215 protein-coding genes, 4 tRNA genes and 1 riboswitch (1 of these 220 cut by a window edge) are annotated in these 225,584 nt (G+C 71.6%); of the genes, 147 read left to right on the forward strand and 72 right to left on the reverse strand.

Annotated elements, in window-relative coordinates; all coding sequences use genetic code 11:
- Positions 1–399, reverse strand: a 399-nt coding sequence (locus ACIA8F_RS02290) for a hypothetical protein (RefSeq protein ID WP_399376282.1), incomplete at its 3' end; no start/stop codon positions are given.
- 40 nt (positions 400–439) lie between these two features.
- Here ACIA8F_RS02290 and ACIA8F_RS02295 point away from each other — a divergent pair.
- From ACIA8F_RS02295 to ACIA8F_RS02350, 12 genes are all read left to right on the forward strand, one after another.
- Positions 440–1,018 (forward strand): hypothetical protein, encoded by a 579-nt coding sequence (locus ACIA8F_RS02295; protein WP_399376283.1) that lies wholly within the window; start codon positions 440–442, stop codon positions 1,016–1,018.
- Complete coding sequence (locus ACIA8F_RS02300) at positions 1,015–1,983, forward strand: NADH-quinone oxidoreductase subunit H (protein ID WP_399376284.1); 969 nt, start codon at positions 1,015–1,017, stop codon at positions 1,981–1,983. The genes ACIA8F_RS02295 and ACIA8F_RS02300 overlap by 4 nt, the downstream gene beginning before the upstream one ends.
- A complete protein-coding gene (locus ACIA8F_RS02305) occupies positions 1,984–2,595 on the forward strand; it encodes a NuoI/complex I 23 kDa subunit family protein (RefSeq protein WP_399376285.1) in 612 nt (203 codons plus the stop codon).
- Positions 2,592–3,170 carry an NADH-quinone oxidoreductase subunit J gene (locus tag ACIA8F_RS02310; protein WP_399376286.1) on the forward strand — a complete coding sequence of 193 codons (579 nt, stop codon included), beginning with the start codon at positions 2,592–2,594 and terminating at the stop codon, positions 3,168–3,170. The genes ACIA8F_RS02305 and ACIA8F_RS02310 overlap by 4 nt, the downstream gene beginning before the upstream one ends.
- The gene (nuoK, locus tag ACIA8F_RS02315) at positions 3,170–3,550 is read left to right on the forward strand and encodes an NADH-quinone oxidoreductase subunit NuoK (RefSeq protein WP_399376287.1); all 381 of its coding nucleotides are present in this window, start codon (positions 3,170–3,172) and stop codon (positions 3,548–3,550) included. The genes ACIA8F_RS02310 and nuoK overlap by 1 nt, the downstream gene beginning before the upstream one ends.
- Entirely contained in the window at positions 3,547–5,565 is a 2,019-nt protein-coding gene (locus ACIA8F_RS02320; RefSeq protein WP_399376288.1) for an NADH-quinone oxidoreductase subunit L, read from the forward strand. The genes nuoK and ACIA8F_RS02320 overlap by 4 nt, the downstream gene beginning before the upstream one ends.
- A 38-nt stretch (positions 5,566–5,603) precedes the next feature.
- Entirely contained in the window at positions 5,604–7,172 is a 1,569-nt protein-coding gene (locus ACIA8F_RS02325; protein ID WP_399376617.1) for a NuoM family protein, read from the forward strand.
- Entirely contained in the window at positions 7,169–8,809 is a 1,641-nt protein-coding gene (locus tag ACIA8F_RS02330) for an NADH-quinone oxidoreductase subunit N (RefSeq protein ID WP_399376289.1), read from the forward strand. Before ACIA8F_RS02325 ends, ACIA8F_RS02330 begins: the two co-directional genes overlap by 4 nt.
- A 334-nt stretch (positions 8,810–9,143) precedes the next feature.
- A complete protein-coding gene (gene htpX / locus ACIA8F_RS02335) occupies positions 9,144–10,007 on the forward strand; it encodes a zinc metalloprotease HtpX (protein WP_399376290.1) in 864 nt (287 codons plus the stop codon).
- Positions 10,004–10,396: a YccF domain-containing protein gene (locus ACIA8F_RS02340; RefSeq protein ID WP_399376291.1), complete on the forward strand. Its 393-nt coding sequence runs from the start codon at positions 10,004–10,006 to the stop codon at positions 10,394–10,396. The genes htpX and ACIA8F_RS02340 overlap by 4 nt, the downstream gene beginning before the upstream one ends.
- Positions 10,397–10,497: 101 nt before the next feature.
- Complete coding sequence (locus tag ACIA8F_RS02345; RefSeq protein WP_399376292.1) at positions 10,498–11,505, forward strand: glycosyltransferase family 2 protein; 1,008 nt, start codon at positions 10,498–10,500, stop codon at positions 11,503–11,505.
- 91 nt (positions 11,506–11,596) lie between these two features.
- A complete protein-coding gene (locus ACIA8F_RS02350; protein WP_399376293.1) occupies positions 11,597–12,142 on the forward strand; it encodes an SMI1/KNR4 family protein in 546 nt (181 codons plus the stop codon).
- Here ACIA8F_RS02350 and ACIA8F_RS02355 read toward each other — a convergent pair.
- From ACIA8F_RS02355 to ACIA8F_RS02365, 3 genes are all read right to left on the reverse strand, one after another.
- Positions 12,126–13,379 (reverse strand): APC family permease, encoded by a 1,254-nt coding sequence (locus tag ACIA8F_RS02355; RefSeq protein ID WP_399376294.1) that lies wholly within the window; start codon positions 13,377–13,379, stop codon positions 12,126–12,128. The genes ACIA8F_RS02350 and ACIA8F_RS02355 overlap by 17 nt on opposite strands.
- A 219-nt stretch (positions 13,380–13,598) precedes the next feature.
- Positions 13,599–15,026, reverse strand: coding sequence for a SulP family inorganic anion transporter (locus tag ACIA8F_RS02360; protein WP_399376295.1), 1,428 nt, complete (start codon positions 15,024–15,026; stop codon positions 13,599–13,601).
- Positions 15,027–15,284: 258 nt separating this feature from the next.
- Positions 15,285–15,773 carry a YajQ family cyclic di-GMP-binding protein gene (locus tag ACIA8F_RS02365; RefSeq protein WP_243333311.1) on the reverse strand — a complete coding sequence of 163 codons (489 nt, stop codon included), beginning with the start codon at positions 15,771–15,773 and terminating at the stop codon, positions 15,285–15,287.
- 198 nt (positions 15,774–15,971) lie between these two features.
- On the opposite strand from ACIA8F_RS02365, the gene ACIA8F_RS02370 reads away from it, so the two are divergent.
- Positions 15,972–16,053, forward strand: a tRNA-Tyr gene (locus ACIA8F_RS02370).
- A gap of 187 nt (positions 16,054–16,240) precedes the next feature.
- A complete protein-coding gene (locus ACIA8F_RS02375) occupies positions 16,241–16,678 on the forward strand; it encodes a DUF3574 domain-containing protein (RefSeq protein ID WP_399376296.1) in 438 nt (145 codons plus the stop codon).
- Positions 16,679–16,756: 78 nt separating this feature from the next.
- Here the strand turns inward: ACIA8F_RS02375 and ACIA8F_RS02380 are convergent, their stop codons facing one another.
- On the reverse strand, positions 16,757–17,413 hold the full coding sequence (locus ACIA8F_RS02380; RefSeq protein WP_399376297.1) for an SDR family oxidoreductase: 657 nt from the start codon (positions 17,411–17,413) through the stop codon (positions 16,757–16,759).
- Between the two features lie 54 nt (positions 17,414–17,467).
- Positions 17,468–18,820, reverse strand: coding sequence for an amidohydrolase family protein (locus ACIA8F_RS02385; protein WP_399376298.1), 1,353 nt, complete (start codon positions 18,818–18,820; stop codon positions 17,468–17,470).
- 903 nt (positions 18,821–19,723) lie between these two features.
- On the opposite strand from ACIA8F_RS02385, the gene ACIA8F_RS02390 reads away from it, so the two are divergent.
- The 10 genes from ACIA8F_RS02390 (at position 19,724) to ACIA8F_RS02435 (ending at position 25,790) form a co-directional block, all read left to right on the forward strand.
- Positions 19,724–19,796 (forward strand) — tRNA-Thr (locus tag ACIA8F_RS02390).
- Between the two features lie 48 nt (positions 19,797–19,844).
- Positions 19,845–19,917, forward strand: a tRNA-Met gene (locus tag ACIA8F_RS02395).
- 88 nt (positions 19,918–20,005) lie between these two features.
- Positions 20,006–20,170 (forward strand): 50S ribosomal protein L33, encoded by a 165-nt coding sequence (rpmG, locus tag ACIA8F_RS02400; RefSeq protein ID WP_003956487.1) that lies wholly within the window; start codon positions 20,006–20,008, stop codon positions 20,168–20,170.
- A 115-nt stretch (positions 20,171–20,285) separates the two neighbouring features.
- Positions 20,286–20,777 (forward strand): MaoC family dehydratase N-terminal domain-containing protein, encoded by a 492-nt coding sequence (locus ACIA8F_RS02405; protein ID WP_399376299.1) that lies wholly within the window; start codon positions 20,286–20,288, stop codon positions 20,775–20,777.
- Position 20,778: 1 nt separating this feature from the next.
- Positions 20,779–21,207 carry a MaoC family dehydratase gene (locus ACIA8F_RS02410; RefSeq protein WP_399376300.1) on the forward strand — a complete coding sequence of 143 codons (429 nt, stop codon included), beginning with the start codon at positions 20,779–20,781 and terminating at the stop codon, positions 21,205–21,207.
- A 167-nt stretch (positions 21,208–21,374) separates the two neighbouring features.
- Entirely contained in the window at positions 21,375–21,929 is a 555-nt protein-coding gene (locus ACIA8F_RS02415; RefSeq protein ID WP_399376301.1) for a TetR/AcrR family transcriptional regulator, read from the forward strand.
- Positions 21,930–22,133: 204 nt separating this feature from the next.
- Positions 22,134–23,627 carry a DHA2 family efflux MFS transporter permease subunit gene (locus ACIA8F_RS02420; RefSeq protein WP_399376303.1) on the forward strand — a complete coding sequence of 498 codons (1,494 nt, stop codon included), beginning with the start codon at positions 22,134–22,136 and terminating at the stop codon, positions 23,625–23,627.
- 130 nt (positions 23,628–23,757) lie between these two features.
- Entirely contained in the window at positions 23,758–24,207 is a 450-nt protein-coding gene (locus ACIA8F_RS02425) for a DUF3291 domain-containing protein (RefSeq protein ID WP_399376304.1), read from the forward strand.
- A 93-nt stretch (positions 24,208–24,300) separates the two neighbouring features.
- Entirely contained in the window at positions 24,301–25,356 is a 1,056-nt protein-coding gene (locus ACIA8F_RS02430; protein WP_399376305.1) for a UDP-N-acetylmuramate dehydrogenase, read from the forward strand.
- A gap of 17 nt (positions 25,357–25,373) precedes the next feature.
- On the forward strand, positions 25,374–25,790 hold the full coding sequence (locus ACIA8F_RS02435; protein ID WP_399376306.1) for a hypothetical protein: 417 nt from the start codon (positions 25,374–25,376) through the stop codon (positions 25,788–25,790).
- A 13-nt stretch (positions 25,791–25,803) separates the two neighbouring features.
- Here the strand turns inward: ACIA8F_RS02435 and ACIA8F_RS02440 are convergent, their stop codons facing one another.
- Entirely contained in the window at positions 25,804–26,823 is a 1,020-nt protein-coding gene (locus ACIA8F_RS02440) for an adenosine deaminase (protein ID WP_399376308.1), read from the reverse strand.
- Positions 26,824–27,100: 277 nt separating this feature from the next.
- Positions 27,101–28,327, reverse strand: a complete 1,227-nt coding sequence (locus ACIA8F_RS02445) for a pyridoxal phosphate-dependent aminotransferase (RefSeq protein WP_266955932.1) — start codon at positions 28,325–28,327, stop codon at positions 27,101–27,103.
- Positions 28,328–28,517: 190 nt separating this feature from the next.
- Here ACIA8F_RS02445 and ACIA8F_RS02450 point away from each other — a divergent pair.
- The 10 genes from ACIA8F_RS02450 (at position 28,518) to ACIA8F_RS02495 (ending at position 41,560) form a co-directional block, all read left to right on the forward strand.
- Positions 28,518–28,590 (forward strand) — tRNA-Trp (locus tag ACIA8F_RS02450).
- A gap of 107 nt (positions 28,591–28,697) precedes the next feature.
- Positions 28,698–28,979, forward strand: coding sequence for a preprotein translocase subunit SecE (gene secE / locus ACIA8F_RS02455; RefSeq protein WP_399376310.1), 282 nt, complete (start codon positions 28,698–28,700; stop codon positions 28,977–28,979).
- An 84-nt stretch (positions 28,980–29,063) separates the two neighbouring features.
- Positions 29,064–30,050, forward strand: coding sequence for a transcription termination/antitermination protein NusG (nusG, locus tag ACIA8F_RS02460; RefSeq protein WP_399376311.1), 987 nt, complete (start codon positions 29,064–29,066; stop codon positions 30,048–30,050).
- A 170-nt stretch (positions 30,051–30,220) separates the two neighbouring features.
- Positions 30,221–30,655: a 50S ribosomal protein L11 gene (gene rplK, locus ACIA8F_RS02465; protein ID WP_053682632.1), complete on the forward strand. Its 435-nt coding sequence runs from the start codon at positions 30,221–30,223 to the stop codon at positions 30,653–30,655.
- Positions 30,656–30,741: 86 nt separating this feature from the next.
- Entirely contained in the window at positions 30,742–31,470 is a 729-nt protein-coding gene (gene rplA, locus ACIA8F_RS02470) for a 50S ribosomal protein L1 (RefSeq protein ID WP_399376312.1), read from the forward strand.
- 78 nt (positions 31,471–31,548) lie between these two features.
- Positions 31,549–32,073: a hypothetical protein gene (locus tag ACIA8F_RS02475; protein WP_399376314.1), complete on the forward strand. Its 525-nt coding sequence runs from the start codon at positions 31,549–31,551 to the stop codon at positions 32,071–32,073.
- Positions 32,074–32,470: 397 nt separating this feature from the next.
- Entirely contained in the window at positions 32,471–33,001 is a 531-nt protein-coding gene (rplJ, locus tag ACIA8F_RS02480) for a 50S ribosomal protein L10 (RefSeq protein WP_215023401.1), read from the forward strand.
- 110 nt (positions 33,002–33,111) lie between these two features.
- On the forward strand, positions 33,112–33,492 hold the full coding sequence (gene rplL / locus ACIA8F_RS02485; protein WP_330298069.1) for a 50S ribosomal protein L7/L12: 381 nt from the start codon (positions 33,112–33,114) through the stop codon (positions 33,490–33,492).
- A 588-nt stretch (positions 33,493–34,080) separates the two neighbouring features.
- Positions 34,081–37,563, forward strand: a complete 3,483-nt coding sequence (gene rpoB / locus ACIA8F_RS02490) for a DNA-directed RNA polymerase subunit beta (RefSeq protein ID WP_266880605.1) — start codon at positions 34,081–34,083, stop codon at positions 37,561–37,563.
- Between the two features lie 97 nt (positions 37,564–37,660).
- Positions 37,661–41,560, forward strand: a complete 3,900-nt coding sequence (locus tag ACIA8F_RS02495; protein WP_399376315.1) for a DNA-directed RNA polymerase subunit beta' — start codon at positions 37,661–37,663, stop codon at positions 41,558–41,560.
- Between the two features lie 108 nt (positions 41,561–41,668).
- Here the strand turns inward: ACIA8F_RS02495 and ACIA8F_RS02500 are convergent, their stop codons facing one another.
- From ACIA8F_RS02500 to ACIA8F_RS02565, 14 genes are all read right to left on the reverse strand, one after another.
- Complete coding sequence (locus ACIA8F_RS02500) at positions 41,669–44,125, reverse strand: YfhO family protein (RefSeq protein WP_399376618.1); 2,457 nt, start codon at positions 44,123–44,125, stop codon at positions 41,669–41,671.
- Positions 44,126–44,269: 144 nt separating this feature from the next.
- A complete protein-coding gene (locus tag ACIA8F_RS02505) occupies positions 44,270–44,533 on the reverse strand; it encodes a hypothetical protein (RefSeq protein ID WP_399376316.1) in 264 nt (87 codons plus the stop codon).
- Entirely contained in the window at positions 44,530–44,817 is a 288-nt protein-coding gene (locus ACIA8F_RS02510; RefSeq protein WP_399376317.1) for a hypothetical protein, read from the reverse strand. Before ACIA8F_RS02510 ends, ACIA8F_RS02505 begins: the two co-directional genes overlap by 4 nt.
- A 75-nt stretch (positions 44,818–44,892) precedes the next feature.
- The gene (locus ACIA8F_RS02515; RefSeq protein ID WP_399376318.1) at positions 44,893–45,783 is read right to left on the reverse strand and encodes a peptidoglycan-binding protein; all 891 of its coding nucleotides are present in this window, start codon (positions 45,781–45,783) and stop codon (positions 44,893–44,895) included.
- Positions 45,784–46,169: 386 nt separating this feature from the next.
- Positions 46,170–46,544 carry an ATP-binding protein gene (locus ACIA8F_RS02520; protein WP_399376320.1) on the reverse strand — a complete coding sequence of 125 codons (375 nt, stop codon included), beginning with the start codon at positions 46,542–46,544 and terminating at the stop codon, positions 46,170–46,172.
- 17 nt (positions 46,545–46,561) lie between these two features.
- Entirely contained in the window at positions 46,562–47,275 is a 714-nt protein-coding gene (locus tag ACIA8F_RS02525) for a hypothetical protein (protein WP_399376321.1), read from the reverse strand.
- Positions 47,275–48,378: a hypothetical protein gene (locus ACIA8F_RS02530; RefSeq protein WP_399376322.1), complete on the reverse strand. Its 1,104-nt coding sequence runs from the start codon at positions 48,376–48,378 to the stop codon at positions 47,275–47,277. The genes ACIA8F_RS02525 and ACIA8F_RS02530 overlap by 1 nt, the downstream gene beginning before the upstream one ends.
- On the reverse strand, positions 48,375–49,472 hold the full coding sequence (locus tag ACIA8F_RS02535) for a hypothetical protein (RefSeq protein WP_399376323.1): 1,098 nt from the start codon (positions 49,470–49,472) through the stop codon (positions 48,375–48,377). Before ACIA8F_RS02535 ends, ACIA8F_RS02530 begins: the two co-directional genes overlap by 4 nt.
- 93 nt (positions 49,473–49,565) lie before the next feature.
- Positions 49,566–50,750, reverse strand: a complete 1,185-nt coding sequence (locus ACIA8F_RS02540) for a hypothetical protein (RefSeq protein WP_399376324.1) — start codon at positions 50,748–50,750, stop codon at positions 49,566–49,568.
- A gap of 125 nt (positions 50,751–50,875) precedes the next feature.
- A complete protein-coding gene (locus tag ACIA8F_RS02545; protein WP_399376325.1) occupies positions 50,876–51,784 on the reverse strand; it encodes a phage distal tail protein in 909 nt (302 codons plus the stop codon).
- Between the two features lie 50 nt (positions 51,785–51,834).
- A complete protein-coding gene (locus tag ACIA8F_RS02550; protein ID WP_399376326.1) occupies positions 51,835–53,118 on the reverse strand; it encodes a tape-measure protein in 1,284 nt (427 codons plus the stop codon).
- The gene (locus ACIA8F_RS02555) at positions 53,115–54,308 is read right to left on the reverse strand and encodes a phage tail protein (protein WP_399376327.1); all 1,194 of its coding nucleotides are present in this window, start codon (positions 54,306–54,308) and stop codon (positions 53,115–53,117) included. Before ACIA8F_RS02555 ends, ACIA8F_RS02550 begins: the two co-directional genes overlap by 4 nt.
- Before the next feature lie 36 nt (positions 54,309–54,344).
- Positions 54,345–55,199 carry a hypothetical protein gene (locus ACIA8F_RS02560; RefSeq protein ID WP_399376328.1) on the reverse strand — a complete coding sequence of 285 codons (855 nt, stop codon included), beginning with the start codon at positions 55,197–55,199 and terminating at the stop codon, positions 54,345–54,347.
- Positions 55,200–55,290: 91 nt separating this feature from the next.
- Positions 55,291–55,479, reverse strand: a complete 189-nt coding sequence (locus ACIA8F_RS02565) for a hypothetical protein (RefSeq protein ID WP_399376330.1) — start codon at positions 55,477–55,479, stop codon at positions 55,291–55,293.
- A gap of 425 nt (positions 55,480–55,904) precedes the next feature.
- Between ACIA8F_RS02565 and ACIA8F_RS02570 the strand changes: the two genes are divergently transcribed.
- Complete coding sequence (locus ACIA8F_RS02570; protein WP_399376331.1) at positions 55,905–56,657, forward strand: hypothetical protein; 753 nt, start codon at positions 55,905–55,907, stop codon at positions 56,655–56,657.
- 25 nt (positions 56,658–56,682) lie between these two features.
- Here ACIA8F_RS02570 and ACIA8F_RS02575 read toward each other — a convergent pair whose 3' ends face one another.
- The 7 genes from ACIA8F_RS02575 to ACIA8F_RS02605 all read right to left on the reverse strand — a co-directional run bounded on the left by ACIA8F_RS02575 (position 56,683) and on the right by ACIA8F_RS02605 (position 60,272).
- A complete protein-coding gene (locus ACIA8F_RS02575; RefSeq protein WP_399376619.1) occupies positions 56,683–57,051 on the reverse strand; it encodes a hypothetical protein in 369 nt (122 codons plus the stop codon).
- A 71-nt stretch (positions 57,052–57,122) separates the two neighbouring features.
- A complete protein-coding gene (locus tag ACIA8F_RS02580; RefSeq protein ID WP_399376333.1) occupies positions 57,123–57,413 on the reverse strand; it encodes a hypothetical protein in 291 nt (96 codons plus the stop codon).
- Between the two features lie 102 nt (positions 57,414–57,515).
- Complete coding sequence (locus tag ACIA8F_RS02585) at positions 57,516–58,118, reverse strand: phage tail protein (RefSeq protein WP_399376334.1); 603 nt, start codon at positions 58,116–58,118, stop codon at positions 57,516–57,518.
- A gap of 139 nt (positions 58,119–58,257) precedes the next feature.
- Positions 58,258–58,665 (reverse strand): hypothetical protein, encoded by a 408-nt coding sequence (locus ACIA8F_RS02590; RefSeq protein WP_399376335.1) that lies wholly within the window; start codon positions 58,663–58,665, stop codon positions 58,258–58,260.
- Between the two features lie 338 nt (positions 58,666–59,003).
- Entirely contained in the window at positions 59,004–59,219 is a 216-nt protein-coding gene (locus ACIA8F_RS02595) for a hypothetical protein (protein WP_399376620.1), read from the reverse strand.
- 74 nt (positions 59,220–59,293) lie between these two features.
- On the reverse strand, positions 59,294–60,001 hold the full coding sequence (locus tag ACIA8F_RS02600; RefSeq protein ID WP_399376336.1) for a hypothetical protein: 708 nt from the start codon (positions 59,999–60,001) through the stop codon (positions 59,294–59,296).
- Entirely contained in the window at positions 59,994–60,272 is a 279-nt protein-coding gene (locus tag ACIA8F_RS02605; protein WP_399376337.1) for a WhiB family transcriptional regulator, read from the reverse strand. Before ACIA8F_RS02605 ends, ACIA8F_RS02600 begins: the two co-directional genes overlap by 8 nt.
- A gap of 184 nt (positions 60,273–60,456) precedes the next feature.
- Between ACIA8F_RS02605 and ACIA8F_RS02610 the strand changes: the two genes are divergently transcribed.
- From ACIA8F_RS02610 to tuf, 5 genes are all read left to right on the forward strand, one after another.
- On the forward strand, positions 60,457–60,927 hold the full coding sequence (locus ACIA8F_RS02610) for a helix-turn-helix domain-containing protein (RefSeq protein ID WP_399376338.1): 471 nt from the start codon (positions 60,457–60,459) through the stop codon (positions 60,925–60,927).
- A 369-nt stretch (positions 60,928–61,296) separates the two neighbouring features.
- Complete coding sequence (rpsL, locus tag ACIA8F_RS02615) at positions 61,297–61,668, forward strand: 30S ribosomal protein S12 (protein WP_007265893.1); 372 nt, start codon at positions 61,297–61,299, stop codon at positions 61,666–61,668.
- A gap of 3 nt (positions 61,669–61,671) precedes the next feature.
- Positions 61,672–62,142: a 30S ribosomal protein S7 gene (gene rpsG, locus ACIA8F_RS02620; protein WP_215023410.1), complete on the forward strand. Its 471-nt coding sequence runs from the start codon at positions 61,672–61,674 to the stop codon at positions 62,140–62,142.
- Between the two features lie 39 nt (positions 62,143–62,181).
- On the forward strand, positions 62,182–64,311 hold the full coding sequence (gene fusA, locus ACIA8F_RS02625) for an elongation factor G (protein ID WP_399376339.1): 2,130 nt from the start codon (positions 62,182–62,184) through the stop codon (positions 64,309–64,311).
- 148 nt (positions 64,312–64,459) lie between these two features.
- Positions 64,460–65,653: an elongation factor Tu gene (gene tuf, locus ACIA8F_RS02630; RefSeq protein WP_254387373.1), complete on the forward strand. Its 1,194-nt coding sequence runs from the start codon at positions 64,460–64,462 to the stop codon at positions 65,651–65,653.
- Positions 65,654–65,857: 204 nt separating this feature from the next.
- On the opposite strand, the gene rfbC is transcribed toward tuf, so the two are convergent.
- Both rfbC and rfbA read right to left on the reverse strand, forming a co-directional pair.
- On the reverse strand, positions 65,858–66,460 hold the full coding sequence (gene rfbC, locus ACIA8F_RS02635) for a dTDP-4-dehydrorhamnose 3,5-epimerase (protein WP_399376340.1): 603 nt from the start codon (positions 66,458–66,460) through the stop codon (positions 65,858–65,860).
- Positions 66,457–67,332, reverse strand: a complete 876-nt coding sequence (gene rfbA, locus ACIA8F_RS02640) for a glucose-1-phosphate thymidylyltransferase RfbA (protein ID WP_399376341.1) — start codon at positions 67,330–67,332, stop codon at positions 66,457–66,459. Before rfbA ends, rfbC begins: the two co-directional genes overlap by 4 nt.
- A gap of 104 nt (positions 67,333–67,436) precedes the next feature.
- Here rfbA and rfbB point away from each other — a divergent pair, with 104 nt between their 5' ends.
- The 45 genes from rfbB to glmM all read left to right on the forward strand — a co-directional run bounded on the left by rfbB (position 67,437) and on the right by glmM (position 102,035).
- On the forward strand, positions 67,437–68,414 hold the full coding sequence (gene rfbB, locus ACIA8F_RS02645; protein ID WP_399376342.1) for a dTDP-glucose 4,6-dehydratase: 978 nt from the start codon (positions 67,437–67,439) through the stop codon (positions 68,412–68,414).
- Positions 68,415–68,560: 146 nt separating this feature from the next.
- Positions 68,561–69,430 carry a dTDP-4-dehydrorhamnose reductase gene (gene rfbD / locus ACIA8F_RS02650; protein WP_399376621.1) on the forward strand — a complete coding sequence of 290 codons (870 nt, stop codon included), beginning with the start codon at positions 68,561–68,563 and terminating at the stop codon, positions 69,428–69,430.
- Positions 69,427–70,758, forward strand: coding sequence for a lipopolysaccharide biosynthesis protein (locus tag ACIA8F_RS02655; protein ID WP_399376343.1), 1,332 nt, complete (start codon positions 69,427–69,429; stop codon positions 70,756–70,758). Before rfbD ends, ACIA8F_RS02655 begins: the two co-directional genes overlap by 4 nt.
- Before the next feature lie 68 nt (positions 70,759–70,826).
- Positions 70,827–71,516 (forward strand): glycosyltransferase family 2 protein, encoded by a 690-nt coding sequence (locus tag ACIA8F_RS02660; protein WP_383946936.1) that lies wholly within the window; start codon positions 70,827–70,829, stop codon positions 71,514–71,516.
- Complete coding sequence (locus ACIA8F_RS02665; RefSeq protein ID WP_399376344.1) at positions 71,513–71,944, forward strand: DUF2304 domain-containing protein; 432 nt, start codon at positions 71,513–71,515, stop codon at positions 71,942–71,944. Before ACIA8F_RS02660 ends, ACIA8F_RS02665 begins: the two co-directional genes overlap by 4 nt.
- 9 nt (positions 71,945–71,953) lie before the next feature.
- On the forward strand, positions 71,954–72,853 hold the full coding sequence (locus ACIA8F_RS02670; RefSeq protein WP_399376345.1) for a glycosyltransferase: 900 nt from the start codon (positions 71,954–71,956) through the stop codon (positions 72,851–72,853).
- 60 nt (positions 72,854–72,913) lie between these two features.
- Positions 72,914–74,707, forward strand: a complete 1,794-nt coding sequence (locus tag ACIA8F_RS02675) for a hypothetical protein (RefSeq protein WP_399376346.1) — start codon at positions 72,914–72,916, stop codon at positions 74,705–74,707.
- A gap of 190 nt (positions 74,708–74,897) precedes the next feature.
- Positions 74,898–77,519, forward strand: a complete 2,622-nt coding sequence (locus ACIA8F_RS02680; protein WP_399376347.1) for a peptidoglycan recognition protein — start codon at positions 74,898–74,900, stop codon at positions 77,517–77,519.
- Between the two features lie 29 nt (positions 77,520–77,548).
- Complete coding sequence (locus ACIA8F_RS02685; RefSeq protein WP_399376348.1) at positions 77,549–78,679, forward strand: hypothetical protein; 1,131 nt, start codon at positions 77,549–77,551, stop codon at positions 78,677–78,679.
- 466 nt (positions 78,680–79,145) lie between these two features.
- Positions 79,146–79,454: a 30S ribosomal protein S10 gene (gene rpsJ / locus ACIA8F_RS02690; protein ID WP_003948644.1), complete on the forward strand. Its 309-nt coding sequence runs from the start codon at positions 79,146–79,148 to the stop codon at positions 79,452–79,454.
- Positions 79,455–79,468: 14 nt separating this feature from the next.
- Positions 79,469–80,113, forward strand: a complete 645-nt coding sequence (rplC, locus tag ACIA8F_RS02695; RefSeq protein ID WP_266880616.1) for a 50S ribosomal protein L3 — start codon at positions 79,469–79,471, stop codon at positions 80,111–80,113.
- A gap of 4 nt (positions 80,114–80,117) precedes the next feature.
- Positions 80,118–80,768 carry a 50S ribosomal protein L4 gene (rplD, locus tag ACIA8F_RS02700; protein WP_030008466.1) on the forward strand — a complete coding sequence of 217 codons (651 nt, stop codon included), beginning with the start codon at positions 80,118–80,120 and terminating at the stop codon, positions 80,766–80,768.
- A complete protein-coding gene (gene rplW, locus ACIA8F_RS02705; RefSeq protein ID WP_030154694.1) occupies positions 80,768–81,091 on the forward strand; it encodes a 50S ribosomal protein L23 in 324 nt (107 codons plus the stop codon). The genes rplD and rplW overlap by 1 nt, the downstream gene beginning before the upstream one ends.
- Before the next feature lie 39 nt (positions 81,092–81,130).
- On the forward strand, positions 81,131–81,967 hold the full coding sequence (rplB, locus tag ACIA8F_RS02710; RefSeq protein WP_254387362.1) for a 50S ribosomal protein L2: 837 nt from the start codon (positions 81,131–81,133) through the stop codon (positions 81,965–81,967).
- Between the two features lie 12 nt (positions 81,968–81,979).
- The gene (gene rpsS / locus ACIA8F_RS02715; protein ID WP_023539342.1) at positions 81,980–82,261 is read left to right on the forward strand and encodes a 30S ribosomal protein S19; all 282 of its coding nucleotides are present in this window, start codon (positions 81,980–81,982) and stop codon (positions 82,259–82,261) included.
- A gap of 43 nt (positions 82,262–82,304) precedes the next feature.
- Positions 82,305–82,652, forward strand: a complete 348-nt coding sequence (gene rplV, locus ACIA8F_RS02720; RefSeq protein ID WP_007265904.1) for a 50S ribosomal protein L22 — start codon at positions 82,305–82,307, stop codon at positions 82,650–82,652.
- Positions 82,652–83,494 (forward strand): 30S ribosomal protein S3, encoded by an 843-nt coding sequence (gene rpsC, locus ACIA8F_RS02725; RefSeq protein WP_266955875.1) that lies wholly within the window; start codon positions 82,652–82,654, stop codon positions 83,492–83,494. Before rplV ends, rpsC begins: the two co-directional genes overlap by 1 nt.
- A gap of 5 nt (positions 83,495–83,499) precedes the next feature.
- A complete protein-coding gene (gene rplP / locus ACIA8F_RS02730) occupies positions 83,500–83,919 on the forward strand; it encodes a 50S ribosomal protein L16 (protein ID WP_030026326.1) in 420 nt (139 codons plus the stop codon).
- Positions 83,919–84,143: a 50S ribosomal protein L29 gene (gene rpmC / locus ACIA8F_RS02735; protein WP_008739703.1), complete on the forward strand. Its 225-nt coding sequence runs from the start codon at positions 83,919–83,921 to the stop codon at positions 84,141–84,143. The genes rplP and rpmC overlap by 1 nt, the downstream gene beginning before the upstream one ends.
- Positions 84,143–84,424: a 30S ribosomal protein S17 gene (gene rpsQ, locus ACIA8F_RS02740; protein ID WP_243333368.1), complete on the forward strand. Its 282-nt coding sequence runs from the start codon at positions 84,143–84,145 to the stop codon at positions 84,422–84,424. Before rpmC ends, rpsQ begins: the two co-directional genes overlap by 1 nt.
- 124 nt (positions 84,425–84,548) lie before the next feature.
- On the forward strand, positions 84,549–84,917 hold the full coding sequence (gene rplN, locus ACIA8F_RS02745; protein WP_003956455.1) for a 50S ribosomal protein L14: 369 nt from the start codon (positions 84,549–84,551) through the stop codon (positions 84,915–84,917).
- Between the two features lie 2 nt (positions 84,918–84,919).
- The gene (gene rplX, locus ACIA8F_RS02750) at positions 84,920–85,243 is read left to right on the forward strand and encodes a 50S ribosomal protein L24 (RefSeq protein WP_215023444.1); all 324 of its coding nucleotides are present in this window, start codon (positions 84,920–84,922) and stop codon (positions 85,241–85,243) included.
- Positions 85,243–85,794: a 50S ribosomal protein L5 gene (gene rplE / locus ACIA8F_RS02755; RefSeq protein WP_030388859.1), complete on the forward strand. Its 552-nt coding sequence runs from the start codon at positions 85,243–85,245 to the stop codon at positions 85,792–85,794. The genes rplX and rplE overlap by 1 nt, the downstream gene beginning before the upstream one ends.
- 5 nt (positions 85,795–85,799) lie before the next feature.
- Entirely contained in the window at positions 85,800–85,985 is a 186-nt protein-coding gene (locus tag ACIA8F_RS02760; RefSeq protein ID WP_003956452.1) for a type Z 30S ribosomal protein S14, read from the forward strand.
- A gap of 223 nt (positions 85,986–86,208) precedes the next feature.
- Positions 86,209–86,607, forward strand: coding sequence for a 30S ribosomal protein S8 (gene rpsH / locus ACIA8F_RS02765; protein WP_008739698.1), 399 nt, complete (start codon positions 86,209–86,211; stop codon positions 86,605–86,607).
- A 20-nt stretch (positions 86,608–86,627) separates the two neighbouring features.
- Entirely contained in the window at positions 86,628–87,167 is a 540-nt protein-coding gene (gene rplF / locus ACIA8F_RS02770; RefSeq protein ID WP_243333369.1) for a 50S ribosomal protein L6, read from the forward strand.
- A 2-nt stretch (positions 87,168–87,169) separates the two neighbouring features.
- Positions 87,170–87,553 (forward strand): 50S ribosomal protein L18, encoded by a 384-nt coding sequence (rplR, locus tag ACIA8F_RS02775; RefSeq protein WP_030008471.1) that lies wholly within the window; start codon positions 87,170–87,172, stop codon positions 87,551–87,553.
- Positions 87,554–87,599: 46 nt separating this feature from the next.
- The gene (gene rpsE / locus ACIA8F_RS02780) at positions 87,600–88,202 is read left to right on the forward strand and encodes a 30S ribosomal protein S5 (protein ID WP_008739695.1); all 603 of its coding nucleotides are present in this window, start codon (positions 87,600–87,602) and stop codon (positions 88,200–88,202) included.
- On the forward strand, positions 88,202–88,384 hold the full coding sequence (gene rpmD, locus ACIA8F_RS02785; protein WP_112447741.1) for a 50S ribosomal protein L30: 183 nt from the start codon (positions 88,202–88,204) through the stop codon (positions 88,382–88,384). The genes rpsE and rpmD overlap by 1 nt, the downstream gene beginning before the upstream one ends.
- A gap of 1 nt (position 88,385) precedes the next feature.
- Positions 88,386–88,841 (forward strand): 50S ribosomal protein L15, encoded by a 456-nt coding sequence (gene rplO, locus ACIA8F_RS02790; protein ID WP_243333371.1) that lies wholly within the window; start codon positions 88,386–88,388, stop codon positions 88,839–88,841.
- A gap of 186 nt (positions 88,842–89,027) precedes the next feature.
- A complete protein-coding gene (gene secY / locus ACIA8F_RS02795) occupies positions 89,028–90,344 on the forward strand; it encodes a preprotein translocase subunit SecY (protein ID WP_399376350.1) in 1,317 nt (438 codons plus the stop codon).
- Entirely contained in the window at positions 90,344–90,991 is a 648-nt protein-coding gene (locus ACIA8F_RS02800) for an adenylate kinase (protein WP_399376351.1), read from the forward strand. Before secY ends, ACIA8F_RS02800 begins: the two co-directional genes overlap by 1 nt.
- A 100-nt stretch (positions 90,992–91,091) precedes the next feature.
- Positions 91,092–91,943, forward strand: coding sequence for a type I methionyl aminopeptidase (map, locus tag ACIA8F_RS02805; RefSeq protein WP_399376352.1), 852 nt, complete (start codon positions 91,092–91,094; stop codon positions 91,941–91,943).
- 180 nt (positions 91,944–92,123) lie between these two features.
- Positions 92,124–92,345 carry a translation initiation factor IF-1 gene (infA, locus tag ACIA8F_RS02810; protein ID WP_003956442.1) on the forward strand — a complete coding sequence of 74 codons (222 nt, stop codon included), beginning with the start codon at positions 92,124–92,126 and terminating at the stop codon, positions 92,343–92,345.
- A 74-nt stretch (positions 92,346–92,419) separates the two neighbouring features.
- Positions 92,420–92,533 (forward strand): 50S ribosomal protein L36, encoded by a 114-nt coding sequence (gene rpmJ / locus ACIA8F_RS02815; RefSeq protein WP_003956441.1) that lies wholly within the window; start codon positions 92,420–92,422, stop codon positions 92,531–92,533.
- 201 nt (positions 92,534–92,734) lie between these two features.
- A complete protein-coding gene (gene rpsM, locus ACIA8F_RS02820) occupies positions 92,735–93,115 on the forward strand; it encodes a 30S ribosomal protein S13 (RefSeq protein ID WP_053682609.1) in 381 nt (126 codons plus the stop codon).
- A 54-nt stretch (positions 93,116–93,169) separates the two neighbouring features.
- The gene (gene rpsK, locus ACIA8F_RS02825; protein ID WP_006376016.1) at positions 93,170–93,574 is read left to right on the forward strand and encodes a 30S ribosomal protein S11; all 405 of its coding nucleotides are present in this window, start codon (positions 93,170–93,172) and stop codon (positions 93,572–93,574) included.
- Positions 93,575–93,732: 158 nt separating this feature from the next.
- Positions 93,733–94,755: a DNA-directed RNA polymerase subunit alpha gene (locus ACIA8F_RS02830; protein WP_008739666.1), complete on the forward strand. Its 1,023-nt coding sequence runs from the start codon at positions 93,733–93,735 to the stop codon at positions 94,753–94,755.
- A 90-nt stretch (positions 94,756–94,845) separates the two neighbouring features.
- The gene (gene rplQ / locus ACIA8F_RS02835) at positions 94,846–95,310 is read left to right on the forward strand and encodes a 50S ribosomal protein L17 (protein WP_250751467.1); all 465 of its coding nucleotides are present in this window, start codon (positions 94,846–94,848) and stop codon (positions 95,308–95,310) included.
- Positions 95,311–95,443: 133 nt separating this feature from the next.
- Entirely contained in the window at positions 95,444–96,295 is an 852-nt protein-coding gene (gene truA / locus ACIA8F_RS02840) for a tRNA pseudouridine(38-40) synthase TruA (protein ID WP_327254489.1), read from the forward strand.
- A 59-nt stretch (positions 96,296–96,354) separates the two neighbouring features.
- Positions 96,355–97,974: an ATP-binding cassette domain-containing protein gene (locus ACIA8F_RS02845; RefSeq protein WP_399376354.1), complete on the forward strand. Its 1,620-nt coding sequence runs from the start codon at positions 96,355–96,357 to the stop codon at positions 97,972–97,974.
- 66 nt (positions 97,975–98,040) lie between these two features.
- Entirely contained in the window at positions 98,041–99,300 is a 1,260-nt protein-coding gene (locus ACIA8F_RS02850) for a glycosyltransferase family 87 protein (protein ID WP_399376355.1), read from the forward strand.
- Between the two features lie 234 nt (positions 99,301–99,534).
- On the forward strand, positions 99,535–99,978 hold the full coding sequence (gene rplM / locus ACIA8F_RS02855; protein WP_112447734.1) for a 50S ribosomal protein L13: 444 nt from the start codon (positions 99,535–99,537) through the stop codon (positions 99,976–99,978).
- Positions 99,979–100,024: 46 nt separating this feature from the next.
- The gene (rpsI, locus tag ACIA8F_RS02860; protein WP_250751473.1) at positions 100,025–100,543 is read left to right on the forward strand and encodes a 30S ribosomal protein S9; all 519 of its coding nucleotides are present in this window, start codon (positions 100,025–100,027) and stop codon (positions 100,541–100,543) included.
- A gap of 133 nt (positions 100,544–100,676) precedes the next feature.
- On the forward strand, positions 100,677–102,035 hold the full coding sequence (gene glmM / locus ACIA8F_RS02865; protein WP_399376356.1) for a phosphoglucosamine mutase: 1,359 nt from the start codon (positions 100,677–100,679) through the stop codon (positions 102,033–102,035).
- A 214-nt stretch (positions 102,036–102,249) separates the two neighbouring features.
- On the opposite strand, the gene ACIA8F_RS02870 is transcribed toward glmM, so the two are convergent.
- Together ACIA8F_RS02870 and coaA are read right to left on the reverse strand one after the other, a co-directional pair.
- Positions 102,250–103,203 (reverse strand): DUF389 domain-containing protein, encoded by a 954-nt coding sequence (locus ACIA8F_RS02870; protein WP_399376358.1) that lies wholly within the window; start codon positions 103,201–103,203, stop codon positions 102,250–102,252.
- A gap of 49 nt (positions 103,204–103,252) precedes the next feature.
- Positions 103,253–104,266 carry a type I pantothenate kinase gene (gene coaA, locus ACIA8F_RS02875; protein ID WP_399376622.1) on the reverse strand — a complete coding sequence of 338 codons (1,014 nt, stop codon included), beginning with the start codon at positions 104,264–104,266 and terminating at the stop codon, positions 103,253–103,255.
- A 386-nt stretch (positions 104,267–104,652) separates the two neighbouring features.
- On the opposite strand from coaA, the gene ACIA8F_RS02880 reads away from it, so the two are divergent.
- The 8 genes from ACIA8F_RS02880 to ACIA8F_RS02915 all read left to right on the forward strand — a co-directional run bounded on the left by ACIA8F_RS02880 (position 104,653) and on the right by ACIA8F_RS02915 (position 112,638).
- Positions 104,653–105,438, forward strand: a complete 786-nt coding sequence (locus ACIA8F_RS02880; protein ID WP_399376359.1) for a hypothetical protein — start codon at positions 104,653–104,655, stop codon at positions 105,436–105,438.
- 132 nt (positions 105,439–105,570) lie between these two features.
- A complete protein-coding gene (gene glmS, locus ACIA8F_RS02885; protein WP_399376360.1) occupies positions 105,571–107,418 on the forward strand; it encodes a glutamine--fructose-6-phosphate transaminase (isomerizing) in 1,848 nt (615 codons plus the stop codon).
- 79 nt (positions 107,419–107,497) lie between these two features.
- Positions 107,498–107,866 (forward strand): holo-ACP synthase, encoded by a 369-nt coding sequence (locus ACIA8F_RS02890; protein WP_399376361.1) that lies wholly within the window; start codon positions 107,498–107,500, stop codon positions 107,864–107,866.
- Between the two features lie 26 nt (positions 107,867–107,892).
- Complete coding sequence (locus tag ACIA8F_RS02895; RefSeq protein ID WP_399376362.1) at positions 107,893–109,290, forward strand: NAD(P)H-hydrate dehydratase; 1,398 nt, start codon at positions 107,893–107,895, stop codon at positions 109,288–109,290.
- A 201-nt stretch (positions 109,291–109,491) separates the two neighbouring features.
- The gene (gene alr, locus ACIA8F_RS02900) at positions 109,492–110,628 is read left to right on the forward strand and encodes an alanine racemase (protein ID WP_399376363.1); all 1,137 of its coding nucleotides are present in this window, start codon (positions 109,492–109,494) and stop codon (positions 110,626–110,628) included.
- Between the two features lie 14 nt (positions 110,629–110,642).
- The gene (locus ACIA8F_RS02905; protein WP_399376364.1) at positions 110,643–111,788 is read left to right on the forward strand and encodes an alpha/beta fold hydrolase; all 1,146 of its coding nucleotides are present in this window, start codon (positions 110,643–110,645) and stop codon (positions 111,786–111,788) included.
- Positions 111,772–112,293 carry a tRNA (adenosine(37)-N6)-threonylcarbamoyltransferase complex ATPase subunit type 1 TsaE gene (tsaE, locus tag ACIA8F_RS02910; protein WP_399376365.1) on the forward strand — a complete coding sequence of 174 codons (522 nt, stop codon included), beginning with the start codon at positions 111,772–111,774 and terminating at the stop codon, positions 112,291–112,293. The genes ACIA8F_RS02905 and tsaE overlap by 17 nt, the downstream gene beginning before the upstream one ends.
- A gap of 129 nt (positions 112,294–112,422) precedes the next feature.
- The gene (locus ACIA8F_RS02915; protein ID WP_399376366.1) at positions 112,423–112,638 is read left to right on the forward strand and encodes a hypothetical protein; all 216 of its coding nucleotides are present in this window, start codon (positions 112,423–112,425) and stop codon (positions 112,636–112,638) included.
- 123 nt (positions 112,639–112,761) lie between these two features.
- Here ACIA8F_RS02915 and ACIA8F_RS02920 read toward each other — a convergent pair whose 3' ends face one another.
- The gene (locus tag ACIA8F_RS02920) at positions 112,762–113,319 is read right to left on the reverse strand and encodes a hypothetical protein (RefSeq protein ID WP_399376367.1); all 558 of its coding nucleotides are present in this window, start codon (positions 113,317–113,319) and stop codon (positions 112,762–112,764) included.
- 146 nt (positions 113,320–113,465) lie between these two features.
- On the opposite strand from ACIA8F_RS02920, the gene tsaB reads away from it, so the two are divergent.
- Genes tsaB through ACIA8F_RS02945 form a run of 5 tightly spaced genes read left to right on the forward strand, consistent with a single transcriptional unit; the run spans position 113,466 to position 116,856 of the window.
- Positions 113,466–114,143 (forward strand): tRNA (adenosine(37)-N6)-threonylcarbamoyltransferase complex dimerization subunit type 1 TsaB, encoded by a 678-nt coding sequence (gene tsaB, locus ACIA8F_RS02925; protein ID WP_399376368.1) that lies wholly within the window; start codon positions 113,466–113,468, stop codon positions 114,141–114,143.
- Between the two features lie 29 nt (positions 114,144–114,172).
- Complete coding sequence (rimI, locus tag ACIA8F_RS02930) at positions 114,173–114,721, forward strand: ribosomal protein S18-alanine N-acetyltransferase (RefSeq protein ID WP_399376623.1); 549 nt, start codon at positions 114,173–114,175, stop codon at positions 114,719–114,721.
- Positions 114,714–115,871, forward strand: coding sequence for a tRNA (adenosine(37)-N6)-threonylcarbamoyltransferase complex transferase subunit TsaD (tsaD, locus tag ACIA8F_RS02935; protein ID WP_399376369.1), 1,158 nt, complete (start codon positions 114,714–114,716; stop codon positions 115,869–115,871). The genes rimI and tsaD overlap by 8 nt, the downstream gene beginning before the upstream one ends.
- Entirely contained in the window at positions 115,868–116,149 is a 282-nt protein-coding gene (locus ACIA8F_RS02940) for a hypothetical protein (RefSeq protein ID WP_399376370.1), read from the forward strand. The genes tsaD and ACIA8F_RS02940 overlap by 4 nt, the downstream gene beginning before the upstream one ends.
- A gap of 53 nt (positions 116,150–116,202) precedes the next feature.
- Complete coding sequence (locus ACIA8F_RS02945) at positions 116,203–116,856, forward strand: hypothetical protein (RefSeq protein ID WP_399376371.1); 654 nt, start codon at positions 116,203–116,205, stop codon at positions 116,854–116,856.
- On the opposite strand, the gene ACIA8F_RS02950 is transcribed toward ACIA8F_RS02945, so the two are convergent.
- Complete coding sequence (locus tag ACIA8F_RS02950) at positions 116,836–118,032, reverse strand: methyltransferase domain-containing protein (RefSeq protein WP_399376372.1); 1,197 nt, start codon at positions 118,030–118,032, stop codon at positions 116,836–116,838. The genes ACIA8F_RS02945 and ACIA8F_RS02950 overlap by 21 nt on opposite strands.
- An 82-nt stretch (positions 118,033–118,114) precedes the next feature.
- Here ACIA8F_RS02950 and ACIA8F_RS02955 point away from each other — a divergent pair, with 82 nt between their 5' ends.
- On the forward strand, positions 118,115–119,080 hold the full coding sequence (locus ACIA8F_RS02955; RefSeq protein WP_399376373.1) for a polysaccharide deacetylase family protein: 966 nt from the start codon (positions 118,115–118,117) through the stop codon (positions 119,078–119,080).
- The gene (locus tag ACIA8F_RS02960; protein WP_399376374.1) at positions 119,077–119,961 is read left to right on the forward strand and encodes a polysaccharide deacetylase family protein; all 885 of its coding nucleotides are present in this window, start codon (positions 119,077–119,079) and stop codon (positions 119,959–119,961) included. The genes ACIA8F_RS02955 and ACIA8F_RS02960 overlap by 4 nt, the downstream gene beginning before the upstream one ends.
- A 59-nt stretch (positions 119,962–120,020) precedes the next feature.
- Here the strand turns inward: ACIA8F_RS02960 and ACIA8F_RS02965 are convergent, their stop codons facing one another.
- The 4 genes from ACIA8F_RS02965 to ACIA8F_RS02980 form a co-directional block, all read right to left on the reverse strand.
- On the reverse strand, positions 120,021–121,436 hold the full coding sequence (locus ACIA8F_RS02965; RefSeq protein WP_399376376.1) for an FtsW/RodA/SpoVE family cell cycle protein: 1,416 nt from the start codon (positions 121,434–121,436) through the stop codon (positions 120,021–120,023).
- On the reverse strand, positions 121,424–122,731 hold the full coding sequence (locus ACIA8F_RS02970) for an LCP family protein (RefSeq protein WP_399376377.1): 1,308 nt from the start codon (positions 122,729–122,731) through the stop codon (positions 121,424–121,426). Before ACIA8F_RS02970 ends, ACIA8F_RS02965 begins: the two co-directional genes overlap by 13 nt.
- 81 nt (positions 122,732–122,812) lie before the next feature.
- On the reverse strand, positions 122,813–124,222 hold the full coding sequence (locus ACIA8F_RS02975) for a sensor histidine kinase (RefSeq protein WP_399376378.1): 1,410 nt from the start codon (positions 124,220–124,222) through the stop codon (positions 122,813–122,815).
- Positions 124,215–124,895 (reverse strand): response regulator transcription factor, encoded by a 681-nt coding sequence (locus ACIA8F_RS02980; protein ID WP_399376379.1) that lies wholly within the window; start codon positions 124,893–124,895, stop codon positions 124,215–124,217. The genes ACIA8F_RS02975 and ACIA8F_RS02980 overlap by 8 nt, the downstream gene beginning before the upstream one ends.
- Before the next feature lie 457 nt (positions 124,896–125,352).
- On the opposite strand from ACIA8F_RS02980, the gene groES reads away from it, so the two are divergent.
- Complete coding sequence (gene groES / locus ACIA8F_RS02985; protein ID WP_008739621.1) at positions 125,353–125,661, forward strand: co-chaperone GroES; 309 nt, start codon at positions 125,353–125,355, stop codon at positions 125,659–125,661.
- Positions 125,662–125,797: 136 nt separating this feature from the next.
- On the forward strand, positions 125,798–127,429 hold the full coding sequence (gene groL, locus ACIA8F_RS02990) for a chaperonin GroEL (protein WP_399376381.1): 1,632 nt from the start codon (positions 125,798–125,800) through the stop codon (positions 127,427–127,429).
- A gap of 135 nt (positions 127,430–127,564) precedes the next feature.
- Here groL and ACIA8F_RS02995 read toward each other — a convergent pair whose 3' ends face one another.
- The 3 genes from ACIA8F_RS02995 to ACIA8F_RS03005 all read right to left on the reverse strand — a co-directional run bounded on the left by ACIA8F_RS02995 (position 127,565) and on the right by ACIA8F_RS03005 (position 129,827).
- Complete coding sequence (locus tag ACIA8F_RS02995) at positions 127,565–128,263, reverse strand: ester cyclase (protein WP_399376382.1); 699 nt, start codon at positions 128,261–128,263, stop codon at positions 127,565–127,567.
- A gap of 103 nt (positions 128,264–128,366) precedes the next feature.
- The gene (locus ACIA8F_RS03000; RefSeq protein ID WP_399376383.1) at positions 128,367–129,140 is read right to left on the reverse strand and encodes an SDR family NAD(P)-dependent oxidoreductase; all 774 of its coding nucleotides are present in this window, start codon (positions 129,138–129,140) and stop codon (positions 128,367–128,369) included.
- A gap of 9 nt (positions 129,141–129,149) precedes the next feature.
- Positions 129,150–129,827, reverse strand: coding sequence for an MOSC domain-containing protein (locus ACIA8F_RS03005; protein WP_399376384.1), 678 nt, complete (start codon positions 129,825–129,827; stop codon positions 129,150–129,152).
- Positions 129,828–129,907: 80 nt separating this feature from the next.
- On the opposite strand from ACIA8F_RS03005, the gene ACIA8F_RS03010 reads away from it, so the two are divergent.
- A complete protein-coding gene (locus tag ACIA8F_RS03010) occupies positions 129,908–130,807 on the forward strand; it encodes a LysR family transcriptional regulator (protein ID WP_250744120.1) in 900 nt (299 codons plus the stop codon).
- 264 nt (positions 130,808–131,071) lie between these two features.
- On the opposite strand, the gene ACIA8F_RS03015 is transcribed toward ACIA8F_RS03010, so the two are convergent.
- A complete protein-coding gene (locus ACIA8F_RS03015) occupies positions 131,072–131,407 on the reverse strand; it encodes a WhiB family transcriptional regulator (protein ID WP_399376385.1) in 336 nt (111 codons plus the stop codon).
- Positions 131,408–131,787: 380 nt separating this feature from the next.
- On the opposite strand from ACIA8F_RS03015, the gene ACIA8F_RS03020 reads away from it, so the two are divergent.
- From ACIA8F_RS03020 to ACIA8F_RS03035, 4 genes are all read left to right on the forward strand, one after another.
- A complete protein-coding gene (locus ACIA8F_RS03020) occupies positions 131,788–132,399 on the forward strand; it encodes a response regulator transcription factor (RefSeq protein ID WP_003948568.1) in 612 nt (203 codons plus the stop codon).
- 392 nt (positions 132,400–132,791) lie between these two features.
- A complete protein-coding gene (locus tag ACIA8F_RS03025) occupies positions 132,792–133,421 on the forward strand; it encodes a sigma-70 family RNA polymerase sigma factor (RefSeq protein ID WP_399376386.1) in 630 nt (209 codons plus the stop codon).
- A gap of 125 nt (positions 133,422–133,546) precedes the next feature.
- Positions 133,547–135,061 (forward strand): IMP dehydrogenase, encoded by a 1,515-nt coding sequence (gene guaB, locus ACIA8F_RS03030; protein WP_399376387.1) that lies wholly within the window; start codon positions 133,547–133,549, stop codon positions 135,059–135,061.
- Between the two features lie 156 nt (positions 135,062–135,217).
- Positions 135,218–136,342: a GuaB3 family IMP dehydrogenase-related protein gene (locus tag ACIA8F_RS03035; RefSeq protein WP_383952118.1), complete on the forward strand. Its 1,125-nt coding sequence runs from the start codon at positions 135,218–135,220 to the stop codon at positions 136,340–136,342.
- A 280-nt stretch (positions 136,343–136,622) separates the two neighbouring features.
- On the opposite strand, the gene ACIA8F_RS03040 is transcribed toward ACIA8F_RS03035, so the two are convergent.
- The 5 genes from ACIA8F_RS03040 to ACIA8F_RS03060 form a co-directional block, all read right to left on the reverse strand.
- On the reverse strand, positions 136,623–138,326 hold the full coding sequence (locus ACIA8F_RS03040; protein ID WP_399376388.1) for an insulinase family protein: 1,704 nt from the start codon (positions 138,324–138,326) through the stop codon (positions 136,623–136,625).
- A gap of 153 nt (positions 138,327–138,479) precedes the next feature.
- Positions 138,480–140,273 carry a M16 family metallopeptidase gene (locus tag ACIA8F_RS03045; RefSeq protein ID WP_399376389.1) on the reverse strand — a complete coding sequence of 598 codons (1,794 nt, stop codon included), beginning with the start codon at positions 140,271–140,273 and terminating at the stop codon, positions 138,480–138,482.
- Positions 140,274–140,283: 10 nt separating this feature from the next.
- Positions 140,284–141,252: a hypothetical protein gene (locus ACIA8F_RS03050; RefSeq protein ID WP_399376390.1), complete on the reverse strand. Its 969-nt coding sequence runs from the start codon at positions 141,250–141,252 to the stop codon at positions 140,284–140,286.
- A gap of 214 nt (positions 141,253–141,466) precedes the next feature.
- On the reverse strand, positions 141,467–142,018 hold the full coding sequence (locus tag ACIA8F_RS03055) for a hypothetical protein (RefSeq protein WP_399376391.1): 552 nt from the start codon (positions 142,016–142,018) through the stop codon (positions 141,467–141,469).
- Positions 142,019–142,168: 150 nt separating this feature from the next.
- Positions 142,169–143,398, reverse strand: coding sequence for a nucleotide sugar dehydrogenase (locus tag ACIA8F_RS03060; protein ID WP_399376392.1), 1,230 nt, complete (start codon positions 143,396–143,398; stop codon positions 142,169–142,171).
- A gap of 365 nt (positions 143,399–143,763) precedes the next feature.
- Here ACIA8F_RS03060 and ACIA8F_RS03065 point away from each other — a divergent pair, with 365 nt between their 5' ends.
- From ACIA8F_RS03065 to ACIA8F_RS03095, 7 genes are all read left to right on the forward strand, one after another.
- Positions 143,764–145,494, forward strand: a complete 1,731-nt coding sequence (locus ACIA8F_RS03065) for a glycerol-3-phosphate dehydrogenase/oxidase (protein ID WP_399376393.1) — start codon at positions 143,764–143,766, stop codon at positions 145,492–145,494.
- A 149-nt stretch (positions 145,495–145,643) separates the two neighbouring features.
- Positions 145,644–148,310 (forward strand): protein kinase, encoded by a 2,667-nt coding sequence (locus tag ACIA8F_RS03070; RefSeq protein ID WP_399376394.1) that lies wholly within the window; start codon positions 145,644–145,646, stop codon positions 148,308–148,310.
- 117 nt (positions 148,311–148,427) lie between these two features.
- Positions 148,428–151,808, forward strand: a complete 3,381-nt coding sequence (locus ACIA8F_RS03075; RefSeq protein WP_399376395.1) for a hypothetical protein — start codon at positions 148,428–148,430, stop codon at positions 151,806–151,808.
- A gap of 114 nt (positions 151,809–151,922) precedes the next feature.
- Positions 151,923–153,728 (forward strand): serine/threonine-protein kinase, encoded by a 1,806-nt coding sequence (locus ACIA8F_RS03080; protein ID WP_399376396.1) that lies wholly within the window; start codon positions 151,923–151,925, stop codon positions 153,726–153,728.
- 136 nt (positions 153,729–153,864) lie between these two features.
- Positions 153,865–155,493 carry a succinic semialdehyde dehydrogenase gene (locus ACIA8F_RS03085; protein ID WP_399376397.1) on the forward strand — a complete coding sequence of 543 codons (1,629 nt, stop codon included), beginning with the start codon at positions 153,865–153,867 and terminating at the stop codon, positions 155,491–155,493.
- A 48-nt stretch (positions 155,494–155,541) separates the two neighbouring features.
- Complete coding sequence (locus ACIA8F_RS03090) at positions 155,542–157,374, forward strand: GMC oxidoreductase (RefSeq protein WP_399376624.1); 1,833 nt, start codon at positions 155,542–155,544, stop codon at positions 157,372–157,374.
- A 193-nt stretch (positions 157,375–157,567) separates the two neighbouring features.
- Positions 157,568–159,232 carry a hypothetical protein gene (locus tag ACIA8F_RS03095; protein ID WP_399376398.1) on the forward strand — a complete coding sequence of 555 codons (1,665 nt, stop codon included), beginning with the start codon at positions 157,568–157,570 and terminating at the stop codon, positions 159,230–159,232.
- A gap of 347 nt (positions 159,233–159,579) precedes the next feature.
- Here the strand turns inward: ACIA8F_RS03095 and ACIA8F_RS03100 are convergent, their stop codons facing one another.
- Complete coding sequence (locus ACIA8F_RS03100) at positions 159,580–159,906, reverse strand: chorismate mutase (RefSeq protein WP_399376625.1); 327 nt, start codon at positions 159,904–159,906, stop codon at positions 159,580–159,582.
- A 250-nt stretch (positions 159,907–160,156) separates the two neighbouring features.
- On the opposite strand from ACIA8F_RS03100, the gene guaA reads away from it, so the two are divergent.
- The 4 genes from guaA to ACIA8F_RS03120 all read left to right on the forward strand — a co-directional run bounded on the left by guaA (position 160,157) and on the right by ACIA8F_RS03120 (position 164,624).
- Positions 160,157–161,743, forward strand: coding sequence for a glutamine-hydrolyzing GMP synthase (gene guaA, locus ACIA8F_RS03105; RefSeq protein ID WP_399376399.1), 1,587 nt, complete (start codon positions 160,157–160,159; stop codon positions 161,741–161,743).
- A gap of 171 nt (positions 161,744–161,914) precedes the next feature.
- Positions 161,915–162,709 carry a class II aldolase/adducin family protein gene (locus ACIA8F_RS03110; RefSeq protein WP_399376400.1) on the forward strand — a complete coding sequence of 265 codons (795 nt, stop codon included), beginning with the start codon at positions 161,915–161,917 and terminating at the stop codon, positions 162,707–162,709.
- A gap of 102 nt (positions 162,710–162,811) precedes the next feature.
- Positions 162,812–164,068, forward strand: a complete 1,257-nt coding sequence (locus ACIA8F_RS03115) for a hypothetical protein (protein WP_399376401.1) — start codon at positions 162,812–162,814, stop codon at positions 164,066–164,068.
- Positions 164,069–164,153: 85 nt separating this feature from the next.
- Positions 164,154–164,624: a DoxX family protein gene (locus ACIA8F_RS03120; protein ID WP_399376627.1), complete on the forward strand. Its 471-nt coding sequence runs from the start codon at positions 164,154–164,156 to the stop codon at positions 164,622–164,624.
- A 15-nt stretch (positions 164,625–164,639) separates the two neighbouring features.
- Here the strand turns inward: ACIA8F_RS03120 and ACIA8F_RS03125 are convergent, their stop codons facing one another.
- From ACIA8F_RS03125 to ACIA8F_RS03135, 3 genes are all read right to left on the reverse strand, one after another.
- A complete protein-coding gene (locus ACIA8F_RS03125; RefSeq protein ID WP_399376402.1) occupies positions 164,640–165,920 on the reverse strand; it encodes a hypothetical protein in 1,281 nt (426 codons plus the stop codon).
- A gap of 101 nt (positions 165,921–166,021) precedes the next feature.
- On the reverse strand, positions 166,022–166,264 hold the full coding sequence (locus ACIA8F_RS03130; protein WP_399376403.1) for a hypothetical protein: 243 nt from the start codon (positions 166,262–166,264) through the stop codon (positions 166,022–166,024).
- Positions 166,251–167,669: a PspC domain-containing protein gene (locus tag ACIA8F_RS03135; RefSeq protein WP_399376404.1), complete on the reverse strand. Its 1,419-nt coding sequence runs from the start codon at positions 167,667–167,669 to the stop codon at positions 166,251–166,253. Before ACIA8F_RS03135 ends, ACIA8F_RS03130 begins: the two co-directional genes overlap by 14 nt.
- Positions 167,670–167,800: 131 nt before the next feature.
- Between ACIA8F_RS03135 and ACIA8F_RS03140 the strand changes: the two genes are divergently transcribed.
- Together ACIA8F_RS03140 and ACIA8F_RS03145 are read left to right on the forward strand one after the other, a co-directional pair.
- On the forward strand, positions 167,801–169,096 hold the full coding sequence (locus ACIA8F_RS03140) for a PspC domain-containing protein (RefSeq protein WP_399376405.1): 1,296 nt from the start codon (positions 167,801–167,803) through the stop codon (positions 169,094–169,096).
- Positions 169,093–169,788: a response regulator transcription factor gene (locus ACIA8F_RS03145; protein ID WP_243333471.1), complete on the forward strand. Its 696-nt coding sequence runs from the start codon at positions 169,093–169,095 to the stop codon at positions 169,786–169,788. The genes ACIA8F_RS03140 and ACIA8F_RS03145 overlap by 4 nt, the downstream gene beginning before the upstream one ends.
- 20 nt (positions 169,789–169,808) lie before the next feature.
- Here the strand turns inward: ACIA8F_RS03145 and ACIA8F_RS03150 are convergent, their stop codons facing one another.
- Entirely contained in the window at positions 169,809–170,876 is a 1,068-nt protein-coding gene (locus ACIA8F_RS03150) for an NlpC/P60 family protein (RefSeq protein WP_399376406.1), read from the reverse strand.
- Positions 170,877–171,122: 246 nt separating this feature from the next.
- Positions 171,123–172,190, reverse strand: a complete 1,068-nt coding sequence (locus ACIA8F_RS03155; RefSeq protein ID WP_399376408.1) for an NlpC/P60 family protein — start codon at positions 172,188–172,190, stop codon at positions 171,123–171,125.
- 169 nt (positions 172,191–172,359) lie between these two features.
- On the opposite strand from ACIA8F_RS03155, the gene pcrA reads away from it, so the two are divergent.
- Positions 172,360–174,888, forward strand: coding sequence for a DNA helicase PcrA (gene pcrA / locus ACIA8F_RS03160; protein ID WP_399376409.1), 2,529 nt, complete (start codon positions 172,360–172,362; stop codon positions 174,886–174,888).
- A 91-nt stretch (positions 174,889–174,979) separates the two neighbouring features.
- Here pcrA and ACIA8F_RS03165 read toward each other — a convergent pair whose 3' ends face one another.
- Positions 174,980–176,500: a M23 family metallopeptidase gene (locus ACIA8F_RS03165; RefSeq protein ID WP_399376410.1), complete on the reverse strand. Its 1,521-nt coding sequence runs from the start codon at positions 176,498–176,500 to the stop codon at positions 174,980–174,982.
- Between the two features lie 269 nt (positions 176,501–176,769).
- A complete protein-coding gene (locus ACIA8F_RS03170) occupies positions 176,770–177,531 on the reverse strand; it encodes an esterase/lipase family protein (RefSeq protein WP_399376411.1) in 762 nt (253 codons plus the stop codon).
- 204 nt (positions 177,532–177,735) lie between these two features.
- Between ACIA8F_RS03170 and ACIA8F_RS03175 the strand changes: the two genes are divergently transcribed.
- Positions 177,736–178,143 (forward strand): cobalamin B12-binding domain-containing protein, encoded by a 408-nt coding sequence (locus ACIA8F_RS03175; RefSeq protein ID WP_243333486.1) that lies wholly within the window; start codon positions 177,736–177,738, stop codon positions 178,141–178,143.
- A gap of 117 nt (positions 178,144–178,260) precedes the next feature.
- On the opposite strand, the gene ACIA8F_RS03180 is transcribed toward ACIA8F_RS03175, so the two are convergent.
- Entirely contained in the window at positions 178,261–179,886 is a 1,626-nt protein-coding gene (locus tag ACIA8F_RS03180; RefSeq protein WP_399376412.1) for a DUF5691 domain-containing protein, read from the reverse strand.
- A gap of 221 nt (positions 179,887–180,107) precedes the next feature.
- The gene (locus ACIA8F_RS03185; protein WP_399376413.1) at positions 180,108–181,553 is read right to left on the reverse strand and encodes an SWIM zinc finger family protein; all 1,446 of its coding nucleotides are present in this window, start codon (positions 181,551–181,553) and stop codon (positions 180,108–180,110) included.
- A gap of 135 nt (positions 181,554–181,688) precedes the next feature.
- Between ACIA8F_RS03185 and ACIA8F_RS03190 the strand changes: the two genes are divergently transcribed.
- From ACIA8F_RS03190 to sucD, 5 genes are all read left to right on the forward strand, one after another.
- A complete protein-coding gene (locus ACIA8F_RS03190; protein ID WP_399376414.1) occupies positions 181,689–182,795 on the forward strand; it encodes an AAA family ATPase in 1,107 nt (368 codons plus the stop codon).
- Positions 182,792–185,197, forward strand: coding sequence for a DUF5682 family protein (locus ACIA8F_RS03195; RefSeq protein ID WP_399376415.1), 2,406 nt, complete (start codon positions 182,792–182,794; stop codon positions 185,195–185,197). The genes ACIA8F_RS03190 and ACIA8F_RS03195 overlap by 4 nt, the downstream gene beginning before the upstream one ends.
- Positions 185,198–185,699: 502 nt before the next feature.
- Positions 185,700–186,851 carry a VWA domain-containing protein gene (locus ACIA8F_RS03200; protein WP_399376416.1) on the forward strand — a complete coding sequence of 384 codons (1,152 nt, stop codon included), beginning with the start codon at positions 185,700–185,702 and terminating at the stop codon, positions 186,849–186,851.
- A 282-nt stretch (positions 186,852–187,133) separates the two neighbouring features.
- A complete protein-coding gene (gene sucC, locus ACIA8F_RS03205) occupies positions 187,134–188,312 on the forward strand; it encodes an ADP-forming succinate--CoA ligase subunit beta (RefSeq protein ID WP_250744077.1) in 1,179 nt (392 codons plus the stop codon).
- Between the two features lie 21 nt (positions 188,313–188,333).
- Complete coding sequence (gene sucD / locus ACIA8F_RS03210; RefSeq protein WP_399376417.1) at positions 188,334–189,227, forward strand: succinate--CoA ligase subunit alpha; 894 nt, start codon at positions 188,334–188,336, stop codon at positions 189,225–189,227.
- A 107-nt stretch (positions 189,228–189,334) separates the two neighbouring features.
- Here the strand turns inward: sucD and ACIA8F_RS03215 are convergent, their stop codons facing one another.
- The gene (locus tag ACIA8F_RS03215) at positions 189,335–191,425 is read right to left on the reverse strand and encodes a helix-turn-helix domain-containing protein (protein ID WP_399376418.1); all 2,091 of its coding nucleotides are present in this window, start codon (positions 191,423–191,425) and stop codon (positions 189,335–189,337) included.
- Positions 191,426–191,544: 119 nt separating this feature from the next.
- On the opposite strand from ACIA8F_RS03215, the gene ACIA8F_RS03220 reads away from it, so the two are divergent.
- Positions 191,545–193,308: a DUF6350 family protein gene (locus tag ACIA8F_RS03220; RefSeq protein WP_399376419.1), complete on the forward strand. Its 1,764-nt coding sequence runs from the start codon at positions 191,545–191,547 to the stop codon at positions 193,306–193,308.
- Positions 193,309–193,330: 22 nt separating this feature from the next.
- On the opposite strand, the gene ACIA8F_RS03225 is transcribed toward ACIA8F_RS03220, so the two are convergent.
- Positions 193,331–194,026 (reverse strand): hypothetical protein, encoded by a 696-nt coding sequence (locus ACIA8F_RS03225; protein WP_399376420.1) that lies wholly within the window; start codon positions 194,024–194,026, stop codon positions 193,331–193,333.
- A gap of 261 nt (positions 194,027–194,287) precedes the next feature.
- Here ACIA8F_RS03225 and purN point away from each other — a divergent pair, with 261 nt between their 5' ends.
- From purN to ACIA8F_RS03240, 3 genes are all read left to right on the forward strand, one after another.
- Complete coding sequence (gene purN, locus ACIA8F_RS03230; protein WP_399376421.1) at positions 194,288–194,911, forward strand: phosphoribosylglycinamide formyltransferase; 624 nt, start codon at positions 194,288–194,290, stop codon at positions 194,909–194,911.
- Between the two features lie 32 nt (positions 194,912–194,943).
- Positions 194,944–196,524 carry a bifunctional phosphoribosylaminoimidazolecarboxamide formyltransferase/IMP cyclohydrolase gene (purH, locus tag ACIA8F_RS03235; RefSeq protein ID WP_399376422.1) on the forward strand — a complete coding sequence of 527 codons (1,581 nt, stop codon included), beginning with the start codon at positions 194,944–194,946 and terminating at the stop codon, positions 196,522–196,524.
- 233 nt (positions 196,525–196,757) lie between these two features.
- The gene (locus ACIA8F_RS03240; protein ID WP_399376423.1) at positions 196,758–197,657 is read left to right on the forward strand and encodes a helix-turn-helix transcriptional regulator; all 900 of its coding nucleotides are present in this window, start codon (positions 196,758–196,760) and stop codon (positions 197,655–197,657) included.
- Positions 197,658–197,691: 34 nt separating this feature from the next.
- Here ACIA8F_RS03240 and ACIA8F_RS03245 read toward each other — a convergent pair whose 3' ends face one another.
- Positions 197,692–198,318, reverse strand: coding sequence for a hypothetical protein (locus ACIA8F_RS03245; RefSeq protein WP_399376424.1), 627 nt, complete (start codon positions 198,316–198,318; stop codon positions 197,692–197,694).
- Positions 198,319–198,593: 275 nt separating this feature from the next.
- Here ACIA8F_RS03245 and ACIA8F_RS03250 point away from each other — a divergent pair, with 275 nt between their 5' ends.
- The 6 genes from ACIA8F_RS03250 (at position 198,594) to ACIA8F_RS03275 (ending at position 204,776) form a co-directional block, all read left to right on the forward strand.
- Positions 198,594–199,457: a bifunctional methylenetetrahydrofolate dehydrogenase/methenyltetrahydrofolate cyclohydrolase gene (locus ACIA8F_RS03250; protein WP_399376425.1), complete on the forward strand. Its 864-nt coding sequence runs from the start codon at positions 198,594–198,596 to the stop codon at positions 199,455–199,457.
- A complete protein-coding gene (locus ACIA8F_RS03255) occupies positions 199,447–200,037 on the forward strand; it encodes a DUF3017 domain-containing protein (RefSeq protein WP_399376426.1) in 591 nt (196 codons plus the stop codon). Before ACIA8F_RS03250 ends, ACIA8F_RS03255 begins: the two co-directional genes overlap by 11 nt.
- 274 nt (positions 200,038–200,311) lie before the next feature.
- Positions 200,312–201,301, forward strand: coding sequence for a malate dehydrogenase (locus ACIA8F_RS03260; protein ID WP_399376427.1), 990 nt, complete (start codon positions 200,312–200,314; stop codon positions 201,299–201,301).
- 135 nt (positions 201,302–201,436) lie between these two features.
- Complete coding sequence (locus ACIA8F_RS03265) at positions 201,437–203,143, forward strand: hypothetical protein (protein ID WP_399376428.1); 1,707 nt, start codon at positions 201,437–201,439, stop codon at positions 203,141–203,143.
- Positions 203,133–203,537, forward strand: a complete 405-nt coding sequence (locus ACIA8F_RS03270) for a hypothetical protein (protein WP_399376429.1) — start codon at positions 203,133–203,135, stop codon at positions 203,535–203,537. Before ACIA8F_RS03265 ends, ACIA8F_RS03270 begins: the two co-directional genes overlap by 11 nt.
- A 3-nt stretch (positions 203,538–203,540) precedes the next feature.
- Entirely contained in the window at positions 203,541–204,776 is a 1,236-nt protein-coding gene (locus tag ACIA8F_RS03275; RefSeq protein WP_399376430.1) for a hypothetical protein, read from the forward strand.
- An 82-nt stretch (positions 204,777–204,858) separates the two neighbouring features.
- Here ACIA8F_RS03275 and ACIA8F_RS03280 read toward each other — a convergent pair whose 3' ends face one another.
- A complete protein-coding gene (locus tag ACIA8F_RS03280; RefSeq protein WP_399376431.1) occupies positions 204,859–205,347 on the reverse strand; it encodes a carboxymuconolactone decarboxylase family protein in 489 nt (162 codons plus the stop codon).
- A 46-nt stretch (positions 205,348–205,393) separates the two neighbouring features.
- On the opposite strand from ACIA8F_RS03280, the gene ACIA8F_RS03285 reads away from it, so the two are divergent.
- Positions 205,394–206,812, forward strand: a complete 1,419-nt coding sequence (locus ACIA8F_RS03285) for a PLP-dependent aminotransferase family protein (RefSeq protein WP_399376432.1) — start codon at positions 205,394–205,396, stop codon at positions 206,810–206,812.
- Positions 206,813–207,069: 257 nt separating this feature from the next.
- On the opposite strand, the gene ACIA8F_RS03290 is transcribed toward ACIA8F_RS03285, so the two are convergent.
- The gene (locus tag ACIA8F_RS03290) at positions 207,070–207,909 is read right to left on the reverse strand and encodes a hypothetical protein (RefSeq protein WP_399376629.1); all 840 of its coding nucleotides are present in this window, start codon (positions 207,907–207,909) and stop codon (positions 207,070–207,072) included.
- A gap of 115 nt (positions 207,910–208,024) precedes the next feature.
- Between ACIA8F_RS03290 and ACIA8F_RS03295 the strand changes: the two genes are divergently transcribed.
- Together ACIA8F_RS03295 and ACIA8F_RS03300 are read left to right on the forward strand one after the other, a co-directional pair.
- On the forward strand, positions 208,025–208,345 hold the full coding sequence (locus tag ACIA8F_RS03295; protein WP_399376434.1) for a hypothetical protein: 321 nt from the start codon (positions 208,025–208,027) through the stop codon (positions 208,343–208,345).
- Between the two features lie 6 nt (positions 208,346–208,351).
- Positions 208,352–209,542 (forward strand): glutathionylspermidine synthase family protein, encoded by a 1,191-nt coding sequence (locus ACIA8F_RS03300; RefSeq protein WP_399376435.1) that lies wholly within the window; start codon positions 208,352–208,354, stop codon positions 209,540–209,542.
- Between the two features lie 87 nt (positions 209,543–209,629).
- On the opposite strand, the gene rocD is transcribed toward ACIA8F_RS03300, so the two are convergent.
- Positions 209,630–210,835, reverse strand: coding sequence for an ornithine--oxo-acid transaminase (gene rocD, locus ACIA8F_RS03305; protein ID WP_383943906.1), 1,206 nt, complete (start codon positions 210,833–210,835; stop codon positions 209,630–209,632).
- 109 nt (positions 210,836–210,944) lie between these two features.
- Positions 210,945–211,035: riboswitch (ZMP/ZTP riboswitch) on the forward strand.
- A gap of 35 nt (positions 211,036–211,070) precedes the next feature.
- Between rocD and glyA the strand changes: the two genes are divergently transcribed.
- From glyA to ACIA8F_RS03325, 4 genes are all read left to right on the forward strand, one after another.
- Positions 211,071–212,366: a serine hydroxymethyltransferase gene (gene glyA / locus ACIA8F_RS03310; RefSeq protein WP_399376436.1), complete on the forward strand. Its 1,296-nt coding sequence runs from the start codon at positions 211,071–211,073 to the stop codon at positions 212,364–212,366.
- A 404-nt stretch (positions 212,367–212,770) separates the two neighbouring features.
- Positions 212,771–213,784 carry a tryptophan--tRNA ligase gene (trpS, locus tag ACIA8F_RS03315; protein ID WP_399376437.1) on the forward strand — a complete coding sequence of 338 codons (1,014 nt, stop codon included), beginning with the start codon at positions 212,771–212,773 and terminating at the stop codon, positions 213,782–213,784.
- A gap of 140 nt (positions 213,785–213,924) precedes the next feature.
- Positions 213,925–214,545, forward strand: a complete 621-nt coding sequence (locus ACIA8F_RS03320; protein ID WP_399376438.1) for a 2'-5' RNA ligase family protein — start codon at positions 213,925–213,927, stop codon at positions 214,543–214,545.
- A 145-nt stretch (positions 214,546–214,690) separates the two neighbouring features.
- The gene (locus ACIA8F_RS03325; protein WP_399376439.1) at positions 214,691–215,695 is read left to right on the forward strand and encodes a YihY/virulence factor BrkB family protein; all 1,005 of its coding nucleotides are present in this window, start codon (positions 214,691–214,693) and stop codon (positions 215,693–215,695) included.
- Here the strand turns inward: ACIA8F_RS03325 and ACIA8F_RS03330 are convergent.
- Positions 215,643–216,893, reverse strand: coding sequence for a D-alanyl-D-alanine carboxypeptidase family protein (locus tag ACIA8F_RS03330; RefSeq protein WP_399376441.1), 1,251 nt, complete (start codon positions 216,891–216,893; stop codon positions 215,643–215,645). The two genes, ACIA8F_RS03325 and ACIA8F_RS03330, sit on opposite strands and share 53 nt — an antisense overlap.
- A gap of 121 nt (positions 216,894–217,014) precedes the next feature.
- Between ACIA8F_RS03330 and ACIA8F_RS03335 the strand changes: the two genes are divergently transcribed.
- The 3 genes from ACIA8F_RS03335 (at position 217,015) to ACIA8F_RS03345 (ending at position 220,404) form a co-directional block, all read left to right on the forward strand.
- Positions 217,015–217,275 carry an SCO4848 family membrane protein gene (locus tag ACIA8F_RS03335; protein WP_399376443.1) on the forward strand — a complete coding sequence of 87 codons (261 nt, stop codon included), beginning with the start codon at positions 217,015–217,017 and terminating at the stop codon, positions 217,273–217,275.
- Positions 217,272–218,714 carry a metallophosphoesterase gene (locus ACIA8F_RS03340; RefSeq protein WP_399376444.1) on the forward strand — a complete coding sequence of 481 codons (1,443 nt, stop codon included), beginning with the start codon at positions 217,272–217,274 and terminating at the stop codon, positions 218,712–218,714. The genes ACIA8F_RS03335 and ACIA8F_RS03340 overlap by 4 nt, the downstream gene beginning before the upstream one ends.
- A 133-nt stretch (positions 218,715–218,847) precedes the next feature.
- Positions 218,848–220,404 (forward strand): ABC transporter substrate-binding protein, encoded by a 1,557-nt coding sequence (locus ACIA8F_RS03345; protein WP_399376630.1) that lies wholly within the window; start codon positions 218,848–218,850, stop codon positions 220,402–220,404.
- Positions 220,405–220,437: 33 nt separating this feature from the next.
- Here the strand turns inward: ACIA8F_RS03345 and ACIA8F_RS03350 are convergent, their stop codons facing one another.
- The 7 genes from ACIA8F_RS03350 to sdhA form a co-directional block, all read right to left on the reverse strand.
- Entirely contained in the window at positions 220,438–221,211 is a 774-nt protein-coding gene (locus tag ACIA8F_RS03350) for a TetR family transcriptional regulator (RefSeq protein WP_399376446.1), read from the reverse strand.
- A 10-nt stretch (positions 221,212–221,221) separates the two neighbouring features.
- Positions 221,222–221,641, reverse strand: coding sequence for a thiol-disulfide oxidoreductase DCC family protein (locus ACIA8F_RS03355; protein ID WP_399376447.1), 420 nt, complete (start codon positions 221,639–221,641; stop codon positions 221,222–221,224).
- A gap of 5 nt (positions 221,642–221,646) precedes the next feature.
- Positions 221,647–222,051, reverse strand: a complete 405-nt coding sequence (locus ACIA8F_RS03360; protein WP_399376448.1) for a hypothetical protein — start codon at positions 222,049–222,051, stop codon at positions 221,647–221,649.
- 104 nt (positions 222,052–222,155) lie between these two features.
- Positions 222,156–222,914: an alpha/beta fold hydrolase gene (locus tag ACIA8F_RS03365; protein ID WP_399376449.1), complete on the reverse strand. Its 759-nt coding sequence runs from the start codon at positions 222,912–222,914 to the stop codon at positions 222,156–222,158.
- A gap of 60 nt (positions 222,915–222,974) precedes the next feature.
- A complete protein-coding gene (locus tag ACIA8F_RS03370; protein ID WP_399376451.1) occupies positions 222,975–223,499 on the reverse strand; it encodes a hypothetical protein in 525 nt (174 codons plus the stop codon).
- Positions 223,500–223,609: 110 nt separating this feature from the next.
- Positions 223,610–224,377, reverse strand: coding sequence for a succinate dehydrogenase iron-sulfur subunit (locus tag ACIA8F_RS03375; protein ID WP_399376452.1), 768 nt, complete (start codon positions 224,375–224,377; stop codon positions 223,610–223,612).
- On the reverse strand, positions 224,377–225,584 hold the 3' portion of the coding sequence (gene sdhA, locus ACIA8F_RS03380) for a succinate dehydrogenase flavoprotein subunit (protein WP_266880719.1). It continues 547 nt past the right edge of the window; the window shows 1,208 of its 1,755 coding nt (coding positions 548–1,755); the start codon falls outside the window, past its right edge — the gene reads right to left on this strand; it ends in the stop codon at positions 224,377–224,379. The genes ACIA8F_RS03375 and sdhA overlap by 1 nt, the downstream gene beginning before the upstream one ends.

A 225,584-nucleotide genomic window follows, 5' to 3' on the forward strand; every position in this document is an offset into this window, starting at 1 on the left:
CGACCAGGCGACTCCGGCCGCTCCCGCGAGCCCGGCGGCCCCGGCCGAACCGGCCACCCCGGCGGAACCGGCTGACCGGGCGACTCCGGCCGCTCCTGCGAGCCCGGCCACCCCGGCCGAACCGGCTACCCCGGCCGAACTGGCCGATCCGGCCGACCAGGCGACTCCGGCCGCTCCCGCGAGCCCGGCGGCCCCGGCCGAACCGGCCACCCCGGCGGAACCGGCTGACCGGGCGACTCCGGCCGCTCCCGCGAGCCCGGCGGCCCCGGCCGAACCGGCCACCCCGGCGGAACCGGCTGACCGGGCGACTCCGGCCGCTCCTGCGAGCCCGGCCACCCCGGCCGAACCGGCTACCCCGGCTGAACTGGCCGATCCGGCCGACCAGGCGAATTCGGCCACTCCGACGAGCTTGGCCGCTCCCGTGAGCCGGGCGGTTCCGGTGAGCCCGACCGCTCCAGGGAGCCCGGCGGCCCCGGCCGAACCGGCCACCCCGGCCGAACCGGCCGATCCGGCTGACCAGGCGGCTTTGATCGGTCCCGCGAGCCCAGCCGCTCCCACGAGTCCGGCGGTTCCCACGAGTCCGGCGGTTCCGGCGAGCCCGGCCACTCCGGCGAGCCCGACGGCCCCGGCCACGGCCGAACCGGCGACCCCGCCCGCTCCGGCCGACGGCCCGGCAGCCGAGGCCGGGGCCGAGCCCGAGCGTGAGTCCGAGCCAAAGTCCGAGCCCGGGGCCGAGGCAGAGCAGAAGCCCGGGTCCGAGGCGGAGCCCAAGGTCGAGGCTGAGCGTAAGCCGGAGCCCGAGGTCGGGGCCGAGCGCAAGCCCGAGCCCAAGACCGAGGCCGAGCCTGAGTCCGAGCCGGAGCCGAAGCCCGAGTCCGGCTCCGAGCCCGAGTCCGGCTCCGAGCCCGGCTCCGCGTCCGCCCCCTCGCCGGACCCCTCCTCGCCGGACCCCACCCCCACCCGCACCACCCCAACCACCCCCACCGACCCCAACCACCCCACCGGAGGCGCCGCGTGAACGACGTCCTCGACGTCGCCCTGCGGCTGATCGTCGTCTTCGCCGTCTTCCTCGTGCTCCCGCTCGTCGTCGGGCAGACCGAGCACAAGGTGATGGCCCACATGCAGGGCCGCCTCGGCCCCATGTACGCCGGCGGCTTCCACGGCTGGGCCCAGCTCGTCGCCGACGGAGTCAAGTTCGCGCAGAAGGAAGACATCGTCCCGGCCAACGCCGACCGCCGCGTCTTCCAGCTCGCCCCCGCCGTCGCGCTCCTCCCGTACCTCCTGGTCCTCCTCGCCATCCCGATCGGCCCCGGCGAGGGCGCCGTCGGCCAGGTCATCGACGCCGGGCTCTTCTTCGCGCTCGCCGTCATGGGCATCGGAGTGCTCGGCTCCCTCATGGCCGGCTGGGCCTCCGCGAACAAGTTCTCCCTCCTCGGAGGCCTCCGCACCGCCGCCCAGCTGCTCGCCTACGAGCTCCCCATGCTGCTCGCGGCGGCCTCGGTCGCCATGGCCGCCGGAACCGTGTCCCTCCCCGGCATCGTCGGTGCCTTCGAGTGGTGGTGGCTGCCCTGGCAGATCGTCGGCGGACTCGTCTTCTTCACCGCCGGCCTCGCCGAACTCCAGCGTCCCCCCTTCGACATGCCCGTCGCCGACTCCGAGATCATCTTCGGCGCGTACACCGAGTACACCGGCCTGCGCTTCGCGCTGTTCCTGCTCGCCGAGTACGCCGGCATCGTCGTCCTGTGCGCCCTCACCACCGTCCTCTTCCTCGGCGGCTGGCACGGCCCCTTCGGCGGCGACGGCTTCGGCTGGGCCTGGACCCTGCTCAAGATCGCCGCGCTCTCCTTCGTGGTGATCTGGCTCCGCGTGAGCTACCCCCGGCTCCGCGAGGACCAGCTGCAGAAGCTCGCCTGGACCGTACTCATCCCGCTCGCGCTCGCCCAGATCGCGCTCACCGGCATCGTGAAGGTGGCGATCCAGTAAATGCCCCCCATCCCCGGTTCCGGCCTCGCCAAGGGCCTGGCCGTCACGCTGCGCACGATGACGAAGCGCTCGCACACCGCCCAGTACCCCGAGGTGCAGCCCGAACTCCCGCCGCGCTCGCGCGGGGTCATCGGCCTGTTCGAGGAGAACTGCACGGTCTGCATGCTGTGCGCGCGCGAGTGCCCCGACTGGTGCATCTACATCGACTCCCACAAGGAGACGGTCCCGGCCGCCGCCCCCGGTGGCCGTGAGCGCAGCCGCAACGTCCTCGACCGCTTCGCCATCGACTTCTCCCTCTGCATGTACTGCGGCATCTGCATCGAGGTGTGCCCCTTCGACGCACTGTTCTGGTCGCCGGAGTTCGAGTACGCGGAGACCGACATCCACGAACTGACCCACGAGCGCGACAAGTTGCGCGAGTGGATGTGGACCGTCCCGGCCCCTCCCGCCCTGGACCCGGCCGCCGAGGAGCCCAAGGAGATCGCGGCCGCCCGCAAGGCCGTGGAGAAGGCGGAGACCGCTGCCGCGGCAGCCGCCGCTGCCGCAGCCGCCGAGGCGAACCCCGCCACCACGGCCCCGGACTCCACCACGGCCCCGGAAGGAGACGCGTGATCACCGCAGCCGCCCAAGGCAACGGCTTCCTCTCCCCGACCGGCGTCGAGATCGCCTTCGTCCTCGTCGGCCTCGCCACCCTCGGCGCGGCCGCCGTCACGGTCACCACCAAGCAGCTCGTGCACGCAGCCCTGTGGCTGGTCGTCGCCCTCGGCGGGATCGCCGTCGAGTACCTGCTGCTGACCGCCGAGTTCATCGCCTGGGTCCAGGTACTGATCTACCTCGGTTCCGTGGTCGTCCTCCTCCTCTTCGGACTGATGCTCACCAAGGCCCCCATCGGCCGCTCGCCGGACGCCGACTCCGGCAACCGCCCGGTCGCCCTCGGCGTCGCCCTCGTCGCGGCCGCCGCGCTCGTCTGGGTGGTCGTCGACGCCTTCCGCACCACCTGGATCGACCTCGACGGCCCCGCCCAGGGCTCCACCAAGGTCTCCGGAGAGATCCTCTTCCGGCACTGGGTGCTGCCGTTCGAGGCGCTCTCCGTCCTCCTCCTCGCGGCCCTGATCGGCGCCATCGTGCTGTCCCGCAAGGACCCGGCCGACACCGCGCCCGCCGCCGACAAGAAGGGGCAGCGCTGATGCACCTCGCCTACCCCGCCGTGCTGGCGGCGCTCCTCTTCTGCACGGGCCTGTACGGAGTGCTCGCCCGCCGCAACGCCATCCTGGTTCTGATGTCCGTCGAGCTGATGCTCAACGCCGTCAACCTCAACCTGGTGGCCTTCGACGTCTGGCTGCGCGACAGCCTGCACGCCGGACAGGCCCTCACCCTCTTCACCATCGCCATCGCCGCCGCCGAGATCGGCATCGGCCTCGCGATCGTGCTGATGGTCTACCGCAACCGGGGCACCGCGGACGTCGACCGACTGCGCGACACCGCCGAGGGCCACGAGCCGGACGGCCCGAACCCGGCCGGCCCGAACCCGGGCAGCGCGAACCCTGCGACCGGAGCCGCCGCGTGAGCACCCCGACCCTCGCCGTACTGGTCCCCCTCCTGCCCTTCCTGGGCGCGCTCGCGGGACTGCTGCTCGGCCGCACCGCCCCCGGCTTCGTCAAGCCCCTCGCCGTCCTGCCCACGCTGGCCGCCGCCGTCCTCGCGGTCCTGGTCGCCTTCCGCCAGGGCGGCGGCAAGGCGATCGACACGGCGACCGAGCTGACCCCGACCGGCTCGGTGCCCATCGAGCTCTCGCTCCACCTCGACGGTTTCGCCGTCATGGTGGCCGTCCTCGTCGGCCTCGTCGCCACCTGTGTGCAGATCTACTCGACGGCCTACCTGCGCGAGGACCCGCGCTACCCGTCCTACGCCGCTCTGGTCTCACTGTTCACCTCCGCCATGCTGCTCGTCGTCTATTCCGGCGACCTGATGGTGCTGCTGGTCGGCTGGGAGATCATGGGCATCTGCTCGTACTTCCTGGTCGGCCACTACTGGGAGACCGAGGCGGCCCGCTCCGCCTCCCTGAAGGCTTTCCTCGTCACCAAGCTGGGCGACGTCCCCTTCCTCATCGGCCTGTTCGCCCTCGCCACCGACGCCGGGTCCTTCCGGATCACCAAGATCCTGGGCACCGTCGCCGCGGGCGGGCTCGACCACCCGACGCTCATCGCGCTGCTCCTGCTGGCCGGAGTCGCGGGCAAGTCCGCGCAGTTCCCGCTGCACACCTGGCTTCCGGACGCCATGGCGGGCCCCACCCCGGTCTCCGCACTGATCCACGCGGCGACGATGGTCGCCGCCGGCGTCTACTTCGTGGCCCGTCTCCTCCCCGTCTTCGCGGCCTCCCGGGCCGCGCTGGTGGTCTTGGCCGTCATGGCGGCCGTCACGATGGTCGGCTCCGCCCTCGCCGCCCTGGCCCAGGACGACATCAAACGGGTGCTCGCCTACTCCACGATCGGCCAGCTCGGCTACATGACCGGGGCCCTGGCCGTCGGCGACCGCGCGGCCGCCGTCTTCCACCTCCTGTCCCACGGCGCCTTCAAGGCGCTGCTGTTCCTCGGCGCCGGCGTGATCATCCACGCCGCGGGGACGAACTCCCTCTCCGCCATGTCCCGCATGGACGGCCTGGCCAAGCGCATCCCCGACGCCTTCTGGACGATGACGATCGCGCTGCTCGCGCTCGCCGCCTTCCCGCCCTTCGCCGGCTTCTTCTCCAAGGAAGCCGTCCTCGTCGCCGCCGAGCACACGGCCGGCGGCCACTCGGAGCTCGCCCCGAGCGCGGCCGGCTGGGTGGTCCTCGTCGCCGGCGTATTGACCGCCCTGCTCACCGCCGCCTACGCCACCCGGCTGTGGCTGATGGCCTTCCGCGGCCGGGGCGCAGCCGCCCCCGACCACGGCAAGGAGCCCGTCGCCATGACCGGCGTGCTGTGGCTGCTGGCCGTCCCGTCCGTGGGCTTCGGCCTGCTGGCCGGGCCCCTCTCCGACTTCTTCGACGGCCGCGAGCTCACCCCGTCGCTGACGACCTCGGTCCTCGGCACCGGCGCCGCCGCCGTCGGCGCGGTGCTCACCTACGCGCTGTGGCAGCGCGCCCAGGCCCAGGTTCGAGTCCAGCCCCAGGCAGTCCCGGCCGGAGCCACCGCCGCAGTGCCCGCGGCCGTCGCCGCCGCCGAGTCCGCCGCGGAGAGCCCCGAAGTCGCCGAGGTCACCCACGACCACCCGGTCGTCTCCACGGCCCCCGCCGCCGACCCCGGCCGCGCGCTGCTCGGCCCGCTGCACCGGCACGCCGCCGTCGGCTTCCACCTCGACGCCGTCTACGACCGCCTGTTCGTCCGCCCCGTCCGAGCCGCCGCAGCCCTCGTACGCTTCCTCGACCGCGAGGTAGTGGACTCGTACGTCCGTGGCGCGGGCCTCGGACCCCGGCTGCTCGGCGGCCTCGTGCGCCGCGCCCAGACCGGCAACGTGCAGAGCTACCTGAGTGCCCTGCTCGCCGGCGCCGTGGTCCTGGCGATCGCCACCGCCGTCCTCGCCAACGTCAACGCCGGATCGTGAGCCGTGAGTCAGCCGTGATTGATATCAGCCCGTCCGTGATGCAGTTCCTTCTGGCGTTCGTCGTGGCCGGCCCGCTCGTCGGCGCCGTCGCCGCCCTCCTGCCGGCCCCGCCCGGACTGAAGGGCAAGAGCCCCGAACAGGCCGTGCTGCGCCACGGCGTGACCGTGACCGGTGCCATCCTCGCCGCGGCGATCGTCCTCGCCGTGGGCTTCGACCACGACGCCCCGTCCCGCTTCCAGGCGACGACGGACATCAGCTGGATCCAGGCCCTGAACGTCCGGATCCACCTCGGCATCGACGGCATCTCGCTCCCCCTCCTCCTGATGACCGCGCTGCTCTTCTTCCTCTGCGCGCTCTACAGCTACTTCAAGCTCCCCGCGGGCCCCTCCGCGAAGGCCTTCGTCGCCCTGCTCCTGGTCCTGGAGTCCGGCACCCTCGCCACCTTCGCCGTACTCGACCTGCTGCTGTTCTTCCTCGCCTTCGAGATGGTCCTCATCCCGATGTACTTCCTCATCGCCCGCTGGGGCGGTGCTCAGCGGCAGGAGGCCGCCTGGAAGTTCATCCTCTACACCCTCCTCGGCTCCGTGGTCATGCTGCTCGGCCTGCTCCTGATCGGGCTGAACAGCGGCACCTTCGACATGGTGGCACTCGCCTCCGACAACGGCCGCGAACTGTCCCACACCACCCAGGTCCTGGCCGTTCTCGCCATCGGGATCGGGCTCGCCGTGAAGACCCCGATGTGGCCGCTGCACAGCTGGCTGCCGGACGCCCACACGGCCGCGCCCACCGTCGGCTCCGTCCTCCTCGCCGGCGTCCTGCTGAAGATGGGCACCTACGGGTTCGTCCGGATCCTGCTGCCCGCCACCCCCGACGGCATGGCCACCTTCGCCCCGTACCTGGGCGCCTTCGCCGCCGTCGGCATCGTCTACGGGTCCCTGGCCTGCCTCGCCCTCGCCCGCAAGGGCAACAAGGGCGACCTCAAGCGCCTCATCGCGTACTCCTCCGTCGGCCACATGGGCTTCGTCCTCCTCGGCATCGCGTCCATGACCCCCACCGGCGTGAACGGCGCGCTGTTCGCCAACGTCGCGCACGGTCTGATCACCGGCCTTCTCTTCTTTCTTGTCGGTTCGCTCAAAGACCGTTACAACACGGCCGATCTCGACACCCTCGCCGGAGCCACCGGAGCGGCCCTCTACGGCCGCGCCCCGCGCTTCGGAGCCCTCCTCGCCTTCGCCGCCATCGCCTCGCTCGGCCTCCCCGGCCTGGCCGGCTTCTGGGGCGAGATGCTGGCCCTCTTCGGCGCGTTCGACCCCGCCGAGGGCCTGCCGCGGCCCGCGTTCCTCACGTACATGGCGTTCGGCGCGTTCGGCACCCTGCTCACCGCCGCCTATCTTCTGATCGTCGTACGGCGGGTGTGCATGGGCGACCCCAAGGCCGCGCGCGAACAGGCCGCCGCCCCGGTGGTCCTCGCGGACATCCAGCGCTACGAGTACGCCGCCTGGACCCCGCTCGTCGCCCTCACCCTCCTCGCCGGCCTGTGGCCCGCGGTCCTCCTCGGCCTCACCGACCCGGCCGTCCAGAAGCTCCTCGCAGGAGGGAACTCATGACGGTCCTTCAGCCCCTCGTCCAGCCGCTCGTTCAGCCGCTGGTCCAGCCGCTCACCCGGCCGTTCGTCACCGCCGCGGCCGGCGCCGACGCCCCCAGCCTCGTCCAGTCCGTCGACTGGCTCGCCATCGCGCCGGTCGTCATCACCGCCGCCGTCGGCCTCCTCGTCCTGGTCCTCGACCTCTTCGTACCGGAGCACCGCAAGCCGCTGCTCGGGTGGATCTCCGTGGCCGGACTGGCCGCCGCGACCGCCACCCTGCTGCCGCTGCGCGCCGGCGACCGCAGCACCTTCTGCCTCACCGGACCCGGCACGGCGGACCCGGCCGCGTGCAGCTACGCCGCCGACCACTTCGCGCTCGTCGTCCAGTTCCTCGTCCTGGGCGGCGCCCTGGTCACCGCCCTGCTGTCGGTCACCGCCGTCCGCGAGGCGCGCATGCCCGCCGGCGAGTACTGGTTCCTGCTGCTCTCCTCCGCCGCCGGCGCGGCCCTGCTGCCCGCCGCCCGCGACCTCGCCACCCTGATCGTCGCCCTCGAGGTCGCCTCGCTGCCCGCCTTCGCCCTCGTCGGCATGCGCCGCGGCGACCGGCTCTCCTCCGAGGCCGCCCTCAAGTTCTTCCTGTCCTCGGTCACCGCCACCGCCGTCTCCCTGATGGGCGTCAGCTTCGTCTACGCCGCCACCGGCTCCCTGCACCTCACCCAGGTCGCCGACCGGCTCGAGCGGGTCCCCGGACAGCTCGACACCCTCGCCATGGCCGGCGTCGCACTCACTCTGGTCGGCTTCGCCTTCAAGACGGCCGCCGTCCCCTTCCACTTCTGGGTCCCGGACACCTACGTCGGCGCCCCGCTGCCCGTCGCCGGATACCTGTCGGTCATCGGCAAGGCCGTCGGCTTCACCGGCCTGATCCTCATCACGGTGATCGCCTTCCCGGCGTACTCCGACGTCTGGGGACCGGCCCTCGCCGTCCTCGCCGCGCTCACCATGACCCTCGGCAACGCGGCCGCCCTGCGCCAGTCCGCCGACCGCCCGAACGGAGCCGTACGCCTCCTCGCCTGGTCCTCGGTCGGCCAGGCCGGCTACCTCCTGGTCCCGATCGCGGCCGCCGCCTACGCCGGCCGCGACCAGATCGGCTCCACCGTCGCCTACGCCCTCATGTACGCCGCCGTGAACCTCGGCGCCTTCTCCGTGGCCGCCCTGGTGGCCCGTACGAAGCCGCTGCACCGCCTCGCCGACTACCGGGGCCTGTACGCCGAGAACCCGCTCGCCGCCCTCGCGATGGGCTTCTTCCTGCTCTGCCTGGCCGGTCTGCCGCCGGGCATCATCGGGCTCTTCGCGAAGGTCACCGTCTTCCGCTCGGCGGTGGACGCGGGCCTGGGCTGGCTCGCCGTGGTCATGGCCGTCAACGTCGTCGTCGCCCTGTACTACTACCTGCGCTGGACCGCCCTGCTCTTCCGCACGCCCGACGGGGACGCGGCGCAGGAAGGTGCCCGGGAGGGCGCCCAGGAGGGCGCGCAGCCCCGTACGAGGACCCCCTGGCCGGTCACGGTGGCCATCGTGCTCACCGCCGCCACCGCCCTGGTCCTCTCGGGCGCCCCGCAGCTCGTCCTGCGGTTCGCGACCGGCAGCCTCTTCCCGCTGTAGGAGCGCTGCCGGGGCCCGGCCGGGGCCCCCTCCGGATCCCGTTCGGAGCCGCGCCGGAAGCCTGGTCGGAGCCCTTCCGGCGCCCTGCCGCAGCCGCCCCGCCCGCGCGTCCGTAACCCGTACGGCCTAACCCGCGGTGCGCCCGCCGCCGGCCTCCGGCGTGCCCGCCGGACCCCCGTCCCCCGGTCCACCGGGGCGGCGGGGACGGGCGGGCCCGGGGAACCTGCCGCCCTCACCTCGCGTTGACCAGGAAGGAAGGGTCCACTGGACCGTAGGCCCTCCGATCCCCAGATCCTGGACGGGTCCCCCTGCCGCACCACTTGGAGGGCGCACCGTGCACCGCCGGCACAACGGGCTGAAGACCGCCGTACTCCTCGGTGGTCTGTCGGCCCTCATCATCCTCATCGGTAGCTTCTTCGGCCGGGGCGGCCTGATCGTCGCCGTCCTCGTGGCCCTCGGCACCAACGCGTACGCCTACTGGAACAGCGACAAGCTGGCCCTGCGCGCGATGCGGGCCCGCCCCGTCAGCGAGTTCGAGGCGCCCGAGCTCTACCGCATGGTGCGCGAGCTCTCCACGTCCGCGCGCCAGCCGATGCCCCGGCTCTACATCTCCCCGACCGAGGCCCCCAACGCCTTCGCCACCGGCCGCAACCCGCGCAACGCCGCCGTCTGCTGCACCGAGGGCATCCTGCGCATCCTCGACGAGCGCGAACTGCGCGGGGTCATCGGCCACGAGCTCAGCCACGTCTACAACCGCGACATCCTGATCTCGTCCGTCGCGGGCGCCCTGGCCTCCGTGATCATGTTCCTGGTCAACTTCGCCTGGCTGATCCCCGTCGGCCGTTCCAACGACGACGAGGGCCCGGGCCTCTTCGGCATGCTGCTGATCATGATCCTGGGCCCGCTGGCGGCCTCCGTCATCCAGCTCGCCATCAGCCGCTCGCGCGAGTACGAGGCGGACGCCTCCGGGGCCCAGCTCACCGGGGACCCGCTCGCCCTCGCCAGCGCCCTGCGCAAGCTGGACGCCGGCACCAAGCAGCTCCCGCTGCCCGCCGAGCCGAGGATCGAGACGGCGAGCCACATGATGATCGCCAATCCCTTCCGACCCGGGGAAGGATTGTCCAAAATGTTTTCCACGCACCCCCCGATGGCCGAGCGCATCGCCCGGCTCGAACAGATGGCAGGACGCAGCCAGTGAAGACCATCCTGAACATCATTTGGCTCGTCCTCAGCGGAGTCTGGCTGTTCCTCGGCTACTGCCTGGCGGGCGTGATCCTCTGCATCACCATCATCGGAATCCCCTTCGGCATAGCCTCGTTCCGCATCGCCGTGTACGCCCTGTGGCCCTTCGGGTACACGGCCGTCGAGCGGCGTGACGCGGGCGCCGCGTCCTGCATCGGGAACGTGCTGTGGCTGGTCCTGGCCGGCTGGTGGCTGGCCCTCGGCCACATCGTCACCGGCATCGCCCTCTGCATCACGATCATCGGCATCCCGTTCGGCATCGCCAACTTCAAGATGGTCCCGCTCTCCCTGCTCCCGCTGGGCCGCGAGATCGTCCCCACGGACGCTCCGTTCGCCTCGCGCTGAGCCGCGCCGGACCCGGAGCCGGTTCATCCACTCGTATTAAAGTTCCGGGTTGCGGAGAGTGGCGCGGACGAGCGGCACGCACAACGGGCAGGGAAGAACCGATGTCGACTGAGCCCTCTGAGCCTTGCAAGCCCTCCGAGTCCGTTGGGCCCTCCGTGACCCTCTCCGTGGTCGTGCCGATGTACAACGAGGAGGACGCGCTGCCGGCCCTGGTCGGCAGGCTGCGCCCGGCACTCGACGGCATGGCCGTCCGCTACGAGGTCGTCGCCGTCGACGACGGCAGCAAGGACCGCACCGCGGAACTGCTCGGCGAGTTCCAGACCTCATGGCCCGAACTGCGGGTCGTGCGGCTGCGCGGCAACTCCGGCCACCAGGCCGCCCTCACCGCGGGCCTGCACAGCGCCACGGGCGCGTACGTGGCCAGCATCGACGCGGACCTCCAGGACCCGCCCGAGAAGATCCCCGAGATGCTCGACCTGGCCCGCGCGGACGGCCTCGACATCGTCTACGGGGTCCGGGCCGACCGGAGCACCGACACCGGATTCAAGCGGCACACGGCCGGCGCGTACTACTGGCTGGTGCGCCGCCTGGTCGGCAAGCAGGTGCCCGCGCAGGCCGGCGACTTCCGGCTGCTGAGCCGCGCCGCGGTCGACGCGGTCAAGGCCATGCCCGACCAGCACCAGGTCTACCGCCTGCTCGTGCCGTGGCTCGGTTTCCCCAGCGGCCAGGTCTCCTACCAGCGCGAGGAGCGGGTGGCGGGGGAGACCAAGTACCCGCTGAGCAAGATGCTGCGCCTCGGCGTCGACAGCGTCATCAACTTCTCCGCCGCTCCGCTGCGGCTGGCGACCTGGCTGGGCGTGGCCAGCTTCTTCGGCTGCCTGCTGATGGTGGGCGCCACCCTGGCGATCTACCTGAAGGGCCACACCGTCCCCGGCTGGACCTCGCTGTTCATCGTGATGCTGTTCCTCGGCGGCGTGCAGCTGATCTGCGTCGGCCTGCTCGGCGAGTACATCGGCCGCATCTACACCGCCGTGCAGCGCAGGCCCACCTTCTTCGTCGGGTACGACTCCCACGCCCCGGCGCGGAACGCGGAGCACCGGGCCGACTGAGGCCGCCCCGCCCGCCCCGCCCTCATGCTGCGGCTGAGGGCTGAAACCGCAGGTCAGGGCGATTGTCAGTGGGGGATGTCACTCTGTGTGCATGGATGAGACCGAGCAGTTGCTGAAGCAAGTCGCCGGCCGTGCACACAGCACCCACCGGGGGCGGTGGGCGGCCACCGGGACCCCGACCGCGCCCCTTCCGGCGCCCCTGCCCGCCGCGGAACTGCACCGGGCCGAGGCCGCCCTGGGCTTCGCCCTGCCGCCCCTCCTCGCGGCCCTCCACACCCGGGTCGCGGACGGCGGCTTCGGCCCCGAGTACGGCCTGCTGCCCCTGGAGCGCGCCGTCGCCGAATACACCGCGATGCGCGCGTCGGCCTGGCGCTGGCCCGAGGGCGTCCTGCCCATAGCCGACTTCGGCTGCGACCTGCGCGCCTGCGTGGACTGCCGCTCGGAAACCGCCCAAGTCCTGCTGTTCGAACCGAACTCGGGCGAGCCCGGCCTCGCCTGGTTCCTCGACTCGCCCTCCCTCGCCGACTGGCTGCGAGGCTGGCTCGACGGCAGCGCCTGGTTCAGCGAGGAATCGGGTGCGGGGGAGGAGTGGGACCTGGAGTTGACCCCCTGGGCGGACTTCAGAACCCGGGCGTGAACCGTCGGCGCACACCGTAGAGCAGGGCGCCCAGCGCCAGCAGCGAGGCCCCCGTCACCGTCGACGCCGCGGGCAGCGCACAGGCCAGCACCACGCAGCCGGACAGCCCCACCGCTGCCACGGCCCGGTCCTTGACACCTGAATCGAGAGTCCACGCGGAGGCGTTCGCGATCGCGTAATAGGCGAGCACGCCGAAGGAGGAGAAACCGATCGCGCCCCGCAGATCGGTGGTGGCCGCGAGCACCGCCACCACGGCGCCCACCGCCAGCTCGGCGTGGTGCGGCACCTGATGCCGGGGATGTACGGCGGCCAGCGCGCGCGGCAGATGGCCGTCCCGCGCCATCGCCAGGGTGGTCCGCGACACCCCGAGTACGAGCGCCAGCAGCGAGCCCAGCGCCGCCAGGGCCGCACCCACCCGGACGACGGGAGTCAGTCCGGGCCACCCGGCCGCGCGCACGGCGTCGGCCAGCGGGGCCGCCGACCGCCCCAGACCGTCGGCGCCGAGCACCGACAGCGCCGCCACCGAGACCGCGGCGTACACGAGCAGGGCGATCCCCAGGGCGAGGGGCACCGCCCGCGGGATCGTGCGCTCCGGGTCACGCACCTCCTCGCCCAGCGTGGTGATCCGGGCGTACCCCGCGAAGGCGAAGAACAGCAGCCCGGCGCCCTGGAGCAGCCCGGCCGCGGCCCAGTCCGGGCCGCCGAGCCGCCCGGCGCCGGCCGCGCCGGAGGACAGGCACGCCACCACGACCCCGGCCAGGACGGCCAGGACCACCGCCACGATCACCCGGGCGATCCGGGCGGACTTCTGCACGCCTCCGTAGCTCGCGGCGGTCAGTGCCACCACCGCCGCCACGGCCACCGCGTGCTGCTGCCCGGGCCACACGTAGGCCCCGACCGTGAGGGCCATCGCCGCGCAGGAGGCCGTCTTGCCGACGACGAAGCCCCAGCCGGCCAGATAGCCCCAGAAGGGCCCGAGCCGTTCGCGCCCGTACACGTAGGTGCCCCCCGAGGAGGGATGCCGGGCGGCCAGCCGGGCCGAGGAGTGCGCGTTGCAGTACGCCACCAGGCCCGCGAGCGCGAGGGCCGCCAGGAGCGCCCCGCCGGCCGCGCGCGCCGCCGGGGCCAGCGCGGCGAAGATGCCGGCGCCGATCATCGCGCCGAGCCCGACGAGGACCGCGTCGAAGACGCCCAGGGTGCGCTTCAACTCGTTGTGCAGGGGGTTCGCGGCAGTCACGGGCGGAGGGTAGCCGGGTTAGGGGGTGTCTTGTCGATCGGGCCGGATCAGGGAGCGGGGTCTGGTGCCGTGGATCGCAAGGCGGAGGGGGGAGTCGACGCGAATGGGGTCTCCCCTGCTCGAGCGGAGCCGAGAGCTTGGGGAAGTCGGCGAGTGACGACAACGCGGCGAGGCGCGGTGCCAGGCCTCGCGAGCCCGGCCTGATCGACAAGACACCCCCTAGATGACGCCCTCCTTGCCGGGGACCCGCGTGCGGCTGCGCTCCCAGCCGTCCAGCGCGGTCAGGCAGGCGTGGTCGAGATGGCGCAGCCCGCCCAGGTCGAGGCGGACCACACCGCCGCGGGGCAGCGCGTCCAGCTCGTCGAGCAGTTTGGGCAGCCGCAGGAAGCTGGCATTGCCCAGGATCCGCACACGCAGTTCGTCGCCCTCCCAGACCGGCTCGATGTGCACGTGGGAGGTCTCCCAGGCCGCCTTGGCGACGGCGAGCCCCAGCCCGGCGAGAACGCCCTCGAAGAGGTTCGTCGCCACGATCGCCGCGGCCGTCGCCATCAGGACGACCGCCTCGCCCCGGTGCGACCGCCACAGGGCGGCCACCGCCCGCACCGGCAGCAGCTTCCACCCGGCGTGCAGCAGCACCCCGGCCAGCGCGGCGAGCGGGACGGACTCCAGCAGCCCCGGGACCGCCACGGCGAACAGCAGCAGCCAGCCGCCGTGCAGGATCCGGGAGGCCCGGGTGCGGGCGCCCGCCTCGACGTTGGCGGCGCTGCGGACGATGACGGCGGTCATCGGCAGGGCCCCGATCAGCCCGCAGAGGGTGTTCCCGACGCCCTGGGCGACGAGTTCGCGGTCGTAGTCGGTCCGGTCCCCGTCGTGCATGCGGTCCACGGCCGCCGCACTGAACAGCGTCTCGGCGGAGGCGATCAGAGCGAGCGCCACCACGGTCCCGGCCGCCCCGACGGAGGCGAGCACCCCGAAGTCGGTCCAGCCGGGCGGGGTCACGGCCGACAGGACGCCCGTGACCCGGACCCGCTCCACGGGCAGCCGCAGCAGCACGGCCACGGCGGTCGCGGCCGCGACCCCGACGAGCGCCCCCGGCACGAGCCGCAGCCGGTCGGGCATCCGCCGCCAGGCCACCAGCACCGCGACGGTCCCGGCCCCGAGCGCCACGGCGGTCCAGTCCGCGCGCCAGCCGAGGGCCAGCACCCCGGCCAGCTTCTCCAGGGTCCGTGCCGGGGCCTGCGCACCGGCCACGGCGTACAGCTGACCGGCGATCAGCACGAGCCCGATCCCGGCCAGCATCCCGTGGACGACGGCCACGGAGATCGCCCGGAACCACCGCCCGAGCCGCAGCACGCCCATGCCCAGCTGCACCAGGCCCGCGGCCAGGACGAGTACGCCGAGCGCGGGCAGCCCGTACGTCCGCACGGCCTCGTAGACGAGCACGGTCAGCCCGGCGGCCGGGCCGCTCACCTGGAGGGAGCTGCCCCGGAACCAGCCGGTGACCAGCCCGCCCACCACCCCGGTGAGGATCCCGAGTTCGGCCGGCACCCCCGAGGCGACGGCCACGCCGACGCAGAGCGGTAGCGCGACCAGGGCGACCACCACGGACGCCCCGAAATCTTCACGAAACGTGCCGGCCCCAGGCATGCGGGAACCCCCTGTCGAGGCGGTGACGGACACCCCTCACCCTGGTGGGCGCACTACCGCCCGGCCCAGTGCACACGGAGGGCGGCACGGGCGCGTACGCCGCGCACGCCCGGCACACACCCACCGAGCGCCGGTCCCGCGCCATCACGCCCGCGGCCCGTGCCCACCCGTCGCTGCCCCCCCGCAACGACCGCGGCCCGGCGGTCCTCGAAGGACCGCCGGGCCGGCGTGCGGGCTGAACCGGGCCGAAGCCGGTGATCAGCGGTAGTTCACGAACTGGATCGCGAAGTCCAGGTCCTTGCCCTTGAGGAGGGCCTGGACTTCCTGGAGGTCGTCGCGGCTCTTGGAGCTGACGCGCAGCTCCTCGCCCTGGACCTGGGCCTTGACGCCCTTGGGGCCCTCGTCACGGATGATCTTCGCGACCTTCTTGGCGTTCTCCTGGGAGATGCCCTCTTCGATCGTGGCGAAGATCTTGTACTCCTTGCCGGACAGCTGCGGCTCACCGGCGTCGAGCGCCTTGAGGGAGATCCCGCGCTTGACCAGCTTGGTCTCGAAGACGTCCAGGACGGCCTTGACGCGCTCCTCGGAGTTCGCCTCCATCAGGATCTTCTCGCCGGACCAGGCGATCGTGGCGCCGGTGCCCTTGAAGTCGTAGCGCTGCGAGAGCTCCTTGGCGGACTGGTTGAGGGCGTTGTCGACCTCCTGCCGCTCGACCTTCGAGACGATGTCGAAACTGGAGTCGGCCATGTGCTGTGGCTCCTTGAAGTCGGTAGTGACGGCCCCGAAGGGCACGGCCGGACATCCCCGGACCGCTCCGCAAAGCCTAGCCACCGCGCCCACGTGCGGTGCTGATCAATCCGGTGGCGAAGCACCCCCGGTCATCGGGTATCGTTTACGTCGTTGCCACGGAGCGCCGCCGCAAGGCGGAAAGATGGCAGCGATCATGGCGGTGTGCCCGAGTGGCCAAAGGGAGCAGACTGTAAATCTGCCGGCTCAGCCTACCCAGGTTCGAACCCTGGCGCCGCCACGCGAGTGAAACCCTCGCTCATCGCAGAGATGCGATGAGCGGGGGTTTTCTCGTACACCCGGAACCGGAACGCCCCACGGAAAACCACCAGGCGGGCGAAGCCGCGTCGCGACGTTCGACGCGCGGGCGCGGTGGGCCATCGGGCGGATCGGGCGTACCGATGCGGGGATCCGGTCGTTCATCCGACGTGAAATGGACTTCTGACGCGCGCGGCAAGGTCGGCGGCGGGGTGCTCATCGCCCTGCTCGGGGCGGGGATCCCGGCTCTGGTCGGAGCGGCGCTGAACGGCGACGTGGGGGATCCCTACCAGGAGACCCGGCTCTACTTCGGCACCGAGCGGCCGGACGGCCGTCCGCCGGTCGGGGAGCGGGAGTTCATGGGGTTCCTCGAGCGGGAGATCACCCCCGCCTTCCCCGAGGGGCTGACCCTCCACGACGGCCGCGGCCAGTGGCGGCGGGACGGGAAGATCATCCGCGAGGCCTCGTACGAGCTCGTGCTGCTGTACCCGGAGAAGGAGGCCGACGAGCGCGGCGCCCGCATCGAGCGGATCCGGGACGCGTACGAGCGGCGGTTCCAGCAGGATTCGGTCGGCCGGTCCGACGACCGCCTGACGGCGGACTTCTGACAGCCGCTCTCCCGGCCGCCGCCCCCGCTCGCCCGGTGACGACCGGAGGCGCCGGCCGCGCGGGCGCCGGCCCCGCCGCTAGTTGCCCGCCACGTCCTTGACCGCCACCGGGACCGGGGTCGAGCCCTCGATCAGTTCCAGCGTGAGGCCCGCCGTCGCGGGCGTCTCGATCAGCTCGGCGAGGACCGCCGCCACGTCGTCCCGGGCGACCGGCCCGCGGCCCGTCTGCACCTCAAGACGGACCAGACCCGTACCCGCGTCGTCGGTCAGCGAGCCCGGGCGCAGGATCGTCCACTCCAGCCCCAGACGGGTGCGGACGTGCTCGTCGGCCTCGCCCTTGGCGCGGAGATAGGCGTCGAAGATCTCGTCGCCCTCACGGCGGGTGTCCGCGCCCATCGAGGAGACCATCAGGAAACGGCGCACCCGGGCCCGTTCGGCGGCGTCCGCGAACAGCACCGCCGCACCCCGGTCCACGGTGTCCTTGCGCCCGGCCCCGCTGCCGGGACCCGCGCCCGCCGCGAACACCGCGGCGTCCGCACCCTGCAGGATGCCCGCCACGTGCTCGACCGACGCCGATTCCAGGTCGCACAGCACCGGTTCGGCGCCCGCCTCCCTGAGGTCGTCGCCCTGTGCCGGATCGCGGATGATGCCCGCGACCTCGTACCCGCGCGCGGCGAGCAGGCGCTCCAGCCGCAGCGCGATCTGACCGTGTCCACCCGCGATGACGATGCGCATGCCACGACCGTACGACGAGCCGGGCGCCCGCGCCCGGGAACGAGCGGTGAACGATCAGGGACCGGGCTCCATACGGCCCTGGCGGGGCAGGTCCAGGGCCACCGCCACGGCCGAGTCGCAGTACTCCCGTACGGCACTCGTCCGGGCTACCACCCGCCCCCGGTGGATCACGATCCGGCTGTACGCGAGGGACAGCACGCTCGCGATCCGGTCCCCGCGCACGGCGAGCAGCTCCGCCGGGAACCCGGCCTCGACCCGCACCTCCGGCAGGCCCATCGCCTCGCGGGCGGCGCCGGCGACCGAGTGGTAGGCCTCGGTGGCACGGAGCCCGCCCTGGGAGGCCAGGAGGTACGCGGCTTCGAGCGGGTCTCCGCGCCCGACGGGGTTGCCCGCGTCGCGCAGGGCCCCGCTGCCCGCCGCGACGTGCACCCCGGCGGCGCGCAGCAGCCGTACGGGGGCGGTGCGCAGGCCCCGGCGTTCCAGGGCCGCGCAGTCGCCCTGGGGGAGGCAGGTCACCCGTACGCCTGCGGCCGCCAGCCGGTCGGCGGCCCGGGTGGCCACGTCCAGCGGGAGCCGGGACAGGCCGCCGCAGGGCCCGATGGAGACCCCGGGGTGGAGCCCTCCGGCCATGGCGGCGAGCCGGGACAGGCGGGCCGGGTCGTCGCCGTCGGTGTGCAGGTCGACGGGGCAGCCGTGCTCGGAGGCGAGTTCCAGTACGGCTTCGAGGAAGCCGGCGGGGTCGGGGTCGAGGTCGGGGCAGCCGCCGATGACGGACGCGCCCATCTTCACGGCGTCCCGCAGCATGGCGAGTCCGTCGGCCCCGGCCACCCCGGTCAGCAGGCGGGGAACGGCGACGGCCGTGAGGTCGGTGAGGCCGCGCAGGGAGCGGCGGGCCTGGAGCACGGCCTCCAGGGGGCCCAGGCCGTGTACGTCGCCGATGCGCACGTGGGACCGGACGGCGGTGGCACCGTGCCCGAGCTGCAGCAGGGCCGCCTCGGTGGAGCGGCGCTGGACCTCGTCGGGGGAGTAGGAGACGGGCCCTTCGTTGTCCGCGGTCAGGGCGGTGTCCCCGTGGGAGTGGGGCTCGGCGGGCGCGGGGAGCAGCAGGTAGCCGGTGAGGTCGACGCGGGCGCCCGTGGCGGCGGGCAGGCTGCCGGCCGTACCGACGGCCTGGATCCGGCCGCCGCCGAGGCGGACGTCGACGGTGCGGCCGTCGGTGAGGCGGGCACCGGCGAGGAGCAGGGTGGCGGACTCCGGGCCGGCCGGGCCAGGGCCCCCCGTGCCAGTGCCCTCGGGGCCGTGCCCCTGTCCTTGTCCCGGGTGTCCTTGTCCCGGGCCCTGCTCCCGGCCGCTGCCGGGGCGGTTGCGGGGGGAGTGGGACGGCTGCTGCGGCGGGCTGTCGGACATCGCGCTCCTGCGGTGGCTCGGGCGGTCCCTGGGACCGTGGCCGCGGCCCGCGGCCCAAGATCACGCAGCGTGCTCAGAGCCTAGGGGCCAGGGCTCTCCGCTTCGCGGAGGAGGGCAATAGTCGTACCGGTGCGTCTGGGTGCACCGCACTCGCGAGGACACCCCTCGGGGACGCGGGCGGGTTCGGCCCGGGGGCCGGGTTTCGGCCCTGCCGAAGGGCCGCCTCCGACCCCAACCTGGGCCGAGCCCCGGGCCCGCCCGGGCTTGCCTCGGCTCCGCCGGGCTTCGCCTCGGCCCCGCCTGGGCCTGCCTCCGGCCTCGGCCCCGCCTGGGCCTGCCTCCGGCTCCGGCCTCGGCCCCGCCTGGGCCTGCCTCGGGCTCCGGCCTCGGGCTCCGGCCTCGGCTCCGGCCTCGGCTCCGCCGGGCTCCGCCGGGCTCCGCCGGGCTCCGCCGGGCTCCGCCGGGCTCCGCCGGGCTCCGCCTCGCGCCCGCCTGCCTGTGAGTCCGATCCGATGAGTCCCCGCTCCGGGACACGCCCCGCCCGGAGCCGAGCCCGTCTGGGTGCCCGTCCGGGACAGGTGCCGCCCGCCTCGTCTCCCCGGCTTCGCTCGGTCCGCGGCGTGCATTGGCTTTCCGGGTGGGCCCGTCTGTGTTCCCGGCCCGCGACGCCTTCGGGATCGGACCCGCCTTCGAGGGGCGGGGGCGCTCGGCCGGGAGCCGGGATTCGGTGGCCCAGGGTGAGGGCGGGTGTGATGCCTGACACCTTTTGGGGAGAAAGGTGGTCCGGAGGAGAGCCGGGGCGGGATTTTCGGGGATCAAGAAAGGTCGTGGTGGGGCTCCGAGGCCAGTCCCCGCAAAGGATTTGGGCGATCGGCGGACGACCGTGTAATGTCTTCCTCGCTCGCCCCAATAGCTCAGTCGGTAGAGCGTCTCCATGGTAAGGAGAAGGTCTGCGGTTCGATTCCGCATTGGGGCTCTGGTGAGAGAGGTTCCCCACCCTCGGGTGGGGAGCGGATCTCATCAAAGCGGCGTAGCTCAGTCGGTAGAGCAAGCGGCTCATAATCGCTGTGTCACCGGTTCAAGTCCGGTCGCCGCTACACACAGTAGCCGATTGCGGGGTCGGTCTCCCGATCGGCTACTCTTTTATGCGTTCATCCGTCCAATTGTCCGTCAAGGAGCACTCACGTGGCTGCCACCGACGTCCGCCCGAAGATCACGCTGGCCTGCGTGGAGTGCAAGGAGCGGAACTACATCACCAAGAAGAACCGGCGTAACAACCCGGACCGTCTTGAGATGAAGAAGCACTGCCCGCGTTGCAACTCGCACACCGCGCACCGCGAGACCCGCTAACAACTGGCGAAGTCTCGTACAACAGGCACAGTCATACCGTCATGAGGTCGTCCCCTTCACAGGGGGCGGCCTTGTGTCGTTTCGACAGATCGTTTCAACAAGGAGGTAGGGAGTCATGGCGCTCGACCAGTCCTTCGTGGGGCGGAGCTACCCGCCCACCGATCCGTACGAGGTCGGCCGGGAGAAGATCCGCGAATTCGCGGTCGCCGTGGGTGATGCCAATCCGGTGTACACGGATCCCGAAGCAGCCAAGGCGTTCGGTCACCAGGACGTGATCGCCCCGCCGACCTTTGTGTTTGCCATCACGTTCGCGGCGGCCAGTCAGGTCGTCGACGACCCGCAGCTGGGTCTGGACTACAGCCGCGTCGTGCACGGCGACCAGAAGTTCGCGTACACCCGTCCCGTGCGGGCCGGGGACCGGCTGACGGTCACCTCGACCATCGAGGCCATCAAGTCGCTCGCGGGCAACGACGTCATCGACATCCGCGGTGAGGTTCACGACGAGTCCGGCGAGCACGTGGTGACCGCCTGGACGAAGCTCGTCTCCCGGGCGCCCGAGCCCGCCGCCGCTCCTGCCGTCGCCGGTTCCGCCCCCGAGGAGGCCTGAGATGGCTGCCAAGATCCAGTACGACGCGGTCGAGGTCGGCACCGAGCTGCCGGCGGCGTCCTTCCCCGTCACGCGGGCCACGCTGGTGCGGTACGCGGGTGCGTCGGGTGACTTCAACCCGATCCACTGGAACGAGAAGTTCGCCACCGAGGTCGGACTGCCCGACGTGATCGCCCACGGCATGTTCACCATGGCCGAGGCGATCCGCGTGGTGACCGACTGGGTCGGCGACCCGGGTGCGGTCGTCGAGTACGGGGTGCGGTTCACGAAGCCGGTCGTCGTTCCGAACGACGGGCAGGGTGCGCTGATCGAGGTCACGGCCAAGGTCGCGGCGAAGCTCGACGACAACCGGGTGCGGGTCGACCTGATCGCCACGAGCGCCGGGCAGAAGGTACTGGGGATGTCGCGCGCGGTGGTTGCCCTCGCGTAGGAGTGCCGGCCCCGTCTTCGGGTGGGGCGCTTTTGATTTTGCGTTGCCAGCCAGGCCCTGAGGCCCGGAGGCCCTGATCTGCGAGGAAACTCGCAGGTCAGGGCCTTTTTGTTGGGTGTTCGGAGAGAGGCCTTGTCAAGTTAGTGATTGAGCACTAACTTTGAAGCATGGCAAGGATGAGTGCGGAAGAGCGGCGCGAGAGCGTCATCCTGGCGGCGATGGGCGAGTTCGCGCGGGGCGGGTACTACGGGACCTCCACCGAGGCGATCGCCAAGCGGGTCGGGGTGTCCCAGCCGTACCTCTTCCGGCTCTTCCCGAACAAGCAGGCCATCTTCCTGGCCGCCGCCGCCCGCTGCATGGAGGACATCCGACGCGTCTTCGAGGAGGCCGCCAAGGACCTCCGGGGCGAGGATGCGGTCCAGGCGATGAGCGTGGCGTACATGAAGCTGATCGCCGAGCAGCCCGACAAGCTGCAGATGCAGCTCCAGACGTACGTGACCGTCGCCGCCGCCGAGGCTGCGGGGGAGCCGGAGTTCGGTGAGATGGTGCGGGCCGCCTGGATGGAGTTGTGGGACACCCTGCACGTACCGCTCGGGGCGGACGTGAACGAGACGACCTCCTTCCTCGCCTACGGAATGCTGATCAACACCCTGTCCGCCATGGGGTTCCCTCCGGGGCACCGGGTCTGGGACGGCTGCTACCCGGGCGTCCGGCCCCAGTAGCGGACGGGCGGGGGGAGAGCGCGGGGCGGGCGGGTGGGTGCGGGGCGGGCGCGCGGGCGTGCCTTTCGGTCTTCTCCGTCCCGCCGTTCGCTCGCCGGCCGCGTCCTGTCGCGCTGTCCCGCTGCCGCGCATCGGCCGGTGCCGGGTGCCGGGTTCAGGTCTGTCCGTTGAAGTTAGTGATCAATAACTAGTTTTGGGGGAAACGTGCAAGACACCAAGCTTCGCGGGCCTGCGGTCTGGGCCCTCGTCATCACCGGGGCCGCCAGCTTCATGGCCGCGCTCGACAACCTCGTCGTCACCACCGCGCTCCCGTCCATCCGCGAGGACCTCGGCGGCAAGCTGGAGGACCTGGAATGGACGGTGAACGCGTACACGCTCACCTTCGCCGTCCTGCTCATGTTCGGCGCGGCCCTCGGTGACCGGTTCGGCCGCCGCCGGCTCTTCATCGCCGGCACGGCCGTGTTCACCGTCGCCTCCGCCGCCGCGGCCCTCTCGCCCGGCATCAACGAGCTCATCGCCGCCCGCGCCGTCCAGGGAATCGGCGCGGCGGTCATGATGCCCCTCTCGCTCACGCTGCTGACCGTCGCCGTCCCCGCCGCCCGGCGCGGAATGGCCCTCGGCATCTACGGAGCCCTCACCGGCCTCGCCGTCGCGAGCGGGCCGCTCATCGGGGGCAGCCTCACCGAGCACATCTCCTGGCAGTGGATCTTCTGGCTGAACGTCCCGGTCGGACTGGCCCTGATGCCGCTCTCCCGGATGAAGCTCGGCGAGTCCACCGCCCCGCAGGCGAAGCTCGACGTCCCCGGCACCGTTCTGATCAGCGGTGGGCTCTTCGGCATCGTCTACGGGCTGGTCAACGCCAACGCGCACGGCTGGACCAGCCTTCCCGTGCTCACTTCGCTGCTCGTAGGGGCCGCGCTCGTGGGCGGCTTCATCCACCACGGCTTCCGCAATGCCAACCCCGTGCTGCCCATGCGCCTCTTCCGGGACCGGGGCTTCTTCGGCATCAACATGGCCAGCCTGCTGATGTTCGTCGGGATGTTCGGCTCGATCTTCCTGCTGAGTCAGTTCCTGCAGGGCGTTCTCGGCTACTCGCCCACCGAAGCCGGGCTGCGCATGCTCCCCTGGACCGCCATGCCCATGATCGCCGCCCCGATCTCGGGGATCCTCTCCGACCGGATCGGCAGCCGTCCCGTCGTGGTCGCCGGACTGGCGCTCCAGGCCGTCGGCCTCGGCTGGTTCGCCGTGATCCTGGGCACCGACGTCTCCTACGCCGCCCAGCTCCCCGCGATGATCATCAGTGGCATCGGGATGGGCCTGTTCTTCGCCCCCGCCTCCAACGCCCTCATGTCCACCGTCGCCCCCGCCGACCAGGGCAAGGCCGCCGGAGCCAACAGCGCCCTGCGCGAAGTCGGCGGAGCCCTCGGCGTCGCCGTCCTCGCCTCCGTCTTCTCCGCCCAGGGCGGCTACCAGTCCGGGCAGTCCTTCACCGACGGCACCGTCCCCGCCCTGTGGATCGGCGGCGCGGCCGTCGCCCTGGCGGCCGTCCTGGCCCTGCTGCTCCCCGGCCGGGCCGCGGAGAAGACCCGGGCCGCGGAGTCCCTGCCGACGGCGGAGCGGGCATCGGACGACCCGCCGGCGGGCGGCCCGGCCGTGGCCTCGGCCGACGGGCGCGCCACCGAGAAAGCGGCCGTCTGAGCGGGTCCCGCTCGCCGGCCGGTGCCTGCGCGGTGGCCGGCGGGGGGAACCGCAGCCGCTGCGCCGCACGCAGTTCCGTAAGACGCACGCAGTTCCGTAAGAACAGAGAGCAACCTAGGGAAGGCCCGTCATGCCCGACATCCCCTGGTCCACGCCCACCCGCCCCGCCCCCGGCTCCGAGGTCTACGTCATGGCCTCCCGATTCGAGACGGAGAGCCTGGGCGGAGCACTGAAGTTCTTCCTGAAGTCGCCCGGCATCGTCCTCCAGACGCGCAAGGCTCCCGGCGCCCACGGGGTCGCCCTGCGGGCCCGGGTCATGCGCCGCACCTTCCTGACCCTGTCCGCCTGGGAGGACCGGAGCGCGCTCTACCGCTTCGCGGGCAGCGAACCGCACCGCTCCAGCTCCCGGGCGGCCGCCGCCTACACGAAGGAGGCCGGGTTCGTCTTCTGGACCGTCCCGGCGAGCGAGCTCCCCATCAGCTGGGCCGAGGCGGAGCGCCGCCTCGCCGAGGCTGAGAAGGAGAAGGAAGCGAGGACGGAAGAGAAGAAGGAAGAGGAGAAGAGAGAGGGACACGGCTGAGGCGGGCCGTTGGCGTCCCCGTACGGCCCTGCGGTACGCATGCGGTCCGTGGCCCCGCCCGCTCGGGGGGACGCGGACCGTACTCTTGTCCACGTGCAGGAACTCCACGACGCCCCCCTCGCCCCGCTGACCACCTTCCGGCTCGGCGGCCCCGCCGCCCGGCTGGTCACCGCGACCACCGACGCCGAGGTCGTCGCCGCCGTCCGCGCCGCGGACGAGAGCGGCACCCCGCTCCTGGTCATCGGCGGCGGCAGCAACCTCGTCATCGGCGACCAGGGCTTCGACGGCACCGCCCTGCGGATCGCGACCACCGGCTTCGCCCTCGACGGGACCGGGCTGGAGCTCGCGGCCGGCGAGAACTGGAGCGAGGCAGTCGCCCGCGTGGTCGACGCCGGGCTCGCGGGCATCGAATGCCTCGCCGGGATCCCCGGCTCGGCCGGCGCCACCCCGATCCAGAACGTCGGGGCGTACGGCCAGGAAGTCTGCGACACGATCACCGAGGTCGTCGCCTACGACCGCACGCGCGGGGAAACGGTCACGCTCCCGGCCGCCGACTGCGCGTTCTCGTACCGCGACAGCCTCTTCAAGCACCAGCCCGACCGGTACGTGGTGCTGCGCGTCCGCTTCGCCCTGGAAGACGCGGGCGGCCTGTCCGCGCCGGTCAAGTACCCCGAGACGGCCCGCGCCCTCGGCGTGCGGGCCGGCGACCGGGTGCCCGCGGCGCAGGCACGCGAGACCGTCCTGCGGCTGCGCGCCGGCAAGGGCATGGTCCTCGACCCCGCCGACCACGACACCTGGTCGGCCGGCTCCTTCTTCCACAACCCGATCCTCGGCGACCAGGCCTACGCAGCCTTCCTCGCCCGCGCCCAGGAGCGGCTCGGCCCCGAGACCGCCCCGCCCGCGTACCCGGCCGGGGACGGCCGTACGAAGACCAGCGCGGCCTGGCTGATCGACAAGGCCGGCTTCACCAAGGGCTACGGCGACGGCCCCGCCCGCATCTCCACCAAGCACACCCTCGCCCTCACCAACCGGGGCGAGGCCACCACCGAAGACCTCCTCGCCCTGGCCCGCGAGGTGGTCGCGGGCGTCCACGCGGCCTTCGGCGTCACCCTGGTCAACGAACCGGTGACGGTCGGCGTCAGCATCTGAGGAGCCCCGGCCCGCCCATGCTCTGTCCCCTGCACGGGGCCGGTACGGACCCCACCCGGCTGGTGGGACGCACGATCAGAAGGGTCGTCGCGTCCTGGCACATCAGCGACGGCGAACGCTCCGAGGCGCCCCTCGACGTCTGGCTCCTCGACAGCGACGGGGAGTCCACCCGGATCACCACCGGATCCGACGCCTGCCTGATCGTGGAATCCGAGGCGCCGCACGAGGCCTACGACATGGGGGAGTGGGGCCGCATCGAGGTCGGCGAGGACCTCGGAGACCACCCCTTCCTGCGCCACCTCGGCGACACCGTGGAATCGGTCGCCGAGTTCGCCCTGCCCGCGCAGGGGCGCACCCACCTGGAGATCGGCTTCCCGGACGGCGCCCGGGTGCGCGCCGACTGCCACGAGGGCGACCTGCGGCTCACGCGCTGAGGCGGGCCGCCCCCTACGAGGCGATCCAGTGGTCGATCCCGGCCAGCAGCTTGTCCTGCACCTCGGGGGGCGCCGCGCTGCCGCGCACCGACTGACGGGCCAGCTCGGCGAGCTCCGCGTCCGTGAAGGCGTGGTGCCGGCGGGCGATCTCGTACTGGGCTGCGAGCCGGGACCCGAAGAGCAGCGGATCGTCCGCACCCAGGGCCATCGGGACCCCGGCCTCGAAGAGGGTGCGCAGCGGGACGTCCTCGTGGCGTTCGTAGACCCCGAGGGCGACGTTGGACGCCGGGCAGACCTCGCAGGTGATCTGGCGGTCGGCGAGCCGTTTGAGCAGGCGGGGGTCCTCGGCGGCCCGTACGCCGTGCCCGATGCGGGCGGCGTGCAGATCGTCGAGGCAGTCGCGGACGGAGGACGGGCCGGTGAGCTCGCCGCCGTGCGGGGCCGCGAGGAGGCCGCCCTCGCGGGCGATGGCGAAGGCCCGGTCGAAGTCGCGGGCCATGCCGCGGCGTTCGTCGTTGGACAGGCCGAAACCGACGATGCCGCGGTCGGCGTAGCGGACGGCGAGGCGGGCCAGGGTGCGGGCGTCGAGGGGGTGCTTCATGCGGTTGGCCGCGATGACGACCCGCATGCCGAGGCCGGTCTCGCGGGAGGCGGCGTCCACGGCGTCGAGGATGATCTCGACGGCCGGGATCATCCCGCCGAGGAGGGGGGCGTAGGAGGTGGGATCCACCTGGATCTCCAGCCACCCGCTGCCGTCGCGGACGTCCTCCTCCGCGGCCTCGCGGACCAGGCGGCGGATGTCGTCGGGTTCGCGCAGGCAGGAGCGGGCGGCGTCGTAGAGCCGCTGGAAGCGGAACCAGCCGCGTTCGTCCGTGGCGCGCAGCTTCGGTGGCTCGCCGGAGGTGAGGGCGTCCGGGAGGCGGACGCCGTACTTGTCGGCGAGCTCCAGCAGGGTCGACGGGCGCATCGAGCCGGTGAAGTGCAGGTGGAGGTGGGCTTTCGGCAGAAGCGTGAGATCGCGTACGTGCTCCATTTGTTGATCCTGCCGCACTTTCACCCCGGGCTGCAGCCCGATTCCCTGAACGGGGGCTTGCCCGAACGTAAATCCTGGGGTCGGGGGCGCCGGGGTGCCGCTGCGCGGGGCTCGTCCCCTCCCCGCCCTTCGCCCGTTCCCCGGGGCTCCGCCCCGGACCCCGCTCCTCAAACGCCGGAGGGGCTGGATAGGGCTGGAGCCGGCCGGAGAACGCCTGAGCGGCGGCTCCCCCGGAAGGGAACCGCCGCTCAGGGGCTGCTGCGGGAGGGCCGGAGGCTCAGGCCTTCGCCTCCGCGAGGAGCTTCTGGATGCGGGAGACGCCCTCGACCAGGTCCTCGTCGCCCAGGGCGTAGGAGAGGCGGAGGTAGCCGGGGGTGCCGAAGGCCTCGCCCGGGACGACGGCGACCTCGGCCTCGTCCAGGATCAGGGCCGCGAGCTCGACGGAGGTCTGCGGGCGCTTGCCGCGGATCTCCTTGCCGAGGACGTCCTTGACCGCCGGGTAGACGTAGAAGGCGCCCTCGGGGGTCGGGCAGAAGACGCCGTCGATCTCGTTCAGCATCCGCACCATCGTCTGGCGGCGGCGGTCGAAGGCGGTGCGCATCTCGTGGACGGCGTCCAGGTTGCCGGAGACGGCGGCCAGCGCCGCGACCTGGGCCACGTTGGAGACGTTGGAGGTGGCGTGCGACTGGAGGTTGGTCGCGGCCTTGACCACGTCCTTCGGGCCGATGACCCAGCCCACGCGCCAGCCCGTCATGGCGTACGTCTTGGCGACGCCGTTGACGATGATGCACTTGTCGGCCAGCTCGGGAACGATCGCCGGGAGCGAGACGAACTTCGCGTCGCCGTAGACCAGGTGCTCGTAGATCTCGTCGGTCAGGACCCACAGGCCCTTCTCGACGGCCCAGCGGCCGATCGCCTCGGCGTCGGCCTCGGAGTAGACGGCGCCGGTCGGGTTCGACGGGGAAACGAAGAGGACGACCTTCGTGCGCTCCGTGCGGGCCGCCTCCAGCTGCTCGACGGAGACCCGGTAACCGGTGGTCTCGTCGGCGACGACCTCGACCGGGACACCGCCGGCGAGACGGATCGACTCCGGGTACGTGGTCCAGTAGGGCGCCGGGACGATGACCTCGTCACCCGGGTCCAGGATGGCCGCGAACGCTTCGTAGATCGCCTGCTTGCCGCCGTTGGTCACCAGGACCTGGGAGGCGTCGACCTCGTAGCCGGAGTCGCGCAGCGTCTTCGCGGCGATGGCGGCCTTCAGCTCGGGCAGACCGCCGGCCGGCGTGTAGCGGTGGTACTTGGGGTTGCGGCAGGCCTCGACCGCGGCGTCGACGATGTAATCCGGGGTCGGGAAGTCGGGCTCACCCGCGCCGAAACCGATCACCGGACGCCCGGCGGCCTTGAGGGCCTTGGCCTTGGCGTCGACGGCGAGGGTGGCGGACTCGGAGATGGCACCGATACGGGCGGATACGCGGCGCTCGGCGGAAGGCGTTTCAGAGGTCATGCGGCCAATCGTCCCAGACGGGAAACGAGCGCCGCACTCCGTTTCAGTTACCGGACGGAAGCTGTCCGGACGGTGCTGTTCGACGTCAGGGCCCGGACCACGTACACTCAACCGTCGTTGGCCCTGCCAAACGCTGCAGAGCGTGAGCACACCGTGCACTCGTCTGGATGCGGTAGGTTGGGACACGCAAAGGGTCGTAGCTCAATTGGTAGAGCACTGGTCTCCAAAACCAGCGGTTGGGGGTTCGAGTCCCTCCGGCCCTGCTCCACACTCCTTCTCGGAAGTGTGTGCGCAGGTACGTACTTAGATGCAGTGCCGTGCGGCGCAACCGGGCGCGGCTACGGCCACGACCCGGATTCAGGTGAGAGACGTGACGGACGCCCTGGGCTCCATCGACATGCCTGACGCCGAGGATGACACTCGCGAGAAGAAGGCCCGCAAGGGCGGCAAGCGCGGCAAGAAGGGCCCTCTGGGTCGTCTCGCGCTGTTCTACCGCCAGATCGTCGCGGAACTCCGCAAGGTTGTTTGGCCCACTCGCAACCAGCTGACGACGTACACCACTGTGGTGATTGCCTTCGTCGTCATCATGATCGGTCTGGTGACCGTGATTGACTATGGGTTCCAGGAAGCCATCAAGTTCGTCTTCGGCTGATCCCCGCGGAGGGCGGCGCCTTGATGGGTGCCGCCCGTTTTCGCATGTTCGACCACCTTTTGTATCCAGGAAGAAGCAGCCACCGTGTCTGACCCGAACCTGAACGTGAGCCCCGACTCCGTCGAGTCCGTCGAGGACGAGCTCGACATCGTCGAGGCTGCAGACGCTGTGGACCCCGACGAGGCCGAGCTCGCCGACGCCGAGGCGGGTGTCGCCGCCGAAGAGGCCGCGCTGCACGTCGAGGACGAGGTCGACCCCGAGGCCGAGGACGACGCGGAGGCCGAAGAGGCCGACGACGAGTCCGATGAGGACGAGTCCGACGAGGACAACGACGAGGAAGCCTCCGACGACGAGGTCTCCGACGAGGTCTCCGACGAGGCTTCCGACGAGGACGACGAGGCCGAGGACGACGCGGAGGCCGTCGAGGCCGCCGACGCCGAGCCCGCCGAGCCGGTCGACCCCATCCAGGCCCTGCGCGAAGAGCTGCGCCTCCTGCCCGGCGAGTGGTATGTCATCCACACCTACGCCGGCTACGAGAAGCGCGTGAAGGCCAACCTGGAGCAGCGCGCCGTCTCGCTCAACGTCGAGGACTTCATCTACCAGGCCGAGGTGCCCGAGGAAGAGATCGTCCAGATCAAGAACGGCGAGCGCAAGAACGTCCGGCAGAACAAGCTGCCCGGTTACGTTCTCGTCCGCATGGATCTGACGAACGAGTCCTGGGGCGTCGTCCGCAACACCCCGGGCGTCACCGGCTTCGTGGGCAACGCGTACGACCCGTACCCGCTGACCCTGGACGAGATCGTCAAGATGCTCGCCCCGGAGCTGCAGGAGAAGGCCGCCAAGCTGGCAGCGGAAGAGGCCGGTCTGCCGGCGCCCGCCGTCAAGCGCGCCATCGAGGTCCTGGACTTCGAGGTCGGCGACTCGGTCACCGTCACCGACGGCCCGTTCGCGACGCTGCAGGCGACCATCAACGAGATCAACCCGGACTCGAAGAAGGTCAAGGGTCTCGTCGAGATCTTCGGCCGCGAGACCCCGGTCGAGCTCAGCTTCGACCAGATCCAGAAGAACTGATCCACAGCCTTCTGGCACACGCTTCCGGACAGGTCAGATTGCCCCCTTGCGGGCGGTCTGACCTGCTCGGTTTTCAGCCTCGCACCGATACCCGTTATCGTGGTGCGGTATGCCTCCATCCGGATGACCGGATTGGCGGCGAAAACTCTCACTAGGACCCGGAGAGAGCAATGCCTCCCAAGAAGAAGAAGATCACGGGGCTTATCAAGCTCCAGATCAAGGCCGGTGCGGCCAACCCGGCTCCGCCGGTCGGCCCCGCGCTCGGTCAGCACGGCGTCAACATCATGGAGTTCTGCAAGGCCTACAACGCCGCGACCGAGTCGCAGCGTGGCATGGTCGTGCCGGTGGAGATCACGGTCTACGACGACCGCTCCTTCACCTTCATCACCAAGACGCCGCCGGCCGCGCGCCTCATCCTGAAGAGCGCCGGCGTGGAGAAGGGCTCTGGCGAGCCGCACAAGACGAAGGTCGCGAAGCTTACGCGTGACCAGGTTCGCGAGATCGCCACGCTCAAGATGCCTGACCTGAACGCCAACGACATCGACGCGGCCGAGAAGATCATCGCCGGCACCGCGCGTTCGATGGGCATCACGGTCGAAGGCTGATTCAGCCACCCCAGCACCACAGTGGTAGGGCCAAGCGCTGGTCCGCACCACGACTCCACACCTGAAGCCACAACACAGGAGCAGAAGTGAAGCGCAGCAAGACTCTCCGCGCTGCGGACGCCAAGGTCGACCGGGAGAAGCTGTACGCCCCGCTCGAGGCCGTCCGTCTCGCCAAGGAGACCTCCACCACGAAGTTCGACGGCACCGTCGAGGTCGCCTTCCGCCTGGGTGTAGACCCGCGCAAGGCCGACCAGATGGTCCGCGGCACCGTGAACCTCCCGCACGGCACCGGCAAGACCGCCCGGGTCCTGGTCTTCGCGACCGGTGACCGTGCTGCGGCCGCGGAAGCCGCCGGCGCCGACATTGTCGGCGACGACGAGCTCATCAACGAGATCGCCAAGGGCAACCGCCTCAACGAGTTCGACGCCGTTGTCGCCACGCCGGACCTCATGGGCAAGGTCGGCCGCCTCGGCCGCGTGCTCGGTCCCCGTGGCCTGATGCCGAACCCGAAGACCGGCACCGTCACGATGGACGTCGCGAAGGCTGTCACCGAGATCAAGGGTGGCAAGATCGAGTTCCGCGTCGACAAGCACTCGAACCTGCACTTCATCATCGGCAAGGTCTCCTTCTCCGATGACCAGCTGGTCGAGAACTACGGCGCGGCCCTGGACGAGATCCTTCGTCTGAAGCCGTCCGCCGCGAAGGGCCGCTACATCAAGAAGGCCGCCCTCAGCACCACCATGGGCCCCGGCATCCTGCTGGACCAGAACCGCACCCGGAACCTCCTCGTCGAGGAAGACCCGGCCGCGGTCTGACTGAGCCGGGCCTGACGGCCCGCTGAGTTGCCCGAACGGGCCCTTCGCCCCCCTCTGGGGAGCGAAGGGCCCGTTCTCGTGTTCCCCGCCGCGGGCAGGGGTGCGGGCAAGGGTGCGGGTGACGGGGCGAAGAGTGACGGCGCCGACAAGCGCTCGGTCATGATCGGCGACGTCATCTGGACCAGGCTGGACAAGCCCGTGAAGGGCAAGTCCTGGATGAAGATGAACCTGGCCGCGGACGGGAAGCCGGTCGCGCGGCGGGGCGAGGACCCGGCCGAGTACCTCGGGATGCTCCTCGGGCAGGACACCGTCCGGCACGTGGGCGCCGAGCAGGTCGGGGGTACCGACGCCGAGCACTACAAGGCGATCCTTACCGGCCCGGAGCTGCTGAAGGCGGACGAGGCCACGAAGGTCATGGACGAGAAGGAACCGCCAGGACCTCCACGAGGCGCTCAAGGACGTCAAGGAGCTCCGCGTCGACCTGTGGATCGGCAAGGACGGGTACCCCGTCCGCTACGAGTCCACGGAGGCGGGGGCCGCGAACGGTCCGCTCCGGACGGAGGCGGTGTTCTCAGCCTTCGGCACGGCTCCTGCCGTTGCTGAGCCGCCGGCGGCGGACACGGTGGACTTCGACGAGGTCATGGGGCGCTGAGCCCCGGACAGGGGCCCTGACGGGGATCCGGACGCGCGGGCCCGAAGGGTCCCGAGCGGTCCTGAGGGGTCCTGCGGGGGGCCGGAAGGGCGTCCCCGGGGGCGGATTTGCTCCTCATCGGGTGGTTCCCGTACTCTTCGGGAGAAGCCAAAGACCGCTGGTCGTTGCCGTGCCCGCAAGGGGGCGGTGGCCGAAGGATCCGCTAACTGCGGACGTCCTGCGCAGGTGTTCAAGGAAAGTTCCCGGAATCCGTTCCGGTTGAGCTACGCCCTGGCGCCTGCGCCGGGGCGTTTCGTGTTTATGCCCCTTCTGAGCGGTCCTCATCACCCGGAAGGAGGCCGACGCACTATGCCGACGCCCAACAAGGCTGCCGCGGTAGCCGAGCTCACGGACCAGTTCCGCGACTCGAACGCCGCCGTGCTGACCGAGTACCGGGGTCTCACCGTCGCGCAGCTCAAGACGCTGCGTCGCTCTCTCGGTGAGAACGCCCAGTACGCCGTGGTGAAGAACACGCTGACCAAGATTGCGGCCAACCAGGCCGGGATCACCGCGCTGGACGAGCACTTCGCTGGTCCCACCGCGGTCGCCTTCATCACCGGTGACCCGGTGGAGTCGGCGAAGAGCCTGCGTGACTTCGCCAAGGAAAACCCGAACCTCATCATCAAGGCGGGTGTCCTTGATGGTAAGGCGCTCACCGCCGATGAGATCAAGAAGCTTGCGGACCTCGAGTCCCGCGAGGTTCTGCTCAGCAAGCTGGCCGGCGCGTTCAAGGGCAAGCAGTCTCAGGCTGCCTCGCTCTTCCAGGCGCTGCCGTCGAAGTTCGTCCGCACTGCGGAAGCGCTTCGCGTCAAGCTCGCCGAGCAGGGCGGTGCCGAGTAATTCGGCTCGCGCACTGATCCACGCCGCCTAGTGCGTGGGTCAAAGCGGGCCGTTACGCCCGCCTCTATATACATCCGGCACCTGCCGATTTAGTGGAAGGATCGCCCATCATGGCGAAGCTCAGCCAGGAAGACCTGCTCGCTCAGTTCGAGGAGCTCACCCTCATCGAGCTCTCCGAGTTCGTGAAGGCGTTCGAGGAGAAGTTCGACGTCACCGCCGCCGCGGCCGTCGCCGTTGCCGGTCCGGGTGCCCCGGTTGCCGCTGAGGCCGCTGAGGAGCAGGACGAGTTCGACGTCATCCTCGAGGGCGCTGGCGACAAGAAGATCCAGGTCATCAAGGTCGTGCGCGAGCTCACCTCCCTGGGCCTCAAGGAGGCCAAGGACCTCGTCGACGGCGCTCCGAAGCCGATCCTCGAGAAGGTCGCCAAGGAGGCCGCTGACAAGGCTGCCGAGTCCCTCAAGGCTGCCGGCGCGTCTGTGACCGTCAAGTAACACCTCTGGGCCCCTTCTGGGACCCTTTCAAGGGGCGATCACCCGTAAGGGTGGTCGCCCTTTGGCGTACCCGGAGTGCCTGACTTGCCCCAGTCTCGTTGGGGAGTAGGGTGATCTTCGTTGCTCTGCGGCAGGGTCCTTCGATGATCCGCTCGGAGCAGGGGGCCTTGACGAACGGGACGCGGCGCGCAATTCTCAGATCCGTCGTGAGATCGGCAGGCCCGATCCGAGATCCGAGGCATGGATCGGTTCCGTATCGGGCATGGATCGACTACGAAGAGGGCAGTACTGCTACGCGCTCTGTATGCGAGCCGGGCGGGACGCAAGGTTGTTTCAACGACATGGGGAAGGCCTGTTGCCGGTTTCCGGAAACCTGGTCTGGACATCAGTGAGCCTAGTGGCTACACTGACCCTTTGCGCTGCCTGTTAGCTGTCCCCTGCCCGTCGCCAGGGGCATGCCCACGCATGAGCACACTTGATTGAACGGCCCTGAGCTGGTCCTTTTGACCAGATGGGGGGCGCTTGTCTTCTGTGTCAGCTGGGACCGGTACGCGCGTAGTGAGTCCGAGCCCTCGGAAGGACCCCCTCTTGGCCGCCTCGCGCAACGCCTCGACCAATACGAACAACGGTGCCAGCACCGCCCCGCTGCGCATCTCCTTTGCAAAGATCAAGGAGCCCCTCGAGGTTCCGAACCTCCTGGCGCTGCAGACCGAGAGCTTTGACTGGCTGCTCGGCAACGCCGCCTGGAAGTCTCGCGTCGAGTCGGCGCTTGAGAGCGGACAGGACGTTCCCACCAAGTCCGGTCTGGAAGAGATCTTCGAGGAGATCTCGCCGATCGAGGACTTCTCCGGGTCGATGTCGCTGACGTTCCGCGACCACCGTTTCGAGCCGGCGAAGAACTCGGTCGACGAGTGCAAGGACCGCGACTTCACGTACGCGGCGCCGCTTTTCGTCACTGCCGAGTTCACGAACAACGAGACCGGAGAGATCAAGTCTCAGACGGTCTTCATGGGCGATTTCCCGCTCATGACCAACAAGGGCACCTTCGTCATCAACGGCACCGAGCGTGTCGTCGTGTCGCAGCTCGTCCGTTCCCCCGGTGTCTACTTCGACTCCTCCATCGACAAGACGTCCGACAAGGACATCTTCGCCGCCAAGATCATCCCTTCCCGGGGTGCCTGGCTCGAGATGGAGATCGACAAGCGCGACATGGTCGGTGTTCGCATCGACCGCAAGCGCAAGCAGTCCGTCACCGTCCTCCTGAAGGCTCTCGGCTGGACCACCGAGCAGATCCTCGAGGAGTTCGGCGAGTACGAGTCCATGCGCGCCACCCTGGAGAAGGACCACACCCAGGGCCAGGACGACGCGCTGCTCGACATCTACCGCAAGCTGCGTCCGGGCGAACCGCCGACCCGTGAGGCCGCTCAGACGCTGCTCGAGAACCTCTACTTCAACCCGAAGCGCTACGACCTCGCGAAGGTCGGCCGCTACAAGGTGAACAAGAAGCTCGGCGCCGATGAGCCGCTGGACGCCGGCGTGCTCACCACCGACGACGTCATCGCGACCATCAAGTACCTGGTCAAGCTGCACGCCGGTGAGACCGAGACCGTCGGTGAGTCGGGTCGTTCGATCGTCGTCGAGACCGACGACATCGACCACTTCGGCAACCGTCGTCTGCGCAACGTCGGCGAGCTCATCCAGAACCAGGTCCGTACGGGTCTGGCTCGTATGGAGCGCGTCGTCCGCGAGCGGATGACGACCCAGGACGTCGAGGCGATCACGCCGCAGACCCTGATCAACATCCGGCCGGTCGTCGCCTCCATCAAGGAGTTCTTCGGCACCAGCCAGCTGTCGCAGTTCATGGACCAGAACAACCCGCTGTCGGGTCTCACCCACAAGCGCCGTCTGTCGGCGCTTGGTCCCGGTGGTCTGTCCCGTGAGCGGGCCGGCTTCGAGGTCCGAGACGTTCACCCGTCGCACTACGGCCGCATGTGCCCGATCGAGACCCCTGAAGGCCCGAACATCGGTCTGATCGGCTCGCTCGCGTCCTACGGCCGCGTCAACGCGTTCGGTTTCGTCGAGACCCCGTACCGCAAGGTCATCGACGGCGTCGTCACCGACGAGGTCGACTACCTGACGGCCGACGAGGAAGACCGCTTCGTCATCGCCCAGGCCAACGCCGGCCTGTCCGACGAGATGCGCTTCACGGAGAACCGCGTCCTGGTTCGCCGTCGTGGCGGCGAGATCGACTACATCGCCGGCGACGACGTCGACTACATGGACGTGTCCCCGCGCCAGATGGTGTCCGTCGCCACCGCGATGATCCCCTTCCTCGAGCACGACGACGCCAACCGTGCCCTCATGGGCGCGAACATGATGCGCCAGGCCGTTCCGCTCATCAAGGCGGAGGCGCCGCTCGTCGGCACCGGCATGGAGTACCGCTGTGCGGTCGACGCCGGTGACTCGATCCGTGCGGAGAAGGACGGTGTCGTCCAGGAGGTCTCGGCCGACTACATCACCGTCGCCAACGACGACGGCACGTACACCACGTACCGCGTCGCCAAGTTCTCCCGCTCGAACCAGGGCACCTCGGTCAACCAGAAGGTCATCGTCAACGAGGGTGACCGGATCATCGAGTCCCAGGTCCTCGCCGACGGTCCTGCGACCGAAGAGGGCGAAATGGCCCTCGGCAAGAACCTGCTCGTGGCGTTCATGCCCTGGGAAGGTCACAACTACGAGGACGCGATCATCCTGTCGCAGCGCCTCGTACAGGACGACGTCCTCTCCTCGATCCACATCGAGGAGCACGAGGTCGACGCCCGTGACACCAAGCTGGGCCCCGAGGAGATCACCCGGGACATCCCGAACGTCTCCGAGGAGGTCCTCGCGGACCTCGACGAGCGCGGCATCATCCGCATCGGTGCGGACGTCGTCGCCGGCGACATCCTGGTCGGCAAGGTCACGCCCAAGGGCGAGACCGAGCTGACCCCGGAAGAGCGCCTGCTCCGCGCGATCTTCGGTGAGAAGGCCCGCGAGGTGCGTGACACCTCGCTCAAGGTTCCTCACGGTGAGATCGGCAAGGTCATCGGTGTCCGCGTCTTCGACCGCGAGGAGGGCGACGAGCTTCCCCCGGGCGTGAACCAGCTGGTCCGCGTCTACGTCGCCCAGAAGCGCAAGATCACCGACGGTGACAAGCTCGCCGGCCGCCACGGCAACAAGGGTGTCATCTCCAAGATCCTTCCGATCGAGGACATGCCCTTCCTTGAGGACGGCACGCCGGTCGACATCATCCTGAACCCGCTGGGTGTCCCGTCCCGAATGAACCCGGGACAGGTCCTGGAGATCCACCTCGGCTGGCTCGCCAGCCGCGGCTGGGACGTCTCCGGCCTCGCGGAGGAGTGGGCCGAGCGGCTGAAGGTCATCGGCGCCGACCGCGTCGAGCCCGGTACCAACGTCGCCACCCCGGTGTTCGACGGTGCCCGCGAGGACGAGATCTCCGGCCTCTTCGAGCACACCATCCCGAACCGCGACGGGGACCGCCTGGTCCTCCCGTCCGGCAAGGCGCGTCTGTTCGACGGCCGCTCCGGCGAGCCGTTCCCGGAGCCGGTCTCGGTCGGCTACATGTACATCCTGAAGCTCCACCACCTGGTCGACGACAAGCTCCACGCTCGGTCGACCGGTCCGTACTCGATGATCACGCAGCAGCCGCTGGGTGGTAAGGCGCAGTTCGGTGGCCAGCGCTTCGGTGAGATGGAGGTGTGGGCGCTCGAGGCTTATGGCGCCGCTTACGCCCTCCAGGAGCTCCTGACCATCAAGTCCGATGACGTGACCGGCCGCGTGAAGGTCTACGAGGCCATCGTCAAGGGCGAGAACATCCCCGAGCCGGGCATTCCCGAGTCCTTCAAGGTGCTCATCAAGGAAATGCAGTCGCTCTGCCTCAACGTGGAGGTGCTGTCCTCGGACGGCATGTCCATCGAGATGCGCGACACCGACGAGGACGTCTTCCGCGCGGCGGAGGAGCTCGGTATCGACCTGTCCCGGCGTGAGCCGAGCAGCGTCGAAGAGGTCTGACGGGCCTGACGGGGGGCTCGCTCAAGAGCCCCCCGTCATCCCCGGGACCGTTCAGACCATGATTGAGACTCGACCCCGAAAGAGGGATTGACGCACAGTGCTCGACGTCAACTTCTTCGACGAGCTGCGGATCGGCCTTGCCACCGCGGACGACATCCGAACCTGGTCCCACGGCGAGGTCAAGAAGCCGGAGACCATCAACTACCGCACCCTCAAGCCCGAGAAGGACGGACTCTTCTGCGAGAAGATCTTCGGTCCGACCCGGGACTGGGAGTGCTACTGCGGTAAGTACAAGCGTGTCCGCTTCAAGGGCATCATCTGTGAGCGTTGTGGCGTCGAAGTCACCCGCGCCAAGGTGCGCCGCGAGCGGATGGGCCACATCGAGCTTGCCGCTCCCGTCACCCACATCTGGTACTTCAAGGGCGTCCCGTCGCGCCTCGGATACCTGCTGGACCTCGCGCCGAAGGACCTCGAGAAGGTCATCTACTTCGCCGCGTACATGATCACGTTCGTGGACGACGAGCGCCGCACCCGCGACCTCCCGTCCCTGGAGGCGCACGTCTCCGTCGAGCGCCAGCAGATCGAGAACCGACGCGACTCGGACCTCGAAGGCCGTGCCAAGAAGCTCGAGAGCGACCTGGCCGAACTCGAGGCCGAGGGCGCCAAGGCCGACGTGCGCCGCAAGGTGCGCGAAGGCGCCGAGCGCGAGATGAAGCAGCTCCGTGACCGCGCCCAGCGCGAGATCGACCGCCTCGACGAGGTGTGGGCCCGCTTCAAGAACCTCAAGGTCCAGGACCTCGAGGGCGACGAGCTGCTCTACCGCGAGCTGCGCGACCGCTTCGGTACGTACTTCGACGGCTGCATGGGCGCCGCGGCGCTCCAGAAGCGTCTGGAGTCCTTCGACCTCGACGAAGAGGCCGAGCGCCTCCGCGAGATCATCCGTACCGGCAAGGGACAGAAGAAGACCCGTGCGCTCAAGCGCCTCAAGGTCGTCTCCGCGTTCCTGCAGACCAGCAACAAGCCCAAGGGCATGGTTCTGGACTGCGTGCCGGTGATCCCGCCGGACCTGCGTCCGATGGTGCAGCTGGACGGTGGCCGCTTCGCGACCTCCGACCTGAACGACCTGTACCGCCGCGTGATCAACCGCAACAACCGTCTGAAGCGCCTCCTCGACCTCGGTGCCCCCGAGATCATCGTGAACAACGAGAAGCGCATGCTTCAGGAGGCCGTCGACGCCCTCTTCGACAACGGTCGTCGTGGTCGTCCGGTGACCGGTCCCGGCAACCGTCCGCTGAAGTCCCTGAGTGACATGCTCAAGGGCAAGCAGGGTCGATTCCGTCAGAACCTCCTCGGCAAGCGCGTGGACTACTCCGCGCGTTCCGTGATCGTCGTCGGTCCCCAGCTGAAGCTGCACCAGTGCGGTCTGCCCAAGGCCATGGCGCTGGAGCTCTTCAAGCCGTTCGTGATGAAGCGCCTGGTCGACCTGAACCACGCGCAGAACATCAAGTCGGCGAAGCGCATGGTCGAGCGCGGCCGCACGGTCGTCTACGACGTGCTCGAAGAGGTCATCGCCGAGCACCCGGTTCTGCTGAACCGTGCGCCCACGCTGCACCGCCTCGGCATCCAGGCCTTCGAGCCCCAGCTGGTCGAAGGCAAGGCCATCCAGATCCACCCGCTCGTCTGCACCGCGTTCAACGCGGACTTCGACGGTGACCAGATGGCCGTGCACCTGCCGCTTTCGGCAGAGGCGCAGGCCGAGGCCCGCATCCTGATGCTGTCCTCGAACAACATCCTGAAGCCGGCGGACGGTCGTCCCGTCACCATGCCGACCCAGGACATGGTGCTGGGTCTGTTCTTCCTCACCACTGACGGCGAGCTCCGTGACGTCAAGGGCGAGGGCCGTGCGTTCGGCTCGACCGCCGAGGCGACCATGGCGTTCGACAACGGTGAGCTGGCTCTCCAGTCGGCCGTCGACATCCGCTTCCCGGTGGGCACCATCCCGCCGCGCGGCTGGGTCGCGCCGATCGCCGAAGAGGGCGAGCAGGAGTTCCAGCCGGGCGACAGCTTCCGTCTGAAGACGACCCTGGGTCGCGCGCTCTTCAACGAGCTGCTGCCCGAGGACTACCCGTTCGTCGACTACTCGGTGGGCAAGAAGCAGCTCTCCGAGATCGTCAACGACCTGGCGGAGCGCTACCCCAAGGTCATCGTGGCGGCGACGCTCGACAACCTGAAGGCGGCCGGCTTCCACTGGGCGACCCGTTCGGGCGTCACCGTGGCCATCTCCGACGTCGTCGTGCCCGAGGCCAAGAAGGCCATCGTCAAGGGCTACGAGGAGCTGGACGAGAAGGTCCAGAAGCAGTACGAGCGCGGTCTGATCACCAAGGACGAGCGCACGCAGGAGCTCATCGCGATCTGGACCAAGGCGACCAACGAGGTTGCCGAGGCGATGAACGCGAACTTCCCCAAGACGAACCCCATCTTCATGATGGTTGACTCGGGTGCCCGAGGAAACATGATGCAGATGCGACAGATCGCCGGTATGCGTGGTCTGGTGTCGAACGCGAAGAACGAGACCATCCCGCGTCCGATCAAGGCGTCCTTCCGTGAGGGCCTCACCGTTCTGGAGTACTTCATCTCCACGCACGGTGCCCGTAAGGGTCTGGCGGACACCGCCCTGCGTACCGCCGACTCGGGTTACCTCACCCGTCGTCTGGTGGACGTCTCGCAGGACGTCATCATCCGCGAGGAGGACTGCGGCACCGAGCGCGGCCTGAAGCTGAAGATCGCCGTTCGCGGCGAGGACGGCGTGCTGCGCAAGGCCGACGACGTCGAGACCTCGATCTACGCCCGCATGCTGGCCGAGGACGTCGTCATCGACGGCAAGGTCATCGCGCCGGCCAACGTCGACCTCGGTGACGTGCTCATCGACGCCCTGGTCGCCAACGGCGTCGAGGAGGTCAAGACCCGCTCGGTCCTGACCTGTGAGTCCGCGGTCGGCACCTGTGCCTTCTGCTACGGACGCTCGCTCGCCACCGGCAAGCTGGTCGACATCGGTGAGGCGGTCGGCATCATCGCCGCCCAGTCCATCGGTGAGCCCGGTACCCAGCTGACGATGCGTACCTTCCACACCGGTGGTGTGGCCGGTGACGACATCACGCAGGGTCTGCCGCGTGTCGTCGAGCTCTTCGAGGCCCGTACCCCGAAGGGTGTCGCCCCGATCTCCGAGGCCGCCGGCCGCGTGCGGATCGAGGAGACCGAGAAGACGAAGAAGATCGTCATCACGCCGGACGACGGCAGCGAGGAGACGGCCTTCCCGATCTCCAAGCGCGCCAAGGTCATCGTCGGCGAGGGCGACCACGTCGAGGTCGGCCAGAAGCTGACCATGGGTGCCACCAACCCGCACGACGTGCTGCGCATCCTCGGCCAGCGTGCGGTCCAGGTCCACCTGGTCGGCGAAGTCCAGAAGGTCTACAACTCGCAGGGCGTGTCGATCCACGACAAGCACATCGAGATCATCATCCGGCAGATGCTGCGCCGCGTGACGATCATCGAGTCCGGCGACGCGGAGCTCCTGCCGGGCGAGCTGGTCGAGCGGTCGAAGTTCGAGACCGAGAACCGTCGTGTGGTCACCGAGGGCGGTCACCCCGCCTCCGGTCGTCCGCAGCTGATGGGTATCACCAAGGCCTCGCTCGCGACCGAGTCCTGGCTGTCGGCGGCGTCGTTCCAGGAGACGACCAGGGTTCTGACGGACGCGGCGATCAACGCCAAGTCCGACTCCCTGATCGGCCTCAAGGAGAACGTCATCATCGGTAAGCTCATCCCGGCCGGTACGGGCCTCGCCCGCTACCGCAACATCCGGGTCGAGCCGACCGAGGAAGCCAAGGCCGCGATGTACTCGGCCGTCGGCTACGACGACATCGACTACTCGCCCTTCGGCACCGGCTCCGGCCAGGCCGTCCCGCTGGAGGACTACGACTACGGCCCGTACAACGGCTGAGCTCGTTAGGTAGTACGAAGAAGCCCCCCGCCGCTCCGAGAGGAGAGGCGGGGGGCTTCTTCGTGTCGTGGCCCGTGGCCGCGAGGCCGTGGTGGCGGGCTCCGCGGGTCAGGCCCGCCGGCGGCGGCGCCAGCCTGCGACGGTGACCGAGGTGAGGGCCAGGAGGGCCAGGGTGGCGGCGGCGAGGCCGGGGGTGAGGCCCTTGGGGGTGAAGGTGCAGGAGAGCTTGTTCGTGCCCGGGGGGATGGTCAGGGAGACCAGGCCGTGGAAGCTCTTGACCGGGGCCGAGCACTGCCAGCCGGGGACGTCGGTCATGGCGATGACGGCGGTGCCGGAGGATCCCTTCGGGAGGGTGGCCTCGATGGTGTGGCCGCCGGTGCTGACCCGGGTGGCGCCCGTGACGGTGAGGCGGTCGACGGCCTGGGTGAGCGCGGTCCGGTTCAGGCAGCCGATGGGGTGTTCGCCGGCGGTGGCGCCCTGGGTGCGGGTGTCCACGGTGACGTCGACCGTGCCGGACGCGGGGACCTCGCCGAGGCCGACGACCCCGGTCATCTTGTCCTCCAGGGGCCTTGAGGTGCCGCCGGAGGTGAGGGTGCCGTACAGCTCGGGGGAGTACCAGAAGGCCTCGGAGCCGGGCTCGCAGCGGGCGGCGTAGGTCTGCCGCGTGGCGCTCCCGGCCCGGGTGACGGGCGGGACCGCGTAGACGGTGGCGCCGAGGACCTGCTCCTGGTGGGCGTAGACGCTGGCCGGGGGGTTGGGGGAGGTGTAGGGGGCGCTGCGCACGGTGACCAGCGGCGGGGCGGGGAAGGTGCGGGCCGTCCAGCTGCCCTTCTCGGGACCCGGTTCGGCGCGGGCGCCGATCGAGAAGATCGCGTCCAGGACCGGGTTGTTGGCTCCGAAGATGGTGCGGCCGTCGTTCTTGTAGCCGTAGCCGAGGGGTTCGAGGGCCTGGTACGTGGTCTCGGGGAGGTAGCTGCTGTAGTACTGCGGGCCCTCGGCCCGGAGCGAGAGGGCGTCGTTGTACGAGGTCTGCGGGGCTCCCGAGTCGGTCCGGTAGGCGGGCCAGCCGTCGACCGAGCGGACGGCGTCGAAGTGGTTCGTGATCGACTTGCTGGACGTGGCGATCGGCTTCGCCCAGCGTTCGCGTCCGCGGCGCTCGTCCGCGTTGACCGCGGAGGCGGTGGATTCGGCGAAGACGACGCCGACCATCAGGACCGCGGCCACGGGGATGAGGAAGCGGCGCTTGTCGCCCTGCGTCAGCAGGATCAGGGCCAGGAGCGAGACCGCGCCGCCGGCCAGGACGGCCGGCCAGGTGGCGCCGCCGAAGTCGTTGGTGTGGCGCAGCACGAAGGTCGCGACGACCAGCAGGGCGGCGCTCAGCGCCAGGTGCAGCGGGCGCGGCCGGTTGGCCAGCGAGAGCCAGGCGACGATCACCACCATGCCGCTGAAGACGAAGGCCTCGCGGTAGGGATTGCCGTTCGGCACCGCCAGCCCGTGCCACACGAACTGGGTGGGCGGGAACTGGAAGGACAGGACGACGAGCAGGGTCGCCGCCGCCCACACCAGGCGGGTCCTGCGGGCGATGCCCGTGTTGAGCAGGAAGGCTCCCGCCAGGATCAGGCCGAGCGAGGCCACGTACAGCCGCGGCCGGCCGCCCCACAGATAGGTGCCGGGGAGCATGCCGGTCAGGAAGACCTCGATCCGGACGGGATCGAAGGAGGCCGCCTTCGTCGGCTGGGCGGCTCCGCTGGAGAGGAACGAGGGCAGCAGGAGGGGGAGCGTCAGCAGGATGCCCGTCGCGGCGGCCGTCCCGGCCCGCCAGACGGCGCGCAGCCGCTGGGACCGGCTCAGGTCGAGGACGATCAGGCGGACGGCGAGCAGCACGCAGGCGGCCATCGTCGCCATCATCGCGGTGTAGAAGTTCCCGAACCAGGCGAGTGCGACCAGCAGCGCCACCCCCGGCCAGCGGCGTTCCTCCAGGCACCATTCGACGGCGATCCCCAGCAGCGGGAGCGCGACCAGGCCCCACATCCACATGGGGATGTACGAGGCGTCGCTGAGCGCCCAGCCGCACAGGCCGTAGACGGCTCCGAGGACGCCCCGCTGCCACCAGGGGCCGGGCTGGAGCTTGCCCAGGTAGACGGCCATCAGGGCGGCGGCGGTGCCCATCGTCAGCGGCGTGATCATGAAGACGGCGAGGTCCACGTGCGCGCGGGGGACGAGGACGGCCAGCCAGGAGAAGGGGTTGCCGAGGTAGGTGTAGTAGTCGGACAGGAACTGCTGGCCGAAGCCGCCGCGCCAGGTGAACAGGAGGTCGCCGGCGGCCTGGCCGTGGACCAGGTCCCACAGGGCGCGGTGGAACGGCACGTACTGGTTGGCCTGGTCGTTGAGGGCCCGGGCGGTGTTCCCGAAGGGGAAGGTGCCGCGGGCCGCCCAGGACGCGCAGAAGGCGCCCGCGGCGATCACGAAGGCGAGGAGCGGTCCGTACAGGCGCGCGGCGCGGCGCGGGGCGGGCCGGTCGGGACCGGGGGGCGGACTGTCCTGTGTTGTGGGCTCCGGGGCCACGGTCCCCAATGCTCTGCTCCCCTGCTGATCGACTGCGAAGTACGGCGGGTTGGTTTGTCCCGGCTCGTCAGTCTAGGTCTGCGGGGAGGGTCCGCCGGGCGCCGCGGGGGGCCGCCGGGGCGGCGCCCCCACGGAGCGGTCGGGTCACCGGGCGGTGATCTGCCAGGCGGTCATGGCGATCGCCGAGACCGCCGCCATGGCGGTGACGCTGGCCAGCGGCCAGCGGGCCCGCTCCAGGGCGTCCAGCCGGGACTCGTGGTCCGCGAGCTGGCGGTCGGTCTGGTCGCTGCGCTGCACGAGCAGCGCGAGCGAGCCGTCGACCCGGGCGAACCCCGCCTCCATGGTGCCGCGCAGCCGTTCCAGTTCGACGGCGACGGACAGCGGGTCGGGCAGGTGCGGGTCGGTCATGCGCGCTCGTCCTGCGGCTCCGGGCGCTCGTCGCGGGCGATGAGGGCCAGCAGCGTGCGGTCGGCGTCGTACGGCCACTCGGTGCGCAGCCAGCCGGGCAGCACGGCCTGTACGCCGGGCAGCGCCATCACCCGGGTGAGGGCGCCGGCGGCGGTGAGGGCGGCGGCCACCCAGGGCAGGGCGGCGGGGATGCCGGACGCGTCGACCAGGGCGGGCAGCAGGACGGCTATCGCCAGGGCGGTCTGGACGAGCGTGCGCAGGGTGCGCTTGGCGGCTTCGGACATGGCGGGGCCTTCTTTCGGGCGGTGCGGGGGGTGGGGCGCGGGGGTATGGGGGCGCGGTCGGGGGGTGCGGGTGCTTCAGCCCGTGTACGGGACCTTCAGCGCGTCCCAGGAGGTGCGGCCCGGCCAGCCGTCGGCGTCGGCCCCGGTGAAGCCGAGCTTGCGCTGCCACTTCGCGTAGGAGCGGCGGTCCGCCTGCGACCACTGCGGGCCGGGGCCCACGGAGTAGTCGGAGCAGCCCTCGGCGACCAGGCGGCGGCCCATGGCGGTGACGAGCGGGGAGTTCGGGGCGGCGGTGAAGAAGCCGGCGCCGGGGAAGGGCTGGTGGCGGGCGCCGTTGCCGTCGGCGGGCGGGGTGGGGCGCTGGCCGCCCGGGGCGGCCGAGAGCCGGGCCGCGATGCGGGCGCGCAGGTCGGCCATGGCGAAGCCGCGCGGGTCGACCTTGGTGTTGGTCCACTCCTTGTGCCCGATCACGGACGGGGCGCTCCAGCCGTGGGACCGGCACAGGGCGGCGGAGGCGCGCTCGATGGCGTCGAGCTGGGCGGCGGGCCAGGGATCGCTGCCGTTGCCGAGGTTGACGCACTCGAAGCCGTAGAAGTGGGCGTTGCCGTCGGTGTCGTTGCGGCGGGGCGCGGGCGGCGGGGTCTCGGCGGCGACGGCCGCAAGGACGGCGCCGTCGCCGAGGCCGGCGTGATTGGTGCGGCCGTGGCCGATCAGGTGCACCGTGCCCGCCTTGTCGATCACGCCGTGGCAGAGCGGGCCGGGCAGCTCGGCGTATCCGTCGCGGCAGAGGGCGACACTGCTGTCGCTGCCGGTGGAGACGGTGTGGTGGATCACGATGCCGTTGACCGGGCCCCAGGCGCCCTTGTGGTTGCGGTTGTGCGTGCGCCAGCCGGGGTGCTCGACGACGTTCACGCCTTCGGCGCGGAGCGCTGCCAGCAGGGTGTCGGCGGTGAGGGGGGTGGCCATGTGGATCTCCTTCGGGCATGAAGAAGCCCCGGCCGGGTGGTCGTCCGGCTCGGGGCGGGTGGGTCGTGGGGCAGGGTCGGGTGCGGGGGCGGGCTCGCGGGGCGGTGGGTTCGGGGTGGTGCGGTTGCCGGGGCGGTGGGTCCGGGGCGGTGCCGTTGCCGGGGCTCCGCCCCGGGCCCCGCGCCTCAAACGCCGGCGGGGCTGAAGGACCGCCCTGACCGCTGGCGGCGGGGCGGGATCGGGCGGAGCCGGACGTTGCCGGGTGGGAGCGCGCGGGCTGGATCCGGCGGGGTGGGAGCGCGCGGGCTGGATCCGGCGGGGTGGGGTCGGGTGGGCTGGATCCGGCGGGGTGGGATCGGGCGGGCTGGGTCCGGTCCCGATGGGGCTCAGGTGGTCGGCGGTGCCTGCGGGAGCCAGGCTTCGCACAGGGCCGCGTAGGCCTCGGTGCGGCTCTGGAAGTCGGCCAGGGCGGCTGCGACCGCCGTGGCCACCGCGGTCTGGTCCGGGGTCACCGGGCCGGTGCCGGCCGGGTCCAGGACCACCTGGCCCGAGCCGCGGAGCTGGGTGCCGAGCTCGCCGGTCTCGGTGAACTGGGCGGTGACGTAGACGGAGGGGTAGCCGCTGACCGGGTCGGGTTCCAGGGCGCCGCCGAGGCCGGCGTCGTAGACGCGGACCTGGACGGTGTGGCCGGCCTCCGTGACGACGGCGCGGCCCGCGTAGTCGATGGCCAGGCCCCAGGGCTGGGTCGGGTCGATGTTCATGGGGAGGTTCTCCTCGGCTAGCTCTGGGTGCCGTACATCATCAGGGGCTGGGCGTAGACGAGTCCGGTGCCGCTCGTGACCATGGCCTGGATCTCCACCTTGACCAGGGAACCGAAGCGGGCGTTGAAGTCGTCGGTGACCGGGGCCGTGCGGTCGAAGACGGTGCCGGTGGTGACGGGGTCGCCCCACGGCGCGCCGTCGACGAGGACCCGTACCTGGCCGGTGACGCCGGAGGCGGCGGCGGTGGTGAAATAGAGCCGCAGCCGGGGCTGCCACAGGGGGTTGAAGGAGCGGGCGACGGTGGTCCAGGCGGTCGCGTTGGTCTGGGGCCAGCGGACGGTGCTGGTGTCCTGCGGCGGCAGCATGGCCAGCCACGGGCGGGCCAGGCCGCCGGTGACCACGTCGCAGGAGAGGATCTCGTGGTTGTACGAGTCGAAGATGCGGACGGCCTGGTCGTAGTTGTTGGCGGAGCCGTTGCGGATGCTCAGCGCGGTCTTGCCGCTCTGCCGCTTGATCTCCATGCCGTACTCGGTGGAGGACCAGAAGCCGACGCCCAGGATCCGGGTGCCCTTCGGCTCCTCCACGGCCAGCGAGCCGCCGTCCTTGATCGTCAGCGTGCCGCCCGTGACGGTGTCGAGCGCGGGACGGGTGTTGACGGCGGTGGACAGCTGCTGGATCCGGCGTTCCATGGCGGTCAGCCGGTCGATGATGTCCTCGGGCAGCTGGGGCATCAGGCCTCCTCTAGGTAGAGCTCGGCGGTGTCCGGGCGGCCCCGCTCGGGCGGGGTGACCTTGACGCCGATGATCCGGAACCGGGCGTCCAAGCCCTGCGGATGCCATTCGTCGGTGATCCGGATGCGGACGGTGCGGCCCAGCAGGGCCGGCGGTATCTCGCTGCCGAGGCGGACGGTGATCTCGGGGATGACCACGGCCCCGCGGGCCTGGGCGAGTTCGTTCGCCGCCAGCCCGGTCAGGACGGCCTTGTCGGTGACCGTGTTGTGGTCGGAGGACAGGTCGATGCGCGGCCAGCCTCCGGCGATCAGGTCCTCGGCGACGAGCTCGTCCGAGTAGAGCGGCCGCGATTCCTCGGCCTGATTGCTGTTGACGGACGCGCCGCGGGCCCGGACGGTGGTGCCGCCGCGGGTCGCGTCGCGCGGGAAGGTGTACGAGAGGATCGCGCCGGGCCGGTCCAGCACCAGGTCGGTGGAGCCCGTGTGGATGCGCGGACTGCCCAGGCGCAGCAGCCGGGTGCGGGCTCCGGAGACCGGGTCGCGGAAGACGGAGATCTGGTGCTCGAACCCGTTCTCGGAGGCGGCCAGCGCCTCGATCGCCTCGGAGTACAGGGTCTCGTCGCCGTCGCGCCAGGACTCGGTGCGCAGCATGCCGGAGGTCTCCTCGCCGTAGGTGACGCCGATGTCGCCGCCCACGGTGGACTGCATCCGGCGCCACAGCTCCCGGACCAGCTCCAGCTGGTCGGTGGGGGTGGCGGAGCCGAAGGTCTCGCGGATGCGCCGGCGACCCGCGTACGAGTCGAAGGTCGCCGCCTGGAGGCTGAGGCTGATCACGCCCCGGCCGCTGCTCTGCAGGGTGCTGGTCCAGACGATCCCGCCCCACCACAGGTCGCCGCCGCGCTCCAGGTAGACCGCGGTACGGCCCTCCTCGATGCGGCTGACCCGGGCGGCGAGGGCGGCGTCGGGCACCGGGATGGTGCCGGAGAGGGAGCCCGGCTTGCCGATGTAGTCGTCGATGGAGACGTCGCGCAGCGGGAGGATGTCGATCGTGCTGTCGGTCCGCACGTCGCAGAAGATCGCGCGGTACGGGGTGTCGGTGCTCACTGGGTGGCCGCCTCGTAGGTGGCGGTGCCGGTGATGGTGTGGCCCGCGGCCCAGGTCCACGGGCTGACGGCGTCGGCCAGTCCGAAGCCGGCGACGGCCTCGCCGGCCGGGGTGCCGGAGGCGATTTCCATCTCGAAGACGCTCGTTGAGGTGCAGCGGAGTCGGGCGGTGACGCGTTTGCGCAGGTCCAGGGTGAGGTCGGCGAAGCCGATGCCCTTGATCACGGAGGCCGCCTTGACGGGCAGGGTGAACCGCCAGTTGTCGTTCGTGTTGGCTCCGGCGCCGAAGTTGGTGGTGGTGCCGAAGGTGATGGCGAAAGCCATGTGCACGGTCGGGCCCTGCTGGATCCAGCGGGCGTTGACCTCGGCGTTGCCGAAGGAGGGCGTGGCGCTGCCGGTGGCGGTGGTCCACACCGGCGTCCAGTTCTGCCAGGCGGGCTTGGGCGGGTACGACAGCCAGGCGGTGCCGTCCCAGCGCTGCAGGCCGCCGTCGATGTCGCGGTACTGGCCCGGGTAGGCGCCGATCGCGGTGTCGGTGGTGACCGGGAGGATGCCGCCGAGCGCCACGGTGGCCGTGCGCAGGCCCAGCAGGGCGGTGGTCCAGGCGATGCCGCCGGTGCCGGCGCTGGTGCCCGCGGGGACGGCGACGGTGTAGAGGGGGAGTGCCAGCGGCGGGGTCGCGGGGACGGCCGGGGTCGCCGCCGGAACGCCGCGGACGATCTCGACGGCGGCTTCGGTGCGTCCGGAGGCGTCGTACTCGTCGTCGTAGACGCGCAGCACGATGAGGTCGACGCGGCCGAACTGGGCGTGGCCGTCGGCGAAGGTCAGGTTGACGGGCTGGGTCAGGGCGACAGGGTAGGCGCCCTGGGCCTCGGCGCCCTGGATGAGGGCGCGTCCCGGGTAGACGGTCGCGCCCATGGCGGTGGAGCCGGTCACGGTGAATCCGGAGATCCGCCACTTGCCGTCGCTGGAGCCGGGCAGGATGCCGGACCGGCTGGCGACCGGGGAGGTGGGCGTGAGGGCGCCGAGCGAGGCGACGCGGGTGTCGGAGCGGGTCTGGCCGGTGACCTGGAGCCAGGCGGAGCGCACGTTCACGGACTTCTCCTTGAGAGCTGTACGGGGTGGGGCGAGGTGGGGCGAGGTGGGGCGAGGTGGGGCGGGGCGGGGTGCGGCCGGGGCGGCGGCGGCTCAGAACAGGGGGTCGACGCGGAGGAAGATGTTGTCGAACCAGGCCTTGACGCCGGCGACGGAGACGCGGTGCATCAGCGTCACGGTGTACGGGAGTTCGGCGGTGAGCCCGCCGATCCGCGTGGTGGTCGACGCCGAGGTCGCCGGGTCGCCCGGGCTGGACACGGCGCGCTCGTCGTCCGGAGCCCACACCTCGGTGGCCCCCTGGGTCACCCGTACGCAGGTGAAGGCGCAGGCCGTGGCGTTGCCGACGGCCGACATGCGGGCCCCGTACGTGAGCAGCACGGCGCCCGAGACCGGCGCGGGGAAGGTGACGCGGACCGCGGCGACGGAGGTGTCCTGCAGGGTCTCGCTGTAGGTGGTGGAGGTGGTGAAGCCCGCGTCGAGGTTCTCGGCGAACAGCGGTGCGGGGAAGGCCGGCAGCCAGGCGCTGCCGCTCCAGCGCTGGAGCACGCGCTGCGGGGTGTCGCGGTACTGGCCCGCGTAACTGGCGGTGGTCAGGGTGCCCTTGGGGGCGATGCCGCCGATCGCGGCCGGGTACGGGACCCAGGCGGAGCCGTCCCAGCGCTGCAGGGCGGTGTAGCCGTCCTGGTACTGGCCCGGGTAGGCGCCGCTGCCGGTGTCGCCGTAGGCGGGCACGATGCCGCCGATCGCGACGGTGGTGGTGCGCAGGTCCTTCAGGGCGGTGCTCCAGACGATGCCGCCCTTGCCCGCGCTGGCGCCGGCCGGGACGGCGATCTCGTACAGGGGCAGGGACAGGACCGGGGTGGCCGGGGCGACGGGGGTGGCGGAGGGGGTGCCGCGAATGATCTCGACGGCGGCCTCGTACTTGGCGGAGGTGTCGTACGAGGCGTCGTAGATGCGCAGGACGAGCAGGTCGAGGCGGCCGAACTGGGCGTCGCCGTCGGCGACCGTGAGGGCGACACCGCCGTCGAGGGTCACCTGGTAGACACCCTGGGAGTGCAGGCCCTGGATGACGGCCCGGCCGTTGCTGACGTTGAGGGTCATCGCGGACGTGCCGTCCGTCCAGAACCCGGAGACCCGGTGCAGACCGCCGTACGAGCCCGGGAGGATGCCCGAACGGGCCTGCTGCGGGTTGAGCGGGGTGGTGGCGCCGATCTGGCTGAGCCGGGTGTTCTCGCGGGTCTGGCCGGTCGGGGCGAGCCAGCTGGTGTGCAGCGGCATGGGGGACTCCGTTCAGGAGGGGGCGGATGGGAGGGGAGGGCGGGAAGCGCGGGGGCCGGGGAGAGCGCGGCGGCCGGGTGGGCCGGGTGGACCGGAGGGACCGTGCGGGTTGCCGGGGCCCGCGGCTACCACTCCGCGCTGCGCCAGCGCACGGACATCACGGCGCCGGCTGCGGCCGTGTCGGGGCGGAAGGACAGCTCGGCGCGGCCCGGCTCGAAGGTGAACAGCTCCTCGGGGCTGCTGTCCGGGGTGGCCGTGTGGCGGCGCGAGGCGTTGCCGTTGAGGGTGACCGTGCCCGCGGCGGTGTCCACCACCAGCTCGTCGCCGGCGGCCAGGTCGATCGCGTACCGCAGCCGGCGGCGGCTGCCCCGCTCCGTGACGGAGGGCGTGCCGCAGGGGCCGCGGAAGGTGATGACCGGGTGGGCGGGCGCGGAGCCGGCGTTGTCGGCGCCGGCGTCGCCCGTGCGGGAGGCCGTGCCCCAGTTGAGGGGCCAGACCAGCGGCCAGGTCAGCCCGCTCTCCGGCTCCGGCGCGTAGACGATCGCCGTCTGCTCGTCGACCAGGTAGCGGCGCGGGTCGGTGGCCAGCCACTGCACGGAGGCCTTGGCCGCGCCCTGGGTGGCGTACACCCGGTCGGCCGGGACGATGCGCTGGCTGACCCGGGCCCGTACGGCCAGGACCTCGCCGTGCAGCCGGACCGCGAGCCAGCGCTCCTCCTCGCCGAGGGTCAGCGCCTGGCGCAGGGCGCGGACGGTGGCCAGGGAGGCACCCCGCTCGGGGACCATCCACAGCGTGGCGCCGACCTTGCGGGGCTTGGCGTAGCGGGCGCCCGGCCAGGAGCCGTGGCCGGTGGGGCGTTCGGCGTCGGAGCTGTCGAACTCGGGCAGGTCCTCCCAGCCGCTGAGCCCCGACTTCTCGATGGTGTAGGGGGTGCCGGGGCCGAAAAGAATCCCGGCCCACTGCATCTGCCCGTCCTGGGTGATGAGTGAGCCGGGTGCGAGATCGGCGGTGTATGTCTGCGTGGTCTCGGCCATGACGGGCCGTCACCTCATCTCGGGTGGGGGCGGGGGGTCCGCGCGGGGGGTCATGCGTGGGCGGCGGCGAGGAACAGCAGGTCCTCGGCGATGGACCGGGGACCGGCTCCCGCCTCTTCCCGGAACTCCGCGACGCGGTACGGCTCCTGGCGCGGGGCGCCGGGGCCGGCGGCCGGGACGCGGCGGTGGTCGAGGTCCGAGACGGGGTTGATGCGCGGGGCCGAGCCCATGGAAGTGGGCCAGACGACGCCGCCCTCCGCGAGCATCGGGATCTTGTCGAGGTCGACGCCGAACTTCTTGCCGAGGATCGAGAAGGAGAGGTCCTCCAGGCCGTCGATGATCCAGTTGGCGAAGGCGATCATGCCGTTGAAGGGGCCCGTCACCACGGCCAGTACGGCCTGGAGCCCCGTGGTCACCATGCGGCCGATGCCGCCGAGCGAACCGGACAGCGAGCCGCTCACGCGGGAGAAGGAGCCGGGCAGGGTGCCGGTGAGGAAGGTGATGACCGTCCGGATCGGCGCCATGATCGCGTTGAAGGCGCCGGAGGCGATCCCGTGCAGGGCGCGGGTGGCCGAGCCGACGGCCGTACCGACGCGGGAGATCCCGCTCACGTCGCCGCGCAGCAGGCCGAGGACGCCGGAGACGACCGCGAAGTACCCCTTGAAGTACGTGCTCACGATCTCGCCGACGGTCTTGAGCACGGGCAGCAGGAACTTCAGCTGCTCCTCGAACACCTTCCCGACGTACGTGAAGAGCTGCTCGATGAGCCGCTGCCCGGTCTCGGAGTTCAGCGCGAGCTCGATCAGCCAGGCGCCGACCGGGATCAGGATCCCGAGCAGGAAGCCGAGCGGGTTGGCGCGCATGGCCACGTTGACCGCGGTCATGACGACGGAGCCGACGGTCATGGCGATGCCGAAGGTGCTCATGACCGTGCCGACGATCCCGCTCAGGTCGAGCAGCCGGCCGAGCAGGGCCAGCACTCCGCCGGAGCCGCGGCCCAGCTTGAGCAGAGCGGAGCGGGGCCCGTTGGCTCCCGTTCCGGTGCGCTTGACGCCGGTGGCCGCCCGGGTGGCCGACCGGGAGATCCGGGTCGCGGACTGGGCGGCGGTGCCCGCCTGGGTCTTCAGCCCGGCCAGCACCTTGGCGGCCTGGGCCGCCGCCGGGGCGAGCCGTGCGGTGTCGGCCGCGGCCTTGCCGGCCGCCGAGGTGAGCCCTTTGAGCGAGGAAGTGGCCTGCCGTGCGGCATCCCCGGCCCGGCGGGTCTGGCCGCTGAGGCTGCTGAACCCCCGGGTGAGGCCGCCGAGGGGTCTCGTCGCCGCGGCGGCCGCACTCATCCGCGTGCCTTCGCCAGGTACATCAGCGCGTCGGCGGTGCGCTGGGGGTCGCTCGACTGGTGGGCGTAGTAGTTCTCGATGTGGAGCGCGGAGCCGTTGCCGTTGCCGGTGGCCGTCATCCGGGCGCGGGCGGCCGTACGGGCCAGCAGGCGGTCGAGCTTGGACAGCGGCAGGACGGCTTCGGCCTCGCCCGCCTCGGCGATGATCGCCGGGACGCCGCCGCTGCGCGGCATGACGACGCCGCCGGTGGCGAGCATGGGGATCGTGGGCAGGCTGACGCCGAAGCTCTTGCCGCCGACGAAGGGGACCCAGCCCGGGACGCTGACCCGGATTCGGTTGATCCGGCCGATCATCGAGTTGATCAGGCCGATGACGGAGTTGATGGGGGACTTGACCGCGCCGACGATGGCGCCGAAGGCTCCGGACGCGATGCCCTTGAGGCCGTTCCACGCGCTCGACATCCGGTCCTTGACCGCGTTGAAGGCGTTCGGGACGACCGACTTGATCCAGTTGACCACCGGGGTGATGACGGCCTTGATGCCGTTCCACACGCTGCTGATGACCGAGCGGACCGCGTTCATCACGGTGCTGATGGCCGACTTGATGCCGTTGAACGCGGACTTCACGGCGTTGCCGATGGCCGAGAGGATCGGCATGACGGCGCCCTTGACGCTGTTCCACACCGACTTGATCAGGTTGCCGGCGCTCTTGATGATCGGCCCGATGGCCTTCATCACGGCCGAGATCACGGTGCGGATGGCGCCGAAGGCCGTCTTGATCACGGCCTGCATGGTCTTCGAGCGCATCGCCATTTCGACGATCTTCTCGATGAGCGGCATGAACAGGTCGAGCAGGCGGGCGAGGAAGTTGCCCTTCATGGACTTGTTGAGCTTGTCCTGGCCCGAGGCGGCGCGGTCGGCGCCGGTCTTGAACTTCCCCAGCTGGGTTCCGCTGCGCTGGCCGGTCTGGCCGGCCTTGGACAGGGACTTCTCGGCCTGGTCGGAGGCCGTCTTGAGGTTCTTGAGCTGGCCGGTGGACCCCTGGGCGGAGGTCCGGAGCGTCTTGAGCTGCCCGGACGTCTTGCTGCCGGCGTCGCCGACGCGCTTGAGGGGGGCGGCGGCGCCGGAGGCCTGGGTCTTGAGGTTGCGCAGGGAATCCGAGGCGCGCTTGGTGGCACTGACGAGACTCATGGTTCTTACACCTCCTTCGTGCGGTGGGGTCGTGGATCAGGGCGCGCCGACGGCGCTGGCCGCGCGGCCAGCCGCCGTGCCGAGCTCGCCCAACTTGGTGGCCAGGGTCCCGGAGGCGCTGGAAACCCGGCCCATGGCGGTCGCGGTCTGCCGGAGCAGCTGCGGCTTCGGCAGCTCGCGCGGGTTGAAGCCCGTGAGGGCGTCCTTGAGCTTTCCGAGCTCGGTGGCGACCTCCTTGATGGTCTCGGGGACCATGCGGGCCAGGGCGCTCGCGATCTTCTCCAGGGCGGAGGCCGTCTGCTTGAGCGAGCGCGCGGACGGCATCTTGTCGATCTCGACGTTGAACTTCTCGATCTTCGGATTGAGGATGGAGAGCTTCTCGCGCAGCGGCTCCAGGGTCGCGGCCGCCGGAAGGGACTGCATGGACGCGAGGAGCGGGTTCTCGACCGACTGCCGGTTCTGCAGGCTGGGTATTCCGTTCGGGCCCGGGGCGAGGATGCGTCTCCCGCCCCCAGTGCGGCTGGTGGCGAGCTCCGTGAGGCTCTTGAACATGGCGCCGAAGTCGAGGAGCTTGAGCCCGAACGCGGTGAGGGCGACGCCGAGGCCCGCCAACACGGCGTAGACCATTCCCAGCTTTCCGGCGTCCTTGATGATCGCGGCGAGATCCTTCAGGCCGAGGAACTCCAGCAGCCCCTCCCACCAGGACTTGGGCTGCGGGTCCGGTCCTGCCTTGATGTCCTTCGTGAGCTGTTCGAGCTTGGCCGTCAGGAAGGCCTCGGTGACGAGGTTCGACGGCGACTTGTGCATGACGTAGGTCTTGAGTGGCGCCACGAGGCTGTTCTTGAGGTCTGTGATCAGCGCGTGGATTTCCGCGTTGGTGGGATCGGCCATGGGTTCCTCCGCTTCTGGCCTGGTGCGACGTCTGAACGCCGACAGCCCCTGCCGCATCGAGCGCGGCAGGGGCTGGGGGGCGTACGAAGGGCTAGGCGCGGCGCAGCTCCGAGACGGCGTCGTTCCAGCCGGCGGTGTACGCGCGTGCCTCGCGTTGGGTGATCTCGGCGTGCAGGGTGCCGAGCAGGGCCCTCTTGTCGAGGGGGGCGGGTCCGTCCAGGAGCTGGCTGAGGCGTTCGTGGAGCGTGATCTGCGGTGAGCCCTCAGCCTGCTGGGTCATGGACGCCTGCCTTCCAATTGCTTGCCCTTGCTGCGTGGTGGCGCCGCGGATCGGAGCGGGGGCACCTGGTAGTCGAATGTGTGTACGAGTTGAGTTTGGAACATCTGTTCGACTTTTGTCGAGCTGGAAACCCCGCACGGCGTGTTCGCTCCGCCACCCCCGGGGCCTGGTTGATGCCGGAACGGGAGGTTTCCGGACGACCGGGTACGCTGGATCACTGTTCCCCCGCCTGGGAAAACGTGAGTCACGTAGGGCGCGAGGGGGGCCCGGGGGCGGGAAGGCAGTGCTGAGGCGTGGACAAAAACACCGGTACCAGGGGGCGTGAGCATGCCGTCGACTGGCTTGAAACAGCGTCTGACCTGCCTCATCTGTTCGCCAGGCTTTCGGAACTCGTTCACGCGCGGGGCTACGCGCCCGACGACCTGGTGCTGATACCCCGCTCCGAGCTCGACCGCCGCGAGACGGCCGCCTTCACCGCCGGCTGGGCCGAGGCGACGGCCGAGGAACTGCCCCGGATCCGCCGGGAGTACGAGAAGCGGGTCGCCGAGGCCTACGCCGCGGGCAGCGGGCGCGGCTCCGACCCGGCCGCCCGGAGCACCCCCGGCGAAGGCCGGGGGGCCACCGTGATCCGGCTGCCGTTCGCCACGCTCCTCGAACCGTCGCCCCTCGTGAGGGAGACCGAGGAGCGGATGCGCCGGGCACAGGAGATCCTGGGCCTGCGGCCCGACGACACCGGCCACGAGCACGCCGCCGAGGCGGATGCCGGTGCGGATGCCGAGCGGGCCCAACCGCATCGGGACGGGGACGAGGAGACCGCCGCGTACGGGGGGACCGAGTCGGAGTCGGAGGGGGACCCGGAGTCGGATACCGCGCCGGCGGAGACCGGCCCGGCGGCTGACGACCCCGCCGCCCCTCCCGCCCCCGCGTCGCGCGCGAGCGGGAAGCGTGCGGCGCCGGCCGGCCGGAAGGTCGTACGGCGCAACGGGCGGCCCATCGTGCCGCCGCTGAACTCCGTACCCGTACAGCCCCGTACGCACGGCGCCCCCGCCGACACCCCGGCGGACGGGCCGGGGGCGGCGGGGGACACGGGGCGGCCGAGCCTGGCCGCCAAGGCCCGGGCCCTGGCGCGGGACATGGAGTCCCGCGGCCGGCCCGACGAACCCCGGGACGGCGGCTGACCCGGCCGGCCTTGGAACCGCCCGGTCAGCCGAAGAAGCGGACCAGGGTGTCCGGGGACACGGCATCGGTCCCGGCGGATGCCGAGGCCGAGGCCGATTCCGGGTCCTGTTCCGTGCCCGGATTCGCGCCCTGGTCGGCGTACGGCTTGTTGTCCGGCCGCGGCACGGGCTCCGGAGCCTCCGGGGCGTCTCCGTCCTCCGCCGCGTTGACGCAGGCGAACATCCAGTTGGCGGCCGCCAGATGGTCCACGGTGGCCGCCAGCAGGTGGTCGGTCACCGACCAGTCGGCGGCCTCGCCGAACAGCTCCCGGTTGAGGGAGCTGTCCCGTGGCAGGTGTTTGACCAGGACCTGGAGCCGGCGCGAGGAGAGGTCTCCGCGGTGCCAGTCCAGGATGTCCTTGCCGTAGTAGCGGAGCAGGTCCGCTTCGAGGGCCTCGGCGTGTTCGTCGACGAACTCGGCGAGGCTCAGCCTTCCCCCAGGCCGAGCCCCGTCTCCTTGCCGTAGGCCTCCAGGATCGCGGCGATGTCCTGCATCGTGATGTCGTGCTCTTCGAAGCGGGTGAACTGCTTCTCGCCCAGGAGGAGCCTGAGCAGACCGTCCACGTCGTTGTCGTCGAGCTTGCGCAGCCCCTTGGCCGCGGCGCGGGTGAGCTCGGTGGGAAGGGTGTACGTCTCGTCGTCCAGCTGGAACGACCAGGTACGGCCGAGGGCCTCCTGGCGCTGGGCGCGGGCCGCGTTGACGTCGAAGCCTGCCATGGTGATGGGTTCTCCTCTGGGTACTGGTGGAGGGAAGTCGTGAGGGGGTGGGGGCGGGGAGGCCTGACGGCCGCCCCGCCCCCGTCAGGGCCTGTCGGCCGGTCAGACGAGCGCGTACGCGCCGTCCTTCATGACGAAGCTCGCCAGCGGCTTGTCGTCACCCGCCGTCAGGGCGGTGAAGGTGATGCCCAGGGTGGAGGCCGACTTGCGGGCCAGCTTGATGTCGTCGGAGGCGGTGACCTGGCCGCGCGGGATGTAGAAGCGGTAGGTCACGACCGAGCCGTCGGAGGCCTTGGTGTCGGTGAACTCCAGGCCGAGGGCGCGGGCGTCGGACTTCGGGGAGTCCGCGATGTCGTAGCGGTAGATGCCGTTCGAAGGGGTCGCCTCGTCGGCCACCGCGCCGCCGCCCATGAAGAACGGCAGCGTCAGCTCGTTGAACTGCAGCATCGCGAACTTGATGCTCAGGTCCCGGTCGGAGTACGTGAAGTGGACCGGGCTGACCGCCTGCCACGAGTCGACCGGCTCCAGCTTGTCCTTCTTGGAGAAGGTGACGCCGTCGGCCGTGGTGAAGCCGAGGTCCTTCCAGTTGGCGCCCCAGTCGGTGTCCGGCTTGCCGGTGAAGGCGGTCGGAAGGGCCGTGCCGGCGGCGGCGACGAAGAGGCGACCGTTACCGGCTACGCGGATCTCGGACGAGTTTCCTGCCATGGTGATGCTTCTCCTTATATAGGGGTCTGCCGCACCGGAACTCCGGTGTGCCCGGGGCCGGGTACGGCAAAGGCCCCGCCGGACGGCAGGGCCTTGGTCTGTGGGGCCGGGGCGCGGGAGGCGCCCGCCGGCGGGCGCGTCAGAAGACGCTGAGGGACACCTGGATCACGCAGACGTAGCGGTTGGCGGCGCGGTAGAGGTAGTCCGGGAGCCAGCGCGGCCCGTCCTGCTCGATCACGTCGGTGAAGGTGTTCGAGCCGTACGTCTTGCCGAGCGCGGCGAGCAGGGCCCGCCGGGCGGCGTTGGCCAGCGTGTGCGCGGCGGCCTTGGTCGGGCCGTACACCTCGAACTCGATCAGCGGCATGTCCACGTGCAGGTCGCCCGTCCAGGCCCCGCCGCGGCGGTTGACCATGACGGCCCGCTGGGTGCCGTCGAATCCGGCGGGCGGGCTGACGGCGACGACGGCCGTGGACAGGGCGGGATCAGCTTGGAGGACGTCGACGACCAGGGCCTCGACGTCGGGGAAGGCACTCGGGGGAGTGGTCACGACGATTCACCTCGGGCTGATGGGTGGAAAGGGGGCTGTCGGGCGGTGCCCGGAAGGGGGGCGGGGGGCGGACACCGCCCGACGCGGAGCGGCCCGGCCGCGTCCCGTCCTGCGGGCGCAGCTCTGCCGCTGCACCAACTGTGACACGTTGCGTGCGCGCGCGCAACAAGTTCGAGCGGGGAGTTCTCGGCGGGCCCGCGCCGAACCGCGAACGCCGGATGCCCGGCCTCCCGGAGGGGAGGCCGGGCATCCGGCGAAGGCGAGGAGAGGGGGAGACTGAGGAGGGGGGGGAGACTGAGGAGGGGGGGAGACTGAGGAGGGGGGGAGAGGGCGCGGGCTCAGACCGGTGCCACCCCGGCCGCCCCCGGGCCCGCCCTGCGGCTGGCGTCGCGTTCGGCGGCGAACACGTCCTCCAGTCGGAACAGCTGCGCCCGCCCGGCCTTGCCCGCCGCCCGCAGCCGGCCCAGCTGGACCCACTTGCGGATCGTGGCGGGCGCGACCCCGGCCTCCTGGGCGGCCAGCGGCCCCGGAATCAGGGCGGGGAGGTGCGGCAAGGGGGAGGACGGGGACAACAGCGAGGACGGGGACGGCAGCGAGAACGGGGCGGACAGGGAGGGGAATCCAGCGGTCACTTCGGGTCGCCTTCCATCGCGGTGTCGAGTTCCTCGGTACTGCAGCCCGCCTCGGAGACCAGCGCGGTCCACTCGGACTCGGGCCACAGGTGCCGGTAGGCGGGATCGTCCCCGCAGCCGCACTCCTCGTCGGTGCAGCGGCAGGCCGGGTTGACGCAGAGCACGGCCCGGCGGTCGGGGAAGGCCCGCAGCGAGACCGAGTCGCACCACGGGCAGCGGCCGGACACCCGCACCACCTGCTCGGTGTCGCCGAGCGCGCGGGCGCAGCGGCGGGCCATGCGGCGCAGCTCGTCGCGCACGTGCCGGGCCAGCACCGGCTGGGCGGTGATCTCGTCCAGCAGCGCGGCGAGCCGGCGCAGTCGTACGGGGACCGGGGCGCGGCGGGGCCGCGGGATCCCGAGCCGGGCGCACACCGCCTCCTCCAGTTCGACCACCCCGTCGGTGATGTCGCGGATGGCGTCGGAGACGTGCAGCCGGAGGGGGGCGGCGCTGTGGCCGGGGGCGGACAGGCCGTGGCGCTGCTGGACGAGCAGGGCCTCGCGCCGTTCCTCCCGTAGGAGCGCGTCGTCGCGCGCGGTACGGGGGGCGGGGACGGAGGCGAAGGGGGCGGCGCGCCCGGGCGCGAGCTCCTCGGCGAGTTCGGGGAACTGGCGGATCAGGGACGCGGTCCAGAGTGCGATGTCGCTGGCGGTGCGGTCAGGCACGGAGGCTCCCGGAGGACGTGGGGATGGCGGCGGGCCGGCCGTTGCGCCACAGGCGTCCGGCGCAGACCCCGTCGAACAGGCTCTCGGCGGGCGCGACGGCCGCCTCGCACTCGCGCCGTACGGGGCAGGAGGCGCAGGCGCTCAGCGCGGGGGCGGCGTCCTTGGCCCGCCGGGCGAAGACGACGTCCGGGGGGAGGGCGGCGCACGCGGCGGAGGCCTGCCAAGGCCGGCGGAAGGTGTCGGGCGGGGCTGTGTACGGAACAAAGGGCATGGTGACTCCGCGACGTGGGACTGCCGTGGATCACGGCGCGTTCACTGTGACACGTTGCGTGCGAGCGCGCAATCAAGATCCCTTTACCTAAGGTGTGCCTATTTAGTGGAGGGTATAATTCTGTGCGCGCAAGCACGGTAGGCTGTGATCTCATGGAGCGGACTGCGAACTTGAGGAGCGGCACATGAGCACTCTCGAATTGGACGCGTTCGCGGCCTGGGTCGAAGGACTGATGCGGCAGCGCGGGTACGACATCGACAGCCCCAGGGGTGGCGGCAAGTCGAGGATCGCCGACGAGGCGGGGGTCCACCGGGCCGCCGTCACCCGGCTGCTCCAGCGCCAGAGCATGCCCGACCTGGAGACCATGCGCCGGATCGCCCCGCTGCTGGGCGTCTCGGTGCGCGACATGCTGATCCGCTCCGGCCGGGTCAGCCCCGAGGAGCTCCCGCTGCCCTCGCAGGACCTGCCGCCCGGTGGCGGGACGCCGACCATCGAGGACTTCGCCCGCTGGCTCGGGGTCCCCGAGGGGCGCCGCGAGGTCTTCGTCAAGGTGGTCAGCCAGTTCCTGGAGCCGGACGGCACCGGCGCGGACGCGTCCTCCGAGGCGCCGGAGCCGCCGGCCACCGCACCGGGGCGCCGCCGGGCACGGGAGTGACCCCCTCCGGCAGTTCGACCGGCCCCTTTCCCGCCGTCGCCTAGCACACGCACACCACATCCGCACATCGGACGGACCACGCCCCGGTCTCGGCCGTGCGGCTACTGGCCTGCGGGTACTTCGGACGGTGGGGGCGGGGGCTTTTGTTTTGACCGGAGTGGATGCGGTCGGTACGCTCAGACCTTGTGCCTGGGGTGTGCCTGGGCTCCTGTGCGTGTCCATCAACCGCACCTGAGCCGTACAAGCCACCGCGATTCATGCGTTTCCACGCTTGCGTGGAGGTCCGCCGGATCCGACACACCCGACCGCGTGGGTCGGCAAATGTTCCAGGTTAGCTTCACTACACGGCACACAGAAACCGGAGAAGTAGTGCCTACGATCCAGCAGCTGGTCCGTAAGGGCCGGCAGGACAAGGTCGAGAAGACCAAGACCCCCGCGCTTGAGGCTTCGCCCCAGCGTCGTGGCGTCTGCACGCGTGTGTTCACGACCACCCCGAAGAAGCCGAACTCGGCGCTGCGTAAGGTCGCGCGTGTGCGTCTGACCTCTGGCATCGAGGTCACGGCCTACATTCCGGGTGAGGGACACAACCTGCAGGAGCACTCGATCGTGCTCGTGCGTGGTGGCCGTGTGAAGGACCTGCCGGGTGTTCGTTACAAGATCATCCGTGGTGCGCTTGACACCCAGGCTGTCAAGAACCGCAAGCAGGCCCGCAGCCGCTACGGCGCCAAGAAGGAGAAGTAAAAAATGCCTCGTAAGGGCCCCGCCCCGAAGCGCCCGGTCATCATCGACCCGGTCTACGCATCTCCTCTGGTGACGTCGCTCATCAACAAGATCCTCCTGAACGGCAAGCGCTCCACCGCCGAGCGCATCGTTTACGGCGCCATGGAAGGCCTCCGCGAGAAGACCGGCAACGACCCGGTCATCACGCTGAAGCGCGCGCTGGAGAACGTCAAGCCGTCGCTCGAGGTCAAGTCCCGCCGTGTCGGTGGCGCCACCTACCAGGTGCCGATCGAGGTCAAGCCGGGTCGTCAGTCGACCCTCGCGCTGCGCTGGCTCGTGGGTTACTCCCGCGCCCGCCGCGAGAAGACGATGACCGAGCGCCTCATGAACGAGCTGCTCGACGCGTCGAACGGTCTTGGCGCTGCCGTCAAGAAGCGTGAGGACACGCACAAGATGGCCGAGTCCAACAAGGCCTTCGCGCACTACCGCTGGTAGTCCCAACCCACATCGAGACCGAGAGAAGACTGAGCCGATATGGCTACCACTTCGCTTGACCTGGCCAAGGTGCGCAACATCGGCATCATGGCTCACATCGACGCGGGCAAGACGACCACCACCGAGCGCATCCTGTTCTACACCGGTGTGTCTTACAAGATCGGTGAAGTCCACGACGGCGCTGCCACGATGGACTGGATGGAGCAGGAGCAGGAGCGCGGCATCACGATCACGTCTGCCGCGACGACCTGCCACTGGCCGCTCGAAGACGTCGACCACACCATCAACATCATCGACACCCCGGGTCACGTTGACTTCACGGTCGAGGTGGAGCGTTCGCTCCGCGTCCTCGACGGTGCCGTCACCGTGTTCGACGGTGTCGCCGGTGTGGAGCCGCAGTCCGAGACCGTTTGGCGTCAGGCGGACCGCTACGGCGTCCCGCGCATCTGCTTCGTCAACAAGCTGGACCGCACCGGCGCCGAGTTCCACCGCTGCGTCGAGATGATCAAGGACCGCCTCGGTGCGGTTCCGATCGTCATGCAGCTCCCCATCGGTGCCGAGATGGACTTCCAGGGCGTTGTCGACCTGGTCACCATGAAGGCGTTCGTCTGGTCCGCCGAGGCGACCAAGGGCGAGATGTACGACATCGTCGACATCCCGGACACCCACAAGGAAGCCGCTGAAGAGTGGCACGCCAAGCTGGTCGAGACGGTCGCCGAGAACGACGACCAGATCATGGAGCTGTTCCTCGAGGGCGTCGAGCCCACCGTCGAGCAGCTGCACGCCGCTGTGCGTCGCATCATCATCGGCTCCAAGGGTGACAACGGCGCCACCGTCACCGCGGTGTTCTGTGGCACGGCGTTCAAGAACAAGGGTGTTCAGCCCCTGCTCGACGCCGTCGTCCGCTACCTCCCGTCGCCCCTGGACATCGAGGCCATCGAAGGCCACGACGTCCGGGACGCCGAGGTCGTCGTGAAGCGCAAGCCCTCGGACGACGAGCCCCTCGCGGCGCTCGCGTTCAAGATCATGCGCGACCCGCACCTCGGCAAGCTCACCTTCGTCCGGGTTTACTCGGGCCGCCTGGAGGCCGGCACTGCGGTGCTGAACTCCGTCAAGGGCAAGAAGGAGCGCATCGGCAAGATCTACCGCATGCACGCCAACAAGCGTGAAGAGATCGAAGCGGTGGGCGCCGGTGACATCGTCGCCGTCATGGGCCTGAAGCAGACCACCACCGGTGAGACGCTGTGTGACGACAAGAACCCGGTCATCCTGGAGTCCATGGACTTCCCGGCCCCGGTCATTCAGGTCGCCATCGAGCCCAAGTCCAAGGGTGACCAGGAGAAGCTGGGTGTCGCCATCCAGTCTCTCGCGGAGGAGGACCCCTCCTTCCACGTTCACTCGGACGAAGAGACCGGCCAGACCATCCTCGGCGGTATGGGCGAGCTGCACCTCGAGGTGCTGGTCGACCGTATGAAGCGCGAGTTCAAGGTCGAGGCCAACGTCGGCAAGCCGCAGGTCGCTTACCGCGAGACGATCCGCCAGACGGTGGAGCGTCACGACTACACCCACAAGAAGCAGACCGGTGGTACCGGTCAGTTCGCCAAGGTGCAGATCGCGATCGAGCCGATCCTCGAGGCCGACGGTCCGGCGTACGAGTTCGTGAACAAGGTCACCGGTGGCCGCATCCCGAGGGAGTACATCCCCTCGGTCGACGCGGGTGCGCAGGAAGCCATGAAGTTCGGCATCCTCGCCGGCTACGAGATGACCGGCGTCCGCGTCATTCTTCTCGACGGTGGCTACCACGAGGTCGACTCCTCCGAGCTCGCCTTCAAGATCGCCGGTTCGCAGGCCTTCAAGGAGGCCGCGCGCAAGGCTTCTCCCGTGCTCCTCGAGCCGATGATGGCCGTCGAGGTCACCACGCCGGAGGAGTCCATGGGTGACGTCATCGGTGACATCAACTCCCGCCGTGGCCAGATCCAGGCCATGGAGGAGCGTCACGGCGCTCGCCTCGTGAAGGGCCTCGTGCCCCTCTCGGAGATGTTCGGCTACGTCGGAGACCTCCGCAGCAAGACCTCGGGTCGCGCCAGCTACTCGATGCAGTTCGACTCCTACGCCGAGGTTCCCCGGAACGTCGCCGAGGAGATCATCGCGAAGGCCAAGGGCGAGTAACTCTTCCGAGTACACGCTTTAGGCTTGTCACCGGAGCCTCAGGGGCAACAGGAGTAACCCTCCCGTTGCCCCGGGGTACCGGCTATCCAGCAAAGATCACCTGGCGCCGATCTGTAAGGCGTACAGAACCACTCTCCAGGAGGACCCCGTGGCGAAGGCGAAGTTCGAGCGGACTAAGCCGCACGTCAACATCGGCACCATCGGTCACATTGACCACGGTAAGACGACCCTCACGGCCGCCATTACCAAGGTGCTGCACGACGCGTACCCGGACCTGAACGAGGCCTCGGCCTTCGACCAGATCGACAAGGCTCCCGAAGAGCGCCAGCGCGGCATCACCATCTCCATCGCGCACGTCGAGTACCAGACCGAGGCGCGTCACTACGCCCACGTCGACTGCCCCGGTCACGCGGACTACATCAAGAACATGATCACCGGTGCCGCGCAGATGGACGGCGCGATCCTCGTGGTCGCCGCCACCGACGGCCCGATGCCGCAGACCAAGGAGCACGTGCTCCTGGCCCGCCAGGTCGGCGTTCCGTACATCGTCGTCGCCCTGAACAAGGCCGACATGGTGGACGACGAGGAGATCCTGGAGCTCGTCGAGCTCGAGGTTCGTGAGCTCCTCTCCGACTACGAGTTCCCGGGCGACGACCTTCCGGTCGTCCGCGTCTCCGCGCTGAAGGCGCTCGAGGGCGACAAGGAGTGGGGCGAGAAGCTCCTCGGCCTCATGGCTGCCGTCGACGAGGCGATCCCGACCCCGCCGCGTGACACCGACCTGCCGTTCCTCATGCCCGTCGAGGACGTCTTCACGATCACCGGTCGTGGCACCGTCGTCACCGGTCGTATCGAGCGTGGTGTCCTGAAGGTCAACGAGACCGTCGACATCATCGGTATCAAGGAGACCAAGACCACCACCACGGTCACCGGTATCGAGATGTTCCGCAAGCTGCTCGACGAGGGCCAGGCGGGCGAGAACGTCGGTCTGCTCCTCCGTGGCATCAAGCGCGAGGACGTCGAGCGCGGCCAGGTCATCATCAAGCCCGGTTCGGTCACCCCGCACACCGAGTTCGAGGCCCAGGCCTACATCCTGTCGAAGGACGAGGGTGGCCGTCACACCCCCTTCTTCAACAACTACCGTCCGCAGTTCTACTTCCGTACCACCGACGTCACGGGTGTTGTCACCCTGCCGGCCGGCACGGAGATGGTCATGCCGGGCGACAACACCGAGATGACGGTCGCGCTGATCCAGCCGGTCGCCATGGAGGAGGGCCTCAAGTTCGCCATCCGTGAGGGTGGTCGTACCGTGGGCGCCGGCCAGGTCACCAAGATCACGAAGTAATTCGTGTTCTGACCTGGTAGCTCGTGCGAGCGAGCACCATGTTTGACAGGAGGGCCCCTTCCCCGTCGTTCACGCGACGGGGAAGGGGCCCTTCGTCGTACGGAGCTTCTCCCCAGGGCCTGCCTACGCGCCTGCGTGCCGCGGCCGGGCATGCGAAGAGGGCCGCACCCCTCGGGGTACGGCCCTCTTCGCGCTCCGTCGTGCCTACTGCTTCACCCGCAGGGACTGCGTGAACTCCATGCAGGCGGTGTAGTCCGGCAGCAGGCCGGACGCGACGGCGTCGGCCAGCGAGGGGGCCGCGTCATCGCGGGCGGACAGCAGCGGGACGTCCGCCGGCCAGTCGATGCCCAGGTCGGGGTCGAGCGGGTGGACCGAGTGCTCGCCCGTCGGGTTGTACGTCTCCGAGCAGAGGTAGGACAGCGTGGCGTCGTCGGTCAGCGCGCAGAAGCCGTGGCCCATGCCCTCGGGGATGTAGACGGCGCGGCGGTCCACGTCGTCCAGCCGGACGCCTTCCCAGCGGCCGAAGGTCGGGGAGCCGACCCGGATGTCCACGATGATGTCCAGCACGGCGCCGCGCACGCAGGTGACGTACTTGGCCTGGCCGCGCGGGACGTCGGCGAAGTGGATGCCGCGGACCACGCCGCGCTGGGAGACCGAGAGGTTCGCCTGCGCCAGGTTCAGCGGGTGCCCGACGACCTCGGCGAGGTGGTCGAAGCGGTACCACTCCATGAACATGCCGCGCGGGTCACCGTGCTGCTGGGGCGTTATCTCGAAAACGCCCTCGATGGAGAGTTCGCGGAACTTCATCGTGCGGCCTCCTCTTCGAGCAGACCGATCAGGTAGGTGCCGTAACCGCTCTTGATCAGCGGCTCGGCCAGCTCGCGCAGCTGCGCGGAGTCGATCAGGCCCGCCCGCCAGGCGGCCTCCTCGATGCAGCCGATCTTGAAGCCCTGGCGCTCCTCGATCACGCGCACGAACTCCGAGGCCTGCACCATCGAGACGAAGGTGCCGGTGTCCAGCCAGGCGGTACCGCGGTCGAGGATGGTGACATTCAGCTCACCGGCCTGGAGGTACGCGTCGTTGACGGCGGTGATCTCCAGTTCGCCGCGGGCGCTGGGCTTCAGGCCGCGGGCGATCTCCACGACCTGGTTGTCGTAGAAGTACAGACCGGGCACGGCGTAACGGGACTTGGGCCGGGCCGGCTTCTCCTCGATGGAGATGGCCTGGCCGTTCTCGTCGAACTCGACCACGCCGTACGCCGTCGGGTCCGCCACCGGGTACGCGAAGACCCGGCCGCCCTTGGAGTCGGTGTGCTCCGCCAGCCGCGTGCCGAGGCCGCTGCCGTGGAAGATGTTGTCGCCGAGGATCAGGGCGACGGAGTCGTCCCCGATGAAGTCGGCGCCGAGCACGAAGGCCTGGGCGATGCCTTCGGGGCGCTCCTGGACGGCGTACTCCAGCCGGATGCCGAACTGCGAGCCGTCGCCGAGCAGGCGCTCGAACTGGTCGCGGTCCTCCGGGGTGGTGATGACGAGGATCTCGCTGATCCCGGCCATGACCAGCGTCGAAAGCGGGTAGTAGATCATCGGCTTGTCGAAGACGGGCAGCAGCTGCTTCGACACTGCCCGCGTCAGCGGCCAGAGTCGGGATCCGGTGCCGCCGGCCAAGAGAATTCCACGCATAGGCACAACCCTATGCGAGACCGGTGGAGGCGCGCCGTCCGGGCCCGGGCGGGAGCGGGCGGGCGGCCTTTGCGGAGTAGGCGAGCGGCTAGACTGTTTGTATTATGCGCATCCTTGTGACCGGCGGCGCCGGCTTCATCGGTTCAGAATTCGTCCGCCAGCAGCTCGGTTCGGACCCCACGGCCCAGATCACCGTCTTCGACAAGCTGACGTATTCCGGCGTCGAAGCCAACCTCGCCCCGGTCGCCGGTCATGCCGGCTACTCGTTCGTCAAGGGTGACATCTGCGACGCCGAGGCCGTCGACCAGGTGATGCCCGGCCACGACGTCGTCGTGCATTTCGCGGCGGAGTCCCACGTGGACCGCTCGATCGCCGGCGCCGGCCCCTTCGTGATGACCAACGTGGTGGGCACCCAGGTCCTCCTGGACGCCGCCCGCAAGCACGGCGTCGGCCGCTTCGTCCACATCTCCACCGACGAGGTCTACGGCTCGATCAGCGAGGGCTCCTGGACCGAGGAGTGGCCGCTGGTGCCCAACTCCCCGTACTCCGCCTCGAAGGCCTCCTCCGACCTGCTCGCGCTGGCCTACGCCCGCACGCACGGCATGGACGTCGTGGTCACGCGCTGCTCCAACAACTACGGGCACTACCAGTTCCCGGAGAAGGTCATCCCGCTGTTCGTCTCGAACCTGATGGACGGCAAGAAGGTCCCGCTGTACGGCAACGGCGGCAACGTGCGCGACTGGCTGCACGTCTCCGACCACTGCCGCGGCATCGACCTGGCCATGCGCAAGGGCCGCGGCGGCGAGGTCTACAACATCGGCGGCGGCGTCGAGCTCACCAACAAGGAGCTCACCGGCGTGCTGCTGGAGGCCGCGGGCCTGGGCTGGGAGATGGTCGAGCGCGTCGAGGACCGCAAGGGCCACGACCTGCGCTACTCCATCGACATCAGCAAGATCGGCTCGGAGCTCGGCTACGCCCCGCAGGTCACCTTCGAGGAGGGCATCGCGTCGACCATCACCTGGTACCGCGAGAACCGCGCCTGGTGGGAGCCCCTGAAGGCCAAGGCAGCGCTGCAGAAGTGACCGCCGCGGACGTGAGCAAGAGCACCGAGAGCGCCGAGAGCGCCGAGAGCGTCGAGAGCGTCGACAGCACCGGGCGGATCGAGAGCGCCGAGCAGGCCACCGGCAGCGCCTCCGGCGCCCGATGGGTCGTCACCGGCGCCGCCGGCATGCTCGGCCAGGACGTCCTGGCCGTCCTCAAGGACGCCGGCATCGCGGCCACCGCCCTGCGCCGCACCGACCTCGACATCACCGACCCGGCCGCCGTCCGGGCCGCCGTCGAGGGCGCCGCCGTCGTCGTGAACTGCGCCGCCTGGACCGACGTCGACGGCGCCGAGAGCGCCGAAGAGGCCGCCACCGCCGTCAACGGCACCGGCGTGCGCGTCCTGGCCGAGGCCTGCGCCGCGGCCGGAGCCCGCCTCCTGCACGTCTCCACCGACTACGTGCTGCCCGGCGACGCCGAGCAGCCGTATACCGAGGACTCCGCGACCGGCCCGGTCAACGCGTACGGCCGCTCCAAGCTGGCCGGCGAGCAGGCCGTGGCCGAACTGCTGCCGCAGCACGGCTACGTGGTCCGCACCGCCTGGCTGTACGGCGAGCACGGCCCGAACTTCGTCGCCACGATGCTCAAGCTCGCCGCCCAGCGCGACACCCTCGACGTGGTCGACGACCAGCACGGCCAGCCCACCTGGTCCTACGCGCTGGCCGGCCGCCTCGTCGAACTCGGACGGGCCGCCCTGGCGGGCCGCGCCCCCGGCGGGGTCTACCACGGCACCGCGAGCGGCCGGACCACCTGGTTCGGGCTGGCCCGCGAGACCTACCGGCTGAGCGGCCTGGACCCCGAGCGGATCCGGCCCACCGACTCCTCCGCGTTCGTACGGCCCGCCGTGCGGCCGGCGTTCAGCGTGCTCGCGCACGACCGCTGGGCCGAGGCCGGCCTGCCGCCGCTCGCCGACTGGCACGAGCAGCTGGCAGCGGCCCTGGCCCTGCCCGCCTTCGCAGCGCCCGAGGGCGCGGACAGGGACGGCACCGCGGGATGAAGAGCCTGCTGAGCAAGATCAGCGCGGCCCTGCCGCCGGGCACCGTCGCGGTGGCCGGCGGCACCGTCGTGCTCGGGGCGGCCTCGTACGTCCACCTCGGCGTGGCCGGGCACAGCCTGTCCACGGAAGCCATGGCGAACGTCTCGGTGCTGTGGACGATCGTGATGGCCATCGGGCTCGGCATCTTCTTCCCCATCGAGCAGGAGCTCACCCGGATCGTCGCCGCCCGCGCGGTCGACGGCCACGGGGCGGCCCCCGTCCTGCGCCGGGCCACCCTGCTCACCGCGGCGATCCTCGGCGCCACCCTGCTCGTGCTCGCCGCGGCCGCCGGACCCCTCGCGGACCTGCTCTTCCACGGGGACCGGGCCCTGGTGGCGGCCCTCGGCGCGGCCTTCGCCGGCATGGCCGTCTGCTACCTCACCCGCGGGGTGCTGGCCGGCCTCGGCCGGTTCGGCGCGTACGGCACCCAGCTCGCCGTCGACGGCGGGCTGCGCATCGTCCTCGCCTTCGGCTGCGCCGTGGCCCTGCCGCACTCCGCGCTCGCCTTCAGCCTCGTACTCGGGGTGGCGCCGGTCGTCGCCGCCCTGGTCACGCTGCCCGCGCTGCTGCGCGTGGTCGAGCCCGGCGAGGAGATCGCCTGGCGCGAGCTGACCTCCGGGCTGGGCCTGCTGATCTGCTCGACCCTGCTCTCCCAGGTCGTGGTCAACGCCGCCGTGATGAGCACCAAGCTGCTCGCCCCCACGGACAGCGTGCTGATCGCGGCCCTGCTGAACGCCCTGGTCCTGGCCCGGGTCCCGCTCTTCGTCTTCGGCTCGCTCCAGGCCTCCCTGCTCAACGGGCTCAGCGCCGCCTTCCAGGCCGGCGACCGGGCCGCGTTCTCGGCGATGCTGCGCAAGATCGCCATGGTCGTCGGAGCACTCGGCCTGCTCGGCGGCATCCCCGCCACGGTGCTCGGCCCCTGGCTGATCGGCGTGCTCTTCGGGGCCAAGCCGGCGCTGGGCTGCTTCGACTTCTTCCTGTTGTCCGCGGGGACCGTGGCGTACATGTTCGCGATGGTCCTCGGACAGGCGCTGATGGTATTCAAGCGACACAACCTGCAGCTGCTCTGCTGGGCCATCGGTACCGCCGTGCTGGTCGGCGTCACCTTCGCCCCCGGCGACGTGGCCCTCCGTGTGATCCTGGCCTATGCTCTCGGCTCCGTTGCCACCGTCGTGGCTATGCTGACGGCGCTGAGACTGAAGTTCCCGGAAGCCGGTCCGGGAGCCGGCGACGGCCCCGGGCGGACGGACGTCGCGAGCCCGCTGGGCGCCGGCGCGGCAGGGACGTGACCGTGCCCGCCTCCGAAGTCCCACAGACCCCCGAGCACTCGTATGTGCCACATTCCGCTGGAGCTACCGTGTCCCAATACGACGATGTCTGGCTGGTCATACCGGCCTATAACGAGGGCCAGGTGATCGCCGGTGTCGTCGAGGGAGCGCGCAAGACCTTTCCGAACATCGTCGTCGTCGACGACGGCAGCTCGGACGACTCCGCGCAGCACATCGCGTCCACCGGCGCCCACTTGGTGCAGCACCCGGTCAACCTCGGCCAGGGCGCGGCCCTTCAGACCGGTCTGAAGTACGCCCTCTCCCAGCCGGGAGCCCGCTACTTCGCGACCTTCGACGCCGACGGCCAGCACCAGACGCACGACGTCGAGAAGATGGTCGCCGTACTGCGCGCCGACGAGGCCGACGTGGTGCTCGGCTCCCGCTTCATCGAGCAGAACGGCCAGGTGCCGTGGATCAAGCGGGTCGTGCTGCGCACGGCCGCGGCCGTCAGCCCGACCGCCCGCAAGCTCAACCTCACCGACGCGCACAACGGTCTGCGCGTGCTGGGCCGCGCGGCGGCGGAGAAGCTGCAGATCACGCACAACGGCATGGCCCACGCCTCCGAGATCGTCGGCTACCTGGCGGGCTCCGGGCTGCGCGTCGTCGAGGTCCCCGTGGACATCCTCTACACCGAGTACTCGCGCGCCAAGGGTCAGTCCCTGATCAACGGCGTCAACATCCTCTTCGACATCACCCTGCGGGAGCGTGGCCGCCGATGAAGTACTTCTGGATCCAGCTGGTGCTCATCCTGGGCTCCGTGTCCCTGGCCCTCATGTTCATACGCAACTGGGACCAGGCGAAGACCCGTGCCTGGAAGCGCATCGCCTTCTCGGTGTTCGTCCTCGTCAACGTGTACGCCGTCCTGCGGCCCACCGACGTGACCTGGCTGGCCCACCAGCTCGGCGTCGGCCGCGGCACCGACCTGGTGCTGTACGTGATGGTGCTGGCCATGGGCTTCCTCACGCTCAACACCTTCCTGCGCTTCCGCTCGCTCGAGAAGAAGATCACCGACCTGGCCCGGACGGTGGCGCTCAGCGAGGGCGCGCGCCACAACGACGAGCGCCTCGGCCCGGACGCCGTCCGCCAGCCGGCCCCGGTCGAGCCCGCGCCGCCGGCCGCCGAACCCGCAGACTCCGTCAAGGCCTGAGGAATCACCGTGGTGACCTTCGACTTCATGCTCCCCTACTACGGGGACGTCAAGCTGATGCAGGATGCGGTCCTCAGCATCCTGGCGCAGACCGACCCGGACTTCCGGCTCGTCGTGATCGACGACGGCAAGGAACCGGACGTCCCGGGCTGGTTCGCGGAGCTCGGCGACGAGCGGGTCCACTACACCCGCAACGAGCAGAACCTCGGCATCAACGAGAACTTCAAGAAGTGCGTGCACCTCTCCGAGGCCGACTACGTCGTCATCATGGGCTGTGACGACGTGCTCCACCCGCACTACCTGGAGACCGTACGGGGCCTCGCCGAGGCCCAGCCGGGCATCGGCATGATCCAGCCCGGCGTCGAGGTCATCGACGGCGAGGGCCGGGTCACCGCCGGTCTCGCCGACAACGTCAAGCGCAGGCTCTACGCCCCGCAGGTCAAGGGCAACCGCACGATGGCGGGCGAGGAGCTGGCCGTCAGCGTGCTGCGCGGGAACTGGCTGTACTTCCCGTCCATCGCCTGGCGCGGCGAAGCCCTGCGCAAGGTGAACTTCCAGTCCGAGTACTCGGTGGTCCAGGACCTCGCGCTCGTGGTCGACCTCCTCGAACTCGGTGAGGCGATGGTGATCGACGCCTCGACCACCGCCTTCCAGTACCGCCGGCACGCCGTCAGCGAGTCCTCGGTCCAGGCCTTCACCGGCACCCGCTTCACCGAGCAGGCGCGCTACTTCGAGGCCGTCGCCGAGCGGATGGAGGCCCGCGGCTGGCCCAAGGCCGCGCGCGCCGCCCGCGTCCACAGCGCCTCCCGCCTCCACGCGATCACGATGCTCCCCGGGGCGCTGCGCCGCGGGAACCGCGAGGGTGCCAAGAACCTGGCCCGCCACGCCTTCACCTCCGGGCAGAGCTGAGCCTGCCCGGCAGTCCAACCAGAACAGGAAGTGCCAGGGGTGCAGTCGGGAACCGAAACGATGGACGCGTCGGCAACGCGGGACGCGTCCGCCCCTGAGCGGTCCGGCAAGCCCGCCGGGACCGAGCGGCTGCTCGCGCTGCGGGACTCCGCCCTGCGCCGGCGGTGGTTCTGGCCCGCGGCGCTGGTCACCGGGTACCTGACGCAGGTGCTGTTCCGGCTCTCCCTGGTGTGGGGCAACAGCTACCCCTCGGTCCACGCGGACGAGCCCTCGTACCTCGTCCTGGCCCGGGTGCTCGCGGGGCGGCCGGCGACCGAGATGCCGGTCGGCTCGGTCATCCCCGGCGGCTACCCGCTGCTGCTCTCCCCGGCGCTGCGGATCGCGAACGACCCGGTCACCGCGTACCAGCTGGTCATGGGCATCAACACGGTGCTCAACGCGCTCGTCTTCCCGCTGGCCTACGTGGCCCTGCGCAGGCTCGACCTGCCCCGCGGGCTGTCGTTCCTGATCGCCACGGCGGCGGCGCTGATGCCGCCCGTGGTCTTCTACTCCGAGTTCGCGATGTCGGACACCGTGCTCCCGGTGATCCTCCTCGGCTGGCTGATCACCCTGCACGGCTGGCTGAGCGAGGGCGACGCACGCCGCCGCACCTGGTACGGAGCGGGGGCCGGCCTGCTGGCCGGGTACTCCATGGCGGTGCACGACCGCGGCGGCGTGGTCGTGGCCATCACGGCGGCGGTCTTCCTCGGGGCCCTGGTCTTCCGGTGGGCGCCGCTGCGCTCCACGCTCGCCGCCTGGGGCGGCCTCGCCGTCTCCGTGCTGGGCGCCAAGCTCCTCGCCGGCTGGCTGGAGGCGCAGTTCAAGGACACCCCGCCCAGCTCGGTCGGCACGCAGGTGATGGACAACCTCGTCGAGCCCGAGCTGCTGCGCCGCACGGTGACCCGGACGATCGGCCAGCTCTGGTACTTCTCGGTCTCCTCCTGGGGCTTCGGCGCGATCGCCGTCGTCCTGTGCGTGTTCGCGGTGTTCAGCCCCCGCTTCACCCGGGCCTCGCGGGTGGTCTCCTTCGCCATGGTCGCCCTGCTGTGCGGGATCGCGCTGGCGGCGGCCGCCGGACTGCCCGGGGACAAGCGGATCGACAACTGGGTCTACGCCCGGTATCTGGCCGTGCTCGTGCCGGCGTTCTTCGTGGTCGGCGTCGCCGCGCTGTGGCGCGCGCGGAGCGGGGCGCTGCTGCGGCTGGTGCTGGGCGCGGTGGTGTTCACCGTGGTCACCGCCGAGTTCGTGATCATGGTGGTCGGCAAGGGCCTCTACGCCCGCTGGATCATCCCGTGGGCCATGCCGGACGCGCTGTTCCTGGCCTCGGAGTGGACCAAGCTGCACATGTGGCGGACCATCGCCGGCGCCCTGCTGGTGCTCGCCGCCTGCGTGATGTTCAGGCTGGCCGGCGGGCGCCGGGTGGTGTGGGCCGTCGCGGTGTCGCTGGCCCTGTTCGCCACGTACGCGACGACCACGGTCACCTCGAACGTGGCCGAGCCGCACCGCAAGATCCGCAAGTACCTGGCCACCGGCTTCACCCAGTCCGCGGAGCTCAAGCCGGGCGAGAACCTGGTGATGGACGAGGACGTCGACTGGGGCCTGCGGATGGCCCAGGCGTTCGAGGTGTACGACGGCCGGGTCTGGACGCGGAAGCTGGAGCACGGCGACCGGCCGCCGGCCGGGGCCGACGCGGCCGTCCTGCGGCTGACCCCGAAGGACGCGACGCCGGAGGCCTCCTGGCCGGACGCCCCGCAGGGCTGGTACGTCTCCAAGGTGAACAAGACACACGAATGGGTGCTCTGGCGCCACCGCTGAGGCCGCCGCACGGCCCCCGGGCCCGACGCCCCGACCCCGGTCAGCCCCTCGGGGCGGGCCGGGGTCCGTGCTTCACCCGACCGGCCCCCGCTCGCCTCCTCCCGCACGTCTGCCCGTAGCATCCGGGCGATCAGGTGGGGCACCTGAGCTGTTCGGAACTGGGGCCGGGGACAAGTTGAGACTGGGTCGTGTGCGCGGTACGGCGCTGGCCACCGCATTCGGGGTGGCAGCGGTGCTCGGTTTCCAAGGGGTGGCGGGCGGATCGGGCCCGGGCGCCGCAGGGGCGAAGGCATCGGGGGAGGCGCCGGGGAAGGCGAGGGCCTACAGCGCCGCGGCCGGCGGGCAGCCGGGCAGGGCCAAGGCCGGGGTGGACCGGCTCGCCCTGAAGTCCGAGGGCTCCGGCGGGGCCGTGCTCGCCCAGCAGGACACGGACCTCTTCGGCCTCCTCGGCGTGTCCTGGACGGACCCCGAGGCCACGGTGAACGGCGCCATCGAGGCCCGTTCCCGCAGCTCGGAGACCGGTAAGTGGTCCCGGTGGATCACCCTGGACCCGGTGCGGCCCGGGCTCGACGGCAAGCGTCCGGGCGCGCCCGGCGCCACCGAGCCCGTGTGGTTCGGCCCGTCGAACGGCGCCGAGGTGCGCGTGAAGGGCGGCGCGGCCCTTCCGGCGGGCCTGACCCTGAACCTGGTGGACCCCGGCACCGCCGGCGCCGCCAGGAAGAAGGGCGAGCTGCCCGCCGAACCGGCCGCCCTCGCCACGGAGGCGCTGCCGCCCGGACCGCCCTCCACCGCCCCGCAGCCCCCGGTGGTCACCCGGGCCGAGTGGCAGGCGGACGAGAGCCTGAACGACGAGGCCCCCGGCTACCTCCCCGGCGGCAGCGTCAAGGCCGTCTTCGTCCACCACACGGCGAGCGCGCAACCGTACGACTGCTCGCAGTCCGCGGCCATCGTGCGGAGCGTCCACGAGTACCACGTGAAGGTCGAGCTGTGGCGCGACCTCGGCTACAACTTCCTGATCGACAAGTGCGGCACGGTCTTCGAGGGCCGCAAGGGCGGCATCGACCAGCCCGTCCAGGGCGCACACACCTTCGGCTGGAACGCCGAGTCGATGGGCATCGCCGTCCTCGGCGACTACCAGACGGCCGGAGCTCCGGCCGCCGCCCTGGAGTCGGTCTCCCGCATCGCGGCCTACAAGCTCGGCCAGTACGACGGCGACCTGAACGGTACGACCACGCTGGTGGCCGGCAGCAGCCAGAAGAACTACTTCGGCACCTCGTTCACCGGGGGCCAGCCGTATCCGTTCAAGACCCTCTCGGGCCACCGGGACGGCTTCAACACCGTCTGCCCGGGCGGCGGGCTCTACGACCAGCTCGCCGCGATCCGGACCAGCGGTCCGGCGCAGCAGCTGAAGATCGCCAAGGTGAACGGCACGGTCCCCGGGCCGGGCACGACCCCGAAGTCCACCGGCCCCCTGAAGGTCGACTGGACCACCAGTACGGCCAACGGCCTGCTGGGCTCGTTCGAGATCCTGGTGGACGGCACATCGGCCGGGACGGCCGCGGGCACGGCCCGTACGGCCGGCGTGGTGCTCACCACCGGAACCCACACGGTCCAGGTCAAGGCCACCGCGGCGAACGGCAAGGTCTCCACGAGCCTGCCGGTCACCGTGGTCGCGGAGGTCCCCGTGCCGAAGTCCGCCACGTTCGTTCCGGTCACCCCGAAGCGGCTGATGGACACCCGCGAGGGCCTCGGCGTACCCAAGGCGAAGGTGGGCGCGCAGGGCGTGGTGACGCTCCCGGTGGCGGGTACGGCGGGGATCCCGGCCGAGGACGTCACCGCGGTCGTCCTGAACGTGACGGCGACGAACCCGACGGCCGCGAGCTATGTGTCGGTGTACCCGAGCGGGACGGTGCGCTCCAGCGCCTCGAACCTGAACGTGACGCCCGGGCAGACGATCCCGAACCTGGTGGTCGTCCCGGTGGTGGACGGCAAGGTCAGCTTCTACAACAACGACGGCACGGTCGACCTGATCGCGGACGTCACCGGCTACTTCGCCAAGGCCGACGGGGGGTCGACGCACGTCAGCATCGGCCCGAAGCGGCTGATGGACACCCGCGAGGGCCTCGGCGTACCCAAGGCGAAGGTGGGCCGGCAGGGCGTGGCGACCCTGCCGGTGGCGGGTACCGCGGGGATCCCGGCGACGGGCGTCACCGCCGTCGTCCTCAACGTCACCGCGACGAACCCGACGGCCGCGAGCTACGTCTCGGTCTACCCGAGCGGCACCACCCGCTCCAGCGCCTCGAACCTGAACGTGACGCCGGGGCAGACGATCCCGAACCTGGTGATCGTGCCCGTGGTGCACGGCAGGGTCAGCTTCTACAACAACGACGGCAGCGTCGACCTGATCGCGGACGTCACCGGCTACTTCACCTCGGCCGGCGGGGGATCGGCGCACGTCAGCACCGGTCCGAAGCGGCTGATGGACACCCGCGAGGGCCTCGGTGTGGCGAAGGCGAAGGTGGGCGCGCAGGGCGTGGTGACGCTCCCGGTGGCGGGTACCGCGGGGATCCCGGCGACGGGGGTCACCGCGGTCGTCCTCAACGTCACCGCGACGAACCCGACGGCCGCGAGCTACGTCTCGGTGTACCCGAGCGGGACGGTGCGCTCCAGCGCCTCGAACCTGAACTTCACCCCCGGCCGGACGATCCCCAACCTGGTGGTCGTCCCCGTGGTCGATGGGAAGATCAGCTTCTACAACAACGACGGCAACGTCGATCTGATCGCGGACGTCACCGGCTACTTCGCCGAGTGACACGGGGCTCCGCAGGCGGGGTGGGGGACATGGGGAAGAACGACGAGGGCATACCGGCCGTCTCCGACGAGGAGTGGGCGCAGTTCCTGGCCCAGGCCGAGGCGGGCACGGGGGAGGCCCCCAAGGAGCCGTCGGCGCGGGCGCGCATGGTGGCCGCGCGGCTGCGCGAGGAGGACGCCCGGCGCGGCTCCGCCGGGCCGCCCGCCTGGCGGGCCGGTGTCGCGGCGCGGCAGCGGGGGAGGGGCGGGCGCCGGCTCAAGGCGGGGCTGGCCATCGCCTTCGTCGCCGCCCTCGCGCTGATCGCCGTACGGCCCGAGCTGGTCATCGACAAGCTCACCGGGAAGGCCGACCGGGACGCGCAGGCGCGGCAGCGCCTGTCGGCCGAGACGGAGCGCCCGAGCGCCCCGCCCACCCCGGTGGACCCGGACCGGCCGACCCTCACCGACCCCTTCCGGGGCTCCCCGGCCCTCGCGTGGGCGGACGGGGCGGCCGGCATCGAGGTCCCGGAGGCCCAGGCCGTCGGCGGCATGAGCAAGGAGCAGGTCGCCGGCGCGCTGGCGAAGGCCAAGCAGTTCCTGGTCGCAGCCAACCTGGACCCGGCGACCCTGCGCGGGGAGCGCCCCACGGCGGTACTGGAGCTGCTCGACCCCAAGCTGAAGAAGAGCCCGGGCCACCTGGAGCAGGCCCTGGCCGCCCCGAGCGCGGAGAACGACCCGCTGGAACTGCTCACCCGGGCGAACCCGGCCGAGCTGATGCCCGTGGGCGACGTGGTCAAGGTCCGCGGCCGCATGTGGGTGGAGCCCGGGCAGGGGCCGGGCAGGGTCCGCGTGCTGGTCGACTACACGTTCGTGTACCCGTTCGTGAAGGCGAAGCCCGGCGCGGACGAGGTCAGGCGCACCATCGTGCGGCGCACGATCACCTTCGGCGTGGCCGACCCGCACAAGTGGCAGGCCACCGAGGGGAAGCTCTGGCTCGACGAGGTCGACGTGAGCCTGGGCAACAGCGCGTGTGACGTCCACGACGGCTTCGTGCACCCCGTCTTCGACGAGGACGCCGGCGCGGGGCCCACGCCCTCCGGAACTCCGGTGGATCCGTACGACCGCAGCAAGGACCTGGAAGCCGAGCGGCAGAAGGGCTGTGGCGCGCTGACCCGCTCCTGAGCGGGCGCCGGACCAGGGACCGGGACCCCCGCCGCGTGGTGCAGTTTGACCACTCAGCGTGGCGGGGTATTCTCTTCGGCCCGATTGGCGCCATACGTGTCTCGTATGGCAGACTACTCAAGTTGCTCGGCCGTGTGCCGATGCTGCGCGCCTCCCGCCGGGAGGACCGGAAGCGAGTCCCACAGTACTCGTCGCCTTACCTGCCTCTCGGGGCAGCAATGGGGCGGACGTACGGGAATCTTCTGGGAAGCGTCAGCACGGTGCCTGCCAGGTACTCGGTGGGTGTTTGCCCCCGATCTGCGGTCTTGGGACCGCGCCCCCTTGGACGAGGGAATTTCCGTATGGGAATTTTCTGTAGAGGGAGCGCGACACGCCCGACCGCGTGGGTCGGAGGAGAGCGGCGGAGAGATCCGCAGCCGGCCGAGGACCAGAGCGTTTCCACAACAGACAGGACTACGGAGTAGCCATGGCGGGACAGAAGATCCGCATCCGGCTCAAGGCCTACGACCACGAGGTCATCGATTCGTCGGCGAAGAAGATCGTCGAGACGGTGACGCGCACTGGTGCGTCGGTCGCGGGCCCGGTGCCGCTGCCCACTGAGAAGAACGTGTACTGCGTCATCAAGTCGCCGCACAAGTACAAGGACTCGCGCGAGCACTTCGAGATGCGCACGCACAAGCGCCTGATCGACATCCTCGACCCGACGCCCAAGACCGTTGACTCGCTGATGCGCCTGGACCTTCCGGCCGGCGTTGACATCGAGATCAAGCTCTGAGAGGCACGGAGAAGATGGCAAAGCAGATCAAGGGCGTCCTGGGCGAGAAGCTCGGCATGACCCAGGTCTGGGACGAGAACAACCGTGTCGTCCCGGTGACCGTGGTCAAGGCCGGGCCCTGCGTTGTTACCCAGGTCCGTACGAACGACGTCGACGGCTACGAGTCGGTCCAGATCGCCTTCGGCGAGATCGACCCGCGCAAGGTGAACAAGCCCCTCAAGGGTCACTTCGCCAAGGCTGACGTCACCCCCCGCCGCCACCTGGTGGAGCTCCGTACCTCCGACGCCAGCGAGTACACGCTCGGCCAGGAGATCACGGCTGCCGTGTTCGAGTCCGGCGTCAAGGTTGACGTCACGGGCAACAGCAAGGGCAAGGGCTTCGCCGGTGTCATGAAGCGTCACAACTTCAAGGGCCTCGGCGCCGGCCACGGCGTCCAGCGCAAGCACCGCTCCCCCGGTTCGATCGGTGGCTGCGCCACCCCTGGGCGTGTCTTCAAGGGCATGCGCATGGCCGGTCGTATGGGCAACGAGCGCGTCACCACCCAGAACCTGACCATCCACGCGGTTGACGCGGAGAAGGGTCTGCTCCTCATCAAGGGTGCAGTTCCCGGTCCGAACGGCGGCCTCGTCCTGGTCCGTACCGCGGTTAAGGGGGCTTGAGTTAATGAGCACCATTGACATCCTTTCGCCGGCAGGCGACAAGGCCGGTACCGTCGAGCTCCCTGCGGAGATCTTCGACGCGAAGACCAGCGTTCCGCTGATCCACCAGGTCGTCGTCGCTCAGCTGGCTGCTGCCCGTCAGGGCACGCACAAGACCAAGCGTCGTGGCGAAGTCCGTGGTGGTGGCCGCAAGCCGTACCGCCAGAAGGGCACCGGCCGCGCTCGCCAGGGTTCCACCCGCGCTCCGCAGTTCGTCGGCGGTGGCGTCGTCCACGGCCCGCAGCCGCGTGACTACTCGCAGCGGACCCCGAAGAAGATGAAGGCCGCCGCCCTCCGCGGTGCCCTCTCGGACCGCGCGCGTCACTCCCGCATTCACGTCGTCACCGGCGTGGTCGAGGGTGCCGCCTCCACGAAGGCCGCCAAGACGCTGTTCGGCAAGATCTCGGAGCGCAAGAACCTGCTCCTGGTCGTCGAGCGCGCCGACGAGGCTGCGTGGCTGTCCGCCCGCAACCTGCCCCAGGTGCACATCCTGGAGCCGGGCCAGCTGAACACGTACGACGTGATCGTCTCTGACGACGTGGTCTTCACTCAGGCCGCTTTCGAGTCCTTCGTGTCTGGCCCCAAGGCCGATGAGACCGAAGGGAGCGACGCCTGATGTCTGAGGCGACCGTTACCAGCAAGACCTTCACCGACCCGCGCGACCTGCTGATCAAGCCGGTTGTCTCGGAGAAGAGCTACGCGCTGCTGGACGAGAACAAGTACACGTTCATCGTCGCGCCCGGCTCCAACAAGACTCAGATCAAGCAGGCCGTCGAGGCGGTCTTCGGGGTCAAGGTCACCGGGGTCAACACGATCAACCGTCAGGGTAAGCGCAAGCGCACCAAGACCGGTTTTGGCAAGCGCGCTGACACCAAGCGCGCCATCGTGACCCTCGCTGAGGGCGACCGAATCGACATCTTCGGCGGCCAGGCCTCCTAACGGAGGTCTAGTCGTCCGGAATCGGACGAGGACTGAGAAATGGGTATCCGCAAGTACAAGCCGACGACCCCGGGCCGTCGTGGCTCCAGCGTCGCCGACTTTGTCGAGATCACGCGGTCCACGCCGGAGAAGTCGCTGGTCCGCCCCCTGCACAGCAAGGGCGGCCGTAACAACACCGGTCGGATCACGGTTCGACACCAGGGTGGCGGCCACAAGCGCGCCTACCGTGTGATCGACTTCCGTCGTCACGACAAGGACGGCGTGCCGGCCAAGGTCGCGCACATCGAGTACGACCCCAACCGCACGGCGCGCATCGCGCTCCTGCACTACGCCGACGGTGAGAAGCGCTACATCATTGCGCCGAAGAACCTGAAGCAGGGCGACCGGATTGAGAACGGCCCCACGGCCGACATCAAGCCCGGTAACAACCTGGCGCTCCGCAACATCCCGGTCGGTACCACGATCCACGCGATCGAGCTCCGTCCCGGTGGCGGCGCCAAGTTCGCCCGCTCCGCTGGTGCCTCTGTGCAGCTGCTCGCGAAGGAGGGCGTCATGGCCCACCTCCGCATGCCGTCCGGCGAGATCCGTCTCGTCGACGCGCGCTGCCGCGCCACCGTCGGTGAGGTCGGCAACGCCGAGCAGTCGAACATCAACTGGGGCAAGGCCGGCCGCATGCGCTGGAAGGGCGTTCGCCCCTCCGTCCGCGGTGTCGCGATGAACCCGGTCGACCACCCGCACGGTGGTGGTGAGGGTAAGACCTCCGGTGGTCGTCACCCGGTCTCCCCGTGGGGTCAGAAGGAGGGTCGTACTCGCTCGCCGAAGAAGGCTTCGAGCAAGTACATCGTCCGCCGCCGCAAGACGAACAAGAAGCGCTAGGAGCGGGTTTAGATGCCGCGCAGTCTCAAGAAGGGACCCTTCGTCGACGGACACCTCATCAAGAAGGTGGACGTACAGAACGAAGCCGGTACCAAGAACGTCATCAAGACCTGGTCCCGTCGCTCGATGATCATCCCGGCCATGCTGGGTCACACCATCGCGGTGCACAACGGCAAGATCCACGTCCCGGTGTTCGTCACCGAGTCGATGGTCGGCCACAAGCTCGGCGAGTTCTCGCCGACTCGCACCTTCCGCGGCCACGTCAAGGACGACCGGAAGTCGAAGCGCCGCTAAAGGCGGGGTGGTTACGACTATGACTTACACCGAAGGGACAACCATGGAAGCCAGGGCCCAGGCGCGGTACATCCGCGTCACGCCCATGAAGGCCCGCCGAGTGGTGGACCTTATCCGTGGCATGGATGCCACGGAGGCTCAGGCGGTCCTGCGTTTCGCCCCGCAGGCCGCGAGCGTGCCGGTTGGCAAGGTGCTCGACAGCGCCATTGCCAACGCCGCACACAACTACAACCACCCGGACGCCTCCACGCTGGTCATCAGCGAGGCGTACGTGGACGAGGGCCCGACCCTGAAGCGGTTCCGTCCGCGTGCGCAGGGCCGTGCCTACCGGATCCGCAAGCGGACCAGCCACATCACCGTGGTCGTCAGCAGCAAGGAAGGTTCCCGGTAATGGGCCAGAAGGTAAACCCGCACGGGTTCCGGCTCGGCATCACCACCGACTTCAAGTCGCGTTGGTACGCCGACAAGCTGTACAAGGACTACGTCAAGGAAGACGTCGCCATCCGCAGGATGATGACGTCCGGCATGGAGCGCGCCGGCATCTCGAAGGTTGAGATCGAGCGCACCCGTGACCGCGTGCGTGTGGACATCCACACCGCTCGTCCGGGCATCGTCATCGGTCGCCGTGGCGCCGAGGCCGACCGCATCCGCGGTGACCTCGAGAAGCTCACGGGCAAGCAGGTGCAGCTGAACATCCTCGAGGTCAAGAACCCCGAGGTCGACGCTCAGCTCGTCGCGCAGGCCGTTGCCGAGCAGCTCTCCTCCCGCGTCTCCTTCCGTCGCGCCATGCGTAAGAGCATGCAGGGCACGATGAAGGCCGGCGCCAAGGGCATCAAGATCCAGTGTGGCGGTCGCCTCGGCGGCGCCGAGATGTCCCGCTCCGAGTTCTACCGCGAAGGCCGTGTGCCGCTGCACACCCTCCGCGCGAACGTGGACTACGGCTTCTTCGAGGCCAAGACCACCTTCGGCCGTATCGGTGTGAAGGTCTGGATCTACAAGGGCGACGTCAAGAACATCGCCGAGGTTCGCGCCGAGAACGCTGCGGCCCGTGCGGGTAACCGCCCGGCCCGTGGTGCCGCCGGCGCTGGCGACCGTCCCGCCGGCCGTGGTGGCCGTGGTGGCGAGCGCGGCGGCCGTGGTGGCCGCAAGCCGCAGCAGGCTGTTGGTGCCGAGGCCCCCAAGGCCGACGCTCCTGCCGCCGCTCCGGCTGAGAGCACCGGAACGGAGGCCTGACCGACATGCTGATCCCTCGTAGGGTCAAGCACCGCAAGCAGCACCACCCGAAGCGCCGCGGTATGGCCAAGGGCGGTACTGAGGTCTCGTTCGGCGAGTACGGCATCCAGGCGCTTACCCCCGCCTACGTGACGAACCGCCAGATCGAGGCGGCTCGTATCGCGATGACCCGCCACATCAAGCGTGGCGGCAAGGTCTGGATCAACATCTACCCGGACCGTCCCCTGACGAAGAAGCCTGCCGAGACCCGCATGGGTTCCGGTAAGGGTTCTCCCGAGTGGTGGATCGCGAACGTGCACCCGGGCCGGGTCATGTTCGAGCTGTCCTACCCGAACGAGAAGATTGCTCGTGAGGCGCTCACCCGCGCTGCTCACAAGCTTCCGATGAAGTGCCGGATTGTTCGGCGCGAGGCAGGTGAGTCGTGATGGCGACGGGAACCAAGGCGTCCGAGCTGCGTGAGCTCGGTAACGAGGAGCTCGTTGGCAAGCTGCGCGAGGCCAAGGAAGAGCTGTTCAAGCTGCGCTTCCAGGCGGCCACGGGTCAGCTGGAGAACAACGGCCGGCTCAAGTCCGTCCGTAAGGACATCGCTCGCATCTACACCCTGATGCACGAGCGTGAGCTCGGTATCGAGACGGTGGAGAGCGCCTGATGAGCGAGAAGAACGTGACTGAGACGACTGACCGCGGCTTCCGCAAGACCCGTGAGGGTCTTGTCGTCAGCGACAAGATGGACAAGACCGTCGTCGTCGCTGTCGAGGACCGCGTGAAGCACGCTCTGTACGGCAAGGTCATCCGCCGTACGAACAAGCTCAAGGCGCACGACGAGCAGAACGCTGCCGGCGTCGGCGACCGCGTCCTCATCATGGAGACGCGTCCGCTGTCGGCGAGCAAGCGCTGGCGCATCGTCGAGATCCTCGAGAAGGCCAAGTAATTATCTGAGGCCCTGGGCAGCAAGCCCAGGGGCCCCTCAGGTTCGTTCCGCCAGGCTCGGTGGGGGCGGTAGCTCTTCGGAGTGATGCCCCCGCCGGGAACCGGCAGACAAACAGGAGATAGACGTGATCCAGCAGGAGTCGCGACTGCGTGTCGCCGACAACACTGGTGCCAAGGAGATCCTTTGCATCCGTGTTCTCGGTGGTTCCGGTCGCCGCTACGCGGGCATCGGTGACGTCATCGTTGCCACCGTCAAGGACGCGATCCCCGGTGGCAACGTGAAGAAGGGTGACGTCGTCAAGGCGGTCATCGTTCGCACCGTGAAGGAACGCCGCCGCCAGGACGGCTCGTACATCCGCTTCGACGAGAACGCCGCCGTCATTCTGAAGAACGACGGCGACCCTCGCGGCACCCGTATCTTCGGCCCGGTGGGCCGTGAGCTGCGCGAGAAGAAGTTCATGAAGATCATCTCGCTCGCGCCGGAGGTGCTGTAAGCATGAAGATCAAGAAGGGCGACCTGGTTCAGGTCATCACCGGTAAGGACAAGGGCAAGCAGGGCAAGGTCATTCTGGCCATCCCTACTGAGAACCGCGTCCTCGTCGAGGGTGTCAACCGGGTCAAGAAGCACACCAAGGCCGGCCAGACCGCTGGTGGCTCGCAGACCGGTGGCATCGTGATCACCGAGGCGCCGATCCACGTCAGCAACGTTCAGCTGGTTGTGGAGAAGGACGGCCAGAAGGTCGTTACCCGCGTCGGTTTCCGCTTCGATGACGAGGGCAACAAGATCCGCGTTGCCAAGCGGACGGGTGAGGACATCTGATGGCTACCACTCCGCGTCTCAAGACGAAGTACCGCGAGGACATCGCGGGCAAGCTGCGTGAAGAGTTCTCCTACGAGAACGTCATGCAGATTCCCGGCCTCGTGAAGATCGTGGTCAACATGGGTGTGGGCGACGCCGCCCGCGACTCCAAGCTGATCGACGGCGCCATCAAGGACCTGACGACGATCACCGGTCAGAAGCCGGCCGTCACGAAGGCCCGCAAGTCCATCGCGCAGTTCAAGCTGCGCGAGGGTCAGCCGATCGGCTGCCACGTCACCCTCCGTGGTGACCGCATGTGGGAGTTCCTGGACCGTACGCTGTCGCTCGCGCTGCCGCGTATCCGTGACTTCCGTGGTCTGTCGCCGAAGCAGTTCGACGGCCGTGGCAACTACACCTTCGGTCTCACCGAGCAGGTCATGTTCCACGAGATCGACCAGGACAAGATCGACCGTACCCGGGGTATGGACATCACCGTGGTCACCACGGCGACCAACGACGACGAGGGCCGCGCGCTCCTCCGTCACCTCGGCTTCCCCTTCAAGGAGGCGTAAGCGAGATGGCGAAGAAGGCTCTCATCGCGAAGGCTGCCCGCAAGCCCAAGTTCGGTGTGCGTGCGTACACCCGCTGCCAGCGCTGCGGTCGCCCCCACTCCGTGTACCGCAAGTTCGGCCTGTGCCGCGTCTGCCTTCGTGAGATGGCTCACCGTGGCGAGCTGCCGGGCGTGACCAAGAGCTCCTGGTAATTCCCTCTCGTCCGCAAGGACTTGAGGAGTACCAGGCACTCTCGGTAAGCATCTGGTCGGCGGATGCCCGGCCGCGCATGCCTTAGGCTTGTGTGGTTGGGCGTCCGCCGCCCATAACGACTTACTACGCCGTAGGTCCCCGCACCGCACCCGTCCCGCCACTGAGTGGGGAGAGGGATGGCGCATACAGGAAACCCCGGCGAGAGAGGCCGAAGGCCACTTCATGACCATGACTGACCCGATCGCAGACATGCTCACGCGTCTGCGTAACGCTAACTCGGCGTACCACGACTCCGTCGTGATGCCGCACAGCAAGATCAAGTCGCACATCGCAGAAATCCTCAAGCAGGAGGGTTTCATCACCGGCTGGAAGGTCGAGGACGCCGAGGTCGGCAAGAACCTCGTCCTCGAGCTGAAGTTCGGCCCGAACCGCGAGCGCTCCATTGCGGGCATCAAGCGGATCTCGAAGCCCGGTCTGCGTGTGTACGCAAAGTCCACCAACCTGCCGAAGGTGCTCGGCGGCCTGGGCGTGGCGATCATCTCCACGTCCCACGGTCTGCTCACCGGCCAGCAGGCAGGCAAGAAGGGCGTAGGTGGGGAAGTCCTCGCCTACGTCTGGTAGTCGGGAACGGAGGAAAAGCAATGTCGCGAATCGGCAAGCTCCCCATCCAGGTTCCCGCCGGTGTGGACGTCACCATCGACGGCCAGGCTGTGGCTGTGAAGGGCCCCAAGGGTTCCCTCGCGCTCACGGTCAAGGCGCCGATCGAGATCGTCAAGGGTGAGGACGGCGTTCTGAACGTCACCCGCCCCAACGACGAGCGTCAGAACAAGGCCCTGCACGGCCTGTCCCGCACGCTGGTGGCGAACATGATCACCGGCGTGACCACGGGTTACGTCAAGGCTCTTGAGATCAGCGGTGTCGGTTACCGCGTCGCCGCGAAGGGCTCCAACCTGGAGTTCCAGCTTGGTTACAGCCACCCGATCCTGATCGAGGCGCCCGAGGGCATCTCCTTCAAGGTCGAGTCGCCCACCAAGTTCTCGGTCGAGGGCATCGACAAGCAGAAGGTCGGCGAGGTCGCCGCCAACATCCGCAAGCTGCGGAAGCCCGACCCGTACAAGGCCAAGGGTGTCAAGTACGCCGGCGAAGTCATCCGCCGCAAGGTCGGAAAGGCTGGTAAGTAGCCATGGCATACGGTGTAAAGATCGCCAAGGGCGACGCGTACAAGCGTGCCGCCAAGGCCCGCCGCCACATCCGCATCCGCAAGAACGTCTCGGGTACGGCGGAGCGTCCGCGCCTCGTCGTGACGCGTTCCAACCGCAACATCGTTGCTCAGGTCATCGACGACCTCCAGGGTCACACCCTGGCGTCCGCGTCGACCCTGGACGCTTCGATCCGTGGTGGCGAAGGCGACAAGAGCTCGCAGGCCCAGGCCGTCGGCGCACTCGTCGCCGAGCGTGCCAAGGCCGCGGGTGTCGAGACCGTCGTGTTCGACCGCGGTGGCAACCGATACGCCGGGCGCATTGCCGCTCTGGCTGACGCCGCCCGCGAAGCCGGGCTGAAGTTCTAAGCCCCGTTTTCCGGGACTCACGGACGTAACAGAGAGAGGTAATCCAATGGCTGGACCCCAGCGCCGCGGAAGCGGTGCCGGTGGCGGCGAGCGGCGGGACCGGAAGGGTCGCGACGGTGGCCCTGCCGCCGAGAAGACCGCTTACGTTGAGCGCGTTGTCGCGATCAACCGCGTCGCCAAGGTTGTCAAGGGTGGTCGCCGCTTCAGCTTCACCGCGCTGGTCGTGGTGGGCGACGGTGACGGCACTGTAGGTGTCGGTTACGGCAAGGCCAAGGAAGTTCCCGCGGCCATCGCCAAGGGTGTCGAGGAAGCCAAGAAGTCCTTCTTCAAGGTTCCGCGCATCCAGGGCACCATTCCTCACCCGATCACGGGCGAGCGCGCCGCGGGCGTCGTGCTGCTGAAGCCGGCCGCCCCTGGTACCGGTGTTATCGCCGGTGGCCCGGTGCGCGCCGTTCTGGAGTGCGCCGGCGTTCACGACATCCTGTCGAAGTCGCTCGGCTCTTCCAACGCGATCAACATCGTGCACGCGACCGTGGCGGCCCTCAAGGGCCTGCAGCGTCCCGAGGAGATCGCGGCTCGCCGTGGTCTGCCCCTCGAGGACGTCGCTCCCGCGGCTCTGCTGCGTGCACGTGCCGGGGCGGGTGCGTAATGGCTCGCCTCAAGGTCACGCAGATCAAGTCGTACATCGGCAGCAAGCAGAACCACCGCGACACGCTGCGTTCGCTCGGGCTCAAGCGCCTGAACGACGTCGTCGTCAAGGAGGACCGCCCCGAGTTCCGCGGAATGGTTCACACCGTCCGCCACCTCGTGACGGTTGAGGAGGTTGACTAACATGGCTGAGAGCAGCCCGCTGAAGGCCCACAACCTCCGTCCCGCCCCCGGCGCCAAGACCGCGAAGACCCGTGTCGGTCGTGGTGAGGCGTCGAAGGGTAAGACGGCCGGTCGTGGTACGAAGGGCCAGAAGGCCCGCTACCAGATCCCGCAGCGCTTCGAGGGTGGGCAGATGCCCCTCCACATGCGTCTGCCGAAGCTCAAGGGCTTCAAGAACCCGTTCCGCACCGAGTTCCAGGTCGTGAACCTGGACAAGCTCGGCGCTCTCTACCCCGAGGGTGGAGAAGTCACGGTGGCCGACCTGGTCGCCAAGGGCGCGGTTCGCAAGAACAGCCTCGTCAAGGTCCTGGGCCAGGGCGAGATCTCCGTGGCGCTGCAGGTTTCGGTTGACGCCGTTTCCGGCTCCGCCAAGGAGAAGATTGCCGCCGCTGGTGGCTCTGTGACCGAGCTCGTCTAAGACGAACTCAGTGACAAATAGCTAGAAACCCGACCGGGGATGCCTCACATATGGGGCATCCCCGGTTGGTCGTTCCGCGGGAGGTGCAGACGCCGGTAAGGTGGCCTGCACCTTTGCTTGTACACATTCGTCGATCCCTCAGACCGTCACCTCTGACGCAGTAGCGCGGGGGTCGCAGGAGGCACCGTGCTCACCGCGTTCGCCCGGGCGTTCAAGACGCCCGACCTGCGCAAGAAGCTGCTTTTCACGCTCGCCATCATCGCGCTGTACCGACTCGGTTCCCACGTGCCGGTACCCGGTGTGAGCTACAAGAACGTTCAGATCTGCGTGGACCAGATGGGGGCCGGTAACAACAGCCTCTTCGGTCTCGTCAACATGTTCAGCGGTGGCGCGCTGCTCCAGATCACGATCTTTGCGCTCGGCATCATGCCGTACATCACGGCGAGCATCATTCTGCAGCTGCTGACCGTGGTCATCCCGAAGCTGGAGAACCTCAAAAAAGAGGGTCAGTCCGGCACGTCGAAGATCACTCAGTACACGCGCTATCTGACGGTCGCGCTCGCGATCCTGCAGGGCACCGGCCTCGTCGCCACCGCCCGCAGCGGCGCCCTCTTCCAGGGCTGCCAGGTCAAGGACCAGATCGTCCCCGACCGGTCGATCTTCACGACCGTGGTCATGGTGCTCACCATGACGGCCGGTACCTGCCTCGTCATGTGGCTCGGTGAGCTCATCACCGACCGGGGCATCGGCAACGGCATGTCGATCCTTATGTTCATCTCGATCGCCGCCGGCTTCGTCGGCTCCCTGTGGGCCATCAAGGAGCAGGGCAAGATCGCGGACGGCTGGGTCGAGTTCGGCGTGGTCATCCTGGTCGGCCTCGCGATGGTGGCCCTGGTGGTCTTCGTCGAGCAGGCGCAGCGGCGGATCCCGGTCCAGTACGCGAAGCGCATGATCGGCCGGCGCGCCTACGGCGGCACCTCGACGTACATCCCCCTCAAGGTGAACCAGGCCGGTGTCATCCCGGTCATCTTCGCCTCGTCGCTGCTGTACATCCCCGCGCTGATCGTCCAGTTCAGCGGTTCTACCGCCGGCTGGGCGACCTGGATCAGCAAGCACTTCGTCAAGGGCGACCACCCGTACTACATCGCGACCTACTTCCTCCTGATCGTCTTCTTCGCGTTCTTCTACGTGGCGATCTCGTTCAACCCCGAGGAAGTTGCAGACAACATGAAGAAGTATGGTGGGTTCATTCCGGGCATCCGCGCCGGTCGGCCTACCGCCGAGTACCTCAGCTACGTACTCAACCGGATCACTTGGCCGGGGTCGCTGTACCTGGGTCTGATCGCTCTTGTGCCGACGATGGCGTTGGCCGGCTTCGGAGCGAACCAGAACTTCCCGTTCGGCGGGACGAGCATCCTGATCATCGTGGGTGTGGGTCTGGAAACCGTGAAGCAGATCGAGAGCCAGCTCCAGCAGCGTAATTACGAAGGGTTCCTCCGCTGATGCGAATCGTCCTCGTCGGCCCGCCGGGCGCGGGCAAGGGAACGCAGGCGACTGTGCTTGCCGAGACCTTGTCGATCCCGCACATCTCCACGGGCGACCTGTTCCGGGCCAACATCAGCCAGGGCACCGAGCTCGGCCGGCGTGCGAAGGCGTTCATGGACGCGGGTGACCTCGTCCCGGACGAGATCACCATCGGCATGGCGAAGGACCGCATGGAGCAGGAGGACGCCGCCGGCGGTTTCCTGCTCGACGGTTTCCCGCGCAACGTCTCCCAGGCGGAGGCGCTCGACGTGATGCTGAAGGCCGGGGCGATGAACCTCGACGCCGTCCTCGACCTGGAGGTCGAGGAGGACGAGGTCGTCAAGCGCCTCGCCGGCCGCCGGACCTGCCGCAAGGACAGCGCGCACATCTACCACGTGGACTACCGCCCCTCGCAGGTCGAGGGCGTCTGCGACATCGACGGCGGCGAGCTGTACGTGCGCGAGGACCAGACCGAGGAAGCCGTGCGCAACCGGCTGGAGGTCTACCACACCCAGACCGAGCCGATCATCGACTACTACAAGGCCCAGGGCCTCGTGTCGACGATTCCGGCCCTGGGTGAGGTCAAGGACGTCACGAAGCGCGCGCTGGACGCCCTGAAGAAGTAGCAAGAAGCAGTTCACCTGTAGTGCAGCCCCGGCCGCGGTGTCCCCAGGACGCCGCGGCCGTACTGTTGAAAGACCCGATTCCGAAGGTGGCAGGTACGTCATGGTCCAGATCAAGACCCCCGAGCAGATCGCGAAGATGCGTGAGGCGGGGCTGGTCGTCGCGGCGATCCACGCGGCGACCCGTGAGGCGGCCGTGCCGGGCGCCACGACGCGGGATCTGGACATGGTGGCCCGCAAGGTCATCGCGGACGCCGGCGCCAAGTCGAACTTCCTCGGCTACGGCGGGTTCCCCGCGACCATCTGCACCTCGGTCAACGAGGTCGTGGTCCACGGCATCCCCGACGACAAGACGGTCCTCAAGGACGGCGACATCATCTCGATCGACGCCGGCGCGATCGTCGACGGCTGGCACGGCGACGCCGCGTACACCGCCTTCGTGGGCTCTGGACACGCCCCTGAGCTCGTGGAGCTCTCCCGGGTGACCGAGGAGTCCATGTGGGCCGGTATCGCCGCCATGAAGCTCGGCAACCGCCTCGTGGACATCTCGAAGGCGATCGAGACCTACATCAAGCGCCAGCCGCGTCCGACGACGGGCGAGCACAGCCTCGGCAAGTTCGGGATCATCGAGGACTACGGCGGCCACGGCATCGGGTCCGAGATGCACATGGACCCGCACCTGCTGAACTACGTCTCGCGCAAGCGGGGCAAGGGCATCAAGCTCGTCCCCGGCCTGTGCCTGGCGATCGAGCCGATGGTCTCCCTGGGCACCGCCCAGACGGAGGTCCTGGCGGACGACTGGACGGTCATCACCACGGACGGCACCTGGTCCTCGCACTGGGAGCACTCCATCGCCCTGACCGAGGCGGGCCCGATCGTCCTGACCTCCCCGGACTGCGGCAAGGCGAAGCTGGCGGAGTACGGGGTCACGACGGCTCCGGACCCGTTGGGCTGACGCACAAGGGGTTGGGCCGACCGGTATGGGCAGGATTGATGATCTATCCTGTAGGGCACACTTTCCGGATTCGTCTTTCGGAAGCCCCTGACGTAGACTGACTCGTCGGCTCCTTTGCACCCGCATGTCCTCATGCGAAGGCGGGGAGCTGATCAAGGTAGCCGATTCGAAAGGCGAAGCGTGGCCAAGAAGCAAGGTGCCATCGAAATCGAGGGCACCGTGATCGAGTCCCTCCCGAACGCGATGTTCAAGGTGGAACTCCAGAACGGTCACAAGGTCCTCGCGCACATCAGCGGCAAGATGCGCATGCACTACATCCGCATCCTCCCTGATGACCGGGTTGTGGTGGAGCTTTCTCCCTACGACCTGACGCGTGGCCGGATCGTCTACCGATACAAGTAGATCTTGTCTTCACTCCCGTCCGGACGTCCTGTCCCGGCGCGGGTGGTGGCACTGACCCGGAGAACCTCACCAACATGAAGGTCAAGCCGAGCGTCAAGAAGATCTGCGACAAGTGCAAGGTGATCCGCCGTCACGGTCGGGTCATGGTCATCTGCGACAACCTGCGCCACAAGCAGCGCCAGGGCTGACGCACGCCGACCGACCTGCACTACGCAGTTCTTCGCGCGACGTAAGAAAACGTACATACGCAGAACCCGCCCAGCCCTGACCAGGGCCGGCGGCACCTCCGGCGGGGGCCGGGGACCCGGGCGTACCACCACCCACTCAGGAGTGGTCGGCGGTCGGGGTTCGGTTCTGCGGAAGACCCCCGAACACACAGGAGCCATTGAATGGCACGCGTTTCCGGTGTTGACATCCCGCGCGAAAAGCGTGTGGAGATCGCACTTACCTACGTCTTCGGTGTCGGTCGCACCCGGTCCAAGGAAATCCTTGCGGCCACCGGTGTGAACCCCGACACCCGCGTTCGTGACCTGGCCGAAGAGGACCTGGTCAAGATCCGCGAGTACGTGGACGCCAACCTCCGCACCGAGGGTGACCTCCGCCGCGAGATCCAGGCCGACATCCGCCGCAAGGTCGAGATCCAGTGCTACCAGGGTGTTCGCCACCGTCGTGGCCTGCCCGTGCACGGTCAGCGCACCAGCACGAACGCCCGTACCCGCAAGGGTCCGCGTCGCGCGATCGCCGGTAAGAAGAAGCCGGGCAAGAAGTAGTCCTGTTCAGCGGTCTTGCGCTGTAGGACCGACCACCTCCCGTAGGAGATTTAGATGCCCCCCAAGGGTCGTCAGGGCGCTGCCAAGAAGGTGCGCCGCAAGGAAAAGAAGAACGTCGCTCATGGGCACGCCCACATCAAGAGCACGTTCAACAACACCATCGTTTCGATCACGGACCCCGCGGGCAACGTGATCTCCTGGGCCTCCGCCGGCCACGTCGGCTTCAAGGGCTCGCGCAAGTCCACCCCCTTCGCCGCGCAGATGGCCGCCGAGTCGGCCGCCCGTCGCGCGCAGGAGCACGGCATGCGCAAGGTCGACGTCTTCGTCAAGGGTCCCGGCTCCGGCCGTGAGACCGCGATCCGCTCCCTCCAGGCCACCGGCCTCGAGGTCGGCTCGATCCAGGACGTCACCCCCACCCCGCACAACGGCTGCCGTCCGCCCAAGCGTCGCCGCGTCTGATTCGGCGGCGCCGGGCTTCGCGCCTGTGCGTCTTTGAGTGTCCGGGCGGTACGAACCCCTCGCGGGGGACGTACCGCCCGTACCCTTCTAGTTCGCAGCCTCCGTGCTGCACTCCGTCGGGCGTCAAATAGTGGGCGTCCACGAATGAAGGAATCCACATGCTTATCGCTCAGCGCCCCTCGCTGACCGAAGAGGTCGTAGACGAGTACCGCTCGCGGTTCGTGATCGAGCCGCTCGAGCCGGGCTTCGGTTACACCCTCGGCAACTCGCTCCGCCGCACGCTCCTGTCCTCGATCCCGGGTGCCGCTGTCACCAGCATCCGCGTGGACGGCGTCCTGCACGAGTTCACCACCGTGCCCGGTGTCAAGGAAGACGTCACCGACATCATCCTCAACATCAAGCAGCTGGTCGTCTCCTCGGAGCACGACGAGCCGGTCGTGATGTACCTGCGCAAGCAGGGTCCCGGCCTGGTCACCGCTGCCGACATCGCGCCCCCGGCCGGTGTCGAGGTGCACAACCCGGACCTGGTCCTCGCCACGCTCAACGGCAAGGGCAAGCTGGAGATGGAGCTGACCGTCGAGCGCGGTCGCGGCTACGTCTCCGCCGTCCAGAACAAGCAGCTGGGCCAGGAGATCGGTCGCATCCCGATCGACTCCATCTACAGCCCGGTCCTCAAGGTCACCTACAAGGTCGAGGCGACCCGAGTCGAGCAGCGCACCGACTTCGACAAGCTGATCGTCGACGTCGAGACCAAGCAGGCCATGCGCCCGCGCGACGCCATGGCGTCCGCCGGCAAGACCCTGGTCGAGCTGTTCGGTCTGGCCCGCGAGCTCAACATCGACGCCGAGGGCATCGACATGGGCCCCTCGCCGACGGACGCGGCCCTGGCCGCCGATCTCGCCCTGCCGATCGAGGAGCTCGAGCTCACCGTTCGGTCGTACAACTGCCTCAAGCGCGAGGGCATCCACTCCGTGGGTGAGCTCGTCGCCCGCTCCGAGGCCGACCTGCTCGACATCCGCAACTTCGGTGCGAAGTCGATCGACGAGGTCAAGGCGAAGCTGGCCGGCATGGGCCTGGCCCTCAAGGACAGCCCGCCCGGATTCGACCCGACCGCCGCCGCCGACGCCTTCGGCGCCGACGACGACGCGGACGCCGGTTTCGTCGAGACCGAGCAGTACTAAGCACCACCGCACGCTTTCCCGCGGCATCCGCCCCGGGGGAACTGTCACCGGTACCTGACACGGCCGGTGCAGATATGAAGGAGTAAGACCATGCCGCGTCCCGCAAAGGGTGCCCGTCTGGGCGGCAGCGCCGCGCACGAGAAGCACCTCCTCGCGAACCTCGCGAAGTCGCTCTTCGAGCACGGCCGCATCACCACCACCGAGGCCAAGGCCCGCCGCCTGCGTCCCTACGCCGAGCGTCTGGTGACCAAGGCCAAGAAGGGCGACATCCACAACCGTCGCCTGGTGCTGCAGACGATCACGGACAAGAGCATCGTGCACACGCTGTTCACCGAGATCGCCCCGCGCTACGAGAACCGCCCCGGTGGTTACACGCGCATCACCAAGATCGGCAACCGTCGTGGCGACAACGCCCCGATGGCCGTGATCGAGCTGGTCGAGGCCCTTACGGTCGCCCAGCAGGCCACTGGTGAGGCCGAGGCCGCCACCAAGCGCGCCGTGAAGGAGGCGGAGGCCGCCGAGGCTCCCGCCGCCGAGGAGACCAAGGAGGCCTGATCCCTTCCGGGATCACGCTGAACGGCTCTGAACGGGCCCGCCCCCTTCCGGGGCGGGCCCGTTCTGCATGCGTGCCGAAGGCGTTCGCGCTGAGGGCATTCGCGCCAAAGACGCAGCTGAGAGGATCTGTCACGTGAGTGACGAGGTGGAGCCCGGGCACGTCCGGGTCAGGCTGGACCTGAGTTACGACGGCAAGGACTTCTCCGGCTGGGCGAAGCAGCGCGTGCTGCGGACCGTCCAGGGAGAGCTGGAGTCGGCCCTGCAGACCGTGATGCGGCTGCCCGACCCGGTGGAGCTGACCGTCGCCGGCCGGACCGACGCGGGCGTGCACGCGCGGGGGCAGGTCGCGCAGTTCGACGTGCGCGACGAGGTGTGGGCCGAGCACCGGGACAAGCTGCTGCGCCGCCTCGCCGGACGGCTGCCGCACGACGTCCGGGTGTGGAAGGCCGCCGAAGCCCCCGCCGGGTTCAACGCGCGGTTCTCCGCGATCTGGCGCCGCTACGCCTACCGCGTGGGCGACCACCAGGCCGGCGTGGACCCGCTGCGCCGCGGGCACGTGCTCTGGTACCAGTGGCCGCTCGATGTGGACGCCATGAACGAGGCCGCCGCCGCGCTGGTGGGCGAGCACGACTTCGCCGCGTACTGCAAGAAGCGCGAGGGCGCCACGACCATCCGCACCCTCCAGCAGCTCAGCTGGGAGCGGGACGCGGAGGGGATCATCACCGCCACCGTGCGCGCCGACGCCTTCTGCCACAACATGGTCCGCTCGCTGGTCGGCGCCCTGCTGCACGTCGGCGACGGCCACCGGACGACCGACTGGCCCGGCAAGGTGCTGGCCGCGGCCGTACGGGACTCCTCGGTGCACGTGGTCAAGCCGCACGGGCTGACCCTGGAGGAGGTCGGCTACCCGGCCGACGAGCTGCTGGCCGCCCGCAGCAAGGAAGCGCGGAACCTGCGGACGCTGCCCGGAGCCGGCTGCTGCTAGCCCTCGCGGCCGGGTAACTCGTTTGGGCGGATCGGGGCCGGACCTGGACAATGCCCCGCATGGGACATCTCGAAGCCAGCCACCTGGAGTACTACCTTCCCGACGGGCGGGTCCTGCTCCCCGACGTCTCCTTCCGGGTGGGGGAGGGGTCGGTCGTCGCCCTGGTCGGGGCGAACGGGGCCGGCAAGACCACGCTGCTGAAGATGATCTCCGGCGAGCTCCAGCCGCACGGCGGCGGCGTGACCGTCACCGGCGGGCTGGGCGTGATGTCGCAGTTCGTGGGCTCGGTCCGCGACGAGACGACCGTACGGGACCTGCTGGTCTCGGTGGCCCAGCCGCGGCTGCGGGAGGCCGCCAAGGCGGTGGACCGCGCCGAACAGCTGATCCTGACGGTGGACGACGAGGCCGCCCAGATGCAGTACGCGCAGGCGCTGAGTGACTGGGCCGACGTGCAGGGGTACGAGGCGGAGACGCTGTGGGACGTCTGCACGATGGCCGCGCTGGCGATCCCGTACGACTCGGCGCAGTTCCGCGAGGTGCGCACGCTCTCGGGCGGTGAGCAGAAGCGGCTGGTCCTGGAGGCGCTGCTGCGCGGGCCGGACGAGGTGCTGCTGCTCGACGAGCCGGACAACTACCTCGACGTCCCCGGCAAGCGGTGGCTGGAGGAGCAGCTGGCGGCCACCCGCAAGACGGTGCTCTTCGTCAGCCACGACCGGGAGCTGCTGACCCAGGCGGCCGAGAAGATCATCAGCCTGGAGGCGAGCCCGAACGGCTCCGACGTCTGGGTGCACGGCGAGGGCTTCAGCACGTTCCACGCCGCCCGCAAGGAGCGCTTCGCGCGCTTCGAGGAGCTCAAGCGGCGCTGGGACGAGGAGCACGCCCGGCTGAAGGCCCTGGTGCTGCGCCTGCGCGGCCAGGCCGCGAGCAGCCCGGACATGGCCTCGCGGTACCACGCGATGCAGACCCGCTTCAAGAAGTTCGAGGAGGCCGGCCCGCCGCCCGAGCCGCCGCGCGAGCAGGACATCAAGATGCGGCTCAAGGGCGGCCGTACGGGCGTGCGCGCCCTCACGGTGGAGAACCTGGAGCTCACCGGGCTGATGAAGCCCTTCTCCCTGGAGGTCTTCTACGGGGAGCGGGTCGCGGTCCTGGGCTCGAACGGCTCCGGGAAGTCGCACTTCCTGCGCCTGATGGCGGGGGAGGACGTCAAGCACACGGGCACGTGGAAGCTCGGCGCCCGCGTGGTCCCCGGCCACTTCGCGCAGACCCACGCCCACCCCGAGCTGTTCGGGCGCACGCTCGTCGACATCCTGTGGACGGAGGCGGCCAAGCCGCTCGGCCAGGCGATGGGCGCCCTGCGCCGCTACGAGCTGGAGCGCCAGGGCGAGCAGCCCTTCGAGCGGCTCTCGGGAGGCCAGCAGGCGCGTTTCCAGATCCTGCTGCTGGAGCTGGCCGGTACGACGGCGCTGCTCCTCGACGAGCCGACGGACAACCTGGACCTGGAATCGGCGGAAGCGCTGCAGGACGGGCTGGAGGCGTACGACGGCACTGTGCTGTGCGTCACGCACGACCGGTGGTTCGCGCGCACTTTTGACCGTTACCTGGTCTTCGGTTCAGACGGTGTTGTACGGGAGACTACGGAGCCCGTCTGGGACGAACGTAGGGTCGAGCGAAAGCGCTAGGGGTAGACCGCCCCCGGCTTGGGTCGAGGGGACTTCGTTGTGGGGCTGCGGCCGAGTGTCTGGGTCATGAAGTGGGACAGCCCGTCCTCCTGGGACCGGGGGGTGGCCTGGCTGCTGCGGCCGGCCCCCCGGTCCTGGCGTTTCGTGGGCCTGGTGATCCTGCTGTCGGTGGCGGTCTCGGCGAGCCTGCGGGAGAACTGGGGCTCCGACAACGCCTTCGTGGTCAAGGCGGCCGACGCCCTGCTCTCCGGGGTCTCCCCGTACGAGGACAAGCGGTTCCTCTACCTGCCCAGCGCCGTGATCATGGCGATCCCCGAGGCCCTGCTGCCGGCGCCGCTGCTGCGCTGCGTGCTGCCGCTGGGGATGACCGGGCTCGTGGGCCTCGGCTGGTGGGCCTCGCTGCGGCTGTTCTCCGTACCGGTACGCTCGCGGCTCGCGGTCGGCGGTTTCGCGCTGTTCGCGCTGGCGTACAAGCCGTACATCAACCTCGTGCAGATCGCGAACTGGACGGCCATCTCCGCCGCCGCCCTGCCGGTGGCGCTGCTGCTGGCGCACCGCAAGCACTGGGCCGCGGCCGGGCTGGTGGTGGGCCTGGCCATCGCGTGCAAGCCGATGCTGGTGCCGGTCGGGCTGCTCTTCCTGCTGGCGCGGCAGTGGCGGGGGCTGGCGCTGGCGGTGGGGGTGCCCGTGGGGCTCTCGCTGGCGGGGGCGCTGATGATGCCGCACCCGATGTTGTTCTTCACCAAGACCCTGCCGTTCCTGCTGCAGGGCCAGGATTCCTACGCACTGCCCTGGGACGCCTCGCCGATCGCGGCGCTGCCGCGGCTGGGGGTGCCCGCCGGGGTGGCCGTGACGCTGGCCTTCGCGGGGGCCGGGTGCGGACTGTGGGCGACCTGGCGGCGGTGGCGCCGGCCGGTCGAGGCGGACGGCGACGCGGGCGAGCTGCGGCTGGTGGAGACGGCCTGCATGGTGATGCTCGCCGCATTCCTGGTCTCGCGGCCCTCCTTCGACCACTACCTGATCGTGGTGCTCCCGCTGCTGCTGGCCTCGGGGGTGCGGCCGGGCTCGATGCCGCGCTCGCCCTGGTTCTGGGTGGCCCTGGTGCCCCAGACCGCGGGCATTCCGTGGCCCTCGGAGTTCGAGGCCAAAAGGCGGGCATTCCGGGACATGGTGACCCTGTGCTCCCTCGCGGGTCTGCTGGCGCGTCGGGCACTGCGTCCGATCCGGGTTACTCTGGAACCCGTAACAACTACGGGGTCCCCACCCAGGACCGAACCGGAGTGCGCCGCGAAGCCCGTCGAGACGGGATCGCGGACCGCGTTTTGACCCTTCCAGGTCTTCAGGGGTACCCTGCTGGTTCGTTATGCGTATTGGCTTTCTCATTCTCACGTGAATTTGCCTTGCGCCGGTCCACCGGGCCGATGACCAGCGGTACACACGGGTTGCGTCTCCGATGTGAACCAGGGCTGTCGTGATCGTCCGTGGTGACCCATGTCAGGACCCGTCCCTCGGGCTCACCCCCCGGGGATGACCCACCACTGAAGAAGCGAAGGCATACGCGTGCGTACGTTCAGCCCCAAGCCCGGCGACATCTCGCGCCAGTGGCACGTCATCGACGCCCAGGATGTTGTCCTCGGCCGTCTGGCGACCCAGGCCGCTACCCTCCTGCGGGGTAAGCACAAGCCGACTTACGCCCCCCACATGGACATGGGCGACTTCGTCATCATCATCAACGCCGACAAGGTTCACCTGTCCGGCAACAAGGCGACCCAGAAGATGGCGTACCGCCACTCCGGCTTCCCGGGTGGTCTGCGTTCGGTCCGCTACGACGACCTCCTGGCGAACAACCCGGAGAAGGCCGTCGAGAAGGCCATCAAGGGCATGATCCCCAAGAACACCCTGGGCCGTCAGATGCTCTCGAAGCTGAAGGTCTACTCGGGCGATGTGCACCCCCACGCTGCCCAGCAGCCGGTGCCGTTCGAGATCACCCAGGTCGCGCAGTAGTTCCGGCCACCACACCCCCTAAGACAAGAAACTTCTGAGGAGCATCGTGGCCGAGACCACCGCCGAGACCGTCGTCGAAGAGTTCGAGGGCAACGTCGAGGAATACACCACCGAGACCGCGGACGTAGTCGAGGGTGACTACACGTCCGAGTCCCTTGCCGGCCGCTTCGGCGACCCCCAGCCGGCCGCCGGCCTGGGCCGTCGCAAGAACGCCATCGCCCGCGTCCGGATCGTTCCGGGCACCGGCAAGTGGAAGATCAACGGTCGCACCCTTGAGGACTACTTCCCCAACAAGGTGCACCAGCAGGAAGTCAACGAGCCGTTCAAGCTGCTCGAGCTCGACAACCGCTACGACGTCATCGCCCGCATCTCGGGTGGCGGCGTGTCCGGCCAGGCCGGCGCCCTGCGCCTCGGTGTGGCCCGTGCGCTGAACGAGGCGGACGTGGACAACAACCGCCCGGCGCTGAAGAAGGCCGGCTTCCTCTCCCGCGACGACCGTGCGGTCGAGCGCAAGAAGGCCGGTCTCAAGAAGGCCCGTAAGGCTCCGCAGTACAGCAAGCGTTAATTTCGCCTGCTGTTCAGCACGAATCCGCCCCGGCAGCACTCTGTGTGCTGCCGGGGCGGTTCGTTTACCGCCAAAAGCGGCAAAATAACTTGCACAACTGGTCATAGCGAAGTGTGAACTCGGGAGGACAACAGTGGGACGACTCTTCGGGACGGACGGTGTACGAGGCGTCGCCAACGCGGATCTGACGGCCGAGCTCGCGCTCGGTCTCTCCGTGGCGGCCGCGCACGTACTGGCCGAGGCGGGCACCTTCGCGGGCCATCGGGCCACCGCCGTCGTCGGCCGGGACCCCCGGGCCTCGGGTGAGTTCCTGGAGGCCGCAGTCGTCGCGGGCCTCGCGAGCGCGGGCGTGGACGTCCTGCGCGTCGGTGTGCTGCCCACCCCGGCGGTGGCGTATCTCACCGGTGCGCTGGGCGCCGACCTCGGCGTCATGCTCTCGGCCAGCCACAACGCCATGCCCGACAACGGCATCAAGTTCTTCGCGCGCGGCGGTCACAAGCTCGCCGACGAGCTGGAGGACCGGATCGAGGCGGTCTACGAGGACCACCGCACCGGTGCTCCGTGGGACCGCCCGACCGGCGCCGGCGTCGGTCGCGTCTCCGACTACACCGAGGGCTTCGACAAGTACGTCGCCCACCTCATGGGCGTCCTGCCGAACCGCCTCGACGGCCTCAAGGTGGTCCTGGACGAGGCGCACGGCGCGGCGGCCTACGTCTCGCCCGAGGCCTTCACCCGGGCCGGCGCGGAGATCGTCACCATCGGTGCCGAGCCCGACGGCCTGAACATCAACGACGGCTGCGGCTCCACCCACCTCGGTCTGCTCAAGCAGGCCGTCGTCGAGCACGGGGCCGACCTCGGCATCGCGCACGACGGGGACGCCGACCGCTGCCTCGCCGTGGACGCCAACGGCGAGGAGGTCGACGGGGACCAGATCCTCGCGGTGCTCGCGCTGGCGATGCGCGAGGCCGGGCACCTGCGCGAGGACACCGTCGTCGCCACCGTGATGTCGAACCTGGGCTTCAAGCTGGCCATGGAGGCCGAGGGCATCAACGTCGTGCAGACCGGCGTCGGCGACCGGTACGTCCTGGAGTCGATGAAGGAGCACGGGTACGCGCTGGGCGGCGAGCAGTCCGGCCACGTGATCATCCTCGACCACGCGACCACCGGCGACGGCACCCTGACCGGCCTGATGCTGGCGGCCCGGATCGCGGCCACCGGCAAGTCCATGGCCGAGCTGACCGGGATCATGACGCGGCTGCCGCAGGTGCTGGTCAACGTCCCCGACGTGGACAAGTCGCGGGTCACCACCTCGGGCGAGCTGGCCGCGGCCGTCGCCGAAGCGGAGCGGGAGCTCGGTACGACCGGGCGCGTGCTGCTGCGTTCCTCGGGCACCGAGCCCCTGGTCCGCGTGATGGTGGAGGCCGCCGACATCGAGCAGGCCCGCTCGGTCGCCGGCCGCCTCGCGGACGTGGTGAAGTCGGCGCTCGGCTAGAGCCCGCCCGACCGTCGGGGGGGGGGGGGGGGGGGGGGGGGGCGGGGCGCGCCGGGGGGGGCGGGGGGCGCCCCGGGGCGGGGGCGGGGGCGCGCCCGCGGGGGGGGGGGGTTGGTGTCGCGCCCCGGCTCTCCGGGGCCCGGGGGCTGTGCGGGGCCCCCCGCCCCCCCCCCCCGGGGGCGGGGGCCCCCCCCCCACGACGTGTGACGGGGGCTCAGGCCTTGGCCGGCGTCCGGCGCCGCCAGCGGCCCCGCTGGGTGCGCCACAGGAGCTTTTGGGCGAGCAGGGTCAGGACGCCGGCCAGCATGATGCCGAAGAGGTTCAGCAGCAGCTGCTGAACCGAGCCCCACATCTGGCCGAACTCCCCGTAGGCGAGCGCCACGGCCGCGTTGGCGCCCGCCGGGACCGTGGTCACCGAGATCGCGACGCCGACCAGCGCGCCGGACTTCGCCGAGGTCAGGGAGAGCACCCCGGCCACGCCGGCGAGCACCGCCACGACGAACGAGAACAGGTCCGGCTGCCAGATGAAGCTGGTGTTCGGCCGGGGCTTGTCCAGCATGCCGTGGTGGAAGAGGCCGAGCGCGTCCATGGCCAGGGTGAACACGGTGGTCGCGGCCATCGCGGCGGCGAAGCCCACCAGCAGGGCGGTCAGCGAGCGGGCGGCCAGCCGGGGGGTGCGCTGCACCAGGCCCGTGCAGACCCCGGCGAGCGGGCCGAACTCCGGGCCGACGGCCATCGCGCCCACGATGAGGATCGCGTTGTCGAGGACCACGCCGCAGGCCGCGATCATCGTCGCGACGATCATGAAGGCGCTGTAGGTGATGCTGAGGGTGGACTCCTCGTGGGTCGCCTCGCTCAACTGCTCCCACAGGACGGCGTCGGCCGCCTCGCCCGGGGCCTCCTCCTCGGCCCGGTCGGCGCGGTCGGAGAGGGACAGGTCGATGTTCTCGACCGCGATCGAGCCGTCCTTCTCGATGCCGAGCGCGCGGAGCTCGTTCAGGAGCTCGTCACCCGCCTCGCGCGCGACGTCGCACAGGACGATGTCGCCCGCCGGGATGCGGGCGGCGCCGGGCAGCACGGCCAGATGGGTGGTCCCGACCGTCCTCTCGACGATCCGGACCACGGCGTCGGTCCGGTCCGACGGAATGATCATCCGTAGATGCAGCATGGCCGCACCCTAGCCTCCGGCGGCCTCCGGTTTCCCGTGGCGTGGCGGCTCAGAGCTTGCGCAGACTCAGCTTCTGCACCTTGTGGTCCGGGCCCTTGCGGACGACGAGGGTGGCGCGGCCGCGGGTCGGAGCCACGTTCTCCAGCAGGTTGGGCTTGTTGATGGTGCGCCACATCGTCTGCGCGTACTCCAGCGCCTCCTCCTCCGACACCTGCGTGTACTTGCGGAAGTAGGAGAAGGGGTTCTGGAACGCCGTCTCGCGCAGCTTGCGGAACCGGTTGAGGTACCAGCGCTCGATGTCCTCGGGGCGGGCGTCCACGTACACGCTGAAGTCGAAGTAGTCGGCGAGACCCACCCGGGTGCGGCCGTCCTTGCCCGGCATGGCGGGCTGCAGGACGTTGAGCCCCTCGACGATCAGGATGTCGGGACGGCGCACGACGAGCCGCTCGTCGGGGACGATGTCGTAGATCAGGTGGGAGTAGACCGGGGCCGTGACCTCGTCCTTGCCCGCCTTGATGTCGGCGACGAAGCGGGTCAGCGCGCGGCGGTCGTAGGACTCGGGGAAGCCCTTGCGGGCGGTCAGGCCGCGGCGCTCCAGCTCCTTCATCGGGTACAGGAAGCCGTCGGTGGTGACCAGCTCCACGCGCGGGTGCTCCGGCCAGCGGGCCAGCAGCGCCTGGAGGAGACGGGCCACGGTGGACTTGCCCACGGCGACCGAGCCGGCGACCCCTATGACGAAGGGGGTGCCCGTCTGGGCGCCGTGGCCGTTGCCGGCGTCGCCGAGGAAGGTGTTGAGGGTGCCGCGCAGGTTGCTGGTGGCGCCGACGTACAGGTTCAGCAGGCGCGAGAGCGGCAGGTAGACGTCGCGTACCTCGTCGAGGTCGATGACGTCGCCCAGTCCGCGCAGCCGCTCGACCTCGTCGGCCGTCAGCGGGAGCGGGGTGCGCTCGCGCAGGGCGCTCCACTCGGCACGGGTGAGGTCCACGTAGGGGGAGGCCTCGTGGCCCCGGCGGCGCGTGGGGTGCGCGGCGTGCTCGGGGCGCGGGGCGTGCTCCGGATGCACGGCGTGCTCCGGGTGCGCGGCGTGCTCGGGGTGCGCGGGCTGCGGGGCGTGCTCGGGCTGCGTCGGGTGCTCCGGTCCGTCGGGGCGCTCCGTTGCGCGGTCCGGCGTGCTTCGTGGCGGCGAAGAGATCACACGGCCATTGTCACGGGTCACGGGCCGCCGTGGGTGGTGTGGTCGGTCACGTGGACCCGGGTCCTATGTCCCGAGCCGGGTGGGTTGTGCGCGGGGCGGTATCGATCGGAGGGCCGTGAGGTCTCGTGGGCATCACGATGCGTGGGGCGCGCACATATCGGTGGAGCACGGGCACGGGGGCCCCGTACGGTGGTGATCACGGCGGCTCCGGCCGCCGTGAACCGTAGATCATTTCCTGTGGGGGGAACACCACCGTGCGCACCGCATTCTTCCGCCGTACCGTCCTGTCCGCCTCGGCCGTGTCGCTGGCACTGCTCGCCACGGCCTGCGGCGGCTCCTCCGGCACGGCCGACGGGAAGTCCGACGCGAAGCCCGACACCAAGCCCGCCACCTCCGCCCCGGCGGCCGCGGGCGCCAAGGGCAAGACGGCCGCCGAGCTCGCGCCGCTGCTCGTGGCCCAGGCCGACCTGCCCGACCACGTCCTCAAGCCGGCCACCGACGAGGAGATCAAGGCCGGCACGGACCTCGCCAGCGACGTCGCCGCGTGCCTCCCGCTGGTCCAGGCGCAGTCGATGGCCCCGGTCGGCGCCCCCGCGGGAACCGCGCGGATCAAGGGCGTGGCCAAGCCGAAGCAGGACGCGGACCCGGACGCGAGCGAGGCGGAGAAGGCGAAGGCGGGGCTGAACGCCCTCGGGTCGACCGTCACGGCCGTCGCCCTGTCCTCGTACGACGGCAAGGGCGCGGAGGAGGCCTTCGCCTCCCTCAAGAGCGCGGGCACGACCTGCGCGGGCGGGTTCGGGATCCGGACGGGCGGGGACGCGGGCAAGATCAGCAAGGTCTCCCCGGCCGCCCCGGTGACCGCGGGGGACGAGGCGCTCGCCTACACCCTCGAACTGGACGACTCGGGGGACAAGGCCACGACGGAGCTCGTGGTCGTGCGCAAGGGCAGCTCCCTCGTCACCTTCTCCGCCATCAGCCTGGCCGGTACCGCCGAGCAGCCGAAGGCCGTCGTCGCGGCGCAGGTCAAGAAGCTCGGCTGACCACCCGTTCGAACACGCGTCACCCCCGCCCCACCCTCGCCCCACCCCCGCCCCGGCTCATTCGCCGGGGCGGGTTTTTTCGTCCGGTTCAGGTACCGGGCGCCGAGCCAACTACGGCGTACCCTGCGGCTTATGTGCGGAATCGTGGGTTACGTGGGAGCGCAGTCGGCGCTCGATGTGGTCATTGCCGGACTCAAGCGGCTGGAGTACCGCGGCTACGACTCGGCGGGTGTCGCCGTGCTCGCCGACGGGGAACTCGCCGCCGTCAAGAAGGCCGGCAAGCTGGTCAATCTGGAGAAGGAGCTGGTCGGGCACCCGCTGCCGGCCGGTTCCACGGGGCTCGGACACACCCGGTGGGCCACCCATGGCGGGCCCACCGACGTCAACGCCCACCCGCACCTCGACAATTCGGGGCGCGTGGCCGTCGTGCACAACGGGATCATCGAGAACTTCGCCGCGCTGCGGGCCGAGCTCGCCGAGCGCGGGCACCGGCTGGAGTCCGAGACGGACACCGAGGTCGTGGCCCACCTGCTGGCCGAGCGGTTCGAGGCCGCGGGGGACCTGGCGGAGGCCATGCGGCAGGTGTGCCGGCGTCTCGACGGGGCCTTCACCCTGGTCGCCGTGCACGCCGACCAGCCGGACGTGGTGGTCGGCGCGCGCCGCAACTCGCCGCTCGTGGTGGGCGTCGGAGAGGGCGAGAACTTCCTCGCGTCCGACGTGGCCGCCTTCATCGCCCACACCCGCTCCGCGATCGAACTGGGGCAGGACCAGGTCGTGGAGCTGCGCCGCGACGGGGTCACGGTGACCGACTTCGACGGCTCGCCCGCGAACGTACGGGCGTACCACGTGGACTGGGACGCCTCCGCGGCCGAGAAGGGGGGCTACGACTACTTCATGCTCAAGGAGATCGCCGAGCAGCCGAAGGCCGTCGCCGACACCCTCCTGGGCCGGATCGACGCGAACGGCCTGCTGACCCTCGACGAGGTGCGCATCCCCGACTCGGTGCTGCGCGAGGTCGACAAGGTCGTGATCGTGGCCTGCGGCACGGCGTACCACGCGGGCATGATCGCGAAGCTGGCCATCGAGCACTGGACGCGCATCCCCTGCGAGACGGAGCTGGCCAGCGAGTTCCGCTACCGCGACCCGATCCTGGACCAGCGGACGCTGGTGATCGCGATCTCGCAGTCCGGCGAGACGATGGACACCCTGATGGCGCTGCGCCACGCCCGCGAGCAGGGCGCCAAGGTGCTGGCCATCTGCAACACGAACGGCTCGACGATCCCGCGCGAGTCCGACGCCGTCCTGTACACGCACGCCGGGCCCGAGGTGGCCGTCGCCTCGACGAAGGCCTTCCTGACGCAGCTCGTGGCCTGCTACCTGGTCGCCCTCTACCTCGGGCAGGTCCGGGGCACGAAGTGGGGCGACGAGATCCGGTCCGTGATCCGGGAGCTGTCGGACATCGCCGCGGCGGTGGACACCGTCCTGGAGACCATGGAACCGGTACGGGAGCTGGCGCGCTCGCTCGCCGACAAGAACACCGTGCTGTTCCTGGGGCGCCACGTCGGCTACCCGGTGGCGCTGGAGGGCGCGCTCAAGCTCAAGGAGCTGGCGTACATGCACGCCGAGGGCTTCGCGGCGGGCGAGCTCAAGCACGGGCCGATCGCGCTCATCGAGAAGGACCTGCCGGTGGTGGTCGTCGTACCGTCGCCGCGCGGACGCTCGGTGCTGCACGACAAGATCGTGTCCAACATCCAGGAGATCCGGGCGCGCGGGGCGCGGACCATCGTGATCGCCGAGGAGGGGGACGAGGCGGTGGTCCCGTACGCCGACCACCTCATCCGCATCCCGGCCACCCCGACGCTGCTCCAGCCGCTCGTGGCCACGGTGCCGCTGCAGGTGTTCGCCTGCGAGCTGGCGACGGCGCGCGGCAACGAGGTGGACCAGCCGCGCAACCTCGCCAAGTCGGTGACCGTGGAGTGAGCGCGGCGAGCGGATCAGGTCGCCGACAATTGAGCACAGTGGTGACCGTGGAGTAGCTGGCTGGGCTGGAGCTGTTGTTGTGATTATCGGCGTCGGTATCGATGTGGCGGAGATCGAGCGGTTCGGTGCCGCACTGGAGCGCACGCCCGGCCTGGCCGGGCGTCTGTTCGTCGACGCGGAGCTGACCCTGCCGGGCGGCGAGCGGCGCGGGACCGCCTCGCTCGCCGCCCGGTTCGCCGCCAAGGAGGCGCTCGCCAAGGCGCTCGGCGCGCCCGCCGGGCTGCTGTGGACGGACGCCGAGGTGTACGTCGAGGCCAGCGGACAGCCGCGGCTGCGGGTGTCCGGAACGGTGGAGGCGCGGGCGCTGGCCCTGGGCGTGCGGTCCTGGCACATCTCGCTCAGCCACGACGCGGGCATCGCCTCCGCCGTGGTCATCGCCGAGGGATAGCCACCTTCTTCGGGCAGGCTGGTGCCATGCGTACTGCTTACAGCGTGGAGACCGTACGGGCCGCCGAGCGCGAGCTGATGGCCCGGCTGCCCGAAGGCACCCTGATGCAGCGGGCGGCGGCCGGACTGGCCGCCGTCTGCGTGCGGCTGCTGCCCCGCGTGTACGGGTCCCGGGTACTGCTGCTGGTCGGCCCGGGGGACAACGGCGGCGACACCCTCTACGCGGGCGCGAAGCTGGCCCGGCGCGGGGCCGGGGTGACGGCCGTCGCGATGGACCCGGACCGGGTGCACGCGGGCGGACTTGCCGCCCTGCGGGCCGCCGGCGGGCGCCTCGCCGCAGCCGTGCCCGACCGCGCCGACCTGGTGCTCGACGGGCTGGTCGGGATCGGCGGCCGGGGCGCGCTGCGGCCGGCCGCCGCCGCGCTGGTGGAGCGGATCCCGGCGGGCGCGGTGGTCGTCGCGGTGGACCTGCCGAGCGGGGTGGACGCGGACACCGGGGAAGTGGCCGGAGCCGCCGTGACGGCGGACGTGACGGTGACCTTCGGGGCGTACAAGCCGGGCCTGCTGATCGACCCGGGGGCCTCGCGGGCGGGCGTCCTGCACCTGGTGGACATCGGGCTGACCTTCGGGCCCCCCGAGGCGGAGGCCCTGCAGCACGCCGACGTGGCCGCGCTGCTGCCGGAGCCGACGGCGGCCAGCGACAAGTACCGGCGCGGCGTCCTCGGGATCGTCGCCGGGTCCTCGCGCTACCCGGGCGCGGCGGTGCTCGCGGTGGCGGGGGCGCTGCGGGGCGGCGCGGGCGCGGTGCGCTACGTGGGGCCGCCGGCGGTGGCCGACGCCGTACTGGCCCGGTACCCGGAGACGCTGATCGGGACCGGCCGGGTGCAGGCCTGGGTGGTCGGGCCGGGACTGGGCGACGAGGGCGGGCCGGAGGTGCGGGAGGCGCTGGCGCAGCCGGTACCGGTGCTCGTGGACGCGGACGGGCTGCGCGGGCTGGACCCCGGGGAGCTGCGGGCCCGGGCGGCCCCGACCCTGCTGACCCCGCACGCGGGGGAGGCGGCGGCGCTGCTGGGGCTCGCGCGGGAGACGGTCGAGGCGGGGCGGCTGGAGGCCGTACGGGCGCTCGCGGAGCGGTACGGGGCGGTGGCGCTGCTCAAGGGGTCGACGACCCTGATCGCCCCGGCCGGGCCCGGGCCGCTCCGGGTGAACCCGACCGGGACCCCGTGGCTGGCCACCGCCGGGAGCGGGGACGTGCTGTCCGGGCTGGCGGGGTCCCTGCTGGCGTCCGGGCTGCCGGCCCTGGACGCCGGGTCGGTGGCCGCCTACCTCCACGGCCTGTCGGCCCGCCTCACCGGAGGCCCCCTCCTGGCCCACCAGGTGGCCGAAGGCCTGCCCCGGGCGTGGCGGGAGGTCACCCGCGGCTAGGCCGTGGGCAGTCCGGTGCGGCGCCGTTGCCGGGGGCGCCGCCCCCGGGCCCCCGCGCCTCAAACGCCGGCGGGGCTGGATTTGGCCGGCGGCCGGCCTGGACGTGCGGGCAGGTTCCGGCGCAGCCGCCCCGGCTGACCGGCCCGCCGGGGGTGGGCGCCTGTTCGGCCCGGTGGGCGGGGCTCTGAGAGACTGTGGGGGATGAACGAGACAGCCGCGCGCGTGTACGCCGAGATCGATCTTGACGCCGTCCGGGCGAATGTACGGGCCCTGCGCGAGCGGGCGCCCCGTTCCGCACTGATGGCCGTCGTCAAGGCGGACGCCTACGGGCACGGGGCCGTGGCCTGCGCCCGGGCCGCACAGGAGGCCGGAGCGGGCTGGCTGGGGACCGCCACGCCCGAGGAGGCCCTCGCGCTGCGCGCCGCCGGGCTCGAAGGGCCCGTCCTGTGCTGGCTGTGGACCCCCGGCGGGCCGTGGCGGGAGGCCGTCGAGGCCGGTATCGACGTGTCCGTCAGCGCGCTGTGGGCCCTGGACGAGGTACGGGAGGCCGCCCGCGCCGCCGGACTGACGGCCAGGATCCAGCTCAAGGCCGACACGGGCCTGGGCCGCAACGGCTGCCAGCCCGCCGACTGGGAGGCCCTGGTGACCGCGGCCGTCGCCGCACAGTCCGAGGGGACCGTCCGCATCACCGGAGTCTGGTCGCACTTCGCCTGCGCCGACGAGCCGGGTCATCCGTCCATCCAGCTCCAGCTGACCGCCTTCCGCGACATGCTCGCGTACGCGGAGAAGGAGGGAGTCGAGCCCGAGGTCCGGCACATCGCCAACTCGCCGGCCACGCTCACCCTCCCCGAGTCCCACTTCGACCTGGTCCGCTGCGGCATCGCCGTCTACGGGGTCTCGCCCGCGCCCGAGCTCGGCACCTCCGCCCAGCTCGGACTGCGGCCCGCGATGGCCCTCAAGGCCTCCGTGGCCCTGGTCAAGACGGTCCCGGCCGGGCACGGCGTCAGCTACGGCCACCACTACGTCACCGAGGGCGAGACCAGCCTCGCGCTGATCCCGGCGGGCTACGCCGACGGCGTCCCGCGGCAGGCATCCGGGGCCGGCCCGGTGCTCGTCGGCGGCCGCATCCGCACCGTCGCCGGACGCGTCGCCATGGACCAGTTCGTCGTCGACCTGGAGGGCGGCCACGCCCGCGTCGGCGACGAGGCGGTCCTCTTCGGGGACGCGGAGCGCGGCGAACCCACCGCCGAGGACTGGGCTCGAGCGGCGCACACGATCGCGTATGAGATCGTCACCCGTATCGGGGTCCGGGTCCCCCGCGTGTACCTCAACGGCTGAGTGAGCGAGGCGGCGTGAGTGAGAACTGGCGCAAGGCGGGCTGGGCCGGCGCCGCCATCGGCGTGATAGCCGCCGGTGCGGCGGCCGGGGTCGCGGTCGAACGGATCACCGTCGGCCGCGGCATGCGGATGAAGGCGCGCCTCGCGCTCGACGCGACCGGGGACTACGGATCCCTGCGCGGCACCCCCGGCACCGCCCGGGCCGAGGACGGCACCGCCCTCTACTACGAGGTCGACGAGCTGCCCGAGGAGACCAAGCGCCGCCGGCTGCGCCGCAAGGCCCCGGCCCGCCCGACCGTGGTGTTCTGCCACGGCTACTGCCTCGCGCAGGACTCCTGGCACTTCCAGCGCGCCGCCCTGCGCGGTCTGGTCCGCGCCGTCTACTGGGACCAGCGCAGCCACGGCCGCAGCGCGCGCGGCCTGGCGCAGGCCGCCGGCGAGCCCGTCACCTTCGAACAGCTCGGCCGCGACCTGAAGGCCGTCATCGACGCCGCCGCACCCGAGGGCCCGCTGATCCTGGTCGGTCACTCGATGGGCGGAATGACCATCATGGGACTGGCCCAGGAGTTCCCCGATCTGATCCGGGACCGGGTGGCCGGGGTGGCGCTGGTCGGCACCTCCAGCGGCCGGCTGGACGAGGTCACGTACGGGCTGCCCTCGCTGGGCTTCTCGACGGTACGGAAGCTGCTGCCCGGGGTGCTCAAGGCCCTCGGCACCCAGGTGGAGCTGGTGGAGAAGGGCCGGCGGGCCACCGCCGACCTGTTCGCCGGCATGGTGAAGATGTACTCCTTCGCCTCGCGCGACGTGGACCCGGCCGTGGCCCGCTTCGCCGAGCGGCTCATCGAGGCCACGCCCATCGACGTGGTCGCCGAGTTCTACCCGGCCTTCCAGGCGCACGACAAGACGGCCGCGCTCCAGCGGCTCGCGGACATCCCCGTCACCGTCATCGCCGGGGACGGCGACATGGTCACCCCGCCCGACCACAGCCTGGCCATCAAGGAGGCGCTGCCCTCCGCGGAGCTGGTCGTCCTGGAGTCCGCCGGGCACCTGATGATGCTGGAGCGGCCGGACACCGTGACCCGGCTGCTCATCGAGCTGCTCGCGCGCACCGGGACGGTGCCCGCAGCGGCTAACGTTGGCGGGCATGGAAGAAGTACCTGAGACGCACACGCACGTCACCGTCGGCTCGCCCGACGCCATGCAGGACCTCGGACGCCGGATCGCCGGGCTGCTGCGCCCCGGCGACCTCGTGCTGCTGACCGGGGAGCTCGGCGCCGGGAAGACCACCCTGACCCGCGGCCTCGGCGAGGGGCTGGGCGTGCGCGGGGCCGTGACCTCGCCGACCTTCGTGATCGCCCGGGTCCACCCCTCGCTGACCGGCGGTCCGGCGCTGGTGCACGTGGACGCGTACCGGCTCGGCGGCGGGCTCGACGAGATGGAGGACCTGGACCTCGACGTCTCGCTGCCCGAGTCCGTCGTCGTCGTGGAGTGGGGCGACGGCAAGGTCGAGGAGCTGTCCGACGACCGCCTGCACGTGCTGATCCGCCGGGCGGTGGGCCACGAGGAGGTCCTGGACGACGTCCGCGAGGTCACGGTCCGCGGGATCGGTGCCCGCTGGTCGGCCGGGGCGGGTCTGGAGAGCCTCGCGGGCGTGCTGTCGGAGTAGCCCGCGGCGGGAAACGTTCCGACAAGTCGTCGGGAAGATATTGCGCGGGCGGCGGGGCGCGTGGTCACATGGTACAGAGGGCTGGTTAGGCGTACCTAAGTACGGGCTGGCCCCGGCCAGGAGGCAGCCATGTCGGCAACAGGAGCAGCGGGCGTCCCCCGTCCGTCCGCGGTGTCCGCGGTGTCCGCGGTGTCGATGAGGGCGCTGCTCGCCGCGGGCGCCGCCGCCAGCGCCGTGTCGACCCCGCCCGCGCGCGAACACGCCCCGGAGCCCGGTCCCGTACCGGACGGGGCGCAGGGTGCGCAGGAAGACGAACAGGCCGCCCCGGAGTCCGAAGCGGCCTGAAGCGGTCCGGAGAGGGCCCCGAACCGGGCGAGGGTCCCGGTGGCGCAGTCCCCGTACGAGTGAACTTGGCGTGTCGGAGCCGGTCGGTCGCGAGGACCTCCCGGCCGACCGGGCCGGGCCGGGTCAGGGAACGACGACGACCTTCGAGCCGATCGTCGCGAATGCCCACATCGCGTCCCCGTCGGCGCGCAGCATGCGGACGCCGCCGGTCTTCTTGGCCGGGTCGGGCGCCGGCAGGGTGTTGTCCACCCGGGCGCTGAAGCCGACCGTGACGCCCTGCGGACTCGCGAACCGGACGACGTGCTCGATCGGCACCCCGTCCGAGCCGGTCACCGCGCCCGTGCGGCCGCCCACCGTGTAGCTGCCCGGCGCCGGATGCACCGTGCTCGGCACCACCGCGAAGGACTTGGGCTCCCCGGTGGGTCCCACCAGCCACACGCGCTTGGCGCTCAGCGAGTACACGACCCGCACCCCGGTGCCGGATCCGGCCGGCAGGGCCACCGGCTTCGCCGGGTCCGTCTTGGCCGGAGCGGAGTCGCTGGGCGCGGGCACCGGGCTCTGGGCGACGGCCTTCGGCGGGAGCGCGGGAGCGGAGGCGGACGCCTGGTAGCCGAGGAAACCGACGACGGCGAGCGCCCCGACGGTGAGCCCGGCCACGATTCCCGAGCTGCTGCGTGCCACCTTGCTCCACCTCTCCGCATGGTCAGTCGATGCCAGTCCGGTGCCGGGCGGACGATCACACCCCGACACCTGGTCCGAAGGTAGCAGCAGGGGTGCCCGCAGACCGGCCGCAAAGGCCGGGGGCCCCGGAGTCGTAGGCTGTTCGCGTGCTCTTGCTCGCTGTAGATACCGCCACGCCCGCCGTCACCGTCGCCCTGCACGACGGCGAGTCCGTCCTCGCCGAGTCGAACCAGGTCGACGCCCGCCGCCACGGGGAGCTCCTGCTGCCCTCCGTGGACAAGGTCCTCACCGAGGCGGGGGTGAAGCTCGAAGCCGTCACCGGCATCGTCGTCGGGGTCGGCCCCGGCCCCTACACCGGACTGCGCGTCGGCCTCGTGACCGCGTCCACCTTCGCCTCCGTCCTCGGCGTGCCCGTCCACGGGCTGTGCACCCTCGACGGCCTGGCCTACGCGGCCGGCGCGGCCGGGATCGAGGGCCCCTTCGTCGTGGCCACCGACGCCCGCCGCAAGGAGGTCTACTGGGCGCGCTACGAGGACCCCCGCACCCGGTCCGGCGAGCCCGCGGTGGACCGGCCGGCCGACATCGCCGAGCGCGTCGCCGGACTGCCCGCCGTCGGTCAGGGGGCGCAGCTCTACCCGGAGGTCTTCACCGACGCCCGGGCCCCCGAGCACCAGAGCGCCGCCGCGCTGGCCGCCCTGGCCGCACACCGGCTGGCGGCGGGGGAGGCGTTCGAGAACGCCGACGGGATGCCGCCCGTCCCGCTCTACCTGCGCCGGCCCGACGCCGAGGTGCCCAAGAACTACAAGGTGGTCACCCCGCAGTGACAGCCACCTCAGCCGTCGTCCTGCGCGAGATGCGCTGGTGGGACATCGAGCCCGTGCTGGAGCTGGAGCACGAGCTGTTCCCCGAGGACGCCTGGTCGGCCGGGATGTTCTGGTCCGAGCTCGCCCACGCCCGCGGCCCCGGCGCCACGCGCCGCTACGTGGTGGCGGAGGAGGCGGGCCGGCTGGTCGGCTACGCCGGGCTGGCCGCCGCCGGTGACCTGGCCGACGTACAGACCATCGCCGCGGCCCGCGACCAGTGGGGCACCGGGCTCGGTGCCCGGCTGCTGACCGAGCTGCTGCGCGCCGCCACCGCGTTCGAGTGCGCCGAGGTGCTGTTGGAGGTGAGGGTCGACAACGTCCGGGCCCAGAAGCTCTACGCGCGCTTCGGCTTCGAGCCGATCGGCTTCCGGCGCGGCTACTACCAGCCGGGCAACGTGGACGCCCTCGTGATGCGTCGCGTGTCCGATCCGGCGGTGCCCGTGGAGCACGCGGACCCCGCGGACGCCGCAGACCAAGCAGACCCCGATTCCGCACTCCCCGACTCCGTACCCCTGCAAGGTGAGACGACCCATGGCTGACGAACCGCTCGTCCTCGGCATCGAGACCTCCTGCGACGAGACCGGCGTCGGCGTCGTCCGCGGCACCACGCTGCTCGCGGACGCCATCGCGTCGAGCGTCGACGAGCACGCCCGCTTCGGCGGGGTCGTGCCCGAGGTGGCCTCCCGCGCGCACCTGGAGGCGATGGTCCCCACCATCGAGCGCGCCCTGAAGGAGGCCGGGGTCAGCGCCCGCGACCTCGACGGCATCGCCGTCACCGCCGGCCCCGGCCTCGCGGGAGCCCTGCTCGTGGGCGTCTCCGCCGCCAAGGCCTACGCGTACGCACTGGGCAAGCCGCTGTACGGGGTGAACCACCTGGCCTCGCACATCTGCGTCGACCAGCTGGAGCACGGGCCGCTGCCCGAGCCGACGATGGCGCTGCTGGTCTCCGGCGGGCACTCCTCGCTGCTGCTGGCCCCCGACATCACCTCCGACGTACGGCCGCTCGGCGCGACCATCGACGACGCGGCGGGCGAGGCCTTCGACAAGATCGCGCGCGTCCTGCAGCTGGGCTTCCCCGGCGGCCCGGTCATCGACCGGCTCGCGCGCGAGGGGGACCCGAAGGCGATCAACTTCCCGCGCGGGCTGACGGGTCCGCGCGACGCCCCGTACGACTTCTCCTTCTCCGGGCTCAAGACCTCGGTCGCCCGCTGGATCGAGGCGAAGCGCAAGGCGGGCGAGGACGTGCCGGTGCGCGACGTGGCGGCCTCCTTCCAGGAGGCCGTGGTGGACGTCCTGACGCGCAAGGCGATCCGCGCGTGCAAGGACGAGGGCGTCGACCACCTGATGATCGGCGGCGGGGTCGCGGCCAACTCCCGGCTGCGCTCGCTCGCCCAGGAGCGGTGCGACGACGCGGGGATCATCCTGCGGGTGCCGCGGCCGAAGCTGTGCACGGACAACGGCGCGATGGTGGCGGCGCTGGGCGCGGAGATGGTCAAGCGGAACAGGGCCCCCTCGGACTGGGACCTGTCGGCGGACTCCTCGCTGCCGGTGACCGACCCGCACGTTCCCGGCCATTCCCACGGCCATTCCCCCGAGGACGGCGAGGGCCACGGGCACGCCCACGGCCACGGCCGTGCGCACGACCACGATCACGTGCACGAGCTGAGCAAGGACAACCTGTACTCGTGAGCACCATCGCGCTGATGTGGGAGGCCCGCTCCGTGCCAGGACGGGCCAACGAGCTGCTGGAGTGGGCCCGTTCGCAGATCCTGGCCCAAGACCCGCTGCGGCGCGAGGTGTTCAGCGCCCCGCAGGACCGGGTGCTCGTCATCACCTGGTGGGAGACCGACGGGGGGATCGGCGCCGATCTGCCGGAACTGCCGGAGCCCGCGGCCGACTTGATCACGCGGGCGGTCCACCGCTGGCGCTTCGAATCGGTGGAGGTCGGCGAGCCGGGCGGAAGCTGAGCCTCCGCCCGGCGGTCCTCCGGCCGCACTGGCGTGCGGATATGGTCAGGCGCATGCCCCGCCGTGACCTGCCGCCGCCGCCCCCTCCCGCGCACCTGCGCGCCTGGCTCGACGCGAATGCCGTACGGGCCGACCGTGCGCGTTTCCTGGAGGAGCTCGGGCGGCGCAGTCTGGGCTTGGGCCGGCTCCTGCTCCTCTGGGCGGTCTCGGGGGTCTTCGCCCTGGGCTGGTCCTTCGTCGGGATGGCCCTGATGGCCATCGAGACGCACGACCCGTTCGCGTACCTCTTCGGCCTGATCTTCGCCGTGCTCGGCGTGGGCGTGCTGATACCGGCCGGGTTCTGGTTCGCCTGGGGCGCCAAGCGGGACCGGCAGGTGCGCCGGCTGCTGTGCGCCTGGGCGGAGCTGGACCGCGACCCGCCCGTGGACGCCGCCGTACGGGCACCCGGGCGCAGCCTGGTCTGGCTGCTGTCCTCCTTCGCCCTGGGCGGGCTCGGACTCTGGGTGACCTTCGGCTCGGCGGCTTCGGCCCGGCCCGGCGACGACACCTACGGGGAGGTCGCCTACACCATGGGCCTCGGCATGATCCTGTGGATCACCGCCCTGCTGGGCCTGGGCAAGGCGGGCGCGCACTACCGGTGGGCGATCCGGGTCTTCGGAGGAGCCGGCCGGGGCCCCGAGGGGCCGTCAGGGGCGGCCGGCCGGTGAGCCGATCAGCATCGAGGGGGCTCCCGCGACCCGGGTCAGGAACACCGTGGCGGAGTTCGGCCCCTGCGGCTTGACCTTCTTGCGCAGTTCCTCGGGCTCGATGGCGGAACCGCGCTTCTTCACCGTGAGGATGCCGACCCCGCGCTCGCGCAGCAGCGCCTTGAGCTTCTTCAGCCCGAACGGCAGCACGTCGGTGATCTCGTACGAGGTCGCGTACGGGGTCTCGTGCAGCTCGTCGGCGGTGATGTACGCGATGGTCGGGTCGATCAGCCGGCCCCCCAGCTGCTCGGCCACCTCGGCCACGAGGTGGGCCCGGATCACGGCGCCGTCGGGCTCGTAGAGGTAGCGGCCGACGGGACCGGCCTCCGGGTCGGGCAGCGGATCGGCGGTCGCCAGCGCCCGCGGGCCGGGCAGCAGGGTGGCGCGGATCTCGCCGGGGGCCGTCCCGAACCACAGCACGGCCTCCTTCACATCGCCCTGGTCGGAGATCCACTCGGCCTGGGCCTCGGCGGGCACCGCCTCGTGCGGGATCCCGGGGGCGATCTTGATGGCGGCGATCTTCGCGGAGCGGGCGGTGGCGATCGCCCAGGACAGCGGCGGCGAATAGGACTCCGGGTCGAAGATCCGGCCCCGGCCGCCCCGGCGGGCCGGGTCGATGAAGACGGCGTCGTAGCCCGCGGTGTCGACCTCCGTCACATCGGCCTCCCGGACCTCGATCAGGTCCGCCAGCCCCAGCGCCGCGGCATTGGCGCGCGCCACGGCGACGGTCAGCGGATCGTGGTCCACCGCCAGCACGCGGATGCCGAGCCGGGCCAGCGCGAGGGCGTCGCCGCCGATGCCGCAGCAGAGGTCCGCGAGGCTGCGTACGCCCAGGGCGGCCAGCCGCTCGGCGCGGTAGGAGGCCACCGAGGCGCGCGTGGCCATCTCCCCGCCGCCGGGGGTGAAGTACATCCGGCCGGCGTCCTCGGCCCCGAACTTCGCGGCGGCCCGCTGGCGCAGCCGGGCCTGTCCCAGGGCCGCGGAGACCAGTGCGGCGGGGTGGTCGCGGCGCAGCCGGGTGGCGACGGCGAGCTCCTGGGCGGGGTCGTAGTCGCGGAGCGAGTCGAGGAGGGCGTGGCCCTCGGGGGCGAGGAGCGCGGCGAAGTCTTCGGGGGTCACGGGTCCATTGTCGGCCACGGTGGGCCACTCGGAGGAAGGTCGGATTCCCCTCGCGGTGTCGCCCGCGGCGCGTGCGTGAGGGGTGTAAAGATCCCGAACTATGCAGCTAGTCCGACAAAAGGAACATAAGACGCTTCACGGTCACCGGATCGCGGCAGTCACGCGCGGCCGGTTGGGTACGGCCGCGACGGCCGTACTGCTCGTCGCCGCCCTCGGCACGGGTTGCGGAGCCGGTGGGTCCCAGACTCCGGACAAGGCGGCGAAGGCGAAGGCCGCCGCGGGCGCCGCGGGCGAGCAGGCCGGAGCGGCCGGCGCGCTCGGCAACTACGCCGAGAAGCTGAAGGCCCTCCAGCAGGCGCGGATCGTCGCCGCGAAGAAGTGGGGGCTGGCCAAGCCCCCGCTGATCGCCCCGCAGGCGCCCAAGCAGAAGCCGGAGATCACCACCCGCGAAGGCTTCGAGGTCGAGGGCCAGGACGAGCTGCCCCCCGTCTTCACCACCATCCCCACGGAGGAGAAGGTCGTCTTCCTGACGATCGACGACGGGGCCGAGAAGGACCCCGAGTTCCTGAAGATGATGCAGGAGCTGAAGCTCCCGTACACCGCCTTCCTCAGCGACTACCTGGTCCGGGACAACTACCCGTACTTCAAGGAGATGCAGGCGGCGGGCGTCACGCTGAACAACCACACGCTCAACCACCGCTACATGCCGGCGCTGTCGTACGAGAAGCAGCGCCAGGAGATCTGCGGACAGCAGGACACGATCGAGAAGACCTTCGGCAAGCGTCCGACGCTCTTCCGGCCGCCGTACGGGAACTACAACGAGGACACGCTGCGCGCGGCCAAGTCCTGCGGGGTCAAGGCCGTTCCGCTGTGGGCCGAGGAGGCCTTCCCGAACCGGATGGACTGGCGGGAGTGGGACAAGGACCTGCACCCCGGTGACATCATCCTCACCCACTTCCGGGGCAAGGAAGACTGGAAGGGGAGCATGACTGACATGATCCGTCATGTCATGAAGACCGTCACGGACAAGGGCTATTCCGTGGGCCGCCTGGAGGACTACTTGTGAAGCACGCGCGCCGGTTCGTAGCCGGAACGCTGACGGCCGGCGCGCTCGCGCTGTCCCTGACGGGGTGCGGGGACAGCGTGGACCCCATCGAACGAATGGGGCGCAAGACCACGGAGGCCAGGGCGACCCCGTCGCCCTCCGGGGCGGCCTCCCCCTCCGCCCCGGGCGGGGGACCGGCGGCCGCGGCGGACGAGGCGTACAAGAAGTGGGGCCTCAGCGGCCCCCTCCAGTACGCGCCCAAGCCGGCCGCCAAACCCCTCATTCCGCCGGCCAAGGCGGGCCGGGTCCAGGTCATCGACCGAATACCCGTCCCGGCGGACGACAAGGTCGTCTTCCTGACGTTCGACGACGGAGCCGAGAAGAACCCCGAGTTCCTGAAGATGGCCGCCGACCTGAAGCTGCCGATCAGCATGTTCCTGACGGACGACATCGCCTCGTCGGACTACGGCCACTTCGAAAAGCTCCGCGACAACGGCTCCGGCAGCACGATAAACAACCACACGCTGACGCACCCGAATCTGCGCACCCTGTCCTTCGAGGCGCAGAAGAAGGAGATATGCGGGCAGCAGGAACGCCTGGAGAAGCGCTTCGGCACGAAGCCGACCCGCTTCCGGCCGCCGTACGGGAACTACAACGACGACACCCTGCGGGCCGCGCACGAGTGCGGCATATCGCAGCTCCTCCTGTGGCGGGTGTCGATGCAGATCAACAACTTCCAGTACGCCGAGGGCTCCGCCCTCAAACCGGGTGACATCGTCCTGGCCCACTTCCGCGGCCCCGCCGAGCTCAAGGGCGCGACGGAGATCCAGATGGCGACCCGGATGCTCCAGCGGATACAGGAGCAGGGCTACCGGATCGGGCGGCTGGAGGACTACCTCTAGGCGCCCCCGGCAGGGCATCTGGCGCCGCCGCCGGTTTTCTGACGCCCCGGCCGGGCCCTCTAGGGACCCGCCCCCGGGCCCGCCGCCGCCATCGCCGGCGTGATCGTCGTCTCCACCGGGCCCCGGGCGTCCGCCTCGCGTTGTCGCTCGGTGCTGTCGGAGATGCGCAGCAGCAGGGCGATCATGATCCAGTTGGCCAGGAGGGACGAGCCGCCCGCGGCCAGGAAGGGCAGTGCCTTGCCGGTCAGCGGGATCAGCCCCGTGACCCCGCCCGCCACGATGAAGACCTGAAGGGCCAGCGCCGACGACAGGCCCACCGCCAGCAGCTTGCCGAACGGGTCGCGGGCGCCCAGCGCCATCCGCAGCCCGCGCTGCACGAGGAGGGCGTAGAGGATCAGGACGGCCATGACCCCGGCCAGGCCGAGCTCCTCGCCCACTGTCGTCAGGATGAAGTCGCTGCGGCCCGCGAACTTGATCAGTTCCGGATGGCCCAGGCCGAGTCCCGTGCCGGAGATCCCGCCCGTGCCGAAGCTGAACAGGGCCTGCGCCGACTGGTCCGAGGAGACGCCCGGCGGCCTGACCTTCCAGTAGTACGACAGCGGGTTCAGCCAGGCAGCCACGCGGGCCTGGACGTGCGGCTCCGTCATGCCCACCACGAAGGCGCCCGCCGAGGCGAGGACCAGGCCGCAGACGATCCAGCTGGTGCGCTCCGTGGCCACGTAGAGCATGACCACGAAGACGCCGAAGAAGAGCAGCGAGGTGCCGAGGTCGCGCTCGAAGACCAGCACCAGCAGCGAGATGATCCACACCGTGATCAGGGGGCCGAGCTGGCGCATCGGCGGCAGCCGCATGCCCAGGAACTTGCGTCCCGACAGGGCCAGCGCATCGCGGTGGATCACCAGGTAGCCCGCGAAGAACACCGCGATCATGATCTTCACGAACTCGCCCGGCTGCACCGAGAGCCCGCCGAACTTGATCCAGCGCTTCGCCCCGTAGGTGTCCGCGCCGAAGAAGGCGGGCGCGATCAGCGCCACCAGCGCGACGGCCATCGTGATGTAGATGAACCGCTGGAGCAGCCGGTGGTCGCGCAGCAGTCCCAGCACCGCGATGCAGGCCGCGACGCCGATCACCGTCCACATCAGCTGGCCCGGCGCCGTCGCCGGTGAGTTGTACCGGTCGAGGTACCCCTGGTCGAGACGGTGCAGCAGCACCAGCCCGAGCCCGGTCAGCAGCAGGGCCAGCGGGAAGATCAGCGGATCCGCGTACGCCGCGAACCGGCGCACGGCCAGGTGCCCCACCAGCGCGAGCAGCGTCATGCTGACCACGAAGCCGGTGAGGCCGGGCGGGAGCTCGTCGTTCATCGCCAGGCCCGCGCAGATGTGGCCGGAAATGGTCACGCCGAGGACGAGGACGAGGAGCAGTGCTTCCGTGCGGCGGCGCGCGCCCGCCGAGGTCAGGGGCTTCAGTCCACGCACGGGACGCCGCCGCCGTCGATGGCGGGGGTTCCGCTGCTGCTCGGGGAGGGGGCGGGCGCGGGGGCCGGCGCGGAGCTCGCGGGGCCGGAGCCCCGGGACGAGGCCGGGGCGGAGCCCTGCGGGGTGTTGGGCGCACCCGGTGAGGAGGGAGCGGCGCCAGGCGCGCTCGGGCTCGCAGAGGCCCCGGGCCCGATCCGCTCGGCTATGAACCGCTTTATCTTCATATCATCTACGACGTTTATCTCCGCGCCGTGGTTCCGTTCGAAGCCCTCGATGGGAAGGGTCACAAACTCCACGTTGCCCCCGGACAGGTTCTTCGCCTGCTTCACGAACGACAGCAGGTCCCATCCCTGATCGGTCACGACGTCCTGCTTCGCCGAGTCGATCAGCTTCATCAGCTTCACCGGATCGGTGAAGGTCCCGGCCTGGTTCAGCTGGTAGGTGGCCCCCGCCAGGAACGCCTGCTGCCGCCTCGTCCGGTCCAGGTCCCCCATGGACAGACCGTGCCGCTGCCGTACGAAGGCCAGCGACTGCTGCCCGTTCAGCGTCTGCCGCCCGGCCGGGAAGTCGGCCCCCGAGTAGCCGTCCTTCACCGGCTTCTTCAGACACACCGGTACGCCGCCCAGCGCGTCCGCCAGGTGGTAGAAACCGGCCAGGTTCAGCTCGGCGAAGTGGTCGATCGGCACGCCCAGGAAGCTGCGCACCGTCTCCAGCTCGGCCTTGCGGCCCGCCTCGCGGCCCTCGCGCTCCAGCTGCCGCCGGTCCGTGACCCCCTTGGCCGCGAGCTGGTCCTCGGCCTTGGCCTTCGCCCGCCCGTACGCCTCCTTGATCTTGGCCTTGCCGGTGAACCCGGGCACCCCGTGCAGCTGCACGAAGTCGTCGCGCGGCACCGAGAAGGCCTTCGCCCGACCCCCGCCGGCCGGGACGTGCAGCAGGATCAGCGTGTTGGTGTTGTAGCCGCCGACCTCGGAGCTCGCACCGGCGTGCAGCTTCTCGAGGATCGCCGGCGGGAGGTCCTCGCCGTTCTGGTCCCGGCGGCTGTCCAGACCCATCAGCAGGATGTTCACATCGCCGGACTTCGACTTCTCGGCGCCCTCCAGGGCCTTGGAACTGCCGATGCTGGAGGCGAGGTCGTCGTAGAGGTACCAGGCGGTCGCCCCCGCGAGCACCACCAGGGCGCAGCCGGTCGCCAGCAGGGTGCGGGTGAGCCGGAGGCGGCGGCTTCGGCTGCGGCCGCCGCGGGACACGGACACCGGCGGCTTCGGGTCGCGGGGCTTCCTGCGATGGGCACTCATGCCTGTCGATGCTGGGGGAGCGGTGCTGAAGGAACCCTGAGGGTCCTGAAGACACCTTCAGGGGCGGCCGCGCCACGCCCCTCAGGAGCCCGCGCGCCCCGGCACGCGCAGCACCAGCCGGGCGCCCCCGGCGGGCGCGGGGAGCGCACGGACCTCACCGCCGTGCGCCCGGGCGATCTCCCGGGCGATGGCCAGCCCCAGGCCGGTGCCGCCGCCGGCCCGGCTCCGGTCCGCGTCCAGGCGCACGAACCGCTCGAAGACCCGGTCGCGGTCGGCCTCCGGGATGCCCGGCCCGTCGTCCGTGACCTCCAGCAACGCCCAGCCGTCCTCGGCGAAGGCCCGGACCGTGACCCCGGTACGGGCGTACCGCAGGGCGTTGTCCACCAGGTTGGCCAGCGCCCGCTCCAGCCGCGCCGGATCCCCGGCCGCCGGTACGGGAGCCCGCGCGTCCAGCCGTAGCGCGACCCCGGGCTCCGGGCGCCGCGCCGCGTCCTCGGCGGCCAGCAGCGCGAGGTCCACCGGCTCGGAGCGCGGCGCGGGCCCGCCGTCGCCGTCCAGCCGGGCCAGCAGGAGCAGATCGGCCGCGATGCGCTGGAGCCGCTCGGTATCGGCCAGCGCGGCCGCCACCGACTCCCGGTCGGGGTCCCGCAGCGCCACCTCCAGCCGGGCCCGGACGGCCGCGAGGGGGTTGCGCAGCTCGTGCGAGGCGTCGGCGGTGAACTGCCGCTGGCGGGCGTCGCTGCGCTCCAGCCGGTCGAGGGTCGCGTTGACCGTCCGGGCCAGCTGAGCGATCTCGTCGGCGCCGCCCGGGTCCGGGACCCGCCGGTCCAGCTCGCTCCCGGTGACCGCCGCCAGCCCGGTGCGGATCGCGGTGACCGGGCGCAGCGCGTGGCCCGTCACCCACCAGGCCAGGAGCGCCGCGAAGGCGATCAGCGGGGGCGCCCCGGCGAGCAGGCCGAGCGCGACGGCCCGGTTGGCGTCGTCGACGTCGCCGAGCACGGTCGCGGCGTAGACGGTGTGCGGATCGTGCGCCCCCGGCGGGCCGGGCGCATCCACCGCGACCACCACGCGCCGCTGTGCGCCGGGGCGCGCGGGCGGCAGGACGGCCGACCGCATGTCCCGGCCGGCCGCGGGGCTCAGCTCCGTGAGCTCCGGGGTGTCCTTCAGGTCCCCGCTGGTGGCCACGACCGCACCGGCCGCGTCCCGTACGAGGACCAGGTCGACCCCGCCCTCGGGCGCGGGCAGCCGGCCTCCGGCCGGAAGGCTCGCGGTGTCGTACTGGGCGGCCACCTTGCGGGCGGCCAGCTCGGTGCGGCCGGTGGTGTTCTCGATGAGGTTGGCGCGCAGCAGGGTGTAGAGCCACAGCCCGCCGGCGGCCAGGACGGCGGCCATCGCGAGGGCGGCGGCCGCGGCGGCGCGGGCACGGAGGCTGCCGAGGCGGCGGGGCCGGGGCTCCGGCGGGGGCTCGGCCGCCGTCCGGGGCTCAGCCACCGTCCGGGGCCATCCGGTACCCGGTGCCGTGCACGGTGAGGATCGAACGCCGCCCGAACGGGGTGTCGATCTTCCGGCGGAGCGAGGAGACGTAGACCTCGACGATGTTCGGGTCGATCCCGTGCGGGCTGTCCCAGACCTCGTCGAGGATGTCCTGCTTGGCGACGGCCCGGCCGGGCTGCTCCATCAGGCAGCCCAGGACGCCGAGCTCCCGGGCCGTCAGCTCGATCTCGTGCGTGCCCCGGCGGCAGCGGCGGCCCGGGGCGTCCAGCACGAGGTCGCCCGCCTGCAGGACGCTGGGCCGGGCGGTGGCGGTGCGGCGGGTGAGGGCGCGGAGGCGGGCGGCGAGGACGACGAAGGAGAACGGCTTCGTCAGGTAGTCGTCCGCACCCGAGTCCAGGCCCTCGGCCTCGTCGTACTCGCCGTCCTTGGCGGTCAGCATCAGCACCGGGGTGGCGACGCCGTGGGCCCGCATCCGCGTGCAGATCTCGTAGCCCGAGAGGCCGGGGAGCATCAGGTCCAGGAGGACCACGTCGTACGGGCCTCCGGTGAGGGCCAGGTCCAGGCCGCGGTGGCCGTCGTGGGCGAGATCCACCCAGTGGCCGTCGGCGGAGAGGCCGCGCCGCAATGAATCGGCGAGGCCGACCTCGTCTTCGACAACCAGGATCCGCATCCCCCAAGCCTCACATACCGGGCACGCCCCCTTTCCTGACGCCCCGCCCGCACGGCTGGGTCGGCCCTGCGGGGCGAAGTCCCCTACCCGCCCTTCCACCGTTCCCCGGGCGCTGCCCGGACCCCGGTCCTCAAAGGCCGGCACACCCCAGCCCCGCCGGCGTTTGAGGCGCAGGGGTCCGGGGACGGCGTCCCCGGCAGCGGTGCCGCGGATGCGGATTTCGGGGGCTCGGGGGCCCCGGGAGGGCCCCGGGCAGGCGGCCCCGGCTGCGAAACCAGCGGCGCGTATTGGCACTCCGCTTGACCGAGTGCTAATCCCCGGAATAGTCTCGCGTCTGGCACTCGCCCCTGGTGAGTGCCAACACGGCGACAGACGGATCCGGCACCCGCGACGACGGATCGACTTGGTCGCCACCTCAGACAATTAACCCCGGATCTCCGAAGCGGAAGGTCAGATCGTGACGACCACCAGCTCCAAGGTTGCCATCAAGCCGCTCGAGGACCGCATTGTGGTCCAGCCGCTCGACGCCGAGCAGACCACGGCCTCTGGCCTGGTCATCCCGGACACCGCGAAGGAGAAGCCCCAGGAGGGCGTCGTCCTCGCCGTGGGTCCGGGTCGCTTCGAGGACGGCCAGCGTCTCCCGCTGGACGTCACCGTCGGCGACGTCGTCCTGTACTCGAAGTACGGCGGCACCGAAGTGAAGTACAACGGCGAGGAGTACCTCGTTCTCTCGGCCCGCGACGTGCTCGCGATCGTCGAGAAGTAATCACTTCTCCAGTTTTGCTTTGAGCTACGCCCCTGGTCACCCCTGCTGATGCCGGGCGGCGAGGGGCGTAGTTCGTTCTTGACAGGCGGTCGCGGTGAGCGGCCGGGGATAGCAACGAGAGGGCTGAACCGCTCCCATGCCGAAGATTCTCAAGTTTGACGAGGACGCCCGTCGCGCCCTTGAGCGTGGCGTCAACAAGCTTGCCGACACCGTCAAGGTGACGATCGGTCCCAAGGGCCGCAACGTCGTCATCGACAAGAAGTTCGGCGCTCCCACCATCACGAACGACGGTGTCACCATCGCGCGTGAGGTCGAGCTCGACGACCCGTACGAGAACCTTGGCGCGCAGCTCGTCAAGGAGGTCGCGACCAAGACCAACGACGTCGCGGGTGACGGCACCACCACCGCCACCGTCCTGGCGCAGGCGCTGGTCCGCGAGGGTCTGCGCAACGTCGCCGCGGGTGCTTCCCCGGCCGCCCTGAAGAAGGGCATCGACGCCGCGGTCAAGGCCGTGTCCGAGGAGCTCCTCGCGACCGCCCGCCCGATCGAGGACAAGTCCGACATCGCCGCCGTGGCCGCGCTCTCCGCGCAGGACCAGCAGGTCGGTGACCTCATCGCCGAGGCGATGGACAAGGTCGGCAAGGACGGTGTCATCACCGTCGAGGAGTCCAACGCCTTCGGCCTGGAGCTCGAGTTCACCGAGGGCATGGCCTTCGACAAGGGCTACCTGTCCCCGTACATGGTCTCCGACCAGGAGCGTATGGAGGCCATCCTCGATGACCCGTACATCCTGATCAACCAGGGCAAGATCTCCTCGATCCAGGACCTCCTGCCGCTGCTGGAGAAGGTCATCCAGGCCGGCGCCTCCAAGCCGCTCCTGATCATCGCCGAGGACGTCGAGGGCGAGGCGCTCTCCACCCTCGTCGTCAACAAGATCCGTGGCACCTTCAACGCCGTCGCCGTCAAGGCGCCCGGCTTCGGTGACCGCCGCAAGGCGATGCTCCAGGACATGGCCACCCTCACCGGTGCCACCGTCATCGCCGAGGAGGTCGGCCTCAAGCTCGACCAGGCCGGTCTGGACGTACTGGGCTCCGCCCGCCGCGTCACGATCTCCAAGGACAGCACCACCATCGTCGACGGTGGCGGCTCTTCCGACGAGGTCCTCGGCCGCGTCAACCAGATCAAGGCCGAGATCGAGTCCACCGACTCGGACTGGGACCGCGAGAAGCTGCAGGAGCGCCTGGCGAAGCTCGCCGGCGGCGTCTGCGTCATCAAGGTCGGCGCCGCCACCGAGGTGGAGCTCAAGGAGAAGAAGCACCGTCTCGAGGACGCCATCTCGGCGACCCGCGCCGCGGTCGAGGAGGGCATCGTCTCCGGCGGTGGCTCCGCTCTCGTCCACGCCGTGAAGGTGCTCGAGGGCAACCTCGGCCTGTCGGGCGACGAGGCCACCGGTGTCGCGGTCGTGCGCCGCGCCGCCGTCGAGCCGCTGCGCTGGATCGCCGAGAACGCCGGCCTCGAGGGTTACGTCATCACCTCGAAGGTCGCCGAGCTCGAGAAGGGCCAGGGCTTCAACGCCGCCACCGGCGAGTACGGCGACCTGGTCAAGGCCGGCGTCATCGACCCGGTCAAGGTCACCCGCTCCGCCCTGGAGAACGCCGCGTCCATCGCGTCGCTGCTGCTCACGACCGAGACCCTGGTCGTCGAGAAGCCGGCCGACGACGAGGGCGACGCCGGTCACGGCCACGGTGGCCACGGCCACAGCCACTGACCTCGTCAGCAGGCACGGCCGGGCAAGCGCGGCCGGTAGGTACGGCACGTAAGCACGGCACGTAAGTACGGCAAAGCCCCGGTCACCGCTGCCAAGCGGTGGTGACCGGGGCTTTCCCGTCCGCCCGGCCGTTGGCTATCCGGGCATCATGCCCATCTGGCGCATCAGGCCCGGGGCGTCGTAGTACCACCAGTCCTCGGCGATCCGGCCGTCCTCCATCCGGCAGGTCGTACAGCCCGACATGGTGAATTCCCGGCCGGTCGGCGCGACCCCCATGAACTCGCCCTTGTGGGTGCCCTTCCAGTCCCACAGGGTGGTGACGCAGTCGCCCTCGGCGACCTGGCGGGTCATGTCGAAGCTCATGTCGAAGGCGGCCCGCCACATGGAGACGGTCCTGCGGAGGCCTTCGCGGCCGTTGCCCTCGCCGGCCTCGTCCATGATGTCGTGGGTGACGTAGCCGGCCGCGATGCACTCCTCGACGGCGTCGAAGTTGCCCTTGCCCGCGATCTCCTCGAAGAAGCGGTTCACGACGAGCTTGTTGAGGTACTCGTCGCGGACCACGTCGAGGTTCATGAACTTCGGCATGCCGTCGCAGAGCGCCACCATCTCCTGGAACATCCGGTCGGTTTCCGGGAGTTGAGAGTTCCTCATGGCCTCTTCGTACGAGGGGAATTCGACGAGGTCCACATAGTGGGTCGTGGAGTCGCGGTCCCTGCCGATGAGCGTGTGGGTGACCGTGCGCCTGCCGGCGGTCTGCTCGGCGTAGCGGTCGATGAGACTGTTCATCTCGTCGAAGCGCCTGGTCTCGTAATCGATCACTTGTACGAATGTCATGGCGTCGCCTCCCGCACTGGATGGGACACATCCAGTCTAGGGAGATTTCACCCATATGCCGCGTTTACCCGCAGGTCACCATGGCATTCCTCCCGGGCCCGCTCTACTGAGGGCCGTACTTGCGCCCCGTACGGGAGGACACCCCGCCGAGCAGTCCCCGCGGTGCCACCTTCACCAGCCCCATCAGCGCCTTGTACCGCGGGTCCGGGATCGACACCGTCTTGCCGCGCGCCAGATCGTCCAGGGCGGCCGCCACCAGCTTGTCGGCGTCGAGCCACATCCAGCCGGGGATGTTGTCCGTGCCCATGCCGGCCCGCTCGTGGAACTCGGTGCGCACGAAGCCCGGGCACAGCGCCATCAGCCGTACGCCCGAACCGGCCAGGTCCTTGGCCGCGCCCTGGGTGAACTGCACGACCCAGGCCTTGCTCGCCCCGTAGGTGCCCCGCGGCAGGAAGGCGGCCACCGAGGCCACGTTGATCACGCCGCCGCGGCCGCGCGAGCGCATCGGCTCCACGGCCGCGGAGGTCAGCCGCAGCACGGCTTCGATGTGGACCTTCAGCATGGTGAGCTCGTCGGCCATGGAGACTTCGAGGTAGCGGCCCTTGTTGCCGAAGCCCGCGTTGTTCACCAGCAGGTCCACCGGGTGCTTGCGGTCCGCGAGGCGCTCCTCGACCGAGGCGATGCCCTCTTCGGTGGAGAGGTCGGCGGCCAGCACCTCGGCCTCGATCCCGTGCCGGTCGTGCAGCTCCGTGGCCTGTTCGCCGAGCCGCTTGGTGTCCCGGGCCACCAGGACGAGGTTGTGTCCCTGGGCGGCGAGCCGCCGGGCGAAGGCGGCGCCGATGCCCGCCGTGGATCCCGTAATCAACGCAGTCGTCATAGGCGCAACCTAGTCGCCCTGGTTCCCGTACTTCTCCACATGGGCCAGTGCCTTCTGCCGGGCCTCCGGCTCCAGGGCCTCGCCCGCCGCGAGCGTGCGCGGCAGCAGCTCCCGCTCGGTGGTGAAGGCGCGGAACCAGAACTCCACCGTCACCTCGTGGTCCGGGCGGTGCACGACCTCGATGGTGTCACCGGGGGAGACCGATCCCTCCCGCAGGACCCGCAGGTAGGCGCCCGGCAGGGCCTCCTGGGTGAACCGCTTGACCCAGGCCCTCTCGCCGAGCACCCCCTGGAAGGTCCGGCACGGGATGCGGGCCGAGGCCACCTCCAGGAGCAGGTCGGGGCCCACCTGCCAGCGCTCGCCGAGCAGCGCGCTGTTCACGTCGAGGCCGGCGGTGGTGAAGTTCTCGCCGAAGGTCCCGCCGGGCAGTTCGCGGCCGAGCTCCGCCTCCCACCACTCCAGGTCCTCGCGGGCGTACGCGTACACGGCCTGGTGGTCCCCGCCGTGATGGCGCAGGTGGCAGACGGCGTCCCCTTCGACGCCGCTCGCGCCGACGCCCTTGGGGCCCGGGGCGAAGACCCGTACGGGGCCCGGCGCGGGGATCTTGCCGTGACCGGTCAGCCCGTCCGGGGCGTCGGTGTAGTCGACGGCCGTCGCGCGGCCGAGGTTCACGGAGATCAGATGCATGGCACCAAGTTAGCCGAATGGCCTCAAAGGCAGCCGGGGATTATTCGCGCCGACATCAAAGTGCCCCTTATGCTCGAAGGGTGATCGAGGCACGTCATCTCCGAGTTCTGCGCGCTGTCGCCGGAACCGGGTCCTTCTCCGCCGCCGCCCGCGAGCTCGGCTGCACGCAGCCGGCCGTCTCCCAGCAGATGAAGGCGCTGGAGCAGTCCGCCGGCACCCCGCTGCTGATCCGCACCGGGCGCGAAATGCGCCTCACCCAGGCCGGTGAGGCGCTGGTCCGGCATGCCGCCGGGATCCTCGCCGGGCTGACGGCCGCGGAGGAGGAGGTCGCGGCCATCGCCGGGCTGCGGGCCGGCCGGGTCCGGCTGGTCTCCTTCCCCAGCGGCAGTTCCACGCTGGTGCCGACCGCGCTCGCGGCGATGCGGGCCGAGCATCCGGGGACCCGGATCTCGCTGGTCGAGGCGGAGCCGCCGCGCTCGGTGGAGATGCTGCGCGAGGGCGACTGCGATCTCGCGCTGGCCTTCCGCTACGGCGGCGCCTCCGGATCGGCGGCCGAGTGGGAGGACCTCGTGGTCCGGCCGCTGCTGACCGACCGGCTCGTCGGACTGGTTCCCGAGGGGCACCGGCTGGCGGGGGCGGAGCGGGTGGGCATGGCGGAGCTGGCCGACGAGCCCTGGATCGCGGGCTGTCCGCGCTGCCGCCGCCATCTGGTGGAGGTGTGCGAGGCCGCCGGGTTCACCCCGCGCATCGACTTCGCCACCGACGACTACCCGGCCGTGGTCGGCCTGGTCGGGGCCGGGCTCGGGGTCGCGGTGCTGCCGGAGCTCGCGGTGGAGTCCGTACGGGCCAAGGGCGTGAGCACCCTCGCCGTGGAACCGGCCGTCGAGCGGGAGGTCGTCGCCCTGACCCTGCCCGACCTGGCGCGGGTCCCGGCGGTGGCCGCGACCCTGACCCAGCTGGAGCGGGCCGCCCGGCGCTGAGGGCCGGGCGCCGGCGGCCGGGCAGTGGCGGCCGGGTACTGGCGGCCGGGCACTGAAGCCGGGCGCCCATGGCTCGGGCGCCCGCTGGGCCGGGTGGCCGGACGGGGCCGCCACTCGAAGGACCGTACGGCGGTACGGCCGGTCGGGTGGCAGCCCGGTCAGGGGGCCGGCCCTGTCAGGTGCCCGGCACGCCGGAGCGTGCCGGTGCCGTGGGGGCCGGTGAGGCGAGGAAACGTTCCTTCGGCCGTTTCGGGTGGAGCCCCGTCAGTGCGGAGCGATCGGCGTGCTCGGTCCGATCGCGGTCGTCGCCGGGATCAGGCGGTGGCGGGCGCGGCCCATCAGTTCTTCGCGTTCGTCCTCGGTGAGGCCGCCCCACACCCCGTAGGGCTCGCGGACGGTGAGTGCGTGCGCGGCGCATTCCGAACGCACCGGGCATCGCATGCAGACCTCTTTAGCCGAGGCCTCGCGCGCGCTCCTGGCCGCGCCCCGCTCGCCTTCCGGGTGGAAGAAGAGGGAGCTGTCGACCCCGCGGCAGGCAGCCAGCAGCTGCCAGTCCCACAGGTCGGCGTTCGGTCCGGGGAGGCGGGAGAAATCTGCCATTGGTAGTCCTCTTGGTGCCGGTACTGAGGCGGATACGGTCCATGTCTCCACACCTACTGTCGTAGTAGATGTAAATATGACTCATGGGCGAATCTAGCCTCAGACACGTGCCAAACGGAAGGAAAGCCGCCAAATAGGGCATACCGTCATCTGGAGGACATGTGGCGAGTGGCGCCCGCCTTGTGTTCGCTTCCTCACGTAGAGTGCCGAAGGTGTCCGTCCGACCCGTAACTCTTTCGAGTGACCATCGTTGAGAGTGCGAAGGCGGTTGAACCAAGAAGTTCTCGGACAGGTGTCCGGGGGCATCGACCGCACAGGTGACGATACGTACCAGCCTGGAGGCTCAAGGTGACGCGCATCAGCAGCTGCGGAGGGCGGTCATGACATCCGTCCTCGTCTGCGACGACTCCCCGCTTGCCCGAGAGGCGCTCCGTCGCGCGGTTGCCACCGTGCCCGGCGTCGAGCGTGTGACGACGGCTGCCAACGGCGAGGAAGTCCTCCGCCGCTGGGGTGCCGACCGTTCCGACCTGATTCTGATGGATGTCCGGATGCCCGGGCTCGGCGGTGTGGAGACGGTTCGCCGGCTGCTCTCGGCCGACCCCGGCGCCCGCATCATCATGCTGACGGTCGCCGAGGACCTGGACGGCGTGGCCCTCGCGGTCGCCGCCGGTGCCCGGGGCTATCTGCACAAGGACGCCTCGCGCGCCGAACTGCGGGCCACGGTCACCCAGGCGCTCGCCGACCCGACCTGGAGGCTGGCCCCGCGCCGGCTCCGCTCGGCCGAGATGGGCGCCGCGCCCACGCTCACCGCGCGCGAGATCCAGGTGCTGGAGGGCATGAGCCACGGCCGGTCCAATGCGGAGATCGGGCGCGAGCTCTTCCTCTCCGAGGACACGGTCAAGACCCACGCCCGCCGGCTGTTCAAGAAGCTCGGCGCGTCCGACCGGGCGCACGCCGTGGCACTCGGGTTCCGCTGGGGCCTGGTCCGCTGACCGTGCGACCGCCGGCCCTCACCGGCCGGCGGTGCCGCGGGCGGACCGGCCCGCCCGGGTCCCGCCGGCCCGGCCGCCCTCCGGGAATCTCCCGCGGTCCCGGCCGCCCTCCGCAATCTCCTCCCGTCGGATCCGCCGCACCCTGGTGCGCACCGGGGATTGGCGGTGCACAATCCGGGGGACGTGTCGCTTCGGGCGCGATGCCGCATGCTTGAGGGTGTGGCGCATCCTGGAGATGTCGCCGCGGGGACGATTCGGCCGAGCGGGAGGGGAGGGGCCAGAGCATGAGTTCCGGTGCACCCACCCCGCACAATCCGTCGACGCATAACGCTTCGACGCACAACACGGGCCGCAGTGCCGCGAATGCCCCGGCACCAAGGCACCATGGACCGATGCGCGACGACGAGGCCCCGGGGTCACCCGCGACCACAGGCGGCAGCAGCGCCTCCCGCACCAGCGGCGACGGCACCGTGAGCGCGCTCGTACGCCGTGCGGTGGAAGGCGACGAGCAGGCCACGCACGATCTGCTCGCCTTCGTGCACCCCCTCGCCATCCGCTACTGCCGCTCCCGCCTGTCGCGCCTCCCGGGTGACGCTCGTCACTTCGTGGAGGACCTGGCGCAAGAGGTCTGCGTCGCCGTCCTGATGGCCCTGCCGCGCTACCGCGACACCGGGCGCCCCTTCGAGGCCTTCGTCTTCGCCATCGCCGCGCACAAGGTCGCCGATCTCCAGCGGGCCGCCATGCGCCATCCGGGCAGTACGGCCGTGCCCTCCGACGAGATGCCGGAGCGGCCCGACGACTCCCTGGGGCCGGAGGAGCGTGCGCTGCTGAGCAGTGACGCCGCCTGGGCCAAGAAGCTCCTCGCCAACCTCCCGGAGAACCAGCGGGAGCTCCTCGTGCTGCGCGTGGCCGTCGGGCTGACCGCCGAGGAGACCGGGCAGATGCTCGGAATGTCCCCCGGGGCGGTGCGTGTCGCCCAGCACCGGGCGCTGAGCCGGCTCCGTGCGCTCGCCGAGCAGTAGGCCGTACGGGGTTTTTCTCGTAGGAAACCACGAACCTTTGCCTTGATCTTGGTGGTGGAATGAGAGGCGTCGGGATCCCGTTAGCATGGACATCCGCGCTGAGCAAGACCATCTTGGAAGGTGTCATGACTGTGAACGGCAGCGACTCGACTGGGATGCCCGACAAATTCGCCACGCTCGGCCTCACCTATGACGATGTGCTGCTGCTCCCCGGGTCGTCGGACATGTCCCCGGACGCCATCGACACCTCCTCGCTCATCTCCCGCAACGTCCGCGTGAACGTCCCGCTGCTCTCCGCCGCCATGGACAAGGTCACCGAGGCCCGCATGGCCATCGCGATGGCCCGCCAGGGCGGCGTCGGCGTGCTGCACCGCAACCTCTCCATCGCCGACCAGGCCAACCAGGTCGACCTGGTCAAGCGCTCCGAGTCCGGCATGGTCACCGACCCCATCACGGTGCATCCCGACGCGACCCTGCGCGAGGCCGACGAGCTCTGCGCCAAGTTCCGCATCTCCGGGGTCCCGGTCACCGATCCGGCGGGCAAGCTGCTCGGCATCGTCACCAACCGCGACATGGCCTTCGAGTCGGACCGCAGCCGCCAGGTGCGCGAGGTCATGACCCCGATGCCGCTGGTCACGGGCAAGGTGGGCATCTCCGGCGTGGACGCCATGGAGCTGCTGCGCCGCCACAAGATCGAGAAGCTGCCGCTCGTCGACGAGGCCGGCCTCCTCAAGGGCCTCATCACGGTCAAGGACTTCGTCAAGGCCGAGAAGTACCCGAACGCCGCCAAGGACAAGGACGGCCGGCTGCTCGTCGGCGCGGCCGTCGGTGTCGCGGGCGACGCGTACGAGCGGGCCCAGGCCCTGATCGAGGCGGGCGCCGACTTCATCGTCGTCGACACCGCCCACGGCCACTCCCGCCTCGTCGGCGACATGGTCTCCAAGATCAAGTCGAACTCCTCGGTCGACGTCATCGGCGGCAACATCGCCACCCGCGACGGCGCCCAGGCCCTCATCGACGCCGGCTGCGACGGCATCAAGGTCGGCGTCGGCCCCGGCTCCATCTGCACCACCCGCGTGGTCGCCGGCATCGGCGTCCCGCAGGTCACCGCGATCTACGAGGCCGCGCTCGCCGCCAAGGCGGCCGGTGTGCCGGTCATCGGCGACGGCGGCCTGCAGTACTCCGGCGACATCGCGAAGGCGCTCGTCGCCGGCGCCGACACCGTGATGCTCGGCTCGCTCCTCGCGGGCTGCGAGGAGTCCCCGGGCGAGCTCCTCTTCATCAACGGCAAGCAGTTCAAGTCGTACCGCGGCATGGGCTCGCTCGGCGCGATGCAGTCCCGCGGCGACCGCAAGTCCTTCTCCAAGGACCGCTACTTCCAGGAGGGCGTGGGCGGCGACGACAAGCTCATCCCCGAGGGCATCGAGGGCCAGGTCCCGTACCGCGGCCCGCTCTCCGCGGTCGTGCACCAGCTCGTCGGCGGCCTGCGCCAGTCGATGTTCTACGTCGGCGGCCGCACGGTGCCGGAGCTCCAGGACCGGGGCCGCTTCGTGCGGATCACCTCGGCTGGGCTCAAGGAGAGCCACCCGCACGACATCCAGATGACGGTCGAGGCCCCGAACTACAGCCGCAAGGGCTGACCGGAGCAGCGGTTCGGCAGTACCGGAGGGGCGGGCCCGCACGGGTCCGCCCCTCCGGCGTGCCCGGTGCGTGCGTCCGTACAGCGGTCACCGGAACGCGGCGCGCCGGGGTTCGGGGATACTGGACGGGCAGACCCACAGGAAAGGCCACCACACGTGACTGAGATCGAGATCGGGCGCGGCAAGCGCGGCCGCCGGGCGTACGCGTTCGATGACATCGCCATCGTCCCCAGCCGCCGTACCCGGGACCCGAAGGAGGTCTCGATCGCCTGGCAGATCGACGCCTACCGCTTCGAGCTCCCGTTCCTGGCCGCCCCCATGGACTCGGTCGTCTCCCCGCAGACCGCCATCCGCATCGGCGAGCTCGGCGGCCTCGGCGTGCTGAACCTCGAAGGTCTGTGGACCCGGTACGAGGACCCGCAGCCGCTGCTCGACGAGATCGCGGAGCTGGACGAGGAGACCGCCACCCGCCGTCTCCAGGAGATCTACTCCGCTCCCATCCAGGCGGACCTGATCCGTCAGCGGATCAAGGAGGTGCGCGACTCCGGCGTCGTCACCGCCGCCGCGCTCTCCCCGCAGCGCACGGCCGAGTTCTCCAAGGCCGTCGTCGACGCGGGCGTGGACATCTTCGTGATCCGCGGCACCACCGTGTCGGCGGAGCACGTCTCCGGCGCCGCCGAGCCGCTGAACCTCAAGCAGTTCATCTACGAGCTCGACGTCCCGGTCATCGTGGGCGGCTGCGCCACCTACACCGCGGCCCTGCACCTGATGCGGACCGGCGCCGCCGGTGTCCTCGTCGGTTTCGGCGGCGGCGCCGCGCACACCACGCGCAACGTGCTGGGCATCCAGGTCCCGATGGCCACCGCCGTCGCCGACGTGGCCGCGGCCCGCCGCGACTACATGGACGAGTCCGGCGGCCGCTACGTGCACGTCATCGCCGACGGCGGCGTGGGCTGGTCCGGCGACATCCCGAAGGCCGTCGCCTGCGGCGCCGACGCCGTGATGATGGGCTCCCCGCTGGCCCGTGCCACGGACGCGCCCGGCAAGGGCTTCCACTGGGGCATGGAGGCCGTCCACGAGGACGTGCCGCGCGGCAAGAAGGTCGACCTCGGCACGGTCGGCACCACCGAGGAGATCCTCACCGGCCCGTCGCACTCCCCGGACGGCTCGATGAACATCTTCGGCGCGCTGCGCCGCTCGATGGCCACCACCGGCTACAGCGAGCTCAAGGAGTTCCAGCGGGTCGAGGTCACCATCGCGGACTCGCAGCACAGCCGCTGACGGTTCTTCCGTACGCAGGCCGGAGGGCCGGCACCCCGCCCGGGGTGCCGGCCCTCCGGCTGTCCGGTGCCCGGGCCGCGCTGGGCGGTGCCCAGAGTCCTGCGGTGCGCGGGCGGGGCCCGCCCACTCCACGTCCCGGCCGGGTGCCTGTATCAGGGCGCCCGCCCACACCTCAGCAGGGCCGAATTCGAGCCGCTGATTGACGTCGATCGCATTACATCGTGCCTGGTCAGAGCAGGTTCGGGCGGAAAGCGGCAGGAATTGCTCCGCTGTCGGCCGACTACTTCCTGCCCGAGGTGCGGAGCCTCAGGCAGACGGCCCAGGGGATCAGGGAAGCGCCCGCGACGAGCAGCCACCGGAACAGGAACCAGGCGTTGTCCGAGGCGATCTGCCCGTGCTCGTCGCCCATGACCAGGCCGAGGAACAGCACGGACGCTCCGATGACGAGGCCCGGGAGGCCGAGCACCCAGAGCAGGACGGTGAACCAGGGCGCCGGGGCAGGGGCCGGGGCCGTGGCCAGTGGGGCGGTGCGCGGGATGGGGGCGGGGGAGCGGGACGGCATGGAGAGGAACGCGGACGGGGGGATGCCCGCGTCGAGCGGGGCCAGTTCGGCCGCGGTGATCCCGAAGCGGGCCGGCTCGACGGTGAGCGTGAACCCGTCGTGGCCGACCAGGTGGCGGGCGCCGTCCGGGTAGGCCTGCACCAGGGAGCACTCGGCGTGGCGGACGGTGATCCGGCCGGCCGGGCCGGCCAGGGACACCCCCTCGGCGCCCACCGTGAGGACCGTGCCGGGATCCTCCAGGGCCGGGTACGCCCGCCCGGGAACGCCCTGCGCGGACCCGGTGGGCGCGGTCGCGAGACCGGCCCCGTCCAGGCTCCCGCGGGGCGCCCGTACCAGGGCGGTTGCCCACAGGGTGTGCGCGGCCTCCCGCAGGTCCTGCGCGCCGACCGCCTCGATCGCGGCCCGCTCCTCGGCGGCCGTGCGGTGGGGGCGGCCCAGCAGCAGGTCCGCGGCCCGGCCCGGGAGCCGGGCCGCGGCGAGCCCGGGGGGGTCGAGCCGCGCGAGCGCGGAGGCCCGTACGGCTTCCAGGGCGGACGGGTCGACGCGCCCCGCGCGGAGCTTCGCGAGGACGTCCACGAAGGCGCCGGCCATCGCGTCCTGGTGCTGCGGGAGAGCCTCGGCGTGGGCGACGACCGTCGCGGAGCCGGCGTCGCGCGGCAGGTACTCCGCGGTCGCCGTGTACGCGTACCCGCCGTCCCGGTGCAGTTCCCGCAGCAGCTCCCGGCCGAGGACCCCGGTCAGCAGGCGCGCGGCCGTGGAGCGCGGCAGTACGGAGGTCAGCGTGACCGAGCCCGCCTCGCCCTGGAACCGGGCGGGCAGGACGGGCAGGGCCGAGGCGGGCTCGGGCGCGGGGTGCCGGCCGCCGGCGGGCAGGGCGAGGCCGAGGCCCTCGGGGACGGTGTCGCCCGTGATCCACAGGACGGCGTTCCCGGCCGTGAAACGGGTACGGGCCCAGTCGCGCACCTGCTCCGCGGTGAGGTGCGGGAGCCCGACCTCGGCGTAGCCGGTGAGCCCGTAGGAGCGGGAACCGTAGCGCCACTGGGCGGAGCGGCGGACCGCCTGAGCGGCGCCGGGGGAGCGGTCCGCGGGCGCGGTGCGCAGGATCTCCCTCGCGGTCTCCAGCCGTTCCACGGGGAGGTCGCGCAGCGCGGCACAGACACCGCTCAGGTGGGCCGCCACTTCGGCGGGGGTGCCGGTGATCCGGAACAGGGTGAACGTCGAGGCGGGCGCCGTGCCGTCCTCGCCGGGCGGGTCGCCCGGGCCGAGCCGGTGCAGGGCGAGCCGGTGGACCAGGCGGGTGATGCCGCTGGTGGCGAGGGTCTCGTCGGCGCTGCCGACCCGGAACAGCAGCCCGGCGGTGACCGGGCCGGGCTGGTGGGCGAGGAGCACGGGGACTCCGTCGACGGTGCTCTCGGTGATCATGCTGCTCCTCGGCCCGTGCGGGGGCCATCGTGGGGTGGTGCGGCGCGCGTCGGGGATCGGTGGGCTCGGGGACGGGGACGGGCCCTGCGGCGGGCGCGGGGGCGGGGCCTGCGGTGGGCTCGGGTGCGGGGCCGCCCGATCAGGCCCGCCCGATCAGGCCCGGCCGCGCTCCCGGCGGCGCACCTGGGTGACGCACAGGGCGGCGGCGCCCGCGGTCACGAGGGCGGCGGCCTTGACCGGGCGCCAGTCCTGGTCGCCCGCCGGGATGGACCGGTCGGTCGCCTGGAAGGCGAGCACGCAGGTGAGGACGGCCAGGGCGGCGGTGAGGACGCCCAGCGTCCAGATGGCCGCGGTCACCGGCCAGGCGCGCGGGTCCCTCCACGCCGTGGCGAGATCGGGCTTGACCGGTCGCGGGATCAGGGCGGGGTCGCGGGGCTCCATCGCGACCACCGCCGACGCCGGGACGGAGCCGTCGATCACGGCCAGGTCGGACGGGTGGATCCGGTAGAGCGTCGGCTCGACGGTGAGGGAGATCCCGTCGGGGCCGATCAGGTGCCGGGCCCCGTCCGGGAAGCTCCGCATCAGGACGCACTCGGCGTACCGCACGGTGGCCCGGCCGTGCGGAGCGACCAGGCTGATGCCCTCGTCGCCCACGATCAGGGCCACCGCCTCGTCCCCCGTCGCCGGATGGCGCCGTCCGGTGACGACGTCCGCCGACTCGCAGGGGGCGGCCGTCAGCCCCGCCCAGTCCACGGCCCGGTCGGGCACCTGCATCAGGGCGTCCGCCCAGACGGCGCGGGCGACATCCCGCAGGTCCTCGACGGTGACCGCCTCGATCTCCGCCCGGGCCCGGGCGGTGGTCAGCCGCGGGTGGCCGAGCAGCAGGTCCGCGGCCTGGCCGGGCAGCCAGGCCGCGGCGAGGTCGGGGACGTCGAAGCGGCTCAGCGCGGAGGCCCGTACGGCGTCCAGGTCGCCCTGCTCGATGCGGCCGGCGCGGAGCTTCGCGAAGACGTCCACGAAGGCGCCGACCAGTGCGTCCTGCTTCTCGGGGAGCGCGTCGGCGTACGCGACGACCGTCGCGTGGCCGGCGTCGCGGACGGAGTAGTCGGCGGCCGCCGTGTAGGAGTACCCGCCCTTCTGGCGCAGTTCGCGGAAGAGCTCCTTGCCCAGCACCCCGGCGAACAGGGTCGCTGCGGTGGTGCGGGGCACCACGGCGGTCAGGCAGACCCCGCCGTCGCCGCCGCGGAACCAGGCGGGCGTCCTCGGCAGGGCGGAGGTCGCCTCGGGCGCGGGGCGCCACTCACCGGCGGGCAGATCGAGGTCGAGGCCTTCGGGGACGGTGTCGCCGGCGATCCACAGGACGGCGTTCTCCCTGGTGAACCGGGTCCGCGCCCAGTCGCGCACCTCGTGCTCGGTGATCTTCCGGAGGCCGAACTCGGGGTAGGCGGCGAGGCCGTAGGAGCGCGGCCCGTACCGCCATACGGCCGCGGCGTGGGCCGGGCCGGCGGACGTGCCGGCCGCCTCGGTGCGCAGGATCTCCTTCTCGGTGTCCAGCCGGTCCATGGGGAGGTCGCGCAGGGCGGCGCAGACGCCGTTCAGGTAGGCGACGACGTCCGCCGGGGTGCCGGTGACGTGGAAGTGGGTGTGGGCGGCGGCGGTGGCGCCGTTGTAGTGCAGGTCGCTCAGGCCGTGGCGGTGCAGGGCGAGGTGCTCGACGAGGTGGGTGATGCCGCTGGTGGCGAGGGTCTCGTCGGCGCTGCCGACGCGGAAGAGGAGCCCGGCGGAGAGGGGGCCGGGGCGCGGCGCCGCCAGGACCACGGTGCGGATGCCGTCCACCGTGGTGGTGAGGATGCCGTCGGTGTCGGTGTCGGTGTCGGTGTCGGTGGCACTGGCCTTGGCGGCGGTTGCGGTGGCGGGCTCGGGCTCGGGGCGTGTTCCGGTGGTCATCGTGTGCCCTTCAGCCCGTTGCCAGGGCGGTCTTGCGGTGGCGGACGAACTCGGTCGTGTGGTCCCCGAAGCCCAGGTAGTTCCACGGGAAGGTGCTCCCGCGGTCGCCCAGGACACGGAAGTGCGGGGCCGCGTCCGCGGGTCGGGCGGCCGCGCTGTGGGCGGCGGCGAAGGCGTTGTGGGCGTCGGTGTGGGCGTACGCCCCGGCCCGGGCGTCGGGGTGGAGCACCGAGTGCCGGGCCGCGGCCAGCAGCTGCGCACGGTTCTCGGGGGCGGCCAGGTACTTCTCCCCGCGCCGTGCGTCACTGCCGTCCCGCGCGTCCGCGTACTGCTCCAGCTGGGCGATGGCCACCAGGGCCCCGGCCGGGGCGCCGGGCGGCGCCGTCCGCGCGCACTGCGCGGCGAAGGAGTGCGCGGCCTCCCAGGTGCCGCCCCACTTGGGGCAGAGCTGCTGGAGGAGCTGCTGCTGGCCCGCGTAGTGGTGCGGGTGGTGCTCGGCGAGCCGCTCGTACCGGCGCCGGGTCTCGCCGAGGCCCAGTTCGAGGCCGCGGGAGGTGGTGGTGCGCAGGTACCAGGCGAGGGCGTACCGGGGGTGTTCGGCGCAGACGTCGATGAGGAGCAGCTCGGCGCGCCGCAGGTAGCCGTGGAACTGCTGGAACCGCCCCGCCGGTACGTCGTGGGCGCGTGCGCTGGTCCGCAGGCCCCAGCCGAGCCGGATCAGCCGCTCGGCGAGCAGGCTCCGCACGAGCGGATCCCCGGGGTCTTGGGCCATGGCTCCGTTGAGGAACGTTTCGGCGTTGTGCTGTTCGCCGACGACCCGACTGGCGATGGCGCGGTCGTCCTCGTCGCCGAGCGCGGCGAAGGCCGCGGCGACGGCGTCCCAGTCCTGACGGTGGACGTGGGCGCGCAGGTCGGCGAGGGCGGGGATGCGGTCGGCGGGTTCGTACACGGGCCGGCCGAGCGGGAGGTGAGCGGACACGCGCGGATCATATGACCGGCGGTCGCGCGGGCGACAGGGATTTGAGGCCGGGGGCCCGACGGGACCCGATCATGGGATCGGTTGGTCGGACGGGGTGCGGGAGGCGGACGGCGCCGCCTGCTGCGTGGATCCGGTCCGCGCGCGTGCCCGTACCCGTACCCGTACCCGGTCCGGTGGTCCCGGGGTGGGTACGGGCGGGGAGCGAGGGGCTGCCTCAGTCGCCGATCTTCTTGGCGGTGCTGAATCCGGCGAACGCGCCGAGGGCGAGGAAGAGGACGCTCATGAAGTCCGCGTCCTCCTTCCAGATGTCGATCAGGCCGGAGACGCCGAGCGAGCTCAGCACCTCGCCCAGGCCGACGCCGGCCGCGCCGCCTACCGCGAGCGCGTAGAAGAACAGCTCGCCCAGGAAGACGGAGACGACGGCGAGGACCGCGCCGACGACCGGCAGGACCGGGTTGCGGCCGCCGAGCTTGCCGGCCGCGAAGCCGACCAGGGCGCCGACGCCGGCCGCCGCGTAGCCGATCTCGCGGTCGATGGCGTTCATGATGCCGCCGTACGCCGCCGCGGCGGCCAGCGCCGCGACGAACGCGGCGAGGATGCCGAGGCCCACGTTGCCGGGGCGGGCCGGGGCCGGGGCCAGGAACGAGGCACCGCTCTGGGCCGGGAACGGGGCCGGGGCCAGGAAGTCGGCGCCGGACGGGCCCGGGGCCGGGGCCGCGGAGTTGGGCGTGGCGTCGGGTGCGGGCGGCTGGAACTGCTGGCTCATGGAGAAATCCCCCCCAGGGATTTTGGGCACACGGGACCCGCACGGCTGACGTGGGGGTGTATGCGCGAGATAAGTCGCCGCAGGCTAGCAGCAGGCTGTGACATCCGTGGAGGGGATTCGGTCGGGCGGGCCGTGTGTGGGGGTCACGGTTCAGAGGCGGTGTGCGGCGCCCGCCGGGCTGGCGCCGCGGGTGTCCAGGAGCAACTGGGCCTTGACCGCCAGGCCTTGCAGATCGTAGGTGCGGTGGTGCTGGAGCAGGATCGTCAGATCGGCGTTGGCCGCGGCCTCGTACAACGATTCGGCACGGGGGACGGGCTGGTCCCTGACGCGCCATCCGGCGATGTACGGGTCGTGGTAGCTGATCAGCGCGCCGAGGTCGAGGAGCCGGCTGGCGATCTCGCGCGCCGGGGAGCCCTCCTGGTCGGCCAGGTCCGGCTTGTAGGTGACGCCCAGCAGGAGGACGCGGGCGCCGCGCGCGGACTTGCCGTGCTCGTTGAGGAGGGTCGCGCTGCGCTGGATGACGTACTGCGGCATCCGGTCGTTGATCTCCTGCGCCAGGCCGACCATGCGCAGGGGGTGGCCCGGGGTGCGGGTGGTGTGGGGGAGGTAGTTGGGGTCGAGGGGGACTCCGTGGCCGCCGACTCCGGGGCCGGGGCGGAAGGCCTGGAACCCGTACGGCTTGGTCTCGGCGCACCGGATGACGTCCCACAGGTCCACGCCGAGGTCGTGGCAGAGCACGGCCATCTCGTTCATGAGGGCGATGTTGACGTGCCGGTAGTTGGTTTCCAGGAGCTGGACCGTCTCGGCCTCGCGCAGGCCGCGGGCGCGGACCACCTTCTCGGTCAGGCGGGCGTAGAAGGCGTGCGCGGACTCGGTGCACGCGGGGGTGAGGCCGCCGATGACCCTGGGGGTGTTGGAGATGCCGTGCGTGCGGTTGCCGGGGTCGAGGCGGCTGGGGGAGTAGGCCAGGTGGAAGTCCCGGCCGGCGCGCAGACGGGAGCCCGATTCGAGGATCGGGCGCAGGTAGTCCTCGGTGACGCCGGGGTGGGCCGCCGATTCGAGGATGACGGTGGTGTGCGGCCGCAGCCGGGCGGCGAGCGTGCGGCCGGCCTCGCCGACTGCCGTCAGGTCGAGCGCGCGGTCGGCACCGAGCTGGGTCGGGGCGCAGATGACGGCCGTGCGGACCCGGCCGAGTTCGGCGGGGTTGGTGGTGACCCGGAAGCCGGCCGCCGACATGCGGCGGATCTCCGCGGCGGTGAGGGTGGAGTCCGTCGCCGGACCGCTGTCGTAGCCGACCGTCTCGATCCCGGCGGCCACGGCTGCCTGGGCGAGCGGGAGGCCGAGGTGGCCGAGTCCGATGACGGCGAGATCTGCGGGCATGGGGGTGCCGTCCCTTCCCTTCCCTGACATGCATGAGGGGGCGGAGCGCGCAACTCCTGTGGCGGAGGAAAGCTGGCGCAATGTCAGACTAGGCGTATATATGACAGATATGTCGTATTCAGGGGTCTTGGTCGCCTCCGTGTTATCCACAGGCGGTGGCTGATGTGGGTGCGGCCGGTGAGAATCATGAACGGGCGATGTGAGCGGGATCACCCCCACGACGGGTGGGACGACCGCACAGGACGGACGGGGCGACCCGCGTCAACGGGAGGCAGGCAGCCGTGATGACTGGGACTGGGGCAGGGACCGTGGCAGGGGCAGGGGCAGGGGCAGGGGCAGGGGCAGGGTCGGGGATGGGTGCCGGGATGGGGGCCGGGACGGGGGGACGCGGCGGGCGGGCCGCGCTGGGGCCCGGGCAGCGGGCCGAGGCGCTCGCCGCCATGGCCGAGCGGGAGCTGGACGTGCTGGTGGTCGGGGCCGGCGTGGTGGGCGCGGGCACCGCCCTCGACGCCGTGACCAGGGGCCTGGCGACCGGACTGGTCGAGGCCAGGGACTGGGCTTCGGGCACCTCCAGCCGTTCCAGCAAGCTCATCCACGGCGGGCTCAGATACCTGGAGATGCTCGACTTCGCCCTCGTGCGGGAGGCGCTCAAGGAGCGCGGCCTGCTGCTGGGGCGGCTCGCCCCTCACCTGGTGAAGCCGGTGCCGTTCCTCTATCCGTTGCAGCACAAGGGCTGGGAGCGGTTCTATGCCGGTTCCGGCGTCGCGCTGTACGACGCCATGTCGCTCTCCAGCGGCCACGGGCGCGGGCTGCCCACGCACCGCCACCTCTCGCGCAAGCGCGCGCTGCGGATCGCGCCGGCGCTGCGCAAGGACGCGCTGGTGGGCGCCCTGCAGTACTACGACGCCCAGATGGACGACGCGCGGTACGTGGCGACCTTGGTCCGGACGGCCGCCGCGTACGGCGCGCAGTGCGCCAACCGGGCGAGGGTCGTCGGCTTCCTGCGGGAGGGCGAGCGGGTCGTCGGCGCGCGGGTGCGGGACGTGGAGGGCGGCGGGGAGTACGAGATCCGGGCGAAGCAGATCGTGAACGCCACGGGGGTGTGGACGGACGACACCCAGGCGCTGATCGCGGAGCGCGGCCAGTTCCACGTACGGGCCTCCAAGGGCATCCACCTCGTCGTTCCCAAGGACCGGATCCACTCCTCGACCGGGCTGATCCTGCGGACCGAGAAGTCGGTGCTCTTCGTCATCCCGTGGGGCCGGCACTGGATCGTGGGCACCACGGACACCGACTGGGACCTGGACAAGGCGCACCCGGCGGCGTCGAGCGCGGACATCGACTACCTGCTGGAGCACGTGAACTCGGTGCTCGCGGTCCCGCTCACCCGGGACGACGTCCAGGGGGTCTACGCCGGCCTGCGGCCGCTGCTGGCCGGGGAGTCGGACGCGACGAGCAAGCTGTCCCGCGAGCACACGGTGGCGCACCCGGTGCCCGGACTGGTGGTGGTCGCCGGCGGCAAGTACACGACGTACCGGGTGATGGCCAAGGACGCGGTGGACGAGGCGGTGCACGGCCTCGACCAGCGGGTGGCGCCGTGCGTGACGGAGGACGTGCCGCTGGTCGGCGCCGAGGGGTACCGGGCCCTGTGGAACGGCCGGGCGCGGATCGCCGCACGGACGGGGCTCCACGTGGTGCGGGTGGAGCACCTCTTGAACCGCTACGGCTCGCTGACGGAGGAACTACTGGCCCTGATCGCGGCGGATCCCACCCTCGGGGAGCCGCTCACCGGCGCCGACGACTACCTGCGCGCCGAAGTGGTCTACGCGGCCTCGCACGAGGGGGCGCGGCACCTGGACGACGTGCTGACCCGGCGCACGCGGATCTCGATCGAGACCTTCGACCGGGGGACGCGATCGGCGCGCGAGTGTGCGGAGTTGATGGCTCCGGTCCTGGGCTGGGACGAGCAGCAGATCGAGAAAGAAGTGGAACACTACGAGAAGAGGGTGCAGGCGGAACGGGAATCGCAGCGCCAGCCGGACGATCAGACGGCGGACGCGGCGCGGCTGGGGGCGCCGGACATCGTGCCGTTGTAACTCCGTCACTTCGCGGGCGGAACCGTGGACCCGGGGCTCCCGTCCGTTGCGGAGTAAGGGACAATGAGGGTTCTGCCGGGGCGGGTTACCGGGCACCCCGGCCGCTGCCAGGGCAACCGGAGCAGGCGGCACGAACGCAGAGGGGACGCATGTCGAAGCCGGAGCACACCGAGTCGCCGGAGCCGTCTGTCGGGACGGGATCGCCGGTGCCTCCGGCTGCACCCCCGACGGAGCCGAAGCCCGCGGCGGGAGCCGCGAAGCGCGCTGCCGCGGCGAAGCCGGCTGGGAAGCCGGCCGCGAAGCCTGCCGTGAAGGCTGCTGCCAAGCCTGCCGCGGCGGCCGTGCCCCCGGCTGTGCCCGAAGCCGCCGGGGCGGCCGAACCGCAGGACGCGAAGCCCGGCGCTGCCGTGGCGCGGCCGGAGTCGGCGTCGGAGCCGCGGACGCCGGAGCTGCGGAAATCGGAGCAGCGGACGCCTGCTGCGGCCAAGGCCGTCGGCGGGGTCGAGCCCGAGGACGCGAAGCCTGCGGGTGTGAAGGCGACGCCCGTGGACGCGAAGCCTGCTGAGCCCGAGGATGCGAAGCCTGCTGAGCCCGAGGATGCGAAGCCTGCTGAGCCCGAGGACGCGAAGTCTGCTGAGCCTGAGGACGCGAAGCCTGCCGAGCCTGAGGACGTGAAGCCTGCGGGTGCGAAGGCGGAGCTGCGGAAGCCTGCCGAGCCCGAGGTCGCAAAGCCTGCCGGGGTGAAGGCCGGGTCCGAGGACGCGAAGCCGGCCGGGGTGAAGGCCGAGCTGCGGAAGGCTGCCGTCGGGCGCGCGGACGGTGGGGCCGAGGAGGCGAAGCCCACCGCCGTGAGCAAGGCCGACGAGGTGGCCGCCGCGGTGAAGGCCGCCGCGGCCAAGGCGGAAGAGGGTCCCCACGACGAGGGCCGGCTGCTCGCAGGCCGGTACCGGCTCGGTGACGTCCTCGGCAAGGGCGGCATGGGCACCGTCTGGCGCGCCGAGGACGAGACCCTCGGCCGCACCGTCGCCGTCAAGGAACTCCGCTTCGGCAGCGGCGTCGACGACGACGAGAAGCGCCGCCTGATCACCCGCACCCTCCGCGAGGCGAAGGCGATCGCCCGGATCCGCAGCGGCGGCGCGGTGACCGTCTACGACGTCGTCGACGAGGACGGCCGGCCGTGGATCGTCATGGAACTCATCGAGGGCCCCTCCCTCGCGGAGTTCATCCGCGAGAGCGGCCCCCTGACCCCCCGCCGTGCCGCGGAAGTCGGCCTCGCCGTTCTCGACGTGCTCCGTGCCGCCCACCGCCAGGGCATCCTGCACCGGGACGTGAAGCCCTCCAACGTGCTCCTCGCCGACCGCGGCAACGGCCGTGTGGTCCTGACCGACTTCGGCATAGCCCAGGTCGAGGGCGACCCTTCCGTCACCTCCACCGGCATGCTCGTCGGCGCGCCCTCGTACATCTCGCCCGAGCGGGCCCGCGGTCAGCGTCCCGGCCCGCCGGCCGACATGTGGTCGCTCGGCGGCCTGCTGTACGCCGCCGTCGAGGGGGTTCCCCCGTACGACAAGGGGTCCGCCCTCGCGACGCTCACCGCGGTGATGACCGAGCCCGTCGAACCGCCCAAGAACGCCGGCCCGCTGACCGAGGTCATCTACGGCCTCCTGGTCAAGGACCCCGCCCACCGGCTCGACGACGACCGCGCGCGGGCGATGCTCACCGCGGTGATCGAGGCGCCCGAGCCGCCGGCCCCCGTAGCCGCGCCGAGCGCCGAGGAGACCCGGCAGATATCCCTGGCCGAGGCCCGGGACGCCGCTGAGCAGGCAGCCGCCGACAAGGCGGCCAAGGCCGCGGAGAAGGCGGAGAAGAAGGAACGCGAGCGCCGCGAGCGCGAGCAGCGGGAGCGCGCCCGCGCGGCGTTGAAGTCGGCCCGCAAGGCAGCGGCCGCCAGCGCCGCCGCTTCGGCCGCCGCGGCCGCGACCGCAGCCGAGGCGCCGGCGCCGCGCCCGGCGCCCGTCGCCGCCCCCCTCACCGACGTCATGCCGCGCCGCACCATCGCGCTCGCGATAGCCGGCGTGGTCATTGCGCTCGCCGTCATCGGCTCGATCGTCGCGTACGCCGTCAGCGGCGACGACGACAAGGGCGGTGCCCCGAAGGACGGCAAGGGCGGCGGCAAGGCCGCCGCGTCGAGCCCCGCGCCCGGTTCACCGACCCCGCCCCCGGCTTCGCCCTCGCCCTCGCCCAAGACCGGCGAGGGGTCCGGGGGAGGGGCCGCGTCGCCGGACCCGGGCCAGTCGCCCGGTTCGGGCGCCGACCCCGGCCAGGGTCAGGGCTCCACGCCCGGAGGCGCGCTGCCCGGTCTCCCGCCCGGGTACGCCCAGGTCAACGACCCCGGTTTCCACTTCGCGATGGGCCTGCCCTCGGGCTTCAAGCAGACCGGCGTGGTGGGCAAGAACTCCGGCGTCATCTACAGCCGCGACGGCGGTTTCCCGCGCGTGCAGATCGATTTCAACAGCTCGCCGAGGGAAGACGCCCGCGCCGCCTGGCTGGAACTGGCTCCGGCCGTGGCGGGCAGCAGCAGCAACTACAAGCTGCTGCGCCTGGACAAGGTCGAGTACCGCGGGTACCCGACCGTCGCGGACTGGGAGTTCGAGCGTGACCAGCGGGGCGAGCGGGTCCGGGTGCTCGACCGCGGGTTCAGGATGGACGCGACGCACGGCTACGCCATCATGATCAGCTGCCGCGCCGACCAGTGGGACGCGGCGGAATGCACGGAACTGCGCACCACGGCGTTCGGCACCTTCCAGCCCCTGGGCTGATACCGGTTCCGCGCGGGCCGGGGTCAGCCTCGCCAGGGCCGGGACGCGGGCGCCCTGGGCGTCGTATCGTGTCAGCGGGGCCTGGGGGACGGGCCCGCAGCTCTCGGGGGAGGCGATGTGGAGGACTACGCGGGCCGGATCCTGGCCGAGCGCTACCGTCTGCCGTTGCCGCCGTCCGATGCCTACGAACTGATCGAGACCCGGGCCTTCGACACGCGCAGCGGCCAGGAAGTGCTCGTACGGCAGGTGCCGTTGCCGGAGGTCGTCGACGCGGAACTGCTGGACGGCACGCGGGGCGGCGGTCCGCCGGCGGTGACCGGGGGCCGGCGCGTCCCGCACGGTGAACTGCCCGCCGTGCGCAGGGCGATCGAGGCCGCGCAGGCGGCGGCGTCCGTGCCGGACCATCCGCGGCTGGACCAGGTCTTCGACGTGTTCGCGGAGGGCGGGTCGCTCTGGATCGTGAGCGAACTCGTCCCGGCCAGACCGCTGGCGGCGCTGATCGCCGACGAACCGCTGAGTCCGTACCGGGCGGCGGAGGTGGCGGCGGACGTGCTGACCGCTCTGCGGGTGCTGCACGCGCACGGGTGGACGCACCGCAACATCACCATGCGGACGGTACTGATCTGCGAGGACGGGCGCGTCGTCCTGACGGGTCTGGCGGCGGGGGCGGCGGAGGACGCCCTGTGCGGGTACGACCCGGTCCCGCCGCAGGACGGTACGGACCACCCCGCCTTGCCCTGGCCGGGCGGGGGATCCGTGGACGGATCCGAAGACGGGTCCGCGGGCGGGTATGCGGGTGGGTACGGCCCCGAGGCCTTGGCCGGGCCCGGGGCGGGCGCGGGGCCCGTCGGCGGTGTCCGGGGCGGGCCGGCGGCGGCTGGTGGATACGGGCGGCTTCCCGGGCAACTGCCCGGACCCGGCGCGGGATCCGTCGGTGGACAGCAGGGCGGGGTGCCCGGCGACCGCTACGGCGAGGTGTACGGGGACGCGTACGGAGACGCCTACGGCGACGGTTACGGGGACGGATCCGCGGAGCGTTCCGGGCGGGACGGCGGGGGCGGTGCGGCTGCGGCCGCCCGGTCGGGCGGGCACGCGGCGGAGTACGCGCCGCTCGTGGCTCCGGGGTACGACACCGGGCCGCGCTACCGGGACCACATAAGCCCCGGGACCCTGAACGGTCCCGATGCGGCCGAGCCCGGCAACTCCGGTGTTCCGGGCGCTCCGAGTGCCCTCGGCGGCCCTGAGGTGCACGGTACTTCCGGTGGGCCCGGCACCCACGCCCCTTCCGGTACCGCTGGGGCTGCCGGTGCGGCCGGCGCCCCAGGGGCCGGTACCCCGGGTTCCGCTGCGGAGCGGCCCGACCTGAAGGCCGCTGCGCGGGCCGGGGCCATCGCCGCGTACCGGGCCGGGGCCCAGGCGGCCGCGCGGATCACCGAGCAGCGCAAGGCCGGTTCGGAGCCCGCGCCGGAGCCGGAAGCGGAGCCGAGGCCGCAGGGGTCGAAGGTGCCGCAGGGGTACTCGTACCCGTACGGCGGCCCCGAGACCGGTGCGAGCTGGCACGGCGCCACCCCGCGCCGCCAGGCCCTGCCCCCGGCCGGGGCGGAGCCGCCGGCCCGTGCCGCGCTGCCCGCGCAACTCGCCCTGCCCCAGGGCTACCAGCAGGCGGACGCCCCCGCTGACGGCCAGGCCCCCGCGCAGCAGGCGGCGCCGGAGGGCACGGAGCGCAACGCGGTGCCCGGGCCGGGCGACGGGCAGCAGGACCAGGCGGGCTTCGGCCAGCAGGCCGGGCGGGACGGCGCCGGATACGGCGGGCAGCCCCAGCTCGGCCCGGGCGGCCCGCAGGCCGGCCCGCCGAACGCCGCCGGATACGCGGCGCCGCCCGAGGCCGGCGGGTACGGGCACCCGGGTCCGCAGGGCGCCACCGGGTACGGGCAGGACGGCCGCCGGACCGGCCCGCAAGGCGGCTCCGGACACCCGCCGGGCGCCTACGGCCGCCCCGGCCCGCAGGGCGACCACCCGGGCGGTGCCGGATACCCGGCGGCCCCCGGGCGCGACGCCTACGGCCGTCCCGGTCCGCAGACCGGGACCGGGATCGGGACCGGCCCGCAAGGTGGCCCGCAGGGCGGTGCCGGACATCAGGCGGCCCCCGGGCGCGATGCCTACGGCCAGCCCGGCCCGCAGGGTGCCGCCGGTTATCCGGTGGCCTCCGGGGCCGGCGGGCCGGGGCCGCAGCAGGGGGCGGTGCGTGCCGGTGCCGGTGCCGGGTGGGGGAGCGGGCCGCGGAGCGGGCTCGATGCGGAGCGGGCGCGGCAGACGCGGATGGCCGTGGTCGGGGCCGTCACCGAGCGGTGGGCTCCCGAGCAGGCGCAGGCCGTGCACGGGCCGTGGCAGCTGGCGGCACCCGTCGGGCCGGCCACCGACCTCTGGGGGCTGGGTGCGTTGCTGTACCGGGCCGTGCAGGGGCATGCCCCGTACCCCGAGGACAGCGTCGCCGAGCTGGTGGAAATGGTGTGCGCCGAGCCCCCGGCCTTCGCCGAGGAGTGTGGTCCGCTGCGCCCGATCGTGGAGTCCCTGCTGCGTCAGGACCCGACTGAGCGGCCCGACTTCGAGGAGCTCCGCGGCTGGCTGCGCTCCCTCGTGCGGTCCGCTCCGGAGCCCGACGGCGGCTTCGCCATGCTGCCGCCGGTGGTGGAGGATCCGGCCAGGCTGCCCGTCGTACGGCGGCGGGCCGACCTGCACGGCCGCCACCGCAGCGCCCGCGGCGCCGAACACCCCCGCAAGCCGCGCTCGCTGGGGCGTTCCCTGTTACTGGGCATCCTCGTCCTGCTCTCGGGAGCCGTGGCCTACGCCCTGTTCTTCATGCCCCGCTCCGCCGATCCGCAGGGCGGGCAGAAGGCCGCGGGTATGAAGCCGCCGTCCACGTCCGCCTCGCACAGCCCGGGGCGCAGCACCGGCCCGAGCCCGAAGCCGAGCGGGTCCGGTCAGTCGCCGAGCCCCTCCGCGAACCCGCCCGAGTCCAAGCCCGCTCCGCAGACCAACGCCCCCGCTCCGTCCGGGTACACGGCCCAGCAGGACGCCGAGCACTTCTCGATCAACGTTCCGAACGGCTGGGAGCGCCGCGGAATGAACGAGTCGGGTCAGGTCCGGTACACGGACGGCGCCTTCGTCCTGATCGTCGTCCCCGGCCGGGACAAGGTCGAGGGCAACCCCGACCCGGCCACCTACCAGAAGGACAAGGAGCCCGAGCTGGCTCCGTACCGCTCCTCCACCTGGTCCAGCGTCAGCGACATCAGGTCCACCAAGGTCGGCAACCAGCTCCGCGTCACCGGCCGGTACACCTGGATCGACGGCACCGGCCGTTCCGTCGTGGCCCGCAACTTCGTCGTCGCGCTCGGAGGTTCCTACCACGTCGTCATGGTCACCGGCCCGCAGGACCAGGAGGGCAAGGTCACCGAGATCTTCGAGCAGGCGACGGCCAGCTACAAGAGCGGCGGCTGACGCGGTATCAGTACGGCGATTGCGTCACAGTGCGGCCCAACCGCCGCCGAGTGGTTCCGCCGCCGCCCGCGATCTCCGTAGTCTGACCGGAAGTGCACAGAGCGGCGGGGATTCGTGGAACAGCAGACAGGTGCGGGTGCGGTGCTCGCGGGCCGGTACCGGCTCGTGGAGTCCATCGGCAGGGGCGGCATGGGCAAGGTGTGGCGCGCACACGATGAGCTGCTGCACAGGACGGTCGCCGTCAAGGAACTGACGGCGGGTCTGTACGTCGCCCAGGCCGACCGGGACGTCCTGCACGCCCGGACGCAGAAGGAGGCCCGGGCCGCGGCCCGGATCCAGCATCCGGCCGTCGTCACGGTCCACGACGTACTGGAACACGACGACCGGCCCTGGATCGTCATGGAGTACATCGACGGCCCCTCCCTCGCGGACGCGGCGAAGACGGCCGGCCGGATCGAACCGCGCGAGGCGGCCCGCATCGGGCTGCACGTGCTGGGCGCGCTGCGCGCCGCGCACGCGGTCGGCGTCCTGCACCGGGACGTGAAGCCGGGCAACGTGATGCTCGCCAAGGACGGGCGGGTGATGCTCGCCGACTTCGGCATCGCCGCGATCGAGGGCGACTCCTCCATCACGCGCACCGGTGAACTCATCGGCTCCATCGACTACCTGGCCCCCGAACGGGTCACCGGCGGTTCCCCCGACCCGGCCTCCGACCTGTGGTCGCTCGGCGCGACGCTGTACACGGCCGTCGAGGCCCGCTCGCCCTTCCGCCGGACCTCGCCCATCTCCAGCCTCCAGGCCGTGGTGAACGAGGAGCCGCCCGCCCCGACCCACGCGGGCGCGCTGGCCCCGGTCATCACGGCGCTGCTGCGCAAGGACCCGGCGAAGCGGCCGACGGCCGACGAGGCCGAGCAGATGTTCCTGCAGGCGATGGAGGGCCGCGAGCCGAGGGCGGCGCAGGCGTACGTACCCACGCGCGCGATGGGCTCCGAGGAGCTGGGCGCCGCCCGGAACGAGCAGGCGGACACGTACGAGCTGCCCGGCGGAGGCGAGCACGGCCAGCACCAGCAGCACGGCCGGCACCAGCAGCAGAACCAGGGCCACAGGCAGGGCCAGGGGCAGGGCCGGCCCCCGGAGACGGGCACGGCCCCGGAGCCGGCCTTCGCCACCCGGTCCGAGGCCGGACCGGGCGGACAGGCCGGACCCGGCGGACCGCACGGACCCGGCGGACCGTTGGCGCCGGGCCGCCAGGACGCCGGCGCCCCCGGCCGGATCAGGCGGGCCGCGGTCGTCGCCGTGGTGGCGGCGCTGCTCGGCGGCGGCGGGGTGTTCGGGATCCTGAAGTACACCAGCGACTCGGCCACGGACGGCGGGATCCCGGGCCGCACGGCCGGCTCGCCGGACACCTCGGCCGGATCCTCGTCCGGCGCCGGGGACGCCAAGGAGCAGGCGGCGAAGACCCCGCCGGCGGGCTGGTCGAAGGTGGTGGACAAGGAGGGCTTCGCCCTCTTCGTCCCCGACGGCTGGAAGCGCCGGGAGGACGGCTCGCAGATCGACTACACCAAGGACGGCGGCAAGCACTTCATCCGGATCGCCAAGGACCCCAGGCCGACGTTCAAGGATCCGTACGCACACGTGCTGGACCTGGAGAAGCAGGTGCAGAAGCGCTCCGACTACGAGCGCCTGATCCTGCACCCGAACACCTTCCGGGGGCAGGTCAAGTCCGCCCTGTGGGAGTTCGTCTGGACGGAGAAGACCGGGGCGTTCACCGGCCCCCGGCGGGCCATCGAGCAGATGTACTACGCACCGGACGGCACCGAGTACGCGGTGTACATGTCGGGTCCGGTCGCGGACTGGGACACGACCCGGGAGCAGTTCGACATCGTGCTCAGCGGCTGGGAGCCGGCCCCGGCCCGCTGAAATCCGGGTCCGCGGCGCAGGCCTCCCTCTCCGGGGCCCGGAATCCGCCATCCTGCCAGTGATCACTGGCGGAAATGGCAAAATCCGGTTACCGGCGGGTACCCAAAGCACCCCCGGGCGGAATACGCTCACGCCCATGACGGACACGCAGGCCCCGGCCCCCCTCCGCAGCGCCCCGCAGCCCACCAACCCGGTCGCCCCCGCCCCGGCCGGCGCCCGGAGCGCCGCCGACGTGGTGACCCCCGAACTGGTCGCCCGGCTGACCCGCGGCGTGACCGGCTCCGGCCGCACCGCCAACCACACCCCTTTCACCGGGGACCGGCTCGCGGAGCTCCCCGAGGCCACCCCCGACGACGTGGCGGCCGCCTTCGCCGCGGCCCGCGCCGCGCAGCCCGCCTGGGCCGCCGTGCCCGTCCGCGCCCGGGCCGCCGTACTGCTGCGCTTCCACGACCTGGTCCTGTCCCGGCAGGCCGAGGTGCTCGACCTGATCCAGCTGGAGACCGGCAAGGCCCGCCTGCACGCCCACGAGGAGGTGCAGGCCGTCTCGATCGCGGCCCGGCACTACGGCCGCAAGGCCCCCTCGTACCTGCGCCCCAAGGGCCACACGGGCGCCATGCCCACCCTCACCAAGGTCACCGAGCTGCGTCAGCCGCGCGGGGTCATCGGCCAGATCGCCCCCTGGAACTACCCGCTCGAACTGTCCATCGGCGACGCCCTGCCCGCCTTCGTCGCGGGCAACGCCGTCGTGATGAAGCCCGACACCGAGACCGCGCTCACCGCCCTGTGGGCCCGCGACCTGATGATCGAGGCGGGCCTGCCGGCCGAGGTGTTCCAGATCGTCATCGGCGAGGGCCCGGTCGTCGGCCCCGAGGTGGTCCGCCACGCCGACTACGTTTCGTTCACCGGTTCCACGCGTACCGGCCGCGAGGTCGCCCAGGGCGCGGCCGCCCGCCTGGTCGGCGCCTCCCTGGAACTCGGCGGCAAGAACGCCATGCTCGTCCTGCGCGACGCCGACGTGGAGAAGGCCGCCGCCGGCGCCGTCCGCGCCTGCTTCTCCTCCGCGGGCCAGCTCTGCATCTCCATCGAGCGGCTCTACGTGCACGCCTCGATCGCCGACGAGTTCGTCGCCCGGTTCGCCGCCCGTACGAAGGCCATGCGCCTCGGTTCCTCCCTCGCCTACGGCGCGGACATGGGCTCCCTGGCCGGCGAACGCCAGCTGACCGCCGTACAGCGGCACGTGGACGACGCCGTGGCCAAGGGCGCCACCCTCGTCACCGGCGGCATCGCCCGCCCCGACATCGGTCCGCTCTTCTACGAGCCGACCATCCTCGACGGCGTCGAGACCGCGATGGCGGTGTGCGGGGAGGAGACCTTCGGCCCGGTCGTCTCCATCTACCGCTTCACCGACGAGGACGCGGTCATCGAGGAGGCCAACGGCACCCCGTACGGCCTGAACTCCAGTGTGTGGACGAAGGACGCCCGCCGCGGCCACGCCGTCTCCGCCCGCCTGCGCACCGGCACCGTCAACATCAACGAGGGCTACGCCCCGGCCTACGGCAGCGCCCAGGCGCCCATGGGCGGCATGAAGGAATCCGGCCTCGGCCGCCGCCACGGCTCCGAGGGCATCCTCAAGTACACCGAGGCGCAGACCGTCGCCCACCAGCGGCTGCTGCCGATGGGCCCCTCGTTCGGGATGGACGACGAGAAGTACGCGGCGTTCATGACCCGCAGCCTCCAGGTCATGAAGGCGTTCCGGCTCCGCTAGTCCGTTCCGCCGTTCCGCCGTTCCGCCAGTCCGCCGGGCCAGTTCGCCCTGCCAGTCCGCTCCGCCAGTCCGTTCCGTTCGGGAGGCACCGCAGTGTCGTACGACTACGACTACGACGTCATCGTCATCGGATCGGGTTTCGGAGGGTCGGTCTCGGCGCTGCGGCTCTCCGAGAAGGGGTACCGGGTCGGCGTCCTGGAGGCAGGCCGCCGGTTCACCCGCGCGAGCCTGCCGAAGAACAGCTGGGACCTGCGCAACTACCTGTGGGCCCCGGCCCTCGGCCTGTACGGGATCCAGCGCATCCACCTCCTCGGCAACGTGATGGTCCTCGCGGGCGCCGGGGTCGGCGGCGGCTCCCTCAACTACGCCAACACCCTCTACGTGCCCCCCACCGCCTTCTTCGAGGACCGGCAGTGGGCGTCCATCACGGACTGGCGGGACGAGCTCGCCCCCTACTACGACCAGGCCAAGCGGATGCTGGGGGTCCGGCTCAACCCGACGGAGACCCCCTCCGACGTCCACCTGAAGGCGGCCGCCGCCAAGATGGGCGTCGCGGACTCCTTCCACATGGCCCCGGTCGGCGTCTTCTTCGGGGACGGCGAGGACGCCGAGGGCCAGGGCAAGGTCCGCCCCGGCGAAGAGGTCGCCGACCCGTACTTCGGCGGCGCCGGCCCGAGCCGCAAGGCCTGCACCGAGTGCGGGGAGTGCATGACCGGCTGCCGGCACGGCGCGAAGAACACCCTCAACGAGAACTACCTGCACCTCGCGGAGCGGGCCGGCGCCGTCATCCACCCCATGACCACGGTCACCGCCCTCTCCGACCACCCCGACGGCGGCTACCGCGTCCGCACCGTCCCCACCGAGGGCCGCCGCCGCGCCGCGCCCACGGTGCTGCGCGCCCGCTACGTGGTCGTCGCGGCGGGCACGTACGGCACCCAGACCCTCCTGCACACGATGAAGGACCGAGGCGAGCTGCCCCGCCTCTCGGACCGGCTCGGCGACCTGACCCGGACCAACTCCGAAGGCCTCGTAGGCGCGCAGACCGACGACCGCCGCTACCGCAAGCGGCACGGCAAGGACAAGCGGGCCGACTTCACGCGGGGCGTGGCCATCACCTCCTCGGTGCACCCCAACGCCGACACGCACATCGAACCGGTGCGCTACGGCAAGGGCTCCAACGCGATGGGGTTCATGACCATCCTCCAGGTGCCCTACTCCGGCCACCGGGTCCGCGCCTGGTTCGGACGCACCGCCCGCCACCCCGTGCAACTGCTGCGCTCGCTGTCCAACCGGCGCTGGTCGGAGCGGACCATCATCGGCCTGGTCATGCAGTCCCTCGACAACTCCCTGACCACCTACCGCAAGCCCGGCGGCATAGGAAAGGGCCTGCTCACCGCCCGGCAGGGCCACGGCGCGCCCAACCCCGTACAGATCGCCGAGGCCACGCAGGCGGCGACCCTGCTGGCCGAGGAGATCAACGGGTTCGCGGGCAGCAACGTCGGCGAGCTGATGGGCACCCCGCTGACGGCGCACTTCCTCGGCGGCTGCCCGATCGGCGCCTCGCCCGCGGAGGGCGTGGTCGACCCGTACCACCGGCTCTACGGACACCCGGGCATCTCGGTCGTGGACGGCTCGGCGGTCTCCGCGAACCTCGGGGTCAACCCGTCGCTGACGATCACCGCACAGGCGGAACGGGCGATGTCCTACTGGCCGAACAACGGCGACCACGACCCGCGCCCGGAGCAGGGGGCGGCCTACACCCGCCTGGCGGCCGTGGAACCGGTCCGTCCGGCCGTGCCGAAGGAGGCCTTCGGGGCGCTGCGCCTGCCGTTCCTGGCGGTACCGGAGGTTCCGCCGCGCTCGGCGGCCCCCGCCGAATAGCCGGTGGCGACCGGTGCCCGCCACATGACTTCGGCGGGCACCGCACTCCCCCTCCGAGCGCGGTACCCGCCGAACTACAAGCAAGACAGCCGTCCGGCCCGGATGGTTGTAGGGAAATCCGGCGCCGGAGATGTGGCGTCCGTCACAGGGTGAGCAGGGCAACCACAGGGGCCCCTCGCGGGTCAGGACCGGCATGAGAAAGCGCATCTCCCTGCTGGCGGCGGCCGGCTTGGTGGCCGTCGGTCTGGCCACCACCCCTGCGAACGCCGCGGACCCGGTGTTCACGCTCACCAGCCCGGCGGAGATCGGCCTGCGCCCGCACCCCGGTGACGGTGGCGGGCCGCAGAAGACCACGGTCGACTTCCGGGTGGGGAACCCGACCGGGAGCGAGTTCGAGCACCCGAGCACCTTCACGGTCGACCTGAGCCCGCTCAAGGGCGTCGCGGACGTCGCCCTCGGCGAGAACTCCGGCCACCGCTGCACCCTCACGGCGACTGCGGTCACCTGCGAGAACGTCTGGGGGATCTCGACCGGCGAGAACTGGGTGGTGGCCCTGGACCTCACGGCCGCCAAGGGCAGCAAGCCCGGCACGGTCGTCGACCTGACGATGACCGGCGCGGCGCAGGGCATCACCATCGCGCCCACCACCACGAAGGTCCGGATCGGCGGTCCCGACCTGGTGATGGAGGAGGCCGCCCTCAGGACGAAGCTGGTTCCGGGCGAGAGGCAGCCGCTCCCGGTCGTCTTCGGGAACACGGGCACGGAGTCCGTGAAGGGCGTGGCCCTGGAGCTCGACACCACGCACGGCATGGGCCTGGTCGAGCAGTACGACAACTGCGCCACCAGTGAGAAGGACACCACCGGCAAGCCCTGGAACAAGGGCTGGTCCATGACGGTGTGCACCTTCGACAACGAGATCAAGCCGGGCGAGGTCTGGGAGATCGCCGGCGTGCTGACCCTGGAGGCCGCTCCGCACGCCTTCATGGAGGGACTGATCTACGGGGTGCACGAGGCGGGCTCCCAGCCGAAGTCCACGCAGAAGCTCAGCGCGCCCCGCACGGGCAGGAAGCTGGGTCTCACGACGCGCGCGGCCAAGGCCGCGCCGCGTGCGGCGGACCTGGATCCGTGGAACAACCGGCACGACATCGACTTCTCGGTGAAGAACACCGCCGATCTGGTGGCCGACGCCACCTCCCTGAAGGGCAAGGCGGGCGAGACCGTCCGGGCCGAGCTCGGTTTCCGCAACGAGGGCCCGGCGTGGATCGCCGAGTTCCGCTTGGGTGAGGACGTGGCCCGCGTCGACATCGTGATCCCGGCCGGGGCCAAGGTCACCAAGGTGCCGGAGCACTGCGATGCCGTCACGGCGGACGGAGACCCCCGCGAGGAGCGGCTGGGCGCCCCGCGCTACTTCTGCGGGACCCCGCACGTCATAGGGGAGAGGCAGGTGGTCGGCTTCCCGTTCGAGCTGAAGATCGAGACGTTCGTGGCCTCCGCCACCGGCTCCGTGTCGGTCGGGCAGTGGGCCGACGAGGGCACCACCCCGCACGCCTGGGACCCGAACCGTGCCGACAACAAGGCCGTCTTCGTGATCAACGGCAAGGACGCCACCCCCACGCCGACCGCGGCCCCGACCACCGCCGGCCCGACGCCGACGGCGCCCGCCTCCCCGGCGGCCACGCCGGGTACGGGCACCACGCCGAGCCCTGGTTCCGGTACGGGCAACGGCAGGACGCCGCACGGCGGCCTCGCCGAAACCGGCTCCGCGCCCGGGCCGCTCCTGATCGCCGGCGCGGCGCTCGTGGCCGCGGGCGGTGCGGTGTTCCTGGCGCTGCGCCGCCGGGCCACCGGCCGCGCGTGACGGGGGACGCGTCACGGCGGAAACAGAAGAACGGCCGGTCCGGGGCGTCCCCCGGGCCGGCCGTCCTCCTGTGGTGACCGGGCTGCTGTCCCCTGCCGTCCGGTCACATGAAGGAGCGAGGTCCCACGACGCACACCCCTGGGGGTGCGTCTCATCGCTCCGGCGGAGCCACGCGTGGTGCTGCGTCCCGCACCTGGCTGGCACGGTCATCCGCATCAACGAAGGGCCGTGGGGGCGGTCACGGTCCGGACGGGTGACGAACAGGCGTCACGGCGTCGCGGCGCCACGGTGTCGCGGCGTCACGGTGTCGCGACGTCATGGCGGGCGGCACGGCCCCCGCTGCGGGCTCAGACCCGGCCGCGGCACAGCTCCAGCAAGGTCATCGCGAGCGAGGTGCCGGGCTTGCCGAGGGCGTCGCTCCAGTGGGTCAGGACCTCCATCTCCCGCGACAGGTGCACCCGGCGCCCGCCCGAACCGATCCGGGCCTCCTGGATGACGGTCGAGACGGCCATCCGTTCCTGGATCAGGCCGATGATCCGGTCGTCGATGGCGTCGATCCGCTCGCGGGATCCGGCGATCAGCTGCTCGGGGGTGGTGGCGATCGTGGTCATGGTCGGTCTCCTGTGGTGTGGGTGGTGACGGTGGGGAGGGTCCGACCGGAGCGGGAAACGCAGAGCGCCCCGGTCCTGTCGGACCGGGGCGCTCTGGGAAGTCAGTGGCTCAAGCGAGCATCACGAGGACCCATGGCGACCGGACCGGCCGGTGCCATAGGTAAAGAGGAAGCTCAGCTGCTTGCGCATGGAGGGATTATTACCCTCTGTCCCGCTCCGTGCCAAGCCGGTTCGGACACTGAGACGAAGAGGGGTATCCGTCCCCCGTTAGAATCGACAAAACAACCCCCTCTTCCGCCGGAAGGCCTGCCCCGTGCCAGAAGCCACCTTCGCCCCCCACGACAGCGCCCCGGACACGGTTCTCGTCGTCGACTTCGGCGCCCAGTACGCGCAGCTGATCGCCCGCCGCGTCCGCGAGGCACGGGTCTACTCCGAGGTCGTGCCCAGCACGATGCCCGTGGCCGAGATGCTCGCCAAGAAGCCGAAGGCGATCATCCTGTCCGGCGGCCCGTCCTCCGTGTACGAGGAGGGCGCCCCCCAGCTCGACGGTGCGATCTTCGAGGCCGGCGTCCCCGTCTTCGGCATGTGCTACGGCTTCCAGCTCATGGCGGTCACCCTCGGCGGCACCGTCGACAACACCGGCTCACGCGAGTACGGCCGCACCCCGCTGGCCGTCTCCAAGCCCGGCTCCACCCTCTTCGAGGGCACCCCCGAGAACCAGTCGGTGTGGATGTCCCACGGCGACGCCTGCTCCGCCGCTCCCGAGGGCTTCACCGTCACCGCGTCGACCGACGTCGTCCCGGTCGCGGCCTTCGAGAACGACGAGAAGAAGCTCTACGGCGTGCAGTACCACCCCGAGGTGATGCACTCCACGCACGGCCAGCAGATCCTGGAGCACTTCCTCTACCGCGGCGCCGGCCTCCAGCCCACCTGGACCCCCGGCAACATCGTCGAGGAGCAGGTCGCCCTCATCCGCGAGCAGGTCGGCGACAAGCGCGCCATCTGCGGCCTGTCCGGCGGCGTGGACTCCGCGGTCGCCGCGGCCCTCGTGCAGAAGGCCATCGGCTCGCAGCTCACCTGCGTCTACGTGGACCACGGTCTGATGCGCAAGGGCGAGACCGAGCAGGTCGAGAAGGACTTCGTCGCCGCCACCGGCGTGCAGCTGAAGGTCGTCGACGCCCAGGAGCGCTTCCTGAACGCGCTGGCCGGGGTCTCCGACCCGGAGACCAAGCGCAAGATCATCGGCCGCGAGTTCATCCGCGTCTTCGAGCAGGCCCAGCTGGAGATCCTCCAGGAGGACGGCCCGGCAGTGGCCTTCCTGGTCCAGGGCACCCTGTACCCGGACGTCGTCGAGTCCGGCGGCGGCACCGGCACTGCCAACATCAAGTCCCACCACAACGTGGGCGGGCTCCCCGAGGACATCGAGTTCGAGCTCGTCGAGCCGCTGCGCCAGCTGTTCAAGGACGAGGTCCGGATGGTCGGCCAGGAGCTCGGCCTGCCCGCCGAGATCGTCCAGCGCCAGCCGTTCCCCGGCCCCGGCCTCGGCATCCGCATCGTCGGCGAGGTCACCAAGGAGCGCCTGGACCTGCTCCGCGAGGCCGACGCCATTGCCCGCCACGAGCTCACGGCGGCCGGCCTGGACCGCGAGATCTGGCAGTGCCCGGTCGTCCTGCTGGCCGATGTCCGCAGCGTCGGCGTCCAGGGCGACGGCCGTACCTACGGCCACCCCATCGTGCTGCGCCCCGTCTCCTCCGAGGACGCGATGACCGCGGACTGGACCCGCATGCCGTACGAGGTCCTCGCGCGGATCTCCACCCGCATCACCAACGAGGTGCCGGACGTCAACCGCGTGGTCCTGGACTGCACGAGCAAGCCGCCGGGCACCATCGAGTGGGAGTAGTCCCCACCCGCCCGCTGTAGGTGACGAGGCCGCCGCTCCCGCGCAGGGAGCGGCGGCCTCGCCGCGTGCACGCCTCTTCCAAGGCCTGTTCCAAGACCTCTTCCGTGGCCTCCTCTATGGCCTCTTCGGCCGGTCGCCGGTACTTTGCGCCGCGACCTTGAAGGAGGGGCCATGACCGAGCGACCCGCGCCCGCGACCGCACCCGCACCCGTGCCCGTCGAGCGGCTGGGCTTCGAGATGCCGCCGGTGTTCGCCACCGCCGCCGAGGAGCGCGCCCACCGCAAGGACCGGCTCGCCGGGGTGCTGCGGCTGCTGGGCAGGCTCGGGTACGAGGACGGGGTGGGCGGGCACGTCAGCGCCAGGGACCCGGAGTTCGAGGACTGCTACTGGGTGAACCCCTTCGGCCGGGCCTTCGGCGCGATCGGCCCCGAGGACCTGCTGCTGGTCGACGGGGAGGGGCGGGTCCGGCAGGGCGAACGCCGGGTCAACCAGCTGGCCTTCGCCGTGCACGCGGCCGTCCACCGGGCCAGGCCCGCCGTGGTGGCCGTCGTGCGCACGCAGGCCCCGTACGGCAGGGCTCTCGCCGCGCTCGGTGAACTCCTCGCCCCCGTCACCCAGGAGGCCTGCGCCTTCTACGAGGACCACGCACTGCTCGACGAGTACGCTGGCGGCGGGGACGCGGACCCCGGGCGGATCGCGGGCGCGCTCGGCCCCTACAAGGCGCTGGTGCTGCGCAACCTCGGGCTGCTGACGGTCGGCGACTCGGTGGAGGCCGCCGCCTGGTGGTTCATCGCGGCGGAGCGGGCCGCGCAGGTGCAGCTGATCGCGCGGGCGGCCGGAAAGGCGGTGCTCATCGGCCACCACGGTGCGCTCGCGACCCGGGAGCGGTTCGGATCGGATCTGGCGGCCTGGGCCAGCTGCCAGCCGCTGCTGGAGCCCGCCGGAGCGGGTCCGTCAACATCATGAACGGTTAATCACCTGCTCTGACATCGTGCGCAATCCGGAACACTGCCGCAGTGGTGCACAATTCGCTGGCATTGCACCGCTGTTCAGAGAGGCGGCACGTTCGTGGCTGTCCAAGAGATGTCCAGAAGCACCCATACCGCGGCCTGCGCCTGCGAGGACTGCACTCGAGAGGGGCACCGCCGTGCGGTCGCGGCGTTCCTGGCCAAGCGCGACGAGTTCGCCTCCGGGCAAGGGGTGCCGGACGCCGTGGCCCACTCCCTCGGAGCCTCCCGCCAGTGGGTCTCCGACGAGCTGACCCTGTCGGCCCGGACGGTCGCCGACCGGGGCCGGGAGGCGGGCAGCTCCTGGCTCTACCTGTTCTCCCGGCGGGCCGTCCTCGCCGTGTGGATCGCCGCGGGGGTGCTGCTCCTGGTCCAGGTCGGCACCGCGCTCGGCACCGGCTGGTCCACGGCGCGCACCGCCGGACTGCTCGCCGCACTCGTCCTGGCCGCCCTGCTGACGGTGGCGGCCCGCGCGCAGACGCTCCGCGGCGGTCTGCTGGCCCCGCTGGTCGGCGAGGACAACCGGCTGTCCACCTCGAAGGCGGTGCCGAGCGCCTGGCTCGTGCTCACCGCCTTCGCGACGCTGCTGCCCGCGCTGCGGCTCGCGGCCTCCTCGCCGGGTCCGGAGCGCCGGGCGCTGTACGAGGGGCTCGCGCTCGACCGGGCGCTGCCGCTGCTGGCGGTGCTCGGGCTGACCTCGGGGGTCGCGGTGCTGGTGCGCCGGGTGGTCTCCGTACGCATCATGGGCCAGCGGCTGCAGAAGCTGCCGGCGGACCGGCCGACCGGGGCGGACCTGCTCACGGACGACGCCGGCCGGGGCTCCTTCCCGGACGCCCAGTACGTGCTGGTCTCCACGGTGGTGCTGGGCTTCGCGGGGGTCTCGCTGGCCCGTTTCCCGGACCGGCTGCCGGCGCTGCCGTGGGCGATGGCGCTGCTGGTGGCCCTGTCGGCGGCCGTGTACCTGGCGGCGAAGTACGCCGAGGGCAGCCGCCCGCTGGTCCTGTCGGTGGTGCGCAGACGCGAGCCCGGGGACCTGGACGCGGCGATCCGCCCCGGGGACGACATCGAGATCCGCGGAGTCGGTTTCGTCCCGCCGGGGGCGCAGACGCCGGAGATGCTGGCCCGGCTGGTGGTCCGGGTGGGTGCGGTCCACGTGCACGTACCGCTGGTCCCGGTGGCGGGCGGTTTCACCAACCCGTCCGACGCCGTCCTGACCGTGCCGGTCCCGGCGGAAGTGGAACCGGGGCGGATCGAGATCCAGGTCATCACCGCCGCGGGGGTGGAATCCAACCGGTGCACCATCGACGTGGCGGAGTGAAGCGGGTACACATAGCGGCGTGACCCGAACTGACGTCCCCTCCGGCGCCCCTGACGCACCCACCGGACAGAGTCGCCGGCGCGATCTGCGTGAACTGCGCGAGCTCGCCGCCCGCCACGCGCTCCTGCCCCTGCGGATCTTCCTCGGCGTGACCTTCGTCTACGCAGGCCTGGACAAGCTGACCGACTCCGCCTTCCTCTCCGCCACCGGCAGCGGCTCCATCGGCGAGCTGATGCAGGGGGTGCGCGACACCTCGGCGATCCCCGCCATGGTGGACCTGGCCCTGAAGGCACCCGTCGGCTTCGCCGTGGCCCTGGCCATCGGGGAGCTCCTGGTCGGCCTGGGGGTCCTGGCCGGACTGCTGACCCGGATCGCCGCCGTCGGCGGAGCCCTGATCTCGCTCAGCCTGTGGCTCACCGTGTCCTGGGCGGTGACCCCCTACTACTACGGCAACGACCTGATCTACCTGATGGCCTGGACCCCACTGATCCTCGCCGGCGCGCCCCTGTGGTCCCTGGACGCCCTGATCAGGGGCAGGCGGAGGGCCACCACCTGAGGGGAGCGGTCCCGGTCAGTGCGCCGCTCGCGGGTGACCCAGTGCCTCGCGGAAGTCGTCGAGGGCGGACCCCAGCTCGCCGACGGCGATGCGGAAGGCCGACCGGTCGATCAGGCTGCCGGCCAGCGTCCTGGTTCCGGCTGCCGGGTCGTGCAGGGACAGCCGGCGGGCCAGCTCCACTCCTTCGTCGAAGAGGGGACGCAGCTGCTCCGCGAACAGATGGGTCCGGGACTGCCAGTAGACGGTGGAGCGGACGGTGAGGACCCGGTGCCGCCGGACCAGTTCCGCCAGGTGCCGGTCCGGGTCGTCGGTGGCCCGCGCGGCGAGGGCGTCCACCTCTTCGCGCAGGGCGTGACGGCTGCCGAAGTGGCGTTCCTTGGTGTCGGGCGACCAGTACAGGGGATCCATGCCCGACGGCGGACGCGGTTCACCGGGCGCGGGCCGGTCGCCCCCGGCGCCGGGCATGGACAGCAGCACCGCCCACAACGCCACCTCGTAGCCACCCGCGGAGTACCGCTCACCGAGGGCGGCCACCTCCGTGAGCAGGGCGAACGCCTCTTCCCTCACGAGGCCCGCGCGTTCGTCCCGACCGTGGGCGTCGAGCATCCGTGCGTACCCGATGAGCGTGTGGAGCCGGGCGGTACTCCGGTCGCGGTCGTTTCCCGCCGCCTCGACGGCCTGCATGCCCAGGAGGGTCTCGTACGCGTCGAGGGCCTCACCGGACCGGCCGGCTTCGTGGAGGACGGCGGTCCACTCCAGGAGGGACCAGGCGAGAGCCCCGCTGCGGAACCCGTCGGGCAGGAGCACCGCGACCAGCTCGGTCATGGCATCGGCCGCCTCGGCATACCGGCCCTCCTCGGACAGACCGGCCGCCCACCTGCTCAGCCCTGCCGCCGAGGGCTCCCCGGTCCGTTCGGCCTGCGCCCGGCCGATGGCGAGCATTTCGGCGCGCATCGCGAGCCCTTCGGCGCGCCGGCCCGCGCGGTACAGCTCGCGCTGGCACGTGTCGAGGGCCTCGTAGAGGACATCCCCGCGGGCGGGCTCGGCCGGATCGATGGCCCGCGCCGCGGCCACCGCCTCCTCGCACAGCGCGAGGGCGGCCGGATGCACTCTGCCGCCCTGGTAACTCAGGTGCTGCAAGGCCCTGGCCAGGAGGGGCAGGTAGGCGGCGGGGCTGACCTGGGCGAGCACCCGGTAGGCGTCCACCTTGTCCCGCGGGTAGAGGCGTCCCGACGAGAGCAGCACATTGCGTGCCCGCACGATGTCGTCCTGATCGACTTTCCCCGAGTGATCCATGACGGAGAGTCTGGGGGCGGCGCAGGGAGCCGGACAAGGCTGTTCGCCTGTGCCCTTCGTCCTACGAAAACACCCTCTGACCTGTCATGATGGGCGTGACATCACCTCCCGCCGGGCCCACTCGACCCGCTGGACTCGCTGATCCGCTCGCGCCGGTCGCGGCGCACCGCGTAGGTCACCAGGCCGGTGACGGCGGCGAAGGCGAGACCGCCCGCGGTCATCATCAGGACGAAGAACCAGGGCGGATCGGCCTCGCCCGCCGCGCCGAGGAGATAGAGCACCCCAGCCGCCATCAGGACCAGTCCCGCGATCAGCCGTCCCGGCTGGAACTCATGACGCCGCACGGGCCACCTCCACCTGTCCCACACCCGCGCTCAGGTGCAGCTCGATCGTTCCGCCGGCCTTGGTGCCCGAGGCGGGGGGCAGGGTCGCCGTCCGGGTCTCGGTGCGGTTGCGTACGCGTATGTCCTCGCCGGTGTCGCCCGGCATCTGGATGTCGCCCAGCCTGATCGTCGCCTCGGTCTTCGCGGTGACCTCCCTCGGGAGGATCACCCGCAGCCGGCCCGCGTCGATGGAGGCGCGGACGGGCACGGTGGTGCCCTTGGGCACGTCCACGTGGCTGAGGTCCAAGGTGGCGAGCCCGGTTCCGGCCTCGTACACCGGGGCCACCTCGCCCACGGCCGTCGGATGCCAGTCCACGACGCGCCAGTCGGTACCGATGTCCTTGGGCAGCGCGACCGCCCCGGCCAGCAGGACGGCCGTGATCACCGAGAACAGCACGGTGCCGAAGCCGGTGCGGCCCTTGACCGAGCTCACGGCGAGCCCGAGGCCGAAGACGGCGAGGCCGGCGGCGAGGCCGACCTGCAGGGCGTGGCTCAGGGTGCTGCCTTCCCAGACCGCGGCGGTGCCGGCGCTCCCGGCCAGCGCGGCCAGGACGAACACCCGGCCGCCGATACCGCCCGAGGGCTCCCTGGGGACCCGCTTCCCGGACGGCGGAGCCGTGGCCGGGCCGCTGCCGGGGGTGGCATCGGCCGGGTCCTCGGGACCCCACAGGTACCCCGTCGAGCCGACCGGCCCCGTGGTGCCGTCCTTGACCAGCGGATCCCGCCACCAGGACGGGCCGCCGGGCACGGGCGGCGCCTGGGTCTCGGGCGGCGCCGGACTGTGCGCGGTGCGGTGGCCGGTGCGGGTCGCCGCCGGGTACACGAACTCCACCCCCGCCGCAGCCTTCTCCTCGGGCCCCGCGCCGGATCCGGACCCGGCGCCGGAGCCGGAGCCGAGCCCGCTGCGCCGCCGCTGCGACCAGTACGCCGCACCGCCCAGCGCCAGCACGGCCAGGACGGAGAAGACCGCCAGACCGCCGTTGTCCAGCATCGACAGGAACAGGGCGCAGCCCACGAGCGCGGCGAAGACCGCCGCCAGCGTCGACCCCTCGACCCGGCCGGTCAGCAGCTTCTTCGCCTCGCTGTCCTCCTCGCCGTCCTGGGGCAGCAGCAGCCACGCGAAACCGTAGAAGATCAGACCGACGCCGCCGGTGACGGCGAGGACGCCGAGCACGATCCGGAAGATCACCGGATCGAGGCCGAAGTACCGGCCCAGGCCGCCGCACACGCCCGCGAGCACCTTGTCGCGCTTGGCACGGCGCAGGGGAGGGCGCTCGGCGAGCTGCGCAGCGGGGCCGGCACCCGGGCCGGCCGCGCTCGAGCCGGCTCCTGCGTCCGGCGGCGGGGAATCGTGTACTTCGGTCATGGCTCCATGGTGCGGGTCCGCCGCCGCGGCGGGCATCCGGATCTACCCTGGCGCAACCCTGATATCCCCCCGAGAGAAGTGGGGGGCTGCCCTGATGTCACGGGCGCCGCGCGCGTGTGACCATCGGTGACATGCCCGTAGCAGCCGCCCCCCGCCCACCGTACGCACCGGATTCCGACGAGACGCCGCAGCGCAAGCTCTACCGCAGCGCCGACGGCCGGATGCTCGGTGGCGTCGCGCGCGGCCTCGCCGGGCACCTGGGCCTGCCCGTCGTCTGGGTGCGGCTCACCTTCCTCGGCCTGTTCATGTGGGGCGACGGCCTCGGCGTGCTGCTCTACGCCGCGTTCTGGGTCTTCGTACCGCTCGGCGTCGGCGGCCGCAGCGGCCACCGCTCCTTCTTCGACACCCTCCCCGACGGCACCCGGCGGCTGCGCAAGCCCGAGCGGGGCCAGATCACCGCGCTGATCGCGCTGTGCGTCGGCGCGGGCATCTTCATCTCCAAGGTCCAGGTCGGCGGCAGCTCCGGACGGTACGTGTGGCCGACCCTGCTCGTCGGAGCCGGCGTGGTCCTCGTCTGGCGCCAGGCCGACAACGCCCGCCGCGCCCACTGGAACGCCGCCGCCGGCCGGCACGCCCGGCTGCTGCAGGCCGCCCGCGCGCTCGCCGGCGTCGCCCTGGTCGGGGTGGGCCTGACCGTGTTCATCGTGGTCCGGGGCTCCGCCGCCCAGCTGGGCAACGTACTGACCGCCACCCTCGCCGTCCTCGTCGGCGTCGCGCTCCTGGCCGGACCGTGGCTGATCCGGATGACCCAGGACCTCTCCGAGGAGCGCCTGATGCGCATCCGCGCCCAGGAGCGCGCCGAGGTGGCCGCGCACGTCCACGACTCCGTGCTGCACACCCTCACCCTGATCCAGCGCAACGCCGAGGACGTCGGCGAGGTGCGCCGCCTCGCCCGGGCCCAGGAGCGGGAGCTGCGCAACTGGCTCTACAAGCCCGAGGGCACCGGCAAGGACGAGGGCGAGGAGCCGACGACGCTGGCCGAGGCCGTGAAGAAGACCGCCGCCGAGGTGGAGGACCACCACGGGGTGCAGATCGAGGTGGTCGTCGTCGGCGACTGCCCCCTCGACGAGAAGCTGGCCGCACAGATGCAGGCCGCGCGCGAGGCGATGGTCAATGCCGCCAAGTACGGTGGCGACGGCGGCCCCGTCCAGGTGTACGCGGAGGTGGAGGGCCAGACGGTGTTCGTGTCCGTACGGGACCGCGGACCCGGCTTCGACATCGACGCGGTACCGGACGACCGCATGGGCGTACGAGAATCGATCATCGGCCGGATGCAGCGCAACGGCGGGACCGCGCGACTGCGGTCCGCGCCGGACGGCGGCACGGAAGTCGAGCTGGAGATGGAGAGGGCGGCGAAGGCAGCATGACCGAGGACAGCGCGAGCACCGGCGGCGTGACCAGGAGGGTCCGGGTGGTGCTCGTCGACGACCACCGGATGTTCCGCACCGGAGTGCAGGCCGAGATCGGCGAGACCGAGCGGACCGGGGTCGAGGTCGTCGGCGAGGCCGCCGACGTGGACCAGGCCGTCACCGTCATCACCGCCACCCGCCCCGAGGTGGTGCTCCTCGACGTGCACCTGCCCGGCGGCGGCGGCGTCGAGGTGCTGCGCCGCTGCGCCCCGCTGATGGGGGCCGTCGAGGACCCGGTGCGCTTCCTGGCCCTGTCGGTGTCGGATGCCGCCGAGGACGTCATCGGGGTCATCCGGGGCGGCGCCCGCGGCTACGTCACCAAGACGATCACCGGCACCGACCTGGTGGACTCGGTCTTCCGTGTCCAGGACGGCGACGCGGTGTTCTCGCCGCGCCTCGCGGGCTTCGTGCTCGACGCCTTCGCCTCGACGGACGCCCCGCCGGTGGACGAGGACCTGGACCGCCTCACGCAGCGCGAGCGCGAGGTGCTGCGGCTGATCGCGCGCGGGTACGCGTACAAGGAGATCGCCAAGCAGCTGTTCATCTCGGTCAAGACGGTGGAGTCCCACGTCTCGGCGGTGCTGCGCAAGCTCCAGCTCTCCAACCGCCACGAGCTGACCCGCTGGGCGACGGCCCGCCGGCTGATCTGAGCCGGGTCCGCGCACGGAGCTCAGGCGGGCCGCGAGGCTCCGGCCCAGGGCATCGAGTCCACCGGCGCGACCCGGACCGTCGAGCCGGGCCGCGGGGCGTGGATCATCTGGCCGTTGCCGATGTACATGCCGACGTGCGTGACGCCGGAGTAGAAGAACACCAGGTCACCGGGGGCCAGCGCATCGCGGGAGACCCGCTGTCCCGCGTTGATCTGGGTGTAGGTGGTGCGCGGCAGCGACACCCCGGCCGCGCGCCAGGCCGCCTGGGTCAGCCCGGAGCAGTCGTACGAGCCGGGGCCCGTCGCGCCCCACACGTACGGCTTGCCGATCGCCCCGTAGGCGAACGCCACCGCGCGCGCCGCGCGGGAACCGTCGGAGGGCGGCGGGGCCTGGGTGGCGGGACGGGCCGCGGCGGGGCCGGCCGGGTCGGGGCCGGCCGCGCGGGCCTCGTAGGCCGCCCGCTCCTCGGCCGTCAGCTTGGCCAGCAGCGTCTGCGCGGCGGTCAGCTTCTCCTCGATCTCGGCCTTGTGGCCCGCGAGTTCGCCCTGCCGGGCCCGCAGGTCGGCGAGGCGCCCGGCGGCCTGCTCCTTGAGGTGCCCGACCTCCTCGAGCCCCCGCCGCACGGCCGAGATCTCGGCGGCGTTGCGGTTCCCGGCGCGGGTGATGAGGGCGGCCCGGTCCAGGTACTCCTGTGGATCGGCGGACATCGCCAGCTGGACGGCGGCGCCGAGCGTGCCGCTGCGGTACTGGGTCGCGGCCAGCGAACCGAGCGCGCTGCGGGCCGTGTTGAGCTGGTCGGTCTTGCGAGCGGTCTCGGCCCGCAGTCCGTCGAGCGCGCGCTCGGCCTCGTCGGCCTTCTCCTTCGCCCCGTTGTACTGGTCCGTCGCCGCCTCGGCCTCCTCGTAGAGCCGGTCCATCTCCGCCTTGACCTGCGAGGGCGTCGGCTGCGGATCGGCGTGGGACGTGCCTTCGAACGCGGTGGCGGTGGCAGCGCCCGCGAGGGCGAGGGTGGCGGCGGTGGTGCGTACGGTGCTCCGTGCCGTGCCGCTGGTGAGCGGGCGCTGCCTGGGCTTTCGATGACTGGCCACGGGGGCCTCACGTCCTTCCTCCGTCGGTGCTTGGGGGAGGACGCTAGACCCGAAGGTAACGGGCAGATGACGGGATGACAGGAAGTGCCCGTACGCGACCGAAGCTGGCCGGTCGGACGTCCGCCGATGGCCGTCCACTGGCTGCGGATCTCCGTCAGGCGGGCGAAGACGACCACGTTGCCGTCGTAGCCCCCCTTCCGAGGGTGCACGGCGGCCAGGCCGGCGCAACCGCCGCCGCTGCCGCGTTCACCCCGGCCGCACGCTGCCGTAGACGGGCTGGTAGCCGACCGAGTCCTCGCGGACGTACGCCCCGGGCCGCGGGGCGTGGATCATGCGGCCGCCGCCGATGTAGATCCCGACGTGGCTGATGTCCGCGTAGAAGAAGACCAGGTCCCCGGGGCGCAGCTGCTTCGTCGAGACCCGCGGCGCCGCCTTCACCTGGTCCCAGGTGGTGCGCGGCAGCGTGACCCCCGCCGCCCGCCAGGCGGCCTGGGTCAGGCCGGAGCAGTCGTACGATGCCGGGCCGGTCGCGCCCCACACGTACGGTTTTCCCAGCTGGGCCCGGGCGAAGGCCACCGCCCTGGCGCCCGCCGCCGACGCGGCGCCGTCCGTGGGCAGCGGCCCCGGAGCGGCGGGGGCCCGGGCGGCCAGGGCCCGCGCCCGCTCCGGTGCGGTGAGCCGTGCGAGCAGGGTGTTCGCCTCCGCGAGCCGGGCCTGCACCTCCTGCTTGCGTCCGCGCAGCTCCTCCTGCGCCCGCTCCAGTTCCGCGACCACCACGGCCGCCTCCCGGCGCTTGCCGGCCGTCTCCGCCCTGGCCCGGGTGTACTGGTCGAGCAGCGCGTCCTCGCGGCCGCCGAGCCGGTTCAGCAGGTGCGTCTGCGCGAAGAAGGCCTGCGGATCGTCGCTGAGCAGCAGGGTCGCGGTCCCGCCGAGGCCGCCGGCGCCGCCGCGGTACCTGTCGGCGGCGTAGCTGCCGAGCAGCCGCCGGGCCTCGTTCAGCTTCAGGGTGGTGCCCGCCACCTGGTCCATGAGCGCCGACAGCAGGGCCCGCTGCTCCTCGGTCCGCCCGGCCGCGGCGTCGTAGGCCTGGGTGGCGGTGCCCGCCTGCCGGTGCAGCTCGTCCACGCGGGTCCGTACCTCCTCCACCGAGGGCCGCGGCGCCGGAGCCGCCGCGGCCTGGTGGGGGAGGAGCAGGCCCAACGAGGACAGGGCCGCGGTCGTGACGACCGCGGTGGGGGCGCTCGGATGTCTTCGGGTGCGCGGCTTGCGGTGGTGGGGGGAGGGGTGGGACGAAGGGAATCCGTACGTGTACACGGGCCGGCACCTCCTTCCGGTTGGCGGAGCACGCTAGCGCCGGAGGGGGCGCCTCGGAAGGGGGCGGGAGGGGTTCGCAGGGCATATGCCGCTGAATTTTCCTTGGCGGGACAGGGATTTTCCGGGGGCGGGACCGGCTGTCGGTCCCGCCCCCTAAACTCGGAAGGCGATGAGCAGCCTCTTTGACGACAGCTTCCTGGCCGACCTCTCCCCCTCCGAAGAGGTCCCCCCGCCGCCCGAAGACCACGCCGCCCCGGAGCCGGGCGCGGACGATCTCTTCGGGGGCCGGTTCGACGCGCCCCTCAGCGGGGACGCCTACTACCGGGACGGAGCCCCCAGGCCCGTCATCGACCCGGCGGCGCTGCTGGACGGGCTGAACACGGAGCAGCGTGCCGCCGTGGTGCACGCGGGCTCCCCGCTGCTCATCGTGGCCGGCGCCGGATCCGGCAAGACGCGCGTGCTGACGCACCGCATCGGCCACCTGCTGGGCGCGCGCGGGGTCCACCCCGGCCAGATCCTGGCGATCACCTTCACCAACAAGGCCGCCGGCGAGATGAAGGAGCGCGTCGAGGGCCTGGTCGGCCCGCGCGCCAACGCCATGTGGGTCTCCACCTTCCACAGCGCGTGCGTGCGCATCCTGCGCCGCGAGTCCAAGCGGCTCGGTTTCACCTCCTCCTTCTCGATCTACGACGCGGCCGACTCGAAGCGCCTGATGGCGCTCGTCTGCCGCGACCTGGACCTCGACCCGAAGAAGTTCCCGCCGAAGGCGTTCAGCGCCAAGATCTCGAACCTGAAGAACGAGCTCATCGACGAGGACGCCTTCGCCGGCCAGGCCGCCGACGGCTTCGAGAAGACCCTCGCCCAGGCGTACGCGATGTACCAGGGACGGCTGCGCGAGGCCAACGCCCTCGACTTCGACGACATCATCATGACCACGGTCCACCTGCTCCAGGCCTTCCCGGAGGTCGCGGAGCACTACCGGCGCCGCTTCCGGCACGTCCTGGTCGACGAGTACCAGGACACCAACCACGCCCAGTACACGCTCGTGCGCGAGCTGGTCGGCACCGGCTACCCGGACCTGCCGCCCGCCGAGCTGTGCGTCGTGGGTGACGCCGACCAGTCGATCTACGCCTTCCGCGGCGCGACCATCCGCAACATCCTCCAGTTCGAAGAGGACTACGCGGACGCGACCACGATCCTGCTGGAGCAGAACTACCGCTCCACCCAGACGATCCTGTCCGCCGCCAATGCGGTCATCGAGCGCAACGAGAACCGCCGCGCGAAGAACCTGTGGACCGAGGCCGGCAGCGGCGCCGTCATCACCGGCTACGTCGCGGACACCGAGCACGACGAGGCGCAGTTCATCGCCGACGAGATCGACCGGCTGACGGACGCGGACGACGCGAAGGCCGGCGACGTCGCGATCTTCTACCGGACCAATGCGCAGTCCCGCGTGTTCGAGGAGATCTTCATCCGCGTCGGACTGCCCTACAAGGTCGTCGGCGGCGTCCGGTTCTACGAGCGCAAGGAGGTCCGCGACGTCCTCGCGTACCTGCGCGTCCTGTCGAACCCCGAGGACAACGTCCCGCTCAGGCGGATCCTGAACGTGCCCAAGCGCGGGATCGGCGAGCGGGCCGAGGCGATGATCGACGCCCTGGCGATGCGCGAGAAGATCACCTTCCCGCAGGCGCTGCGCCGGGTCGACGAGGCCTTCGGCATGGCCGCCCGCTCGACCAATGCCGTCAAGCGCTTCAACGTGCTCATGGAGGAGCTCCGCACCATCGTCGACTCGGGCGCCGGCCCGGCGGTGGTCCTGGAAGCGGTCCTGGAGCGTACGGGCTACCTCGCCGAGCTCCAGGCCTCGACCGACCCGCAGGACGAGACGCGCATCGAGAACCTCCAGGAACTCGCCGCGGTGGCCCTCGAATTCGAGCAGGCGCGGGAGGCGGCGGCGACCGAGGCCGCCGAGAACGGCGCCCCGCCGGTGGGTCCCGGCACGCTCTCCGAGTTCCTGGAACAGGTCGCGCTCGTCGCCGACTCCGACCAGATCCCGGACGAGGACACCGACGGCAACGGCGTCATCACCCTCATGACCCTGCACACCGCCAAGGGCCTCGAGTTCCCGGTGGTCTTCCTGACCGGCATGGAGGACGGGGTCTTCCCGCACATGCGCGCGCTGGGCCAGACCAAGGAGCTGGAGGAGGAGCGCCGCCTCGCCTACGTCGGCATCACGCGGGCGCGCGAGCGGCTGTACCTGACGCGGTCGAGCATGCGCAGCGCCTGGGGCACCCCCTCCTACAACCCGCCGTCGCGGTTCCTGGAGGAGATCCCCGCCGAGTACCTGCAGTGGAAGCGGACGGGCGCGGCGCAGAAGCCCGCGGGCCCGATGCGCAGCTCGGGCTCGGGGTACGGGTCTTCCGGCTCGGGCGGCTCGAAGTCCTCCTTCGGCACCTCCCCGGAGGCCTTCCTCTCCTCCTCGCGTACGAAGTCGGGCCCGTCGGGGTTCGCGACGCGGCGGGCCGCCGACAAGCCGGTGATCGCCCTGGTGGTCGGGGACCGGGTCACGCACGACCAGTTCGGGCTGGGCACGGTCATGGAGGTCAGGGGAGCGGGCGCGGACGCGCAGGCCACCATCGACTTCGGGGACGAGAAGCCGAAGCGGCTCCTGCTGCGGTACGCGCCGGTGCAGAAGCTCTAGCGGGAGGCCGGCCGCGGGACGGCCGGCGGCACATGCGGAAGGGCCCGCCCCCTCAGGGGAGGCGGGCCCTTCCGCATGTTCGTGCCGGGTGCTAGTTCGGGTTCAGGCCCTTGCCGCGCAGCCACGCCTGCGGGTCGACCGGGGAGCCGCCGCCCGGCCGGACCTCGAAGTGGAGGTGCGGGCCGGTGGAGTTGCCGGAGTTGCCCGAGTACGCGATGACGTCGCCGGCCTTGACCTTGCCGGAGCGGATCTTGGCGCTGCTGAGGTGGCAGTACCAGGTCTCGGTGCCGTCGGGCGCGGTGAGTATCACCATGTTGCCGTAGGCCGAGTTCCACTGGCTGCGCACGGTGCCGTCGGTGGCGGCCATGACCGAAGTCCCGTAGGACACCGGGAAGTCGATGCCGGTGTGCACGGACATCCAGTTGACGCCCGCCTGGCCGAAGCCGGCGCTGAGGCCGTGCCGCGCGACGGGGAGCACGAACTTGGGGCGGGCGGCTTCCTTGGCCGCCTCCTCCTCCGCCTTCTGCTTCTTCTCCTCGTCCTGGCGCAGGCGCAGGTCGATGCGTTCCTGGGTACGGCTCGCACGGTCCGCGAAGTCGCCGGCGTCGGCGCTGAGGGCGGTGAGCTGCGTGTCGAGCTTGCTGTTCGCGGCGACGGGCTTGATGGAGGCCGGGTCGGGCGCGGCCAGGGTGGTGGTCTGCTCGGACGGCTTCTCCGCAGCGGTGAGCCCGCCCACGGAGGCGGCGGCGACTCCCGCGACGCCCATCACGCAGGCCGAGGGAACGGCCACGGTCAGCAGCGCGGACCGCTTGGCCGGAGTACGGCGGCGGTTTCCGGCAGCGGAGCCGGCGCCGGCCTTGGCGGCACTCGCCTTGGCGACGGGCTTGGAGCCGGCCCGGCGCGAGGGGCGCGGCTCGGCGGGCCCGGCCGGGGTGACGGGCATGGCCTGGGTGGGGAGGTCGTGCACCCGGGCGTCCGTGTCGGCGTCCGAGTCATCGGCATCGGCGTCGGCATGGGCATCGACGGGGAGGAACTCGAAGACGGCGGTCTCGGTGTAGCCCGTGTCGGCCTCGGGGGAGGCCGGGGAGTAGGCCTCGTAGCCGTAGTCGTAGCCGTACTGCTGCTGCTCGTGGGCCTGTTCCCGCGCAGGTTCCGGTACGTGATGCGGCTGCTGCTGTGGCTGCTGCGGCTCGTACCCGCCGTACCCGTAGGTCTGCTCGGAGGTCGTGTTCCAGGCGGTGGCGTCGTAGGCGCCGGTCTCGGTCCCGAAGCCGGGAACCGTCCAGTGGCCGGTCTGCTCGGCGGAGGTCTCGTAGCCGAAGGCGGTGGACTGGTAGTCCGTGTCGACGCCGCCCTGGGTGGGGACGGTCGGGAGGTAGCCGTCGTAGCCGGCGTATCCGTCGGCGGAGGGCTGCGCGTAGCCGTTCTGGGGGGCGGTCCACGCCGTGGTGTCGTACGAGCCGGTGTCGTAGGAACCGTAGGCGGCACCGTAGTTGTAGCCCTGGCCCTGCGTTTCATAGGAAGCAAACGCCGAATCGCCAGCGAAAGTGGTGGTGGAGAGGCTGTCGTACCCAAAATCCGGGTACTGGCCCGACGGGGGGCGGTCGTTCACCAACTTCTCTTTCGCCTCGGCAACGGGGGGCCTGGGTGGCCGAGGAACGGGGGGTCCTCGGAGGAGAGCAGTGGCGTGACTGTACCCGGCGGTCACACGCAACGACAATCTTCGGAGGCTTTTGTGCTCGGCGGAACCGGGCATTCAGCCGCCTTTCGGTCGGCTGAAGACCCACCCTTGGCCTTGAGTTCGAAGAATGTTCGAGTGGAGGCCGTTTTTCGCTCCCGCGGTCGAGACCGGAACGGACGGCGGCCGGCCGGCTGCCGCGGTCAGGCGACGGAAGCGGTGCCGGGGTGCGGGAGGGCGGCCGGCCTGGGTCCGTCGAGCGCGCGCCGGACCGCCGCGATGACGCTGGGGTGCGCGGGCAGGGCGAGGTGTCCGATGCCGGTGACCTGCACGTTCTCCACGAGCAGGTCGGGGTGTTCGATGCGGGCGGTCTCGGTCGGGTCCATCAACTCGTCGAACTCGCTCCAGAACGCGACGCATCGGGTCCGGCAGCCGGGCGCGGGCGCACGCAGTTCGGTGAGCACCTCGGAATCCGGGCGCATCTGCCGGACCAGCGGGTGCGCGTCCATGAAGGGCGCCACGCGGGTGCCGGAATGCGGGGTCCCGAGCGTGACGAGCGTGCGGACGCGCGCGTCGCCGCCCAGGCGCTGGACGTAGTACCGCCCGACCAGCCCGCCGAGGCTGTGCCCCACCAGATCCACCCGGTCCTGCCCGGTGTGCTCGCACAGCTCCTCGACACGGCGGGCGAGGTGGCGGGCGGTGACGCGCAGGTCGCGGGTGAAGGGGGAGTAGTTGTACGCCTCCACCTGCCGCCGGCCACCGGCCCCGAGGGCGCGGCGCAGCAGGACGAAGACGGAGCGGTTGTCGGTGAACCCGTGCAGCAGCAGCACCGGCGGGCGCTCGTGGGTGGCGGCGGCGGGTCGCTCCGGCAGGACTCCGGTGGGATACAGCAGGATGTGCCCGCCCAACACGATCGCTTCGAGTACCCCGGCCCGCAGCGCGGCTCCGGACATGGTCAGCCCCATGGACGGCCCCCCACCTAGGTCCTGGCGACTCGGGACGGGTCCTGGTGACTCGGGACCGGGACGCCCGACCGCTCCGTGCCGTGCGGCTGTCGGCGCGGAGCGGTGGTACGCCATCCCACGTGTGATTTCCCCCTCGTGGTTGACCGCGAAACGGGGGCGTGCGCGATGCTGTACTTAACGTTCGTTCACTCGGGAGGCAGTGCGATGGGTGTGACCGGTCCGATCCGTGTGGTGGTGGCCAAGCCGGGCCTCGACGGCCACGACCGAGGCGCCAAGGTGATCGCGCGGGCCCTGCGGGACGCGGGCATGGAGGTGATCTACACGGGCCTTCACCAGACCCCCGAACAGATCGTCGACACCGCGATCCAGGAGGACGCCGACGCGATCGGTCTGTCGATCCTGTCGGGCGCGCACAACACGCTGTTCGCCCGCGTGCTGGAACTCCTCGCGGAGCGCGACGCGGAGGACATCAAGGTGTTCGGCGGCGGCATCATCCCGGAGGCGGACATCGCTCCGCTGAAGGAGAAGGGCGTGGCCGAGATCTTCACCCCGGGCGCGACGACCACGGCCATCGTCGACTGGGTCCGCGCCCACGTCCGCCAGCCGGCGTAGCCGTTCCCGGGGAGGGGCTGGATTGCCCGCAGGGCAATTCCAGCCCCGCCGGCGTTTGAGGCGCGGGGTCCGGGGCGGAGCCTCGGGGGGTCCGGGCGCCATCGACCGCGCCAGCGGTCAGCGCGGCGGGGCCAGTTCGGCGTGCAGCGCCGCACGCAGGCGCAGGGTGGCGACCAGCCGCTGGAAGGCCTCCGACCAGTACGCCGCCGCGCCCCCCTCCTCCACCGGCTCCACCACCAGCGCATCGAGCCGCCCCGCCTCCGCCGGATCGAGGCACCGCTCCGCCAGCCCCATGACCCCGCTGAAGCTCCACGGGTAGCCGCCCGCCTCCCGCGCGGAGTCCAGCGCCTCGATCACGGCTCTCCCCAGCGCCCCCGCCCACGGCACCACGCACACTCCGAGCAGCTGGAACGCCTCCGACAGCCCGTGCGCCCGTATGAACTCCGCGACCCATGCAGCCCGTTCCTCCTCCCCGAGGGTCGACAGGAGCTTCGCCCGCTCCGCCAGCGAGGCCGTCGCCGGGCCCGCCGCGGGTGGTGCGGACGCCGAGCCGAGCAGAGCCTGCGACCACGCGGGGTCGCCCTGCCGCACTGCGGCCCGGCACCACGCCGCGTGCAGTTCCTCCGCCCAGCCCTCGGCCACCGGCAGCGCCACGATCTCCGCCGGGCCGAGTCCCCCGAACCGGTCCCGCCAGCACGCCAGCGGCGCGGACTCCACCAACTGTGCGAGCCACCAGGCCCGTTCCCCCCGGCCGGCCGGCGGCCGCTTGACCACGCCGTCGCGCAGCATCCCCGCATCGCATTCGGCCGGCGGCGTCACTCCTTCCGGGCCGACGCAGGCCAGTGCCCGCTCCGCCATCCGCCCGGCCAGCGCCGAGGCCGGCAGCGCGGACAGCAGCTCGGCGGCGGTCGCCCGGACGTTGCGGCTGCGGTCGCCCAGCGCCGCTTCCAGGAAGGGTTCGTCGCCCACCGACAGCCCCACCCGCAGGGAGTCGAGGAACATCAGCCGGTCCTCGGCCCGCTCGGTGGTCCAGGTGGTCTCCAGCAGCCGCGGCCCGGCGGCCGGCTCGTGGGCCCGTACGAGGCCGAGCAGCGCGACCCGCTCCGCGAACAGCCCTTCCTGCCACAGCCGTTCCACCCCCGCCGCGTCCCGCACGTCGGGCAGTTCGCCGGCGCTCCCGGATCCCCCGCGCAGCGCGAACCGCCAGTCCGGATTGAGCCGGGCCAGCCACAGCCCGCGCGTCCCGGCCAGGGCCAGCGCCTGTGGCCGGAGGTCGCTGCGGGCCCGGGCGACGTCCAGCAGCGCGGGCACGAGCGAGGCCGGCGCCCGGTACCCGTGCTGTCCGGCGGCGGCCAGCCACTGCGGCAGCAGCTCCGTCAGGTCCGGGGAGGTCCCCCGGCGCCCGCCGCCGCTGCTGCCCGCTCCGGCCCGCCCCGCCAGCAGCTGCGCGAGCCGCCGCCGGGCCGCTTCCGGAGGCTCCGGACGCGGATCGAGCGGCGCGGGCTCGGGCCGGGGGCCCGCCTCGGCGGGTCTCAGTCCGGCCCGGCGCCGCAGCGTCTGCACGGCCGCGGCCCCGAGCAGGGCCTCGGGACTGCCCCGGCGCCGCTCGGTACCCAGCAGCGCGGCGCCCACCAGCTCGTCCCAGTCGGCGTCCCCGTAGCCGGCCGGGTCGGTGGCCGTGCCCGTCGTGCCCGTCGTAGTGCCGGTCGTCGTGTCCGTGGACGTGTCCGTCGTCGTGTTCACCGGATCCCCTCCCTCTTCCTTCGTGTGCCGTGCCGTGTGCAGGTGGTGCCTGCTCCGGTCCCGCCCCCTCCGCGGGACCGGAGCAGCTCGATGTCCCCGTGGCACACACGGCCGCGCCTACGGCCTCAACTGGCGTGGTTGTCGTTCACGAAAGCCCCCCGGCTCACTCGTTTTCGAATACGTCGGCGCCCCCGCGCCGCCGTTTTCCCCTTGCCGCCCGCTCAGCCCAGCACCACCGGCTCCGGAGAGTCCGGCCGCCAGGCCGTCAGCGGGGTGAATCCGCGGTGTCCGCATTCGCCGAACACCGTCAACGGGCCGCCCCCCGAAAGCGCGGCCAGCTGCCACAACCCGGTCCCGGGCCGGTTCCCGGCCCCGGTCAGGGGCACGGGCAGGGCGGACATCCCCTCCGCGTCCGCCAATTGCCAGGCCTCCGAGCCCTGTTGTTCCCCCTCCCCCTTCCCGTCCCCGTGCGCTCCTCCCTGTCGTCCCCCTTGCCCCCCTTGTCCCCCGTGTCGTCCCCGTTGTCCTCCCGGTATCGGCACCACCGGACCGAGCACCACCGGCCAGGACTCCAGCCAGGGGTCCTCGCGCAGCGCCGCGCCGTACGCCTCCAGTGCCGCACCCGTACCCACGCCGGCCGGCGCGGTCCGGCACGGCTCGGCCGGTGCGTGGCCCTCCCCGAGGTCGGCCCGCAGCCCCGCGGAGCCGGGCCGGAAGCGGGCTTCCGCCTCCAGAACCGAGCCCACGGGCAGTGCCAGCCCCGGCGGCCGTCCGGGCGGGCCGAAGTCCAGGACCAGGGCCGGACGCCCGCTCGTCAGCCCGCGCAGCCATATCCGGCGGGTGATGAGCCGGCCGTCCGGCGACGCCGTGTCGTACTGGGACAGCACGAGCCAGTGGTCCCGTACGGCCTCGCCCTCCGTCCGGGGCCGCAGTCCCAGACGGCTGCGGACCGTCGCGGCCAGCGGCTCCGGAAGTCCGGAAACGCCGAGCCAGGCCCGGTCCAGCAGGTGCAGCAGCGCGGCCTCCTCAAGCATCCGGGCGGGCCAGCCGGTGCCGCAACTGGGTATCGTCCCCAACTCCCGGACCCGTGCTGCCAGTCCGGGAGCCTGTGCGTCGACCATGCGGGCGGCGGTCTCCTCCCAGGCCGCGTATCCCGCCCGCTCCTGGCCGGCCAGTCCGCCGCGCACCAGGTCCGCGAGCCGCTGTTCCAGCTCGGTGACACCCGCGCCGATCCGGGCAGCCCGCCGCTCGGCCCGCTTGCGGGCTCCTTCCGCGTCCGCCGGTCCGGTCCGTCCGGAGCCTTCGGCGCCGGATCGCGCGGCCTTCGCCGCCCGCTCCGCGAGCCACGCGTCCGCCCAGTCCGGAGCCCCCTCCGGGCCGTCGAGCCCCTCCGCGGCCCAGAGCAGCAGCAGGCCCAGCGCGTGCTTGCACGGGAACTTCCGGCTCGGGCAGGAGCACTTGTACGCGGGCCCGGACAGGTCGACGACCGTCCGGTACGGCGTGCTGCCGCTGCCCTTGCACGACCCCCACACCGCACCGGAAGCGGAACCTCCGGTCTGTGACCACGGTCCGGCCGCGCCGAGCTTGGCCCCCGCCTTGCGTGAGGCGTCGTCAGGAGCCAGAGCCAGTACCTGTTCCGCTGTCCAGCGGACCCCCTGCTCAGTCATGTGTTCCACCGTAGAGACCCCCACTGACAATCGCTCTGACCTGCAACAACACATTCAGCAGGGGCTGTTGTCAGTGGTCGGGTGCATCGTGGTTCCAGCAGCCGTCGAGCGGCTGCGGAGCATTGGAGGGGGACCATGGCCACGACCGGGAACGAGACCACCGCAGAGGCGCTGCGACCGCATGCCGAAGACGCCTTCGCGCACGAACTGAAAGCCCTGGCCGCCGCCGACGACCGGCCCCGCCCGGCCCGCTGGAAGCTCTCCCCGTGGGCCGTGGCCACGTACCTGCAGGGCGGCACCCTCGAAGACGGCACCGTCATCACGCCCAAGTACGTCGGCCCGCGCCGGATCGTCGAAGTCGCCGTCACCACCCTCGCCACCGACCGCGCGCTGCTGCTCCTCGGAGTGCCCGGCACCGCCAAGACCTGGGTGTCCGAGCACCTCGCCGCCGCCGTCAGCGGGGACTCCACCCTCCTCGTCCAGGGCACCGCCGGCACCCCGGAGGAGGCCATCCGCTACGGCTGGAACTACGCCCGCCTCCTCGCCCACGGCCCGAGCCGCGAAGCGCTCGTACCGAGCCCCGTCATGCGGGCCATGGCCGAGGGCATGACCGCCCGGGTCGAGGAGCTCACCCGGATCCCGGCCGACGTCCAGGACACCCTCATCACCGTCCTGTCGGAGAAGACCCTCCCGATACCGGAGCTCGGCGACGAGGTGCAGGCCGTGCGCGGTTTCAACCTCATCGCCACCGCCAACGACCGCGACCGCGGGGTCAACGAGCTCTCCAGCGCACTGCGCCGGCGGTTCAACACCGTCGTCCTGCCGCTGCCCGCCACCGCCGACGCCGAGGTCGACATCGTCGCCCGACGCGTCGACCAGATGGGCCGCGCCCTGGACCTGCCCGCCGCACCGGAGGGCCTGGAGGAGATCCGCCGCGTGGTCACCGTCTTCCGCGAGCTGCGCGCCGGGGTCACCGACGACGGGCGCACGAAGGTCAAGTCGCCCAGCGGCACCCTGTCCACCGCCGAGGCCATCTCGGTGGTCACGGGCGGCCTCGCACTGGCCGCGCACTTCGGGGACGGCGTCCTGCGCCCCTCCGACGTGGCGGCGGGGATCCTCGGAGCCGTCGTCCGGGACCCGGCCGCGGACCAGGTCGTCTGGCAGGAGTACCTGGAGGCCGTGGTCCGCGAGCGCGACGGCTGGAAGGACTTCTACCGGGCCTGCCGGGAGGTGACGGCATGAGCCCGGGGAGGACCGGCAAGGAGGCCGCGGGCCCGCTGCTGCTGGGCGTACGGCACCACGGGCCCGGCTCGGCCCGCGCGGTGCGGGCCGCCCTGGACGCGGCCCGGCCCGCGGCCGTGCTGATCGAGGGGCCGCCGGAGGGGGACGCCCTGCTCCCGCTGGCAGCGGACCCGGGGATGCGGCCGCCCGTGGCCCTGCTCGCCCACGCCGCCGACGACCCCGGCCGGGCCGCGTTCTGGCCGCTGGCCGAGTTCTCCCCGGAATGGGCCGCCATCCGGTGGGCGCAGGAGCGGGACGTGCCCGTCCGGTTCATCGACCTCCCGGCCGCGCACTCGCTGGCCGTCCCGGAGGCGGCCGGGGAGCAGGCCGGGACGGGACCCGGGGACGGGGCGGGGGAGGAGGCCGGAGACGAGGCCGAGGCCGGGGACGGGCCGGGGGAGGAGACCGGAGACGGGCCGGGGGCGGAGGGCGGGGACGGGAGCGGGGCGGCGCCCGGTGCCGTACGGCTGGACCCGCTGGCCGTGCTGGCCGCCACCGCCGGGTACGACGATCCCGAGCGCTGGTGGGAGGACGTGGTCGAGCACCGCGGCGGGGCCGGACCGGCGGCCGGTCCACTGGCCGTGTTCGAGGCGCTCGGGGAGGCCATGGGCGCCCTGCGCGAGGAGTACGGAGCCGGCGGCCACCACCGGGACCTGGTGCGCGAGGCGTACATGCGGCAGCGGATGCGGGCCGCGCGCCGGGAGTTCGGCGAGGCCTACGCCGTGGTCTGCGGCGCCTGGCACGTCCCGGCCCTGCGGGCGAAGACCACCGCGGCCGCGGACAGGGCCCTCCTCACCGGACTGCCCAAGGTCAAGGTGGAGACCACCTGGGTGCCCTGGACCCACCGGCGCCTGGCCCGGGCCGGAGGATACGGCGCGGGCATCACCTCGCCCGGCTGGTACGCACACCTCTTCGCGGCCCGGGACCGGCCCGTCGAGCGCTGGCTGACCAAGGTCGCGGGCCTGCTCCGGGAAGAGGACCGGCAGGTGTCCCCGGCCCACGTCATCGAGGCCGTCCGGCTCGCCGAGACCCTGGCCGCGATGCGGGGCCGGCCCGTGCCGGGACTGACGGAAACCCTGGAAGCGGTCCGGGCCGTCATGTGCGACGGCTCCGACATACCGCTCGCGCTGATCGAGGACCGGCTCGTCGTCGGCGACGTCCTCGGCGAAGTCCCCGACGCGGCGCCCGTCGTACCGCTCCAGCGCGACCTGACCCGGCAGCAGCGCTCGCTGCGCCTCAAACCCGAGGCGCAGGACCGGGAGCTGGAGCTCGACCTGCGCAAGGACACCGACGCGGCCAAGTCCCTGCTGCTGCACCGGCTGCGGCTGCTCGGCATCGACTGGGGCGTCCCGACGGCCTCCCGGGGGAGCACCGGCACCTTCCGCGAGACCTGGAGGCTTCGCTGGGAGCCGGAGCTCGCGGTCCGGGTCGCCGAAGCCGGCATCTGGGGGACCACCGTCCTCGGTGCGGCCACCGCCCGGGCCGAGGCCGACGCGGCGGGCGCCCGGGAGCTGGGCGAGGTCACCGCCCTGGCGGAGCGGTGCCTGCTGGCCGGGCTGTCCGGAGCCCTGCCCGCCGTCCTGCGGGCCCTCGCCGACCGGGCGGCACTGGACACCGATGTGGCGGGCCTGGCCAAGGCGCTGCCCGCGCTGGCCCGTTCGCTGCGCTACGGGGACGTACGGGGCACCGACGCGGCCGCCCTGGGGACCGTGGCGGCCGGGCTCGCGGAGCGGATATGCGTGGCGCTGCCGCCCGCCTGCGCGGCCGGGCTGGACGCCGACGCGGCGGAGGAGCTGCGCGGGCACGTGGACGGGGTGCACGCCGCGATCGGGCTGCTCGACGCGGTCGGGCTGCGGGAGCGGTGGTCGGCGGTGCTGCGGACCCTGGCCGGCCGGGACACCGTCCCCGGGCTGATCCGCGGGCGGGCGGTGCGGCTGCTCCTCGACGACGGGCGGCTGCCGCCCGAGGAGACCGCACGGCTGATGGGGCTCTCGCTGTCCCCGGCGAGCGCGCCGGCCGACGCGGCGGGCTGGATCGAGGGGTTCGCGGGCGGCGCCTCCGGCGGCGGCACGCTGCTGGTCCACGACGAGCGGCTGCTGGGGCTGATCGACGGCTGGCTGGTGTCGGTGCCGGAGCGGGCCTTCGTCGACGTGCTGCCGCTCCTGCGGCGGACCTTCGGGGGGTACGAGGCGGGGGTGCGGCGGAGCCTGGGGGAGCTGGTGCGGCGGGGGCCGGGCCGGGTGGGGGCCTCCGTGCGGGGGGCCGGCGCGGCGCCGGCCGGGTTCGGGCCGGAGCTGGATCCGGGGCGGGCGGATGCGGTGGTCGACGTGGTCCGCCTGTTGCTGGCGGGGGCGCGGGGGTGAGGGGTCCTGGCGGGGGCCCGGCCTGGCTCGGGCTGGCCCCCGGCTTGGCTCGGGCGGACCCCCGGGCGGGCCCCCGGGCGGGCCCCCGGGCGGGCCCCCGGGCGGGCCCCGGGCGGGCCGCGGCGGCCGGGGCCGGGCTCGGCCCTGGCGGCGGGCTGCGGTGGCCGCTGCGCGGGGCGAAGTCCCCTACCCGCCCTTCCACCGTTCCCCGGGCTTCGCCCGGACCCGTTTCCGGGTGCGGCGCCGTTGCCGGGGGCCAGCCCCCGGGCCCCCGCTCCTCAAACGCCGGAGGGGCTGAGTTTGGCCGGCGTCGGCTGGATGGCGCGGAGCGCCATTTCAGCCCCTCCGGCGTTTGAGGAGCGGAGTCGGGGGCGGAGACCCAGAACGGGTCCGGGCGCAGCCCGGGGAACGGTGGAAGGGCGAGTAGGGCAGCTCCGCCCCGTACCGCGGCACCGGTTGGTGGTGGGCGGTGGCATTGGTTCGAGCGTGGGAGGTACGGCAGATGGGTGGGGTGGGCGTGAGTGACGGCGAGCGGTTGCGGCGGTGGCGGATGGTGCTGGGCGGGGGAGAGGGGGAGGGGACCGGGTGCACGCTGAGCGGGGCCGATGCCGGGATGGATGCCGCGCTCGGGGCGCTGTACGGCGGCGACGCGGGGCGCAAGCGGGCGGGGGAGCGGTCGGCCGGGCTCGGCGGGTCCGCGCCCCACGTGGCGCGCTGGCTCGGGGACATCCGGACGTACTTCCCCACCTCCGTGGTGCAGGTCATGCAGCGGGACGCGATCCAGCGGCTCGGCCTGTCCGCCCTGCTGCTGGAGCCCGAGATGCTGGAGGCGGTGGAGCCGGACGTGCACCTCGTCGGCACCCTGCTCTCCCTCAACAAGGCCATGCCCGAGACGACGAGGGAGACCGCCCGCGCCGTCGTGCGCAAGGTGGTCGAGCAGCTGGAGAAGCGGCTCGCGAGCCGGACGAGGGCGACGCTGACGGGCGCACTCGACCGGTCCGCCCGGATCGCCCGGCCGCGGCACGCGGACATCGACTGGGACCGGACCATCCGGGCGAACCTGAAGAACTACCTGCCCGAGTACCGGACCGTGGTTCCGGAGCGGCTGGTCGGGTACGGCCGTGCCGCGCGGGCGGTGAAGAAGGAGGTCGTGCTCTGCATCGACCAGTCCGGGTCGATGGCGGCCTCCGTCGTCTACGCCTCCGTGTTCGGGGCGGTGCTGGCCTCGATGCGGTCGATCGCGACCCGGCTGGTCGTCTTCGACACCGCGGTGGTCGATCTGACCGACCAGCTCGACGATCCCGTCGACGTGCTCTTCGGCACCCAGCTCGGTGGCGGCACCGACATCAACCGGGCGCTCGCCTACTGCCAGTCGAAGATCACCCGGCCCGCCGACACCGTCGTCGTCCTCATCAGTGATCTCTATGAGGGCGGCATACGCGACGAGATGCTGAAGCGGGTCGCGGCCATGAAGGCGGCGGGGGTGGAGTTCGTGGTGCTGCTCGCGCTGTCCGACGAGGGCGCGCCCGCCTACGACCGGGATCACGCGGCCGCCCTCGCCGCCCTCGGCGCACCGGCTTTCGCCTGCACTCCCGACCTGTTCCCGGAGGTGATGGCCGCGGCGCTGGAGAAGCGGCCCCTGCCCGTCCCGTGAGCGGCGCGGCCCTGCCCGAGCCGCCCGGACATCGGCGGATCGCACGAAGATGCAGTTCAACCGTGAGGCGATCTGTGACAGGTATCACCGCTCAGGTGTGATCTGCGATTTAGGGACCTACGTCCCACGGGGATAACCTGCGGGACGGACATGCCGCGTCCACGGTCACCGTGTGCGCCTTCCTTGTGACAGCGCCGTCACGTTGCCCTCCGCGGCACGCCCACGCAGATAGCAGACAACCGCGAATCACTGCGAATCTTTGAAGACAAGGGACGGACGCGCGTGGACCTGTTCGAGTACCAGGCGAGGGACCTCTTCGCCAAGCACGGTGTACCGGTGCTGGCCGGTGAAGTGATCGACACGCCTGAGGCGGCGCGCGAGGCCACGGAGCGGCTGGGCGGCAAGTCGGTCGTCAAGGCGCAGGTGAAGGTCGGCGGCCGCGGCAAGGCCGGCGGCGTGAAGCTGGCCGCCACCCCGGACGAGGCCGTCGCCCGTGCGACGGACATCCTCGGGATGGACATCAAGGGCCACACGGTCCACAAGGTGATGATCGCCGAGACCGCTCCGGAGATTCTGGAGGAGTACTACGTCTCGTACCTCCTCGACCGCACCAACCGCACCTTCCTGGCCATGGCCTCGGTCGCGGGCGGCATGGACATCGAGCAGGTCGCCGAGGAGACCCCGGAGAAGCTCGCCAAGGTCCCGGTGAACGCCAACGAGGGCGTGACCATCGAGAAGGCCCGCGAGATCGTCGCGCTGGCGCAGTTCCCGGCCGAGGTCGCCGAGAAGGTCGCCGAGGTCCTCGTGACCCTGTGGGCGACCTTCATCGCCGAGGACGCGCTCCTCGTCGAGGTCAACCCGCTCGCGAAGGTCGCCAACGGCGACGTCATCGCGCTCGACGGCAAGGTCTCGCTCGACGAGAACGCCGAGTTCCGCCAGCCGGGCCACGAGGAGTTCGTGGACCACGCTGCCGCGAACCCGCTCGAGGCCGCCGCCAAGGCGAAGAACCTCAACTACGTGAAGCTCGACGGCGAGGTCGGCATCATCGGCAACGGCGCGGGTCTCGTCATGAGCACCCTGGACGTCGTCGCGTACGCCGGCGAGAACCACGGCGGGGTCAAGCCCGCCAACTTCCTGGACATCGGCGGTGGCGCCTCCGCCGCCGTCATGGCCAACGGTCTCGAGATCATCCTCGGCGACCCGGACGTCAAGTCCGTCTTCGTCAACGTCTTCGGTGGCATCACCGCGTGCGACGAGGTCGCCAACGGCATCGTCCAGGCGCTGCAGCTGCTCGAGGACAAGGGCGAGGCGGTCACCAAGCCGCTGGTCGTCCGTCTCGACGGCAACAACGCCGAGCTGGGTCGCAAGATCCTCTCGGACGCCAACCACCCGCTGGTCCAGCGCGTGGACACCATGGACGGCGCGGCCGACAAGGCCGCCGAGCTCGCGGCTGCGAAGTAAGGGCAGAGGTCACAGACTCACATGGCTATCTTCCTCAACAAGGACAGCAAGGTCATCGTCCAGGGCATGACCGGTGCCACGGGCATGAAGCACACCAAGCTGATGCTGGCTGACGGCACCAACATCGTCGGCGGCGTGAACCCGCGCAAGGCCGGCACCAGCGTCGACTTCGACGGCACCGAGGTCCCGGTCTTCGGCTCCGTCGCCGAGGCGATCGAGAAGACGGGCGCCAACGTCTCCGTCCTCTTCGTCCCGCCGGCGTTCGCCAAGTCCGCCGTGGTCGAGGCGATCGACGCCGAGATCCCGCTGGCCGTCGTCATCACCGAGGGCATCGCGGTGCACGACTCCGCCGCCTTCTGGTCGTACGCGTCCGCCAAGGGCAACAAGACGCGGATCATCGGCCCGAACTGCCCGGGTCTGATCACCCCCGGCCAGTCCAACGCCGGCATCATCCCGGGCGACATCACCAAGCCCGGCCGCATCGGTCTCGTGTCCAAGTCGGGCACGCTGACCTACCAGATGATGTACGAGCTCCGTGACATCGGCTTCTCCTCCGCCGTCGGCATCGGTGGCGACCCGGTCATCGGCACCACGCACATCGACGCCCTCGAGGCGTTCGAGGCGGACCCCGACACCGACCTGATCGTCATGATCGGCGAGATCGGCGGCGACGCCGAGGAGCGTGCGGCGGACTTCATCGCGAAGAACGTCACGAAGCCGGTCGTCGGCTACGTCGCGGGCTTCACCGCCCCCGAGGGCAAGACCATGGGTCACGCCGGTGCGATCGTCTCCGGTTCTTCTGGCACCGCACAGGCCAAGAAGGAAGCCCTGGAGGCCGCGGGCGTGAAGGTCGGCAAGACGCCGACCGAGACCGCGAAGCTGGCGCGCGAGATTCTGAACGCCGCGCAGAAGTAGCAACGGCAGCAGTCGCGCCGCCGCCTTCGGCGGTACGCGCAGACGGGCGTGGCCCGCACCCTGCGAGGGGTGCGGGCCACGCCCGTTTCCGTACCCGGGGAGGCCCGCTATTCGAGGCTCGGCGCGATCCGGGAGGGGCCGGCCGACGGATCGGACAGCAGCTTGTCGTGGAGCTGCCGGCCCTCGTTCGTGAGCTGCTGCGGGCCGCTGTGCGGGGGTACGCCCGACACGCTCGCGCCGGGGGCGCGCGGAGGCTCGTACTCGGTCGGGGCGGTCACCCAGGTGTAGGCCGTCGCCGCCGCGATGACGGCCGTCACGCCGACCACCGCCCGCGTCCACAGCCGGTTGCGGTGCTCGCCGGCCACCCGTACGGCCGCTGCCACGCGCGGCTCCAGCGGGCCGGCGGGCCGCAGCGCGCCGAGCCGCTCGCGCAGCACCGCGGACTGCTTCGCGGGCGCTACGCCGTCCAGCTCGGGGAGCTGGTCGGCCAGGTCGGCGTGCGCGTTGACCAGCCGGCTGCCCGCGGTGGGCGTGGACGCCTCGGTCTCGGCGGCGGTGTCCGGGAGGTCCAGCCCGACGCCGTCGTAGAGCAGCACGGTGCGGCGGTGGGCCGGGGGCAGTGCGAGCATCGCGTCCAGGAGGACGCGGTCCGCGGGGTCGGCCGGGGGCTCGTCGGGGTGCCGGTGGGACCGGCGGAAGCGGTGCCAGGGGGAGAGCGCGTACTCGTACGTCGCCGCGCGCACCCATCCGACCGGATCCGGGTCGGTGGCGACCTCGGGCCAGCGGTCCCACGCCTGCTGGAAGGCGCGCTCGACCGCCTCGCAGGAGAGGGTGTGGCGGCCGGTGAGGAGGTAGGCCTGGCGGGCCAGGGCGGGGGCGGTGCGCTCGTAGAGGGCGTCGAAGGCGGTGGCCGCCGCGGCCGTCCGGGGGGTGTCCTCGCCGGCGTCCGCGCCGGGGGCGGCCTGGGGGGCGGTACCGGCCTGCGCCGCCGGGGCGGTCTCCGCGGCCGGGTCCGGTCTCGTGCCCGATGCGGCGTCAGGCCCGGCGGCCTTCCCGGCCGCTGACGCGGGGTCCGTCCCGGTGGCGGCTTCCCCGGTGGCCCGCGCGGCGGACTTCCCCGAGCGCGGCTCGGCGTGCGTCCCGGTGTCCGAGCCGGTGCCGGCGGCCTCGTCCGCACCGGTGTCCTGCGGGAGGGGGCCGCCGGGGCGCAGGGTCGTGCGGCCGGCGCCTCCGCCGTGGCCTGCGCCCGCACCGGCTCCGGCTCCGGCCCTGGCGGGGGACTTGGCCTCGTGCCGGGGCATCCCGGCGGGGGGCTTCGCGGCCCGCTTGACGGCGGCCTTGGGCCGGGTCTGCGCACCGACGGGCCGGGTGAGCCCGCGCATCATGCGCAGCCCGAAGCGGCCCTCGGCGGCTTCGGAGCCTTCGGCGGAGTCGGCGGAGTCGGCGGAGTCGGCGGTGTCCGCGGCTTCGGAGGCCTCGGCGGCTGACGCCGCGTCTGCAGCCGTGGAAGCGGCTCCGGTTGCCGTCCCGGCGTCCTCGGCGGCGCCGTCGAGCCGGTCGCCCGCCGTTGCGCCTGCCGATGGTGCCGCGTCCGCGTCCGCCCCGGCGGCGCGGGCCGAGGCGGCCACCCCCGCCTGCGGCGTAGCGGCGGCGTTGGCCCATGCGGGCCGCCCGGGCGCACCCGGGGCGCCGTCGCCTTGCGCGGAGCCCTGCCCGGGGCCGGAGCCCGACCCGGCGCGGGCGGGCGCACCCGCATCCGCCGCGGCGCCGTCGCCCCGGCCCTGCTCCCGGTCTGGCGCACGCGTACCCGTACCCGTACCCGCCGCGGCGCCGTCGCCCCGGCTCTGCCCCTGGTCAGGCGCGCCCGCGCCCGCGCCCGTAGCCGTTCGGCTCCGGCCGGGGTCGCTGCCCGAGCCCGAGCCGGGCCTGCCTTCCCGGGCCGGGGAGCCCGAGCCGTCGGTGCGGGCCGTGGGGCCCGCGGGGGCGGATTCGTCCGCCGAGAGGCGGGCCAGGAGCTTGGAGTAGGCCTCCAGCTTGCGGCCCCGCGGGTGGGTGCGCCCGGTCTCCCAGGAGCGGACGGTGTTCGAGGTGACGCCCACGGCCGCCGCGATCTCTTCGTGGGTCAGGTCGGCCGCTTCGCGCAGGCGCCTGCGTTCCTTCGGGGTGGGGAGGCCCAGCTCCGTGACGCTTTGTGTCATGCCACACTCCCCGCGACCCGGACGCCCTGACCGAAAAAGTACATAAACGTATATTGAGCGACACCACGGTCATTCGCCTGTTACCCGCCCATAGCGCGTGTCGTTGGCACCATGGCGGGGTGACCCAAGTGACCGAACGCGGGACCTCGTTGCCCACGCCCCCACGGGCCCCCGTACCGCGCCGTTCACCGGCGGCCGCCGCGTGTGTCGTGGGTGGCGCCGTCGCCGCAGTACTGGGGCTCGGTTTCCTCGCCGTGCTCGTCGTCGTGCTGTGGATCAGCTCCCCCTACCCCGACAGCGGACCCGGGGGCGCCCTGCACCTCGCCGCGGGCCTCTGGCTGCTCGCCCACGGGACCGACCTCGTCCGCTACGAGACCCTCTCCGGGGTGCCCGCCCCCGTCGGCCTGACCCCGTTGCTGCTGGTGGCCCTGCCCGCGCTGCTCATCCGGCGGGCCGCCCGGCTGGGCAGTGCCGCGCAGGAGGACCGGGGCGCGGAGCCGCTGCCCGCGGGCGTGGTGTTCTCCGCCGTGCTGTGCGGCTACCTCGGGGTCGGCGCCCTGGCCGTGGTGTACGCCGCCGCCGGGCCGATGCCCGCCGACCCGCTCAGTGCCGCCTGGCACCTCCCGGCCGTCGCCGCCCTCGCCGCGGCCGGCGGGGTCTGGGAGTCCCGGGGGCGGCCGCTCGGGCAGCTGCCCGGTCGGCTCACCCGGCCCCGCTACGCCCTCGCGCTGCGGGCCGGGGCCACCGGGGCGCTGGTGCTCCTCGGCGGCGGTGCCCTGCTGGTCGGGGCCTCGCTGGCCTGGCACGGGTCGCAGGTGCAGGGCTCGTTCGCGGCACTGACCGGGGTCTGGTCGGGCCGCTTCGCGGTGCTGCTGCTCGCCCTCGCGCTGATCCCGAACGCCGTCGTCTGGGGTGCCTCCTATGCCCTCGGCCCCGGCTTCGCGCTGGGTACCGGAGCCGCCGCGACCCCGCTCGGCTTCGGCGGCTCGCCCGCGCTGCCGGGCTTCCCGCTGCTCGCGGCGCTCCCCGGGGAGGGCCCCGGCACGCCGCTGACCTGGGCCGTCGGCGCGGTGCCGGTGGCGGCCGGGCTGGCGGTGGGCTGGTTCGCGGTACGCCGGGCCCGTGAGGTCTCGTACGGGGAGACCGCGCTCACGGCCGCGCTGGGAGCCCTGGTGTGCGCCCTGGCGACGGCCGTTCTGACCGCGGCTTCGGCGGGGCCCCTCGGCACCCGGGAGCTGGCCGCCTTCGGCCCCGTGTGGTGGCAGGCGGGCGCGGCGGCCCTGGGCTGGACCCTGGCCCTGGCGGTCCCGCTGGCCGTCACCGTGCACGCCTGGCGGAACCGGCCCGCGAAGGGCCTGGCCGGCGAGGGCTCCGAGGACGCCTGGCACGACAGCGGCGTACGGGAGGTCCGCTGGGCGGCCCTGCGCCGTGCGGCGGGCACCCTGATCCCGGACTTCTCCGGTACGCCGGCGCAGGCCGACGGGCCGCCCCCGGCCAAGGCCCCGGAGGCGGGGGCCCGGCCGGTGTCCGCACCGCCGAAGCGTCCGGTGCTGGTCATGCCCGGCCTCAAGCTGGACCTGACCCCGATCCCGATCCCCGCGCTGCCCGCGGATCCGCCCCCGGAGAGGGCGCTCGCACCCGTGCCCGGGGCGCTCGGAGAGGCCGGAGCGCCCCTGGTGGCGCCCCCCGCCCCGCTCGTGCCGCCGGTGGCCGGAGCCCGCGTCCTGGCGCGCCGGAAGCTACCGGCGGGAACGCCGACGGGAACGCCGGCGGGCCTCTCGGTGGACCCGCGGCCGCAGCCGGCGGCCGAGGCGGACCCCGTGCCGGCCGGACCGGCCGCCGCGGCCGCGGATCCCGGGCCTCAGACGGCCCGGATCGACTAGCCGCCGCTGCGCCAGCGCGTGGCTACCGCTGGACCTCGAGCATCTTGCCGATGAAGTTGTCCGGCAGCAGGTCGTTGCACTGCAGCTCGGCCGCCTTGGTGAGGGAGTCCTGCTTGCAGACGTAGAAGTCCTTGTACGCGAGCTGCACCGCGTACGAGGACAGCGCGAGCAGGATCGCCAGCGAAGCGGTCACCAGGCCGCTCGTCGCCGCCGTCCGCTGGGGCCGGGCGGCGGCGCCCAGGGCCGCCAGTCCGCCCTTGGCCGCACCGGCGGCCGCGGCCGGGCCGGCCTCCGGAGCCGTACCGGCCCCCCGGCCCGTACCCGTGCCCACGTCCGCCGCCGAGGCGCCCGTGGTGCGCGGAGCGTCCTGCTCCCCGTCCGCGGACGGCTTCACCGGGACACCGCGCAGCGCGCTGATGCCCCAGTACAGGGCGAGCGCGCCCAGCAGCAGCCCCATCGAGGGGATGCCGAAGACCCCGAAGAAGAAGCCCCACATGCCGGCCAGCAGCGCGTACCGGGCCCGCCGCTGGATCGGGTCCTTGGGGTCCCAGCGCGCCGGTCCCGACCCGGGGTCCGCGCCCGGTCCCGACCCGGTTTTCTGCGGGCCGTCGCCGTCACCGCCGGCGCGCGGCTCCCAGAGCTGATCGGGCCGGCCTTCCGGGGGCGCCGCGAAGGGGTTGTCGTCGGTGGAGCGGTCGGGCTGGGGGCGGTCCGGCATCGGGTGTGTTTCATCCCCTGTGTCGTGGACGCCGCTGGGACGTCCGAGGCCTGTTTACGGCGTGTACGCCAGACGCTACCGCCCACCCGTCCCCCCGTCCCTCGGGGGCCGTCCGGTGTGCCGGTATCGTTGCAGGCGGTCGGTGGCTTCGTATGGTCCCCCGTATCTCGGGGACCCGAAGTTTCATGCGATCGCACAAGACGAACGACGCGCCCCCGGTCACGCCGGGAGGCGCCCCCGCTCGACGAGAAAGGGCCTCCCATGGCCGCCTCCCGCCTGGTCGTGCTGGTCTCCGGATCCGGCACCAACCTCCAGGCCCTGCTCGACGCCATCGACGCCCACCCCGGCGGACCCGAGGGCTTCGGCGCCGAAGTCGTCGCCGTGGGGGCCGACCGCGAGAACATCGCCGGCCTGGAGCGCGCCGAGAAGGCCGGGATCCCCACCTTCGTGTGCCCGGTCAAGGCGTACGCGAGCCGTGCGGAGTGGGACGCCGCCCTGACGGAGGCCACCGGTGCGCACGCGCCGGACCTCGTGGTCTCGGCGGGGTTCATGAAGATCGTCGGGCCGGAGTTCATCGGCCGCTTCGGGGGCCGGTTCGTCAACACCCACCCCGCCCTCCTCCCGGCCTTCCCGGGCGCCCACGGCGTACGGGACGCCCTCGCCTACGGCGCGAAGGTCACCGGCTGCACCGTCCACTTCGTGGACGCGGGCGTGGACACCGGTCCGATCATCGCCCAGGGTGTGGTCGAGGTCCGGGACGAAGAGGACGAAGCCGCTCTCCATGAGCGGATCAAGGAAGTCGAGCGCGAGCTGCTCGTCGACGTCGTGGGGCGCCTGGCCCGGCACGGCTACCGCATCGAGGGACGAAAGGTAACAATCCAGTGACCGCCGCAGAGGCCGCAGGGACCGTAGAGACCGTGACCGCAGAGGGCGAGGACCTCGCCGCGTCGAAGCGCCCGATCCGGCGCGCGCTCATCAGCGTGTACGACAAGACGGGACTGGAAGAGCTGGCCCGCGGTCTGCACGAGGCGGGTGTCGCGCTCGTCTCGACCGGCTCCACCGCATCGAAGATCGCCGCCGCCGGGGTGCCCGTCACCAAGGTCGAGGAGCTGACCGGCTTCCCCGAGTGCCTGGACGGCCGGGTCAAGACCCTGCACCCGCGCGTGCACGCCGGCATCCTCGCCGACCTGCGCCTGGAGGACCACCGCAACCAGCTCGCCGAGCTGGGCGTCGAGCCCTTCGACCTGGTGATCGTCAACCTCTACCCGTTCCTCGCGACCGTCCAGTCGGGCGCGACCCCGGACGAGTGCGTGGAGCAGATCGACATCGGCGGTCCCTCGATGGTTCGCGCCGCCGCCAAGAACCACCCCTCGGTGGCCGTGGTCACCAGCCCGGCGCGCTACGACGCGGTGCTCGCCGCCGCGCAGGGCGGCGGTTTCGACCTCACCGCCCGCAAGCGGCTCGCGGCCGAGGCCTTCCAGCACACCGCCGCGTACGACGTGGCCGTGGCCTCCTGGTTCACGAACGCGTACGCCCCCGAGCCGGAGGCCGTCCTGCCCGAGTTCCTGGCCGGCGCCTGGGAGCGCAAGTCCACCCTCCGCTACGGCGAGAACCCGCACCAGGCGGCCGCGCTGTACACGGACGGACAGCCGGGCGGGCTCGCCAACGCCGAGCAGCTGCACGGCAAGGAGATGTCCTACAACAACTACGTGGACACCGACGCGGCCCGCCGCGCCGCCTACGACCACGAAGAGCCCTGCGTCGCGATCATCAAGCACGCCAACCCGTGCGGCATCGCGGTGGGCAAGGACGTCGCCGAGGCCCACCGCAAGGCGCACGCCTGCGACACGGCCTCCGCCTTCGGCGGGGTCATCGCCGTCAACCGCCCGGTGAGCGTCGAGCTCGCCGAGCAGGTCGCGGAGATCTTCACCGAGGTCATCGTGGCCCCCGACTTCGAGCCGGGCGCCGTCGAGGTCCTCGCGAGGAAGAAGAACATCCGCGTCCTGAAGGTCGAGGGCCACCCGCACCAGCCGGGCGAGCTCAAGCCGATCTCCGGCGGCGTGCTGCTCCAGCAGAGCGACCTCGTCCAGGCCGAGGGCGACGACCCGGCGAACTGGACGCTCGCCACCGGCGAGGCCCTCTCCGCCGACGAGCTCGCCGACCTCGCCTTCGCGTGGAAGGCCTGCCGCGCCGTCAAGTCCAACGCGATCCTGCTCGCCAAGGACGGCGCCTCGGTCGGCGTCGGCATGGGCCAGGTCAACCGTGTGGACTCCGCGAAGCTGGCCGTCGAGCGGGCCGGCGCCGAGCGCGCGCGGGGCTCGTTCGCCGCCTCCGACGCCTTCTTCCCCTTCGCGGACGGGCTGGACATCCTGACGGCCGCCGGCATCAAGGCCGTGGTCCAGCCGGGCGGTTCGATGCGCGACGAGCTGGTCATCGAGGCCGCGAAGGCGGCGGGCGTGACGATGTACCTCACCGGGACCCGTCACTTCTTCCACTGAGCCCGACGGCTGACGGCTGACGGCTGACGCCTGACGGCCGACGCCTGACGGCCGACGTACGCGGCGAAGGCCGCGACCCGCAGCAGTGCGGATCGCGGCCTTCGCCGCGTGTACGGCCGCTCCCGTCACGCGGGGCGTACGGGCCCCCGGCCCGCGCCGGTGGTCTCGATGACCACGGATCTCATGACCACGGATCTCATGACCACACGGGCAGAACCAACGGGGGAGGGGCCGTGGTGCAGTCGGACCAGGGGAACGGCAGGAGCGAGCTCGGGGAGTTCCTGCGCTCCCGCAGGGCCCGGCTGCGGCCCGAGGACGTGGGGCTGCGGCCCTTCGGCGAGCGCCGCCGCGTACCGGGCCTGCGCCGGGAGGAGCTCGCCCAGCTCGCGGGCGTGAGCGTCGACTACTACGTGCGCTTCGAGCAGGGCCGCGCCGCCAACGTCTCGGACGCCGTGGTGGGGGCCGTGGCCGGCGCGCTGCGGCTGGACGAGACCGAGACGGGCCACCTCCACCGCCTCGTGCGCACGGCGTCCGGCGCCTCCCGTACGACGGGCGCTCCGGCCGTGCAGCGGGTGCAGCGGGTGCGGCCGGGCCTGCTCCAGCTGCTGGCGTCGATGCCCGGTACGCCCGCCTTCATCGTGGGCCGCCGCACCGACGTCCTGGCCTGGAACCCGCTGTTCGCCACGCTGATCACCGATTTCTCGACGGTCCCGGAGGAGCAGCGCAACAAGGCCTGGCTGGTGTTCCTGCACGAGGAGACGCGCGGCCGGTTCGTGAACTGGGAGACCAAGGCCCGCGATCTGGTCGGCTACCTCCGCCTCGACCGCGGCCGGCATCCGCAGGATCCGGCCTTCGCCCGGCTGGTGGCCGAACTCTCCGCGCGCAGCGAAGAGTTCACGCGCCTGTGGGAGCTCCAGGAGGTGCGGGAGAAGACGCACGGCGGCTACCACCTGCGCCATCCGCAGGCTGGGGAGTTCACGCTCGCCTACGAGAGCCTCAGCCTGCCCGACGACCCCGACCAGACCTTGATCATGTACACCGCCGAGCCCGGTTCCCCCGCGGAGGCGGCCCTGCGGATCCTCGCCGCGAAGGCGCCGGATCCGCGCGCCGTGCTCACCGGTGCGCGGCCGTAGGCACCGCGGCGCACACCGGTGACCCGGCTGCGGGTCAGTACTGCGGGCGGCTGAAGTAGGCGCCGGAGGCCGAGTTGGCCAGGCCGATGAGGATCCACAGGCCCAGGCCGAGCGAGATCACGCCGGGGATCACCGAGGCCAGCAGGGGCGTGCCGACGGACTCCTGCAGACCGCTGAGCGTCACGATGTTGACGATCAGGCTGCCCAGGGAGAAGAGGACCTGGAGCGAGCCGTAGATGATGCCGGAGACCCGGACGCCGCCGCGGCCCTTGCCCAGCTTGGCGGCGGTCAGGATCGGCCACAGGGAGAAGCCGACGAGGATGATGCCGCCGATGACGGCGACCCCGCCCGCGAGGGTGCCGATGTCACCGGAGCTGGTACCGGAATCGGAGAGCGCGGTGGCGAAGAGTGCGCCGCCGACCCCGATCAGCAGCCCGAACAGGGCCTGGAGCCCGCCGAGGATGAAGAGGACGACCCGGGCCCCCTTGGCCCCGCCCGGCATCGGCATCGGCGAGCCCGGGTAGCCGGGGTAGGCCTGCTGCGGGTAGGCGTAGCCGCCCTGGGCCGGGGTGGCCTGGGGGGCCTGCGGGGGGTAGCCGTAGGCGGGCTGGCCACCCTGCGGCTGCTGCGCGTACGGGTTGTTCGGGTCGCCGAAGCTCATCTGGGGTCGTTCCTCCGTGGAAGTGCGGGGACGCACGGCACGCGCGGAGGAGTCACTGCAGATCGTGCGGCCCGCCCCCCGGCACTGCCCGCGGCACTACGTTCCCCGCATCGTCGTCGGGCCGGACCGGGGTTGTCCAGCGGGGACGCCGTCCGCCCGGCACTTGTTGTGCAAGTGCAACGAATGCGGGACGAATGCAGGACGAATGCAAGGCGCAGGCGGGGCGCAGGGGCCGCGACTGGATCCGCGGCCGCTCCATCCGGGAGGATGGGTCCATGACTGCCCAGATTCTCGACGGCAAGGCCACCGCAGCCGCGATCAAGTCCGAACTGACCGCCCGCGTGGCGGCGCTCAAGGCCCGGGGCATCACCCCCGGCCTCGGCACCCTGCTGGTCGGCGACGACCCGGGCAGCCGCTGGTACGTCAACGGCAAGCACAAGGACTGCGCCGAGGTCGGCATCGCCTCGATCCAGCGCGAACTGCCCGCGACCGCCTCCCAGGAGGACATCGAGGAGGTCGTGCGGGAGCTGAACGCCAACCCGGAGTGCACCGGCTACATCGTGCAACTCCCGCTCCCCAAGGGCATCGACACCAACCGCGTCCTGGAACTCATGGACCCGGCGAAGGACGCCGACGGCCTGCACCCGATGTCGCTCGGCAGGCTGGTCCTCAACGAGCCGGGCCCGCTGCCGTGCACCCCGTACGGGATCGTCCAGCTGCTGCGCCACCACGAGGTCGAGATCAACGGCGCGCACGTGGTCGTCCTCGGCCGCGGGATCACCGTCGGCCGCTCCATCGGCCTGCTGCTCACCCGCAAGTCCGAGAACGCGACCGTGACCCTCTGCCACACCGGCACCCGCGACCTGTCCGGGCTGCTCCGCCAGGCGGACATCGTCGTCGCCGCGGCGGGTGTGCCGCACCTGGTCAAGCCCGAGGACGTGAAGCCGGGCGCGGCCGTGCTCGACGTCGGCGTCAGCCGCGACGAGAACGGCAAGATCGTCGGGGACGTGCACCCCGGGGTCGCGGACGTGGCCGGCTGGATCTCCCCGAACCCGGGCGGCGTCGGCCCGATGACCCGGGCGCAGCTGCTCGTCAACGTGGTCGAGGCCGCCGAGCGGGCGGTTCCCCGTGCCGGCTGAGCGGGAGCGGGAGCCGGATCCCGGCACCGTCCCCGAACCCGCCCCGGCCGCCGGTCCCGCCGCGGCCGCCGCCTCCGCGGGCCTGCGCCCGGTGCCGAGCTGGGCCAGGAAGGGCGAAGCCGGCGGACGACGGAGCCCGGGGCCCGACCCCGAGCCCGGGCCCGGGACCGAGGACGGCGAGGAGCAGGACGGGGCCCGGTCGCGCCGCTTCCCCTCCGTCACCCTGGACACCGCGCGCCCCGAGGGCGGCGGCCGGGCCGCGCCCGGCGACGCCCCGGCTCCGGCCCGGCAGTGGCCGATGCTGGCCGTCCTGGCCGCGACGGCGGCCGGACTGCTGCTCACCGCCGTGGGCCATCCGCGCGTCGGCTGCCTGCTGATCGGGATCGCGATGATCGCGGGTTCGGTGATGCGCCGGCTGCTGCCGTCCGTGGGCATGCTCGCGGTGCGCTCCCGCTTCACGGACATGGTCACGTACGGCCTGCTGGGCGTGGCGATCACGCTGCTCGCCCTGGTGATGGAACCCAAGCCGTGGCTGAACATCCCCTTCCTGGAGACGGCGGTCCGTTTCACGGTCCGCTAGGCCGTCCCTTGCGGAGGGTGCCGGGCCCGTACCGGCACGATCCGCACGAGATCCGAAAGGGGCGGTCCGAAAGGGGCGGACCGGCCCTCCGGGAGCCCCCGCCGGACGCCCCGTGTGCCCCGCGCCACACGGGGCGGGGGATTGGGGTGGTCCTGGGTCGGATAGCCTGACGGCGGATGTCTCTTCACGTCAAGATTTACTGGGCCACGGAGCGGCGTCCTCCCAGCACATGGGGCAGGGACGCCCCACCGCCAGCTGTCTAACGGAGAAGGCCATGACCCGCACTCCCGTGAATGTCACCGTCACCGGCGCCGCCGGCCAGATCGGCTACGCGCTGCTCTTCCGCATCGCCTCCGGCCACCTGCTCGGCGCGGACGTGCCGGTCAAGCTCCGTCTTCTGGAGATCCCTCAGGGCATGAAGGCCGCCGAGGGCACCGCCATGGAGCTCGACGACTGCGCCTTCCCGCTGCTCGCCGGCATCGACATCTTCGACGACCCGAACAAGGGCTTCGAGGGTGCCAACGTCGCGCTGCTGGTCGGCGCCCGCCCGCGCACCAAGGGCATGGAGCGCGGTGACCTGCTCTCCGCCAACGGCGGCATCTTCAAGCCGCAGGGCGCCGCGATCAACGCGAACGCCGCGGACGACATCAAGGTCCTGGTCGTGGGCAACCCGGCCAACACCAACGCGCTCATCGCGCAGGCCGCCGCCCCGGACGTACCGGCCGAGCGCTTCACCGCGATGACCCGCCTGGACCACAACCGCGCGATCTCGCAGCTGGCCGCCAAGACCGGCGCCGCCGTCTCCGACATCAAGCGCCTGACCATCTGGGGCAACCACTCGGCGACCCAGTACCCGGACATCTTCCACGCGGAGATCGCCGGCAAGAACGCCGCCGAGCTGGTCAACGACCAGGCCTGGCTGTCGGACGAGTTCATCCCGACCGTCGCCAAGCGCGGCGCGGCGATCATCGAGGCCCGCGGCGCGTCCTCGGCCGCCTCGGCCGCCAACGCCGCCATCGACCACGTGCACACGTGGGTCAACGGCACCGCCGCGGGCGACTGGACCTCCATGGGCATCCCGTCGGACGGCTCCTACGGCGTCCCGGAGGGCATCATCTCCTCCTTCCCGGTCACCACCAAGGACGGCCGCTACGAGATCGTCCAGGGCCTGGACATCAACGAGTTCTCCCGTGCGCGCATCGACGCGTCCGTGCAGGAACTCGTCGAGGAGCGCGACGCGGTGCGCGAGCTCGGCCTGATCTGATCGCTCCCGTACGGTCCGGCCGCGCAGGCCCCCGTACGAGCGGTACGAACACCGAAACGCCCCGGCCAAACCTGGCCGGGGCGTTTGGCGTGAATCTTTCTGTCGCCGCATGGAGGCGGACCCTAGGGTCGGTCGGTGACCGAGAACGCGATTCCCCGGCAGCCCGGCGGCAGTTGGGCCGGTCCCTCCGCCGGCCGCCCCCCGGTGCACCCCTCCCTCAGCGAGGCCGGCCGCTTCCTGTGCGCGGGAACGTACCTCGACGCCGCGTACCGCGACCGGGTCATCGACGAGCTGTACGTTCACGAGGAACGGATCGTCGCCCCCTCCTACGGCTACGACGCCTCCCGGGTCCTCGCCCACGCGCTGCGCGCCCGCCGCGCCGAACTCGGCTGGGCCGCCTGGGTCCTCGGAGCCTGGTTCGTCGGCTCCCTGCTCACGGGCGGCGTCCTCGCCGCGCTGATCGTGCCCTTCCTGCTGCTGAGCCTCGCCGACTGGCTGCGCGCCCGGAACGTCCCGGTGCTGCGCTTCCTGTCCGTGATCCTGCGGATCTACGTCTGGTGGGCGCTGGTCATCGTCCTGCTGCTCCTCGGCTTCGGCGGGTTCGCGCCGTTCGGCGTCCTGGACGCGCTGGGCGGGGACGGCGCCCTGCCGTTCGCCCCGACCGGCGGCGAGGTGGAGGGCACGGCCGTCCTGTGGTGGCTGCCGGTGGTCTTCGCCGGGGTGGTCACCGTCGTGGGGCTCCAGCGCGGACACGTCTACCGGACCATCGCCACCGACCTCGCCGAGCGCCGCTACGCCGACCACGCGAACGACCAGGCCGAAGCGGCCGACGGGGCCCGCTTCCAGCGGGTCCGCCAGCGCATCAGGGCCGAGCAGCACGCGCCGATGATCATGTACGACGTCAACGACCCGTTCTGCGGAGCGGGTGATCCCTTCCGGCCCTGGCAGCTGTCCGTGGAACTGCGCCCGCGCGAGGGCCTCGGCCCCGACCGCAAGCCCGTCCCGGTCACCAACTCCCACATCCTGGCGCGGATCGTTCCGCTGCTGGAACGCCTGCGGGTGCCCTCCCCGCACGGCTCCCCGGAGCAGGCCGCCGCCGTGGGGGACCGGCTGCGCGAACTGGTCCTGGACGAGTGCGTGTTCCTGCCCGCGAGCGGGCTGCCGCACCGGGACACCGCGCAGGTGGTGCACGGCCAGTTCGGCGAGCAGCGGGCCGCCGCCATCGAGGAGGGCGGCGAGCGCCGCCGGCACTTCCTGCGCGTACGGGTGGGCGGCTGGGAGGAGAACCTCGTCGTCACCGTCTTCGTACGGGTCCACACGCAGGGCGGGATGATGATGCTGGAGGTGGCCCCGCACGTGCTGCTGCCCGTCCGGACCGACTTCCACAACGCGGACGCGGACGCCCAGCGCTACCGCAACAACAACGGGTTCGGCAAGGCCGTCTGGGCCCTGCGCAACACCCCCGGCTCCCTCGTGGCCTCCGCGGCCACGCTCGGCCGCGGGCTGGCGAGCTGGTGGCGGATCGTCACCGGCGGCCACGGCGGGGCACGGCCCGAGGGGCCGCGGGTGTCGGTGCGCGACCTGGCCTCCGAGGACAACGGCTCGCTGTTCCACCTGATGGACCTCGACCGCTTCCTGAAGACCATCCAGGACCGGGTCGTCGGGGGCGTCGTCGTCGCGCTGCACGAAGCGGGCTGGCACACCGAGGAGTTCGCCGAGCGCGCGGTCAACGTCGCCGAGGGCGGGGTGTTCATCCAGTCGGTGAACCACAGCTCCTTCAGCGTCGGCGGCAGCAACAACACCAACAGCACCAAGATCAAGAGGAGTACCGGTGGCAGTTGAAGACGGCGTTACGGGTACGGACGCGGGCGCGGCCGGGCAGGAGCCCTCGGTCCGCATCGGCGGGGTCACGGGCAGCGCGTTCAGCATCGGCGGCAGCAACCACACCAACACCGTGCACCACGGGGGAGCGGGGGCGGAGACCGTCGGGCCGCAGGCCCTCCTCGACGCCGTACTGGAGCTGCGCGCGGCCCTCGTACGGCTGCCGCGCGGTGCGGACAGGGCGGCGCTCGACGCCGAACTGGACGGGGTCGCGGAGGGACTGGAAGGGGCCGAGGAGATCCGGCCCGGCCTGGTCACCCGGCTCCGCGGAGCCCTGGAACGCTGGGCTCCGCTGGTGGACTCGGTCAGCGCCGCCACCGCCCTGGCCGGGCTCCTGACCACCCTGGGAGGCTGATCCGTGCCCCCGCAGAACGCCCCCCGCTGGGACCCCGCCACCCAACGCTGGGTCACGGACCCCGCCGAGCCGCCCCCCGCACAGCCGACCCCGCCCCAGGGCCCGCCCGCGCCTCCGGCCCAGAACCCGGCTCCGCCCGCACAGCCGGCCTCGCCCGCGCCTCCGGCCCAGAACCCGGGCCCGCCCGCGCAGCCGGCTCCGCCGCCGGGGTACGCACCCGCCCCGGGTCAGCCTCCGGCGCCCGGCTCCGCCCCGGGACACGACCCCGGCGCGGCATCCGGTCCGGGCACGGCTCCGGGCTACGAGCCGGCCTCAGGACCGGCCCCTGCCCCTGCCCCGGCTCCGGGCTACGAGCCGGCCTCAGGACCGGCTCCGGCCCCAGCCCCTGCCCCGGCTCCGGGCTACGAGCCTGCCCCGCAGCCCGGCCCGGGGGAGTACGGGCCGGGCGGGTACGGCCCGGCGGGGTCGGAGCAGGACGCGTACCGCTACCCGTACCCCACCTATCCGCACCCGCAGCCCGTACAGCAGGCGTACCCCGTACCGCCCCCGCCCCCGCGGGCCGGCGGCCGGTGGCTGACGCCGACCACGGCGGCCGTCGCGGTGGCCGCGCTCGCGCTCGGCGCCGCCGCCGTGTGGTTCGTGGCGCGGGACACCGGCGAGCAGCCCGCGCAGGCGGGACCGACGGCCTCGGGCCCCGTGTCGAGCGCCGAGGGGTCACCGACCCCCTCGGCCACCCGCTCCTCCCCGTCCCCGACGGACAGCGGCAGCCCGACCCCCACGCCCAGCCCGAGCGGCAGCGACCCCGCCCACGAGACCGTGCGCGACGCGAAGGGGTTCACCGTCGCCGTGCCCGCCGGGTGGCTCCGCGAGGAGGCCGCCTCGGGGGTCTTCTACCGCTCTCCCGACCGCACTGCCCTGATCCAGGTCTTCCAGGTCAGCGAGCCCGAACTGACCCCGCTCGCCGCGGTCCAGGGCGCCTCCACCTACCTGCGCGCCCAGACCACCGGCTACCAGGAGATCCGGGTCGGACCGGCGCCGGACGCCCCCGAGGGCGGCGAGCTGGTCTACGAGTACGACAGCGCGGAGTCCCACGGCCGACGCCGCGGCGTGGAACGGGTCTTCGTCGCCGGGGACGGCAAGAAGTGGGCCGTCCTCACAGCCGGCCCGTCGGCCGACTGGACGCTCACCCAGGCCCACCACAAGGCCGCCCTGACCGCCTTCCGCCCCACGGGCGGCTGACGGGGCGGGCGGCCACGGACCCGCATCCACGCCTCACTGCACCGCTCCTGACCGGGGAACACCCCTCAGGGGGCGGGAACCGTCACTTGTACATGCCCGGGGTGTAGCGCCCCGGGGTCAGGCGGGTGGTGACGCCGATGCGGTTCCAGACGTTGATCGCGGCGATCAGGGCGATCACCTGGGCCAGCTCCTTCTCCTCGAAGTGCTTCGCGGCCCGCTCGTAGACCTCGTCGGGAACGAAACCGTCGGTCAGGACGGTCACGGCCTCCGTCAGCTCGATCGCGGCGAGCTCCTTCTCCGTGTAGAAGTGCCGCGACTCCTCCCAGGCGCCGAGCAGCAGCAGCCGCTCCACGTCCTCGCCCGCCGCGAGGGCGTCCTTGGAGTGCATGTCGATGCAGAAGGCGCAGTGGTTGATCTGCGAGGCGCGCAGTTTGACGAGCTCGACCAGCGCCGGGTCCAGGCCCTTCGCGGCGGCCGCGTCCAGGGCCACGGCGGCCTTGTAGAACTCCGGGGCGAGCTTCGCGAGCTGCATGCGGGGGGTGTGTTCGGGTGCCTTCTCCGTGTGGGTCATGGCATCAGCCTAGGAGGCAGGCGGCCCACGTATATGGTCCATTTCCATGACCGAATCGTGGGCCACTTTCGGCGCCGACCTGCATCTGGAACCGGTCCCGGGGCGCGGTGTCCGGGCCGGGCTGACCGAGGCGCTGCGCGAGGCCGCGCGCAGCGGGCGGCTGGCCCCCGGGACCCGGCTGCCCTCCTCGCGCACCCTCGCGGCGGATCTCGGGATCGCCCGCAACACCGTCGCCGAGGCCTACGCCGAGCTCGTCGCCGAAGGCTGGCTCACCGCGCGCCGGGGCTCCGGGACCCGGGTCGCGGAGCGGGCCCGGATCGGGGCGGGGACCGGCGGCGGGGCGCGGCGTCCCGCGGCGGCCGTGACCGTACGGCGCCCCGTGCGCGCGCAGACCTCGTACAGCCTGAAGCCCGGTTCCCCGGACCTGGGCGGCTTCCCGCGCGCCGCCTGGCTCGCGGCGGCCCGGCGGGCGCTGACCGAGGCCCCGAACGAGGCCTTCGGGTACGCGGACCCGCGCGGCCGGGTGGAGCTGCGCGAAGTGCTCGCCGGGTACCTGGCGCGGGCCCGCGGGGTGTACGCGGACCCCGAGCACATCGTGCTGTGCGCGGGCTTCGGCCAGGGCCTGCTGCTGCTCTCGCGGATGCTGCGCGCACGGCGGATCCGGGAGATCGCGGTGGAGGGGTACGGGCTGGACGTGCACCGGGAGCTGCTGACCGGCGCCGGGCTGCGCACGCGGCCGCTGGCGGTGGACGGGGCCGGGGCCCGCACCACCGAGCTGGCCGGTTCGGGCGCCGGTGCGGTGCTGCTGACGCCGGCGCACCAGTTCCCGACGGGCGCCGCGCTGACGCCCGGGCGGCGGGCGGCGGCGGTGGACTGGGCGCGGTCCACGGGCGCGCTGATCCTGGAGGACGACTACGACGGCGAGTTCCGCTACGACCGCCAGCCGGTCGGCGCGCTCCAGGGACTGGACCCGGACCGGGTGGTGTACCTGGGTACGGCCAGCAAGTCCCTGGCGCCGGGGCTGCGCATGGGCTGGATGGTGCTGCCCGGACCGCTGATGGAGGAGGTGCTCGCGGTGAAGGGCCGGACCGACTGGAGCTCCAGCGCGCTGGACCAGCTGACGCTCGCGGAGTTCATCCGGTCGGGGGCGTACGACCGGCACGTGCGGGAGATGCGGTTGCGCTACCGGCGGCGGCGCGACGAGCTGGTCGCGGCGGTCGGGGACCGGGCGGCGGTCTCCGGCATCGCCGCCGGGCTGCATGCGGTGCTCGATCTGGGGCCGGGTGGGGAGCGGGCGGCGCTGCGGTCGGCCGCCTGGCAGGACCTGGGGCTGCAGCCGCTGTCCTTCTTCCGGCATCCGGCGGCGGTGATGCCCGTGCGCGAGGCGCTGGTCGTGGGCTTCGGGACGCCGTCCCAGAGCGCGTGGGCGCCGACGCTGGCCGCGCTGGTGGCGTCCCTGCCGTGACGGGTGCCCTGCGGGGCCGTCCCCTACCCGCCCTTCCACCGTTCCCCGGGCTCCGCCCGGACCCGGCCCCGGACACGGACCCGGTCCTGGAACGCCGGACGGACTGGATCGTGCGGGCGTCGGCGCGCACGTGACCGCTGGTGGTCCGGGCCCGCACGTGACGGACGGCGGTCCGGGAAATCCAGCCCCTCCGGCGTTTGAGGAGCGGGGTCTGGGGCGGAGCCCCAGGGACACCGGGCTGCGCCCGGGCCCCGCCCTCAAGCGGCGGGCGGCCGGACCGGCTCCGCCGGGGGTTCGCCGAAGCGGGCCAGGGCGAGGGAGCCGGCCACGGCCACCGCGAAGCCCGCGACCGCCAGCCAGGTCAGGCCCTCGCGGGTGCGGTCGCCCAGCCAGGCCACGCCCACCACCGCCGGGCCGATCGTCTCGCCGAGCACCATGCCGGCCGTCGCCGTGGTCACCGAGCCCCGCGACAGTGCCGAGGTGAGCAGCAGGAACGCGGAGCCGCCGCCGAGCAGCAGCGCGTAGAACGCCGGGTTCGCCAGGGCGGAGAGGGAGATGCCGTCGATGAGCCGGACCGCCACCTCCACCACCCCGAAGCCGGTTCCGGCGGCCAGACCCAGCGTCAGGGCCCGGCTGCGGTCCGGCAGTCCGCCCGCCACGGCCCCGACCACCAGCACCAGCCCGGCCACCGCCAGCAGCCCCAGTTTCAGCGCCGGCGTGCCCTTCCCCGAGCCCTCCTCCCCGGACGCCAGCCCGAGCATCACCAGCCCCGCGCACACGACCGCGACCGCGCCCCACTCCATGCCGCTCAGCCGCACCTTCAGCAGCCGCGCCGCGACCACCGCGGTCACCGCGAGGCTGGCGGCGAGGGCGGCGCCCACCGCGTAGATCGGGATGTGCCGCAGGGCGATGATCTGGAAGACGAAGCCGACCCCGTCCAGCCCCAGGCCGGCGAGATAGCGCCATTGGCGCAGCGCCCTCAGGAGGAGGGCGGTGTCGACGCCGGAGCCCGTCCCCGGCTCCGCCGCCCGCGCCGCCACGGCCTGCAGGACCGACGCCGTGCCGAAGCAGACCGCCGCACCGAGCGCGCAAATCATCCCAATGAGCACGAACCGACTCTAGGTCACGGATCCCGCGTCGGCCGGATTCCGTCGGCCGGGGCGGCCGTTCTAGTCTGTCCGCAGCCGGCCACCCAGGGGGAGCGAACCATCCATGGACAGCAGCAGTAGCACCAGCAGTACCGATTCCGCGCGCACCAAGCGCCGCATGCGCTCCGGCACCGTCGCCCTCGGCGGCATGGGCCTGCTCGCCGCCGCCCTGGTGGCCTGCGGGAGCAGCAACGAGCCCGACAAGCGCTGCGCGGACCGCGCCACCATGGAGAAGCTGAACTCCAAGGAGTGCAAGAGCGGCGGCCGCGGCGCGTACTACTACGGCGGCAGCGTCACGAAGAACAGGGTCAGCGGCGGCAGCTTCGACAAGTCCGCCGTCACCCGCGGCGGCATCGGCGGCCACAAGAGCTCCTCGGGCGGCTGATCCAGGGTGAAGCGCCACACCATCGAGCCCCGCCCCGACTGGCAGAAGACCGTCGAGGAGCAGGGGCTGATCTACCCCCTGACCCGCTACCCCGACGACTCCCTGCGCCCCTATTGGGACGAGAGCGCGTACTACTCCTTCACCCTGCCCGAGATCGAGGCGCTGGAGAACGTCGTCGAGGAGCTGCACGCCATGTGCCTGGCGGCGGCCCAGCACATCGTCGACCACGACCGCTTCGCCGACCTCGGGATCACCGACCCGAAGCTCGCCGCGCTGATCGCCGAGTCCTGGCGGCGCCGCGCCGAACAGCCCTCGCTCTACGGCCGCTTCGACCTGCGCTACGACGGCTCCGGGAGCCCCGCCAAGCTGCTGGAGTACAACGCCGACACCCCCACCTCCCTCGTGGAGGCGGCCGGTCCGCAGTGGTTCTGGATGGAGGAGCGCTTCCCCGGCGCCGACCAGTGGAACTCCCTGCATGAGCGGCTCGTCGACGCCTGGCGGCGCCAGGCGGAGCTGCTGCCGGCCGGACCGCTGCACTTCGCGCACTCCGAGACCGACGAGCTCGGCGAGGACCTGATGACGGTCGCCTACCTCCAGGAGACCGCCGAGCAGGCCGGCATCGAGACCCGTGAGCTGTCGGTGGAGCAGATCGGCTGGGACAGCCTGTCCGGCCGGTTCGTGGACGAGAAGCTCGGCTTCATCCGCGCGATCTTCAAGCTCTACCCGTGGGAGTGGCTGGCCACCGACGAGTTCGCCCCGCAGGTACTCGGCACGTACGACCACGGCGGCGGCTCCGGCACCACCGCCTGGATCGAGCCCCTGTGGAAGATGCTGCTCTCCAACAAGGCGCTGCTGGCGGTCCTGTGGGAGCTCTTCCCGGAGCACCCGAACCTGCTGCCCGCCTACCTGGACGGCCCGCGCGAGCTCGCCACGACCACCGGCTACGCGGCGAAGCCGCTGCTGGGGCGCGAGGGCGCGGGCGTCACCCTGCACCCGGTCGGCGGCGAGCCGTTCGCACCGGAGGAGGACGAGACCTACGTCTTCCAGGGCCTCGCCCCGCTCCCCGACTTCGACGGCAACCGGGTGGTGCTCGGCGCGTGGGTGGTCGAGGACGAGGCGGCGGGCCTGGGCATCCGCGAATCGGCGGGACCGGTCACGGACGAGTACGCCCGCTTCCTGCCCCACGTCATCCTCTAGCCGTCGTCCGGGAGGCCGCCCCCACCGGGGAGGCGGCCGTCCGGCGCCGCCCCGGTGGCCGTACCCGGCCGACGGCCAGGACACCCCCTAGGCGCCGAGGACCGACCTGAGCTGGTCCAGCCCCCAGTCCAGGTCCTCCTTGGAGATCACCAGCGGCGGTGCGATCCGGATCGTCGAGCCGTGCGTGTCCTTGACGAGCACCCCGAGCCCCATCAGCTTCTCGGAGATCTCCCGGCCGGTGCCGCGCGCCGGGTCGATGTCCACGCCCGCCCACAGCCCGCGGCCCCGTACGGCGGTCACCGCACCGCCGCCGACCAGCAGGTTCAGTTCGCGGTGCAGGTGGTCGCCGAGCTCGGTGGCGCGCTGCTGGTACTCGCCGGTGCGCAGCATCGCGATGACCTCCAGGGCCACGGCGCAGGCCAGCGGGTTGCCGCCGAAGGTGGAGCCGTGCTCGCCGGGCCTGAACACGCCGAGCACGTCGCGGTCGGCCACCACCGCCGAGACGGGCACGACCCCGCCGCCCAGCGCCTTGCCGAGGATGTACACGTCGGGGACGACCCCCTCGTGCTCGCACGCGAAGGTCCGGCCGGTGCGGCCCAGGCCCGACTGGATCTCGTCGGCCATGAACAGGACGTTCCGCTCGCGCGTCAGTTCCCGTACGCCCTTCAGGTATCCGGCGGGCGGCACGAGGACGCCGGCCTCGCCCTGGATCGGCTCCAGGAGCACGGCCACGGTGTTGGAGGTGACGGCGGCGGCGAGCGCGGTGAGGTCCCCGTACGGGACGATCTCGAAGCCGGGGGTGTACGGGCCGAAGTGGTCGCGGGCCTCGTGGTCGGTGGAGAACGACACGATGGTCGTGGTCCGGCCGTGGAAGTTGTCGGCCGCCACCACGATCTTGGCGTGGCCGTCCGGTACGCCCTTGACCTCGTACCCCCACTTGCGGGCGGTCTTCACCGCCGTCTCCACGGCCTCCGCCCCGGTGTTCATGGGCAGCACGGCCTCCTTGCCGCACAGCGCCGCGAGCTCGGTACAGAAGTCCGCGAAGCGGTCGTGGTGGAAGGCGCGGGAGGTCAGGGTGACCCGCTCCAGCTGGGCGCGGGCGGCGTCGAGCAGCCGCCGGTTGCCGTGGCCGAAGTTCAGCGCGGAGTACCCGGCGAGCATGTCGAGATAGCGACGCCCCTCCACGTCGGTCATCCACGCGCCTTCGGCGGTGGCGACGACGACGGGCAGGGGGTGGTAGTTGTGCGCGCTGTGCGCGTCGGCGGAGCGGATGGCATCAGCAGTTGTCGACACGGGGTCTCCGATCGTCCGTCAAGCCGGTGACGAGGGTGGCGTCACTGTCCATCCTCGCTCGAATACCGGACGGAGAAACCTCATCTGCGGCGCGCCCGCTAAGGTGTCGGACACGCACGGCGACTGGCGCACGGAGAACCAACTCCGGGGGAGCCGTGCGCGCACGACCGCACACAGGGCCGCTCGCCTGGGCCTCGCGGGGACGAGATCCGACATCGACCCCGGAGGAACCGCCATGAGCGCGAACCACCACCCGTACCGCCACCCCGCCCTCCTCGCGACCGACCCCGAGCTGGCGTCCTTCGTCGCCGCCGAGGAAACCCTCCAGGCGCAGACCCTGCGCCTCATCCCGAGCGAGAACTACGTGTCCTCGGCCGTGCTGGAGGCCTCCGGCACCGTGCTGCAGAACAAGTACAGCGAGGGCTACCCGGGCCGCCGGTACTACGAGGGCCAGCAGAACATCGACCGCATCGAGGCACTGGCCGTGGAGCGGGCCAAGGGCCTCTTCGGAGTCGACCACGCCAACGTGCAGCCGTACTCCGGCTCGCCCGCCAACCTCGCCGTCTACCTGGCCTTCGCGAAGCCCGGCGACACGGTGATGGGCATGGCGCTGCCGATGGGCGGGCACCTGACGCACGGCTGGGGGGTCTCGGCGACGGGCTCCTGGTTCCGCGGCGTGCAGTACGGGGTCCAGGCGACTGCGGATCCTGAAACGAATGGCCTCATCGACTACGACGCCGTACGGGACCTCGCGCTCGCCGAGCGGCCCAAGCTGATCTTCTGCGGCGGTACGGCGCTCCCGCGCACGATCGACTTCGAGGCGTTCGCCTCGATCGCGAAGGAGGCGGGCTCGGTGCTCGTCGCCGACGTGGCGCACATCGCCGGCCTGATCGCGGGCGGCGCCCACCCGTCCCCGGCGGGCCACGTGGACGTGATCTCCACGACCACCCACAAGACCCTGCGCGGTCCGCGCGGCGCGATGCTGATGTGCCGCGAGGAGCATGCGAAGGCCATCGACAAGGCGGTCTTCCCGGGCCTCCAGGGCGGCCCGCACAACCAGACGACGGCCGGTATCGCGGTGGCGCTGCACGAGGCTGCGCAGCCCTCGTTCGTGTCGTACGCGCACGCGGTCGTGGCCAACGCGAAGGCGCTGGCCGCGGCGCTGCTGGAGCGGGGCTTCGACCTGGTCTCGGGCGGTACGGACAACCACCTGATCCTGATCGACCTCACCGGGAAGTCGGTGTCCGGCAAGATCGCGGCGAAGGCGCTGGACCGGGCCGGGATCGTCGTGAACTACAACACGGTGCCGTTCGACCCGCGCAAGCCGTTCGACCCGTCGGGGATCCGGATCGGTACGCCGTCGCTGACGTCGCGGGGGCTCGGCGTCGAGCACATGCCGGTGGTCGCCGACTGGATCGCGGGGGCGGTCTCCGCGGCCGCCCTCGGCGATGAGGCTGCCCTCGGCACGGTCCGGGCCGAGGTCGCCGCCCTCATGGCCGCCTTCCCGGCCCCGGGCCTCCCCGTCGCCTGACCCGTCCCGGGCGGGGGGCGGTCCCTGCGGGGGCCGTCCCCTACCCGCCCTTCGCCCGTTCCCCGGGCTGCGCCCGGACCCCTCCCGGGGCTCCGCCCCGGACCCCGCGCCTCAAACGCCGGCGAGGCTGGAATTGCCCGGCGTCAGCCTGAACGTGCGGACCGGCGCCTGCCAAAATCCAGTCCCGCCGGCGTTTGAGGCGCGGGTGTGGGCGGCGCCCGCGAAGCCCCGCGCAGCGGCACACCTCCTGACCCGGACGGAAAGCGGTCGCTCGGCCGAGGCAAGATCCGGACGGGGGGCTACCGGGCGGTACCCGGGCGGGGGCCGGGTGCGGGGGGCGGGACCCGCCGGGTTCCGGCCAGTGGCGGGGCCGAGCCCGGGGTCACACCTGAGAGAATGGGGGCATGGCTTCTGATCGTCCTCGCGCGCTCTCCGGCATCCAGCCCACCTCCGGTTCGTTCCACCTCGGGAACTATCTCGGAGCCATCCGGCAGTACGTCGCCCTGCAGGAGACGCACGACGCCTTCTACATGGTCGTCGACCTGCACGCGATCACCATGCCGCAGGATCCGAAGGATCTGCGCGCCAATACCCGGCTCTCCGCGGCGCAGCTCCTCGCCGCCGGTCTCGACCCCGAGCGCTGCACGCTCTTCATCCAGAGCCACGTGCCCGAGCACGCGCAGCTCGGCTGGGTCATGAACTGCATCACCGGTTTCGGCGAGGCCAGCCGGATGACCCAGTTCAAGGACAAGTCCGCGAAGAACGGCGCCAACAACGCCACCGTCGGCCTGTTCACGTACCCGATCCTGCAGGTCGCCGACATCCTGCTCTACCAGGCGAACTCCGTCCCCGTCGGCGAGGACCAGCGTCAGCACATCGAGCTGACCCGGGACCTGGCCGAGCGCTTCAACCAGCGCTTCGGGAAGACCTTCACCTTGCCGGCCGCGCACATCGTCAAGGAGGTCGCGAAGATCTACGACCTCCAGGACCCGGCGATCAAGATGTCGAAGTCGGCCTCTTCGCCCAAGGGCCTGATCAACCTCCTCGACGAGCCCAAGGCCACCGAGAAGAAGATCAAGAGCGCGGTCACCGACACCGAGGCCGTTGTCCGGTTCGACGCGGAGAACAAGCCCGGCGTCAGCAACCTGCTCACGATCTACTCCACCCTCACGGGCGAGTCGATCCCGGCGCTGGAGGCCGCGTACGAGGGCAAGGGCTACGGTGCGCTCAAGACCGACCTGGCCGGTGTGATGGTCGATTTCGTCACACCCTTCAAGCAGCGCACCCAGGAGTACCTGGACGACCCGGAGACCCTGGATTCCCTGCTGGCCAAGGGCGCGGAGAAGGCCAGGGCGGTCGCCGCCGAGACCCTGGCGCAGGCCTACGACCACCTCGGTTTCCTGCCCGCGAAGCACTGACGGGCACGCAAGGGAAAGAGGGCCCTGGCGATCTGGGGGGTGCTGCCGCCACACTGGGGCGGCAGCACTCGTGCGACGCACATGCGGAGCACATGCGAAGCACAGACCACGCACAGGGACTACAGGCGGAGGAGAGCTACGTGGGGACCGTAACGCTCGGCGTTTCGATCGCGGTCCCGGAGCCGTACGGCAGCAGCCTTCAGGAGCTGCGGGCCGGCTTCGGGGACGCCGCCGCGCACGGCATTCCCACGCACGTCACCCTCGTACCGCCGACGGAGGTGGCCGCGGAGCGGCTGCCCGGGATCCGCGCCCACCTGGCGGAGGTCGCGGCCGCGGGCCGGTCCTTTGTGATGCGGCTGGCCGGCACGGGCACCTTCCGTCCCCTCTCGCCGGTCGTCTTCGTCCAGGTCGTCGAGGGCGGCTCCGACTGCACCAGGCTCCAGGGCCAGGTCCGCGACCCGGAGGGGCCGCTCAGCCGGGAGCTCTCCTTCCCGTACCACCCGCACGTCACGGTCGCCCACGGGATCTCCGAGGAGGCGATGGACCTGGCGTTCAGCAGCCTCGCCGACTACGCGGCGCAGTGGGTCTGCAACGGGTTCGCCCTCTACGAGCAGGGCTCGGACGGAGTCTGGCGCAAGCTGCGTGAATATCCGTTCGGCAACGGGGCAAGCGGTGGAGCGAGCGGCGTCCCGGCGCAGCTCGGCTCGGCAACGGACAGCAGCGCGGCTGCCACGGGCGAGGCGACCGTACGCCGTTCCTGACGCAGGAACCGGAACCGGAAACCGATCCTTCGCAGGACCAGGGCATGGAACGGCCGAGCCGTCGGGCGAAAAGTCACAATCGACGACCGTAGTCCCCAAAAGCGGCAATCCCGGCTATTTACGACAGCTCATTTACGGTGACCGTATGGACTGGCTGACGAAACTCCCACTGATCGGACCCCTGGTGTCCGCGCTGATGCGGACCCACCTGTGGCGTTCGTACCAGCGGCTCGACCGCGTGCACTGGAGCCGGCTCGCCGCCGCCATCACCTTCATCAGCTTCCTGGCCCTCTTCCCGCTGATCACCGTGGCCGCCGCGATCGGCGCCGGACTGCTCAGCCAGGACCAGCTCGACAAGCTCCAGAAGAACCTCACCGAGCAGGTCCCCGGCATCTCCGACCAGCTCGACATCAACGCCCTCGTCGCGAACGCCGGCACCGTCGGGCTGATCGCCGCCGCCGTCCTGCTCTTCACCGGCATCGGCTGGATCGGTTCCATGCGGGACTGCCTGCGCGCCGTGTGGGAGAAGGACGACGAGGACCAGGGCAACCCCTTCGTCCGCAAGGGCAAGGACGCGCTGGTGCTCATCGGCCTCGGCGGCGTCGGCCTGGCCTCGGCCGCCGCCTCGATCTTCGGCTCCACCGCGGTCGGCAAGGCCGGCGACTGGCTGGGCGTGCCGCGCGACGGCGCGGGCGGGGGCCTGCTGCGGGGCGGAGCCTTCCTCGTCGGCGTGGTGGCCGCCTTCCTGCTCCTGCTCTACGTCCTGACCCTGCTCCCGGGCGTCGAACCGCCCCGCCGCCGGCTGATCGAGGCGGCCCTCCTCGGCGCGGCCGGCTTCGAGCTCCTGAAGCTGCTGCTCAGCGGCTACATGCGGGAGGTCGCCACGAAGAGCATGTACGGGGCCTTCGGCGTGCCCATCGCCCTGCTGATCTGGATCAACCTCACGGCGAAGCTGCTGCTGTTCTGCGCGGCGTGGACCGCGAGCCGGGACGATGCCGACGGTGACGGCGTGGAGGACCCCGAGCCGGGCCGGGAGCCGGACCGCGAGCCCGGCGCAGAGCCGGACCCGACGGCGGCCCGGGAGCCCGCCGGCTCCGCTACACCTGGCCGCGAGACCGGCGGCCGCGCCCCCGCGGCCAGCGCCGGTTGACGGCGTAGGCCCCGCCGGCCACCACGGCCAGCACCCCGCCCGCCACGCCGAAGGCGGTGCCGATCCCGCCGCCGGAGTCCCCGCCGGACGCCGACGGGCTGTTCTCGTGGGACTGGGCCGGGGAGCCGTGGGAGGTGGTGTCCGCGCTCTTCGGCGGCACCAGCTCGCCCACCGGCTTGACCTTCCCGGCGGCCGCGAAACCCCAGTCCAGCAGGTTGGCGGTCTCCTCGTACACGGAGTTGGCGCCCCCGGTCCCCGGGTTCATCACGGTGACCAGCAGCTTCTTGTTGCCCTGCTGGGCGGCGCCGGTGAAGGTGGAGCCGGCCATCGTGGTGTTGCCGTTCTTCACCCCGGCGATCCCCTTGTACGGGGAGAGGCCGCCGGCCCCGGTCATCAGCCGGTTGGTGTTCTGGATCTCGAAGGTCTCCCGCGGCTTGCCCGGCTCCTGGCGGCCGGGGAACTTCGCGCTGGCCGTGCCGCAGTACTCCCGGAAGTCCTCCTTCTGGAGACCGGAGCGGGCGATGAGGGTGAGGTCGTACGCGCTGGAGACCTGGCCCGGAGCGTCGTAGCCGTCCGGGGACACCACGTGCGTGTCCAGGGCCTGGAGCTCCTCGGCGTGCGCCTGCATGTCCTTGACGGTCTTCTCGACGCCGCCGTTCATGGCCGAAAGGACGTGCACGGCATCGTTCCCGGAGCGCAGGAACACCCCGAGCCACAGGTCGTGGACGCTGTACTCGGCGTCCTCCTTGATGCCCACGAGGCTGGAGCCGGCCCCGACCCCGTCCAGCTCCTTGTCGGTGACCTTGTGGACCTGGTCCTTGGGCAGGCTCGGCAGCACGGTGTCGGCGAAGAGCATCTTCATGGTCGAGGCCGGGGGGAGCCGCCAGTGCGCGTTGTGCGCGGCGAGGATCTCGCCGGTCTCGGCATCGGCCACGATCCACGAACGGCCCGTCAGGCTCGTGGGCAGCGCGGGAGCACCGGGCAGCAGGTTGACCTGGGTACCGGGCTGCCCGAGCGCGGAGCCGCCGACCGTGGACATCGAGGCGGGCGGCGCGGGCGCCTTGGGCGGCTGCCCCTTCCCGTCCACCGGCGGTGTCGGCGTCGGCGCGGCGTAGGCGGGCGAGGCCAGCAGCGCCGGGACGAGCAGGGCGGGCAGCGCGGCGGAAAGGACCGTCAACGCGGTCTTCTTGGCAGACACGCAGGTGAAAGTACATCCCGATGCTGTGCTTAGCGGCACGGACCGGCCAACCCGCCGCAACCACCGCCGGGACAGCCCACCCCGGCGCGTCCGTCCCGGGGACGAAACAGATACTGGGCTCATGAGACTCAGTCGCGCCGCTTCCTGGTTCCTGCTCGCCTTCGGAGTGTGGAGCTGGTTCATCTGGGTGTCTTTCGTCCGGAACCTGTGGAAGGACGGCAGCGGTCTGGCCTTCGACGCCGCGGGGGACCCGACCGCGTACTTCTGGGTCCACCTTCTCCTGGCGGTGGCGTCCTTTCTCCTGGGGACGGCCGTCGGAGTGATCGGGTTGCTCGGGGTGCGGGCACTGCGGCGTGAATCACGTACGGAGACGGGCGCGTGACGATCCTTCTCGTCGCGGCCGTGGCCCTGCTGGTGCTGGCCCTCCTGGTCCTGGTGCACCGCTGGCTCTGGATCCGCCTGGTCCGCGACACCACCGCCCCCGGCGGCGCGGTCCGCCGCACGGGCACCGCCCTGGCCTTCGCGCTCCCGCTCCTGTCCGTGGCCGCCCTCGTCGGGGGCCGCGCGGGAGCCCCCTTCTGGCTGGAGCGCACGGTCGCCTGGCCGGGCTACCTCTGGCTCGCCGTCCTCCTGTACCTCTCCCTGGCGATGCTGGTCGCCGAACCGCTCCGAGCGGTATGGCTCCGCCGGTCGAACGGGGCCGCGGCCCGGGCCGCCTCCGCGGGCACGGCCGGACCGGGCTCCGGGGCGCAGCCCGACGCCGCCCCGGCCGCCGAAGGCGAGGCCGCAGCGGCGCCCGGGGCGCAGCACCCCGGCGTCCCCCCGGCCGCAGGCGCGGACCCCTCGGGGCCCGGGGCGGAGCCCCGGTTCCGGGAAGGGGCGGGGAGGGGAACCGCGCCGCAGGCCACGCTCGCGGCCACTGCCGACCCCACCGCCCCGGCCGGTCAGCACGCCACGACGGCCGGCCCGGCGACGGCCGGCCCGACGGGGACCTCCGGCGTCAGCCGCCGCCGCTTCGCGCGGATCGTCGCCGGCACGGCCGCCGCCGCCACGGCCGGCACCGTCGGCTACGGCACGTACGGCGTCCTGCGCGGCCCCCGCGTCAAGCGGGTCCAGGTCCCCCTGGCGAAGCTGCCCCGCGCGGCCCACGGCTTCCGCATCGCCGTCGTGAGCGACATCCACCTCGGCCCGATCCTGGGCCGCGCCCACACCACCCGCATCGTCGACACGATCAACCGCACGCAGCCCGACCTCATCGCCGTCGTGGGCGACCTCGTCGACGGCAGCGTCGAGGACCTCGGCCCCGCCGCCGAACCGCTCCGCGGCCTCCGCTCGCGCCACGGCTCGTACTTCGTCACCGGCAACCACGAGTACTTCTCCGGCGCTCAGCAGTGGGTCGACCACGTCCGCGAGCTCGGCCTCACCCCGCTGGAGAACGCCCGCCGCGAGCTCCCGCACTTCGACCTCGCCGGGGTCAACGACGTCGCGGGCGAGAGCGAGGGCCACGGCCCGGACTTCCGGGCCGCCCTCGGCGACCGGGACCGTACCCGCAGCGCCGTGCTCCTCGCCCACCAGCCGATCGTCATCGACGAGGCCGTCCGGTACGGGGCGGACCTCCAGCTCTCCGGCCACACCCACGGCGGGCAGCTCTGGCCCGGCGAGTACGTCGCCGCGCTCGCCAATCCCACCGTCGCCGGGCTGGAGCGCTACGGAGACACCCAGCTGTACGTTTCGCGCGGTGCGGGCGCCTGGGGACCGCCGGTCCGGGTCGGTGCGCCGTCGGACATCACAGTCGTCGAACTCGCCTCATATCAGGCCTGAACCTCCCGAACCTCCAGCGCCACGCGACGAATCGGCCTTCCCGCGGCCGAAATTCCATGATGGGATGTGACCGATAATCGGATATCTGGTCGCACACTTCGGCGTGCGCCCGCGTGGGGTGGAGTCAAGGATGCTGCGGTCTGTCCGCTCGAAAGTCATCGCGGCCGGGCTGGTCCTCGGCGTGGCCGGCGTCGCCACCTGGCAGTTGCTGCCGCAGGCCGCCGGCGGCGGGAAGGCGATCCGCGTCGGCACGAGCGACGTGGTCTCCTCCCTCGACCCCGCGGGTGCGTACGACGCGGGCTCCTGGGCCCTGTTCAGCAACGTCTACCAATCGCTGCTGACCATCAAGCCCGGTGCGGACACCCCGGTGCCCGACGCGGCCTCCGCCTGCAACTTCATCGGCGACAAGCTCACCACGTACCAGTGCGAGCTGCGCCCGGACGTGAAGTTCTCCTCCGGCCGGGCGATCACCGCCGAGGACGTCAAGTACTCCTTCGACCGGATCAAGGCGATCAACTCCGACCAGGGTCCGGCGCCGCTGTTCAACACCCTGGAGTCGGTCAAGGCCGAGGGCCGCACCGTCACCTTCAGCCTCTCCGCCGGTGACGCCACCTTCCCGTTCAAGATCGCGACGGGCGCCGCCTCGATCGTGGACAAGGAGAAGTACCCGGCCAAGGCCCTGCGCGAGGACCAGAAGGTCGACGGCTCCGGCCCCTTCACCCTCGACGGCTACACGGCCGGTGCGAGCGCCGAGCTCAAGCCCAACACCTCGTACAAGGGCCAGGGCAAGGTCTCCAAGACCGCGGTCACCGTGAAGTACTTCAAGGACTCCGCGCAGCTGGAGCAGGCCTGGACCGACCACGGGATCGAGGTCGCCCACCGCGACATGCCCCCGGCGGTCCTGGCCGGCCTGAACCCGGGCCTGGAGGACACCCGGTACCAGGCCTCGGGCGGTACGGAGATCCGCAGCATGGTCTTCAACCTCCGCCCCGGCTCCCCGGTGGCCCAGCCCGCCGTCCGCCAGGCCGTCGCGGCGGCCGTGGACCGGGCCAAGGTGGCGACCGAGGTCTACAAGGGCACGGTCACCCCGCTCTACTCCCTCGTCCCGGCGGGCATCGCCGCCCACAGCACGCCGTTCTTCGACGCCTGGCCCTCGCCGAACGGGCTCACCGCGAAGAAGCTCCTCAAGGACGCCGGGATCACCACCCCGGTGGCGATCACCCTCGGGGTCAACGTGCGCGGCGCGAGCGTCCCGGAGGCCGAGGAGCTGAAGGCGCAGCTGGAGGCCACCGGCCTCTTCCACGTCACCATCAAGCCGGTCGAGAAGTGGAGCGACTTCCAGAAGGCCTACGCGGCGGGCGAGTTCGACGCCTACACCATCGGCTGGATCGCCGACTTCCCGGACGCGGACAACTTCCTCGCCCCGCTCATCGGCGCAGACAACTCGATGAACAGCGGCTACTCCGACAAGGCCGTCAACGACCTCATCACCCGCACCCAGTCCTACTCGGACCGGGGCGCCGCCGCCAACGACTTCCGCGATCTGCAGAAGCTGGTCGCGCAGCAGGTCCCGATGCTGCCGATCTGGCAGAAGAAGGACTACGTGATGTCGCGCGAGGCCGTCGCGGGCGCCCAGTACCTCTCGGACGGCACCGGCGTGTGGCGGCTGTGGGAGCTCAGCTGGCTGTAGGCCGCGGTCCGCGGCCGGGCCCCGCGCCGCTTGCTACGCGGGGCCCACTTCCGGACCCACATCCGGACCCTCTTCCGGGCCCGCGTCCGGGTCGGAGGCCCGCTTGCGGCCCGGACGGGACACGGCCGACTGGGCCATGCCCGGCAGGAAGTCCGTGAACAGCTCGTGCACTTCCCGCACCAGCGGCCGCAGCACCCGGAACCGGGCCAGGATGATGCCCCGCGTCGTGAGCTGCGCGCCGCGCTGGGCGAGCTTGCGGGTCTTCTCGCTGTCCGGGGAGCGGTCGAAGACCCAGTAGAGGACCAGGCCCATCTGCGAGAGCCACATCAGCTCCGGCAGTACGTCCGCCAGCTCGTCCGGCACCTTGGTCTTGGCGCCCGCCAGCACCTCGCGGTGCATGTCGATCGCCTGCTTGCGGGCCGGCTCCGACTCCGGGGAGAACGGGCTGAGCGGGCTCTCCGGGTCGGCGGCGTTCTTGAAGAACTGCGAGGCGAACTCGTGGTACGGCGCCGCGATGTCCAGCCAGCTGGTCAGGACGCCGGCGAGCCGCTTCTGCAGATCGGTCTCGGTGTCCAGGATGGGCCGGACCGCCGCCAGGTGCGCGGCGCCGATCCGGTCGTAGAAGCCCTGGACCAGGTGTTCCTTGGACTCGAAGTAGTAGTAGGCGTTGCCGACCGATACTCCGGCCTCCTTGGCGATCCCGCGCATCGTCGTCTTGTCGAAGCCGCGCTCCTGGAAGAGGCGGAGCGCGGTTTCGAGAATGAGCGTGCGGGTCTGCTCGCTCTTGGGAGCCTTCTGATCAGTCACGGCACCGAGCCTATCGGGGCGCGGCACACTGGTCGTCACAGGCCGGTTCCCCGTCGTTCGCCGAGGAGCCGTCCCGCAGCGCCTCGCGCCAGGTGGAGGCGGTGTACATGGCAGCCTTGGCGAAGGGCCGGCCGGCCGGGGTGGCCAGCCAGTTCGCCTTCGGCCGGTGCTCGGCCAGCGCCCACAGGCAGACGATGAAGGCGTCGGTCCCCTTCCACACCTGCCCGGAGTCCCCGATGACGGTGATCTCCTTCAGCGTCGAGGCGTGGTCGAGCTGCGGGTAGCGCTGCTGCGCCTCGAAGGAGGCCGCGGGGACGAGCCGGAGCGGTACCAGCCATCGCTGGCCGAGCAGCCAGTGCCGGATGTGTACGCAGAGCGGGCAGTTCGCGTCGTAGAGCACCGTCAGGTGCCGGGTGGCGGCGGTGGCCACGGTGATCAGGCTCCGGCGGGAGCGGTCCACCCCTGGGGGGCGACCGGCGGGGTCTGCTGGCGCTCCATGATGCCCCGGCGGCGCATCTTGTTCAGCACCCAGACGTTGCCGAGGTGCATGACGCCGAGGACCAGGAGCACGACTCCGAGCTTGACCGACAGGGCCTCGAAGAGCCCGCGGGCCGCCACGATCTCGTCGGCCGACCGCAGGTAGAGGGTGACGAAGCCGATGTCGACGAGGTAGAAGCCGACCACCAGGAGCTGGTTGACGGCGTCCGCGAGCTTCTCGTTGCCCTGGAGGACGTCCCCGATGAAGACGCGCCCGTTGCGGCTGAGCGTGCGGGCCACCCAGACGGTGAGTCCGATGCTGATGAGCAGGTAGATGACGTACGCGACCACGGTGAGGTCCATTGCCCTCAGCCCCCTTGAACGTGTTCAACTGCTGACAGCGCTGACTGTAGACCCATTTTTGAACAGGTTCAAGCGAATGGCGCGGGGCGGTTTCCGGGGCCCGTTCAGCGTCCCGCAAGGAAGTCCGACAGCAGCCGGGTGATCTCCTCCGGGCGTTCCAGGGAAGGGAGATGGCCGGCCCAGGGCAGCTCGACGTGGACGGCGCCGGGCACGAGCGAGGCGAGCTCTGCGGGGACCTCGCGGAAGTCGGGGATGTCGTGCGCGCCGCCGACGGCGAGCACCGGGGCGGTGACGTCGGCGGGCTCGAAGGCGGGCTCGGGGAGCTCGTGGTCCCCGTCGGCGGCCAGGGCGCCCCGCAGGTTCCCGAGCTGCATGGCCCGTACGAGGGCGTGCGCGGCCCCGTCCGCTTCCGGGCCGAGCCACTGGCGGGCGTTGAGCCCGGCCGCGCCCTCCAGGTCGCCGGCGTCCAGCAGGGCGGCCTCGGCGGCGTTGAAGGCGAGCAGCGCGGGGCCGCGCCGCTGTGCGGGCCGGGCGGGGCAGAGCAGCGCCAGCGCACTGACCAGCTCCGGACGCTGCGCGGCCAGCGTCAGCGCGACCCGCCCGCCGTACGAGCTCCCGACGAACGCGGCCCGCCGGATGCCGAGGTGCTCCAGCAGCTCCCGTACGTCCCCGTGGTCGCTGTACGGGGCCTCGGCGGCGGGGGAGTCGCCGCAGGTCCGGAAGTCCGGCCGGACCACGCGGAAGCCGGCGGCGAGCAGCGGCCGCCACTGCGGCTCCCACATCCGCCGGTCGCACACGGAGGAATGCAGCAGGACGACGGCCGGGGCGTCGGCGGGACCGTCCACATCATGGATGAGGGTCATCCGGTGATCTTCGGCGGGCCGGTTCCCGTCCCGCCACCGGATTTCCGGCCCCGGACGGCCTCAGATGCTCAGTGCGCGCGCCTGGTTGATCTGGCTCATGACCCACATGTAGGTGCCCGGGTCCACCGCGGGGATCATCGTGGAGTGGTGGCGGCCGGCGCTGTTCACGGTGATCTGGATGTAGCCCGTGGTGCGGCGCTCCTTCATCAGGAGGAAGAACAGGCCGAGCAGGCAGAAGAGGAAGAAGATGACGGCCAGCACGATCGCGTGCGCCGGGATCTTCTCCTCCGTCCGCGAGAAGTCCGTGGCGTTCCAGATCGCGCCGCGCAGCGGCATGGTGCCCGACGGGGTGATGATCTGGTCGCCGGCGATGGTGATGTCGCCCAGGGAGAGTCCGGCGGCCGGGTACCCCATGGGCGGCCCCGGCGGCATCTGGGCCGGGATGCCCGCGCCTGCGATGGTCGGCTGGTAGGCCGGGGGCTGCGGGTAGGGCTGCGGGTAGCCGTAACTCGGGTTGCTCGGACCCCACTTGTACTCGTCGCCCTGACCGTCGCTCGCGTAAGGGTTCGGCTGCTGCTCACTCATGTGCCCGATGATTCCACAGGCTCCGGCGGGCCAGTAGGGCGATCGCGGGGACGCGGAAGGCCCCGCCCCCGGTGCGGACACCGGGCGCGGGGCCCTCGTACGTCAAGAAATCAGAAGCGGCGGGTGATCAGGGCCCGCTTCACTTCCTGGATCGCCTTCGTGACCTCGATGCCGCGCGGGCACGCGTCGGTGCAGTTGAAGGTCGTGCGGCAGCGCCACACGCCGTCCTTGTCGTTCAGGATCTCCAGCCGCTGCTCGCCGGCCTCGTCGCGCGAGTCGAAGATGAAGCGGTGCGCGTTGACGATCGCCGCCGGGCCGAAGTACTGGCCGTCGTTCCAGAACACCGGGCACGAGGACGTGCAGGCGGCGCACAGGATGCACTTGGTGGTGTCGTCGAAGCGCTCGCGGTCCTCGGCGGACTGCAGGCGCTCGCGCGTCGGCTCGTTGCCCTTGGTGACCAGGAACGGCATGACGTCCCGGTACGCCTGGAAGAAGGGCTCCATGTCGACGACGAGGTCCTTCATCACCGTCAGGCCCTTGATGGCCTCGACCGTGATCGGCTTCTCCGGGTTGATGTCCTTGATCAGCGTCTTGCAGGCGAGCCTGTTCTTGCCGTTGATCCGCATCGCGTCGGAGCCGCAGATGCCGTGCGCGCACGAGCGACGGAAGGTCAGCGTGCCGTCGAGGTCCCACTTGATCTTGTGGAGACCGTCGAGCACGCGCTCCTTCGGGTCGATCTCGATCTGGAAGTCCTGCCAGGTGGACTCCTCCGAGATCTCCGGGTTGAACCGGCGGATCCGGAAGGTGACCGTGATGAACGGCGAGGCGGCGGCAGCCGCCTCCATCTGGTCCGTCTTGGACATGGTCGGGGTGGCCATCAGTACTTACGCTCCATCGGCTGGTAGCGGGTGACGACGACCGGCTTGTAGTCCAGGCGGACGGAGTCCTTGCCGTCGTCGCCGACCTCGCGGTACGCCATGGTGTGGCGCATGAAGTTGACGTCGTCGCGGTTCGGGTAGTCCTCGCGGTAGTGACCGCCGCGGGACTCCTTGCGCGCCAGCGCGGACACGGCCATGACCTCGGCCAGGTCGAGCAGGTTGCCCAGCTCGATGGCTTCCAGCAGGTCCGTGTTGAAGCGCTTGCCCTTGTCCTGGACGGACACGTTCAGGTAGCGCTCGCGCAGCTCCGCGATCTTCTCGACCGCGGTCTTGATCGTCTGCTCGGTGCGGAACACCATCACGCAGGCGTCCATCGTCTCCTGGAGCTCCAGGCGCAGGTCCGCGACCCGCTCGTTGCCCGTGGAGTTGCGCAGCCGCTCGACCTGGTCGATGACCTGCTGCGCCGGGTTCTCGGGCAGCTCGACGTAGTCGTGGGCGTGGGCGTACGCGGCGGCCGCGATGCCCGAGCGCTTGCCGAAGACGTTGATGTCCAGCAGCGAGTTGGTGCCCAGGCGGTTCGCGCCGTGCACCGACACGCACGCGACCTCGCCGGCCGCGTACAGGCCCGGGACGACGGTGGTGTTGTCCATGAGGACCTCACCCTCGACGTTCGTCGGGATGCCGCCCATGGCGTAGTGCGCGGTGGGCTGGATCGGGATCGGGTCCGTGTACGGCTCGATGCCCAGGTAGGTGCGCGCGAACTCGGTGATGTCCGGGAGCTTCGCGTCGAGCTGCTCCGGCGGCAGGTGCGTCAGGTCCAGGTACACGTGGTCACCGGCGGGACCGCAGCCGCGGCCCTCGCGGATCTCGGTGTAGATGGAGCGCGAGACGACGTCACGGGACGCGAGGTCCTTCATGACCGGCGCGTACTTCTCCATGAAGCGCTCGCCGTCCTTGTTGCGCAGGATGCCGCCCTCACCGCGGGCGCCCTCCGTCAGCAGGATGCCCATGCGCCAGATGCCCGTCGGGTGGAACTGGAAGAACTCCATGTCCTCCAGCGGCAGGCCGCGGCGGTAGCAGGCCGCCTGGCCGTCACCCGTGAGGGTGTGCGCGTTGGAGGTCACCTTGAAGAACTTGCCGGTGCCGCCGGAGGCGTAGATGACGGACTTCGCCTGGAACACGTGGATCTCGCCGGTGGCGAGCTCGT

Origin of the sequence: Streptomyces sp. NPDC051563 (assembly GCF_044454225.1) — a bacterium.
In the GTDB taxonomy this organism is placed as follows: Bacteria; Actinomycetota; Actinomycetes; order Streptomycetales; family Streptomycetaceae; genus Streptomyces.

What these genes read in the sequence shown, in the direction of transcription:
- ACIA8F_RS03290 (WP_399376629.1), bottom strand. Translation starts at nt 207,909, where the DNA reads ATGATTTGCGCGCTCGGTGCGGCGGTCTGCTTCGGCACGGCGTCGGTC.
- rfbD (WP_399376621.1), top strand. Translation starts at nt 68,561, where the DNA reads ATGCTCGGCCAGGACGTCCTGGCCGTCCTCAAGGACGCCGGCATCGCG.
- rpsQ (WP_243333368.1), top strand. Translation starts at nt 84,143, where the DNA reads ATGAGCGAGAAGAACGTGACTGAGACGACTGACCGCGGCTTCCGCAAG.
- ACIA8F_RS02410 (WP_399376300.1), top strand. Translation starts at nt 20,779, where the DNA reads ATGGCTGCCAAGATCCAGTACGACGCGGTCGAGGTCGGCACCGAGCTG.
- ACIA8F_RS03285 (WP_399376432.1), top strand. Translation starts at nt 205,394, where the DNA reads ATGACCGAATCGTGGGCCACTTTCGGCGCCGACCTGCATCTGGAACCG.
- rpsC (WP_266955875.1), top strand. Translation starts at nt 82,652, where the DNA reads ATGGGCCAGAAGGTAAACCCGCACGGGTTCCGGCTCGGCATCACCACC.
- rpsM (WP_053682609.1), top strand. Translation starts at nt 92,735, where the DNA reads ATGGCACGCGTTTCCGGTGTTGACATCCCGCGCGAAAAGCGTGTGGAG.
- rplO (WP_243333371.1), top strand. Translation starts at nt 88,386, where the DNA reads ATGGCTGAGAGCAGCCCGCTGAAGGCCCACAACCTCCGTCCCGCCCCC.
- ACIA8F_RS02665 (WP_399376344.1), top strand. Translation starts at nt 71,513, where the DNA reads ATGAAGTACTTCTGGATCCAGCTGGTGCTCATCCTGGGCTCCGTGTCC.
- ACIA8F_RS02945 (WP_399376371.1), top strand. Translation starts at nt 116,203, where the DNA reads ATGCCCCGCCGTGACCTGCCGCCGCCGCCCCCTCCCGCGCACCTGCGC.
- ACIA8F_RS03175 (WP_243333486.1), top strand. Translation starts at nt 177,736, where the DNA reads ATGGGTGTGACCGGTCCGATCCGTGTGGTGGTGGCCAAGCCGGGCCTC.
- rpsJ (WP_003948644.1), top strand. Translation starts at nt 79,146, where the DNA reads ATGGCGGGACAGAAGATCCGCATCCGGCTCAAGGCCTACGACCACGAG.
- rpsE (WP_008739695.1), top strand. Translation starts at nt 87,600, where the DNA reads ATGGCTGGACCCCAGCGCCGCGGAAGCGGTGCCGGTGGCGGCGAGCGG.
- ACIA8F_RS03055 (WP_399376391.1), bottom strand. Translation starts at nt 142,018, where the DNA reads ATGAGCCAGCAGTTCCAGCCGCCCGCACCCGACGCCACGCCCAACTCC.
- ACIA8F_RS03005 (WP_399376384.1), bottom strand. Translation starts at nt 129,827, where the DNA reads ATGCATCTGATCTCCGTGAACCTCGGCCGCGCGACGGCCGTCGACTAC.
- ACIA8F_RS02675 (WP_399376346.1), top strand. Translation starts at nt 72,914, where the DNA reads ATGGACGCGTCGGCAACGCGGGACGCGTCCGCCCCTGAGCGGTCCGGC.
- ACIA8F_RS02915 (WP_399376366.1), top strand. Translation starts at nt 112,423, where the DNA reads ATGTCGGCAACAGGAGCAGCGGGCGTCCCCCGTCCGTCCGCGGTGTCC.
- alr (WP_399376363.1), top strand. Translation starts at nt 109,492, where the DNA reads ATGAACGAGACAGCCGCGCGCGTGTACGCCGAGATCGATCTTGACGCC.
- ACIA8F_RS03250 (WP_399376425.1), top strand. Translation starts at nt 198,594, where the DNA reads ATGACTGCCCAGATTCTCGACGGCAAGGCCACCGCAGCCGCGATCAAG.
- ACIA8F_RS03135 (WP_399376404.1), bottom strand. Translation starts at nt 167,669, where the DNA reads ATGACCGAAGTACACGATTCCCCGCCGCCGGACGCAGGAGCCGGCTCG.
- ACIA8F_RS02525 (WP_399376321.1), bottom strand. Translation starts at nt 47,275, where the DNA reads ATGCCCCAGCTGCCCGAGGACATCATCGACCGGCTGACCGCCATGGAA.
- rplQ (WP_250751467.1), top strand. Translation starts at nt 94,846, where the DNA reads ATGCCGCGTCCCGCAAAGGGTGCCCGTCTGGGCGGCAGCGCCGCGCAC.
- ACIA8F_RS02555 (WP_399376327.1), bottom strand. Translation starts at nt 54,308, where the DNA reads ATGAGTCTCGTCAGTGCCACCAAGCGCGCCTCGGATTCCCTGCGCAAC.
- ACIA8F_RS02870 (WP_399376358.1), bottom strand. Translation starts at nt 103,203, where the DNA reads ATGCTGCATCTACGGATGATCATTCCGTCGGACCGGACCGACGCCGTG.
- ACIA8F_RS02305 (WP_399376285.1), top strand. Translation starts at nt 1,984, where the DNA reads ATGCCCCCCATCCCCGGTTCCGGCCTCGCCAAGGGCCTGGCCGTCACG.
- ACIA8F_RS02760 (WP_003956452.1), top strand. Translation starts at nt 85,800, where the DNA reads ATGGCGAAGAAGGCTCTCATCGCGAAGGCTGCCCGCAAGCCCAAGTTC.
- rplV (WP_007265904.1), top strand. Translation starts at nt 82,305, where the DNA reads ATGGAAGCCAGGGCCCAGGCGCGGTACATCCGCGTCACGCCCATGAAG.
- ACIA8F_RS02380 (WP_399376297.1), bottom strand. Translation starts at nt 17,413, where the DNA reads ATGCGCATCGTCATCGCGGGTGGACACGGTCAGATCGCGCTGCGGCTG.
- ACIA8F_RS02585 (WP_399376334.1), bottom strand. Translation starts at nt 58,118, where the DNA reads ATGGCAGGAAACTCGTCCGAGATCCGCGTAGCCGGTAACGGTCGCCTC.
- ACIA8F_RS03070 (WP_399376394.1), top strand. Translation starts at nt 145,644, where the DNA reads ATGTCGAAGCCGGAGCACACCGAGTCGCCGGAGCCGTCTGTCGGGACG.
- ACIA8F_RS03170 (WP_399376411.1), bottom strand. Translation starts at nt 177,531, where the DNA reads ATGGGGCTGACCATGTCCGGAGCCGCGCTGCGGGCCGGGGTACTCGAA.
- rpmJ (WP_003956441.1), top strand. Translation starts at nt 92,420, where the DNA reads ATGAAGGTCAAGCCGAGCGTCAAGAAGATCTGCGACAAGTGCAAGGTG.
- ACIA8F_RS03145 (WP_243333471.1), top strand. Translation starts at nt 169,093, where the DNA reads ATGACCGAGGACAGCGCGAGCACCGGCGGCGTGACCAGGAGGGTCCGG.
- purN (WP_399376421.1), top strand. Translation starts at nt 194,288, where the DNA reads ATGGCCGCCTCCCGCCTGGTCGTGCTGGTCTCCGGATCCGGCACCAAC.
- ACIA8F_RS02330 (WP_399376289.1), top strand. Translation starts at nt 7,169, where the DNA reads ATGACGGTCCTTCAGCCCCTCGTCCAGCCGCTCGTTCAGCCGCTGGTC.
- rplR (WP_030008471.1), top strand. Translation starts at nt 87,170, where the DNA reads ATGGCATACGGTGTAAAGATCGCCAAGGGCGACGCGTACAAGCGTGCC.
- ACIA8F_RS02605 (WP_399376337.1), bottom strand. Translation starts at nt 60,272, where the DNA reads ATGCCCTTTGTTCCGTACACAGCCCCGCCCGACACCTTCCGCCGGCCT.
- rplC (WP_266880616.1), top strand. Translation starts at nt 79,469, where the DNA reads ATGGCAAAGCAGATCAAGGGCGTCCTGGGCGAGAAGCTCGGCATGACC.
- ACIA8F_RS02830 (WP_008739666.1), top strand. Translation starts at nt 93,733, where the DNA reads ATGCTTATCGCTCAGCGCCCCTCGCTGACCGAAGAGGTCGTAGACGAG.
- ACIA8F_RS02360 (WP_399376295.1), bottom strand. Translation starts at nt 15,026, where the DNA reads ATGCCTGGGGCCGGCACGTTTCGTGAAGATTTCGGGGCGTCCGTGGTG.
- sucD (WP_399376417.1), top strand. Translation starts at nt 188,334, where the DNA reads ATGGCTATCTTCCTCAACAAGGACAGCAAGGTCATCGTCCAGGGCATG.
- ACIA8F_RS03190 (WP_399376414.1), top strand. Translation starts at nt 181,689, where the DNA reads ATGGCCACGACCGGGAACGAGACCACCGCAGAGGCGCTGCGACCGCAT.
- rplF (WP_243333369.1), top strand. Translation starts at nt 86,628, where the DNA reads ATGTCGCGAATCGGCAAGCTCCCCATCCAGGTTCCCGCCGGTGTGGAC.
- ACIA8F_RS02325 (WP_399376617.1), top strand. Translation starts at nt 5,604, where the DNA reads ATGCAGTTCCTTCTGGCGTTCGTCGTGGCCGGCCCGCTCGTCGGCGCC.
- ACIA8F_RS02365 (WP_243333311.1), bottom strand. Translation starts at nt 15,773, where the DNA reads ATGGCCGACTCCAGTTTCGACATCGTCTCGAAGGTCGAGCGGCAGGAG.
- ACIA8F_RS02970 (WP_399376377.1), bottom strand. Translation starts at nt 122,731, where the DNA reads ATGAGTGCCCATCGCAGGAAGCCCCGCGACCCGAAGCCGCCGGTGTCC.
- ACIA8F_RS03195 (WP_399376415.1), top strand. Translation starts at nt 182,792, where the DNA reads ATGAGCCCGGGGAGGACCGGCAAGGAGGCCGCGGGCCCGCTGCTGCTG.
- ACIA8F_RS03260 (WP_399376427.1), top strand. Translation starts at nt 200,312, where the DNA reads ATGACCCGCACTCCCGTGAATGTCACCGTCACCGGCGCCGCCGGCCAG.
- rpsH (WP_008739698.1), top strand. Translation starts at nt 86,209, where the DNA reads ATGACCATGACTGACCCGATCGCAGACATGCTCACGCGTCTGCGTAAC.
- ACIA8F_RS03225 (WP_399376420.1), bottom strand. Translation starts at nt 194,026, where the DNA reads ATGCCGGACCGCCCCCAGCCCGACCGCTCCACCGACGACAACCCCTTC.
- ACIA8F_RS02560 (WP_399376328.1), bottom strand. Translation starts at nt 55,199, where the DNA reads ATGGCCGATCCCACCAACGCGGAAATCCACGCGCTGATCACAGACCTC.
- tsaE (WP_399376365.1), top strand. Translation starts at nt 111,772, where the DNA reads ATGGAAGAAGTACCTGAGACGCACACGCACGTCACCGTCGGCTCGCCC.
- glmS (WP_399376360.1), top strand. Translation starts at nt 105,571, where the DNA reads ATGTGCGGAATCGTGGGTTACGTGGGAGCGCAGTCGGCGCTCGATGTG.
- ACIA8F_RS02980 (WP_399376379.1), bottom strand. Translation starts at nt 124,895, where the DNA reads ATGCGGATCCTGGTTGTCGAAGACGAGGTCGGCCTCGCCGATTCATTG.
- ACIA8F_RS02955 (WP_399376373.1), top strand. Translation starts at nt 118,115, where the DNA reads ATGCAGCTAGTCCGACAAAAGGAACATAAGACGCTTCACGGTCACCGG.
- ACIA8F_RS02850 (WP_399376355.1), top strand. Translation starts at nt 98,041, where the DNA reads ATGAAGTGGGACAGCCCGTCCTCCTGGGACCGGGGGGTGGCCTGGCTG.
- rplL (WP_330298069.1), top strand. Translation starts at nt 33,112, where the DNA reads ATGGCGAAGCTCAGCCAGGAAGACCTGCTCGCTCAGTTCGAGGAGCTC.
- ACIA8F_RS03085 (WP_399376397.1), top strand. Translation starts at nt 153,865, where the DNA reads ATGACGGACACGCAGGCCCCGGCCCCCCTCCGCAGCGCCCCGCAGCCC.
- rplB (WP_254387362.1), top strand. Translation starts at nt 81,131, where the DNA reads ATGGGTATCCGCAAGTACAAGCCGACGACCCCGGGCCGTCGTGGCTCC.
- groL (WP_399376381.1), top strand. Translation starts at nt 125,798, where the DNA reads ATGCCGAAGATTCTCAAGTTTGACGAGGACGCCCGTCGCGCCCTTGAG.
- rfbB (WP_399376342.1), top strand. Translation starts at nt 67,437, where the DNA reads ATGCGCATCCTTGTGACCGGCGGCGCCGGCTTCATCGGTTCAGAATTC.
- ACIA8F_RS03325 (WP_399376439.1), top strand. Translation starts at nt 214,691, where the DNA reads ATGGACTGGCTGACGAAACTCCCACTGATCGGACCCCTGGTGTCCGCG.
- ACIA8F_RS02510 (WP_399376317.1), bottom strand. Translation starts at nt 44,817, where the DNA reads ATGTCCGAAGCCGCCAAGCGCACCCTGCGCACGCTCGTCCAGACCGCC.
- tsaD (WP_399376369.1), top strand. Translation starts at nt 114,714, where the DNA reads ATGGCTGACGAACCGCTCGTCCTCGGCATCGAGACCTCCTGCGACGAG.
- ACIA8F_RS02580 (WP_399376333.1), bottom strand. Translation starts at nt 57,413, where the DNA reads ATGGCAGGCTTCGACGTCAACGCGGCCCGCGCCCAGCGCCAGGAGGCC.
- ACIA8F_RS02995 (WP_399376382.1), bottom strand. Translation starts at nt 128,263, where the DNA reads ATGACATTCGTACAAGTGATCGATTACGAGACCAGGCGCTTCGACGAG.
- rpmD (WP_112447741.1), top strand. Translation starts at nt 88,202, where the DNA reads ATGGCTCGCCTCAAGGTCACGCAGATCAAGTCGTACATCGGCAGCAAG.
- ACIA8F_RS03185 (WP_399376413.1), bottom strand. Translation starts at nt 181,553, where the DNA reads ATGACTGAGCAGGGGGTCCGCTGGACAGCGGAACAGGTACTGGCTCTG.
- trpS (WP_399376437.1), top strand. Translation starts at nt 212,771, where the DNA reads ATGGCTTCTGATCGTCCTCGCGCGCTCTCCGGCATCCAGCCCACCTCC.
- ACIA8F_RS03360 (WP_399376448.1), bottom strand. Translation starts at nt 222,051, where the DNA reads ATGGACCTCACCGTGGTCGCGTACGTCATCTACCTGCTCATCAGCATC.
- rplW (WP_030154694.1), top strand. Translation starts at nt 80,768, where the DNA reads ATGTCTGAGGCGACCGTTACCAGCAAGACCTTCACCGACCCGCGCGAC.
- ACIA8F_RS03110 (WP_399376400.1), top strand. Translation starts at nt 161,915, where the DNA reads ATGACCGAGCGACCCGCGCCCGCGACCGCACCCGCACCCGTGCCCGTC.
- rpmC (WP_008739703.1), top strand. Translation starts at nt 83,919, where the DNA reads ATGGCGACGGGAACCAAGGCGTCCGAGCTGCGTGAGCTCGGTAACGAG.
- ACIA8F_RS03000 (WP_399376383.1), bottom strand. Translation starts at nt 129,140, where the DNA reads ATGACGACTGCGTTGATTACGGGATCCACGGCGGGCATCGGCGCCGCC.
- rplP (WP_030026326.1), top strand. Translation starts at nt 83,500, where the DNA reads ATGCTGATCCCTCGTAGGGTCAAGCACCGCAAGCAGCACCACCCGAAG.
- ACIA8F_RS03140 (WP_399376405.1), top strand. Translation starts at nt 167,801, where the DNA reads ATGCCCGTAGCAGCCGCCCCCCGCCCACCGTACGCACCGGATTCCGAC.
- ACIA8F_RS02520 (WP_399376320.1), bottom strand. Translation starts at nt 46,544, where the DNA reads ATGAACATCGACCCGACCCAGCCCTGGGGCCTGGCCATCGACTACGCG.
- ACIA8F_RS02345 (WP_399376292.1), top strand. Translation starts at nt 10,498, where the DNA reads ATGTCGACTGAGCCCTCTGAGCCTTGCAAGCCCTCCGAGTCCGTTGGG.
- rplX (WP_215023444.1), top strand. Translation starts at nt 84,920, where the DNA reads ATGAAGATCAAGAAGGGCGACCTGGTTCAGGTCATCACCGGTAAGGAC.
- ACIA8F_RS02385 (WP_399376298.1), bottom strand. Translation starts at nt 18,820, where the DNA reads ATGTCCGACAGCCCGCCGCAGCAGCCGTCCCACTCCCCCCGCAACCGC.
- ACIA8F_RS02565 (WP_399376330.1), bottom strand. Translation starts at nt 55,479, where the DNA reads ATGACCCAGCAGGCTGAGGGCTCACCGCAGATCACGCTCCACGAACGC.
- ACIA8F_RS03295 (WP_399376434.1), top strand. Translation starts at nt 208,025, where the DNA reads ATGGACAGCAGCAGTAGCACCAGCAGTACCGATTCCGCGCGCACCAAG.
- rfbA (WP_399376341.1), bottom strand. Translation starts at nt 67,332, where the DNA reads ATGCGTGGAATTCTCTTGGCCGGCGGCACCGGATCCCGACTCTGGCCG.
- pcrA (WP_399376409.1), top strand. Translation starts at nt 172,360, where the DNA reads ATGAGCAGCCTCTTTGACGACAGCTTCCTGGCCGACCTCTCCCCCTCC.
- ACIA8F_RS02425 (WP_399376304.1), top strand. Translation starts at nt 23,758, where the DNA reads ATGCCCGACATCCCCTGGTCCACGCCCACCCGCCCCGCCCCCGGCTCC.
- rpsG (WP_215023410.1), top strand. Translation starts at nt 61,672, where the DNA reads ATGCCTCGTAAGGGCCCCGCCCCGAAGCGCCCGGTCATCATCGACCCG.
- ACIA8F_RS02435 (WP_399376306.1), top strand. Translation starts at nt 25,374, where the DNA reads ATGCTCTGTCCCCTGCACGGGGCCGGTACGGACCCCACCCGGCTGGTG.
- ACIA8F_RS02505 (WP_399376316.1), bottom strand. Translation starts at nt 44,533, where the DNA reads ATGACCGACCCGCACCTGCCCGACCCGCTGTCCGTCGCCGTCGAACTG.
- ACIA8F_RS02545 (WP_399376325.1), bottom strand. Translation starts at nt 51,784, where the DNA reads ATGGCCGAGACCACGCAGACATACACCGCCGATCTCGCACCCGGCTCA.
- rfbC (WP_399376340.1), bottom strand. Translation starts at nt 66,460, where the DNA reads ATGAAGTTCCGCGAACTCTCCATCGAGGGCGTTTTCGAGATAACGCCC.
- ACIA8F_RS03095 (WP_399376398.1), top strand. Translation starts at nt 157,568, where the DNA reads ATGAGAAAGCGCATCTCCCTGCTGGCGGCGGCCGGCTTGGTGGCCGTC.
- ACIA8F_RS02550 (WP_399376326.1), bottom strand. Translation starts at nt 53,118, where the DNA reads ATGAGTGCGGCCGCCGCGGCGACGAGACCCCTCGGCGGCCTCACCCGG.
- ACIA8F_RS02845 (WP_399376354.1), top strand. Translation starts at nt 96,355, where the DNA reads ATGGGACATCTCGAAGCCAGCCACCTGGAGTACTACCTTCCCGACGGG.
- ACIA8F_RS03365 (WP_399376449.1), bottom strand. Translation starts at nt 222,914, where the DNA reads ATGACCCTCATCCATGATGTGGACGGTCCCGCCGACGCCCCGGCCGTC.
- rplD (WP_030008466.1), top strand. Translation starts at nt 80,118, where the DNA reads ATGAGCACCATTGACATCCTTTCGCCGGCAGGCGACAAGGCCGGTACC.
- ACIA8F_RS02610 (WP_399376338.1), top strand. Translation starts at nt 60,457, where the DNA reads ATGAGCACTCTCGAATTGGACGCGTTCGCGGCCTGGGTCGAAGGACTG.
- ACIA8F_RS02405 (WP_399376299.1), top strand. Translation starts at nt 20,286, where the DNA reads ATGGCGCTCGACCAGTCCTTCGTGGGGCGGAGCTACCCGCCCACCGAT.
- ACIA8F_RS02445 (WP_266955932.1), bottom strand. Translation starts at nt 28,327, where the DNA reads ATGACCTCTGAAACGCCTTCCGCCGAGCGCCGCGTATCCGCCCGTATC.
- ACIA8F_RS02440 (WP_399376308.1), bottom strand. Translation starts at nt 26,823, where the DNA reads ATGGAGCACGTACGCGATCTCACGCTTCTGCCGAAAGCCCACCTCCAC.
- rpsK (WP_006376016.1), top strand. Translation starts at nt 93,170, where the DNA reads ATGCCCCCCAAGGGTCGTCAGGGCGCTGCCAAGAAGGTGCGCCGCAAG.
- ACIA8F_RS03060 (WP_399376392.1), bottom strand. Translation starts at nt 143,398, where the DNA reads ATGCCCGCAGATCTCGCCGTCATCGGACTCGGCCACCTCGGCCTCCCG.
- glyA (WP_399376436.1), top strand. Translation starts at nt 211,071, where the DNA reads ATGAGCGCGAACCACCACCCGTACCGCCACCCCGCCCTCCTCGCGACC.
- ACIA8F_RS02515 (WP_399376318.1), bottom strand. Translation starts at nt 45,783, where the DNA reads ATGGCCACCCCCCTCACCGCCGACACCCTGCTGGCAGCGCTCCGCGCC.
- ACIA8F_RS02685 (WP_399376348.1), top strand. Translation starts at nt 77,549, where the DNA reads ATGGGGAAGAACGACGAGGGCATACCGGCCGTCTCCGACGAGGAGTGG.
- ACIA8F_RS02655 (WP_399376343.1), top strand. Translation starts at nt 69,427, where the DNA reads ATGAAGAGCCTGCTGAGCAAGATCAGCGCGGCCCTGCCGCCGGGCACC.
- map (WP_399376352.1), top strand. Translation starts at nt 91,092, where the DNA reads ATGGTCCAGATCAAGACCCCCGAGCAGATCGCGAAGATGCGTGAGGCG.
- ACIA8F_RS02895 (WP_399376362.1), top strand. Translation starts at nt 107,893, where the DNA reads ATGCGTACTGCTTACAGCGTGGAGACCGTACGGGCCGCCGAGCGCGAG.
- rimI (WP_399376623.1), top strand. Translation starts at nt 114,173, where the DNA reads ATGCGCTGGTGGGACATCGAGCCCGTGCTGGAGCTGGAGCACGAGCTG.
- rplK (WP_053682632.1), top strand. Translation starts at nt 30,221, where the DNA reads ATGCCTCCCAAGAAGAAGAAGATCACGGGGCTTATCAAGCTCCAGATC.
- fusA (WP_399376339.1), top strand. Translation starts at nt 62,182, where the DNA reads ATGGCTACCACTTCGCTTGACCTGGCCAAGGTGCGCAACATCGGCATC.
- ACIA8F_RS03245 (WP_399376424.1), bottom strand. Translation starts at nt 198,318, where the DNA reads ATGAGCTTCGGCGACCCGAACAACCCGTACGCGCAGCAGCCGCAGGGT.
- ACIA8F_RS02540 (WP_399376324.1), bottom strand. Translation starts at nt 50,750, where the DNA reads ATGCCGCTGCACACCAGCTGGCTCGCCCCGACCGGCCAGACCCGCGAG.
- ACIA8F_RS03280 (WP_399376431.1), bottom strand. Translation starts at nt 205,347, where the DNA reads ATGACCCACACGGAGAAGGCACCCGAACACACCCCCCGCATGCAGCTC.
- ACIA8F_RS03015 (WP_399376385.1), bottom strand. Translation starts at nt 131,407, where the DNA reads ATGGCAGATTTCTCCCGCCTCCCCGGACCGAACGCCGACCTGTGGGAC.
- ACIA8F_RS03065 (WP_399376393.1), top strand. Translation starts at nt 143,764, where the DNA reads ATGGGGGCCGGGACGGGGGGACGCGGCGGGCGGGCCGCGCTGGGGCCC.
- ACIA8F_RS03045 (WP_399376389.1), bottom strand. Translation starts at nt 140,273, where the DNA reads ATGACCACCGGAACACGCCCCGAGCCCGAGCCCGCCACCGCAACCGCC.
- ACIA8F_RS03335 (WP_399376443.1), top strand. Translation starts at nt 217,015, where the DNA reads ATGAGACTCAGTCGCGCCGCTTCCTGGTTCCTGCTCGCCTTCGGAGTG.
- ACIA8F_RS03040 (WP_399376388.1), bottom strand. Translation starts at nt 138,326, where the DNA reads ATGATCACCGAGAGCACCGTCGACGGAGTCCCCGTGCTCCTCGCCCAC.
- ACIA8F_RS03370 (WP_399376451.1), bottom strand. Translation starts at nt 223,499, where the DNA reads ATGAGTGAGCAGCAGCCGAACCCTTACGCGAGCGACGGTCAGGGCGAC.
- ACIA8F_RS02800 (WP_399376351.1), top strand. Translation starts at nt 90,344, where the DNA reads ATGCGAATCGTCCTCGTCGGCCCGCCGGGCGCGGGCAAGGGAACGCAG.
- ACIA8F_RS02350 (WP_399376293.1), top strand. Translation starts at nt 11,597, where the DNA reads ATGGATGAGACCGAGCAGTTGCTGAAGCAAGTCGCCGGCCGTGCACAC.
- ACIA8F_RS03200 (WP_399376416.1), top strand. Translation starts at nt 185,700, where the DNA reads ATGGGTGGGGTGGGCGTGAGTGACGGCGAGCGGTTGCGGCGGTGGCGG.
- guaB (WP_399376387.1), top strand. Translation starts at nt 133,547, where the DNA reads ATGACTGTGAACGGCAGCGACTCGACTGGGATGCCCGACAAATTCGCC.
- rplE (WP_030388859.1), top strand. Translation starts at nt 85,243, where the DNA reads ATGGCTACCACTCCGCGTCTCAAGACGAAGTACCGCGAGGACATCGCG.
- ACIA8F_RS03025 (WP_399376386.1), top strand. Translation starts at nt 132,792, where the DNA reads ATGCGCGACGACGAGGCCCCGGGGTCACCCGCGACCACAGGCGGCAGC.
- ACIA8F_RS03215 (WP_399376418.1), bottom strand. Translation starts at nt 191,425, where the DNA reads ATGACACAAAGCGTCACGGAGCTGGGCCTCCCCACCCCGAAGGAACGC.
- ACIA8F_RS03125 (WP_399376402.1), bottom strand. Translation starts at nt 165,920, where the DNA reads ATGGATCACTCGGGGAAAGTCGATCAGGACGACATCGTGCGGGCACGC.
- nuoK (WP_399376287.1), top strand. Translation starts at nt 3,170, where the DNA reads ATGCACCTCGCCTACCCCGCCGTGCTGGCGGCGCTCCTCTTCTGCACG.
- ACIA8F_RS02415 (WP_399376301.1), top strand. Translation starts at nt 21,375, where the DNA reads ATGGCAAGGATGAGTGCGGAAGAGCGGCGCGAGAGCGTCATCCTGGCG.
- ACIA8F_RS03375 (WP_399376452.1), bottom strand. Translation starts at nt 224,377, where the DNA reads ATGGCCACCCCGACCATGTCCAAGACGGACCAGATGGAGGCGGCTGCC.
- rplJ (WP_215023401.1), top strand. Translation starts at nt 32,471, where the DNA reads ATGCCGACGCCCAACAAGGCTGCCGCGGTAGCCGAGCTCACGGACCAG.
- ACIA8F_RS03020 (WP_003948568.1), top strand. Translation starts at nt 131,788, where the DNA reads ATGACATCCGTCCTCGTCTGCGACGACTCCCCGCTTGCCCGAGAGGCG.
- rpsS (WP_023539342.1), top strand. Translation starts at nt 81,980, where the DNA reads ATGCCGCGCAGTCTCAAGAAGGGACCCTTCGTCGACGGACACCTCATC.